The following is a 230,686-nucleotide window of genomic DNA, read 5'->3' as shown; positions in this document are numbered from 1 at the left end:
CTGCTTGAGCCTGCAGACATTGATTTCCCCGGTTCCGCAAGTGAGCGCCAAGTACTTGTGATCGGTACTGAAAACACCAGCACCGCGCCTGAATCCTCATCGGACAGCGAAGAGCCGGCCGCCCGGGATCACGAAGCAGGGGAGAAGCCATGACTCAGCCCGGACGCCGGCGCCGCGGGGTAATCCTCGCGCTGTTGGCTGTCATCATGCTGCTGCTCTCATCCTGTGCACAGATTCCGCGTTCGGGCCCGGTTGGCAAGAGCAAGGACGAAGGCGCTGGAAATCCCAACGCACCGGTGTTTTTCCCCGCTGCGCCCCGTGAGGGATCAAGTCCCGAAGCGATCATCGAGGACTTCTACATGGCCGGCAGCGGCYATGAGGATGACTATCCTGTGGCCCGCCAGTACTTGACGCAGGCCCAGTCGGTTACGTGGAAGCCGGATAAGCGGGCGATCGTTTTCCGCGAGGCAGAAGTGGTCAAGTCCTCCGGGGAAAACGAGTACCTTTACGTGCTCGACCTCGCCTACTCCGTGGACGCCGACGGCGTTGCGACGCAATACCCGCCCGGGACCAAGGAGACCATCCCGCTGACGCTCGAACAGGTGGAGGGTCAGTGGCGGATCTCCAAGGTGCCGGACGGAACCGCGATTCCCGAGGAAACGTTCAAGGTGATCTACGGAGCGTTCCCCATCTACTTCTATGACCCAACCTTCACCTATGCGGTGCCCGATTACCGGTGGTTCATCAAGAAGAACACGGTCAAATCCATGACCAGTGCCTTGCTGGCCGGTCCGGCGCCGTATCTGCGGGGGGCAGTTGTCAGTGCCTTCCCGTCAGGAATGAAGCTCGCGCGTGAATCCGTTCCGGTCGTTTCAGGTGCTGCGCAGGTGGATCTCTCGGCCAAGGAGTTGTTCGACGCTTCTGCGGAAGACCGCCAAAGGATGCAGAACCAGTTGGCTCTAACGTTCCGTAGCCAACCGGATGTCATCAACGTGCAATTGCGGGCAGACCAGGACCTGGTCCGTGTGGAAGACAATGGCACGGTCCTGCCACCAGTGGTGGACAAGACCGTTCCGGCCCGGCAGATCGCGGTGAACAACGGCGAGCTGGTTCGTTACGAAAACAACCGGATCACGCCGCTCCCCGATATCCAGTCGGTCGCCGGGCTCGGTCCGCATTCGCCTGCCGAATCACCGGCATCCCAGACAACTGCCTTCCTCAACGGGGACAAGACCACCCTTTATTCGATCGAACCCGGCCAGCCCGCCCGCCAGCTGACTACCAGAAGTACCCTCACCGGTCCATCCTTCAGTCCGCAGGACTGGGTGTGGACAGCGGGTCCGGGGGCCAACGGGGCGGCAGAAGTGGTGGCCTACAAACCCACCGGCATCGCGCCCGGTATGGCAATTCCCAACGTGACCATAACCCCGTCATGGCTTTCCGGTCGCACCGTGAAGGACTTCAGGGTTTCCCGGGAGGGAACCAGGGCGCTGGTCATTTCCGAGGCCAACGGGAAATCCACCGTGCAGATCGCCGGCATCGTCCGGAATCCCGATGGCGTGCCCAAGGATCTCACTGCTCCCATCACGCTCCTCACCACCGGGGCGGCAGACCAGGGAGTCTGGGTGAATGCTTCGACCGTGGCAGTGATGTCCGCTTCGGCCACGTCCACAGTGGTTCCGGAGCTGCTCTCCCTCGCATCGGGTGAAGCACAACAACTCGCACCCTGGGATGGCCTGACCAGCATCAGCGCGGGCAATGGTCCCGAGCAGATCTTCGGCCAATCCGAGGCCGGAATCTTCCAACGGGTCGGAAACGGCTGGGAGCTGCAACTCAAAGGTCCCACGGAGCCGGCTTTCCCAGGGTGAGACCTGCGGACAGAGTATCCACATAGCACGCTTCGTATCTTCATCCTTCGCTGGCCCCGGTACAAACTGGGTCGATGAACCTTTCACCCGGCAGTTGGCCGTCCAGCGGAGGAAGCCGTACCGCACCGGACCCTGACCTGCTGGCGCCCGACCCGGGGAGGGCACGTCGCCGCGGACGGGACGACAGTCGGATTGCCCGGCTGATTGCGGCCTTGGAAGGCGCGCTGGAAGACCTTCGGACAATTGTGGTTCCGGTCGAATGCGTCTGTTGCGGTGCGGAAGATACCGTCCTTTGCGCAGGCTGCGCCAAGCGTGTGCGCCAATTGTGTGGTCAGCCCTTCCGGGCAGAGCTGCAATCGCCGGCCCTTGTTACTGTCGACGGCGGAGCGAGGCTCGGCGTGGTGGCTGCGGGACCCTACCGGGACGAATTGGCACAATGCCTGCTCTCGTTCAAGCATTACGGCCAGTGGCGTCTGGCGGGTGTTTTGGCAGGTTGCCTTGGGAAGGCCGTGGATGCTGCCGTCGGCAATGAGAGCGGCTACTGCCTTGTGCCCGTTCCCACCAGCGGCGGCGCCTACCGTAAGCGCGGATTCAGTCCACTGCATTTGATGCTCCTCATACTCCGGTTGCGCCACTCGCAGGCCCAATGCCCACACCGTGATGTGCTGACCAAGGTGCGGTTTTTACCCTTCCGCAGGGACGGTCGGGGATCCCTTCAGGCACTGTTGCCAGGAATCGCGGATGCAATTCCGGGTCGTCAAGGCAGCGACGGCGGTTCAGGCCAGAAGGGGCTGGGGCGCGGAGAAAGGGCTCGCAAAGTCAGGGGTTCCATGCGCGTCAGGCGTACACGGACCAGACTGATCCGGGGAATGGGATGCATCCTTGTGGACGACGTCCTCACGACAGGGGCAACCCTTGCCGAGGCAGCACGTGCGGTGGAGGCCGCAGGAGGCGTGGTCTGCGGAGCAGTCGTGTTGGCGGCCACGAGGCCACCAGCCTACGCCTCAATCGCGCCCGCACACGACCACCTGTGAAGCTGTTAAGACTCAATCAAAAAATAAGTGGCCAAAGGATGAATAACGCGTTGCGATGAACTAACGTCGATTGTGGGTACCAAGAAAAGATGTACCTGTCGATAGCGGCTCGGAAAGGGGCTCGACTGTCCGTCAGATCAGCCCCCAACAGTGCCGTTGTCGTGTCACCTGAGTTATTTGGAGGGCACCATGGAGTTCATGATCAGCGGACGAAATCTGACAGTTTCAGACCGCTTTCGCGAATACGCCGGCGAGAAAATCTCAAAGATTGAATCGTTGGGGGACAAGGTCCAGCGAGTAGACGCCAAGGTTTCCAAGGAAACCAATCCCCGGCAGACGCCGGGTGAGCTCACCGTCGAAGTGACAGTCCTGGGCCGTGGCCCCGTCATCCGTGCAGAGGCCACAGCCGCTGACAAATTCGCTGCCTTCGATCTGGCGTACAACAAGCTGCTTGAGAGGCTTCGTCGTGCGAAGGACCGGAAAAAGGTGCACCACGGCCGGCACACGCCCAAGGCCGTGCGGGAAGCTACGGCAACTCTTGAACCCGCAAGTGCCAACGAGCCTCTCTACGTGGAGGCCAGCAACCACCAGGAGGCTGCTGCGGAAACAGTGGAGCATTCTCCTTATGACATCGAGAACGACATCCCCGCCGGCGACTCGCCTGTTTTGATCCGCCGGAAGGTGTTCCCCGCGGCATCCCTGACCCTGGATGACGCGGTGGACAACATGGAACTGGTGGGGCACAACTTCTACCTCTTCCTGGATAAGGAAACCAACGCTCCATCGGTTGTCTATCGGCGCAGTGGCTGGACCTACGGTGTGATTACCCTCGATTCCACCTGCGAACCCGGCGAAGATGCCGTCGAGGAGAAAATCCTCGCGTATCGGTCCGATGACCAAGCAGCCACCGCCAAGTAAGGCCTGCATCTGACGAAGGGATACCAATGACCGCTTCGCTGAGCCTCTCGCAGGCACGGCGGATCGCATTGGCAGCTCAAGGATTGGCAAAGGTCCGGCCCGCTGGCCCCGTGACTTCACGGGCAGTGGGCCGGACCTTTGCCCAACTGCAGCTTGTCCAGATCGATTCTGTCAATGTCCTCGCGCGCAGCCACTACCTTCCGTTCTTCTCGCGGCTGGGAAACTACGACACCAACATTCTTTTCAACCTCTCGTCCCGCAAGCCGCGGAAAATGATGGAGTACTGGGCGCACGAGGCAAGCTTCATACGACCCGAGCATTTTGCGGACCTGCTTCTGTGGCAAAAGCGGGCGTGGGTGGGGGCGCATCGCCTGGATCCGGGTATTCGTCGGGACATGGAAGACCGGATTTTGGCGGCTCTGGGCAGCGGGCCGCCCATGACGGCGTCGGAACTCACCGCAAAACTCGGACACAATCCCGCAGCCGATCGCGATAACTGGGGCTGGAACTGGAACATCGTCAAAAGGGTCCTGGAGCACCTTTTTGAAGAAGGGCGCGTTTCAGCCGCTTCGCGGACTCCCCAGTTTGAGCGCAAATACACCCCCACCTCCCGGGTGGTCTCCACCTATCCCACGGCTGCCGTGGATGCTGAGGAAGCCCTTGACCGCCTTATTGAGGCAGCAGCCCAGGCCCACGGCATAGGAACCGTTAGGTGCTTTTCCGACTACTTCCGGACGCCGCTCAAAGCGGGGGCGGAATCAGTCCGAAGGCTGGTGGGCGCGGGCGTGCTGGAGCCAGTGACGGTCCGGGGATGGGAACGGGAGACTTTCAAGCACGTCAATGCCAGGCTTCCACGGAAGGCCGAAGGGCGGGCGCTGCTGAGTCCCTTTGACTCCCTTGTCTTCGAACGGCGGCGTCTTGAGGAACTGTTTGGATTCCACTACCGGATCGAGATCTACACCCCTGCCGCGAAGCGCCGGTTCGGCTATTACGTGCTGCCCTTCCTGCTCAGGGAGGGCCTCGCAGCCAGGGTTGACCTGAAGGCAGACCGTGCATCAGGTCAGCTGCTGGTTCGCTCGGCGTTCCGTGAGCCGGACGCGCCGGCGGATACCGCCGTCGAGCTCGCTGCTGAACTTGGGCTCATGGCGACTTGGCTCGGACTGCAGGAAGTGGTGGTGTGGCCGGTAGGGGATCTCGCCGGTGACCTGGCGGACGCGGTTACAGGACGTCCGGCGCCTCCCTATGCCGAACCCCGAAACGCCAGTCCGCTCAGAGGTGAACCCGGCCACGCTGCCTTGGTCTCTCCCGTAGACTGAAACAGCCAGAATTCGGCAGCATGAGACTGGGAGCACTTTCACGTGGCATCACTAATCGAAAAACTTCTCCGCACGGGTGACAAAAAGACCCTCAAGCAACTGCGGAACTATGCCGATTCCATCAATGCCCTGGAAGACTCTTTCAAGTCCTTCACGGATGCCGAACTTCGTGCCGAAACGGACATTCTTCGGTCCCGGTACCAGGATGGGGAGACGCTGGACGCGTTGCTGCCGGAAGCCTTCGCTGCTGTGCGTGAAGCCTCGTCCCGAACCCTGGGCATGCGCCACTTCGACGTCCAGCTCATGGGCGGCGCAGCACTTCACCTGGGCAACATCGCTGAAATGAAGACCGGTGAAGGCAAGACCCTCGTCGCTACTGCGCCGGCTTACTTGAATGCGCTCACCGGCAAGGGCGTGCACGTGGTGACGGTCAATGACTACCTGGCTGAATACCAGTCCGAGCTCATGGGCCGCGTCTACCGCTTCCTTGGCCTCACCAGCGGTTGCATCCTCTCCAACCAGGATCCAACGATCCGCAGGGAGCAGTACGCAGCAGACATTACCTACGGCACCAACAACGAATTCGGCTTCGACTACCTCCGGGACAACATGGCCTGGGACGCCAGCGAGCTGGTTCAGCGCGGACACAACTTCGCGATTGTGGATGAAGTCGACTCGATCCTCATCGACGAGGCACGTACACCGCTCATCATTTCCGGTCCGGCCCAAGGCGACACGAACCGCTGGTACAGCGAATTTGCCAAGGTTGTCCTTCGGCTCCAGCCCGACGTCGACTATGAAGTCGACGAGAAGAAGCGAACCGTCGGAGTCCTCGAAGCCGGTATTGAAAAGGTGGAGGACTACCTCGGGATCCAAAACCTTTACGAATCGGCCAACACGCCGCTCATCGGCTTCCTGAACAACGCCATCAAGGCCAAGGAACTTTTCAAGCGGGACAAGGATTACGTCATCCTCGACGGCGAGGTCCTGATTGTTGACGAGCACACCGGCCGTATCCTGGCCGGACGGCGCTACAACGAAGGTATGCACCAGGCCATTGAGGCCAAGGAAAACGTCGAGATCAAGGCTGAGAACCAGACCCTCGCCACAGTGACGTTGCAGAACTACTTCCGCATGTACTCAAAGCTCTCCGGCATGACCGGTACGGCAGAGACTGAAGCCGCCGAATTCATGAGCACGTACAAGCTCGGCGTGGTTCCCATTCCCACCAACCGTGACATGCAGCGCATCGACCAGTCGGACCTCGTCTACAAGAACGAGGTTGTAAAGTTCGACGCCGTCGTTGCGGATATCGCCGAGCGCCACGAGAACGGCCAGCCTGTGCTGGTCGGTACCACGAGTGTTGAGAAGAGCGAATACCTTTCCAAGCTGCTGGCCAAGGAAGGCATCCGCCACGAAGTCCTGAACGCAAAGAACCACGCCCGGGAAGCATCCATCGTTGCCCAGGCCGGTCGCAAGGGTGCAGTTACGGTCGCAACCAACATGGCCGGCCGTGGCACCGACATCATGCTGGGCGGCAACGCCGAATTCACCGCCATTGCCGAGCTCGCCAAGCGCGGACTGGACCCGGAGGAGAATTCCGAAGAGTACGAGGCCGCCTGGCCCGAGGCCCTCGCCGCAGCGAAGCAGGCCGTCAAGGACGAACACGAAGAAGTGCTGAACCTGGGTGGGCTTTACGTCCTGGGTACGGAACGACATGAATCCCGCCGGATCGACAACCAGTTGCGCGGCCGTTCCGGACGCCAGGGCGACCCCGGTGAATCCCGTTTCTATCTCTCCCTCACGGACGACCTCATGCGGCTGTTCAATTCGGGGGCAGCTGAGCGGCTCATGAACAGCTCGGTACCTGACGACGTCGCACTCGAGTCAAAGCTTGTCTCACGTGCCATCGCCTCGGCCCAGGGCCAGGTGGAAGCCCGCAACGCGGAACAGCGCAAGAACGTCCTGAAATACGACGACGTCCTCAACCGCCAGCGTGAAGCAATCTACGGCGACCGCCGTCGGATCCTTGAGGGCGATGACCTGCACGAAAAGGTCCAGTACTTCCTTGAGGACACCATCAACTCCCTCATTGATGCAGCAACGGCCGAAGGCAATGGCGACGACTGGGACTTCAACCAGCTGTGGACGAACCTGAAGACCCTGTACCCGGCGACGGTAACCCCTGAAGAAGTCATTGAGGAAGCCGGCGGCAAGTCGAGGATTACGGCTGATTTCCTGCGCGAAGAGATCCTCTCCGATGCGCGCCTCGTCTATCAGGCACGCGAAGAAGCCATCGGTTCCGAGAGCATGCGGGAACTGGAACGCCGCGTTGTACTGTCGGTTCTTGGGCGTAAATGGCAGGAACACCTTTACGAGATGGACTACCTCAAGGAGGGAATCGGGCTCCGAGCAATGGCGCAGCGTGATCCGCTGGTGGAATACCAGCGCGAAGGCTTCGTGATGTTCCAGAGCATGATGGAGGCCATCCGCGAGGAGAGCATCGGTTTCCTGTACAACCTTGAGGTGGAAGTGACGCCGGCCGAGGACGTCGTAGTGGCGGATGATTCGGCAGCCGGGGGACACACAGAACATCACGATCCCCAGATCCGGGCCGCTGGCCTGCAGGCACCGGAGAAACCGGCCCAATTGCAGTACACCGCACCCGGTGAAGATGGCGCTACGCAGACGCGGATCGAAGGACGTGCGTCGGGCCGGTCAGGGAACCCTGCCAAGGCAGCAAGCCAAGAACAGCGCAAACCGGCGAAGAAGAAGCGCCGCTAGGAACAATAAGCGTTAGGAACAACAAGGGGGCGATCCCACGGACATACCGGTCCGGGGATCGCCCCTTAGCCTTATCCGGACTTGTGGACCCCGGCCCGGACTCCCATGGACTCAGCCGATCTCCAGCGCAGTAACCTGCCACAACCCGTCGGTCCGTTCGAGTCGCATGGCAACCGCACGGCAACGGCCCTCTTCAGCGACGACGATGCTGGCTTCGCAAATTGATTCACTGATGGAACAAGCGCGAACCGAACGGACCATCGGGCTGAGGTGCGGTTGTGGACTTCCCTTGCTGCGCGCTGCATGTTTGCGGGTCAGAGCCGCGCGATGTTGAAGGGCCAAATAGCATTCAGGGTCCAGCGAGCGCGACAACTGCACAAGCGGACGCGTGCCTGCAAGAACCTCAAGGGCGGCCTGGGCAATACTGCGCGCCACCAACCGGATGTCTGTGTCGGCCCCTTTTGTCGAGCCGGACGAGGCGCTGGCACGTTGGGTGCCTTGGCGGATTGGGGGCCGGTTTGCGGTTGCAACGGACAAGGTCATACCTCTGGCATTCACTACATGAGCCAAAGCGCGGGGAACGCTTATGCTCGGGTGGCTTCTGCTGGGATGACGCTGGGGTTTGCTGTGAGGCTTGCTGCCGCCCCTGAGTAGGCGGCTGTTTCATTGAGTCCGGGTGTGACGTTGCCGCTGCTATGCGGGTTCGGGAGGTTGAAGGATTTGGCCTGGAAGCAGTATGGCGGGGTTGTCACCGATGACAGCGCGGTTCGCGGCGTACCACTTCGGCCATGCGGCGGCAACATCCACGTCAGTCGAAAACGGTGCCAGCCTCGAGGCGGCTATGGACCAGAGTGTGTCCCCGGCTTTTACCTCCACACCGCTCACGCTCCCGGGTGCGGCTGCTGCATCGCGGGATCCTGGCTGGCTGAGTAGCCCTGGAACAACCACGGGTGGCCGGGGTCGCCAGCCCGGATCGGGCGCGGTGGACGTTGTGTTGCTGCGGTCAGCTCCGCCCGTGGCTGCAGGAGACGGCTCCGTGAGGACTGCGCGGCCGTGCGTGGAAGTCGGAATCCACTCCGGCGTTGGTTGGACGTCTGCCTGAGCCAAGCCACCGCCAAGGAGGTTCATGCCCAGTACGGCTATCGCAAGCCTGACCATGAACGGGGGACTGAACCTGGAGAGGGCAGTGGCTCTGTTGCCGGCGCCCACCCGGTGGAGGAGGGCGGCGAGAAATGCCATCACTAGGGAAAGCACCCACCAGGCAACTATCGCTGTTCCCGCGGCGCTTGCAGCAAATCCTGCCGACACATCAAAGGAAAGGCTCTGATGATGTCGTTGGGAAGTCTGCCATTGGCCGACGAGGATGTTGCCTGCCAGCGCCAGAAGGAGTCCCAGCCCAAGGATCGCCACAGCAAGCCCGGTGTCTCTCCGCAAGGTTCGTGCCATTCAAAGCCCCCAAGCTTCGTTTGATGCAATTTGATGCAGTTTGATCAATCTGGAGTCCATTTTTGGCACACTTTTTCATGCCTGTCCAATCGTGGGTCTGTCTTAACGGGCAGGGATTGGCGTTGGCTCCGTAATGCAGCCTAGTCTGACGACATGAGATGGGACTCTCTCTTCAACGATTTGGAAGCACAATTTTTGGCTGAACGGGCCTTGGAGAGGGAAACGGAGATCACTGAACGGGCCAGAGTGGAGCTGGCGACGATCCAACTCACCGATCGGTTACGTGCCCTGGGTGCCGCGAAGGTCAAAGTGGTCCTCTCCGGCGGCGCGACGCTCCTCGGGGTGGTTACCCACGTTGGAGGTGAGTGGTTGGTCCTGACCGAGGGCGTCCGGCAATGGCTGGTTCCCTTCCCTTCGGTCCTCAGTTATCAGGGACTGGGCCGGTATGCGCAGAAGGCCTCTCCGCGGCTCCAATCTCCGCTGGGTATGGCCACAGCGCTGAGGGCGTTGGCCAGGAACCGGGCGTCGGTGATTGTGCATTTAGGCGCGTTGGCCAACGGGGGTCTCGAGTTGAGGGGTGTCATCGACAGGGTGGGGCGGGATCACTTTGATGTCGCTGTGGTGCAAGACGGTGAAGTCCGGCGCCCCGGCAATGTGGCCAGTGTTGTCACTGTCCCCTTCGGGTCGCTCGTGGCGCTCAGCTCAGCCAGCGGCCAGGAGCTCTAGGCGCTCCGGCTGCCAGGCTGGCCTGACTTGGATTTGGCCTCTTCTATCATTCGGCTGGCTTCGGCGTATCGGTCTTGAATGTACTGCTCGAGCATCGTCTCTTCGATACGCCATTGTCCGCGCCCTCCCACTTGGATTGCTTTGAGCTCCCCGCTGCGGACGAGGGCGTACGCCTGGGGGGAATTTATCTGGAGCTGTTCGGCGACATCGGCCAATGTCAGGAATCGGGGCATGACTCCATTTTGCCACTCACACTGTCGTTTGGTGTAGTTATCCACAGTTTCGGCCCATTTGCGGCCACTGGCTTTGGGGTGGATATCGCCCGACGGTAAGAATGGGGAGGCGGGTCCGCCGACCATGCTCACAACACGTCCTGGGGGAGTAGACAAACATGGGTCCAATTGCACCTCTTGCCGCCGCACGCATCAGCAAGCCTTCGTGGAAGGACCCCCGGCTGCTGATAGGCGTCCTGCTGGTGCTCCTGTCAGTGGCCGGAGCAGTTGCCTTGGTTGGAAGTGCTGACAAAACGACGCAGGTATACGCCGCCCGGGAAGAGATCGCGGTCGGCCAGCAGATAACCACTGAGGACCTTTCCATCGTCAAGGTCCGTTTGGATGAGGTTGAGGAAGGCTACATCACCGTTGAGGATGGCCTGTCAGCCGGGAAGGTCGCCCTGCAGCGGGTGGCCAGGAACCAGCTGCTGCCCCGTGAAAGCCTCGGCACAGCCGATGCGTTGGACAGAAAGCCTGTGGCCATTGCCATGGACGGGGAGTTGCCGGCCCAGGCGGGCCCAGGGGCCCGGGTGGATGTTTGGGTTGCCATGCCTGGAGCGGCTGCGGCTTATGAGGATCCGCAGCTGCTGCTGCCGGGCGCTGAGATCGCGCAGATCGTCCCCGGCTCTGCCACATTGGGAGCGGCGAAAACCTCAACTGTGCTCGTCCTGGTCACAGACGGGCAGATGCCAAAACTGCTCGGGGCGCAGGCCAACAAGGCCAAGGTTTCCGTGGTCTGGAATCCAGCGGGACGGGTCTCATGAGTATCCCCGTCGTAACCGTTGGTGCCGCCCAGGAAGCCGTCATTGAGGGGCTGGAACGCCTGCACGGCCCTGTGACGGTTGTCCGACGCTGTTCAGAACTCGCCGAACTGATGGCTGCGTGCCAGAGCGGTTTGGCGCTGGCGGCCATAGTCGGTGACGGCTGCGAGGAACTCACCACGACGTTGGTGGACAGGCTTGCGGCGGTAGGTGTCTCTATCCTCGCCTTGACCGATAATCCCGATGAAGCCGGGCGGCTCCGCTCCATCGGAGTTGTTGCCGCGTCCTCGGATATTGAACCCAAAGCCCTCGCGGACGAGATTTCCCAAGCAGTGGCACGCGCCAGCCGTTATGGTCGGGCCGACAATGGCCTCAGCGCGGGTTTCGCGGATCCAAGTGTTGAACCGCCGCAGCTGGCGCTGCCGGATGGGAAATCGGAAGAGCCCAGTGATGGTGCGGGGCGCATCTTCGCGGTGTGGGGGCCAACCGGTGCCCCGGGCAGGACTTTGCTTGCGGTCAACATGGCGGCGGAATTGGCCGCTGATGGTCAGTCGGTCATCCTGGTGGACGCGGATAGCTACGGAGCCAGCGTGTCGGCGATGCTGGGCCTTCTGGACGAGTCGGCTGGTTTGGCCCAAGCGTGCAGACTCGCCGACCAGGGCCTGCTCGATGCCGATGCCCTGGCGGGTACGGCCAGCCGCGTCTTCACCAAGGCGGGTTCTTTTCGCGTTTTGACCGGGACCACGCGGGCGGACCGTTGGACTGAACTACGGGCCGCAGCTCTGACTCGCGTTTTGGAGAGAGCCAGGCAGCTGGCCGACACTGTGGTAATTGACGTGGGCTTCTGTCTCGAATCCGATGAAGAACTCAGCTTTGACACTTTGGCTCCAAGGCGTAACGCGGCAACACTTCGCAGTCTTGAGCTGGCCGACGTTGTCTTTGCCGTGGGGACCGCAGATGCCATCGGCGTGCCACGGCTGGTGCGGGGTTTGGCTGAGCTGGCAGAGGTTGTTCCGCAGGCGTCGCCACGAATTGTGTTGAACAAAGTCAAGCGATCAGCCGTTGGATATGCCCCGCACCAACAGTTGCAGGATGCCTGGAACCGGTACGGTCCAGGCGCGGGCATCGACGCTTACCTCCCCTCGGATCCGCTCGCTTGCGATACGGCGCTGCTCACGGGATCTGTGCTCTTGGAATGCGCACCCGATTCAGAGCTGAGGATTGCCATCGCCGGCCTCGTATGTGCACCTGTCCATCAAAAACGCAATTCCTTTGGGCGAAGTATCAGAGCCCTGCAGCGCCTTAAGCGCTAGGCTCGGCATGTGGGCTGCAGAGTCGCAGCAATCAACTTGTGATGGAGGCGTTTGTCGATGTCGTCAGGATCCAGCGTGGAGGATCGGTCCGATGCAGCAGTTGTCCGTGAAGGGTTCTTCGGTGACTACTACGAGCACCTCGCGGAGGAGGATGCGCAGGCATATTCCCCGGAGCTGCTGATCTCGCGGGCCACCAAGCACAAAGCGGTCGCCCAGTCGCGCCGTCCGGGAAACGCCCTGGTGGAAATCGGCAGCGAATCCGATCGTAACGTTGTTTATATCGTCACGGATGACATGCCCTTCCTTGTGGACTCCGTGAACGCAGAGCTCGTCCGCCAAAACTGCGCCATCCGCATGGTCATGCACCCCTTGTTCGTCGTGACCCGTGACCGGGTTTCCGGCGAAATGCGCAGCGTTTCCCGGGTCCCGTCCACTGTGGGTATTTCCAGTGGCGACACCGCTGCTCTGCCGAGCATCGCCCACCTTCTCGGCGATGGTGACAATGCCTCGCACATGGAGTCGTGGATCGCCGTCGAAATTGACCGTGTCAGCGATGACGCCCGCGCACAACTCATCGAAGGCCTGCATCGCGTTCTCGGGGACGTGCGTGCCGCCGTCGAGGACTGGCCGAAAATGCGCAGCAAGGCGCTGGAACTGGCAGAAGCGCTCGGCGGAGTCTCCCATCCCGAGCAAGTTGCTGAGCTGCGGCAGGCGCAGGACCTTCTGCGCTGGCTGGACAACGGCAACTTCACCTTCCTGGGATACCGCGAATATGACCTCGTGGAGGAAGAGGGCGAGGACGTCCTGCAGCTTCGTGAGGACAGTGGCCTGGGACTCCTCCGCGCAGGGGACACCACCCGCCAGGTACAACACTTGACCGATGCGGGTCGCAAGAGGGCAAGAGAGAAGCGGGCGCTGGTCATCACCAAGGCAAACTCGCGCTCCACGGTCCACCGTCCTGCCTACCTCGACTACATCGGCGTCAAGAGCTTTGACGCCCAGGGCAACGTCAACGGTGAACGCCGGTTCATCGGGTTGTTCGCCACGAGTGCCTACACGGGTTCTGTCCGCAGTATCCCGATCGTCCGGGACAAAGTTGACGCGGTCCTGAGGAATGCTGGTTTCCCGATTGACTCACACTCCGGCAAGGACCTCCTGGGCATCCTTGAGACCTACCCCAGGGACGAACTCTTCCAGATCGAGATAGCGGATCTTGCCGCAACCGCCATGGGGATCCAGCGCCTGCAGGAGCGCCGCAGGACGAAGCTGTTCCTGCGTCCCGATATTTACGGCCGCTTCATGTCTGCCGTTGTCTACCTGCCCCGCGACCGCTACACCACCAGTGTCCGGCTTCGGATCGAGCAGGAACTCCGTGAGACGTTCCAGGCCGAGACGATCGACTACGAGGCCCGGATCACTGAATCGGCACTTGCCCGTGTCTTCTTCCGGATTCGTTTGCCTCGCACCGCTGAGCTGGCGGAAGTGAACGTACAGGAACTCGAACACCGGTTGATGCGGGCGTCGAGGTCCTGGAGCGAGGGCATTACGGAGGTGCTTCGAGAGCATCACCCTGCCGAGAGCGCAGATGCCCTGGCGGCTCTCTGGGCCGAAGCGTTCCCCGCTGGCTACCGCGTGGACTATGAGGTCGAAGACGCGCTGCAGGACATCGAACGCTTTGAGGAATACGGTGCCCAGGCGGAGCGGGCCGGTGAAGCCACTCGAAATGTGAAACCCGGCGTCCACGTGTACCTTCCCGACGGAGCGGGTGAGGCTTTGGAGGAAGACGCCCGGGTCAAGCTCTACCTGATGGAGCCAAAGAGCCTGAGCCAGATCCTTCCCTACTTCCACAACCTTGGCCTGGAAGTACTGGATGAGCGGCCATTCGAGATCGAAACTGCGGATCATCGCGATTTCTTCCTCTACGACCTGGGACTGAAGTACCCCGCGGGAGTCGACCCCCTGGCTACCGGAAGTCTTTTGGCTCAGTCCTTCGGTGCTGCAGTCACCGGCGCGGTGGAATCCGACAACTTCGATCGCCTGGTGCTCCGCGAAGGAATGCACTGGCGTCAGGTAGTGGTGCTGAGGGCGTACGCCAAGTACATGCGCCAAATGGGGAACACGAACTCCTTCGGCTTCATCGCCGATACCCTGCTGGGCAACCCCGACGTTGCGCGTGGGCTCATTGAACTCTTCTCAGCACGATTCGATCCCTCAGTGGCGGACGAGGTGCGTGACGAACGCCAGGAGGCAGCGCGTGCCTCCCTCGCCGAGTCGGTGGAACAGGTTGCCACCTTGGATGCCGATCGTGTCCTGCGGACCTTCATTAACCTTATTGAGTCCACGCTGCGAACCAATTACTTCCAGAACAAGGAATACCTCAGCTTCAAGCTGGACCCGACGTCGATTGAGGGACTGCCCTTCCCGCGTCCGATGTTCGAAATCTGGGTTTACTCCCCACGCGTTGAAGGGGTGCACCTGCGTTTCGGCAAGGTGGCTCGTGGCGGTCTCCGCTGGTCGGACCGCAGGGAGGATTTCCGAACCGAGATCCTTGGGCTGGTGAAGGCACAGACCGTCAAGAACGCCGTTATCGTCCCAACGGGCGCCAAGGGCGGGTTCTTCGCGAAGAAACTACCCAATCCCGCCGTGGACCGCGCCGCCTGGATGGCCGAAGGTATCGAAAGCTACAAGACTTTCATCCGGGGCTTGCTGGATATTACGGACAACCTCGTGACGTCGGCCGACGGCGAAAGGCTTGTCCCGCCGTCGGACGTTGTTCGTCACGACGGCGACGACTCCTACCTGGTGGTGGCGGCCGATAAGGGCACGGCTACTTTCTCGGACACGGCAAATGGCCTGGCGGCCGAGTACGGCTTCTGGCTGGGTGACGCCTTCGCCTCCGGTGGATCGGTCGGTTACGACCACAAGGCGATGGGTATTACGGCGCGCGGAGCCTGGGAGTCGGTCAAGCGTCACTTCAGCGAACTCGACCTCGACACCCAGACCGAAGAGTTCACCGTGGTGGGCGTTGGCGATATGTCAGGTGACGTTTTTGGAAACGGCATGCTGCTGTCGCGCCACATCAGGCTGGTGGCCGCCTTCGACCACCGCCACATCTTCCTCGATCCCGCACCTGATGCAGCAGCGTCCTTCGCTGAGCGGCAACGTTTGTTTGAGCTGCCCCGTTCTTCCTGGGACGATTACGACCGGGCACTCATCAGTGAGGGCGGCGGTGTGTATGCACGCCAGGCAAAAACGATTCCGGTCTCCGAACAGGTGCGGAAGTCGTTGGGCTTGCCCGAGGGAACGACACAACTCAGCCCGCCTGAACTGCTCCGCGCAATCCTGCTGGCACCGGCCGACCTCCTCTACAACGGTGGTATCGGCACCTACGTCAAGGCGAGCACGGAAACCCACGCAGCAGTCGGTGACAAGGCCAACGATTCCATTCGCGTGGATGGGCGTGACTTGCGGGTCAAGGTTGTTGGAGAGGGCGGAAACCTCGGATTGACCCAGCGCGGGCGTATTGAAGCCGCTCTGCAAGGCGTCATCCTTAATACGGATGCGATCGACAACTCCGCAGGCGTGGACTGCTCGGACCACGAGGTCAATATCAAGATCTTCGTGGACCGGATGGTGGCGGCCGGCAAGCTCCAAGAGGCTGAGAGGGCTGCCTTCCTCGCCGACATGACCGACGAGGTCGGCAGGCTGGTGCTGCAGGACAACATCGATCAAAACATCCTGCTGCTCAATGACCGGACGCGGGTCGCGGACTGGAGTCCTAGTTATGAGCGGCTCATGGACTGGCTGGAGAAATCGGCCGACCTCAAGCGGGACCTTGAAGCGTTGCCAACCACGGATACCCTCCGTGCCCGTTTGGAACAGGGCCAGGGCTTAACCTCACCGGAGCTCGCGGTCCTCGCGGCTTACGCGAAGATTGAGCTGGGTACGGCGTTGCGCGAAAGCAACCTGGCTGACGACCCGTGGTTCTCGGACACCATCCGCAACTACTTCCCGAAACAGTTGCGCGAGAAGTTCGACGCCGAACTGGACACCCACCCGCTGCGGCGCGAGATCATCGCCACCGTGGTGGCAAACGACATCATCAACCTGGGCGGCATCACGTTTGCGTTCAGGGCCATCGAAGAAACATCGGCGAACGAGGTCGCAGTGGCCAAAGCATTTGTAGCCCTGCGCGAAATCTACGACCTCGACCCAATGGTGGCTGAGCTGAATGCGCTGCCGGCGTCCTTCCCCACCGAGCACTGGAGCGAAGTTCATCTCGACATCCGGCGCTTGCTCGACCGGGCAGTGCGTTGGGTACTGGGACAAGGAATGGCATCACAGCCGATTGCCAGCGTCGTGGAAGCGTTCAAGCCCATGATGGAACCGTTGCGCGCCAAGCTTCTGGACTACCTGCGTGGTGAGGACAAGGTCCGCATCAGTGGCTGGCTCGACAAGGCGCTGAGTTGGGATCTTCCCGAACACCTCGCCCGGAGGTGGGCGGAACTCTTCGAGAGCTACGCCCTTCTGGACATCGCCCGGATCGCCCAGACCGGCAACGACACCGTGGAACATGTGGCACACGTTTACTACACAGTGTTCAACCGCTTCCACGTGGACTCGTTGCTCGAACGTATCAGCTCCCTGCCGCGGGATGACCGTTGGCAGGCTCTTGCCCGGGCAGCCCTTCGGGACGACCTGTACTCGACCGTTGCCGACATGACTACGTCAGTCCTTGAAGCAACCGAACCCAATGCGTCTGCCGAAGAACGGCTCAAGGCATGGGAGGGGCTGAACGCCGAGCAACTGGGCAGGGCGAAGACCATGTTTGATGAGGTCAACGCACTCGAGGCCGACGACATGGCCTCACTGTCGGTAGCATTAAGGCTCTTGAGGTCAATCGTCCGACGCTAGGAACATCCTCGCGTCGCAAATGGAGGTGCAGTGGCAATCTTTACAGACCCCATCAGGGAACACGCTGATTTCGGGCCTGGAGATGCCGAATGGCTGCACCTCCTCGTCGGTGACTGGCAAATGGTCGCCGACCTGGCTTTCGCTGACCTTGCGTTGTGGTTCCCACACCCTGAGTTCGGTTACATTGCCCTCGCCCACGTCCGTCCGTCAACATCGCACACGGTGTTCCATGCGGACTTCGTGGGTGAGGGCATCCGCTCGGATCTCCGGCCTTTGGTGGAGAAAGCATGGAACAGCAGGGCCATCGAGCGTTCAAGCGAAACAAGCTGGAGCAGCGAGATGGCCCTACGCGTTGAAGCGGTTCCCATGGTGCGGAACGGAAGAACACTCGCCGTCGTAACGTCCCACATGGACCTCTCCAGCTCCCGTATGCCTTCGCGGCTGGAGCTGACATATCGCCAGTGTGCCTACGACCTTCTTCGCATGGGCACTCTCGGACTGTGGCCGGACTTTGCTTCTCCGACGGGCTCGCGTCGAGGAGCTCCGAGGGTCGGTGACGGACTGATCCGGCTCGATGCCGACGGCATAGTCCAATACGCAAGTCCCAATGGGGTTTCGGCATTCCGCAGACTCGGTGAAGTCGAGTCGTTGGAAGGCCGTTCATTGGCTGAAGTGACCGCAGGCTTGCTGAAGGACCGGCGGATGGTTGACGAGACCCTGCCTTTGGTGGTCACGGGCCGCATGCCATGGCGAAGTGAAATTGAATCCAGGGGAGTCAGCCTTTCGTTGCGAGCCATCCCGCTTCGCGACGAGCAACACCGCTTCGGCGCCCTGGTGCTCTGTCGCGACGTTTCCGAGCTCAGGCGCCGGGAAATGGAGCTCGTCACCAAGGATGCGACCATCCGCGAAATCCACCACAGGGTCAAAAACAACCTGCAGACTGTGGCCGCCCTCCTGCGCATGCAGTCAAGGCGAATGGTCAGCGACGAGGCCAAGCAAGGCCTCGAACAAGCGATGCGGCGTGTAGCCACGATCGCACTCGTGCATGAAACTCTGTCCCAAGGTCTTACGCAGAGCGTTGACTTCGACGAGTTGATCGGGCGGCAATTCCGGCTGTCAGCCGAAGTGGCCTCGCCGTCGCAACAGGTGCGAACCGAACGTTCAGGGCTTTTCGGGGAGCTGCCCAGCGATTTTGCGACTCCGCTGGCACTGGTCATCAACGAGCTTGTTACCAATGCTGTCGAGCATGGACTGGAAGGCCGCACCGGAACAGTGTGGCTGGTGGCTGACCGGGCCGAAGGGGACGGCAAGGACGAGTTCCTGACCGTCACCATTGCCGACGACGGTGTGGGGCTGCCGGATGGGCAGTACACGGAGGGTTTGGGCTTGCAGATCGTCCGCACCCTGGTCACCAGTGAGCTCGGCGGAACCATCCAGTGGAGTCCGAGGGAGGGTGGCGGAACAGCCGTGGAGATTGTCCTTAACCTCGCCCGGGCCTAGCGCCCTCAGGTTCTGTCTGCCATAAAGAGAAAGGCCGCAGACCATTCGGTCCGCGGCCTTTCTCTTTCTTCGAAACTAGGAGGCGCGACGTGCGCGTGCTGCGCGACGCTTGAGTGCACGTCGTTCGTCTTCACTCATTCCGCCCCAAACGCCGGCGTCCTGGCCGGACTCCAATGCCCACTGAAGGCAGGTGTCCACCACGGGGCAGCGGCGGCAGACGCTCTTGGCTTCCTCGATCTGGAGAAGTGCTGGTCCCGTGTTGCCGACTGGGAAGAAGAGCTCCGGGTCCTTGTCGAGGCAGGCTGCGCGATTACGCCAATCCATGCTGATCAGTCACTCCATTCGTGAGAACTAGAAGGGCCTTTTGTGAAAACATTCACGAGAGGCTCCAAAGGAAAGGGGCCCGCATGGGCCCCCTTGGTCGTCTGAGTCAAGCGTTTCATGTTAACGCCTTGTAAACAAGGGGTGTTAGTGGTCGAAATGCTCGGAATCCGTGAGCGATGCATCACATCAGCCGCCAGTGCCCTCACTGCTAGATGACTATGTCCGGTAGTGTGCCAGTGTGTCAAGACCTCCTGTAGACCCTGCCCAACCTCACGCTGGCCACGATGGAAACAATGGTTCCGGCCGACAGTCTCCGAGCAACTCGGGAACCGTGCGTCCCCGAGGGATTCTGATCATTTCCGTCGTCGTTGTGCTCGAAGCGCTTGCCTTGCTGGCGGCCGCGGCCTGGTATGGCTTCGAGCTCCTGACTGGCGCTCCAGTGCTGACTTTTTGGGGAGCGGTCTTTACGCTTGTTCTGTTGCTGGCCTTCTCAACGTGGCTGTTCGCGGTGGGGCATTTCCTGTTCCGCGGGTACAGGTGGACCCGCGCGGCTGCGCTGGTGGCCCAACTATTCGTCCTCACCATAGGTTTTCCAACCATGACGGGCGGACTCGTGTTCCAAGGGCTGGCAATGATCCTTCCCGCGCTTGCCGCAATCATCTTCCTCTTCCAGAAAGACGTCATCTCTTACGCATCGCGTACAGGTGGTTCCGGCGACGTCTTATAGCGGTCCATCGCACGGCGTTCCGGGTGCGGTCACCCGCGTGCTGGAAGGCCGGAGGAGAGTACTGCCTGGCAGGGAGTAATTACACCGCGGTCGACAATGAAGCCGCGGCCAGGGCGCCGCGCGGTGTCGGGTTGAAGCCGGACACCCAGGAGCTCGCCGTCGTGCGGTTTTGAGGGCGACAAGACCAACCCCATGCCGGCTGCTTGCACCTGCCTGGCCAGAGGAAGTTGGTGTAGGGCCGGGCCGAACGTAGCTGTCAGGATGATGCCTGCGACTTGCCCGTCCAGGGCATTGAGAGCCTGGCGGCCCTGGGCATCCAGGGAGTCTGCGTCATCCACCAGCAGCACACTTCCAGGATCCAGATTTCCCGCAGTGGCCTCCGACGCAGTTGAAGCCCAGAACGTTCCCGCAGAGGCTGCGTCCGGTGGAAAGAGCCACAAGGTCCCCGGGTTCAAGCGGACCAACGATCCAAGAATGGTGCTCTTGCCGGAACTTGGACCCCCCAGGACAAGGCTGACTCCGTTGTCCCTGAGGGGTAGCGCTGCGGGTTGTGCTTCGTCACCGGCGACACCGATCCAGAGAGGCTCCGGCACCTTTTCATCCGCCCCCACCGACCGGATTGCCGTACGCGGCTCTTTCTTCGAGCTGCCCAGCGCTGCCTTGCGGTTGAGGAAGTCCTCGCGTGTCAGCAGGTGGGGGAGGGGTCGCAAGCGAAAAGGCGGTTCGGCCGGAGCCAGGTCCCCAAAAGGCCAGAGCCCAGCTGTTGGCGCCTCCCTGAACTGCGCTGAGGCCGTTTGACCCTCGACGACGTTTCCCATCACTGCGGCCCGCCCCCGAACGGGTTCCACTTCGGGAAGACGAGGCCAGTGGAACCTGGATTCATCAGTTGTCCCCAAAGGAAAATAGGCACGATTTGGGATTGCGGCAAACAGGCGGGAGCTGACCAGTTCCCGCTCCCCGGAAATCAGAAGAGTGATGCCCACGGGGCTTCCGTCCCTGGCGATGTCGTGCAGAATGCCCTCAGCCCATTCGTGAGGGCCTCCTCGGAAGGCCGTTGACCAAGAGCACCAGCCGGCCACGATCAGCACCAGTGGCCGGCAACGCCCCTCGAGGCCACCCAAGGCGCGCCGTCGCTCCATTTCGGCTGCCAACCGCGACAGGATCCGGGCCGCGAAGCCAACTTGATCGACACCCGCGAAAGCCGCGATTCCTTGTTGCGACTCCAGCTGACCCAGTAATCGGCTCGCGTCCAGAATGTAGAGATGGGGCTGGGGCGCCCGGGTGGCCACCAGGGCGGTGATCGCGCGGAAGCTGTCCTGCATGCCACTTGATGCGTTGCCAATCAATGCCAGGTGTCCATGGTCGGCGGGCATCCAAGTGAGGCACTCAACCCGTTGCTGCGCAGGCTTGTCCACCAGTGCCACCGGTCCCACCCGCCAGGATGCCCTATCGCTTTCATGCATCACCTCAGGCCCACCCTCAGTTGAGAGTTCGGCCGTCCAAGGAATCGAGTGCGGTAGGGGTGCTGCGATGGGGCTTCGGGGAGAGGGAGTGCCCAAGTGGCGCCAAGCGGCGTTAATATTGGATACCAAACTCCCGGCGCCTGTAAGTGCCTGGGACGTGCTGCGGCCGGAACCGTCGACGTCCTTGCCGACGAGATCCCGACTGTCGAAGGGTTCGCCGAGCGCCTGGGCAACAGACCGAACAACCCGGTCAGGCGCGGCGCCGCTTCCCGGCGACAAATGGTCGGCCATGGGCGACACACCGCCGGATTGCGGAGCGTCCAGAGAGGCTGCTTGGAACTCTTCGGGCTCCTTCGATGCCGTTGCCAGGAACGCCCGCCCGGGAACATCAACGCCAATTGACGCAGCAGCCTTCGAATTGATGATGTCCACCGACTCCATCTCCGACTGGACTCGAAGTGCGATGCTGGAGGTCACGTTTGCCCTTATATCAGCGGTCAAGGCTCCTTGTGGTCGCTGTGTGGCCATGACCAGATGGATACCCAGGGAACGTCCGATCGTCGCCACCCGCATGAGTTCGTGGAGCGCAGCCGGAGCCTCGTCGACAAGGATCCGGAACTCATCTATGACCAGGATCAGGTGCGGGAGCCTGCAGTCCTTGGCGCCTTTCGTTCGTTGGTATTCTGCGAGGTCCGTTGCCCCCCAGTCGGCGAAAAGCTTCTCGCGGTGCCGTATTTCTCCACGCAGCGACTCCAATGCCCGATCAAGATGCTGCCGGCTCAGATCCGTCAGGATGCCCACGCAGTGCGGGAGGGCTGTTAACGGACCCAGCCCTGAACCGCCCTTGAAATCGAAAAACAGAAAAGCTGCGTGCTCCGGCGGGACGCTCAGCGCGATGGAAGCAACGAAAGTCTTCAGCAGTTCGGACTTTCCAGAGCCGGTAGTACCCGCAATCAGAAGGTGGGGACCGTCCATCTTGAGGTCGAATGTGACCGGGCCGGCCCGGCCTTCTCCCAGCACAGCTGTCAGGCTTTCCAGTCCGGAGGCAGTGCGCCACCTGCTAAGGATCCGGCGTTGGCCGCAGGGAAGAAGGGCCGCCAGTGAAGACCGGTCTGGAAGAACGCCGTGAGTACGCGGCGCTTGCTCGCTCAACCTTGCGGCAACTGTCCGGCAGAAGCGATCGAATACCTCGGCGGGAACGAGGTCGGGCACAAAATCGAAGCGCTCACCTGCCGACTCAAAAGATGCAGCCACGCCCGACGGTTCGATGGTGATGGCGTCCAGGGGGACTGAAGCCCCGGAGTGACAGTGCAGTACCTGCCACTGGGCCTGATGCGAAGCCTGGATGGCTCGGGAAAGGGCCTCGTTCTCCTGCCCTGTTGGGCTCTCCATCACAATAAGAGTGCCCTGCCGGCCGTGCCGGAGCGTGTTCAAGGCAGCCACGGCCGCGTCAGCGTCCGCAGCGAGGGTCACCTGAGGGAGAAACCGGGCACTCAGGGGCAGGTCTTCGACTGCCCCCAGCAACACGATGGGAGCAGAGGCCGAGTTTGGGAAACTTGCCAGCTGCATGACGATGAATCGAAGCAAGGCTGCCACGTGTTTGCCGTGGCCTTGTATAGCCACGCGCCGATGGCCAGGATCTAACGAGACAGGGCACGAGCCGACGGGTGGCGGTGAGAAATGTCGGTCGCCAGGGACGAGGCGGATATTGGCCGAGGACTGGGCGGTGCCCAGTCGCAACCAAACCCGGGGCTCAGCCTGGACACCTCCTGCATTGGTATCCGGCGACGGCGTCCCGGGGTTTCCGCCTGAGGCCAAACCCCTTGCGCCAGGTCCCGCGGCCGCCGGACGGCTTTGGCCGGCTACCAGTAGCTCGGCGGCAGAAGGCGAGCAACGGTGTCGTCTGGCGATGTCTTCGCGAACCGCATGATCAAGCGCTCGGCGGTATTCCTGCCGTCCCTTTCCCCCAAGCAACAAGGGGAAAACCAAGCCAAGCGCGGATATCGCAGAGAACCCCAAGTACATCCACATCCCGGTGGCCGCCGCGAGACCGATTCCGGCAATCATGGGCAACCCTGCGGCAAACGCGATGGTGGCCCGGCTCCCGTGGTTCTTTGCGCAGGGCACCTCGATTGGTTCCTGCACCGAACGACCCGCATCCGCTGCGACCGCAGGAAAGCACTCGTTGTCCGGCGCGAGGCTGAAAGTTGTATGCCCGCAACGGAGGCTGGAGCGGGATGTGACCAAAGCGCGGCGGACGGGCCGACCGTCCACATCTATGGGGTTCGCTGCAGCAACGCTGGTTACTTCCAAGCGTTCACCCGAGACATCCAGTAATGCGTGTTCCCTGGACATTCCAGGATCGGGTAGCGAAATCCCTGCAGTTCCACGGCCAATGTGGTGTTGCCCACGCGGAATCCGGAAGACAGACCCTGCGGCAGGGCCGGTATGGGTGAGCAACATCAGAGGAAGCATGGTTGATGTTTCCGCCGGCGGCACGAATCCGTCCACGATCACTGCACCGGACACAAGAGGTGGCACCCCGACGGTCAGGTCGGCGAGATGCCGCCCTGCAACAGAAAGCTGCCCGGTGTTCCGGACGGCCTTGATCAGGGCTTCCAGCTGGGCACCGGACGCGCCCGGCGGTACTTCGATGGTCAATTCCTCCGGATCCGCTGGCATGGGCGCAGTGGGGCTCCGAACGAGTGTGCACTCCAACGTCATTGCCTTGTCCTCCCTTTGCATGCACCACCATCGTTATGGAGCTCAGGACGAAACCGCAGCACCCCATGAGGTGTATGTGGACAACTTTTGCCAGGGAAGGGTAAACGGCGCCTTGACGCTGTGGCTTTGTGTCTCAGCTAAGATGAAACTCGTTGTCGCGTGTGCTCAATGAGGAAGGACCTTCACCGGTGATAGTGGTTGCGGAGAGCGCCGATGTTTCAGACAAGGCGGTAATTGGTGATGGATCAAAGATTTGGCATCTTGCCCAAGTCCGCGAGCAGGCCGAACTAGGGGTCAATTGCATCGTCGGACGCGGGGCCTACATCGGCTCCGGAGTCAAGATGGGGGACAACTGCAAAGTTCAGAACTATGCGCTTGTCTACGAGCCCGCGGAACTGGAGGCGGGGGTCTTTATCGGACCCGCCGTAGTGCTGACGAATGACACATACCCCCGGGCAGTTGCACCCGATGGAACTTTGAAGAGCGCCCATGATTGGGAGCCCGTGGGCGTCACTATTCGTGAAGGCGCGTCCATCGGCGCCCGCGCTGTATGTGTTGCTCCGGTCACGATCGGACGCTGGGCTACTGTGGCCGCGGGTGCTGTCGTGGCCAAAGATGTTCCTGATTTTGCTTTGATGGTCGGAGTTCCGGCCAAGCGCCATGGTTGGGTCGGCAAGGCCGGTTTCCCGCTGCAACGCAGCGGTGACAACTGGGTATGCCCGGAAACCGGCGCCACATATGTTGAACAGAACGAGACCCTTCGAGAGGTAGAGGCATGAGCCCCGAATTCATTCCCCCCGCCAAGCCCATCATCGGTGATGATGAGCGCAAGGCAGTAGAGGCTGTTCTGGCCTCCGGCCAACTCGCACAGGGTTCGGAGGTTGCGTCCTTTGAACAGGAATTCTCGCAGGTCCTCCTGGACGGCAGGGCAGCCGTGGCCGTCAACTCCGGAACATCCGGTTTGCACCTCGGCCTTTTGGCTGCGGGCATTGGCCCTGGCGATGAAGTCATCGTGCCGTCGTTTACCTTCGCGGCAACGGCCAACTCCGTGGCCTTGACGGGTGCTACCCCTGTCTTCGCCGATGTGGACATCGACCACTACACGCTGGATCCTGCTTCCGTCGAGTCGAAGATCACGGACCGCACCGCAGCCATCATGCCGGTGCACCTCTACGGTCACCCGTTTGACGTGGACGGAATCGGTGCAGTCGCCGCCAAGCACGGCGTGAAGGTCTTTGAAGACGCTGCCCAGGCACACGGCGCGGCAGTCAACGGCCGCAAGGTCGGTACATTCGGCGATTTCGCCATGTTCAGCTTGTACCCGACGAAGAACATGACCTCCGGTGAGGGCGGCATGGTCAGCACCGGCCTGGCCGACGTCGAACGGCGGCTTCGGTTGCTTCGCAACCAGGGCATGGAGCGCCAGTACGAAAACGAACTGGTTGGCTTCAACGCGCGCATGACCAACATTCACGCAGCAATCGGTCGTGTGCAGCTGACCAAGGTCGAAGGCTGGACGAAGACCCGGCAGGAGAACGCAGCATTCTTCGATGCAAACATCGAAGGTGTCGTTACCCCGAAGGTCGTTGAAGGCTACGAGCACGTTTATCACCAGTACACCATCCGGATTGCCGAGGACCGTGATGGCTTCGCGAAGGCCTTGCGCGAAGAGTACAACGTGGGCTGCGGCGTCTACTACCCGATTCCCAACCACCGCCTTGCGCCGTTCCAGACCTCCGATGACCTGCCGGTCACTGAAGAAGCGGCCTCCACTGTGCTGTCCCTTCCCGTGCACCCGTCACTTAGCCAGGATGACCTTGACCGGATCGTCGCTGCTGTCAACGCCGTTGCAAAGGCAGGTAGCTAGTGGCAAATCTGCGCGCTGGCCTCATTGGGCTGGGCATGATGGGCCGTCACCACGCACGCGTTATCCGCGAGCTTGAGGGTGTTGACCTCGTCGCCGTCGCTGACTCCTTTGGAGACCCCCACAACGTTGCCAGTGGGCTGGAGGTTTGCAATTCCGTCGAGCAACTCATTGAGCAGGGCATCGACATGGCTGTCGCCGCCGTGCCGACAATCCTCCACGAGGAAGTTGCCCTGCAGCTGGCCGAGGCCGGCGTGCACTGCTTGGTGGAAAAGCCGATTGCCAACGATTCTGTCTCCGGCCGCCGGATTGCGGAGGCCTTTGATTCCAAAGGCTTGATCGGCGCCGTTGGGCACATCGAGCGCTTCAACCCCTCCCTGCAGAGCCTCCGTGAGCGGCTTGAAAATGGCGATCTCGGCGAGGTCTACCAGATCTCCACCCGGCGCCAGGGCCCGTTCCCGTCCCGGATTGCCGATGTTGGAGTGGTCAAGGATCTTGCTACCCACGACATCGACCTCACCGCGTGGCTGGCCCAGAGTAACTTTGTCAACGTCGTTGCGCACACTACATCACGGAGTGGTCGTCAGCACGAGGACATGGTCACTGCGATCGGGCACCTCAAGGACGGCGTAGTAACCAACCACATCGTCAACTGGCTCTCACCCATGAAGGAACGCACGACGGTTGTCCTGGGCGAGCGTGGCGCATACATTGCCGACACGATTTCCGCTGACTTGACGTTTGTCGAGAATGGCACCTTCCAGACGGACTGGGATTCCATCGCGGCATTCCGTGGTGTGTCCGAGGGATCGTCGACCCGTTTTGCCTTGGCCAAGCGTGAACCACTGAAGATGGAACATGAGGCTTTCCGCGACGCCGTTCTGGGCAAGTCCATGAACATTGTCACAATGGCCGAAGGCCTTGAGACCCTGCGCGTTGCTGAGGCTGTACTCAAATCAGCCGAAACGGGCGCTGTCGTCGCGCTGTAGCGCGGCTGGATTTTTGCACATTTGAACGGGAGGCTGGCGCAGGCCACGCCTCCCGTTCGTTTTTCCGGTCAATCGCTGCCCCCTTACGCGCGTTCCCGAATCGGGATTCGATCGTAACGTCGGGTAGCCTTGACCAGTAGACGTGGGCATTTTTGTGCCCGCACGCCAATACACAGGAGAGTTTGTGAACGCTGATCTCGTCGTCGTCGGCTCGGGTTTCTTTGGCCTGACCATTGCAGAACGCGCCGCTACCGAGTTGGGGCTGAAGGTTGCGGTGCTTGATCGCCGCCACCACATTGGTGGAAACGCCTACAGCGAGAACGAAGCGCAGACTGGAATTGAGGTGCACCGCTACGGAGCGCACCTCTTCCACACGTCCAACGAACGCGTTTGGGAGTACGTGAACCGTTTCACGACCTTCACGAAGTACCAGCACAAGGTTTACACCAGCCACAAGGGCGAGGTGTACCCGATGCCCATCAACCTGGGCACCATCAACCAGTTCTTCCGCTCGGCCATGAGCCCGACCGAAGCGAAGGCACTCATCGCCGAGCAGGCCGGTGAACTCGCCGGTACTGATCCGCAGAACCTGAACGACAAGGGTATCCAGCTGATCGGACGCCCGCTCTACGAAGCGTTCATCAAGCACTACACGGGCAAGCAGTGGCAGACGGACCCCAAGGACCTGCCCGCGGAGATCATTTCCCGGCTCCCGGTTCGCTACAACTACGACAACCGCTACTTCAATGACACGTACGAAGGACTGCCGGTCGACGGATACACGGCCTGGATCGAGCGTATGGCGGACCACCCCAACATCGAAGTTGTCCTCAACACGGACTTCTTCGACGACGGCGAGTTCGGCCGGTCTTCCGTGCTGGGACAGGTGCCTGTCATCTACACGGGTCCCGTGGACCGCTACTTTGACTACGCAGAAGGTGACCTCTCCTGGCGCACCATCGACCTTGAAGAAGAGGTCCTGCCCATTGAGGACTTCCAGGGTTGCGCAGTGATGAACTATCCCGACGCCGAGGAAAAGTACACGCGCATCCACGAATTCCGCCACTTCCACCCGGAGCGGGATTACACCAAGGACGCGACGGTCATCATGCGGGAGTTCTCGCGCTTTGCGGAGAAGGGCGACGAGCCGTACTACCCCGTCAACACTTCCGACGATCGTCAAAAGCTGCTTGCTTACCGCGATCTGGCCAAGGGTGAGAAGTCCGTTTTGTTCGGTGGCCGCCTTGGAACTTACAAGTACCTCGATATGCACATGGCGATCGGTTCAGCTTTGTCCATGTACGACAACAAGATCAAGCCGCACTTCACAGGCGGCGCCAAGCTTGAAAGTGGGGGAGTGGACGCATGACCACCACAACAAACGAAAGCCAGGAGACTGCCATGACGGCTTCCACCGACGTGAATGCCCCCGGTTCAACTGAACAGAACCTGCGGATTGTCCAGCGTGTCATTTTCCCGGCGAACCGTGACCTCGACACCCTCCCCCTGTACGTAGACCCGGACACGAGCACAGTTCAAAGATCAGGCCGGGGAAGCTCGGATGTGCAGGCCGTCGGCATGACCCGGCAGCTCCACCCGGAGGACATCCTCGACCGCGGTTCCGTCCAGGTCCGCCGTGGCGAACGTCTTTCCTTCGGCTCCTACTTCAACGCTTTCCCGGCGAGCTACTGGCGCAAATGGACGATTGCCACAAAGACGGTCCTTCACCTCGAAACCGAGGGCGAAGGTACGATCATTGTCTACCGCTCCAACGCACGCGGTGCATCCCAGCGTGTCGATTCCGTGTTGGTCGAGGGTTCCGCCTCGAACGATTTCGAGCTGACTCTTGCCCCGTTCGGCGACGGCGGGTGGTACTGGTTTGACCTGATCGCCGGCGGTGACGGCATGACCCTGAAGAGCGCTCACTGGGCCGTTCCGGACGAGGGCCGCACCCAGGGGCGCGTGACGTTGGGTGTCACCACCTTCAACCGCGCAGACTACTGCCTGGAAACCATCAAGGCTATTGACGGAGACCCCGGTCTTCGGGAAATTCTTGCCGAACTGATCATCGTCGACCAAGGAAACAAAAAGGTCGCCGACGAAGCCGGTTTCGACGCTGTCGCTGAATCCATGGGAGACCAGCTCCGGATCATCAACCAGGGCAACCTCGGCGGTTCGGGTGGTTTCGCACGCAACATGTACGAGATGCTCGTTTCAGACAAGAGCGACTACGTCATGCTGCTCGATGACGACATTGAACTTGAGACAGAGGGCGTTATGCGCGCAGTGGCGTTCGCCGATCTCTGCCGCAAACCGACCATCGTCGGCGGACACATGTTTGACATGTACAACAAGTCTGTCCTGCATGCCTACTCAGAGGTGGTCAACTTCTACAGGTTCCTGTGGGGACCGGTGGAGGGCCTTGGCAATCATGACTTCTCCCAGGCCGGCCTGCGGTCCACGCCTCAGTTGCACCGCCGCTGGGATGCCGACTACAACGGCTGGTGGATGTGCCTCATCCCCAAGGCCGTGGTGGAGACCATCGGGCTCTCCCTGCCGGTGTTCATCAAGTGGGACGACGCTGAATACTCGCTCCGGGCCCGGGCAGCCGGCTTCCCGACAGTGACGCTTCCGGGTGCAGCTGTATGGCACGTCTCATGGGCAGATAAGGACGATTCCGTCGACTGGCAGGCGTACTACCATGAGCGCAACCGGCTCATCGCCACCCTCCTGCACTCCCCGTTCCCCAAGGGCGGACGAATCCTCCGCGAGAGCCTGAACACGGACATCAAGCACTTGGTGTCGATGCAGTACTACCCCGAGCAGGCCCGCGTCATGGCCCTGCGGGACGTCCTCGCCGGTCCCGGCGACCTGCACAAACAGCTGCCGACCACGATGCCGAAGCTTCGCGCCATGCGTGAAGAGTTCCCCGACTCCCAGGTCAAGACGGACCCCGCGGCGTTCCCGGAAGTTTTCCGGAAGCGCCCGCCGAAGAAGCCCCAGTCCTACAAGCAGCCGGGTGCGCTCGGTCTGTTGCCATGGGCAGTGAAAACCGTCTTGAAGCAGACGCTGGCTCCCGTCCGCGACACGGCCAAGGCCAACCCGGAGGCCCAAGTGGCCCACCAGGACGGAAAGTGGTGGAGCCTGGCCCACCTCGACAGCGCTGTGGTCTCGAACGCTGACGGCACCGGAGCTTCCTGGCACCTGAGGGACCCCAGGATGGCCCGCCAGTTGGTGGTTGAGTCTGCCAAGCTGCACGCACAGCTCTTCTCCAACTGGGAGACCCTTCGCGCGCAATACCGCGATGCCCTCCCGGAGATCACCTCCATGGAATCCTGGCGGGAAACGTTCGAAGCATCGGAGCCTAACAAGTAGCAATGGCCACTTCCACTGATACGTATGCTGTTCCAGGGGTAGGTGCCGGTCTGCTCGACGTCTATCGACGCCGGTACCTCCTCAAGTTGATCGTCCGCAAGGAACTCCGTGTCCGTTACCGGGGTTCGGTTCTGGGGCTGGCATGGTCCTACGTCAAGCCCCTGGTCCAGTACGTGGTGCTGTTCTTTGCGTTGGGCATTGTGCTGCGGGTTGGGGATCAGATCCCCAACTACGCGCTGTACATGTTCTCCGGCGTCATCGTTATCAACTTCTTCTCAGAAGCTTTCTCGAATGCCACGCGGTCCATTGTCTCCAACGCTGCGTTGGTGAAGAAGATCTATCTGCCGCGTGAATTGTTCCCGGTTGCCTCAGTGTGGGTCGCTGCGGTCCATTTCCTGCCTCAGCTGGTGGTCCTGCTTGCAGCCGCCTTGCTCACAGGCTGGCATCCGGACATCCTGCAACTCATCGGGGCTGCATTGGGCTTCGTCATTGTGGCTGTCACAGCGACTGGTCTGGGGTTGCTGGCTGGTGCCATCAACGTCTTCTTCAGGGACGCAGAGAACATCGTCGACATGCTGATGATGATCGTTACCTGGACCTCCCCGGTTCTTTACGACTGGACCATGATCAGACGCCTGGCCCCGGAATGGGTGCTGGTGATTTACCAGCTGAATCCGATCACGGTAGCCGTCGAACTGTTCCACTGGGCGTTCTGGTACCCAACAGTCAACCGGCCCGTTGAGTTGCCTCCCCATTTGATGTGGACCGGTCTGCTCGGACTCGGTATGGCTGCTTTGTTCCTTATTATCGGCCAGCTCGTGTTCCGACGGCTCGAGGGCCACTTTGCGCAGGAGGTCTAAATGGGTGCTGCCGTAATCGTCAAGGACCTCAAGAAAACGTTCAATCTTCGCCACTCGCACTCCCTGAAGGAAACGCTTGTTTGGCTGGTGAAGGGACGCAAGGGCGATCTGACCCGAAGGTTTGATGCGCTCCATGACGTCAGCTTTGAAATCCAGCCCGGGGAGACTGTCGCCCTCCTGGGCTTCAACGGTTCAGGTAAGTCCACCCTTCTGAAGCTCATTTCCGGAGTCATCCTTCCCGACAAGGGGACGGTGCGCACGAAAGGCCGCGTCGCCGGCCTCATCGAGGTGGGCGCAGGATTCCACCCGGATCTTTCCGGACGTGAGAATGTGTTCCTGAACGCCGCGATCCTGGGCATGACAGAACAGGAGATCAACGAGAAGTTTGACGACATAGTCGCGTTCTCCGAGATCGAGCAGTTCATCGATACCGAGGTGAAATTCTATTCTTCCGGTATGTTCCTGCGCCTCGCTTTCGCGGTCGCGGTCCACACCCAGCCGGACATTTTCCTTGTGGACGAAATTCTTGCCGTAGGTGACGAGCCTTTCCAGAGAAAGTGCCTCGCCAAGATCAAGCAGCTCTCAGATGAGGGCCGGACACTGGTGGTAGTCAGCCACGACCTCGACATGATCTCCAGGATTTGCGACAGGGGAGTGGTGCTTTCATCCGGCACCGTGCAGTTCGAAGGGCCTGCCGAGGAGGCAGTAGCCTGGCTCCGCGAGCACTGATTCCGAGGGCAGCAAACTCCTTGTCATTAGGAGTCGCAGCCAACACAGAAAGGCCACCGTACCTCTTTTCACAGAGGCACGGTGGCCTTTTTTGCGCCCCACGGTCACGTGCAAGGGGCCATAGGGCGCCGGCAAGATAGGTGACCCTGCAACCCGGCGTTCCCAGGGCAACTGCCAACAGGTGGACAGTGAGATTCCTGTGTACGAAAAGAGCGCCCAAACCCGAAGGCGTGGACGCTCTTTTCCCTGACTGGGATGCCCTGGCTACACGGTGACCTTTTCGGCCGGTTCTGCGACTACCTGCTCAGCGGACTTTCCGCGGCGGTAGCGCCGCACATAGTGGAATACGGTGAACAGCAGAATCCCGAACCACGCAGCTGCCTGGGCGGCAAGTCCCATGGTGAGTCCCGGCGTCGTGAAGGAAATGTCAACGGACTTGGCGCCGGCGGGGATGTCCACCATGATGACGCCAGCAGGTCCCTGCGTGAGCTTCTGTGTCTCGCCGTCGACCTTGACGGTGTAACCGGGCCAGGCGAGCCGCGCGAAGGTCAGTTTTCCAGCGTTGCCGTTGCCAGAGAGCTGGACGTGTTCGTCGTTCCCTGTTCGCACTGAGTCCTGGACGGTGATGCCGTCAGAAACCCATGAGACAGTGCCGGGGTGTGGCAAGGGGTTCTGGCGCTGCAGGATGGTCCGGGTCTCGTCTGATGCAACAATCGACCATCCCGGCGCGATGTCCAGCTGGTCCGGAGCGATCAGGGTTTTCTGGACGGCGACGGTTTCAACCTGAAGGACGTCAGCCAACGTGGCGTCGATTTCAGGCGAGGCCTGTTTGAACAGCTCGGTGTAGGCCAGCGGGCACGTTTCGCCGCGGTAGTTCATGCACAAGGCATTGACGTACGTCGTGAAGCTGATTCCGCTGTAGCGGCCCATGCTGTTGTTGACGTCAGCGTTGAGGATCTGGTTGCCGTACAGGAGCCGTCCCTCGGTGAATTCCGCGCCCGTGATCTTCATGGTGTTGAAGACCTGGATGGTGTTTCCTTTGTAGTTGCTGGTGGCATCCCGGAGGGTATCGGCATCCACGGGAGAGCCGATACCTGCAACTGCATTGTTAGGGACGAACTGACGGGACTGCATGCCCAAGGTGGCGATGGTTCCGACCACCATGACGGCGGCAAGGCCCCGGTAACCGAAGCGCTTCCATCCCAGGATCGCAAGCACAACCAGCACCAAAGTCACGGCCAGCGTGAAGAACTGCCACTTGCCGCCCTCCGGAACCATGGACCAGGCCCGGTAGGTTCCGAAGCCGAGGATCGCGACGGTGATGAACAACCGTTTCTTCCAGGCGGTGGTTTTCAAGCCTGCTGAGGCCACTACGGCGACAAGGACGATCACGCCCAAGTACACGTACTCGATGAGACGGATGGGCCAGCGGAAGACCAGAACCTGTGACGGGGCAAACGTCAGGAGGAAGTAGATACCCGTAATGATATAGATGCTGAAGATCTGGCGGGACCGGTTCCTGAAGCTGCGGAAATCCAACCACGGAAGCAGGGGCAGAACGAACCATGCCAGGTAGCTTGAGGGGACGTTGTCGATGGGAGCCCAGAAGTTGTTGATCCGGGGCCTCATGGACGAGGTGCTCATCGTCAGGAGGGAAGACATGTCCGGCGAGAGGAAGAGATCGTTCAGGATCTCATTCTGCTGACGGACCGTTACGGCAGAGCTGAGGGGCAAGGGGAAGTACACCAGGACGGCAGTCAGGCCCACCAGAGCGCCCACGATGACGATCGGGATGAGGCGTCGCCAGTGCCGCATCAGCATCAGTTCGACGGCCACTGCTGCCAGGACGAGAATGACGCCGATGGCTCCGTAGGGATTGCCGGCTGTCATGGTGAGGAAGCCGAGCAGGAACGGAAGGAAGGGCGAGGTGTTGCGTCGGGCGTAGCGGCGCACTGACCACCAGAAAACCGTGATCCAGGCAAAGGCCATGAGACCGCCGGGCCAGCGGGCCGCCTCGTAGAACAGAGTGAAGCCGCTGAACGGAATCGCTACACCGGCAGCCAGGGCCAGTGGCCTGTTTGACCCGTAGTCCCGGGCGAGCATGTACGTTCCAAAAGCCAACAGGGCAATGAACTGGACGATGATGAAGTAGCTCGCCAGCGACAGGTTCTCGAAGTTGGAGACAATGACCGAGTTGACGATGTTTACGGGATTGAATATCCCGTAACCGACCTCGGCCACAATGTTGCCGCCCACCCAGCCCCCCGGTTCCATCAAGGGGAATCTGCCCGAACGAATCTCCTCACCCATGTGCCGCCACAAGGGAAGGAAGGACTGCATCATGTCGTCCCAGTAGTAGAACGTGGGATTGAAGAGCCTGGGGATGATGGACGAGATGGCCGCGATGATGGCGGTAACAATGCCCCAATGCCAATCATGCTTCATGAAGTAGCGCCGCTTGGTGACAGGCGGGCGCTGGGCAGTGGCCTCGGAGGTTACTGCTGTCATGGTGGTACCTTGCTCCTTAGCGCGCGGCATAAGTTTGATTATTGGCCCGAAGAACGCCCGGGAATCGTAGACACCCGGGCGTGGAAAAGACCCACAGCATCAGCTGGGCTCTGAGGTGGAATCTCCGGGGGTCTTGGAAGCGGACTGCCGCCACCGGAAGTGCACAAAGGCGATTCCTACGCAGAGCAGGTCCGCAACAGTGAACATGATCCGGGAAAGCGCGGCGATTGCGGTTGCGGCACCGGCGCTCATCATCCCCGCCAGGGCAAGGATCAGGATGGCTTCCCGTGCGCCAACTCCAGCGGGCAGCAGGAAGGCCAGCACCCCGAGGGTCATCCCGAGAGCGAGGGCACCGGTGAGGACCAGGAACGTCGCCAGGTCCAGGGTTGCCTCGTGACCTACCAGGATCCACAGGTGCAGGCCGAAGCACAGGTACATGAGGACGCCGAGGATGAAGGCTTTGACCATGGTGTTGGCCTGTATCCGCTCAGGCAGCGGTGGCCGGCGGAATACCTTGAGCACGAAGTTGACCAGGAAGGTCACAACGTTTGGGTTCATCGCCAGAATCACGACGGGGAGGATGACGTACAACCATTGCAGGTTCGGTTCCCGCTGGACAAGGATTGGCAGGGCTGAAGCTCCAACCACCAAAGCTGCGCCGATGGTGATGCCGGTACTGACCAAGGAAGCTACGAAGACCTGGGCCCGCGCGATGCCGTTTTTTCGGCCGAGCTCCATCTGGAGGACGAACGCCCAGACGGAGCCGGGAAGATATTTACCGATCTGGCCTACGAGGTAGATCTGGTTCAGGACCAGGCCCTGCGGCTCGATGTCAACAGACCTCAACAGGCTGGCCATGACAACCCGCCACATGTACATGCCCAGAAGAACCCCGGGGATGAGGGCAAGCAGCGAAAGCAGCACCTGCCACCATTGCAGGGCAAAGACCGTGGCTTGGACCTGTGGCCATTGGACTGCGATGAAGTACACCGCAGCGGCAAAGACGATGACCACCAGGGCGCGACGGGCAAAATCCACCAGTTTGGCTTTGGTGGTCTTGACCGGAGGCTGTTCCAAATTCACGTCGTTGTCGTTCGACGGTGTTTCTGCGATCGATCCCGTCATGGGGCGTGTGTCCCCGCGCTGGGAGCAGCTGCCAGTTCGCTCTTGCGCCGGCGCATGGCAACCAGACCCTTGAACATCTTTACGACGTCGGCAGTCCGGATGGTGGTTTCGCCGGGTTCGTCATCGGGCGCCAAAGTAACGGRCACTTCCACTATGTCGAAGCCCTGCTTTTCGGCGGCGTAGACAACCTGGGTGCTGAAAAGGAAACCAGGATCGTCAAAACGGTCCACCATGTTCCGCAACCAGCCGCCGTCGACGATGAGCGTTCCCTGGGAGTCACCGACCTTGGACCCCAGTATCACCTGTCGGAGAGTCTTGAACCCGAAAGTGGTGAGTCCGCGGAGGGGGCTGCGCTGGATTTTTGAATTTTTGTGCGCTTTGGAACCTATGACCACATGCGGTTTTGGTTCGAGCTTCGCGTCCTCGTCAAGATCATCGGTCCCGAAGGGAAGATCATCGGCGGTCAGGAGGACACGGCGTCCGGAACTGGCCTCGATGCCCCTCCGGTACGCGTTTCCCATCCCTTTTTCGCTTTGGAGAACGTGGAATGTCACGTGTGGAGTGTCCACCGCGTGCTCGCGGGCAACCTTGAGTGTGTTGTCGGAAGATCCGTTCTCCACGATGATGATCTCGGAGTTGCCACTGGTTAGATAGCCGGAAAGGCGCGCCATTGTTGCCGCCAATATCCGTTCTCCGTTATAGACCGGGATCACAACGGAGAGATCCGGTTGGCCTGCCTGGTCGAAAGTCAAGACTCTCCTCGGTAGTTCGTGCCGACGAATTCTTGACGCCAGCCGCAGCCCGCAACTCTGGCGTCACGAGGTCCTTGCAAACCCTCAGTCTAGTTCATTCCGGCAAACGTTCTGCGGAAGCACGGATGGGCCCACGGAACCCGGCCAACGAAAGGGGTGCACCGGATATTCTCCGATGCACCCCTCGAAACGGCAAGCCGGGCGGTTGGATCCGCTATGGGAGGGAGGTGAATCCCTGCCAACCGTTGCCTACCTGGCTCCAGGCAAGCCACCCGCCGGTGCCATTACCCGGATAGATCCAGAGGTTGCCGCTGGCATCCCGGGCGAGGACATCGGACTTGCCGTTGCCATTGAAATCGCCTGGTCCGAGGAGCGCCGTCATGCCGCCCCAACCGCTGCCGATCTGGGTGCGGGTGCCCCAGCCGCCAGTGCCATTGCCGGGATAGAGCCAAAGCCCGCCGCTGGTATCGCGTGCAATCACGTCGGTCTTGGCATCTCCGTTGAAGTCGCCGGTGCTGAAAAGGGTGTTCATGACGTTCCAGCCGGCCCCGACCTGGGTCGAACCTGCTGTGAATTTACCGAGGCCGTCGCCCTTGTAGAGCCACAGCACGCCTGCCGCATCCCTGGCGAGGACGTCGGATTTGCCATCACCGTTGAAATCTCCGGGGGCAACGATCGCCGTCATTCCGCTCCAGCCACTTCCTACTGACACTGCCGGCTGCCAACCGCCGGTTCCGTTGCCCTTGAAGAGCCACAGCTGTCCGGCGCCATCCCTGGCGAGGACATCGCTTCGTCCATCACCGCTGAAGTCCCGGGTTGGAACGATCAGGTTGTAGTTGTTCCATGCGGTACCGGTGTTGACCTTGCCCAACCATCCACCTGTGCCATTGCCCGGGTAGAGCCACAGTGTTCCGGCTGAATCGCGGGCCAGGACATCGTTCTTGGCATCGGAGTTGTAGTCCTTCCAAGTGTTGGCGGGAGCTGCAGGCAAGGTGTAGGTCTGCGAGGCTACTGCCGATTGGTTCCCTGCAGCATCAACGGCAAAGTACTTCACCGTGGTGGTTGCAGCCGGTGTGATCGTGACTGTCGTGGTGGCTACCTGGCTGGCAACTGTCGGAGTGGTGTTATCCGTCGTGTAGTAGATCTTTGCTCCGGACTCCGTCGTCAAAGTGACGCTCTGTCCCAGGGCCAGATTGCCTCCGGTCGGGTTGGCCGTAACAGCCGGCGCAACGTTATCCAGCACGTACACCTGTGTCTGGGGTGCGGAGGCGTTGTTCGCTGCATCCACTGCGATGTACTTGAGGGTCTTGCTGCCCATCGCAATCGGAGCCGTGTACAGAGTGCTGGCAGTGGTAGGTGTGCTGCCATCCTCTGTGTAGTAGATCTTTGCGTCCGCCTCACTTGCGGTGAGAGCGATCTTGCTGGAAGGACCGTAGGTGCCCGCGACGGGATCTGCTGTCACGGTTGGCGGTGTCGTGTCGGCGACGAAGACCGTAAAGTTCACACCGGCCACCGTCGTGTTTCCGGCCTTGTCCCTGGCTTCAACTTCGAACCTGTTCGGGCCATTGGCGATGTCCGCGTAAACCTTGGGGGAGGTGCATTCAGTGAAGGCATCTGTTCCCAACCGGCAACGGAATCCGGCAATGTCCGGCGAAGTGGAAGCAAACTGGAACTGGTACCCGGCACCCACCGTGGCACCACTGGCGGGAGCGGTGATCGCAACCTGCGGAGCCGTCAGATCCACTGTCACGGTCAAAGCAGCAGCAGGGCCGACGTTCCCGGCGGGGTCCGTGCTCCTGATCCGCAACGTGTGTGCACCCTCCGTGGTCAGCGTGAAGGTATCGCCCGGCACGCAAGCCTTGAAGTCAGCGTCAGCCGTGGAATCAACGGAGCAACTCAGTGTAGTTCCGGGTTCGAACGTCGCGCCGAGAACGGGCTTGCCGTTGACCACCTGTCCGCTGTTCGGTGCTGTGAAGACAGGAGCGGCAGGTGCCACTGTGTCTACGGTAAACGTGCGGGACACGGGAACGCCTGCTGGTGCCGGCCGGACCGAGAATGTTTGTGGTCCGTTTGCCAGAACCGCCGAGGTGTAAGTGCCGGCGGTGCAATCTGTCCAGGCCCCACCTACGGAGCATTCCAAAGCGCTGCCGCTTGGATCGGCACTCACGCCAAAGGTGGGCGTTGTGTCGTTGGTGAAAGCGGTATTGGGTGATTGGGCACCATTGGCGAGCGTCGGGCCCGAAGTGATCTGGGCTTTGACTCCGCCCAGGAGGCTCATCTTTCCTTGTCCGGTAGCCGGCGTGGCGTTCAGCTGTCCAGGATCATCCAGCGCGAGCAACTGCCCGCCCCGCATTCCCAGGCCACTGATCTTGCTGAAGCCCAAGGCCCAGGAGTTGTCCACGACTCCAGTGCTGAGATTCAGCCTGGAGATCTTGTCCTTCCCGGCATCGGCCGCGGTGACGCCACTGCTGGTGCCTGTGTAGATGATGTTGGCTTCGTGGTCATAGAAGATCGCCGAAGCCACGCCCACGTTGTAGGAGGTCAACGGCACATAGTTGGTCATGTCGCCGTCGTCCGGAGCGGAAAATGCGCGGAGTCCAGTGGTTTCCAACACGTAGACGCTGGCGTGTCCGTTGCTGTCCCAACCGGCGGCCACGAGGCCCAGGGCCTTTGTAGTGACAGAGGCGATGGACTCGATGCTCGGATGCTTGATGGTTGGATCAACGATTTTGATGATCGACCGGGCGTTTGCAAAGGAAAGGTAGATGTTGCCGTCCGGGCCGTCGCTGACCGCATTTGGCCTGACATCGCCGTCCAAGACGGTCAGCGTACTGCTGTATTCAAACAGGTCCAACGGGGGATTCCATACGGCCCGCACGAGATGTGCACTGCCCACTGAAGAGTCCGGGATGAAGACAGTCTCGTCACCGTTGCCCACGGAGGCCGGGGTAGGGTCGAGGACCACCGAAACCCCTGGCACCTTTGGGCCAGGGGTGGCTCCGGGCAGGGTGCCGCCGAGGCAGGTCGCCTTTTCCAAGGTGCCGGGCTGGCCGTTGACTGGCTCGGACATCCGGCAGAAACCCGCCACGCTGTCTGAGACCCATACCCGGCCAATGGGGTCAACCACGGCCCCGGCAGGTTTCGTGAGGCCCGTGCCAACCACTTGTCGCTGCTGGTCGGCAAAGGCCGGGGTGCTGGAGACGACGGCGGTCATTCCGGCCGCGGCCAGTGCAGCGGCCGCCAGGATTGTGGTCAGCTTCTTGCCCCGGAGCAGGCTCTGGGAGAATTTCCGGGCTGTGGACTGTTCCATCACGCCACTTCCTTCAGCCACTTGGTCAGGACTGCCGACTGCGGGGCCGTGGGGGCCAACGTCAGCGCACCTTTGACTATGGGTGCACCGCCGAGCCCGTACAGCGCCGTACTGATGGTCGGGGGATTGCTACGGGTACATGCCTTGACGATTGCCAAGCAGATATCGGTCCGGGCGCCGGATGCGCCAGCGGCAATGGCAACATTGACTGCGGCGTTTTCTTCGGCTTCCAGAACCTGGGGCTGAGGGCCGACATAGCTGACGCCGACGTCGGCGAATTTCTTGTACTGGGTATTGGCCCAGACTTCAGGAAGGCTCGACAACACTACGAGCGATTTTCCATCGGCCCCGCGGCAGTCAAACTTGTATCTTTTGACCGGTTCCGGTCTTTCGGGCCGAGGAGTGTCGGCATCGCCGGCATTCGTTACGCCCAGCCGGAATGGCTCAACATTTTGCGTGACTTGGACAGAGCAGCCCGTAAGAACGAGACCGGCAAGGCCAAACTGGACGACAGCGCGTCTTGGCATATCCACCGAGGGATCCCCACTTCATTCGGATGCTCCCCAGCTCCGCATGCAGTTGGATTTTCGCCCCAGCCGTTGCCGGCTGCATTACTCCATCTTCTCCCAAATTCCGCATTTGTCACTACTTAAGACGTCTTTTTCTGCAAGAAGAATTCCGGCTTGACCTTCCGGGGCGCCGCCAGCGGCCTTTTGGCTGCCGTCTGGTCCCTTGATGCTCCAAGTGCAGCCATCCGGCGGGGTCTTCCGGAGATGGAATCTTCCCGGTTCCAGGCCGCCGTCGCCTACTACATGCTGACCGTCTCCAGCGCGGGCACCCGCAGCCCATAGGGCAATGATCTTTCCCTGGGGCGCTTTGGGGCACAGCTCGCTTGCTGCCTTCAGCAACTGCCGGCTGCTTCCACCGAAGATGTCCGAAGCAGAATCATCGCTGACGCGGGTACACAGCCCCAGTGCTGCCAGGTAGCTGTCCAGGCCTTGTGCGGGGTCCGTTCCGGGCGCCGCGACGGCAATGACATGGGCCTCGTCATCTGTGGGCTCATAGGGCTGCGGCCCGTCGTAGTTGGCTGTGCAGGAGTCCAGCCGCAGGTAACCCGATGAGGCCCAGACTTCCGCCAGGCTTGAGAATGTGGTCTCGGGGACTGCGTTCAGACTGGCACAGGTATAGGAAAACCGGCCGGAGTCGTCCGGGTCGCCGGCGCCCTGTCCGCTGCCTTGTCCCTGCCCGCCGCCTTGTCCCTGTCCGCTGGTGGGTTCAGCAGAAATTTCCGACGGCGGTGCGGACTGAGATGGTGACGTCGGGACCGTGGGGGCTGATGTGGAAGGCGCAGTGCTCGAAGGTGTTGCTCCTGGAGCTGAGGAACAGCCCGAAGCAAGCAGCAGCACAGCTGCTGCTACCGCTGCAAGGTTATGAAATCGCATCGTGGCCTCCAGCTCCATGGTTGTCCGGAGCGAATGGCCGGGTCAACAGATTGCCCGGCGAATTGGGTATCGATACCGCTACGAATTGCGCGGCAGAGGTCCGCAGGACGTGCTGCGGTACGTCGAAGGCCCTGGCTTGTTGGCCAAGGCCTTCGACGGAAGTATGCCTGCCTAGGCGAGCATTGAGTTCAGAGTGTTGATGACAGTGGCTTCCACGCCACCAGTACCGCCGAGGAAGTGGCCGATGTGGCCGTAGACGGTCATGGATCCGCCAGCGATTCCAGGGTAGTCAGGATCCCATCCGCCCTCGTAACTGCCGCCCACCGAATAGGGAGGCAGGAATTGGGCGCTGGGCAGGTAGTAGCAGGATTCGTTGCCGTAGCCGCCCACAATGACGCCATTGGCTCCGCCGTACTTTGACCGGAAGTACGCTGCATAGCCACTGACGAGTTCGCCGCCCACAATGCCGATTTTCAGTTGTGGGCTGCCGCCGAATTTCCAAACCTGGAAGGGGCACGTGACGGAGGTGGAGTAGCTTCCGCTGTCGATCCGTCCGATCATCACTTGGGCGTGGCGTCCATACCAGGCCGGATTTCCATCCAGGTTGGGCAGCCTGGACGCGTAGGCCGCGCGCACGGCCGCCAGATTGCCGGCTGTGGGCGTGATGTCCAGGGGAATCTGTACCTCTTGATAGCTCGTCTGGAGAGGGCTGCCGATGGTCCTTCCGGGGGTCTGCATGGCAATCGAGACGGCCGAACCCAGCTTGGTGGCATACTCGTCGCGAAGTTCCCAGCTGGGTTCGCCCATGGGATTCTGGTCTCCGGCCGCTCCCTGGAGGAAGAGCGCAAAGCAGTTCGTGTTGTTGTTCTCGATGTAGTTGCAGGCCCCCGCCGGGAAATCACCGTCAAAGAGTGTGCGCATGCCGGCAGCTACAGGGTGGCATGCGTAATTGAAAATGACCGCCCTCGCTTTGCCGTTTGCCCGACGCGCGACGATAACGGGAACGGTGTCTTCCAGGTACGGCAGACCTGCCCTGTTGTAAGCGATACTCGCCGTGGTGACTTTGTAGTCGAGAGTCACTGCCGTCTGGGCGTTGTTGAGCGCTTTTTGGGCTGCATCCACGAGGTCGTCTTCGAGCTGTTGGCTGTACGTTTCCACCATGGACAAATCCGACAGGCCGTAGCACATGAACGGGTGGAGGGTATCAACCACCACCGGCCCGTTATGTGTGTGGGTGGATTGGATCAGGATGTCCCCGTTGCTCCAGTTTGCGAGCTGGAGGATTCTCGCCCGGGCGCTTTGATGGAGTGAGTGCGGCAGCGCCAGGATGTCCACGCTCATGATCAGGTTGGGCGAGCCGTTCTCCCAGAGGATTATTGCCCTGGCCCACAGGGATTCGTAAGGTGCACTGCTGGTAGCCTCGCGACCACCGTCGAGGGTCCCGTACCCCGCCATGTATGGGTTGACATCCAACGGTGGGGAAATGCTGACCTTGGCCGTAGAAACGGTAAACGCCATGAAAGATCACTCCTTGATTGTGCGGAATGGTGACCTTCGTTTGCCCCCAAACAAAGCCCGTTTCCCATTGCGCTGAACAGCCAATACGTGAGACCACCTTCATTAGATCACGCAATCCGGAATATGAGGCCTATCCAATGAAGCGAACATCATTTGTTTCATTTGCGATGCTTTGCTACGAAAAACAGAAAGGACCCGCTCGCTCCGTTGTGGAGTTTGCGGGCCCTTCGCCAGTCGACGTTTGTCGGCTGCCTGGCGCTACCTGGATGCGGGGGAGAGGATCTTCAGCCCTGTCCAGCCGGATCCGATGACGCTGGTTGGACCCCATGCACGGTTTTGCCCAACGGGGTAATAGCGGAGCTCCCCGCCAGTTGTTCGACCTATGATGCCGGTTGAACCCGCTCCAGCAAATCCTCGGATTGCTCCAAAGCTGTTAATGACATTCCACCCTGTACCGATGGTTGCCGGAGCTTCCGGGATGAAACTCCCGGTACCGGTCGACCGGTAAAGCATGAGGTCTCCCGAAGCGGTTTTAGCCAGGAGATCGGCGTTTGAGTCCTTGTCGAAATCCATCTGGACTATGTCCAGGCCTGACCAGCCGGTCCCGATCTGGGTGCGCGTTCCAAGTGCGCCGCCTGATGGATTGCCGATCTGGAACAACCGGCCTGCGGGGTCGTATCCCACAATGCTTGGCCGGGGATCGGACTTCTTCCACGTCCCGACGGTCAGCGTCCAGTCCTGCCAGCCTGTACCCAGACTGATGGGAGAGCCGAAGCCGGCCCCCTTGAAGCCCGGGTAGAGTGTCAGCCGGCCGTCACTCCACTGGGCAAGGATGTCCAATGCGCCGTCGCCATTCCAATCAGTAAGGAAGCCCGCCTTCAATCCTGTCCATTGTTTCCCGATCAGTTCGGGAGAGGTGAGTCCGCCGGAACCTGAGCCCGCATACCGGTAAAGATTGCCGTCCTGCCGGATGGCAAGGACATCGGGTTCATCCACGCCCAGTGTTGCCTCGACGTTGACCGGGGCACCACCAACGAGCAGGGCATCGTTCCAGCCGAGACCAGTGAGGAAGCGGTTACCCCACGAGCCGTTCACCGCAGGGTAATAGTAGAGATCGCCGTTGGCGGCACGTGCCTGCAGTCCTTGCGAGCCGGAGCCGTTGAAGCCCGCTGCGGAGCTGACTGAAGTCATGGCGGACCATCCGTTTCCGATGAGCCGTGCCGGCTCTGTAAGGAAGGACCCGAGCCCGTTGCTGCGGAACAACCGCATCGTTCCGTCGCCTGTTCTGGTGACGAGGTCCTGGCTGCCATCGCCGTCAAAGTCCAGGAGATTGAACTGGTGCCCACTGAATCCGGTACCTATCAGGACACCGCCGCCCAGAGCACCGCCCGAGGCGTTCTGGTATCGGTACAGGTTGCCGCTGCCGTCCTGGCCAATGACTCCAGGGAAGGCATCCTTCGAGTTCCACCATCCGGTGGCAAGCGACATTTCCTGCCAGCCGCTGCCCACTTGGATGGGCGTGCTGAAGCCGCCGCCGGAAGTGCCGCGGAAAACCTGGAGTGTTCCGTCGGCCCATTGGGCCAGGATGTCCTGGACTCCGTCCTGGTTCCAGTCAACGACGTGGACGGAGAGGGCGTTGCCCCAGCCGGAGCCGATGGTCACGGGCCCGGAGATACGTCCCTGGCCGTCGGCTGGAAAATTATCGAGTCGTCCCGAAGGCATCACCGCAAGCACATCCGCTCCGGAACGGATGGAGGGATTCGAAGGGGTCGGAACACCCCGGGCAAAGGTACGGAGCTCATCAAAGGTGCCGTTGAAGATGTTCGAGTCGCCTTCGAAGGGGCCCGTGCTGCTGTACTGCCACATTGAGTAGTCGTTCCAACTGGCCGGCAGCGAGCCCGGCGAATTGGTGGGATTGTTCCAATAGGAAGCAATCCACAACGGGTAGCTCCCAAAGGTGCTGTTGCCTACGCAGGTATTCCACCAGTCGGTCGTGCTGTAGATGACGGGGAATCGACCGGTCAAGGCCTTGACGGTGTTGCCGAAGTCGGCAGCCCACTGACCCAGTTGGGCCTTGGACATGTCGTAGCACGTGTTGCCGAAATAGAAGCCGTTGATGGTCCGGCCCGCGTAGGGGTTGTACTCAATGTCAAGCACCGGAGGAAGAGTGTAGCCGTCGGCCGACCAGCCACCTCCATTCGCTACGAAGTACCTGGCTTGGTCTGCTCCGGATGACCAGTTCGGGATGGCGAAGTGATACGCGCCGCGAACCATGCCAACATTCCGTGAACCGTTGTATTGCTGGGTGTAGTTCTCGTTGAGGTAGTAGTTTCCCTCGGAAGCCTTGACGTAGGCCCACCGGGAGCCTTGGCTCCATTGGCTTTGCCAGTCGACGTTGCCCTGGTGTGCGCTCACGTCCTGCCCTTGGATTCCAATGGTGGGCCGCCAGTGGCCTGTGTCTGCCGCCATCGGTACCGTGGCCTTGACCGCTGCTCCTACGGCCTTGCCTCGGGCCGGTGCCGCCGCCTCTTTGTCCTGTTTGTTCGTCACGACCCTCGGGGAGCGCTGGCCCATTTCCGCGCCGCCGGCCGGGATGGCGGCGCGCATGGCGGCCTTCATACTCTCGGCGTCGGGTGCGTCACCAGGCATGGACTTGGGTTTTGTGGCCTGCGCTTCGGCTTTGCCGGCCGGGTCAGGCGCAGGTTGGGACGCTACACCGGGTGTAAGTTCGACGCCGGTGATCGGCGCTTGCTGGTCAGGCAGCTTTCCTTGCCGTGGTGTGCTTTCAACCGGAGGTGAAGCCGGGCCGTTCCCAGCCGGCTGGGGGCCCTGAGATGATCCGCCGCCAGGAGCCTCAGAAGTGGGCGCCGGCTGCGGACCGGATGTCTGTGCCCATGCGGGCGCGCAAAGGAAACTGCCTGCCGTAAGGGCGACGGTGAGCGCCAGCCCTGCCCGCACCATGGGGATGCGTCCGACCGGGTCCAAAAATTTACGTTTCATCATCACATCCGGCCCTGTACCGCGGCTCAGCGGTGCATGGTGTGGCTTAGGGACAAGCTCCGGGGCGCCTGCGCGTGAGACCAAAGGCCAGCTCCTAACGGGCTTTACCCTAACATTCTGAAACAGGAGTGACTAGTGGGATTCACGATGCCCCCGGGACCAGTGAGCCCAAGTTATCCACATGCTGTCCGGACTGACTTGAGGCGGACCTTGGGCTCGCTTAGCGTAAGTCACTCGAGATGCGCCTCTCGTTTACGCAATCGTGACCATCGGGGGAGAGCTGTGGATGCTGTAAGGATCGTCGAGGGGGAGGTCAGGGAGCTCATCCGGCGTCGTGGTCTGGATCCACTGGAACAGGCTGGTGATGTCCGAAGCCTGGTGGACGCGGCAGTCAACGACTACGACGAACGGGCCCTCCTCGCTCCGCTTCCTCCCTTGGGTCACCTCGAGTCGGCGCGTCGTCTGATTTACGACGCTGTCGCGGGGTTCGGGCCATTGCAGCCGCTTCTGGACGATGAGTCGATCGAGGAGCTTTGGATCAATGCTCCCCACGAGGTCTACGTGGCCCGAAATGGTGAATCCGAGCTGACTACGATCAGCCTCAGTGAGCAGCAGGTCCGGGACCTGGTAGAGAGAATGCTTAAAACTTCCGGACGACGACTGGACTTGTCATCGCCCTTCGTGGACGCCGCACTTCCGGACGGTTCGAGGCTGCATGTGGCAATCCCGGACATCACCCGGAGGCACTGGGCCGTGAACATCAGGAAGTTCACCGCGCGCGCCAGCCGCCTGGAGCACCTGGTAGAGCTCGGCAGCCTGACACCACAAGCTGCGAGGTTCCTGGGCGCGGCAGTAGCGAGCGGCCTCAACATTCTTGTCTCCGGCGCCACGCAGGCGGGAAAGACCACCCTTCTCAATTGCCTGGGAGCGCACATAGGTTCACGCGAGCGGGTCATCACGGTGGAGGAAATCTTTGAACTCCAGCTTCCCTTACGGGATGTCATCGGACTTCAGTGCCGTCAACCGAATCTGGAGGGTGAGGGCGAAATCCCTTTGCGGCGGCTCGTCAAGGAAGCCCTTCGAATGCGGCCCGACAGGCTCATTGTGGGCGAAGTCCGCGAAGCCGAAAGCCTGGACATGCTCATCGCCCTCAACTCCGGGCTTCCCGGTATGTGCACTGTGCATGCCAATTCTGCCCACGACGCCGTAACCAAGATCTGCACATTGCCCCTTCTCGCCGGAGCCAACATTGCCAGTGCCTTTGTGGTCCCCACAGTGGCGTCGTGCATTGATCTGGTGGTGCATTGCGGCAGGCATCCGACAGGGCGAAGGCAGATAACGGAGGTCCTTGCTTTGGGGCGGAGGGTTGAAAACGGGATCATCGAATCCTCCACTGTCTTTGGGATGTCAGCAGGCCAACTGCAGCCGAGGCCCAACGCGATGCCCGCTGCGGAAAAGTTTGCCCGCGCGGGCTTCGACGTCTCCGCGCTGTTGGAGGTGAACTGATGCCGCCTCTACTGGGCATTCTGTGTGGCTTGGGGCTTTTCCTTATCTGGTGGTCCACCTGGGATCAACCCACAGCCAGGCCACGGAAAAAGAAACGACGCCGCCTGGACCAATTGCTTTTGTCAGCAGGGATTGAAAAGGTCACAGGATCAGCCTTGCTCCTCACCTGCGGGGGTTTTGGGTGTGCGGTCATGGCGGTCTTCTTCCTCATCACAAGGGCGCCGGTGGTCGCGCTATGCTTCGGGTTGTTCGGTTCCTGGGCCCCCTTGGCAATCGTGAGGCGGAGGGCGCGAAAGCGTCGTGCGGCGCTTCGCTTGTTGTGGCCGGATGTCGTGGACCACCTGCGCTCGGCTATTCGCGCAGGCCTTGCCCTGCCTGAAGCGCTCATTCAGCTTGGATCCAAAGGACCGGAGGAATTGCGGCCGCTTTTCGTGGATTTTGGTGCCGACTACCGCTCCGGTGGGCATTTTGAGACTGCGTTGGACAGGCTTAAGGACCGTCTCGCGGATCCGGTGGCCGATCGCATCATTGAAGCCCTTCGAATGACCCGCGAGGTTGGCGGATCCGACCTGGGCCGAATGCTGGGGACTTTGTCCGACTTCCTCAGGGACAACTCCCGCACCCGGAGTGAGCTGGAAGCCAGGCAATCATGGACTATCAACGCTGCGAGGTTGGCAGTCGCGGCCCCGTGGATCGTCCTGGTGTTGATGGCCAGCCGTCCGGAAGCGATGCCGGCCTACAACTCAACCGTGGGAGCAATGGTGCTTCTCGCTGGCTTGCTGGTTTCCGTGTGCTGCTATTCCTTGATGCTTCGAATTGGTGCGTTGCCTGATGATGAACGCGTTCTGCGATGAGTACGTCGACGGCTTGGGCCGCGGTCTTCGGCGCCGTCCTTGGAATTGGATGCTGGCTCGTCCTGACGCGTCTGCCGTTCCTGCGGGGAATGACTTTTACGGAGCGCATCAGCCCTCAGCTGAAATCCAGGAACCTCGAGTCACGCCTCCTGCTTGCGCAAGAGCCGGACCTCACACCTTTTGGACCATTGGAACGAATCCTTCGTCCCATCTTTCGGGACGCGGTGAAAAACATGTCGCGGTTGAACGTTGGCTCCGCCGTCGCGGCAAAGAAGCTGGCCCGCTCCGGGTCCTCCAAAACGATCCTTGACTACAGGGTCGAGCAGATCCTTTGGGCCAGCGGAGGTCTGGTCGTGGCGTTGCTCGTGGTCACAGCACGCGCGGCATCCGGGCAGTTCAATCCGGCGGTGTCCTGCGTCTTGGTCGTTGGGGCTGCCTTGGGAGGTTATGTGCTCCGCGATATGGTTCTGGGGCAGCAGATCAAGCGACGTGAGAGAAGGATGCTGTCCGAGTTTCCAAGCCTTGCTGAGCTGATGGCTCTGGCCGTAGCTGCGGGCGAAAGCGCAATGGGCGCGATGGACCGGGTGAGCCGTAGCTCCCAAGGGGAACTCTCCAACGAGTTCGCGCTGATTCTTGCGGATGCCCGGTCCGGCAAGCCTCTGGCGGAAGCACTTCAGTCCTTTTCCAGCCGAGCGGAGTTACCACCACTGGTCAGGTTCTTTGATGGCTTGGTGGTGGCTGTCGAACGCGGGACCCCACTGGCAGATGTGCTTCGGGCACAGGCCGCCGATGTCCGGGATGCCGCCAAGCGGGAGCTGATGGAATCCGCAGGCCGCAAGGAGATAGCCATGATGGTGCCCCTCGTCTTCGGTGTGCTGCCACTAACGGTCGTGTTTGCCGCTTTTCCAGCCATCGCAGCCCTGCAGATGAGCCTCTAGTTCCTTGCATCTCCTCCTGCAGGAATGCGGCCCGGAACAAGCGGGAGCAGCAGCGCGCCACAGTCACAGGAAAGCAACACAGCAATACAGCAACAACACAGCATCACTGTCACACAGCACCACAGCGACAACGCCGTATCACCGTTATTGGGGAGAATCATGAAAACATTTGCCAGCAGGTCGCCCATTGCACCAGTCCGTATCGTGTCGGGGTGGGCTTTGCTCACTGACTTCGTTTTACGGGCGGCACCGCAGCCAGAGGAGCAAGAACGAGGAGACGTGCCCGGATGGGTCATGATCACACTCATGTCAGCGGTCTTGGTCGCTGGACTTCTTGCCCTCGCCACACCTGCCTTGAATGACTTGTTCACTCAGGCCATGTCGAAGGTGGGCAAATAGGCCGCGTGGAGGGGCAGGCCCTGTTCTCCACTGTCCTTCGCCCTTCAGACTCGACCCGAGCCACCGGAGAACAAGGAACGGCTGTGGTGGACTTCGTATTGGTTGGAGCGCTGTTGACCCTGCTCTGCATGTCGGTCATTCAACTGATGCTGGTGTTGCATGTACGAAACACGCTCGTTGACGCTGCAGCTTCGGGAGCGAGGTACGGCGCGCTGGCCGACCGGACGTCATCGGAGGCAAAAGCCCGGACGGCGGAGCTGATTACCGCGGCCTTGAACGAGGGTTTCGCACAAAGCATCACCACGAGCGAAGAGGTAATGGATGGCATCCGCACGCTGGAGGTGACGGTGAAGGCGCCGATGCCGGTCCTCGGGTTGGTTGGACCTGAAGGCCTGATGGAGGTGCACGGCCATGCCGCCCTTCCTGGTTGAAGCGGCACATTCATTTGGCAAAGCGCTCCGGCTAAGGATGTGCTACGTCCTGTGCTTATCCGAACTGTCGGTCGAAGGGCGCGACCGGAACATCGAAGGACAAAGGGGGAGCGCCGTCGTGGAATTTACCTTTCTCGCAGTCCTGTTGATGGTGCCACTGATTTACTTCGTGGTGACCATTGGGCAAATCCAGGGCGCATCGTTTGGAGTGGTCGGAGCGGCCGACCAGGCCGCGAAAGTTTTCGTCCTTCAGCACGACCCGGCAAGCGCGAGGAAAGCGGCGGAGCAGTCCGTAATTGTGGCGCTGGCCGACTACGGGCAAACGCCGGATCAGGCCACGGTGGAGATTTCGTGTGATCGGGAAAATTGTCTGACAGCAGGGGCAAGTGTCACCGTTACTGTCCACGTCGATGTTCTGCTTCCCATGGTCCCGTTCGGTGACACCCTGAAGCTCAGTGCCAGTAAGGTATCCGCCTCGGCCACGCAGATAGTTGGTCGCTACCAATGACCCGGAAACAAAACGTAAGAAGTCCTCGACCCCTCACAGCGTCCAGGCCTCCCGGGGGACGCAGATACGGCGGCCCGCATCGCTTTGGCATTCTGCCTCGCAATGGCGTCCTCCACCGCGATGACGGGCAAATTACAGTGCTGATTCTCGGATATGTGGTGCTGGCACTGCTCCTGGCCACAGTGGTGATGGCCGCTTCCTCGGTGTACCTGGAACACAAGAAGCTCTTGTCCTTGGCTGACGGAGCCGCGCTCGCAGCCGCAGACTCGTACCTGGTGGGTGACCTGGAGGGCGGGAGCCTACCTGCTGTGTCTCTGATGGATGACCGGGTGCTGGCGGCTGCAGGCTCATATCTTGGGAAAAGCAACGCCTTCGCAGGCCACGAGCGATTGGAAGTGGGGGAGGGAACCGGAAGTGAGCCTGGCGGGACGGCAGTGGTGGTTCTCAGGTCCGTCGCCCACCCGCCGGTGATCAGCTTCCTGGTGCCGGATGGAATCGTCGTCGAGGTCAGGGCGACGGCGCGGTCGAGGCTCACGCAGTAATGAATCTACGGACAAAAGCCGGACAGCCAAGGGAGCCTGATGGATAGCGTACGCTGGGATAACCATGGCTGACATAGATTTTCCCGCAGAAATCCGCGCACTTCGAGCAACTTACGGCTCCATCGAAAACGTCACTGACGTTGACGCTCTCAAGGCTGAAATCGCCGAATTGAGCGAGCAGGCCGGGGCCCCGGACCTCTGGGATGACCCCGCATCGGCCCAGGTGGTGACATCCCGTTTGTCACACCGCCAATCGGAAGTCGAACGACTCGAAAAGCTCGCAGCCCGGATTGACGACCTCGAGGTCCTGGTCGAACTTGGGCAGGATGAAGGCGACGAAGCCTCAATGGCCGAGGCCGCCAAAGAGCTGGTGTCCATCCGCAAAGCCCTCGCGGAGCTTGAGGTAGTCACCTTGCTCTCCGGCGAGTACGACGAACGCGAAGCCGTGGTGACCATCAGGGCCGGAGCGGGTGGAGTCGATGCAGCCGACTTTGCCGAGATGCTGATGAGAATGTACTTGCGGTGGGCTGAACGCCATGGTTATCCCACCACGGTGATGGACACGTCCTACGCTGAAGAAGCCGGCCTGAAGTCCGCCACGTTCGAGGTCAAGGCCCCCTACGCCTTCGGCACCCTGAGTGTGGAAGCCGGCACTCACCGGCTGGTGCGCATCAGTCCGTTCGACAACCAGGGCCGCCGGCAGACATCCTTTGCAGCCGTTGAGGTCATCCCGTTGATCGAGCAGACGGATTCAATCGAAATACCCGACAACGAGATCCGGGTTGACGTCTTCCGTTCCTCCGGCCCGGGCGGGCAGTCCGTTAACACCACTGACTCCGCAGTACGCCTGACCCACATTCCCACGGGCATTGTGGTCTCCATGCAGAACGAAAAGTCCCAGCTCCAGAACCGGGCAGCCGCCATGCGCGTGCTGCAGTCCCGTTTGCTCCTGGTTAAGAAGGAACAGCAGGACGCAGAGAAGAAGGCACTGGCAGGGGACGTCAAAGCCTCATGGGGCGACCAGATGCGCTCCTACGTGCTGAACCCCTACCAGATGGTCAAGGATCTGCGGACCGAACACGAAGTGGGCAACACTTCGGCCGTGCTGGATGGCGACATTGATGACTTCATCGACGCCGGCATCCGTTGGCGCACCGGTAACCGCAACGCAGCGGCCAACCAGTAAGACGCAGCAGCCAGCCAATAAGCAGGAGGCTGGCAGAGGGCTCCCAGACTCGGCCCTTATTACGCGACACGCCCCCGAAAGCCCCGTAATGCTGGCCTACCCGTGCGTATAGTCGAGTGGCCGGTGCTCTCACTTCCCCCATCGAAAGCCCGCGCTCCGGCTGTTGGACTGGGCGACTCATGTCATGTCCGGCGGGGTACTAAGGGCCATGATCAGATTTGAGAATGTCACCAAGGTCTACGAGCAGAATGCCCGACCGGCGCTCGATTCTGTCAGCCTTGAGATCAACCGAGGCGAATTTACGTTCCTTGTGGGCGCCTCTGGTTCGGGCAAATCCACTTTCCTGCGGTTGATCCTCAAGGAAGACAAGGCCTCAGCCGGATCCGTGTACGTTGCCGGCCAGAATGTCGCCAACATTTCGAGTTGGCGTGTGCCCAAGCTGCGCCGTGGGATTGGCGTGGTGTTCCAGGATTTCCGCCTGCTGCCGCAAAAGAACGTTTTCGCCAACGTTGCCTTCGCCATGCAGGTCATCGGGAAGAGCCGCTCCATTATTCGCGAAACGGTCCCCGAGGTCTTGAAGACCGTGGGCCTTGAAGGCAAGGAACGGCGCATGCCGCACGAGCTTTCCGGTGGCGAGCAGCAGCGCGTGGCGATCGCGCGCGCCGTCGTCAACCGTCCGGGAATCCTCCTTGCCGACGAACCGACCGGAAACCTGGACCCTATTACCTCGATGGGAATCATGGGCGTCCTGGACAAGATCAACCAGAACGGCACCACTGTGGTCATGGCCACCCACGATGACGACATTGTCAACGAAATGCGCCGCCGCGTTGTGGAGCTCAAAAACGGAAAGGTCATTCGCGACGAAGCGAAGGCCCTGTACACGTCAATGATTCCGGTAGTCGGCGAATCGCGCCGGCTGCGGGACGCCAGCGGCGAAGAACTCGACCGCGCGCAGGGGGCACAGCTGTGAGGCTCCTTTTCATCCTCGGGGAAATCGGCAGTGGTCTGCGCCGAAACCTGTCCATGGTTATTTCCGTTGTGCTCGTGACCTTTGTTTCGCTGACCTTTGTTGGTGCGGCGGGAATGCTGCAGATGCAGATCAACCAGATGAAGGGCTACTGGTACGACAAAGTCCAGGTGGCGGTCTTCCTCTGCAACGACGGTTCGACGGCGGTCGGCTGCGCGTCGGGACCGGCGACGAAGGAGCAGCAGGAAAACCTCCAGGCCATGTTGGAGTCTCCTGCGGTGAAGCAGTACATCAACGATTTCCAGTTCGAATCCCAGGCCGAGGCGTACAAGCACTTCAAGGAACAGTTCTCGAACTCTCCGATCGTTGATTCGGTATCAGAGGACCAGTTGCCGGCCTCATTCCGTATCAACATGAAGAACCCGGAAAAGTACCAGATCATCAGCGAGACGTTCTCCTCCCAGCCAGGGGTTGAAACAGTCAGCGACCAGAGACAGGTCCTGGAACGGATCTTCTCGTGGATGAACGGAGCCTCGGTAGCGGCTGTCGGCGTGGCCGCGGTGATGATTTTCTGCGCGGTCCTCCTGATAACCACCACCATTCGGCTATCGGCCTTCAGCCGACGGCGGGAGACGGGCATCATGCGGCTGGTAGGTGCTTCAAAGACGGTGATTCAGCTGCCGTTCATCCTTGAAGGTGTCATAGCCGCCGTCGTTGGAGCGGTTTTGGCCTCTGTTACCCTGTGGCTGATGGCGCACTTCTGGCTCAACGGCGACCTGTCACGGCAATTCCTGAATACTCCGTTTATCTCCTCCACCCAAGTCCTGGTGATCGCCCCTGTGCTCATCGCCCTGGGCGCGGGCCTGGCGGGGATCTCGTCGCTGTTGACTCTCCGGCGATACCTGAAGGTTTAGCCATGAAGGCCATGCCCCTCGGACTTACCACTGCTGCAAGCGAAAAGGATTCCTGATGACCACGTTGGACCCGAACTCCCTGCGTCGGCGCTTTGCGTCGGGCCAGGCTCGGATGCTGGGTGCCGTCCTCGCCGTCGGGCTGGCTGTCAGTCTCCTGTCGGGAGCGCCTGCAGCGCATGCGGACAACCTCGAAGACCAGCAGGCCGCACTGGAAGCAGAGGCCGCACGGGTCCAGGCATCCTTGGAGTTCGTCGACTCGAATATTGCGAAAGCCGCCGGCGATCTTGTGATCTACCAGGGCCGCCTTCCCGGCGCCCAGCAGGCTTTGCTTGAAGCGCAGGGCCGCGTCGCGAGTGCCGTCAAGGAAGTGGAGGCTTTGGCCGCCAGGGTGGAACTCGCCCAGCAGAACAAGGCCAAGATTACCGAGCAGCTGGAAAACGACAAGCAGAAGATCACCGATACCAAGAAGCTGATCGGGCAGATCGCGTCGCAGGCCTACAAGTCCGGCGGCGTGCCCACGAATGTCGCCCTTTTGTTCGGTTCCAGCGAGTCCGGCAACCTGACCGAGTCCATGGATCTCGCTGACCAGGCCATGCGAAGCCAGAACGCGGCCATGACCAAACTGACCCAGCAGAACGCCACCAACGTGAATTCACAAGCGCGACTGGTGGCGGTCGAGGAAGAAATCCAGGATCTTAAGGCCAAGGCAGACGCGGCACTTGAGCGGGAGAAATCAGCACGGGACGAGGCAGCCAGCAAGAAGGCTGAAGTGGACAAGCTGATCGAGGACACCACGCGCCTCAACGGACAGTTGCAAGCGGCCAAGCCGGGGATTGAAGCGAACCTCGCGCGGGTCAAGGCGGAACAGGACACTGTTGCTGCCGAGATCGTCGAGCGTGACCGCAAACTGCGGGAAGCCTGGGAAGCGGAGCAGCGCCGGCTCGCCGCCGAAGCAGAAGCCGCGGCCGCTGCGGCAGCCGCTGCCGCAGGACGCCCGGCACCTCCTGAAGCTCCTTATGTTCCGCCGGCTGCCGGTTCGCCGTCGGCGTTCGGCCTGCGCCATCCCTTCGCCAGCTATGTTCCGATCACCTCGGGCTTCGGATGGCGCGCGACGCCGCCCGGCACCATCGACTTCTACGGCACCGGCGGTTACATGCACACCGGCATCGACTTCGGCGCCCCGTGCGGGACTCCCGTTTACGCCGCAGCCGCAGGTGAGGTCTTCAACTCAGGCTGGAACTCTGCCGACGGCGGTGGATGGCGCGTCAAGCTGTCCCACGGTGTGGTGCAAGGCAACTCGCTGACCACGATTTACTACCACAACAGCAGCATCGTGGTGGCGAACGGGCAGAGGGTCGCGCAGGGCCAGCTCATTGCTTACTCGGGCAGCACGGGTAACTCCACAGGCTGCCACGCGCACTTCGAAACTTGGCTGAACGGTACAGCGGTGGATCCCATGACCCTTCTCTAGGGTCCGGGAAACGGCCCGCTCTGGCGTACACTGGTTCAAATCCGCAACTAACAAGGAGTTCTACCGTGCCCAAGGAAAGTGGCCGTAAGGTAGTGGCCACCAATCGGAAGGCCCGGCACAACTACCTCATCCTGGATACCTACGAGGCCGGCATCGCGCTGATGGGGACAGAAGTGAAGTCCCTCCGCGAAGGCCACGCTTCAATGGTTGACGGGTTCTGCACCTTCTACAACGACGAGTTGTGGATGGAAGGTATCCATATCCCCGAGTACCACCAGGGGAGCTGGACCAACCATGCCGCGCGCCGGCGTCGTAAGCTCCTGTTGCACCGCGATGAACTGGACAAGATCTCGCAGAAGATCCGCGAGTCCGGCTTCACGGTAGTTCCGCTGCAGTTGTATTTCCTGGACGGACGGGCAAAGGTGGAGATCGCCATCGCCCGCGGTAAAAAGGACTACGACAAGAGGCAGACCCTCCGTGAGCAGCAGGACAAGCGTGAATCGCTCCGTGAGCTGCGTGAACGCAACCGCCGGTAGGCACGTGGGTGTACCAGGGGGAATTACTTGCCTGCTGGATGCGTTATGATGAGTAGTCCGACAGGAGATTAACCCTTCTGTCGGGTTTGGTAACAAAATACGGGGATGATCGGTTTCGACGATGTTAGTCGCGACAGGTGAAGCGGGCCGAGGATGCAGAATTATCTCGTAAACGCTGTCTGCAAACCAATAAGTGCCGAATCTAAGCGCACTGACTTCGCTCTCGCTGCCTAAGCAGTAAGACAGTCCGTCAGCCCGGGGTTGCTATCGCCCCGGTTCCTGGCGTCATTTAGATAGCCACTGCTGTTTGCCTTCGTCATTGAGGTAAACGGGACTCTTAGATGACTGGGCCCGGATCAGCTACCTGTTTGCAGGATGGCTGGGGCCGAGAAAATCCGACGCAAACTGCGCCCGGAGAAGCCCTGACAACACGACATCGGACGGGGGTTCAATTCCCCCCATCTCCACTATAGTTAGCCCCGRAATCCCCGCGATTCCGGGGTTTTCTTTTTGCCTGTTGGCCAGAACCCCAATTTTGTTGGCGAGAATCAGGACGGATGGGGGATCGTGTTGGCAGAGCGCGAAGACAGAACAGAACAGCCCGAACGTTCGGGGGAGAGCGGCGAGGACCCTGTGGCCAGCGTCATCGCGTTCCTTGAAGCCCGACTCGTTGAGGATGAAAAGCTGGCGGTAGCCGCTTCCGTGAGTCGTGACGGTCGGGCATTCGAAGATGAATGGGAGTACTCCGCGCACGTCGTTGGGGGTGACAGCTACGCGACTCCAGCGCACCATCGACTGATGAATGCATGGTGGCCCGGGAGAGTGCTTGCCGAGTGCGCGGCGAAAAAGGCGATCCTGGATCTCTATGCAGTCCACCGCGAGATTCGTGACTCGCGACGTTCACCTCGCGCCCGTGCCGCGGAAGATGCGAATGCGACGCAGGGTCGACTCACCCAAGAGGCTCGGACGCGTGTTGTGGAAGATACTCTTCGTGCTCTCGCTGCCGTCTACGCAGACCACCCCGACTACCAGCAGGAGTGGGTCCGTGGCTAGCATCCGAACGCGTACACGCCCTGACGGCACGATCACGTCCTACACCGTCAACTGGCGCGAACCCGGCGGGAAGCTCGACACACGAACGTAATCAGTCAAGGAGTACGGACAGACGGAAGCGCGGGACAAAGCAAACGAGCTCAAAGCCTTTTTGACGCGAACGGCAACACCTTTGACATCGCAGCCAAAGCCAAGACGCGCAAGGACTCCACTGCGCCGACGGGTTCGGAAGTCGTTGTCCGGCACCTTGACCTGCTCCGGAAACCTCAGCCCGGCACCATAGCAAAGTACCGTCGCATGGCCGCCGGCCACATCGACCCAAGCGACCTCGGCAAGACGCCCGTGGACAAAGTAACCAACGCTGCCGTCATTGACTGGTTGGACGGGCTCACAGTCCTTTCGCGCGCAAACCAACCAACAGGCCAGCCGCTCGGGCGCAAGACCAAGCAGAACATCCACGCGTTGCTGTCGGCTGCGTTCGTGACGGCCATGGACCTCGAACTGATGCAACGGAACCCGGCCAAGGGTGTGGCCGAGGCTGACCTGAACGAAGCCCGAGAAGCCGTCTCCCTGTCGCCGGACGATCTGGCGCTACTGGCCGAGAGGATCCAACCGCACTACTCGCTCTTCATCCGCTTCATTAGCGGCACCGGTCTCCGCTATTCCGAAGCTACAGCACTCCGGAAACGTGACATAGCCTTCCGCGAAGGACGCGCCGCCGTCCGAGTCGAACGCGCATGGAAGGCCACGGACAGTGGTGAAGAGATCGGACCGCCTAAGACAAAGAAGGCGAAGCGGACGGTCACTTGCAACGTCACGCTCTCGGCAGACCTTGCCGAGCACGTGAAACCTCTCGGGTTAGATGAGTTCGTGTTCYGGCAACCTGACGGCGAGTACGTCCGAAACTCTCGGTTCCACAAGTCCGTCTGGCAGCCGCTCATGGCCGAACTTCTCGATGACGGCAGCCTTGACAGGAAGCCTTGGATTCACGAAATCCGGCACGCGCACACAACTCACCTGCTGGACGCCAACGTGCCAGTGCACGTCGTGCAAGCCCGGCTAGGGCACGAAGACCCGCAGACCACACTCCGCGTATACGCGAGGCTGTCCAAAGCGTCAGATGCCGCGGCGGCTGACGCGCTAGGGTAAGCCCAGGTGTCGCTGAGGGTTGAACGTGGCAGCGATCTGAAGGACCATGGTCTCTACCGACTGCTGTCCAGGCTCGTCGTCGACATATCCATCGCCCATCTGGCAGAAGTAAGCCCCGTTTTCTGGGTCGACCAAGCCCCGGTAGGAGCCTCTGCCGGACCCCTCAAAGATCCACCAAGCGGGTCCACCTGCGCCGTCGGGAACTGCCCTCCATGCTGCCGAGCTTGAATCGCCCAAAGTCAGCGTTATCTCATTGGCTGCCATAGCTGTCGCCGTCCTTCTTTGTGGGTGGCACTTCTTCACGCGCCGCCACTAGCACAATGATCCGCCTGACCAGTGCATTGACCGTGATATCTGGCGCCCCGGGCGTGTCGTGCGCAAGGGGTGTTCTGCAGACGGCGATCCGCGTCTGCGCGGAATCTAAAGGAATCCACCTCAGCGCCGGCGCGGCGGACTTTGGTATGAGGTCGGAGAAGGAAGAAAGCCCCGGACCTGTTCAGATCAGGTCCGGGGCCTTCTTCATACGTTACGGAATTTGCTGCTGCCACTCGTTCCATTCGAGAGAAAAGGATGAGTCTCCGGCAAGCAGGCGGTCCGCAACCGCTTCCGAGTAGACCTCTCTAAGGCGCCAGTATCGACTGTTGCCTGTACCTCCACCCCATAGGCCTGCCAATCTAAAGTATTCGGCCATTGGGCGAAAAGAAGGGTTCTCCCAAGCAAGGACTTGGAAAATTATGGCGACCGCTACACCTATCGGGTTTCGTTGGATCTGAGGATGGTCCGTCGTTCTACCAAAGTAAGTAGTGGCCGGGCCGCCTTCCTCATCAAGCCCGAAGTTGCGTTTATAGTCCGTCCATCGGTCGCCCATGGTGGTCCTCCCCATCAGGGGCACTTTCACCAACAGCCATGCACCCAAGTCTGCGACACACACTAAATCCAGCAAATCACGCGGTTGAGCAGCTGCGGCGGCATCCTGCTCTAGGGCACCTTTAACGTGTCGCAAAGGAGTGGAAGCAGGAGATTTCCACGCATGGCTGTGGGCGAGAACGCCGTACATCGGCGATCCGGTCAATTCTCTGTGTGGGGTTCCTTCGCGAGGCGAACTCAGCTTCCGGAGAGCCGCAGCAGTTTTCGCCGCAGTCGATAGGTGAGATCTCTTCAGCGTCGTTTTGCACTCGAAAACAGCGGCAACGCCGCTTACCAAGTACATCTTCTTGTGAATCAGCCGTGGCGGGTACGACGGCTTCAGGACTATGAGATCTACCTGTGGGCTGGCTCGACCATCAGCGCCCAAGATCCTGCCCTTGGTCACAACCGTATAGGAATCGGGCAACCAGGACCTCAGCAGTTGGGCCCAGTTCTCTTCGCCTTCATCGCCGGCTGTTCCAGGATCTTCTGTGGCTCTGGCGAAAATCCGTGCATACTCGGATGCCATCTCGTTCAGATCTTGGTTTAGAAAGACTTCCAGATCGTGCCCGGGCATAGGATCATGCCGTTCTATGAAGCCGTCGTCTGGTTCTGCATTTTTTGCGGTTGCCATCTCCGGATATTACCTGCAGGACCAGATAGCTGGGCGCCAGAAATCGATCCTCCTGCCTTGTGCCATATGGGGTAGATCATGCGTCTATGGGGTTTTCTAGTCCAAGGACGGTTTACGATCATGTCTATGCCCACAGGTAAACAGCCGGAAGCAGGCCCGTTCGCGCGCGCCGTCTCGGCCGAGTTCCGGGCGGTCATGGCGCATAAGCAGGTGAGCGGCCCACAACTGGCGAAAGCCAGCAAGATCTCCCAGAGCTACCTGTCCAGGCGACTTCGGAATGAAGTTGCTTTCACAGCGAATGACATTGAGGCGATCTGCAAGGCGTTGAAGGTCAGCCTGTTCGGCGTCCTGCAGGCGGCCGTGAAGTCGATGGCCAGCAACCAGATGAGACGACCTGAGCAGTAACAGCCAGACGAAAAATGAGCCCCACCCTCGGCAATGAGGATGGGGCTTTTTTTGCGCCAACTTTTGTTGGCTGCGCCAACATGGGACTGAACGGGTGAGATTCAGGATACGCAAGAACCGCGAGATTCTGCGGCAGTCGGATCGAACTGATGTGCCGAAATATAGCCGTACGGGTTTTCAATTCCCCCCCATCTCCACCTCTGGGAAAGCCCCTGGACCCTCGCGGTCCGGGGGCTTTCCTGTGCCCCGAACCGGATGCGTTCACCTAAGGCGTACTGCGGCAAGGACTACCTGCATTCCGATGATCGTTGAAGTGGATAGGCGCATCGCCCGGCAGGCGGCGGAAGGCGCCGGAGGCAGCGGGAGGCACAAAATGAGCATGGAGCCGGAATTCGATCAGGATCCGGATGAGCAGCAAGCCTTGGACGCCTACTCACAAGTGGTTATCCGGGTGGCCGAGTCCGTGACACCCCATGTCGCCGCCATCGAAATGATGAGCACAGGCCGCAGGGGCCAGGTCCGGGTCGGCAGCGGGTCCGCAGTGGTCTTCACCGCTGATGGATACATGCTGACCAACGCCCACGTGGTGGCCGGCCTCCAGTCCGGCAGGGCCGTCTTTGCCGATGGCAAGCATACTGACGTGGAGCTGGTGGGCGCAGATCCGTTGTCTGACCTGGCCGTAGTCCGCGGCTTGAAATCCACACCGCCGCCGGCCCTGCTGGGCGACGCCGATTCCCTGCGGGTAGGTCAACTGGTGGTCGCCGTGGGCAATCCCCTGGGGTTGTCCGGCTCTGTCACCGCCGGCGTGGTGAGCGGCCTGGGAAGATCCATCCCTGTCCGTGCAGGCGAGCACAGGAGGGTCATCGAGGACGTCATCCAAACCGATGCAGCGCTGAACCCGGGAAACTCCGGAGGTGCACTGGCGGATACCAAGGGACGCATCGTGGGAATCAACACTGCCGTGGCAGGTCTGGGGCTGGGCCTGGCGGTGCCCATCAATACGACAACGCAACGCATCATCGCTTCCCTGCTGAGGGATGGCCGCGTGCGCCGTGCCTATCTGGGCCTGGTGAGCACCCCAATTCCGCTGGATGCAAGCGCAGTGGTGAGGACCGGCCAGAAGGAAGGCCTGAGGGTGGTGGAGGTCATTTCCAATTCGCCCGCCGAGAAGTCCGGTTTACTGGCGGGGGACCTCGTGCTCCGGGCGCAGGGCAGGGCCGTGTCCAGCGCGGAAAGCCTGCAGAAACTGCTGTTCGAGGGTGCTATCGGGCAAGCTTTTCCGCTGACAGTACTACGGGACGGCAAAACTGTTCAGCTCACGGCCTATCCATCGGAAATGGGCCAGCAGTGAAGGTTGCCTAGGCTTTGTTCTCCGGAACATCCACGACGCCGACAAAGCGGCTGCCGACGCCTTCGTACTCGCTCCGGACCTCGCCCAGGAAGAGCTTGGGGAGTTCACTGTTCCGGTGGGTTCCGCAGAAGACGAAGGAAAAGTCCGGCCACCATTTCTTGGGTCGGACTGCCTCGGAATAGCCGCAGACGGCGCAGGTGAGGTGGACCCAGACAGGTCGCTTTCCTGTTCTGTTGGCCCGGGACTGTGCCAGCCAGGCCGGCGGATTGTCCTGAAGGTCGCGGAGCTCGGCTTCGGAGAGTCGGGACGGAATGCCGTGGCGCTGAGCCATTTCCATCGAAATATCAAGGGCCAAAGCGGCATCACGTCTGCTGATCACCATTCAACGATACGGGACTTACGCGGCGTAGGCTGTGCACATGACTGACGCTCCTGTCCTGTTGCCGAGTACACCCCTCCAAAAACGGGTCCTTGTGGTGGCAATCGTGGCGTCGTTCGTTGCCATCCTGGACGGCTTTGTGGTGAATCTCGCACTGCCCGCCATCGGCCGGGAGCTGGGTGGCGGCCTGGTGATACAGCAATGGGTGGTGGACGCGTACCTGCTCACGCTGGGGGCTTTGATTCTGGTGGCGGGGTCTTTGTCAGACCATTTCGGGCGGGCACGGATCCTTGAATGGGGCCTGGCAGGCTTCGCCGTCACGTCGATGCTCTGCGGCTTGGCGTGGAGCGGTGAAGTCCTGGTGGTCTCACGGGCCCTCCAAGGGATCGCAGGTGCGCTCCTGGTGCCAAGTTCGCTGGCCATGATCATCACGTCGTTCTCCGGGCCGGCGCAATCGAAGGCCATCGGCCAGTGGTCAGGATGGACCAGCGCGGCGGCCATTGTTGGTCCGCTGATCGGTGGCGCCGCCGTCGATCTTCTGTCCTGGCGGGTCATCTTCTTCATCAATGTGGTTCCGGCCTTGGCCATCTGGCCCATGCTCGCCGGTCTTCGCGCCTCCGACGCCGCCAGGGACAAGACGAAGCGGATCGACTATCTTGGGGCGTTCCTGGCCATGGTTGCTTTGGGCGGTCCGGTCTTCGCGTTCATCGAGCAGGGACGCATGGGATGGGGGAGTCCGCAGGTGTGGGTGCCTCTGATTCTCGGTGTGCTGGCCATGGTCCTGTTCTTGTTCCACGAGGGCAGGACGCCCGAGCCCATGCTGCCGCTCGGACTGTTCAGGATCCGCAATTTTGCCTGGGGCAACGTCGGCACCTTGGCCATCTATGCCGGAATATCCCTCGGTTTCTTCGTGTTGGGAATCTACTTGCAGCAGGTCGGAGGGCTGGGTGCCACCGTGGCCGGCATGGCTTTGCTCCCGGGCACCGTCATCCTGATGCTGGGAGCCTCATACTTTGGTGGCCTGGCCGGCAAATACGGTCCTCGATGGTTCATGACGATCGGTCCGTTGCTGTGCGGTGTGGGCTTCCTGATGTCCCTGTCCGTGCAGGAGCCCCTCAATTACTGGACGCAGGTGCTGCCCGGCCAGATTGTCTTCGGCCTGGGGTTGGCGACGCTCGTAGCGCCTCTGACGGCCGCGATCCTCGGCGCTGTTCCGCCGACGGAAGCCGGAATCGGCTCTGCCGTCAACAACGCGGTTGCCCGTATCGCAGGCCTGATTTCGATCGCTTTCGCGGGCGTGATCGTGGGACCGGTTTTCACCAGGCAAGGGCTGTACAACGCCTTGGTGGTGACCGCCCTGCTGTTCCTGGCCGGCGCGCTGGCGTCCGCCGTCGGGATCCGTAACCCGCCACGCGAGGCGGCGGCTGCCGCTGAACGGGAACCGGATGCTGCGTCCGACGACGGCGGTCCGGCCGGGCAGCCCGGCTGACCATCCGTGCGGCAAGGGTCAGCTGGCCGGGAGCACGCAGCCTTGGTGGGTGCCGGCACTCTTCACCCACAGCGCGGAGGCGACTTCATCTGCCAGGTCAAACTCCCGACCGGAAGCGCCGCTGCCTATCCGGACCACCAATGCCCCGCCGAAAGGCTTGCGCCCCATGACTTCAACGGGTGCGTCGAGCGCGATGTCCTCTGCGGCAAGGTACCGGAGGAGTTCGGGGTTTTCGTCGCTGATGCGGGTTATGCGGCCCGAGTGGCCCTGGTCGAGTTCGATCATGCGGTACGCATGCGGCAAGTCAACGGCACCGTCCGCTGACGGGATCGGATCGCCGTGGGGGTCCCGCACGGGATGGCCGAGCTTGGCTGACATGCGTTCGATGAAGGTGTCGGACACCGCATGCTCCAGCATCTCGGCCTCGTCGTGGACCTCGTCCCAGCTATAGCCGAGTTCCTCCACCAGGTACGTCTCAATGAGGCGGTGCCTGCGAACCATCGAAAGAGCGAGGCGCATGCCTTCGGAGGTCAAACGGATGGCGCTGTAGGGCTGATGGTCAACGAGGCCTTGGTCCTTGAGCTTTCGCACCATTTCCGACACCGAGGAATTGGCGACCCCGAGCCGCAGGGCAAGCTGTGAGGACGTGATCGGCTTGTCCTGCCACTCCGTATAGGAGTAGATGACCTTGACGTAGTCCTCGATCGAGGAGGAGGGCGTACTGGTCTTCACCCCCCTAGCCTACCGTGGTGTGGCATCGTGGACTTTGTATGCACGCCAGGTCTGCGTCAGGTAGGGCAGCGGCACCGTGTCTCCCGGCGCGTGGCCAAGGTGTTCGTAGAGGTACCACTGGAGGTTGCCCATGACTTTGGCCCGGGTCGCTTCGTTGGCGCGCAGGTAGTAACTGCGCGACTTGGTCAACTCCATGATGTCCTCGGGCGAGAGCGGGTCCTCCCACCTGGTGAGGTGGCGTTCCAGTCCGTGAAACTCCGGGCCGATTACCGGCCGGAATCCCGGCTTGTGGACGTCGCCTGCATGCATGATGCGCGAGAGCCTGTGGACCCAGGGAATTGAGGTGTCCAACTGGTTCCAGATCAGCCCCAGAACCCCTGCGGGGCGCAGGATACGGGCGATCTCCGTGCTCGCGGCAAGGGGCTCGCACCAGTGCCAGGCCTGGGCAACGCTGACGACGTCGAATGCTGAGTCCGCCAGTCCGGTTGCCTCGGCCGTCCCCTCCGTCGCGTGAACATCGGGGTAGGCCTTTCGCAGTTGCGCCAACATATCGGTGGAAGGGTCGACGGCGGCCACCTCAAGTCCGCGTCCGGCCAGGAGTGCCGTGAACTTGCCCGTTCCTGCGCCGAGGTCCGCAGCTGTCGATGCCCCTTCAGATAGGAGCCAATCAACGGAGTCCACAGGATAGCCCGGCCGCACGCGATCGTAGTGCTCTCCGCCATCCTGGAAGCTTTGGCCAAGTTCATGGCGCCGGGAGGCATGGAGTTTGGGTCCGCGGGGACCGGCGGGACCGGGAGTGACTGGAGCGCCGTTCGCTGAGCGCAGGGACACGCAAACTCCTTCACAGGGCCGTTAGAGGTACCCTACGAATTTACCCTCTAGTCGACCGTGCAGGGAGCGGCACCGGCTGTGCCCGGGGTGTTGGGCGCCCACTCGGGGTAGCTGCGGTGGTCGTTGGCCGGTACCCAACGGCCCTCGTCCACCACATAGTCCCAGCCCAGGCCGTTGCGCTTGAGTTCCTCGATGCCTGCCAGCAGCCTGGTGGCGTCCTCCAACCGGGAGCCGACGCCGAAGCTTGCGCGCAGGGAACCCGAAGGCAGTCCCAGCCGCTTGAGCAACGGGTGCGCGCAGAAACGTCCGTCGCGGAGGCCCACTCCGTGTTCGGCCGCCAGATATGCGGCGACCAGTCCGGCGTCGAATCCTTCTACGGAGAAGTTGACCACGCCGATGGTGTCCTCGGAATCGCTGAAGATCCGGTGGACTGTTACGCCGTCGATGGCTTCCAGGCCCTCAACCAGGTAGCTGCGGATGCCCGCTTCGTGTGCGTGCCAGGCGTCCTGGTCGAGGCCGGCGAGCACCTGCGTGGCGCGGGCGAGCGTCGCGGCGCCCAGGACGTTGGGGGAACCGCCCTCGTGCCTCGCCGGACCCGTGGCCCAGCTAACCGAGTCCAAGCGCGCTTCGCGGACAGCGCCGCCACCTGCCAGGTGCGGGATCCCGGCGTCGAGCCAGTCCGGGCGGCCCACTACCACTCCTGCGCCGAACGGCGCATAGAGCTTGTGTCCTGAGAAGACGATGTAGTCGACGTCTGCCTCTGCGATGTTGACGCGGCGGTGCGGAGCGAGCTGGGCTGCATCCACCACGATCCTCGCGCCGTACTCGTGGGCCAGCGCGGCCAGCCGGGCGATCGGCAGGATCTCTCCGGTGACGTTCGAGGCGCCCGTGACGGCGAGCAGGCTGACGCCGCCCAGGGCCAGTTCGGCTTCGATCTTGTCCAGCGTTCCGGCCAGGGTCGGCGCCGCAACCACGCTGCGGTGCGGCACGCCCTGCCACGGCAGCAGATTTGCGTGGTGCTCAATGTCCAAGTACAGGACCTCGCCGGCAAACCCGCCGTCGACCTGCGGGAGGCAGCCGGCCAGCAGGTTCAAGGAGTCCGTGGTGTTCCGGGTAAAGATCACCGAATCGTCTGCACGTCCGCCAACGAAGTCACGGACGATGTTCCGGGAATTCTCGTAGACGGAGGTGCTGATCTGCGAGGCGAAGCCTGCCCCGCGGTGAACGCTGGCGTAGTACGGGAGGACCTCGTTGAGGTAGGCGGAAACAATCGTCAGCGCAGGGGCTGACGCGCCGTAGTCGAGGTTGGCATAGCGGACGTGGCCACCTTGGATCAGAGGCGCCTGAAGCTCCGCGCCCGTGACGGCGGCGAGGGGACGCGCAGCTGCCGATTCGAGGGCGGCTTCGTCAACAAAGGAAGGGATGGTGTTTGCGTTGAACGTGACTGTGCTCATGGGACCTCACTCAAGAGGGACCCCCACAGGGGGATCCGCGCTTGCCGCATCCGTTCCGGACCGGCCGGGTCGTCACCCGGGGCACCCCACCGCGAATGGAGGGTTGCCGGCCAGCAAACCGGGGTTTAGCGCTGGCACTCGTGACCTGTAAAAAAGGCTAAGGCACGTCCGGGGGACGATCCAAAGCCGTGGGGTTTTGTTAAGCGCTTTGTTACGCGGAATGCCAAATCCCAGTTTCCGCGAACAAAAAACGGCGGACGCGCACAAAAGCGGGCGTCCGCCGTCGAAAATTCGGCAATCCGGAGTAGTGCCGGCCTCAGGCTTGGGACTGCAGGAGGTCGTCCAGTCCGGGGTTCAGCCGCTTCAGGACTTCCGAATGCAGGATGGAGTTGGTGGCCAGGGCGTTGCCGCCGAACGGTCCGTCTTCGCCTTCCAGGGAAGTGAAGCGCCCGCCTGCCTCCGTCACGATGGGGACGAGCGCCGCCATGTCGTAGAGGTTCAGCTCCGGTTCGCAGGCGATGTCCACCGCGCCCTCGGCCACGAGGCAGTAGGACCAGAAGTCACCGTAGGCACGTGTGCGCCAGACGTCCTCCGTGAGGTCCATGAATTCGTCCAGATTGCCCCGCTCCTTCCAGCCGGACAGGCTGGAGTAGGACATGGAAGCGTCGGCCAGGCGTGAAACGTTGGACACCTTGAGGCGGGTTGCTGAAGCGAGGGACCGACCCATGTAGGCGCCCATATCCTTGGCTGCCCACCAGCGTTTGCCCAACGCCGGAGCGCTGACCACACCAACGACGGGCTCGCCTTCATCGACGAGCGCGATCAGCGTTGCCCATACTGGAACGCCGCGGACAAAGTTCTTTGTTCCGTCGATGGGATCGATGATCCAGCGCCGCGATCCGTGGCCACTGCTGCCGAACTCTTCACCCAGGACTGCATCACGTGGACGCGAGCGCGACAACTGACCGCGGATAGCCTCCTCCGCAGCCTTGTCGGCATCGGTGACAGGGGTGAGGTCCGGCTTGGTTTCGATCTGCAGGTCCAGGGCCTTGAAGCGATCCATGGTTTGGGCGTCGACGGAATCGGCGAGGACATGGGCCAGGCGCAGGTCGTCGTTGTAGGTGGAAGCGGGTTGGGTCATGGCACCAAACTATCCTGAAATACTGGCGGCGGTGGGGACGTTACCGCTGCACCCTCAGTTTTCCAGTGTCATCAAGTAACCGTGCCGAGCTCTTTCGCTTCTTTGGCCTCCAGGCGCGGGTCCGCGCCCAGCAGGCGACGCAGTGACGCCAGGCGCGCCACCCCTGAAGGGCCCGCATGTCCTTCATTGACCCAGGCGTCCAGCCCGCAGTTCACTGCCGTAGCGTCGTGCTTGCATCCCCGCTCGCATGCTTCGGTGCCGGGTTCGAGGTCCGGGAAGGAATGCAGGATCCGGTCCGGATCCACGTGGGCCAAGCCGAAGGATCGGATACCGGGGGTGTCAATGATCCAGCTGCCCGAGGGGGCATCCGCGAGCTTCAGCGCCAATGCCGAGGACGAAGTGTGCCGGCCACGTCCGGTGACGGCATTCACGCCGCCGGTGGCCCGCTCGGCGCCCGTCAACGCGTTGACCATGGTGGACTTGCCCACACCGGAGTGGCCCAGCATGACGGTCACTTTGCCACCGAGATGTGCGCGGAGCCGGGAAACAGCATCCCTGTCCAAACGGGCCGACAGCCCATCATCGGATCGGGCATCAATGCCGCCGGCTTCAGAATCGGCTGTCCGGCTGATAATCACCGGGAAATCCAGGCTGACGTAGTTGGCCAGCAGTTCAGTGGGATCCTTCACGTCGGCCTTGGTGATCAGCAGCAATGGCTCAATACCGGCGTCGTACGCCGCCACAAGGGCGCGGTCGATGAACCCGGTCCGCGGTTCGGGATTCGCGGCTGCAACAACCACCACCAGCTGGTCGGCGTTGGCCACGACTACCCGCTCGATCGGATCCGTGTCATCGGCGCTGCGGCGAAGGAGGGTCCGGCGTTCTTCCACCCGGACCAGCCGGGCCAGCGTGTCCGGAGACCCGGAAACGTCGCCTACAAGGGCCACGAAGTCACCGGGCACAACAGGGTTGCGCCGGAGTTCGCGGGCGCGTGCGGCGATGATGATGCGTTCGTTGGGGGAGTCTTCGTCAACGATTGCCCGGTACCGCCCGCGGTCCACCGTGATGATCCGTCCGATCACGGCGTCATCGTAACTGGGACGGTCCTTGGTCCGGGGTCGTGATCCTTTTTTGTTGGGACGGATCCGGACATCGGATTCGTCCCAGGAACGTGCGTCGCGGCCCATGGTCAGTTGCCGGCCTCATTCGTGCCGGCGGAGTCAAGCATTCGTGCCCACATCTCCGGGAACTCGGGCATCGTCTTGGATGTTGTGGCGATGTCTTCAACCTGGACGCCGTCGACGGCGAGTCCCAGGATGGCGCCGGCAGTGGCCATTCGGTGGTCTGCGTAACTGTGTACCACTCCGCCATGGAGGGAAGCTGGGCGAATTACCAGGCCATCGGCAGTTTCTTCCGCATCGCCACCAAGGCGGTTGATCTCGGCAACCAAGGCAGCGAGGCGGTCTGTTTCGTGGCCGCGGAGGTGGGCGATGCCCGTCAATCGCGAAGGGCCGGTAGCCAGAGCGCACAGTGCGGCTACAGTCGGCGCGAGCTCGCTGGTTTCGTCGAAATCAGCACCCTTGATCTCATTGCCGCCTGTAACCGTCAGTGTTCCCCCGTCAAGGGTGACGCTTGCGCCCATGGCAGGAAGGATGGTCCGCCAGAGATCGCCCACCTGTGTGGTGCCGGTGGGCCAGTTGGGAATGCGGACAGTGCCGTGCGTTGCCAGGGCGGCGGCCAGGAAGGGGCCGGCGTTTGAGAGATCCTGCTCGATCCGCTGGTCGAAAGCACTGATCCTGCCGGGCGAAACGCGCCAGTGGTTGGGTACGGAGTCATCGACAGTAACGCCCACGCTCCGAAGCGCCTCAACGGTCATGGTGATGTGGTCCAGGCTTGGAACGGGTTTGCCCACGTGCTCCAAGTGCAGGCCTTCGGTGAAGCGGGCGCCTACCAACAGCAACGCCGAGACAAACTGGGAGGAAGCGCTCGCGTCGATGACCAAGTGACCGCCGCGCACCTCGCCGGTGCCTTCCACCGTGAAAGGAAGGGACGACGGCGTCCTGCCGCCTTCGGCTGCGACCGGAACTCCCAGGGCGATCAGTGCCTCGATGATGGTTCCCATGGGACGGTTACGGGCATGGGGATCGCCGTCGAAGACTGTGGCGCCGCTGCGCAGGGCAGCCAGCGGGGGAACGAACCTCATGACGGTACCGGCCAGACCGCAGTCGATGGCTGTCGTTGAGCTCGAAGCAGAGGGGTCCAGGGGAGTGATCTCCAGGTCGGGCCCATAGTCACCGTCACCGGGTACCTCGGTGACGGTGGCACCCAACTGCCGGAGGGCCTGGATCATCAGGGCCGAATCGCGTGAATGCAGCGGAGCCCGGAGCCGCGAAGGACCATCCGCCAAGGCTGCCAGCACCAGGTACCGGTTGGTCAGCGATTTTGAACCTGGGACCGTCACTGTGGCGTCCACGGGCCCTTTGGCATAAGGGGCCGGCCATAGCGGGAGGCTGGCGGCTTTGTCCGGTTCGGTATTGGCGGCGGTGGTACCTGTCATGCTTCCTTATGCTCCAACTGCGTTGTCTACGGCCTTGCGCACTGCTTTGTCTGCCTTCTTGATCTGCTTGCCGGTGACCTTCCTGGCGTCGGCGGCAAGGTGCTCGGCCCGCCAGGCGATGCTCGGACGGCCTTCGGTGTCCACCGACGCCAACAACACGCCGCCGGTAAGTGAGATGTTCTTCAGGAGCTGGGCCTTCCGGGCGGTGCGCCCCTCCTTGGTGCTGATGTCGGCTGAACGCCATTCGACGTAGGAGTTCAGGGCGGACGTCAGCGCGAGCACCGTCGCTGCGAAACGCGAAAGCTTACCCAGTCCGAGCAGGGCTCCGGCGCCGAGCTGGGCTCCACCCAGGACCCGGGCGAGGGTCTTCTCGTCCGCTTTGAAGGGCAGCGATTCAGAGGCTCGTCGAAGGACTGGTGACAGTTGCTTGGCGGTGTCGTCAGCGTTCTTGAGCTTGTCCAGACCTGCAACGACAAAGCTGGATGCGAGCATGGGCCGCGCGAGAAAACGGATAAAAGACATGTTTTGCCTCCTGGGTGGCTTGCCACACTGTTCGATGAGTGTTGTGTTCACGGGGTGCAGTCGGATCTAGTCTTGCACTTTTGCGGAATATTTACCCAGCAGCGGCCGTTGTGAGTTTCAGGTGCGGTGGAGACCGGACTGCGGCACGGCGTTGCCGCTCGCTGAACGGAGTTGGTTTTTTGACTTTGGTGAAGGACCGCATGGTTCTACCGGAGGCCGGGTACGGGGTGCAGCCGGATTCTCCCAAGCTGACAGTAGACTTGGCAACGATGAGCACCATTGAACCGGCCGCAGCGGCCATGTACGAAGCAGCCGACGCGACGGACGACGATAACGCCCCGGCGCCGGCCGCCGTCGATGTTGCAGCGGAGAGCCCGGAGCAGCGGCGCGAGCGTTTTGAGCGCGACGCAATGCAGTACGTCGACCAGTTGTACTCGGCTGCCATGAGGATGGCGCGGAACCCTTCTGACGCGGAGGACCTCGTCCAGGAGGCCTACACCAAGGCCTTTTCAGCGTTCCACCAGTACAAGCCCGGCACCAACCTCAAGGCGTGGCTGTACCGGATCCTGACCAACACCTACATCAACCTCTATCGGAAGCGGCAACGAGAACCGCTGCAGTCCAATTCGGACACGATCGAGGACTGGCAACTGGCCAAAGCCGAGTCGCACACTTCGGCGGGCCTGCGTTCAGCCGAAGCCGAGGCGCTTGACCACCTGCCGGATTCCGACGTCAAAAACGCGTTGCAGGCAATTCCGGAAGAATTCCGGTTGGCTGTCTATTTCGCGGATGTCGAGGGATATGCCTACAAGCAAATCTCGGAGATTATGAATACCCCGATCGGCACTGTCATGTCGCGGTTGCACCGTGGCCGGAAGATGCTGCGGGACATGCTGGCGGACTATGCCGCCGAACGGGGCTTCAAGGCCCACACCGAAGATCAGGCTGCGGCCGGAAGCAACAATCAGGAGAAAGAGAAATGAGCGACTGCCAGGGATTGGGCGATTGCGACGATACGCGAATGCAGCGGATCTATGAGTATCTCGACGGTGCATTGACACGTGAGGACCTCACGGAAATCAAGCAGCACCTGGATACGTGTGAAGAGTGTGCAGAACAGTATGACCTTGAGTGCCTCATCCGCACCATGGTCAAGCGTTCGTGCACCGAATCCGCTCCCGAGAACCTCAAGAATTCCATCCTGGACAGGATTCACTCGATCAAGCCTGTTGACGCCTGATCCGGCCGCCGGCTGGCACGGCCTGGTCTTGTGAGGGTTTAACGCCAAGGGCCCCGGAAACCGCATGGTTTCCGGGGCCCTCGCTCTTAAGCCTGTGACGCTAAGCCGTTGGCTTAGGTGTTGGGACGCTTGCCGTGGTTCGCGCCGCCGCGCTTACGGTCACGACGCTTACGTGCACGCTTGCTCATAGCTGGCCTCCTTCAATGATTGATACTCAATAGAGCTGCCCTCCAGTTTCGCACATCCGGGTGCTGCGCCGCGAACCGGGAGGCGTCCGCGCGGCGGGGCGCTTTGCCTCAGCTCAGTTGTTGAGTGAATTCCTGATGGATATTCGAGCCTGATCCAGGACCGCGCGGACCGTTTCCAGTGCCACTGGCGTCAGCGGGCGGGCAGCCCCGTGTTGACGCAACTCCACGCGGATATCGTCCCGGAAGGCCTGCACCATCAATTCTGCTTCCTTGAGGATGCGCTGGCCTTCCGGTGTGTAGCCCGCCGTCCGACTGCGGAAAGCGGCGGAGGTGGCATTTGTGCGGGCTACTTCCGCCGTAGCGGCAAGATCGGCACGAAGGCCGCGCATGTTGCTGCGAATGTCCTCGCGTAAGTTGTCGGCGAGCCGCCTGACGGAGGCGGAGATGGTGTCTTCGACGTCCGCCAGTTCCTCCCGTCGGCTGTCCAGTTCCGCGCGCCCGGCTGAGGTGATGGAGTATTTCGTGCGCCGGCCCTCGGTCTCTGTAGCGACGAGACCGTCCTCTTCCAGCTTGCCCAGTCGCGGATAGATGGTTCCGGCGCTGGGGGAGTACGTTCCGCCGAAGCGGTCGCCGAGGGCCTTGATCAGTTCGTAGCCGTGCTTGGGACCGGTTTCCAAGAGGGCAAGGAGGTACAGGCGCAGTGCGCCGTGGGCGAAGACGGGAGGCATCAGAGACCAGCTTCCCCTGGCGACTGCCGGCTGTTGTCCGGTGACGGTGCCGAGCCGTGGATGATGTAGGTCTTGCCGGAGACCGTATTGGTGCGGACAAGCATGAGCCGTTCGTCAGGACCAACGATTGTGTGGACATTGCTGCCGGGCTGGGCGTACATCTGGTCATCGATCACTACGGTTCCGCTGGCTGATTTCGCCACGATATCCAGGCCAACGTCGTGGGGGAGCCGGATGGTGAGGTCGCCGGAGACCGAGTTGGCTCCAAAGTCGTTCGTGTAGTCCTGGAGATCGAAGCTGAGGTCGCCACTGACTGTGCTTGCCCGGACGCTTTTGAAGGTGCCCGACGCCGTGACTTCGCCCGAGACGCTCTTGGCGGTCAGGGCGCCGTCGTGGTTCCTGGCGATGACTTCCCCGCTGACGGTGTTCACGTGGAGTTCGCCGTTGGTGCCGTCCGCCATGACGGAACCTGACACAGTGTTCAGGCGCGTGCGGCCGCTGACGCCGGACACCATTCCGTCGCCGCTGACGGTTCCGGCCTCGACGTCGACGCCGGGTGGCAGCGCGATCCCGACCACCACCGAGTTGGTGCTGCTGTTGTTGACGGTCCCCATGAGGTTGCGGAACCAGCCCTGCGGCCCCTGCAGCTGGTGGCGCACTTCCAGGCGCCCGTCCACCAGTGTCACCGTAAGGGGGTCGCCGGTGATTTCGCTGATCTCGATGCGGACAAAGGGTTCGTCGTGGGTCACGACGTCGAATCGGCCCTTCACTATGCCCAGCTTCAGGGAGCGGACGTTATCCACTTCAATGGTTTGCGGGCCCGTCACGGTCCATAGTTCGTCTGACATGATCCCTCCAAGTTGCGATATATCGCGTTGATGAAAACACGATATATCGCGTTTCCCGGCGAATCAAGAGCTCCGGCGAATCAAGAGGTAACGGACCCGGCGTCAGCTCCCGGCTTGGTAGACCTTGCCGATGAGTGACCTCGCGATGGTCACGGCAGGGTCCCGGCCGTCGGCCGCCGGTGCCAGATTTGTCCACACCACGAGGGTCACTCCGTTGACGGGATCGCTGCCCATGAAGGTGTTGAAGCCCGGAAGTTCGCCGGTATGGCCGTAGAGCTTCCCGAACTTCGCTATGCCCCAGCCGTAGGAAGCACGGTCGGGGTTTTCCGGGTTGGTGGGGATGACGCTGTCGAGTCGTTGTTGCTGGAGCCCGGCATCGAGCAGCTTCCCATTAACGAGGGCTTCGCCGAGGATCTTCAAGTCCGTGGTCGTGGAGATTCCGGACCCTGCTGCCCAGGCCCATGACGGATTGACATCAGTAACGTCGTTCGGGGCCAGGGTGCCCGCGGCGGCTTCCTTTTGCATGTCCTCGGGAAGGGCAGGATTGGTCATCGTCAGGACGTTGTCACCGTAGAAATAGCCCTGGGGATGTGGCTCCGGAATGCTGTTGGACGAAATGTCCGGAAAGACCGTTCCCTTTAAGCCGAGGGGCTGGAAAATGCGCTCCTTGAAGAGATCACCGAGTGGCTTTCCTGCGACCTTCTCGGCGATGAGGCCCAGAAGGACCGTGTTCGTGTTGGAATAGTGGAAGCCTTGCCCCGGCGCGAAATATGGCGGATGGGCAAACCCCAGCGCGAGGAGCTCTTCCGGTTTCCACTCCCTGCGCGGTTCTTTATCCATGGCTGAGTTGAGCTCAAGGGTTTCGGTGTAGTTGAACAAGCCGCTCCGCATGGTCAGGAGCTGCTCGAGAGTGATGCCGTCACCATTGGGAACGTCTGGACGGTACTTTGAAACGGGATCACCAAGGGCGAGCTTGCCCTCCTGGACGAGCTGAAGAATGACTGTGGTTGTCCAGGTCTTGGTGACCGAACCCACCCGGATGTGGTCCGCCATTGAGACCGGCCGTTCGGCGCCGCGGGTACCTGTGCCGTAAGACGCAGTGAGGGTTCCCCCGGGAGTTTCCAGCAGCACCATGGCTCCCGGGACAAGGACTTCCTTGGCTGTCCGCTCAAAGTCCGCGCGCAAGCCCTCCGAATCGAAGCGCTGCAGCGCCGTGGGCGCCGATGTTGGAGAAGCAGTGGATGCCGGTGCCGACGCGGCTGTTGAGGACGCGGGGGAGACCGGGGGACCGGAACTGCAGGAAACTGTGGCTGCCACTGCGGCAATTACTGCCGCCGCTGTTGCTGCTCTGACAGAAACCTGCATGTTCCGCGTCATGGCTACTCCGGTTGAGCGATATTAAGCCACTGGAACCAGCCACGGTGCAGGACAAGCCACGCAATCAAGCCGTAGCCGGCCTGGCCCGGTGTTCCCCCATTGGCTGCGAGGTCCGTCCTCCACTGCTCATGATTGAGCAACGGGGAGAACGTGTCAACGTAGTGGTGGTTGCGCCGCGTGGTGACATCGGCAAAAGCTGTGTTGAGTTCAGCAAGACGCTTGTTGCGTGCCGGATCCAAAGTGGGAGGCGGACCAACCACGAAGACCTCCACGCTGCTGTGCGAAGCTCCGTCGAGGATGTTGGCCAGATTCAGCCGGCTCCGCGCTGTGGAAAGGCCAAATTCGAGATCGCGACCTGAAAGTCCGATCACCAGCCGGTTCTCATGGGTATCGCTGAAGCGCCTGCCGGCTTCTTCCTGCCATCGGGCGGCCAGGCCCTCTGTACCTTCCATGGGACAAGGGAGCGGAAAGCTCTCCACCACGACGGAGTCCTGGGGTGTGCGGGCCAGGACTCTACCGAGCCAGCCCAGGGCGCGGGGATCCCCCAGGCCCGCGAGCAGTTCATCTCCAACAGCTGCGATACGCAGCTTCCTGTCTTCCACGGTTACCTCTTCACACTCGTTACGGTCCTTGCACAGTTTCCGGATCATCGGCCGGTTTTGGGACCGGGTACCTGTCCCATTAAACAGAACTGCCCGGCCTGAGGCGTGCTAATCGCTCCTCAGGCCGGGCAGTTTCGTTTTTACTTACGTTCGAATGCCTGCTTGATCAGGGCATCCTGTTCTGCGGCGTGGCGCTTCATGGAACCGGCAGCCGTGGATGCCGATGCCGGACGCGAGACCAGGCGGAGCTTGCGGTCAAGTTCCGGTGCCAGGTTCAGGCCCATGAAGGGCCACGGGCCCTGGTTGGCGGGCTCGTCCTGCGCCCAAACGATGTCAGCGTTCGGGTACTTGGCGAGCTCGGCCTCGATCTCAGCCTTCGGCAGCGGGTACAGCTGCTCCACGCGGATGATCGCCGTGGAGGTGTCACCGGACTTCTGGCGGTTGGAGAGGAGGTCGTAGTACAAGCGGCCGGAGACCAGGATGACCCGGTCCACGTTTGCCGGCTGGACTTCCGGATCGCCGATTACCGGCCTGAAGCCACCCGTGGTGAAATCTTCGACGGCGGAAGCGGCACCCTTGAGGCGCAGCAACTGCTTCGGCGTGAAGATGATCAGCGGCTTGCGCGGACGGCTGTATGCCTGGCGGCGCAGAAGGTGGAAGTGCGAGGCCGCGGTGGTGGGGTTGGCCACGATCATGTTGTCTTCTGCGCACATCTGAAGGAAGCGCTCAATGCGTGCCGAGGAGTGGTCCGGGCCCTGGCCTTCGTAGCCGTGGGGGAGCATGAGCACCAGTGAGGAGCGCTGGCCCCATTTCTGCTCAGCCGAGGAAATGAACTCGTCGATGATGGTCTGGGCGCCGTTGACGAAGTCACCGAACTGGGCTTCCCACAGAACGAGCGCATCCGGACGCTCCACCGAGTATCCGTATTCGAAGCCCATGGCCGCGTATTCGGACAGCAGGGAGTCGTAGATCCACAGCTTGGCCTGGTCATCGGAGAGGTTGCCCAAGGGCAGCCACTCGTTGCCGTTGGCACGGTCGTGGAAGACGGCGTGGCGCTGAACAAAGGTGCCTCGGCGCGAGTCCTGCCCTGCAAGGCGCACAGGTACGCCTTCCATGATCAAGGAACCAAAGGCAGCGATTTCGCCGAAGCCCCAGTCGATGCCGCCTTCACGGGACATCTGCTCGCGCTTCTCCAGCAGCTGCTTGAGCTTGGAGTGGACGGTGAAGCCCTCGGGGATTTCCAGGTGGGCCTGGCCGATGCGGGCAAGAGTCTCAGCGGAAATCGCAGTGGACGTGGGGGCGTTGGTCCCGAAGTCCGCCTGCTGGGCAATGGGACGCTCGATGTCCGAAACGGCCGCGGAGTCCGCGGTGATGATCGGGATCGGGGACGTCTGCGCGGCGTGGGTCTCGGCGAAGACCCGCTCCAGGCGCTCCTGGTAGTCGCGGAGCAGCTGCTCTGCTTCTTCTTCGGTGATGTCCCCACGGCCGATGAGCGACTCTGTGTACAGCTTGCGGACGGAGCGCTTGGCTTCGATCAGGTTGTACATGAGCGGCTGGGTCATCGAGGGGTCGTCGCCTTCGTTGTGGCCGCGACGGCGGTAGCAGACCATGTCGATGACGACGTCCTTGTGGAAGCGCTGGCGGAACTCGTAGGCGAGCTGAGCAACGCGCACCACGGCTTCGGGGTCATCGCCATTCACGTGGAACACCGGTGCCTGGATCATCTTCGCGACGTCGGTGGAGTACGTGGAGGAACGTGAAGAGGACGGCGCAGTGGTGAAGCCGACCTGGTTGTTGACGATCACGTGGATGGTACCGCCGGTACGGTAACCGCGGAGCTGCGAGAGGTTCAGGGTTTCCGCAACCACCCCCTGGCCGGCAAATGCGGCGTCACCGTGGACCATGATGGGCAGCACCGGGAAGGACTCGCCCTGGTCCAGGCGGTCCTGCTTGGCGCGGACGATGCCCTCAAGCACCGAGTCGACGGCTTCAAGGTGCGACGGGTTGGCGGCGAGGTAGACCTTGGTCTGCTTGCCGTTGTCCGAGGTGAAGGTACCTTCGGTTCCCAAGTGGTACTTGACGTCGCCGGAGCCCTGGACGGAGCGGGGATCCTGGGTGCCTTCGAATTCGCGGAAGACCTGTGCGTAGGTCTTGCCAGCGATGTTGGTCAGCACGTTGAGGCGGCCACGGTGGGCCATGCCGATGGCAACTTCATCCAGTCCGTCGTCAGCGGCGTCCGAAATGACGGCGTCCAACAGCGGAATCAGGGACTCGCCACCTTCGAGGGAGAACCGCTTCTGGCCGACGAACTTGGTCTGCAGGAAGGTCTCGAAGGCCTCTGCAGCGTTGAGCTTGGAGACAATGCGCAGCTGCTCTTCGCGGCTCGGCTTGGAGTATGGGTGCTCAAGCTGGTCCTGGAACCACTTGCGTTCGGCCGGTTCCTGGATGTGCATGTACTCGATGCCTGTGGTGCGGCAGTAAGCATCGCGGAGCACGCCGAGGATGTCGCGGAACTTAAGCTGCGGCTTGCCACCGAAGCCACCGGTAGGCCACTCGCGGTCGAGGTCCCACAGGGTGAGTCCATACGTCAGGACGTCAAGGTCAGGGTGCTTGCGCTGCACGTACTCCAGCGGATCGGTGTCAGCCATGAGGTGGCCGCGCACGCGGTAGGAGTGGATCAGCTGCTGGATGCGGGCAACCTTGTTGATCTCGTCCGCGGGATCCACCTGCAGGTCCGGGCTCCAACGAACGGGTTCGTAGGGAATGCGCAGGGCTTCAAAGATCTCGTCGTAGAAGTTCTGCGCGCCGAGGAGGAGCTGGTGGACGAGCTTGAGGAATTCGCCGCTGCCTGCGCCCTGGATGACCCGGTGGTCGTAGGTGGAGGTCAGGGTGAGGATCTTGCTGATGGCGTTCTGGGCGATGATCTTCTCGCTGGCGCCCTGGAACTCGGCCGGGTAGTCAAGAGCGCCGACGCCGATGATGGCCGCCTGGCCCTTGGACAAGCGCGGGACCGAGTGCACGGTGCCGATGCCGCCGGGGTTGGTCAGCGAGACCGTGGTTCCTGCGTGGTCGTCAGCCGTGAGCTTGCCGTTGCGGGCACGCTTGATCAGGTCCTCGTAGGTGTGCCAGAACTCCGCGAAGTCCATGGTCTCGGCCTTCTTGATGTTTGGAACCATCAGCAGGCGGGTGCCGTCGGGCTTGGGCATGTCGATTGCGATGCCGAAGTTGACGTGCGCGGGCTGCACGGCGCTCGGCTTGCCGTCAATTTCGTCGTAGTAGACGTTCATTGACGGGAACTGGGACAGCGCACGGACAACGGCGTAACCGATGAGGTGGGTGAAGGAGACCTTGCCACCGCGGGCACGGGCAAGGTTGGAGTTGATGACGACGCGGTTGTCGATGAGCAACTTGGCCGGAACAGCCCGGACGCTGGTAGCGGTAGGCACTTCGAGGCTGGTGACCATGTTGGTGGCGATGGCCTTGGCCGGGCCGCGGAGGACGGAAACCACGTCCTCTTCCGGCGCTGTGGGGGCCTTGTTGCTCTTGGGCAGCTGGGCAGGGATCGGCTGTGCAGCGGTGCCGGCGGCGGGCTTCTTTGCTCCGTCCCGGGCAACCGTGGCAGGTGCTTTTTTCGCCGGAGCGGGTGCGGCCGGAGCCGCGGGGGCGGCGGCCGGCGCTGCTGCGGGGGCCGCCGGCGCCGGTGCCGGTGCCGCTGCAGCCGGAGCTACGACGGGAAGTACTTGGGTAGGGGGATTGGCAGCTGATGGGGCTGCAGAGGTTCCGTTGGAAGAAGTGCCGTCAGCGGAAGCAAAGGATTCGAAGAGCGGCCACCATTTGGTGTCCACCGAGTTCTTGTCCTGTTGGTACCGCTCGTACAGTTCGTCAACGAGCCACTCGTTTCCGCCAAATTCCTCTGGTAGACGGTGGCTGGGCTGCTCTGGCACTTGAAATACGCCTCTTCCATGAGTGTTGTTTTCCCGCTGGCCAAAGTTGCTTTTCCGCAACGATGGGACAGGGTCCGGGTCCCGCGAACTCAGACCCCTGACAGTCTAGTTAGGATCGTTGGTTAACTGCCAATAGTGGTGACCTAAATCATGTTGCGGCTGACTTAGTGGCGTGGCTCTGCTTTTTTGTTGCGAAGTTGGCCCTCCTGAGGGAGACCACGGTTGCCGGACTGTAGACTGAAAGTCTTATGGACAGTAAATCTAGGTGCCGGCCTGGGAACTGTCGGGGGAGCCAATCTGGCAACTCCGCACAGCGTGCCCGTCGAGCCGGCAATACCCGTTCACATGCCCATCACGCGCCGGCGTTCACTGCCGGTGGTGCCGCAGACCATGCGTCCGCTGCACCCGACCAGCCTCCGCCGGGGCGATTCCCCGAGCCGAAGGCCTTAACCCCATTGCACGCGCCTGCCCTTGGAGGGATGCGCTAAGTGGAATGGATTCTTCTTCTCGCCGGTTTTGCCCTCATCCTCGGGACCGGCTTCTTTGTAGCTGTTGAGTTCTCCCTGGTGGCCCTCGACCAGGCAAGCGTCCAGCGCGCTGTTGACAATGGCGACCACGCTGCGGCTCCGTTGCTGAAGTGCCTCAAGTCGCTCTCCACCCAGCTCTCCAGTTGCCAGCTGGGCATCACACTGACCACGCTGCTGACTGGTTTCGTCATGGAACCTTCTGTCGGGCAGTTGCTCCTCGGGCCGCTCGGCCTGCTGGGCCTCCCGAGCGAGGTCGTGCACTCCGTTGCCCTGATTGTGGCCATGGCCTTCGCCACGCTGCTGTCGATGCTTCTGGGCGAATTGGTCCCCAAGAACATGGCCATCGCCCTCGCCTTCCCGCTTGGGAAGCGGCTTGCCCGACCCCAACTGATGTTCACTGCCGTCTTCAAGCCGGCCATCGTGGTGCTGAACGGGTTCTCCAACAAGGTCCTGAACCTGTTTGGCCTGGAGGCCAAGGAGGAGATCTCGGGAGCCCGGACACCTGCTGAGCTCGCATCCTTGGTGCGCCGGTCGGCCGAACTCGGGACGTTGGATGCCGGTACGGCCAACTTTGTGGCCCGTACTTTGAACTTCTCCGGAAGGACCGCGGCGGACGTCATGACGCCCCGGATCCGCATGGAGACCATCGACGCCGACCAGCCGGTGACTGACATCCTTGACGCCGCGAGGCGTACCGGATACTCCCGTTTCCCCGTCATTGGCGATTCCACGGACGATATCCGCGGCGTGGTCCATGTCAAAAAGGCTGTGGCCGTACCCGCTGAACGTCGGGCCAAGCTCCAGGCCGGTGCCATCATGACCGATGTCCTTCAGGTCCCTGAGACCATCCACCTTGATGCCCTCCTGTCTGAACTGCGCGAAGGCAACCTGCAACTCGCCGTCGTGCTTGACGAGTACGGCGGCACGGCGGGCATTGCCACCCTTGAAGACCTGGTCGAAGAAATCGTTGGAGAGGTCGCTGACGAGCACGATAAAGTCCGGCCCGGCGTCCTGCAGAGCGCGACAGGCGACTGGTATTTTCCGGGCCTGCTGCGGCCGGATGAAGTGTCGGAACAGATCCCGAATCTCACCGTTCCCGACGAGTCTGCCTATGAAACCGTGGGCGGTTACGTCATGAGCCAGCTTGGCCGGATAGCCAAGGTGGGGGATGTCGTGGAAACGCCGGGAGGCACCCTGACAGTCACCAGGATGGATGGCCGCAGAATCGACAGGATCTGCTTCCACCACGTAGTCCGTGATGACGAGCAGGCCGACGCCGGATCCAACCACCACGAGGCAGGTGCCGTATGAGTGACTGGGTAGGAATTGTCTGGCTTGTCGTCCTTTTGATCGGCAATGCCTTCTTTGTCGGTGCCGAATTCGCCGTCATGTCGGCACGCCGCAGCCAGATCGAACCCCTGGCCGAGGCCGGCTCCAAGCGGGCGCAGACAACATTGCGCGCCATGGAGAATGTGTCGCTCATGCTGGCGTGTGCGCAGTTGGGCATTACCGTCTGCTCGCTCCTGATCCTCCAGGTTGCCGAGCCTGCCATTCACCATCTCCTGGCGGAGCCGCTCGAACTGCTGGGCGTACCGGTCGAACTGGCGGATATCTCCGCTTTCGTCATCGCGTTGCTGTTCGTCACGTTCCTGCATGTCACGTTCGGTGAGATGGTCCCCAAGAACATCTCGGTTTCCGTTGCGGACAAGGCGGCCCTCCTGCTGGCGCCACCTTTGATGTTCATCGCCCGCGTGGTTAACCCGGTCATCTGGTCCCTCAACTGGTTGGCGAACCACATCCTGAGGTTGATGAAAATCGAACCGAAGGACGAAGTGTCTTCGTCGTTCACGCTTGAGGAAGTGCAGTCGATTGTCCAGGAATCCACCCGGCACGGCCTGGTGGACGATGAGACCGGATTGCTCAGCGGTGCTTTGGAGTTCTCGGAGCACACGGCCTCCCACATCATGGTGCCCCTGGACAAGCTGGTGGTGCTCAAGACGGCCTCCACGCCCGTCGACCTGGAAAAAGCGGTCAGCCGTACCGGCTTCTCCCGTTTCCCGATGGTGGACGACGACGGCGAACTGGCCGGATACCTGCACGTGAAGGACATCCTGTCCATCCCGGACGAGGGTCGCAGGCACCCCATTGCCGAGGGGCGCATCCGGTCCTTGGCCAACCTGTCACCGGACGACGAGATCGAGCAGGCCATGTCCGTCATGCAGCGCACAGGCTCGCACTTGGCCCGTGTTGTTGGCGCCGGTGGAGACACCCAGGGCGTCTTGTTCCTTGAAGACGTCATCGAGCAGTTGGTCGGCGAAATCCGCGATGCCACCCAGGCGACAGGCATTCGACGCTTCGGTGGTCAACAAGCCCAGGCATAACCGCCTGAGAGCTTGGAGTCCTGAGAGCTTGGAGTGCAGGCGGRCATCGATTTTTCAATCGATGCCCGCCTTTCGCTAAATAGGAATCATTCCCAATTAGGGCTACACTGGGATCTGCCCAGTAATTGTGTTTGATTCTCATTTTGAGTAGATCCGAGGTTTACGTGCGTCGTTACGCCGCCCGCCTGTCCGTAGCCGCTTCCGCAGGACTGGCCGCGCTCCTGCTGTCCTCCTGCGCCGGAACGGCCGGAGCTAACAGTCCTTCGGCTTCCGGGGCCATCGAAGTTGTCACGTCCACCAACGTCTACGGCGACATTGTGAAAGCAGTCGGCGGAGACAAGGTGAACGTCAACGCCATCATCACCAAGACCAGCCAGGATCCTCATTCCTATGAGGCCAGTGCCCAGGACAAGCTGGTGATCTCCAAAGCCAAGCTCGTGGTGGAGAACGGCGGGGGCTATGACGAATTCCTGCACAAAATTGCCGATGAAACCAAAATCGGCCATGAGAACATGATCAGCGCCGTCGAAATTTCAGGGCTCGCCCCCGAAGGGGAAAGCCACAGCGAAGAGGCCCACTCCGAGGACGGCCACACGCATAACCACGGCGAGTTCAACGAGCACGTTTGGTACAACCTGGACGCCATGGGCAAGCTCGCCGATGCCGTGGCAAGCAAGCTCGGCAGCCTGGACGCGGACTCGGCCGCGACCTTTACGGGCAACGCAGACGCCTTCAAAGCCAAGCTCACTGAACTGACCGGAAAGCTCGACGCCGTGAAGGCTGCGGACGGGCACGCTCCCGTGGCGATCACGGAGCCTGTGCCGCTGTACCTCCTGGAAGCCGCGGGCCTTGAGAACAAGACCCCGGAAGCCTACAGCGCTGCTGTGGAAGAGGGCACGGACGTTCCGCCCGCCGTCATGAAGGAAACCACTGATCTTCTCAGTGCCGGTTCGGTCCGTTTCCTGGCCTATAACGAGCAGACTGCCGGTCCTCAGACCGAAACTGTCAAACGGGCAGCCGAGGCTGCCGGCGTGCCGGTTTTGAATTTCACTGAAACGCTGCCCGAGGGCAAGGACTATGTCCAATGGATGACCGACAATGTGGAATCGGTTTCATCCGCACTGAAGAAGTAGGCGTTTCCGGCTCCGGCAATGCGGTTAAGGGCCCCGCTGGCGTCCTAAGATGTTCAGGATGGCTGCGGGGCCTTTTGCCTGCCGCCACCGCCGCCGGTAGCGCCCCCACCCGGACGCCAGGCAGCGGCCCCCAACAAACTACGTTCACAGCAGCGTATGGATCGAGGACAACTTTTGACACCCGTAGTGAGCCTCCGCGGAGCCAGCCTGCAGTTCGGCAAGAGGACACTCTGGAGGGACCTCGACCTCGACATCAACCCGGGAGAGTTCTTCGCCGTCCTCGGCCCGAACGGGAGCGGCAAGACCAGCTTCCTCAAGGTCCTCCTGGGATTGCAGGAACTGCACTCCGGAACCGTGTCCCTGGGTGGGCATCCGGTGGAACGGGGCAGCAAGCGGATCGGCTACATTCCGCAGCAGAAGTCCTTCGCGCCGGATACACCCTTGCGCGCACGGGACCTGGTGGGCCTGGGCATCGACGGACATCGCTGGGGTATCCGGTTGTCGTCCGGCAAGGTCAACCAGCGCATCGACGAGTTGTTGGAACTGGTAGGAGCGTCGGACTACGCCAAGGTGCCGGTCGGGCAGCTCTCCGGAGGCGAACAGCAACGGCTGAGGGTTGCCCAGGCGCTGGCCACTGAACCGCAGGTCCTGCTCTGCGACGAGCCTCTTCTCTCCCTTGATCTTCACCACCAGCAGGGCGTCAGCTCGTTGATCAACCAGCAATGCCACGAGCGGAACAGCGCCGTGGTCTTCGTGACGCACGAAATCAATCCCGTGATCGACTACGTGGACCGCGTGCTCTATCTGGCCGGTGGCCAGTTCCGGGTCGGAACGCCGCAGGAGGTCATGACTACGGAAGTCTTGTCCGAACTGTACGACAGCCATGTGGAGGTCATCCACACCAACGGGAGGATCGTCGTCGTCGGTCTGCCGGACGCCACCACGCACTTCCATGACGACGCCCACGCAAGTGCAGGGGAGGACCTCTAAGTGGATCTGGACACCATTCTGCAGACCATCTTCAACTTCGAGAACTACGGCGAACTGCTGGTCCTCGTCCAGAACTCGCTCTGGGCCGGTGCCGTACTGGGACTCCTGGGCGGTCTGGTTGGGACGTTCGTGATGAAACGGGATTTGGCCTTCGCCGTCCACGGCATCTCCGAGCTCTCCTTTGCCGGGGCGGCCTTCGCGCTTCTGATCGGAGCCGATATCATCTTCGGTTCCCTGATCGGTTCGGTGGCGGCCGCCGTCCTGCTCGGCTTCATGGGTGTCAGGGCGCGGGACAAGAACTCAATCATCGGCGTCATCATGCCCTTTGGCTTGGGCCTGGGAATTCTGTTCCTGGCACTGTATGAAGGCCGGGCTGCCAACAAGTTCGGACTGCTGACCGGACAGATTGTCTCGGTGGATACCGTTCAGCTGCAGGCGTTGGCGGGAACCGCGGTGGTAGTGATGATCGCTTTGCTCGCCATCTGGCGTCCCCTGAGCTTTGCCAGCGTAGACCCGGAAATGGCTGAAGCCCGGGGTGTTCCCGTGCGCGGCCTGGCGATCGGCTTCATGGTGCTGCTGGGCATCAGTGTTGCCCTGTCCATCCAGATAGTCGGTGCGCTGCTTGTCCTTGCGCTGCTGATTACGCCGGCAGCGGCGGCGTTGCGTGTGACCACCTCACCCAAGCTGGTTGTGGTCCTGAGTGTAGCCTTCGCGTTGACTGCCACTGTGGGCGGCATTCTGCTGGCCCTCGGCAGCCGCATCCCCATCAGCCCGTATGTGACGACGTTGTCTTTCCTGATTTACGTGGTGTGCCGGATTATTGGCCGGGTGCGGAGCAACCGCGGCCTGAACGGCCGGGTCACGCGGGACCAGCCGGCCGGGGCTCTCTAGAGTTTTCCTGCGGCCTTTTTGGCGGTGCACTCGGGGCACAGACCAAAGATCTCCACTGTGTGGGCTACTTCGGTGAAGCCGTGTTCAGTAGCCGTGCGTGCTGCCCAGGTCTCGACGGCGGGTGCCTCCACCTCGACGGCCTTGCCGCAGTTCCGGCACAGAAGGTGGTGGTGGTGGCCTGTGACGGCACAACGACGGTAGACGGCCTCACCCTCACCATTTCGGAGGACGTCGATGAGGCCATCATCGGCCAGGGACTGGAGAATGCGGTAGGCGGTAGCCAAGGACACCGAAATGCCCTTGTTCTGCATCAGGCGGTACAGCTCCTGGGTGCTGACGAAGTCATCCAATTCGTCCAACGCTGCACTCACGGCCAAGCGCTGCTTGGTGACGCGCTGCTCCTTGACGCCGCCGGTGACCGGCCCGGCCGGGCCCGTAGTGGCGGAATTGGTGCCGTGTGGCATGAAAAGGCTCATTTCCGTGGGGATGCTGGCAAACTTCGATTTTACCAGCAGCGGCTGCTTGGAAACTCTCAGCGGCCGCCCCTAGGCTGGCCTCATGATGCTCACCAAGTACACCCACGCCTGTGTCCGGTTGGAAAAGGAAGGAAAAGTCCTGGTGATTGATCCCGGGACGTTCTCCGAATCCGCCGAAGCGTTGAACGGAGCTGACGCCGTGCTGGTAACGCACGAGCACAACGACCACCTCGACAGCCCGGAGGTCATCAAAGCTTTGCGGAGCAATCCTGACCTGGTGGTCCATGCGCCGGCCAGGGTAGCTGCCGCACTGCAGGAAGAAAGTGACATCGCCGACYGCGTGCACTCCGTCGACCCCGGTTCATCCTTTGACGTCGCCGGTTTCAGCATCCGGACTTTCGGCGGACAGCACGCCCTCATCCATGCCCAGATCCCGGTGGTGGCAAATATCGGCTACCTTGTGGACGACAACGTGTTCCACCCCGGAGACTCCTTCGTGGTCCCGGACGGGATCGAAGTCAAAACACTGCTGGTCCCCATCCACGCCCCGTGGTCCAAGATCGGCGAGGTTGTGGACTTCGTCATTTCCGTCCGCGCCCCCAAGGCCTTCCCGGTCCACGACGGCCTGCTCAACGAACTCGGGCGTGGCGTCGTAGAGGGCCATGTAACGCGGATCGGTGCACGGTACGGCACCAGCTACACGCGGCTCGCGCCCCGGGAGTCGGTAGAGGTCTAGCCGGGCCACACTCCTGTGTCGTGGAACCGGTCCAGCACTTTCTCGTGTGGAGCCGGATCCAGGCCATGGGCCGCGAGCCACCCGGCGTCGTAATAGCTGCCAACATAACGGTCGCCGCCGTCGCACATGAGTGAAACGATGCTGCCTTTGCGTCCTTCGGCCACCATCCGGGCGACCAGCTGCCAGACACCCCACAAGTTGGTGCCTGTGGAAGGGCCAGCGTGAAGCCCGGTCAGTTTGCGGAGGTGGCGCATGGCCGCGACGGATGCGGCGTCGGGCACCTGGATCATGTGGTCGATGACGGCCGGAACAAAACTTGGTTCCGAGCGGGGCCGGCCGATGCCCTCGATGCGGGAAGGCAGACCGAACGCTGCCGCCGCGTTGCCGTCCCGCCACGCAGGGTAGAAGGCCGAGTTTTCCGGGTCCACCACCGCCAGGCGTGTGGGGTAACGGTTGTAGCGAAGGTATCGGCCGATGGTTGCGCTGGTCCCGCCTGTGCCTGCTCCGACGACGATCCATTCGGGCACCGGGTGCTCTTCGAGGGCAAGTTGTTCGAAGATCGATTCTGCGATGTTGTTGTTGCCACGCCAGTCCGTTGCCCGCTCGGCGTAGGTGAACTGGTCCATGTAGTGGCCGCCGGACGTCCGTGCGGTCTCTTCGGCAACGGCGTAGACCTCCGATGCATGGTCCACGAGCAAGCATGAGCCGCCAAAGTCCTCAATGAGGGCGATTTTCTCCGGACTGGTGGTTTTGGTCATCACGGCGATGAAGGGCAGGCCGATCAACCGGGCAAAGTACGCCTCAGAGACGGCCGTGCTGCCGCTGGACGCTTCCACAATGGTGGTGCCCTCGGTAATCCAGCCGTTGACGAGTCCATAGAGGAACAACGACCTCGCCAGGCGGTGCTTCAGGCTGCCCGAGCGGTGCGTGGACTCATCCTTGAGGTACAGCTGCACGCCCCAGTGTTCCGGCAGGGGCACCGCGTACAGATGCGTGTCCGCCGAGCGGTTGTTTTCAGCCTCGATGGTGCGGATGGCCTCGCTGGCCCAGGTCCGGTCCTGAATACACGAATTGCTCACCGGATAAGCCTAGGCTGGAAACGTGGTTCCGGCAGCAACGGGGCCATCACCCCCCGGACGAAGGAGAACCCATGGCCACCCTGATGACTGCCACTGAGCTGCACCGGCGCCTTGAATCGGGAGAGCGGACCGTACTCCTGGATGTGAGGTGGGTCCTTGGCCGGACAGACGGGCACGCGAACTACCTTGAGGCCCATCTTCCGGCGGCGGTCTTCGTGGACCTCCCGACGGAACTTGCGGACCATGCCGCTCCAGGACGCGGGCGCCATCCTTTGCCCTCGCCGGACCGCTTCCAGGAGGCGGCCCGCCGTTGGGGGATCAACGACGGTGACACGGTGGTTGCGTACGACGACAGCGGCAGCATGGCCGCCGCCCGGGCGTGGTGGATGCTCCGCAACGCGGGGGTGGACTCCGTTTACCTCCTCGACGGCGGCCTGTCCTCCTGGCGCTCCCACGGCTACGCCCTGGAAGCCGGCGAGGCGCGTCCCGCCGTCGGGAATGTGTCCCTGGGCGATGGCCTAATGCCGTCCATTACTGAGCAGGAAGCGGCGGAGTGGAGCCGCAATGGAGTGTTGTTGGATGCCCGGGCAGGGGAGCGGTACAGAGGCGAGGTGGAGCCCATCGATCCCCGGGCCGGGCACATTCCCGGTGCCTTCAGCGCGCCTACCACGCAGAACGTTTCGGAGGCGGGCACCTTCCTGCCTGCCGAAGAGCTGCGGCGCCGGTTCGAGGCGTTGGGTTTGGACACATCATCCAGAGTTGCTGTGTACTGCGGTTCCGGCGTCACCGCCTCCCACGAGATCGCTGCCCTGGAAATTGCAGGCTTCAGCGCGGCCTTGTTCCCCGGTTCGTTTTCGCAATGGTCGAACAACGCGGCGAATGAGGTAGTGGTGGGAGAGGGGCCTTATGGTGACGCTGCCGACGGCCCAAGTAGCATGAGCCGGGCCGACGGGAGTAGCGTCGAAGCATGAATCCTGGACGTCCTGTTCCCCCGCCCCTCGCGAAGACCATCTCTTTGGACACTGCCGGTTCCGAGCCCTCCACTGGAGTGTTGGCTGCGGCATATGGCGCCACTTCGCCGGTGAGCGGACTCGTGCCCCTGACAGTGGCCCGCCGCGAGCCTGGTGAAGACGACGTGGAGATCGCCATCGAATTCTGCGGCCTGTGCCACTCTGATGTGCACGCAACACGGGGAGAATGGCGGCAGCCCCCGTATCCGCTGGTTCCCGGTCACGAAATTGTTGGCAGCGTGACCCGGGTGGGATCCGCCGTGGAGGACTTCGCGGTCGGAGACCGTGTTGGCGTGGGCTGCATGGTGGACTCGTGCCGTGAATGCGACAGCTGCCTTGAAGGACTGGAGCAGTACTGCGAGCGCGGCAACGTGGGCACCTACGGCGCAGCCGATCCCCGCCACGAAGACGCCGTCACCCAGGGTGGATACTCGACGGCGGTGGTGGTGGACAAGCGCTTCGTGCTCCGAGTGCCCGGGAACCTGGACCCTGCTGCGGCAGCTCCGCTTTTGTGTGCCGGGATTACCACCTACTCGCCCTTGAGGTACTTCGATGTTGAGGAAGGCGACTCTGTTGGAGTGGTGGGGTTGGGCGGCCTGGGCCATATGGCGGTCAAGCTCGCCAAAGCCATGGGCGCCGAAGTCACGGTGTTCACCACCTCCGAGTCGAAGTTTGACGCAGCCCGGGAACTCGGCGCGGACCACGTGGTGCTGTCCAAGGACGCCGACGCGATGGAGGCTGCCAACCGCAGCATCGACGTCATTATTGATACCGTCGCCGCTCCGCACGACCTCAACCCCTACTTCCGTACGCTTCGGCTGGACGGTGCACTCTTCCAACTCGGGCTTCCTGCCGACGACATGCCCCCGGTCAGCCCCGGCCTGCTTATCCGTCGCCGCCTCGCCTACGCCGGTTCCTTGATTGGCGGCATCGAGGAAACGCAGGAAATGCTGGACTTCTGTGCCGAGCACGGAGTGGCCAGCGACATCGAGATTGTTGGCGCCGGGCAGTTGAACGAGGCCTACGACCGCATGGTGGCCGGCGACGTGAAGTACCGTTTTGTGCTGGATACCGCAACACTTCAGGAACCCTCCGAAAGGGCAGACGCATGAGCACATTGTTCACCAGGATCATCAACGGGGAGATCCCGGGCCGCTTCGTGTGGAAAGACGAGGAAGTGGTGGCTTTCCTGACCATAGCTCCCATTACCCAAGGCCACACCCTGGTGGTTCCGCGTGAGGAAGTGGACTCCTGGACGCATGCCACGCCGGAGCTTCTGGCCAAGGTCATGGATGTCGCCCAGAGCATCGGCAAGGTGCAGGAAGGGCTCTTCGACGCCAAGCGCGTTGGCGTCCTGATGGAGGGTTTTGAGGTGGACCACCTGCATGTCCACGTCTGGCCTGCGTATTCCACAGCAGATTTTGAGATCCACAATGTCGATCACAACCCGGACCCTGCGGTGATGGACGCGACGGCCGTAAAGCTGCGTTCCGCGCTGCGTTCAGCCGGACACGGAGACGCTGTCCCGGAAGACTGACTCCGCGTTCTTAACCCGGCGGTGCTGTACACGCACCGCCGGGTTTTTTGTGCTTCGGGTTACGCCGGGGCCAGTGCCTGGTTGAGGACCGTGCGGATGCGTTTCTCCGAAACGGAATAGGCCGTGCCGAGTTCGACCGCGAAGAGGCTCACCCGCAGCTCCTCGATCATCCAGCGCACCCGGGTTAACTCAGCACCCGCCCGCCGTCCCGGGAGCAGCGCCGACACGGCGTCGTCGTAGTCATCCTCCAGCGCCTGCACGATGCCCATGTTCAGGCTGTCCCGCTGCACGTTCCCTGGAAGTTTCTCCAGCCGCTTCTCAATAGCCTGCAGGTACCGCGGCAGCTGGCTGAGCTGGGCGTAGCCCGTCTGTGCCACAAAACCGGGGAAGACCAATTGCTCCAACTGGCTCTTCATGTCATTGAGGGCGCTGATGAGCGGCAGGCTGGCGTTGGACTTCAGCGCTTTCTGGATGCGCCGCGTACTGGCCAGGATGCGTTCGACGACGGCCGTCACCGTGAAAACGGTGTCGATCAGTTCTGCCCTGACTACCTCATAGAGAGCATCGAAGGACTCCCTGTCCCATGGCAGTTCCTGGGGCACGAGTTTGTCGATCGCAGCCAATGCGCAGTCCGCAATCAGGGCGCTCACCGAACCGTGGGGGTTCTGGCTGAAGGTGAGCTTTTCGGTGTTGCTCAGGTGTTCGAGCACATAGCGGTCCGGAGAAGGAATCCGCAGGGCCAGCAACCGGATGACGCCGCTTCGCATGGCGGCTTCCTGCTCTGCCTTGCTTTGGAACACCCGCAGGGCCACTGACTTCCCCTCGTCCATCAGGGCGGGGAACCCCGTGACGGCATGCCCCTTCACAGCACGGCTGACCTGGCGATCCACGGTGCCGAAATCCCACTCGGTGATGCCGGTCCGTTCGGCTACCGTTCCTTCGCCAGGTGCCGGGGCTCCGGCTGGTGGCGCGGCTTGGCTGGCTGTTCCCTTGCCACTGGGGGTCCGCAGCGTGGTTGCCGGCGTGGCACCCAGTGATTCGGCGATGGCGCGGCGGGTGGCCGGTGCCAGCTTTTCCTGCAGTTCAGCGAGGTCCTTGCCCTCGTCCAGGACCTTCCCCTTGCTGTCCACCACTTTGAAGCTGACGCGCAAATGCGGAGGTACCGCATCCCAGTTCCACGAGCCGGGCGGAATGATGTGCCCCCTGAGTCGGCGCAGGACCAACTCCAGGGAAGGCTCCAGCTCGTCGACGGCGGGATCGAAGTCCGCTTCCAACGCCGCGGTGGCTTGCCTGGCCACATCCGGTGCCGGCACGAAGTTTTTCCGTACCTGCTTTGGAAGGGATTTGATGAGCGCCGTGACGAGCTCAACCCGTTGGCCGGGAATCTGCCAGCGGAACGGGGCATCGTCCAGCTGGTTGAGGAAAAGTACCGGAACTTCAGCGGTAACGCCGTCGGAAGGATTGGGAGCGGATCCGGGTGCCACAGGGTGGAACTCGTAGCTCAGGGGAAGCTCGAAGCCCTTGTGAAGCCACGTTTTGGGATACGCGGAGTCATCCAGTGCCTCGGCGTCTTCGCTCATCAACAGCGATTGATCGAAGTCCAGCAAATGGGGATCCGACTGCCGGGCATCCTTCCACCACTTATCGAAGTGCCTCTCGGAGACCACGTCCTTGCCCACGCGTGCGTCATAGAACTCGAAGAGAGTCTGGTCGTCAACCAGGATGTCGCGCCGTCGCATGCGGGTTTCGAGCTCTTCTATTTCCTGCAGGAGTGCCCGGTTGCGATGGAAGAACTTGTGGTGGGTCTTCCATTCGCCTTCCACAAGCGCGTGCCGGATAAACAACTCGCGGGAGAGCTCCGGATCGATGCGTCCGTAATTTACCCGGCGGTTCGGAATGATGGGCACTCCGTAGAGCGTGACCTTTTCGTGGGCCAGTACCGCACCCTGGCGGGAGGACCAGTGCGGCTCGCTGTAAGTTCGCTTCACCAGATCAGGGGCCACCTGCTCGGCCCACAAGGGATCGAACTTGGCAGCAACGCGAGCCCACAACCTGCTGGTCTCCACCAATTCTGCGGCCATGACGAAAGTGGGTGACTTCTTGAACAGCGCCGAACCGGGGAAGATCGCAAAACGGCTTCCGCGTGCCCCGGCATATTCGCGCTTGCGCTCATCGAGAAGGCCAATGTGGCTGAGCAGCCCGGACAGCAGGCTGATGTGGATGCCCTCGTAGTTCCCCACGGGGTCGGCTTCGCGTTTGTTATCCAGCGCGATGCCCAGGGGCTTGGCCAGCTGCCGGAGCTGTGTGAAAAGGTCCTGCCATTCGCGCACGCGCAGGTAGTTGATGAACTCGTTGCGGCACAGTTTGCGGAACTGAGTGGAGGACAGCTCGCGCTGCTTCTCCTGGATGTAGTTCCAGAGGTTGAGGAACCCGGTGAAGTCCGAGATCTCGTCGCGGAAACGGGCATGCTTTTCCGCGGCGAGCTGCTGCTTGTCCGTTGGCCGTTCACGCGGATCCTGGATGGTCAGCGCGGCGGCGAGGATCATGACTTCGCGGACGCATCCGCGCTTTCCTGCTTCCACGATCATCCGGCCAAGCCGGGGATCGACAGGAAGCTGGGCGAGTTTCTGCCCGACGGCGGTCAGTCCACCGCCGCTTCGGCCGTTGCCGCGGGCGTCGGCGGACTTTGCCGGGCTTAAGGCGCCGAGTTCGCGCAGCAGGGTCACGCCGTCGTTGATGGCCCTGGTCTCCGGGGGTTCCACAAACGGGAAGTTCTCCACGTCCTTGGGTCCGCGGGCAACACCCATGGCGGTCATCTGCAGGATGACAGCGGCGAGGTTGGTCCGGAGGATCTCGGGATCCGTAAACTGCGGACGTGATTCGAAATCCTCTTCCGAATACAAGCGGATCGCGATGCCCTCCGACACGCGGCCGCAACGGCCTGAACGCTGGTTGGCCGATGCCTGGGAGACCCGCTCGATGGGCAGGCGTTGGACCTTGGTGCGGTGCGAATAGCGCGAGATGCGTGCAGTGCCGGTGTCGATCACGTACTTGATACCCGGAACAGTAAGCGAGGTTTCGGCCACGTTGGTGGCCAGAATGATGCGACGTTTGCCCCCGGGATTGAAGACCCGGTGCTGTTCCTGGAGGCTCAACCGGGCAAAGAGGGGAAGGACTTCGGTGCCTGCAAGGCGCCGGTTGCTTTGGATGCGGCCGTTGATGGCCTCGGCGGCGTCGCGGATTTCACGCTCGCCGGAGAAGAAGATGAGAATGTCTCCCGGTGCTTCCTTGGCGAGCTCGTCCACGGCATCGCAGACGGCGTCAAGGGGATCGCGGTCTTCTTCGAGTTCGTCGTCCGAGGTCTCGTCATTAGCGTCCGCAGGCTGTGTAAGCGGGCGGTAGCGGATCTCCACCGGGTAGGTGCGGCCGGAGACCTCGATGATGGGTGCAGGCTCTTCATCACTGCCGAAGTGTTTGGCGAAGCGCTGGGGATCAATGGTTGCCGAGGTAATGATGATCTTCAGATCCGGACGCTGCGGCAGGATGCGCTTGAGGTAACCCAGGATGAAGTCGATGTTGAGGCTTCGCTCGTGGGCCTCGTCAATGATGATGGTGCTGTATTTCCTGAGCAGTTTGTCCCGTTGGATTTCGGCGAGCAGGATGCCGTCAGTCATCAGCTTGATCTTGGTGGAGGCGCTGACCTCGCCGGTGAAACGGACCTGGAAGCCCACTTCCTGGCCGATTTCGACGTCCAGTTCGGAGGCGATGCGTTCGGCCACTGTGCGGGCCGCCAGACGGCGCGGCTGGGTATGGCCGATCAGGCCCTTGTCACCGAGGCCGAGTTCGAGGCACATCTTGGGGATCTGCGTGGTCTTGCCCGAGCCGGTCTCGCCGGCAATGATGGTCACTTGGTTTGCGGCAATGGCCGCCATCAGATCCTCGCGGCGCTCGGAGACGGGCAGCTCTGCGGGGTAGGAAATTTGAAGTGTCATGGCTGCTGCCAGTCTACTGTGGCCGGGGTTCGGCGTCCGCAGCGACAGCTCCGCTGTTTGTTTCAGGCCCGGCGGCGGCACTGAGCCGGTGCGAGAGGTGCCGTGCAAATGACCGGAATTCCTCCGGCTCGAGAATCTCGAAGTCCAGGTCCAGGGCAGCGAGGTAGGCTGCCGGCGCCGCCAGGTTGTCCCATCCGGACCGCAGGATCGTTGCTTCCGCTCCGTCGGCCGTCAGCGTCGCGTACTGGGAACTGACGACGGCGGCGACCTCGGCGAGCGGGGCGCGGAGGCGCACAACGACGTCGAACCTGTAGGGGGAGCGGGTAATGGATTGCTGGACGTAGGCCGCCAGGTCCTCCGCCGGCAATGGACGGGGCGCGTACTTCTTCCGCTCGGTCGGCAACGAGGCAAACCGGTCGGCCCTGAACGTTCGCCAATCCTCGCGTTCCACGTCCCAGGCAACCAGGTACCAGCGCCGTCCCGTGTCCACCAACCTGTAGGGTTCGACCAGCCGGCGTGAAGCGTCGCCATCGGACTTGACGCAATCAAAGGAGATCTGGCGCCGATCCGATATTGCCGCCGAGACAACGGTCAGTTGTTGGGGATCGACGCTGGCAGCGTTGCTGGGAAGCGTTGTGACGGCGGCCTTGAGCATGGCGAATTTGGGGCGGAGCCGGGAGGGAAGGACCTGCTCCACTTTTGCCAAAGCGCGGACGGACGCTTCGCCGATCCCTGCCACAGGCCCCGCAGCCACGGAGTTGAGGCCCAGTGCCACGGCCAAGGCCTCGTTGTCGTCCAGGAGCAATGGCGGCAATTGGGCGCCGGCCCCCAGTTGGTACCCGCCGGCAATGCCGGGGGAGGCATGTATGGGGTATCCGAGATTACGCAACTTGTCGATGTCCCGACGCACAGTACGTTCAGTGACTCCCATGCGGTGGGCAAGGGCGGGGCCTGTCCATTCCCGGCGGACCTGCAACAGTGACAACAGCTGCAGGAGCCGGGCGGAGGTTTGGATCATGCAAGTGAATCTAGCCCATGCGCCACGGTGCGGCGGCCAGGCATACAGAAGGGCGCCCGCCGGTCAAAGGATCTCTGCAGTAATCCTTGGACTGGCGGGCGCCGATTGTAGATGTCGGGCTGACCTTGCAGTGGGCTGGCATGCCCTAGTAGATGCGTGGATTCCAGTACGGGGCGCTGGGTGCCTCGAAGGCGCTCCAGGGTTCCCTTGACGTGACAGGAGGGTTGTGGCCGCGTCCGTCTTTCAGCAGGGCTGAGATGGTGGCTGCGACGGCGGTGATGAGGACGATGAAGAGGATGATTCCGAAGATTTCCATGTCTCCAGATTGCTCCTGTGCAGGCGCAAGAAACAGTGGCAGAAATGCCCCATTTAGATAATTTTCTGCCACACTGGAAGTATGTTGAAAACAGTCGCAGTGATCGTGGTTCCGGACTTCTCCGTGTTCGAGTTCGGCACGGCCTTCGAGGTTTTCGGGATCGACAGATCGGACCGCGGGGCTGGAGTTCCGGCCTTTGACTTCCGTGTCGTTACCCCGGAGCCGGGGGACGTCCGCATGAAGTCCGGACTCTCCCTGCACGTCAACCTTGGCCTTGAGGCGGCGGCCGATGCCGACCTCGTGATCATGGCGCCGTTTGGCCGGGATAAAGTCGTCCCTGAATCCGTCCTCGAAGCCTTGCGGGCGGCGCATGCCAGGGGAGCGTGGGTGATGTCCATTTGCTCAGGAGCATATGCGCTTGCCCGGGCAGGACTGCTGGACGGGCGGCGTTGTACTACGCACTGGCACTATTCCCAGGACCTGGCCAGTCGGTATCCATCCGTGATCGTGGATGAGAACGTCCTCTATGTACAGGACGGCACCATCATCACCAGTGCAGGCACTGCAGCGGGCATTGACGCTTGCCTGCACCTTGTCCGCGTGGAGCTTGGCGCCAACGTGGCCGCCGCCATCGCCCGCGATATGGTGGTACCGCCGCACCGCGACGGCGGGCAGGCCCAGTTCATCGACCGGCCGATGCCGACGTGCGGATCGGCGCCCATGGAAGCGCTGTTGCGGTGGATGGTGGAACACCTTGACGAGGAACACAGCGTCAACGAACTGGCAGCACGGCTTCACATGTCACCACGCACATTCGCCCGGCGCTTCCGGGCCGAAACCGGGACCACGCCCGCGGCGTGGCTGAATTCCCAGCGGGTGCTCCGGGCACAGGAACTGTTGGAAACCACAGAGCTGAACATTGACGAAGTCGCCCGCGAAGCCGGATTCGGGCATTCGGTCCTGCTGCGGCACCATTTCGCCAAAGTGCTCGACACGAGTCCGCAGAGCTACCGCCGGGCTTTTCGAGGGCAACTGGCCGAAGCCATCTGACGGCGTCAAGTGCCGGCTAACGGCGCCGGCCGGTGGTTCCCCGCGACTCGGAGCCTTCGGCTTTGGCGCACTCGATCAGTTCCTGCCACGGTCCGGTCACGGCACGGTCGGGCAGGGTGGCGCGGTGCTGTCCGGCCCGGATCGAGTACATGAAGCGGTCCGGTTCATTGACCGCCCGGGCCTGGCCCTTGGCTTCATCCCAGGGGCAGGCCTCGACAATCGGAAGCCATCGCTCCTTCTCATCCGGGGATACGGCTTCCACACTCCAGACACGTGTCATCGCGGCGATTCCTCCACTGCGTTGAACCGTAATTTTCATGACTGGCGGCTTCTCGTTCTACCCCTGCGACGTCAGCCCGTGGGCGGTCCGGAAGCAGCGCGTCCGGTCCCGCCTCGTGACTAAACCTTGACCTTCACAGTGTCCCACGCCTTCCGGACGGCGTCATGCTCCGGTGATCCGCTGCCGAAGAGTTCCTCGGCCGTGGCCAGCGTCGTCCTGGCGAACTTCCCGAAAGTGCACGTAGCAGGGAGTGCCCCGCTGGTCAGGGTCCCGTACCAAATCTGGCCCGGTGCCTCCCAGGCCTTGCCGCCGAGTTCTGCTGCCACCAGATAGAAGGCCCGGTTTGGAATGCCCGAGTTGATGTGCACGCCTCCGTTGTCCGCACTCGTGCGGACGTAGCTGTCCATCGAGTCCGGCTGCGGGTCCTTGCCCAGGATGTCGTCGTCGTACGCGGTACCGGGAGCCTTCATGGAGCGGAGGGCTGCTCCCTGGACCTGCTCGGTGAACAAACCCTGTCCAATCAACCAACTGGCCTGCTCCACGGACTCCTGTTTGATGTACTGCTCCACCAGGACGCCGAAAACGTCCGACATCGACTCATTGAGCGCGCCGGCCTGGTTGCGGTAGGCCAGGTTGGCTGTGTACTGCGTGACCCCATGGGCCAGTTCGTGTCCGATGACGCTGACGGATTTTGTGAACCTCTGGAAGATTTGTCCGTCCCCGTCTCCGAAAACCATTTGGCTGCCGTTCCAGAAGGCATTGTCGTAGAGCTTTCCGTAATGGACAGTGGCATCCAGCGGCAGTCCGGCATCGTCAATGGAATCCCGCCCAAAAACTTCACCGTACAAACGGTGCGTTCCACCAAGTCCGTCATATGCTTCGTCAGCCGCGGCGTCCCCGACGGGGGCAGCGCCTTCCTTGCGAACCAGCTGACCAGGAAGATCCTCAGTGGTGAGGGCATCGAAGATGGTCCGCTTGGGCGGCCCTGGCTTGGCCTGCCGTGCGCTGGGCGGTGCCGCGGGAACCGGAGCGGTCCGGATGGCCTGCAGGCCCTTGATGTGCAGCAGGGATTCCTTGGCTGCACGGGCAACCGCCCGGAGCCGGGGTTCGTTCTGGGCAGCAATCCTGCGAAGCATGTACGGCGGGACGATGGAACACATCACGGCAAACCCCTTTTGCTATCGGAAAGACCAACTGGGATCAGCCTAGGAGCAAGGCCGGACAATTTTGCGGCATGGTCCCGGCAAGCCCGTAAGTGATAGTCGGTAGCCGGCATGCAGAAAACCCCGCCAGCAGGACTGGCGGGGTTTTCGTTTGTGCCCTCGATAGGATTCGAACCTACGGCCTTCTGCTCCGGAGGCAGACGCTCTATCCCCTGAGCTACGAGGGCATCCAGGGTATCCCTCCGTTGCCGGTGGGACGTCCTAGAGCTTAGCAGCCACGGCACCGCAAATGAAAACTGCAACACGGGCCCACATCCGGCCCACTGTGAGTCCCACCATCAGCGGGAGCCGCCCGCGTCGCTTCAGTACCCGGCGAACGAGTCAACATGGACCCGTCGGGCGCCTGCACCGCGTGCCGCGGACCGCAGGGAATCAACGCTGGCGGGTGAGCCGGAGACGAATACTTCCCTGTCGGCGATATCCGGAACCAGTTCCTTCAGGCGCACTGCATCGATTCTGGAAGTGCCGGCGTCGCGCATGAACTCCGGGGGAGTGGAACCGTCGGCGAGCCGGGCAATCACGGTAGCTCCTGAGGCTTTCAGCTGTTCCACCCATGCCAGCTCGTCCCGGCTCTTCGCCAAATACAGCACCACGGTGTCGCGGGCGGTGCCGTCGGCCGCCAGTTGCGACAAGAAAGGCGTAATCCCGATACCTGCGGCCATCAACAGGACCGGTTTGCCGGCGTCGTGCGGGAGAAGAAAGTCCCCACCAACGGCAGTGGCGGAAACGGTTTCCCCTGGCCGAAGGGCAAGCAATGCTTTCTTGGCGCTCGACAAAGGCTCGGCGGTACCCACGCCAAAAGTCACTTCAGGCGCACCGGGAGCGCTGGTGATGCTGAAAATCCGACGTCGGCCCCTGCCGTCCGAACGCGAATGCGGCAGGTTCAGCTCCATGAACTGGCCTGCGGCAAAACGGACCGGCCGCGCCGGTTCGAAACGGAATTCCGTGCTCCCGGGCGTCAAGACGCGTGATTCCTTGAACGTCAGTTCCACCCCGCCCCGTTGGCCCAGGAAGAAAGCGATGAGATTGCCCAGCAGCAGCGCCAGTTCCGGGGAATTGGCCACGAAACCGAAGTTGTAAGGAACCGCGAAGACAACACCCACGACGGCGGCAAGCGCCAGCTGCTGCCAGCGGCGGGGAGGAAGGGTGAGCGGCTCGGACAGCATGAAGCCCACGAAGAACAGAAGGGGCCGTTGGGCCAGGGTCTGCCACAAAGCCTGCCCGAAGGTCATGCTCCGGTTCAGGAGCTCAAGGGTGATGATCCCGCTTGCCACCACGAGGAACACAGTGGCCATGAGCAGCTTGCGGGTACGGTACAGGACCAGCAGAACGCCCGGCACCAGCAACCACAGCATCGCCGGGGTTGCCGCCCACCACGTAGCAATGTTCAAGCCGGTCAGGCCGGTGATGAATGCGCCAGCGGCGGCCGGATTGAAGATGTGCCTGCCGCGAAAGGCCAAAGCGTACTTGGACACGCTCGCCAATACGCATGCCAGCGCCACACCGGCCATGTCGGTGAGCCCAAAAGCGGGCCAGAACAGGAAGTAGAGGAGCAAAGCCGTGATGAGTGAAGACTCCGTGTGTGGTCTGACACGGAATACGACGGCGAGCAAACGGTTCGATCCATACGTAACGCCCAAGCACAGGAGCAGGTGGACCAGCATCTCCGGCAGGCCGAAGGTCAGCCACCCCAGCACGTTGAGGATCATGCTGTACACCACCAGCACCCCGAGGACCCACAGGATCAAGCGGTACATGGTGAAGCGGCCCAACCAGGTGTCAACGCGGGACTTGGCAGCAATCATGTGAACAGTCTCCCCTCAAAACCTGACGAAAACGCGGCACTGCCCGTCGAAGAGACCCTGAGCCACGAGAACTCGAATTCTTTTTCAAGCGGTGCAGGATCCACCATGAACAATGCCGTGGCCAACCCGTCCGCGACCAGGGGGCTCGCCGCCATGGTCCACGTGGCCACTGTGGTGTGGACCGGCTTTCCGGTGGTGCCGTCCAGGACATGGTGCAGGCCGTCGTCCCATGCCCGGCGGTTGGCCGCCGAAGCGCACAGCGCCGCGTTGTCCAACTCGACGGTCCCAATGGCCTGTCGTGGGTTGTAAGGATGTTCCAGCGCGACACTGACGGGATGGGCCCCCGAATGAAGCATGTCGCCGCTGCCATCCACCAGGAAATCATCGATGCCCGCTCCCCGGAGTATCCCTCCCAACAGGTCCACCAGCTGGCCTTTTCCGGCCGCGCCGATGTCCACCACCAAGGGTTCCCTGGCGGTCATCGTCGTGCCTGTCCACTCAAGGACGTCCTCCCAACGGGGTGGTGCCTGGGCTGCTCCCGTCGGGATGAGGGAGTAGCTGGCGTCGTAACCCAGCCTTTCCAGGCTGCTTCCAATAAGAGGGGTCATGGCCCCGTCGCTCAAGCGGTAGGCCGTGGCATACAGTTCCTGAAGCCCGGTGGCGTGGTCCGGCAACGTGATGCTGCCCGGACCGCGGGAGAGGCGGGCCACCAAGGAATCGGCCCTGAAACGCGACCACGTCATGTCGTACGCTTCGACAGCGGCAAGCAACTCCCCGGTGAGAACGGGAGCCAGCTGATCCGGCGTCGAAATTTCCCACCGTGTGCCGATCCCGTCGAAGCTGAAGTTGCTCCAGCCCGGATGCGGCATGACCGCTACTTGGCCTGCGACTTGATCTGCTCGAGGGCATCATTGAACCCCCCGGACGTGAGGGAAGAACCGGCCACCTTGGACACCTTCAGTTCGTCCACGTCCTTCCCGACAATCTGTGCCGCGATGCCACTGGCAAACTCACCTTGGAATTTCTTGGTGTTGGGGTTGGAGGGGTGGACTGTGATGTTCACCGCTGAGACCTTATCGGCGGCCAGTGTCAGTTCCACGCCCACCGTTTCCTGCCCATTCGGTGACGTGTAGGTTCCATCCGCACTGTAGGTACCGTCCTTGTAGGTGGTAGCTCCGGTGGTAGCGATGGCGGACGAGCCTGTGGGCGAAGGGCTGCCTGTCGAGGCCTGGCCGCCCTCCTGGGTGGCCGGCGCTTGGGTGGCAGGCGCTTGGGTGCTGGGCGCGCATCCAGCGGCTGTTCCTGCGATGGAGAGGCCGGCAATGCCAACATAGATGCTCTTGCGGAGTGGCGTAGTCATGATTCTGCTCGTTTCAACTGGACAAGTTCAACCGGAAGTATGTCGTCGTGGGGCTCGTGGTCATGGCACTGGCAGGCCCCGGATGAGGGGCGCGGCCGGCGTCCATGTTCTTCACAACGTTGAAATCAGCGTAATGGTTCAGTCTGTGGCGGCTGCCTGCGGTCCCTGTGCGCCGGCTGTGTCCGGATTGTCCACATACGGGCCCACCAATTCCGCGTCTTTGCGGGCCACCGGTAGGCTAGATCCGTGACTCCCGATGAACTCTCTGCTGCCATATCCGCCTGCCTTAAGGTCGCTGTCTCCACTGGCGAAATCGCCCTGACGGAATCTGCTGTGCCCGACGCCGTGCGCGTGGAGCGACCCAAGAACCGGGACCATGGTGATTGGGCCACCAACATCGCCCTGCAGCTGTCCAAGCAGGCCGGGATGAATCCCCGCGAATTTGCAGGCATCCTGAGCAACCATCTCCAGGGCATCCCCGGCGTCGCCGGCGTGGAAATCGCCGGACCGGGCTTCCTGAACATCACCGTGGATGCCGCTACGGCCGGAACCCTTGCCAAGACCATCGTTGAGGCCGGATCCGCCTACGGCACCAACCAGGCGCTCGCGGGCCGCGTGGTCAACATGGAGTTCGTCTCCGCAAACCCCACGGGTCCGCTGCACATTGGCCACACCCGCTGGGCGGCGCTAGGTGACGCCATTGCCCGTGTCCTGCGTGCATCAGGTGCTGACGTCACGGCCGAGTACTACATCAATGACGCCGGTTCGCAGATGAACGTCTTCGCCAACTCCGTGCTTTCCCGCCTTCATGGCAGGGGTGTTCCCGAGGGCGGATACCCGGGCGAGTACATCCGCGAGCTTGGCGACGAGGTCCTGAAGGCACACCCGGACATCCGCGAACTGACGGATGAAGCCGCCCTGCCGGTCATTCGGGCTGCTGCTTACGAGGCCCAGATGGCGGATATCAAAACCACCTTGGCTGACTTCGGCGTGGAGTTTGATGTCTTCTTCTCCGAAAAGGAACTGCACGACGCCGGAGCGATCGAGTCCGCCGTTGCGCGCCTTCGCGAGCAGGGGCATGTCTACGACGACGGAGGCGCCGTCTGGCTGCGCACCACCGACTTTGGTGACGACAAAGACCGCGTCATGATCCGCGCCAATGGCGAACCGACCTACTTCGCCGCCGACGCTGCCTACTACCTGTCCAAAAAGGACCGCGGATTTACCGAAAAGATCTATCTCCTCGGCGCCGACCACCACGGATACATCAACCGGCTGAAGGCGATTGCGGCCTGCGCAGGCGACGACCCCGAGGTCAATATCGAGGTCCTCATTGGACAGCTCGTCTCCGTGAACGGTGCCAAGCTGTCCAAGCGCGCCGGCAACATCATCGAGCTCAAGGATCTCATTTCCTGGCTTGGCAAGGATGCGGTGCGTTACTCCCTGGCACGCTTCCCGGCCGACTCTCCGCTGACCTTGGATCCGGAACTGCTCAAGAAGAACTCCAACGAGAACCCCGTGTTCTATGTGCAGTACGCGCATGCCCGCTCACGTGGCACTGCCCGCAACGCGATCGAGGCCGGCGTGGACCGTTCCGTGTTCGATGCCTCGCTCCTGGACCACGCAACCGAGAACGAACTGCTCTCTTACCTGGGCAGCTACCCGTCGATCGTGGCCAAGGCCGCCGAGCTCCGTGAGCCCCACAGGGTGGCCCGCCACCTCGAGGTCATCGCCGGCGCCTACCACCGCTGGTACGACGCGTGCCGCGTGTCGCCGCAGGGCGACGAGCCTGTCCAGGACGTGAACCGGACACGCTTGTGGTTGAACGACGCCACCAGCCAGGTACTTGCCAACGGACTCGAACTGCTCGGTGTTTCGGCGCCGGAACGGATGTAGCGAAATGACCACAGAATCCAGCAACGCTTCTCCTCTTGCACCGGAATGGTTGGCCCTCCCGGAAGACCTCAACGCCCTTCAGCCGTCCATGTGGGCGGCCGGGGTGGCGAAGAATGGCGCCGGTGAAGTCGCCATCGACGGTGTTTCGGTCAAGGAACTCAAGGAACAGTTCGGGACTCCGCTCTTCGTCATGAGCGAGTCGGATTTCCGTTCACGGGCGCGGGCCTTCAAAGACGCTTTCGATGCTGCATTCGCGGACATTTGTGGGGGAGTGGATGTCTACTACGCCGGCAAATCGTTCCTGTGCACGGCAGTAGCCAGCTGGGTGGCAGAGGAAGGCCTTCGACTGGACACCTGCTCCGGCGGTGAGCTCGCCGTTGCTGCCCGCGCCGGGATCGAAGGACGGAATCTCGGCCTGCACGGCAACAACAAGTCGGACGCGGAGATCAGCCGCGCGCTGGACATGCACGTTGGCAGGATCGTGGTGGACAGCCTCGACGAGCTGGAACGCGTAGCCAAGATCGCCTCCAGCCGCGGCGAAACCGCCAAAGTCATGCTGCGCCTTACTCCTGGTGTGCATGCCCACACGCATGAATTCATTGCCACGGCCCACGAGGACCAGAAATTCGGCCTCTCCATGGCCGAAGACACCACTGAGGAAGCCGGCCTGTCCGCTGCCGAGGAAGCGGTGGCAGCTGCGACGTCCTATCCGGGAATTGAGCTCCTGGGCCTGCATTGCCACATCGGCTCGCAAATCTTCGAGCCTGACGGTTTTGCCGTGGCAGGAGAAAAGCTTCTGCGGTTCCTTGCCGCGATGCAGAGCAAGTACTCCATCGTCCTGCCTGAACTTGACCTCGGCGGTGGCTATGGAATCGCTTACACCCCGGTGGACACTCCGCGTCCGCCGGCCGAGATCGCGCAGGCGATGGCGGCCGTCGTGCGTTCCACCTGCGCCGAACTGGGGATAGCCTCGCCCCGCATCTCAATTGAACCGGGACGGGCGATCGTGGGCAGCACCACGTTTACCCTCTACGAAGTAGGCACCCTCAAAACGGTCCGCGTGGATGCTCCCGGCGTTGACGCAGGGCAGGAGAACGTTACGTATCCGCGCCGCTATGTGTCGGTGGACGGTGGAATGAGCGATAACGCCCGTCCGGTGCTGTACGACGCGGATTATTCGGCGATTTTGGCCTCCCGTGATTCCACCGCGGCTCCGCAGCTGTCCCGAGTAGTGGGCAAACATTGCGAGAGCGGCGACATAGTTGTTAGAGATGTATATCTGCCCGCGGACGTGGCAGCCGGTGATTTGCTCGCAGTACCGGGTACCGGCGCCTACTGCTGGGCCCTCTCCAGCAACTACAACTACCTGGCCCGGCCTGGCGTTGTCGCTGTACGCGACGGAGCCGCCAGGTTGATCGTCCGCGGCGAAACCGAAGAAGATCTCTTGAACCGCGACATGGGAGTGGCGAATGTCTGAAGTGCGAACCTTGAAAGTGGCCCTGCTGGGCTGTGGCAACGTTGGGGCCCAGGTCGCGCGGATTCTGATTGACGACGCCGAGGCACTTGCCGCCCGCAGCGGTGCACGCCTGGAACTGTCCGGTATCGCTGTCCGCACCATCGATTCCCCGCGCGACGTCGAACTGCCGCGCGAGTTGTTCACCACTGACGCCGACACTCTGGTCAAGGACGCCGACCTGGTCATCGAACTCATGGGCGGAATCGAGCCTGCCCGTTCGTTGATCCTCACCGCGATCCAGAACGGCGCCTGCGTGGTCACCGGCAACAAGGCCCTGCTTGCACAGGACGGACCCACCCTCTACGAAGAGGCCGATAAAGCCGGAGTGCAGCTGTCCTACGAGGCCGCCGTCGCCGGCGCCATCCCCATCCTTCGTCCCATCCGCGACAGCCTGTCCGGGGACCGGATCACCCGCGTGCTGGGCATCGTCAACGGCACCACCAACTTCATCCTCGACCAGATGGACAGCACCGGTGCGCAGTTCGCTGACGCCCTCGCCGAAGCCCAGCGACTGGGCTACGCCGAAGCGGACCCGACAGCGGACGTTGAAGGGCATGATGCCGCAGCGAAGGCTGCCATCCTTGCGTCGCTTTCGTTCCATACACGCTTCTCCCTGGACGATGTCTACTGCGAAGGCATCACCAAGGTCAGCGCCGAAGACATCGCCTCGGCCAAAGAAGCCGGCTTCGTCATCAAGCTTCTCGCGATCGCCGAGAAGATCGACTCTTCGGACCACGGCAGTGGCATCTCGGTGCGGGTCCACCCCACGCTGCTCCCGCGTGAGCATCCGCTGGCGGCTGTCCGTGGAGCCTTCAACGCAGTGTTCATCGAGGCCGAAAACGCCGGCGAACTGATGTTCTATGGCCAGGGCGCCGGGGGAACACCAACAGCATCCGCTGTGCTCGGCGATCTCGTTTCCGCCGCCCGCCGCCTGGTTCTGGGCGGTCCCGGCCGTACCGAGACCACCACCGGCCACGTTCCGGCGCTCACCATTGACGCCTCCGATACGAGCTACTACATCGGCTTGGATGTCGCTGACCAGGCAGGCGTGCTTGCCCGGATTGCCCATATCTTTGCGGAAAACGGCGTTTCCATCGAAATCATGCGTCAAACGATCCACCGCGACTCTGCCTCGAATGTTGAGTCGGCCGAGCTGAAGATCGTGACGCACCGTGCATCCGAAGCTGCACTCGCAGCAACCGTTGAGGCCGTCAAGGGCCTCGACGTCATCAATTCCGTCACATCCGTACTGCGGGTAGAAGGGGTCTAAGTGGCTCACCAATGGCGCGGAGTAATCCGCGAGTATGCTGATCGTTTGCCCGTAACGGAAGCCACGAAGGTCATCACCCTCGGCGAGGGCGGCACTCCGCTGGTTCACGCGCAAAAACTGTCCGAGCTGACCGGTTCAGAGGTCTACCTCAAAGTCGAAGGCATGAACCCGACGGGCTCCTTCAAGGACCGCGGCATGACCATGGCCATGACGGCTGCTGTCGAGGCCGGCGCCAAAGCCGTAGTTTGCGCCTCCACGGGAAACACCTCCGCATCGGCCGCTGCCTACGCCACGGCCGCGGGTCTGAAGTGTGCGGTGCTTGTTCCTGAAGGCAAGATTTCCATGGGCAAGCTGAGCCAGGCCATCGCCCACGGTGCCACGTTGCTGCAGGTCGATGGCAACTTCGACAACTGCCTCGACATCGCCCGCAAACTCGGTGAGTCCTACCCCGTCTTCCTGGTGAACTCGGTCAATCCCGCCCGCATCCAGGGCCAGAAGACCGGTGCCTTCGAAGTGGTGGATTCTTTGGGCGACGCCCCGGACATCCACGTTCTTCCCGTCGGCAACGCAGGAAACATCAGCGCGTACTGGAAGGGCTACAAGGAGTACGCCGCGCCGTTCGAGACCTCCAACGGGACCCTTCCGGCCGTTTCCACCAAGACTCCCACCATGTGGGGCTTCCAGGCCGCCGGCGCAGCCCCCTTCGTTGCCGGCCACCCCATCACGGAGCCTGACACGATCGCAACTGCCATCCGCATCGGCAACCCCGCTTCGTGGGAGACGGCCGTGGCCGCACGCGACGAATCCGGTGGTCTTATTGAAGCCGTCACCGATGACGAGATCCTGGACGCCCACCGCTGGTTGTCTTCCAAGGAAGGCGTCTTCGTCGAGCCCGGCTCGGCTGCCGGCGTCGCCGGCTTGATCAAGAAGCACGCGGCAGGCCAGGTACCGTCGGGCAAGACCATCGTCATCACCGTCACCGGGCACGGACTCAAAGATCCCCAGTGGGCTCTCCGGACCGAAGACGGCAGTGAAGTCCAGCCGGTCAAGGTGCCGAACGACGTCGTCACCGTTGCAGCAGAACTGGGACTGGAAGAAAACTAAGAGTGGAATCAAAACAGCCCACCGCGACCGATCGGGTAATCGTCGCGGCAGGCCAACGGCTGACCGTCAAGGTCCCTGGTACGAGCGCCAACCTGGGCCCGGGCTACGACAGCCTGGGCCTGGCCCTCTCCATCTACGACACTTTGACGGTGGAGACCCTCACCACCGGAGAGCTTGAGTTCGAGCTCTCCGGTGAGGGCGCCGACACCCTTCCCCGCGATGCCACCCACCTTGTGGTGCGCGCCATCGATCTTGCACTGGAGCGTCTGGGTTTCCAGCACACCGGCTTGCGGATCACCGCGGACAACGTCAACCCCCATGGGCGGGGTTTGGGTTCCTCTGCCTCGGCAGTGGTCGCTGCGGTGACGGCTGCGAACGCGTTGGTACCTCAGGAGGCCCAGCGCGACACTCAGTGGATCCTGCAGCTGACAAGCGAGATGGAAGGCCACCCGGACAACGTCGCACCGGCGATTTTCGGCGGACTGGCGCTGTCGTGGCAGGACAGCGAGCAGTACAGCAGTACCCGTGCGGAGGTGGCACCAGCTGTTACTCCGGTAGTGGCTGTACCGGATTACGAGCTGTCCACCGAGACGGCGCGTGGACTGCTCCCGGCATCGGTCGGCCACCACGCAGCTGCGATGAACTCCGGGCGCGCCGCATTGCTGATCCACGCCCTCACGGCAGATCCCGGACTGCTGTTGCCGGGTACGGAAGACTACCTTCACCAGAGCTATCGTGCCCAAGCCATGCGGCCCAGCGCCGAACTCATTGCAGCTTTGCGGGCAGCAGGGCACGCAGCCGTTGTTTCCGGCGCCGGACCAACCGTGATGATCCTTGCCAATGGTTCCGACGAAGCCGCAGCAGCGGTCCAATTCATCAATTCGTTTACTGCAGCCAACACACCCGACGTTGGTTGGCGTGTGATGACGCTGGCTGTTGACGTTCAAGGTGCTAGAGTGGAAGTGCACCGCCGGTAAAGCCGCGGGCAGTTCCCTGATTTTGGACTTCGGTGTTTCGCCGTACCTTTCGTCAACTGTGCCAACGTTGGTGGTGTCGTCTCTTTTCGGCCTGCATCAGGTGCCGCAGAACTCTCTGTTTCCTGAATTTCAGGCTGGCTGTCCGGGTAACCGGATCCAGTGAAGGCGATCAGTATCCGGCCCTGTTGGCCACAATCCATCAGGCACGGCCAAAATCACCGGCTGCAGATCTGAACTGCAGCCCAGAACAAATCATCGCGTCCAGCTCTCGCTCTGGACGCCGTCGAGGGGGAAGGATCCTTCGTGACAGAAACCACTGAGCTGGCTTCAGCTGTGGACACAACATCTTCTGCTGCTGAGTCGTCAACGGCAGCAACCAAGAGCAGCGGCCTTGCAGGCCTCAAGCTCGCCCAGCTTCAGGCTCTTGCGAGCCAGCTGGGTATTTCGGGGGGATCCCGCATGCGCAAGGGGGACTTGGTTACGGCCATCTCTGCCCACCGTGCGGGCACCTCCACTACCAAGGCTCCAGCCAAGGCCACGTCGGCCAAGGCTCCCGCCGTGGCCAAGGAAGCCCCGGTTGCAGAAGCCAAGGCCACGGAAAAGAGTGCGCCCGTTGAGGCAGCTGCCGAGGCTCCGGCCCAGGAAGCTCCCCGTGGGCGTGGACGTGGACGCAGCCGCCGCGCCACCAGTGATGGCGTTGTTGCAGCTGCTGAGGCAGCCGCGACCACCACTGCCACCGCCTCCGAGCCTGAAGCAGCACCCGCCGTCGAAACGCCGGCCGCGGCCGAAGCAACCGAGGCGGGCTCCGAACGTCGTCAGCCCCGTACCCGCAACCGTCGCCGCGGCGAAGCTGCCGCAGCTCCGGCGGAAGCAGCGGAAGCGCCGGCAGCCGAGCAGCGCAACGACCGCACGGAACAGCGTGAGCAGCGCAACGACCGCACGGAACAGCGCGAGCAGCGCAACGACCGCACGGAACAGCGTGAGCAGCGCAACGACCGTTCGGAACAGCGTGAGCAGCGTGAGCAGGCCGACTCCGGCGACCAGCAGCGCGAACGCCGCGACAACAACCGTGGCCGCCGTGAAGACAACAACGACGGCGACGACACCGGCAACCGCCGCAACCGCCGCAACCGCCGTGACCGAAACGACCAGAACGACCGCAGCGACCGCCGGGGCGGCCAGGACGGCCGTGACGGCAACACCCGCAGCGACCGTTTCCGCGATCGCAACGAACGTCGTCGTGGACGCGCCCAAGGACCGGACGTTGACGACGTCGAGGTTACCGAGGACGACGTCCTGCTTCCCGTGGCAGGCATCCTGGACGTTCTGGAGAACTACGCGTTCATCCGTACGTCCGGCTACCTCCCCGGCGCCAACGACGTCTACGTCTCCCTGGCACAGGTCAAGAAGTACAACCTCCGCAAGGGTGACGCCGTCGTAGGTGCCATCCGTGCACCGCGTGACGGTGAGGACCGCAGCCAGCAGTCGGCCCGACAGAAGTTCAACGCGCTCGTTCGCGTCACATCCGTCAACGGCAAAACCCCTGAGGAACTCAAGGACCGCGTCGAGTTCGCAAAGCTCGTTCCGCTGTACCCGTCAGAGCGCCTGCGCCTGGAAACGGACCCCAAGAAGATCGGTCCGCGTGTCATCGACCTCGTGGCTCCGATCGGCAAGGGCCAGCGTGGCCTGATCGTTTCCCCGCCGAAGGCCGGCAAGACGCTCATCCTGCAGTCCATCGCGAACGCAATCACCACCAACAACCCTGAGGTCCACCTCATGATGGTGCTGGTTGACGAACGTCCCGAAGAAGTTACGGACATGCAGCGCACCGTCAAGGGCGAGGTCATTGCCTCTACCTTCGACCGTCCCGCCGACGACCACACCACCGTTGCCGAGCTCTCCATCGAACGCGCCAAGCGACTCGTGGAGATGGGCATGGACGTGGTGGTTCTCCTGGACTCCATGACCCGTCTGGGCCGTGCCTACAACCTCGCAGCACCGGCCTCCGGCCGTATCCTGTCCGGTGGCGTGGACTCCGCAGCACTGTACCCGCCCAAGCGCTTCTTCGGTGCGGCCCGCAACATCGAGAACGGTGGCTCGCTGACCATCCTGGCAACCGCTCTTGTTGAGACCGGCTCCAAGATGGATGAAGTCATCTTCGAAGAGTTCAAGGGCACCGGCAACATGGAGCTCCGCCTGTCCCGCCAGCTGGCGGACAAGCGCATCTTCCCGGCTGTGGACGTCAACGCGTCCGGCACGCGCCGCGAAGAGAACCTGCTCTCGCCTGAGGAGGTCAAGATCATGTGGAAGCTGCGCCGCGTCCTTTCCGGACTCGAGCAGCAGCAGAGCCTTGAGCTGCTGACCAACAAGATCCGGGAGACCCAGAGCAACGTCGAGTTCCTCATGCAGGTTCAGAAGACGACGCTCGGAGCGAAGTCGGACAACGACAAATAGCTGTGCTCTAACCGCTCAAAATATGCCGGCCCCGCCCCTGCGCCGGGTAGCTTTCGATCTGCGATCGGAAGCTGCCCGGCTCCGGCAGGCCCGAAGCCACTCCCTGGCCGGCATATTTTGAGCGGTCTTTGTTTAAACGGAATCCTTGACCCGACCCCACGCGAGGTCATATGGCCCATGTGGGCCCCGCCAGATGGGCTGTACGTGACCCCACGATGCAGTTATTAGACTTGTAGAAGTCGAAAGAGGTTTGAAAATGTTTGAGTCCGTACAGGGATTGCTTGATGAGCATGCTGCTATTCAGGCACAGCTGAGCGATCCTGCCGTTTATGCCGATCAGTCTGCTGCCAGGAAGTTGGGGCGGCGCTCCGCGCAGCTCCAAGGCATTGTGGAGGCGTACAACAAGTGGCGCGGGCTCAATGACGACCTGGAAGCGGCCAAGGAAATGGCTGACGAGGATCCGGAGTTCGCCGCAGAGGTTGAACAGTTGGAGGAACAGATCCCTGCCGCGCAGGAGCGTTTGCGCCGTCTGTTGATCCCGCGCGATCCGGACGATGCCCGCAACGTCATCCTCGAAGTGAAGGGTGGGGAAGGCGGTGACGAAGCTGCCTTGTTCGCAGGAGACCTTCTGCGTATGTACATGCGTTACGCCGAGTCCCGTGGCTGGAAGACAGAAATGATTTCAGCTACCGAGTCCGACCTCGGTGGTTACAAGGACGTTGCTGTCGCCATCAAGGGCAACTCGAACGATCCCGCACAGGGCGTTTTCGCCCGCTTGAAGTTCGAGGGCGGCGTGCACCGCGTACAGCGTGTTCCCGTGACCGAATCACAGGGGCGTATTCACACCTCGGCCGCCGGTGTGCTGGTTCTCCCCGAAGTGGACGAGCCCGAAGAACTTGAGATCAACCAGAACGACCTCAAGATCGACGTTTACCGTTCCTCCGGCCCGGGTGGTCAGTCCGTGAACACCACCGACTCTGCCGTCCGCATTACCCACTTGCCCACGGGCATCGTCGTCGCCATGCAGAACGAGAAGTCGCAGCTGCAGAACCGCGAAGCCGGCATGCGCGTCCTCCGCGCCCGACTCCTTGCCCACCAGCAGGAACAGATCGACGCCGCCAACTCCGAGCAGCGCAAATCGCAAATCCGGACCATGGACCGTTCGGAGCGCATCCGCACGTACAATTTCCCGGAAAACCGCATTGCAGACCACCGCACGGGCTACAAGGCCTACAACCTCGACGCCGTCATGAATGGCGATCTTGAGCCCGTCATCCAGTCTGCAATTGAAGCAGACGAGCAGGCACGCCTGGACGCCATCGGCGAATAGCCGAGCCCAAGCGCCTACGACTTCAGCATCCAGGGTCCATTAATGTCGTTTTACCAAGGCCAGAGCCTCGCGGACGCAGTTCGCGAGGCTACTGCCGTTTTGTCCGACGCCGGTGTTCCCAGCCCACGCGTGGACGCTGAGTTGCTGGCCGACCACCTGTTGGGTGTAGGGCTTGGCCGGCTCCGTGCCATGCTCCTCGGCGATGCGCCCTCTCCTGATGGCTATGGGGACTTGGTGCTGGAGCGTGCGGCCCGGGTTCCCTTGCAGCACATCACGGGCGTCGCGTATTTCCGTCACCTGGAGTTGCGCGTGGGCCCGGGGGTGTTCATACCCCGACCGGAAACGGAATCGGTGGTTCAACTGGTCATCGACCACGTCTCGGGCATGGCAAACCCGAAGGTGGTGGATCTCGGTACGGGTTCGGGTGCCATTGCAGGCTCGATAGCCCACGAAGTTCCCGGCGCTGAGGTCCACGCGGTGGAATACAGCAGCTTTGCGCACGCCTGGGCGGCCCGGAATCTCGAACCTTTGGGGGTTTCGTTGATCCAGGGCGACCTCCGGGATGCCCTTCCTGAGCACAACGGTACCTTCGACGTCGTCGTCTCCAACCCCCCATACATCCCGTCCGAGGCGATACCCTCGGAACCGGAAGTCGCCCTCCACGATCCTCCCGAAGCCCTGTACGGTGGGGGAGCGGACGGTATGGAACTTCCGACGGCGGCAGCGGCCTCTGCGGCGCGGCTCCTGAAACCGGGCGGCTACTTCGTGATGGAGCACGCCGAAGTCCAGGCACAATGGATCGCCGGTATGCTGCAACGCGCCGGACGCTGGCAAGAGATCACCACACACTTTGACTTGAACGGCAAAGAACGTGCAACCAGCGCGGTACTGGCAAGCATCGCGCCTGATGAGTGAAAGAATAGCGCTGTGACCACAACCTACAACTGCACTTCCGAGGACCAGCGTGCTGAAGGACTTCAGCACGCCCAGCGCGCCATCAGCGAAAAGAAGTGCATCGTGATGCCCACGGACACCGTCTATGGCATTGCTGCCGACGCTTTTTCTCCCTTGGCTGTAACCATGTTGCTCGCTTCCAAGGGCCGCAGCCGGCAGATGCCCCCTCCCGTGCTGATTCCCCGCGTTAATGCCCTGGACGGGCTGGCAACTGATGTACCTGCTGACGCGCGGGCATTGGCACAGGCTTTCTGGCCCGGCGGGTTGACATTGATCCTGCACGCGCAGCCGTCCCTGGACTGGGACCTTGGCGATACCAAGGGCACCGTAGCCCTTCGCATGCCGGATGACCACCTTGCTTTGGATCTGTTGAGCATGACAGGACCGTTGGCGGTTTCATCCGCCAACCGGACCGGCCAGGAAGCAGCACAGACGGCTTCCGAGGCACGCCTGCAGCTGGCTGAATCCGTTGAGGTATACCTTGAAGGCGGCTTCCGGCCAGTCAAGGGTACCAACGCCGTGCCTTCCACGATTGTTGATGCAACATCCACTCCTTTCCGCGTGGTGCGGCAGGGGGCCATAGAACTTGAACGCCTCCGGGAAATCGTGCCCTCGATCCTTGGCATCGGTGAGACTGTCGCTGCCGCTGAACCGGAAGCCCCCCAGGAACCAACCACCGAGGACGTTGCTGAGGAGCCGGCCCCCGCGGACGAAACCGGAGAGAAACCGCCTGTCGAAGCATCGGAGGAGCCTGCTTCGGTGAAAAACGCCGCTCAGGACGCTGCACCCGCAACAGCGAAGTCCCAGGCTGCAAGCGAAAACCAACCGGAATGATTCCAGCACGCCAACGCGTCCCCGTCCTCGACGTGGACGCCACTCCGATGCGCGTCCAGGAACTTCTCGATGCCGTGGGCAGCCTCCTCGCGGCCGGAACCACAAGTACGGTATTGGGACATAATCTCCACAGCGTCACCTTGGTGCATTCGCACCCTGATGTTCGGGCGGTCTATGAGGAGGGTTCCATCGTCCTGTTGGACGGCGCTCCCGTTGCCATGTTGTGGGGACTCGCGCACAAACGGCAACTGCAGCCGATTGGCGAGGGGACCATGGCTTACAGGCTCGGCTCCATGGACTGGATTCCTGAGTTGGGAAAGATTCCCGGACTTCAGCGGGTCGCCGTCGTCGGGGCCGGCCGCGAGGCGAACAGCAAGGCGGTTGCCCGGCTGGCATCCATCGTCCCAGGTGCGACTGTGGACGGGATGCCCGGTGAAGCATGGGATGAGTCCTTGGAAAGTGCCGTCGTGGAGTGGTTGAAGGGGTTCCGCCCGCAACTTGTATTGCTGGGACTCGGGATGCCGCTTCAGGAAACAGTCCTGCATCGCAGGCTGGGTCAGCTTCCCCCTGCTGTCTACTGCGCAGTCGGGGGTGCCATTGAGCAGGTGGCGGGTATCCAGAAGCTCGCGCCTCGCTGGCTGGGTCGCTTGGGGCTGGAATGGGCCTGGCGCCTGGTTCTGCACCCCGGGAGGGTTGCCTACCGGGTATTTGTTGAACCGTGGAAGCTGGCTGCCCTGCTGATTCGGCGCCGTATCCAACCATCCAAGACCAGAGGCAAATAAATGACGTCCCAAGCTGTCGTGGTCGCTGTGGTAGTGACCTTCAACCGGCGTGATCTCCTCCAGACCACTTTGGAGGGCATCAGCGCAGGTACCCGGGTACCGGATGCGATCGTCGTCGTCGACAACGCTTCCACCGACGGAACCGCCGAATTCCTCAAGCAGTACCAAGGACCGGTGACAACCGACGTCGTCACATTGAACACCAACGTTGGCGGTGCAGGAGGATTCGTCGTCGGTATGGAACGTGCCGTTCTGGATCACAACGCGGACCACGTGTGGATCATGGATGACGACACGGAACCGCAGCCGGCCGCTCTGCGCGAAGCCCTCGAGGTGTCCGATGCCTACCGGCAGCAGACCGGGGAAGCCCCGGCATTCATAGCAAGCCGCGTTGTGTGGAGCGACGGACGGGACCACCCTATGAACAGAATGCGTCCCAGGATGGGCGCAAGCGACGACGCCCGCAGCGCCGCTGCGCGCATCGGGGCTACGCAGATCCGGAGTGCTTCCTTTGTGTCGGTGCTGATCCGTGCCGAAGAGATCAAACAGCACGGGCTTCCGATCGCAGATTACTTCATCTGGAACGACGACCTCGAGTACACGGCCAGGATTTCCCGTCGGGGGATAGCTTTGACCACGAACGCGTCCGTGGCCAACCACCATACGAAAGTCTTCGGCGACGCAGGAGCAGATCCTGGGCCTCGCTTCTACTATGAGGTGCGGAACAAGCTCTGGGTTTACACCCGCTCGAACGCTTTGGCCCCTTGGGAAAAAGTCCTGTTCACGGGGGCTTCGCTCCGCAACTGGACGCGGACCATCGCTGCTTCGTCCAACCGCAGGGTACTGTTGGACGGGCTTTTCAAGGGCCTGCGGCACGCCTTGAGGGCTCCGCGTTCGAACGCGGAGGTACTGGACGGAATCTACTCTCTGCGGGACGTCCAGGAGCCCGTCCGGTAACACCCAAACAGCCAGGTCGCAGCCAAAACAAGCTGCGGCCCTGCGGCTGCGTCACAGGGTGGTCACGGCCATTGGCATTAGTATCGTGACTAGAGTCCACAGAAATCCCGCAACATTCGGCACAGCCGGTGCAGGCATGGCGACGGAGTAGTTCCATTTATCCACTGACAGAATTCCACACCCTGAGCTGCCCTGAGTTGCCCCTCTCTGCAGCGCCCGGGCCGCGTGCCCTGGTCAAGGTGTCCGCAACGTCCAGCGGGCTGCTCCATGGAGTCGCCCCATGATCATGTATCTGCTGATGGCACTCACGGCCGCCGTTGTGGCCTACGCGGGAACATGGGGCGCCCGCGTCGTCGGAAACAAGCTTCGTTTGTACCAGCCCATCCGAAGCCGTGACATGCACTCCGCCTTGATCTCGAAGCTTGGCGGCCTGGGTATTTTCGTGGGTTTTTTCGCCGCACTTGTGGTGGCGTCCAACTCCTTCTTCGTCAAGGACATCTTCAGACACAACGATGCTCCCTGGGGAATCCTGGCAGGTGCCGTGGTGATTGTGGCGGTGGGGGTCGCCGACGACATCCTGGATATCCGCTGGTGGATCAAACTCCTGGGCCAGGGCGCTGCCGCCTTCATCGTGGCCATTTGGGGCGTTCGGATGTCCGTAGTGCCGTTCATTCCCGAACCCATTTTCCTGGACTCCGAAGTAGTCCAGATAGTCCTTACCGCAGGTTTGATCGTGACCACGATGAATGCCGTCAACTTCATTGACGGGCTGGATGGCCTGGCGGCCGGCGTGGCCATCATCGGGGGAGGAGCGTTCTTCCTCACCGCCTACTGGGTCCACCGGAACAACCCCTCCACCGACAACTCGGACCTCGCAACCCTCCTGATGGCCATTCTGGTGGGCAGTTGCATTGGCTTCCTGCCCCACAACTGGTTCCCGGCGAAGATCTTCATGGGAGACTCCGGGGCGATGCTCATCGGACTCCTCATGGCCTCTGCTGGCGTCGTTGCCACGGGACAAATCGGTTCCGGCCTTTATGACCGCGCGAACGGCATCCCCACGATCGTTCCCATCCTGCTGCCGTTTGCCGTCCTATCCCTTCCCCTCCTGGATCTGGGCATGGCAGTTGTCCGGAGAACAGCGCGGGGCCAGTCTCCGTGGTCGGCTGACCGCGGGCACCTTCACCACAAGCTGGTGGACTTGGGCTACTCGCACCGCACCGCCGTCGTGATGTTGTACGTGTGGACCTGCATCCTGGCCTTCGGTGGCGTCGCCTTTGCCGTGTTCCCCTGGCAAATGGTGCTGATCATCGTCATCGCCGCCGCGCTGGTCATGGCTGTCGTGACGGCGTGGCCTTACATTCGCCGGACCAAGAACGACTCCGCTCTCTAAGTTTCAAGTTGCCGAGCTGGACTTTGGACGGGGCTGATCCTGACGGAACCCTCACCGCGCACCCCATTTCACCAACAGGGTCTGCAGCGTTCCCATTGTTTGACAACTTGTGACAAGCCTGTAACCATGGTGCAGTCAAGTCCATTGCAAATGATGTAAAAGTGATGTCAAGCGATGGGCATTCGGTGATCCTGCAACTCGGGATCGATATTTGGGGGAGTCAAAAGTATGGGACGATTTGCAAAGATTGCCGCTGTCGGGGCACTGGCCTTGGGTTCGGTGGCGTTGGCGCCTATGTCTGCTCAGGCCTCAGCCGGAACTGGAAGTGCCGTGGAAGCTCAGGCATCAACTACGGCTACGGCGTGTGGCTTTCTAGGCACCAGCTACTGGATCGCGGGTCAGACGTCGGCTTACAACCACTGCGGTTCGGGCAAGGTGCTTGTCCGGCTCGACTACAATGTTGGCAGCGACACGAGGTGCCTCAACCCGGGTGTGACCGACGGAATTACTAGTCCGTTGTGGAATCCGATCATTAATATTTATGCCATTGGATCCTGCTAGCCAGCAGGAGTCGATCAGGGTTGGAAGTACAAGAGGACCCGGTTTCAGCGCTAGCTGGAACCGGGTTCTTTTGCGTGATTTGAAGAGGTGGGAATCCCACACTCCGCGAGGGTAGGGCGTCCGCGCATTGAGTGCATGGCTGCGAAGACTGGCCTCTGTGAACATCTGGCGTGCGATGCGCGAGTCAGTCTCTTCGGCATCAGTTGGCTTGGCGTGTCAGCGGTGACCATTAGGTGGAAAACTGCTGGCATGGCCTGAACCTGTTCTATCTCGTGTAGAATTCAGGTGCAGTGCATTGCTGCACACTTCCCCTTTTACAGATGACGATAGGGATCTCCATGGCTTCAAACGCCGAGCCCGGGCCTGAGCCGGGCAATGGTCCTCTTGAAGCTTCCGGTGCCACGCCCTCGCTTTGGCTGCATCTTCTAAAGCTCAGCACCATTGTGGGATCGGCAGGTCTGCTCGTTGCTGCTGCCTTGGCCGCCCTCATGGACGGCCCAGCGGGTGCTCTGTCGGAGGTTCTTGGTGGACTGCTGGTGATGGTGTTCTTCGGCATCAGTCTGTTGGTGGGCCACTACGTAGGACGAAATAATCCCTCCGGGGCCATTGGCTTGTTCGTTGCTACATACTTCGTAAAGGTCGTCGGTTTCGCCGTAATACTTTTCGCGATCGGCAGACCTGAGTGGCTGCACTCGCGGTGGTTCGTGATCGGTGCCATTGTGACCGTGGTTATGTGGCAGGCTGCTGAGCTCTATGGCTTCAGCAAGGCGCGCCTTCAAACCTTCAACGACCCCAACTCCAGTGAAAGAACCGGCGATGTCTGAGCCAAAGCGATCCGGCCAAAGGGCCGGTCAAGAAGTGGGTAGCGGTGGTGCGGGCTACAACGATGGTATGGCCGTATTCAGCTATATAACTGGCGGAATCATCGTCTGGAGTTTGATAGGGTGGGGTCTGGATAATCTGTGGGGTACCCGCTGGATTGTGCTCGCAGGCGCTCTGCTTGGAGCTCTCGGAGGATTTTACTTGTCCTACATGCATGGCCTCACCGGCAGCAAAAAACGAACTGGTGGCGACCGTGCTGCCAGCGGCCCGTCCAAAGACGGTCCCAGCAATGCCAAATAATTTCACAAGGGAACCAGCAGGCCATGCTTCTGCAGGAACCCACCAAACGCCCAATGATGGACACTGCAGAGAGGAAACGCGTTGATCGCGCTTGCGCTCCCGGCCAAAGACTCAGGAGAGTTTGCCCCTCCTGGTATTAACGAAATGCATTTGCCGGCAATCCTGCCGTGGGGTGCGGCAGAAGGATTCTCGAAGCAGATGCTGCTGGTGATCCTTTCGGTCGTCATCATTGCTACCTTCTTTGTGATAGCTGCACGTAAGCAGCAGCTGGTTCCTGGCAAGCTGCAGTTCGCAGGCGAGATGGCCTACGGCTTCGTGAGGAACAGCATCGCCAAGGACATCATCGGTGGCAGGGACTTCATGAAGTACGTCCCGCTGCTGTTCAGTTTGTTCTTCTTCATCCTGGTGAACAACATTTACGGAGCAATTCCGTACATTCAGCTTCCTACCTTCTCTCACGTAGGCGGTACCTATGTGATGGCAGCCATCGTCTACATCACGTGGATTGCCATTGGCATCAAGAAGAACGGTCTGCGCTACTTCAAGTTGGCCACGGTTCCTTCTGGAGTTCCGGCATACATCCTGCCGCTGATCATTCCGATCGAGATCATCTCCAACTTCCTCGTCCGCCCCGTTACGCACAGCCTTCGTCTGTTCGCAACCATGCTCGCAGGACACCTGATCGTCATGATCGCTGGCGCGGGTATCGAATTCCTGATCTCCCAGGAGAACATCCTGCTCCAGGGCACATCGGTGTTGATCCTTGTCGGCGCGATTGCCATGTACATGCTGGAGGCGCTGATTATGGTGCTGCAGGCATACGTTTTTACGCTGTTGACGGCTATCTACATTGAAGGCGCGCTTCACGCCGATAGCCACTAGGCACCCTCAACTTCCCCCGCAGCGGGGATGAAGCAACCCAAACAACCTGCCACAGAGCTGGCATCTTGAAAGGAAGAAAAATGGAAGGCACTCTCAACCTCGTAGGTTACGGTCTGTCCGCAATCGGCGGTGGTATCGGTGTTGGCCTCGTGTTCGCCGCATACATCAACGGTGTTGCACGCCAGCCGGAAGCTCAGCGCGTCCTGCAGCCCATCGCGTTCTTGGGCCTCGCCCTGACTGAAGCCCTCGCCATTCTCGGCCTGGTCTTCGCGCTCGTTCTCTAGCCAGACATCATAACGAGCGAACATCCAGAACCGAGTAGAAAACGACGGGTGAAATATGAATCAGCTGATCATCTCAGCCGCCACAGAGGGCGAAGAGGTCAGCCCCCTCACTCCCAACCTTTGGGAAATGGGCGTTGTCCTAATCAGCTTTGCCGTTCTCATGTTCATCGTGGTCAAGTTTGTTGTCCCGATGTTCGAGAAGACGTTCGCAGAGCGGGCGGAAGCCATCGAAGGCGGTATCGCCAAGGCTGAGAAGGCCCAGGCTGAGGCATCTGCTGCACTTGAAGAATACAAGCAGCAGCTCACCGACGCCCGGGCCGAGGCCAACCGCATCCGCGAAGAAGCACGCGCCGAAGGCGCCCAGATCCTCGCGGACCTGAAGGCCAAGGCTGCAGCGGAGTCTGCACGCATCACCGAGCAGGCACACGCCGCCATCGAATCGGAGCGCCAGGCAGCTGTTGTCTCGCTTCGTTCCGAGGTCGGCACCCTGGCCACCACCCTGGCCGGCCGCATCGTTGGTGAAGCACTCACCGACGACGAGCGCGCCGCCCGCGTCGTGGACCGCTTCCTGGCAGATCTGGAGACCCAGAGCGCAGGTGCAGCTAAATAATGGCAGGTATATCGAGCGAATCGCTGACCACAGCGCTGGCGCAGTTGGAAGCCAAGCTTCCCTTCGCTTCGCTGCAGTTGGCTAAGGACCTCTTCGGAATCCTGGGAACGGTGGACAGCTCGGCTGGCTTGCGCCGCGCCCTGACTGACCCGTCCCGTTCAGGAGACGAAAAGTCGGCGCTGGTCAAGCAGCTGGTTGGCGGAAAAGTCTCCGCTGATGCTGCTGAGATTGCAGGTGGATTGGCCGGCTCACGCTGGGCATCGGCCCGCGATATCGGCGATGCACTCGAGACGCTTGCCGCCACGGTGGTCATTGCCGTAGCTGAAAACAAGTCGGCCGTTTCTGCCTCCGGTATCACGGGGCTGGAAGAGCTGGAAAACGATCTGTTTGCCTTCAACCAGGCCGTCGCCTCCAGCCACGAAGTACAACGTGCTCTGTCTGAGCCGCAGGCATCGCCCGCGGCGAAGATTGCATTGGCCGAGAAGCTTGTTCCTGGCAGCAGCGAGGAAGCCAAGGTTCTCATCAGCCAGGCAGTTACGCAGCCGCGCGGTGTCAAGCCGAGCAAGCTCGTCGAGTCATTCGCCAAGCTTGCAGCCAAGCGTCAGCAGCGCTGGATTGCAACTGTCAGCGTTACCCGTCCGTTGACGGAAACGCAGGCCAGCCGTCTGCAGACCGGACTTGACGCCCTGTACAGCCGCGAACTGAAGGTCAACGTAAATGTTGACCCCGCACTGATCGGTGGAATCCGTGTCCAGGTAGGTGACGAAGTGCTCGACGCTTCGGTAGTTGCCCGCCTCAGCGAACTCCGCCGTCAGCTCGCTGGCTAGCGAAGACAAAGCACAACTTAACTGATATAAAACCCGGTCATCGTGAGCAACGATGATCACGAAAACAGGAGAGCAGGGACTGCAGATGGCCGAATTGACCATCAACGCCGACGACGTCCGTAATGCGTTGAACGAGTTCGCGGCGTCCTACGAACCCGGTAACGCAGAGCGCGTAGAGGTTGGTCGTGTGACCACCGCAAGTGACGGCATCGCCCGTGTTGAGGGTCTTCCCTCGGTCATGGCGAACGAGCTGCTTCGCTTCGAAGATGGCACGCTGGGCCTGGCCCAGAACCTTGACGTCCGCGAGATCGGTGTCATTATCCTCGGTGACTTCACCGGTATTGAAGAAGGCCAGGAAGTTCACCGCACCGGTGAAATCCTGTCCGTTCCGGTTGGCGATGCCTTCCTGGGTCGCGTTGTCGACCCCTTGGGCCAGCCGATCGACGACCTCGGCGAGATCAAGGCCGAGGCCACCCGTGCACTGGAACTCCAGGCTCCGGGCGTCACCGAACGCAAGTCGGTTCACGAACCGATGCAGACCGGCCTCAAGGCTATCGACGCCATGATCCCGATCGGCCGTGGCCAGCGTCAGCTGATCATCGGTGACCGCCAGACCGGTAAGACGGCCATCGCCGTCGACACCATCATCAACCAGAAGGCCAACTGGGCTTCCGGAGATGTCACCAAGCAGGTTCGCTGTGTCTACGTCGGTGTTGGCCAGAAGGCTTCCACCATCGCAGCCGTCCGCCAGACCCTCGAGGACCACGGCGCGCTGGAGTACACCACCATCGTGGCGTCCCCGGCGTCCGACCCTGCTGGCTTCAAGTACCTGGCGCCGTATGCAGGTTCGGCCATCGGCCAGCACTGGATGTACGGCGGCAAGCACGTTCTGGTGATCTTCGATGACCTGTCCAAGCAGGCCGAAGCCTACCGCGCCGTGTCCCTTCTGCTGCGTCGTCCGCCGGGACGCGAAGCATACCCGGGTGACGTTTTCTACTTGCACTCCCGTCTGCTGGAGCGTTGTGCCAAGCTCTCCGACGAGCTCGGTGCAGGTTCGATGACCGGTCTTCCGATCGTCGAGACCAAGGCAAACGACGTCTCCGCTTACATCCCGACCAACGTGATCTCCATTACCGATGGTCAGATCTTCCTCCAGTCGGACCTCTTCAACGCCAACCAGCGCCCCGCTGTTGACGTTGGTGTGTCCGTCTCCCGCGTTGGTGGCGCTGCACAGGTCAAGTCCATGAAGAAGGTCTCCGGTACCTTGAAGCTGGACCTGGCCCAGTACCGCGACATGCAGGCATTCGCCATGTTCGCCTCGGACCTGGATGCTGCTTCCCGTCAGCAGCTGACCCGTGGTGCACGCCTCATGGAACTGCTGAAGCAGGGCCAGTACTCGCCGTTCCCTGTCGAGAATCAGGTTGTTTCCATCTGGGCCGGCACCAACGGCTACTTGGACGACGTTCCGGTTGAGGACATCAGCCGCTTCGAGTCCGAGTTCCTGGAGCACCTCACGCACAAGTCCTCCATCCTGACCACGCTGGCACAGACCAACGTCCTGGATGACGACACCGCTGCAGCTTTGAAGGAAGCCATTGTGTCCTTCAAGAAGGGCTTCTTCGGCGAAGGCGACAACCACTTGGTTGGCGCTGGCCACGAAGAGCACGCAGCGATCTCCGGCGGCGACGTCGACCAGGAAAAGATCGTCAAGCAGAAGCGCTAGTTTCGATAACCTGCTCTGCCGGGGTCCGCAAGGGCCCCGGCAGGGCAGCACATCGGGAACTTAGGAAAGGATAAGTATGGGAGCCCAGATTCGGGTCTACCGTCAGAAGATCAGCTCGACGACGTCGATGCGCAAGATCTTCAAGGCGATGGAACTGATCGCTACCTCGCGCATCGGTAAGGCCCGCGCCCGCGTAGCAGCTTCACTGCCTTACGCGAACGCGATTACCCGCGCCGTTTCTGCTGTCGCAACTCAGAGCGAAATCGACCACCCGCTGACCACCGAACCGGAGCAGATCCGCCGCGCCGCAGTCCTGATCGTTACATCGGACCGTGGCCTTGCAGGATCCTACTCGGCGAGCGTGCTCAAGCAGGCCGAAGGTCTCTTCGAGCTTCTTCACGCAGAAGGCAAGGAAGTCAAGGCGTACCTGGTTGGCCGCAAGGCTCAGGCGTACTTCGATTTCCGCAATCGGTCCTACGCCCGCGTATGGACCGGTGGCACGGACGCACCGGAATTCGAAACCGCGCAGGAAGTCGGAGCTGCACTTCTCGAAGACTTCTCCACGGATTTCGAAGAGGGTGGCGTGGATGAAATTCACGTTGTCTACACCCGCTTCAAGTCCATGGTGACGCAGGAACCGACGGTTATCCGTCTGCTTCCGCTGGAGGTCGTCGAAGAGGAAGCAACCTCGGAGTCCGAGCTGTTGCCGTTGTACGAGTTTGAACCGGAAACAGAGCAGGTGCTTGACGCACTGCTTCCGCGTTACATCGAGTCCCGCATCTTCGCAGCCATGCTGCAGGCAGCAGCTTCCGAGCTCGCAGCCCGCCAGCGTGCAATGAAGTCGGCCGGTGACAACGCGACGGATCTGATCAAGAAGTACACGCGCCTTCGCAACACGGCCCGCCAGGCCGAGATTACGCAGGAGCTTTCCGAAATCGTGGCCGGCGCCGACGCTCTCGCGTCCTAGCCTGCAACGGATTCGGCTCGAAGCCGCACCTGCAACAAACAGATAAACTTAACCCACGCCATCTACTGAGTGAAGTGAGAGAGATGACTGCCACTGCTACCGAACACGTAGCAACGGCCGGTGCCACCGGCCGCATTGCCCGTGTTATTGGTCCGGTTGTCGACGTCGAATTCCCGGCTGACGCAATCCCCTCGATTTACAACGCTCTGACCACCGAGATTACTCTCAACGGTCAGACCAAGACCATCACGTTCGAGACCTCCCAGCACCTGGGTGACAACCTCGTCCGCGCCATCTCCCTGCAGGCTACCGACGGACTCGTCCGCGGCACCACCGTCCAGGACTCCGGCGCTCCGATCTCCGTGCCCGTTGGCGACGGCGTCAAGGGCCACATCTTCAACGTACTCGGCAAGCCGCTGGACGTTGAAGAGTCCGAGATCAAGGCCGACGCTTACTGGCCGATCCACCGCAAGGCTCCGAGCTTTGCTTCCCTCGAGGGCTCCACGGAGATGCTCGAGACCGGCATCAAGGTCATCGACCTTCTCACCCCGTACATCAAGGGTGGAAAGATCGGCCTCTTCGGCGGCGCCGGCGTGGGCAAGACCGTTCTGATCCAGGAAATGATCACCCGTGTTGCCCGCAACTTCGGTGGTACTTCCGTATTCGCCGGTGTCGGCGAGCGTACCCGTGAAGGTAACGACCTCTGGGTTGAAATGGAAGAGGCCGGCGTCCTCAAGGACACCGCCCTTGTCTTCGGCCAGATGGATGAGCCGCCGGGAACGCGTCTGCGCGTGGCCCTGTCCGCGCTCACAATGGCGGAATACTTCCGCGATGTCCAGAACCAGGACGTGCTGCTCTTCATCGACAACATCTTCCGCTTCACGCAGGCAGGTTCGGAAGTTTCCACGCTGCTCGGCCGTATGCCGTCCGCCGTGGGCTACCAGCCGAACCTTGCTGATGAGATGGGTCTGCTCCAGGAGCGCATCACCTCCACCAAGGGTCACTCCATCACGTCGATGCAGGCCATCTACGTGCCGGCTGATGACTACACCGACCCGGCTCCGGCCACGACCTTCGCACACCTCGACGCGACCACGGAACTTTCCCGTGAAATCGCCTCCCGTGGTCTGTACCCGGCCGTTGACCCGCTGACGTCGACCTCCCGTATCCTGGATCCCCAGTACATCGGCAAGGACCACTACAACACGGCTGTCCGTGTTAAGCAGATCCTGCAGAAGAACAAGGAACTCCAGGACATCATCGCCATCCTCGGTGTTGACGAACTGTCGGAAGAGGACAAGATCGTCGTGTCGCGTGCACGCCGTATCCAGCAGTTCCTCTCCCAGAACACCTACACCGCCAAGCAGTTCACCGGCGTCGAAGGCTCCACCGTGTCCATCAAGGACACCGTCGAAGGCTTCACCGCCATCTGCGACGGCGAGCTGGACCACATCGCAGAGCAGGCGTTCTTCAACGTCGGCGGCCTGGATGACGTCGAGCGCAACTGGGCCAAGATCCAGGAACAGACCAAGTAGTATGGCTGAGCTCGAGGTTGAGATTGTCGCGGCGGACCACTTCGTGTGGTCCGGAGCGGCCAAGATGGTGAAGGCCCGCACCAGCGATGGTGAAATCGGAATCCTGCCGGGCCACTCGCCCCTTTTGGCCATCATGGCCGAGGGCGAGCTGGCAATCCAGCCGGTTTCCGGTGACCGGATCGCTGTAGTTGTTGACGGTGGGTTCTTCTCCGTGGACAACGATCGCGTGGTCATTGTTGCTGACAACGCCAAACTGGGCGAAGCGGCTACAGCGGGGATCCGATAGCACGACCTTGATGGATGATTCCCTCATTCCGTTCATCGCCTTGGCAACAGCGTTCACGTTGCTGATCATTTCACTGTGCCTTTTGGGGGTGCGCCGCTTCAATCTGCGGCGCGCCCTCGGCACGATCGACGCCTCCATTTGCACGGCTGGAAACAGCTGGCAGATGGGGGTTTGTCGTTATCAGGACAATGATCTCGAGTGGTTCCGCCTGATGTCGCTGAGTGTGGTGCCCAAACATAAGTTCAAACGCAGTTCACTGGAGCTCCTCGGGCGCCGCCAACCGACTGAGGACGAGCTCGTCAAAGTCCAGCCCGGGGTCGTAGTGGTTGAACTGCAGTACGAAGGCAACAAGTTCATGCTTGCGATGAACTTTGATGCCTATGCCGGGCTGTCCTCCTGGCTGGAGGCCGGGCCGGTTATCGGCGTCGGAACCTGGCGTTAGGCGTTATGGACTTCCTGTTGGACGTCAGCCTCGTCAGTGGCCCGTTTCTGTGGTTCAGCATCGTTTGCGGCGTGGCAGGGGCAGCCTACCTGCTGTGGCGGCGGAAGCGGTCCTGGTTTTTGCTTGTTCCCGCCTCCCTGTTGGCTTCCATCGGCCTGGTGACTTTGGTCCACTGGATCCTCGTGGACGTGCTGGCCGCGTTTTCAGAGAACCTCCCGTTCGAGACGGTGGCCTGGTCCGTCCCGGCAGTTGCGGCCGTCCTGCTCTGTACCGCACGTTTTCCGCGTAATTCCTGGAAGGGTCGCGGGTTCAGTACCCTGGCGATGCTTGGGGTCATCTTGCTCAGCGCTGTCCAAGTCAATCTGTATTTCGGGTTGAACAATACGGTGGCCGACCTCCTGGGCACCGCTGTTGCACGCATCCAACCGCTGGAGCAGAGCCTCAAGCGTTCTCCCGGTTCCACGCCCGGTCCCTTGGCTTCGGCATGGAAGGCACCTGAGTCCATGCCGTCCAACGGCATTCTGCGTAAGGCCGCGATTCCCGGATCTGTGTCGGGCTTCAGTGCCCGCGAAGCGTATATCTACTTTCCGCCGGCATATCAGACCACCCCACGGCCTGTCCTTCCCGTGCTGGTCCTTTTTTCCGGTCAACCCGGTGGCCCTGCGGACTGGTTGACGGGCGGTCAGCTGCGGGCACAAATGGACCGGTTCGCTGAAGCCCATCAGGGCATTTCACCGGTAACCGTGGTGGTGGATCCCAACGGGTCCGGCAGCGCCAACACCATGTGCATGGACAGCCGGATAGCCCCTGCAGACACATACCTTTCGAAGGACGTTCCAGCCTGGATTTCCGAGAACCTTGACGTTTCCACGGACCACAAGCAGTGGGCTGTGGGCGGATTCTCCTTCGGCGGGACGTGTGCGCTGCAAATGGGCACGGCACACCCGGACATTTTTCCATCGGTACTGGCTTTCTCGGCGGAGCGTGAGCCTGCCCTCGCCAAGGACCGCAACAAGACCATTGCGGACTCGTTCGACGGCGACGTCGCGGCTTTTGAATCCCGGACGCCTTTGGCGTTGATGGGGGAGCGCACCTTTGCCGGCAGCGGTGTGTACTTCGCCGCCGGCGCAACGGACAACGAGTTCACCAATTACATGCACGAACTGGCCCAAAGTGCCGCAAGCGCCGGTTTCCAAACCGAAGAGCACACCATCCGGAACGCTGGTCATTCCTGGGACGCCGTAGTGCGCGGAATGCCGGGTGGCCTGGACTTCCTCGCCACGCGTTGGGGGCTGCGCAAGTGAGCCTTGCTGTCAGAGGGGTCATCTTGCCTGCATTGCGGCAGGCCGCGCAGCACGTCCGGCGCACCCCTTTCACCGTCGGCGTCCTGGCGCTGTTTGTGGCGCTATCCATCATCTCCGGCAGCTTCGTCACGGGGCCTCCGGACACCTGGCTGCGGGTGGCAGGCGTCAGCCTGGCTGGTCTCAAATCGGGTGAGTGGTGGTCGATTTGGACCTCGCTCTTCTTCACGACCAACCCCTTGGCTTACGTCACTGCTGTCCTGATGATCGTCTTCCTTCTAGGGCTTGCCGAACGGCGCTTCGGCTCGTTCAAGACCGCGGCTTTATTTTTCGGCAGCCAGTTTGCCAGTGTGTCGGCATTTCTGTTGGTCACGCAGGTCGCGCAAGCCTTCGACGACGATTGGCTGGCCCGGATGGCCGAAACCCGGCTGATCGGACCCTATGCAGCAGTCCTGTCCACGTGTTTGGCGGCCAGCGCGCTCCTTCCCATGCTGTGGCAACGACGCCTGCGGACAGTGGTGCTGTCAATTTCCTTGCTCCTTGTGTTGTACGTGGGCCACGCGGAAACGGTGGTGGGCTTCCTCGGAGCCTTGATCGGTTTGGCGGCGGGCTGGTGGACCCAAAGCAGCCAGGGGCATCTCCACCTGCACAGGTCCACAGGCAGGGAAGTCCGGAACCTGCTGTCCCTGACGATGGCAATTTTTGCGGTGGGTCCTATCGTGACCGCGGCTGCGAAAAGCCCTTCGGGTCCGTTGGCCTTGCTCCGGGATGTCATCCTCAATCCGATACCTACACTGGGCCAGCTTGAGAGCAACTGCGGGGGCAGCATCGATGTCTCCTGTTTGGAGCTGGGACGCCAAGGCTACACAGGTCCCTTCGGACTGGCGTTGGCCGTGGTGCCTGTGGTGCTCCTGCTGATCTGCGCTGACGGGATGAGGCGCGGACGCCGTCTCGCGCTGGGCATCGCGGTAGGCGTGCAGGTGCTCGTGGTTGTGCTTTCGGCCATCTACCTGGGACTTTTTGCCACCATCCCAAGGCCACAGGGCCGTCCGCATTCAGGGATGATGAGCTCGGCCGTAGTGCACCTCATCCCGCTGGTGCTGGTGCCCCTGATTCTCGCTGTGCTGTTGTTCGCCTATCGGGGACACTTCCGTGTTGTCTCCGCGCACCGTCTCCGGCGCAGGGTGTTCTGGTCTGTTGGCCTGACCGGCGCCGGGCTTGGTCTCGCCTATTGCATCGTGTGGTTTTCCTCCGGGGGCATGTCACGGGACGGTGGCCTCCTCGGCTTGGCTTCGGAGCTTGCCAGGCAATATCTTCCTGTTCCGCTTCCGGGGGCTTACCGGAAGGTCTTCGCCGAGCGTGACGTGCTGGAAGTGTTCCTGTTCTCCTATTCCGGCACTGTCTTCTGGCTGGTCGCGCTGGTTGGGGTATGGGTCCTTTTCATCCGAGGGAACCATACGGGAGGCCGTGACCACGAGGCGCGTTGGCAAGCCCGTCACCTAGTGAAGTCCGGGGGCGACTCATTGTCGTGGATGGCGCTGTGGGAGCCGAACAAGTACTGGTTCGCACCGGACGGGACCGGGGGAGTGGCCTACCAGCAACACGGGCACGTGGCCCTGACGATGGCCGGTCCTTTCGGGCCGGCCGGGAAGCATGTGGAAACAGCCGGCGGCTTCCTGGAGTACTGCTCGCAGCATGCTCTGATCCCCTGCCTTTATTCCTGCACCGATGAGCTGTGGCCCATGCTGGAGGCACGGGGCTTCCGCCGGGTGGCGGTCGCCCAGGAAACCCGGTTGCGGATCAGGGGCCTGGAATTCCGCGGCAAGGAATGGCAGAACGTCCGGACCTCCCTGAACCGAGCGGCGAAGTTGGGCATTTCGGCACGCTGGAGCAGGTTCTCTGAGCTGCCCAATGGCATACGCACGCAGATCAGTGAGGTGTCCGAGGAATGGGCGGCCCAAAAGAAGATCCCGGAAATGGGCTTCACATTGGGAGGCCTGGATGAGCTCGAGGACGATGAGGTCCTCTGCGGCGTAGCGGTGGATGACGCCGGCCATGTCCATGGCGTAACCAGTTGGCTGCCGGTTTTCGAAGACGGGAAGATCGTCAGCTGGACTCTGGACTTCATGCGACGGCGCGGCGATGCCTTCCCCGGGGTGATGGAATTCCTCATCGCCTCGGCTGTCCTCCACTTGCGCGATTCAGTGGAAGTCATCTCCCTGTCGGGCTCGCCGCTTGCCCGGGAAAAGGGTGAGATCGAACAGCAGGCCAAAGGCCTGGCGGGTCTGCTGGATGTCGTGGGTCAGGCATTGGAGCCCGTTTATGGGTTTCGGTCCCTTGCGTCCTTTAAGTCACGATTCCAACCTGAGTACCGGACGCTGTACATGTATTACCAGGACCCGCTGCACCTGCCGGCAATGGGACGGGCACTCAGCCGGGCATACCTTCCCGGGCTGTCGGTTCGACATTCCGCCAGGCTGCTCCGGACATTGGTTGGTTGAATTGTCAATCCTTTTATCGTTGCCCTTTCTTCGCTTTCTTCACGTTTAGTAACAGTCACTGTCGTAATGGGACCCCGCGGCGGGCTATTGAACTGCCTTATGCCGTTGAACCCGGATTTAAACAGGTTGGCCCCGGCTCGAAAGCCAGGGCCAACCTGTTTGTCGTTTCTGCGGGAAGCAGAAATCAACGGTTAAGACTAGACGACGGTAACGCCGGTGGCCTGGGGGCCCTTGGCGCCCTGGCCGATCTCGAACTGAACGCGCTGGTTCTCATCGAGGGTCTTGAAACCACCGGTCTGGATCTCGGAGTAGTGAACGAAAACGTCCCCATCCGAGTCGTCCGGGGTGATGAAGCCGAAGCCCTTTTCAGCGTTGAACCACTTTACGGTTCCCAGTGCCATGTATATCTCCTCATTATGGAACTTCAGTCCGATACACTTCGTACCGGCCTTGTTACTCCGCGAGAAGACCTGAATTCCTCCCAGGCGGACCTGGTCGGATTCGCAGGAGCTTCACGCTCGCAACTCGTCTTGCGAGCATGAAAACCACCTACACAAAGACTGCTACAACACTTTCATGTGCTCTGCCGGAGGTCAACGGTCTTTAGGCGTATTTGAGAAAAATTTAGGTAAAAAGAAGGTAACGCATGGTTGCCTGCAATTACCCCTGACTTCTCTAAGACAACCATTGCCCGTTGCGCATCACACGGGTCAGTTCAAGGTCCTCATTGGTGACAACAACATCGGCACGCAGTCCGCGCCGCAGCCCGCCAATTTCATCCGAAAGGCCCAGGACCGCGGCCGGCACTGCGGTGGCGGAACAGACGACATCAGGAAGGGCGACGCCGGCGGCCACCGTTTTGCGGACAACGTCCAGGAGCGTAGCGGTGCCCCCCGCGATCGAACCGGTGGCATCGAGCGTGGCTACGCCGCTGCTGACCGTGACCGGGGACGGGCCAAGCATGTAGCTGCCGTCGGAAAGGCCGGCCGCCGCCATGGAGTCGGTCACCAGGACAACGTTGGCCGCACCGACCAGCTGGAAGACGGTGGCCACCATGCTGGGGGCCAGATGCGTCCCATCGGCGATCAGTTCGACCACGGCTTTGCCCTCCTGCGCCATGCGAAGGCACGCAGCCACGGGTCCTGGCGCGCGGTGATGCATCGGAGGCATCCCATTGAAAAGGTGGGTGACGGTCGGGAGTGAACTCACGCCGTCGAAACCTGCCGACTCAAGCCCTTCGCGGGCGGCGGCCAACGACGCCGTGGCGGTGGCGTCGTCACAGTCCGTATGCCCCAAGGAAGGCGTCACGCCATGGGAAGTCATGAGGTCCACCAGTGCGGCCGCGCCGGGGAGTTCCGGGGCGTATGTCATGGTGGCGAGCTTGCCGGCCGCAGCGGCCACCAACTCATCCATGAGTTCCAGGTCCGGCTCGAGCAGGTAGTCCGGGTTCTGGGCTCCGCAGCGCGCGTGGGAGAGGAACGGACCCTCGAGATGGATTCCGGCGACCAACCCTTCCTCTGCGAGCTTCACGAAAAGCTCGATGCCACGCAGGAGGTCCTCCCGTGGAGCGGTGACCATGCTGGCAAGGAAAGTGGTGGTTCCCGAACGGTGCAGGAACTCGATTGCCTTGCGGGCCGCCACTTCCTCGCCGCTCGGAAAGTCGCCGCCGTTGCCGCCGTGGCAGTGGACGTCAACCAGTCCGGGAATGAGGTAGCTGCCGCTGGGAACTCCCAGGCGGATGGCCCCTTCGAAACCTTCGAAGGCTTCCTGGTCAAAGGCATCAGCAGGGCCGGCGTAGGCAATCCGGTCCCCGTCGATGGCCAGCAGGCCGTCTTCCACCACCTCGCCGTCGCTGACCAGCGTTCCTTTGATGATCTGGTGGCTTGGCGCGGACGATGTGGCAAAACGGGTTGCGGCAGTCATGTTCCGATTCTAGTGGCCCGGGGCACACTCAGCCCGAGGCGTCCTCAGAAGAGGCGGGACTCGCTGTCATCCACACCGCGCATGGCGTCATAATCGAGCGTCACGCAATCGATGCCGCGGTCATTGGCGAGGACTTTCGCCTGCGGCTTGATTTGCTGGGCGGCGAAAATGCCACGGACCGGTGCCAGCAAAGGATCCCGGTTGAGCAATTCCAGGTACCGGGTGAGCTGCTCAACGCCGTCGATGTCGCCGCGGCGTTTGAGTTCGACGGCGACTGTGGCGCCGGAGGCGTCGCGGGCAAGGATGTCCACGGGGCCGATCGCCGTGAAGTATTCGCGGCGGATCAGCGAGTAACCGGCACCGAGGGTCTCGATCTGTTCGGCCAGGAGGCGCTGCAGGTCCGCTTCGACTCCATCCTTGATCAGTCCCGGGTCGGTTCCCAGGTCATGAGAGGTGTCGTGGAGTTGTTCGTAGATATTGATGATGAGGCGGTCATCGGTCTTGGCTGACTGCACCGTCCATTGCTCCACTACTCCCTCTTCCACCTCGGTTTCCTCGGGGGTGGTCACCCGCAGTGTGGCAGGCGGGCTCATCCAGTTCAGCGGCTTGTAGGAGCCGCCGTCGGAGTGCACCAGCACCGAGCCGTCCGCCTTGACCAGCAATAGCCGGGTGGCGAGGGGGAGGTGGGCCTTCAGGCGGCCAACGTAATCAACAGAACAACGGGCTATGACGAGTCGCACCCGCCCCACATTACCGCGTATGCCCGGTTGCCTGGGGCAGAATGGAGGTATGCCCCGCTCCAACCGTCCCCGCCGCAACGCGTCCGGCCCACGTCCCGGCAGTGGAGGAGGCAAATGGGCGGAACCGGTGCCGGAGCTCGATCTTGAGCGGGCCAGGGCGGGGATCGCCCGGCGCGAAAGTGCTCCGGATGGTGACTGGATGGTGCGGACCATGACGGCCAGGAAGGCGGAAAAGCAGTACATCTGCCCGGGTTGTTCAACGGCGATCCTGCCGGGAATCGCCCACCTGGTGGTGTGGTCCGACAACCACCTCTTCGGCCAGGCCGCGGGGTTGGCTGAGCGCCGCCACTGGCACACCAATTGCTGGACTACCCGGACGTACCGCTACCGCTGATGCGCTTAGGCTTGGATGCATGACTTTCGATCCCGCCTCGTTCGTTTTCACCCCACAGGACGCGCCATCGGAGATCCGTGCCTCAACGGTTCTTCCCGCCAAACGCGAGAATGTGGCATTCACCACCGAGGACGGCAAGGTCCTGCTGGGCGAGCTCGCCCTGCCGGAATCAGGGGAGGTCACGGCCACGCTGATAACGCTGCATCCGTTGCCGACGCACGGTGGCTTCATGGATTCCCACGTCTACCGCAAGGCTTCCTACAGGCTTCCTGCCTTGGCTGGCGTCGCGGTGCTTCGCTTCAACACCCGTGGCACATCATCTCCGCGCGGGACAAGTGAGGGACAGTTCGAAGAAGGCGTAGGTGAGCGGTACGACGTCGAGGCGGCTGTGCGTTTCGCCGTCGAACGCGGCCTGCCGAACCGCTGGCTGGTGGGGTGGTCTTTCGGGACGGAACTGGCGCTGATGTATGGAGCGGTGGAGCCGGTGGCAAGCCGGATCGAAGGCGCGGTTCTGTTGTCCCCGCCGCTGCATCGGGCCACGGATGTGCACCTCAAGGAATGGGCGGAGTCCGGCAAGCCGCTGACGGTCCTGGTGCCTGAGCATGATGACTACCTGCAGCCGGAAGAGGCTGCCGGCCGGTTCAGCCTGGTGCCGCAGGCCCGGGTTGTTGGCGTCGACGGAGCCAAGCACCTTTGGGTGGGCGAAAAGTACGCGGCGCGCGTCCTTGATGAGATCGTCGACGACGTCACGCCGGCGGGTGCCGGCGCACAGGGACTGCCGCGTGAGTGGGCGGGGTCGGTGGCCAATGCCTGATCCGGTGGCCAATGCCTGATCCGGTGGCGAGTGCCTGATCCGGCTGGTTCGTGGCGAACATCCCGGACATGAAGAAGCCCCTGAACCAAACGGTTCAGGGGCTTCTTCATGGGCACATCAGGACCGTCAGTGCCGGTCCTGGCGGACAATGAAGACTTCCTTGATGAGCAGCATGATGGCGGCCGCGGTGGGAATGGCAATCAGTGCGCCCAGGACGCCCAGCAAACTGCCGCCGGCAATAACGGAGATGACGGCCACCGCGCCCGGCACTGCGACCGCGCGCTGCATGATGCGCGGCGAGATGAAGTAGGCCTCGAACTGGAGGTAGGCGAAATAGGCGATCGCGTAGACAACGGCCGTCTGCCACCCTGCGGTGAGGGCCACGAGGATTACAACGACGGCGGCGATCATGCCGCCCACGAGCGGGATAAAGGCGAGCAGCGCCACGACGAATGCCAGCAGGACGCTGAAGGGAATCCCCAGGATGGTCATCACGATGAAGGCGAAGATGGCGTTCAAGAGGGCGACGCAGGCCTGGCCGATCACGTAGTTGCCCACGGAATCCGTGATGGCTTCGGACAAGGCTTCCACGCGTGGGCGGCGGGATCGGGGTGCCAGCCGGTAGGCCCACTTCTTCATGGAGGGCAGGGCTGCCAGGAAGTACAGGCTCAGGACCAGGACAATGAGGGAACCGAAGAGGCCGTTGGCCACGGTGGAACCGAAACCAACAACACCGCCAAAGATGCCGCCCATGGCTTCGGGGTCCTTGACGAACTTGTCCAGTTCGGTGGTGATCCGGTCGCGAACGCCGAACTGGCTGTCCACGTTGCGGAAGAAGTCCGAGTCGAGGAAGCCGCGGATCCAATCCGGGGCCTGCCGCACGATTTCGGACACCTGCTCAACGATGGTGGGAATCAGGGTCGCAAAGAAGCCTGCAACAGCAAGTACCAGGGCGGAGACAGAGATCAGGATGCCTGCCGGGCGCGGTACTTTGTGGGACTCCAGCCAGCGCACCACGGGGTCAAGGCCCAACGCAATGAAGAGGGCGGCCACGATCCACAGGATCAGCTGGGTGGTGTTGCTTGCGATATAGAACACCGCAAGGGCGACTCCCACGCCTGCCGTTCCCATGAAACCGACGTAAAGAGGGTGCTGCGACGACATCCGGGGGCCGGGCGCGCCAAAGCCGTGATCGTCTTCCGGGCGGAAGCCGTCCTGATCGCCCGTTCCGTCGTCTTCCGGCGGCATCTCGAAGCGGACACGGGTGCGCGCGCCGGGGATGGGCTGCCTGAGCCTGCGGCTGATGGCGGCGAGCCGCCCGGTCCGGACGGGAACCGAGGCTGACGGCGCGTCCGATGACGCGTTCACCGCGGCTGACCCGGGCTCATCGTCGGGACGGGACTCCATGTGGTCTTTCACGCGCTTGTACAGCCTTTTCGTTGGTGGTGCAGGGTCAATTCAGGCAGTTATGGGCCCGGATATCATGATCATCGCCACACTATCAGGACCGCGGAATCGGGCCACAGCGGCGCCACGGCAGGCTTTTTCGGGTGTCGCCGGGATCACCCCGATCTGACTCCTTGATAACAAAACGGTTACCCTTGAAGTTCAACGACCGCTGATGATAGGTGATCCTGTGCGTTTGAAGACTGCAGCCTTGCTGGTGCTGCTGGGCCTGCTGACGATGTTGGCCGGCATTGGCCAGCTGACTTTCTGGGCCCCCGCTGAGACGGTGACGGCTTCGGTTCCCAGCGATACCAAAGCTGCCCCGCTGACCGTGATCGATCAAAAACTCATTGACCTGCATGAGGGGCCGGTGAAGATCAAGATCCAGGGCGAAGGCAACTACATGATTGCCACTGGCCGCCCCGACGACGTCAACGCCTGGGTAGGTAAGACCGCCCACACCACGCTGACCGGCGTCTCGGCAGACCAGAAGTCACTCGAAGCGACGTCCGCCGATGGTGAGGCCACTGCGCCGTCCCCGGCAGGTTCCGATCTCTGGGTCAGCACTGAAGACGCGAGCGGCGATTACGAATACACGTGGAACCCGCCCGCTGACGGCGAGTGGTCCTTGCTGGTGGCTGCCGACGGAACCAAGCCTGCCCCGTCTGCCATCTCCATGACCTTCCCGAACAAGGAAACCACCCCTTGGGCTGTGCCCCTGATTGTTCTGGGCATCATCATCATCCTGGTTGGCGCGGCGCTGCCGTTCATTGCCAAGGCTCTGGGCAGTCGTCGTAAAGACGGCGAAGGAGACGGGCCGCAGGGCGGCGAAGCAACCACCACCCTGCCCGTACAGTCGCCCACCGGCGATGAGGCCCGCCGTCGTACTGGTGGAGTCGAAGGTCCGGCGTTGCGCGTCACTGCCGTCGCAGCCGCCTTGGCCGCCGTCATGGTCGGCGGGTCCGCTGTGGCCGCCCAAGCCACCACCTCACCGAATGCCACCTCCACCGCGTCGGCTTCCTCACCAGCTGAGGGCGACGGCGGAACACCGGTGATGCTCGAATCGCAGCTCCAGCGCATCCTGGAGCAGGTAGCCAGCACTGTGGACGCAGCCGATGCCGCGAAGGATGCTGCCAAGCTGGCCCCGCGCGTCGACAAAATGGAACTCCAGATCCGCACCCAGAACTACAAGATCCGGTCCACCGTTTCGGCCTATGAACCGCGCATGCCTGTCCGGGCCACCAAGCTCGAGAGCAGCGTCATCAGCACCAAGAAGGACTGGCCCAGGACCGTATATGCCCTGACCCAGGGTGAAGGAAACGTCGTTCCGCAGGTCCTCACGCTCGTTCAGCTTTCTCCGCGTGAGAACTACAAGCTGTGGGGCACCGCGCCACTCCAGCCGGGCACCAACTTCCCGTCCTTCCCGGTGGCCCGCAAGGGCACTACGCCAGTGCCTGCCAGCGACAGCACCGGCCTGGCCTACAGCGGCAACCAGGCGTTGGAAATCCTGAGTGAGATGCTGACGAACCCGGATTCGCCAAACCGGAGCAAGCTCGCCGATGGCCAGTCGTCCCCGTATATCGCCGGGGCCCTTGCCTACCAGGCGGACACCGTGAAGAACGGCACCAGCGCCAACTTCAAGTTCACCCACACTCCGGTGCCAAACCAGACTGTGGTGCTGAAGACCGCTGACGGGGGAGCATTGGTAGTGGGACGCCTGGACTTCGCGTTCGAGGGAACTCCCAAGGCGGCGGGCGACAAGCTCCTGCTTGAGGACGACTCCGCCGTATTCGCCGGTGGCAAGGAAACCACCACCGGCATGGTCCTGAACTTCGCCGAGTCCGTGGCCGTGTACATCCCGCCTGCGGGATCATCCGATCCCATGAAGCTCGTGGCCGCTACCCGCGGTCTGGTTGGAGCCAGCTTCAAGTAGCCCGACCAGCAGGTAGGCAGCGGCTAGAGTGGACGGTATGAGTTCGCCCGGATACCGACCCACTCCAGCCGCTGCCAACCAGCTCAACCTGCGCGGCGCCGTCGACCTCTCGTCGTTGCGCCGCCCGACCCCGCCACAGGGGCCTCCTGCCCCCGCGGACGGGGAGACACCCCAAGGGGGTGAGGCCGGCAAAGCCCCGCTCCGTGTGGATGCAACAGAAACAAACTTCCAGGACCTGGTGCAGTTGTCCGCCCAGATTCCCGTACTGTTCCTTCTCTGGTCCCGGTACGCCCCCGAATCGCCCGCTGTCCTGGACACTGCCCAGCAGGTCGTTGAAAGCTATGGCGGACGGCTGGTGCTTGCCGCCGCTGACGTAGATGCCTTCCCTCAACTGGCCCAGGCCTTCCAGGTAGAAGCCGTCCCGACCGCCGTCGCCGTGATCAAAGGCCAGCCTGTTCCGTTGTTCCAAGGCCCGGCGGATGACGCGCAAATCCGGAACCTCGTCGATGAACTGCTCAAGGTGGCGGCCGCGAATGGTGTCACCGGAAGCATCGGCGACGCCCCGCAGGCTGACGATGCCGAACCCGCACCCCTCCCGCCGCTGCACCAGGCCGCCGTCGATGCCATCGAAGCCGGTGACTACGACGCCGCTGTAGCGGCCTACAAGCATGCGCTCCTTGAACAGCCGGCTGATGCTGAGGCAAAAGCGGGCCTGGCACAGGTTGAGTTGATGGCAAGGCTGGAGAAACTCACCGCCCCCGAGGCAGAAGCCCTCCGCGACCGTGCCGCCCAGGAGCCCGATGATGTCGAGGCGCAACTGGGCGTCGCTGACCTTGACATCTCAGGTGGCCACATCGAGGACGGCTTCAACCGGATCATCAGCTTCATCGGCAGGAACTTCGGTCCCGAGCGGGAGACTGCCCGTCTGCGGCTCTTGGAGCTCTTCGAGGTTGTGGGAATCAAGGACGACCGCGTGGCCAAGGCCCGGCAGGGATTGGCGAGGGTCCTCTTCTAGTGGGATCGGCGCTGTTTTCTCCGCTCACCTTGCGTTCGCTGACCATCCCGCACCGGGGTTGGGTCTCGCCGATGTGCCAGTACAGCTGCCATCCGGAGACTGGTGAGGGGGTTCCGAACGACTGGCACCTGATGCACTTGGGTTCCTTCGCCGCCGGAGGCGCTGCGCTGATCATGAGTGAGGCGGCGGCTGTCAACCCGGTGGGCAGGATCAGCCCGTTGGATGCCGGCCTCTATTCGGATGAACAGGCTGCCGCTTGGGAACGGATCGTGCAGTTCGTGCACAGGCACGGCGCCGTGGACTGCAGGATCGGTGCCCAGCTGGCGCACGCAGGGCGGAAGGCCTCCACTTACTGGCCGTTCGCGGAACGTTCGGGTTCGGTCCCGGTGGACGACGGCGGCTGGTCGACAGTCGGTCCAACGAACCAGGCCTATGACGGCTATGCGGCGCCGGCGGCCATGAGCGAAGAGGACATCCAGGGTGTCGTGTCCGACTTTGCCGCAGCGGCCGCCCGGGCTGTGGCCGTTGGCTTCGACACTGTCGAAATCCACGGCGCCCATGGGTATCTTCTGCATCAGTTCCAGAGCCCGCTCATCAACACCCGTACGGACCGCTGGGGTGGAAACGAGGAGGGCCGGAACCGGCTCATGCTCTCAGTGGTGGAGGCTGTCCGGGAAGTCATCCCCGATTCGATGCCTCTTCTCCTGCGCATCTCGGCCTCCGACTGGGCCGACGGCGGCGTGGAGGTGGGAGACTCGACCAGGCTGGCACGCGCTGCGGCAGAACGGGGCGTTGACCTGGTGGATGTCTCCAGCGGAGGGGCGGTTGCGCATCAGAAGATCCGCTCGGTACCCGGCTACCAGGCCGGGTTCGCCGAGCAGGTAAAGCGCGACGCCGGTGTGCCCACCGCCGCGGTGGGGCTGCTGACAAGTCCAACCCAAGTGGAGGACATCGTGGCCAACGGCAGGGCTGATGCCGTATTCATGGCGCGTGCGGCGCTCCGCGATCCGCATTGGTGGCTCCGGGCTGCCTACGGGCTTGGCTACGATCTGCCCTGGGTTCCGCAGTACCAGCGGGCCGTGCCCCGCCACGGCTTCTAGAACCCCGGCGCGCCTCTGCCCACGAGGTTAGGCTGGTCACATGACGGAACCACGCCATGAATCCATGCCCATATCCACGCCCGCCCAGGCATCCGAGTCCCCGCCCGCGGCTTCCACGCCCGACGCCGCTGCATCAACGCGGCCGGCACAACCGCCGCAGACACCAGGTGAGCCGCCCTTGGCTGCCTTGTCCATCAGGGGGCTGGCCAAGAGATTCGGCGAGAAGATCGCCGTCGACGGAGTCAGTCTGGAAGTACCCGCGGGCTCGTTCTACGGAATGGTCGGACCCAATGGGGCCGGCAAGACCACCACGCTGTCCATGGCCACAGGCTTGCTGCGTCCTGACTTCGGCACCGCATTGGTCCACGGAGTCGATGTCTGGGCCCAACCATTGGCCGCCAAGAAGCTCATGGGCGTCCTGCCCGATGGCGTCCGCCTGTTCGACCGCCTGACCGGCGAACAATTGGTCACATATTCCGGCCTCCTGCGGGGCATGGATCGTGACGTAGTGGGCACGAGGGTTTCGGAGCTGTTGGCGGCCCTTGACCTCGAAGCCGATGCCGGCTCCCTTGTGGTCGACTACTCGGCCGGCATGACCAAGAAGATTGCCCTGGCATCGGCGCTGATCCATGCGCCGCGGCTGCTGGTGCTGGACGAGCCGTTCGAGTCGGTGGATCCGGTGTCGGCGGCCAACATCCGGGGCATCCTGGAAAGCTATGTAGCGTCCGGGGGCACTGTCATCGTCTCGAGCCACGTGATGGATCTCGTGCAGCGCATGTGCAGCCACGTCGCGGTAGTTGCCGGTGGCCGGGTCCTGGCCGCAGGCTCTGTTGATGAGGTCCGCAACGGTTCGACCCTGGAGGAACGCTTCGTCCAGTTGGTAGGCGGCGGACACCGGACGGAGGGGCTGGAATGGTTGCGCACCTTCTAAGCCTGAAGTGGCGCCTGCTTCTTAACGGGTTCAAGCGGAGCCCATGGCAGTTGGTCGGTATGGCGTTGGGATTGCTCTACGCCTTGGGAATGCTGGTCCTCCTTGTTGGAGGCCTTATAGCGCTGCGGTGGGCCGATCCGGAGATCGCCCACACCGTGGTGGTATTGGGTGGAGTGGCCACTGTCCTGGGCTGGGCGATCATCCCTCTGGTAGCGTCCGCAGCCGACATGACACTGGATCCCGCACGTTTCACCACGTTCGCGATCCCGTCCCGGCAGCTCCTGACCGGTTTGGCTCTTGCCGGATTCATTGGCATCCCCGGCCTGGCAACGTTGATTGCGGCCCTGGGAACGGTAGGGACCTGGTGGCGGAGCGCTCCGTCTGTGGTGGGCGCCTTGCTGGGTGCCGTCCTGGGAGCGCTGACCTGCATCGTGTTGTCAAAGGTGGTGACTACGGCTACCGCCGGCCTTTCGGCCTCACGGCGGTTCAAGGACATCAGCAGCATCATCGTTTTCATCCCCCTGGTCCTGCTGGGACCCATCATGATGGGAATCGTAGAGGGTGTCCGCAACACTTCGGATTACCTTCCCGGGCTCGCCCGTACCCTGTCGTGGACACCCCTCGGTGCAGCGTGGTCGCTCGGCGGGGACCTCGAAGCAGGGGAGTGGGCAGCCGCCGGACTGAAGGTTTTGATTGCGCTGGCCACCATCGGCGCACTGCTGCTGTGCTGGCACTTGCTTCTTCGGCGCGCGCTGGTGACTCCCACCTACTCGGGAGGCTCAGCCCGGAAGGGCGGGAAGCTTGGTCTCTTCGGCACGCTTCCCGGCACTCCTACGGGTGCGGTTATGGCGCGTGCCTTGGTCTATTGGATGAAGGATCCGAGGTATGCGGCATCGTTGGTCATCGTTCCGCTGTTCCCCGTCCTCTTCTTCTTCGGCAGTTCGCAGAGCGGCAGCTACGGGTTGTTCATGATTCTTGGACCGTTGACGGCTTTTACCATGGCCTGGTCCATCTGTGCAGATGTTTCCTACGACAACACCGCTTTCGCGTTGCACCTGGCCGCGGGTGTCCGGGGAATCGATGACCGGTTGGGCCGCGCCTTGGCATGCCTGGTCATCTCACTTCCCGTGGTGCTGGTCTTTACCGTGGGACCGTTGTTCCTCACCGGGGACTGGCAGTGGCTGCCCAACCTTTTGGGATTGTCGCTCGGAACGCTGCTCACGGGGCTGGGACTCTCCTCCGTGATCTCGGCCCGGTATAACATTGCCGTACCCTTGCCTGGCGACAGCCCCTTCAAGAAGCCTCCGGGAAACGTTGCCCAGACATTGCTTGTCCAGGGAGCCGGGATGGCAGTCCTGGCTCTGCTCCTCATTCCGGAACTCGCCTTGGTGGCCGTCCAGGCCTTCAGCGGCGGTCCTGAAGCAGGTTGGATCAATCTCGCGGTTGGTCCTTTGCTGGGCCTGGCTCTTTTCGTGGTGGGCGTTCGCCTCGGGGGGAAGTGGCTCGACGCGCGCGGACCGGAGATGTTTGCCGAGCTCAGCGTTAACCGCTGATTCCGTAATAACCGTGATTGCCGTGGCCTATAGATGGGACATGGGATAACCTCTGTGACAGAAGATGATCCTCAGAAAGAAAGGCCATGACGATGGAAGTTGTCATTCTCCCGGGCACCAAGCAGATCGGTGCGCTTGCTGCCGATGCCATCGAGGCATTGGTGCGGCGAAAGCCGAATGCCGTGCTGGGGCTTGCCACGGGATCATCTCCTTTGCCCATCTATGACGAATTGGCCAGCCGCTACGAAGCCGGGGGCCTGGACTTCAGCCAGGCCCACGGCTTCGCCCTGGACGAATATGTTGGCCTTGAGGCCGGACATCCTGAGTCTTACCGGGAGGTAATCCGGCGTGAATTTACCAACAGGGTGAACATCAAACCGGAGAACGTCCACGGCCCCGATGGTGCCGCCGAAGACCTTGAAGCAGCATGCCAGGACTACGAGGACGCCATTAAGGCCGTCGGAGGCGTGGATCTCCAGATCCTGGGCGTGGGCACTGACGGGCATATCGGGTTCAATGAGCCTGGCTCATCCCTTGCCTCGAGGACACGGATCAAAACCCTGATTGAGCAGACGCGCAAAGACAACGCCCGCTTCTTCGACAGCATCGACGACGTCCCGCACCACGTGGTGACCCAGGGTCTGGGGACCATTATGGACGCCAAGCACGTGGTCCTGGTGGCCACGGGCGCCCAAAAAGCCCAGGCGGTCCGGGATTTCGTGGAAGGCCCGGTGGCTGCGATTTGCGCGGCATCGATCCTGCAGATGCATCCCCACGCCACCATCCTGGTGGATGAAGCGGCAGCTTCATCACTGAAACTGGCTGATTACTACCGGCACACCTACGACAACAAGCCGGAGTGGCAGGGCCTGTAGACGGTAAGATGTTTGGCATGACTACGCTTCCTCCGGATCCATTCGAAAACGACCCCATGCGCGAGCTTTCCGGAGCCGGAACGTCCACTTCCACCATTGAGCGTGAAGAAACACGCCAGGAAGTGGAGCCCGGCGACCGCGAGCGGTTCTCCCACTACGTCCGCAAGGAAAAGATCATGGAGTCGGCCCTGACCGGCGAGCCCGTGATTGCCTTGTGCGGCAAAGTCTGGACGCCGGGCCGCGATCCGCAGAAGTTCCCGGTCTGCCCGGAGTGCAAGGAGATTTACGAAGGCCTCCGTCCCGGCAATGACGGTGGAAACAACGGCGGCCCGGGCAACTCCAAGTAGTGGGTGGGAAGAAAACACAGTCCCCTTCTGAACGTCACCGCTTTCCGGTCCGCTTTTGCGTGCCCGAAAAGCCTGAGGCAACCGCAACTGCCGTGAGGCCGGGGGAGTCAGCATGACAGAAACACTTTTTGGTGGTCCTTCACTGCCTCCCGCGTATCCGGAGCGCGCAGCTTGGGGAACGGCTCCCAAGCTGCGCGCCTGGCAGCAGGAGGCACTTGACCTGTACATGACCCGCAACCCGAWGGACTTCCTGGCCGTGGCGACGCCCGGTGCAGGTAAGACCACCTTCGCCCTGCGGATTGCGACCACGCTGCTGGACAGCGGCGTGGTTAACCGCATCACCATCGTGGCGCCAACGGACCACCTCAAGAGGCAGTGGGCCGATGCTGCCGCCAAGGTGGGTATCGCCATCGATCCCAACTTCAAGAACTCCGACGGCCAGCACGGCAGGGGGTTCGTGGGCGTTGCCGTCACTTACGCACAGGTGGCCAGCAAACCAATGCTGCACCGTGCCAAGACTGAAGCCGCACGCACCCTGGTGATCCTTGATGAGATCCACCACGGTGGTGAAGCCCTGTCGTGGGGCGATGGCCTCCGTGAGGCTTTCGATCCCGCCGCCCGGCGTCTGTCCTTGACGGGTACGCCTTTCCGTTCCGACACCTCACCCATTCCTTTCGTCGAATACGCCGAGGACCGGGACGGGATCCGCAGATCCAAGGCCGATTACACGTACGGCTATGGCAACGCACTGCGGGACCACGTCGTGCGCCCCGTCCTGTTCATGGCCTACTCCGGCCAGATGCGGTGGCGAACCAGTGCCGGGGACGAAATGGCGGCTTCCTTGGGCGAGGCAGCAGTCACCAAGGACATCACCTCACAGGCTTGGCGCACAGCTCTGAATCCCACCGGGGAATGGATTCCCGCCGTCCTGGCAGCTGCGGACAAGCGCCTCAGCGAAGTCCGTCGAACAGTGCCTGACGCCGGTGGCCTAGTGATAGCCACGGACCACGATGACGCCCGCGCCTACGCCGGCCAGTTGAAGAAAATCACCGGCCAGTCGCCCACAGTGATTCTCTCGGATGACTCCAAGGCATCGAGCAAGATCGAGGAGTTCTCCGCAGGGGACAAGCGCTGGATGGTCGCCGTGCGCATGGTGTCCGAAGGTGTTGACGTACCCCGCCTCTCCGTGGGCGTCTACGCCACCTCTACCTCGACCCCCTTGTTCTTTGCCCAGGCTGTCGGACGTTTTGTCCGTGCGCGCAAAAGGGGCGAAACGGCGTCGGTCTTCCTGCCGTCGGTACCGCCCTTGATGATTCTCGCCAACACCATGGAGGCCGAGCGCGACCATGCGCTGGACCGCCCTGAAAAGGACGAGGACGGACTTTTCAGTCCCGAAGAAAACCTGATGGCCGAGGCCAACCGCGAAGACAAAGCTTCCGACGAGCTCACCAAGGGCAAATTTGAGGCGTTGGACTCCCAAGCGTCCTTCGACCGTGTCCTGTTCGATGGTGGCGAGTTCGGTACCGGGGCGGACATCGGTTCCGACGAGGAGCTGGACTTCCTCGGCATCCCAGGACTCCTTGATGCCGAGCAGGTGGGAACGTTGCTCCGGCAGCGCCAGCACGAGCAGCAGTCGCGCAAGAAGCGGCAGTCTCCACTGGCTGCTGCGGCTTCGCCGGCGATTCCGGACCACCGGATGCTCATGGACCTGCGCAATGAGCTGGCCAAGAACGTTGCCGCGTGGGCTGCCCGGACAGGGACGCCGCACGGTGTGGTCCACACCAAGCTGCGCGAGGTCTGCGGCGGTCCGGCTGTTGCCCAGGCCAACGGGGAGCAACTGCAGGCACGGCTTCGGAAGCTTCAGGACTGGTTCATCGGCCGGAAGTAACCAGTAACACGCCCACATGACGAAAGGGCGCCGCTACCAGCGGCGCCCTTTCGTCATCTCCGCGTGACTTCAGGGAACGGGGCCCTGGGTCAGATGCGATGGTTCAGATGCGATGGTTCAGATGCGATGGGTCAACTGTGATCGACGTCGACGCCGGCAGCTTCCATCTCGTCGAAGGTGTCACTGAGGTCCCCGGCGATTCCCGCGGTGAGGCCGGCGATCACGGTGGTGTTGTATCCGGCCTGGACAGCATCCAAAGCTGTGGCTTTGACGCAATAGTCGGTAGCCAGGCCAACAATCACCACGTCTTCAACGTCATGGCTCTGGAGCCAGTCATCGAGCCCGATCGCGTCCTCGTCGAGTACTTCCTCGACCGCGGCTCCCGCCTTCAGGTCCCCGGTAGGAACATCGTCTTCCGGGGCCAGGACGCCTTCGAAGCCCGAGTAAGCGGCTGTGTACTGTCCTTTGCGGAAGTACGCCTGGATGTACTCAGGGTCAAGGTCCTCATGGAGCTCGGCGCCCTTGCTACGGGCCCGGCAGTGCGGCGGCCACGAGTCCACCATGTCGGGATCGTCCGAGAAATGGTCGCCCGGTTCGATGTGCCAGTCCTGCGTGGCGACGATGTGATCGAAGTGCTGCTGGTTGGCGTCCACATACTCCGTAATCGCGGCAGCGACATCCGCGCCGCCTTCGACCGCCAAAGTGCCACCCTCACAGAAGTCGTTCTGGACATCAACGATGATCAAGGCCCGGGACATCAGTTCTCCTCGTAAATGGTGGGAATGGCGGCTTCGCCACGCTGCAGGCGGTTCACTACGGGTGGCAGTTCGGCCATGGTTGCCGCATGGCGCTCCTTGGCGCGGACAACACCTTCCGGCCCGGTCCATCCCGGCAGGACCTCGCCGTTCTTGACGAACTGATGAAGCAGCGGACGGTCGTTGCCGTCATCTTCCGGGCGGTGGCCGATGCCCACGACTTCGGCGGTGGCCCTTCCGCGCTCGTTGAGCTTGCGGAGGGCGTACTTGCGGCCACCGACGCTTGCCTTGTTCTTGGCAGCCTTGGCCACGGAGATGAACTCACCGGCGTCGTTGGTGCGGCTGACCAGCTTGTAGACCATGCTCGCCGTCGGAGCGCCTGAACCGGTGACCAGCGACGTCCCCACGCCATAGGAGTCCACCGGGGCAGATTGCAGCGCCGCGATGGCGAACTCGTCCAGGTCCGAGGTCACCACGATGCGCGTGTTGACGTTGCCGAGGTCATCGAGCAGTTGCCGGACCCATTGCGCCTGGGCAACGAGGTCGCCGGAGTCCAGACGTACTGCGCCGAGTTTGTCACCGGCGAGCTCGACGGCGGTCCGAACCGCAGTTTCGACGTCGTAGGTATCGACCAGCAGGGAAGTCCCCGGACCGAAGGTGGCAATCTGGGCTTCGAAGGCCTCGCGCTCGGTGTCATGAAGAAGCGTGAAGGAGTGGGCTGCGGTACCGACGGTTTTGATGCCGTAGCGCCGGCCGGCTTCAAGGTTGGAGGTACTGGCGAAGCCGGCGATGACAGCGGCGCGTGCTGCCGCCGTCGCCGATTCCTCCTGTGTGCGCCGGGAGCCCATCTCGATACAGGGGCGGGTTCCGGCCGCCGAGGTCATCCGTGACGCAGCCGAGGCTATGGCGCTGTCGTGATTAAGGACCGAAAGGACGAACGTCTCAAGGATGCAGGCCTCGGCGAAAGTCGATTCGACGATGAGGATGGGGGAGTTGGGGAAATAGGCATCCCCTTCGGCGTATCCCCAGATGTCGCCGCTGAACTTGTAGTCGGCAAGGTAATCCAGGGTCTCCCTGTTCACTACCTTGTTCTGCTCCAGGAATGCGAGTTCAGCATCGCCGAACCTGAAGTCCGCAATGCCTTCCAGCAAGCGTCCCGTGCCACCCACCACGCCGTAGCGGCGGCCATCCGGCAACCGTCGGGCGAAGGCTTCAAACACAGAACGGCGATGCGCGGCACCTGAGTGCAGGGCGGCCTGCAGCATCGTCAGTTCGTAGTGGTCTGTGTACAAGGATGTTGCGGGGTGGTCCCACGACGCGGCTCTACTCACGAATTCACTCTAGTGCGAGCCGCCATAGAATGGACAGATGAGCCCTAGCGTTGCGTTTGGCACGGACATCGATGAGCGGACGGAAGCTGCAGAGCAAACGTCCACTGATGTCCTGACAGCCCCTGATGTCCCCTGGAACCTGGTGATCTGGAACGATCCCGTCAACCTGATGAGCTACGTGAGCTATGTTTTCCAGAGCTACTTCGGCTACTCCGAGTCGAAAGCACACAAGTTGATGATGGAGGTCCACAAGAAGGGCCGCTCCATCGTTGCGTTCGGAAGCAAGGAACAAGTGGAGCAGCATGCGGTGGCCATGCACGGTTTTGGCCTGTGGGCCACCGTGGAGAAGGCTGCCAGTGGCAATGAGACACCCGGAAAGGGCGGCCGCCAGCGTGGCTAAGGCATTCAAATACGGTCTTAAAGGCATCACCGGGTTCCTTGAACCGGCTGAACGTGATCTCCTCCGCGGATTGCTGGACGACGTCATCTCCATGCTGGACCCGGAAGTCCGGGAGAACGAAGACCCGCTGGCTGCCCTGATTGGCCTGGACATGGACGTTAAGCAGCCAACGGACAGGGCCCTGCTGCGGCTCCTGCCCAACGTTATGAAGGACGACGACGGCGGCTCGCTTGAGTTCCGGCAACTCACCGAACGCTCAGTCCGGGAAAACAAAATCGGCGCCCTGCGGGCAACGGCCATGGGTTTGGACAAGGAAGACCTGGTCCTGACGCCCGAGGAGGCTGCCCGGTGGTCAATGGCTCTCAACGACGTCAGGCTTGTTCTGGCCGAACGTCTGGACATCCGCGATGAGGCGGACGCCGAGCACATCCACACCATGCAGGACTGGAGCCAGGCTGAAGATGTGGAGAGCTACTTGGCCCTGGTCTACAACTTCACCACGTGGCTGCAGGAGTCCTTGGTGCAGGCCATGATCTCTGCCAGGCAGGCAAAATCCTGATCCCGGGGGCCTGGCGCCACCCACGCCTTGTGACACATAAGACACGAGGCGGAGGACACACCTGATGGCCGCACTCCACGGGAAGCCTTATTCTCGAATAATCATGACTTCAGCATCGGGTTCACAAAGCGGCGCTACGGGCAGTAGCGCCCCCGTCAGCACAGGGGAAATCGTGGGAACGCGCCCGATCGGTATTTTTGATTCCGGCGTGGGCGGATTGACGGTGGCACGATCCATCATCGACCAGCTGCCCAACGAATCCATACTCTACGTTGGCGATACTGCCAACGGACCGTACGGTCCGCTCCCGATTGCAGAGGTCCGCGCCAACGCCCTTGGCGTGATGGACGAACTCGTGGACTCCGGAGTGAAGCTCCTGACCATTGCCTGCAACTCGGCATCGGCGGCTGTGCTTCGCGATGCGAGGGAAAGATACACGGCCCGGTACGGCATCCCGGTGATTGAAGTGATTCAACCGGCTGTCCGCCGTGCGGTTTCAGCCACCCGGTCCGGAAAGATCGGCGTCATCGGAACATCTGCCACGGTGGGTTCGCGAGCATATGAGGACACCTTTGCCGCTGCACCGGACCTCACCATCACGTCCGTGGCCTGCCCGGCTTTTGTGAGTTTCGTGGAGGCTGGCGTCACCACCGGACCTGAGCTCCTGGCGGCCGCCAACGAGTATCTCGCCCCGCTCAAGGATGCCGGCGTGGACACCGTCGTCCTCGGATGCACGCACTATCCCTTGCTGACCGGGGTCATCTCGTTCGTCATGGGTGAGGACGTCACGCTGGTTTCCAGTGCGGAAGAAACCGCCAAGGACGTCTACCGGGCCCTGGCCACCCACGGTATCCAGCGCACTGGATCGAGTGCGCCGAGCCACGAGTTCATCGCCACCGGGGACGCTGCGCAGTTTGAGATACTGGCGCGCCGTTTCCTGGGACCCGAAGTCCTCTCCGTGAAGCATGTCGACCACGTGGCAGCGCAGTATCCAACCGGCAGCCTCGCCCGGATCACCCCCGAGATGCTGGAAGCAGCCAAGTCCGGTGCCGGCCTTGGCCGCCGCTCGTATTTCGTGAACCCCGGAGCGAGCGCGGACGCAGCCATGGGGCGTGGCTTGTGAAGCTGACCATTGTCGGGTGCACCGGATCCTTCCCCGGGCCGGGATCGCCGGCGTCGTGCTACCTCGTCACCGCCCATGACGGCGAACGCGAGTGGAAAATCGTCATGGACCTTGGCAGCGGTGCCCTGGGTACCATCCAGCGCTACACGGACCTTGAAGACATCGACGCGATCTTCCTCACGCACCTGCATCCTGACCACTGCATGGACCTGTGCGGCCTCCACGTCGCGGTGCGCTGGAAGCCGGGCGGCTGGGGACGGGACCGCCTTCCCGTGTGGGGCCCGGCTGCCACTGCCGACCGGATGGCCACGGCCTACGGTTTGGAGCTGGACCCGGGGATGCATGAGGAATTCGACTTCACCAACTGGACCGAGCTCAAGCCCGTCGCTGTTGGTCCCTTCACCGTGACGCCGTTCGCCGTGAACCACCCGGTGGAGGAGGCCTACGCCTTGCGTGTCACGGCCACCGAACCGGGCAAGGACGGTGTCCCCGTGACCAAGATCCTGACGTATTCGGGCGACACCGATTCCTGCCAGGGACTGGAAGACGCCGCCAAGGGGTCGGACCTCTTCCTGTGCGAGGCGGCCTTTGAAGAGGGGCGGGACGACGACATCAAGGACGTCCACCTCACCGGCAAGCGCGCGGGCGAGGCTGCAACGAATGCAGGAGCCAAACGCCTTCTCCTCACTCACATCCCCGTGTGGACCTCGCAAACCAAAGTGTTGTCCGAGGCCAAGCCAGTGTTCGCCGGGGACGTCGCCGTCGCCGTGGCCGGAGTCCACTACACGATCTAGCAGCCACCACACGATCCGGCAGCCACTGCACGCTCCGGCAGCCACTGCACGCTCCGGCAAGGCCCGGCGGTGGCAGTGCCGTCATCGTCGCTAAGCTTGGAGCATGACTTCTGAAGCTACAGCCACACCCGTCGTCCGCGCCGATGGCCGGACCCCTGACCAACTGCGACCCATCAGTATCACCCGCGGCTGGTCCAAGCAGGCTGAGGGCTCTGCACTGATCGAGTTCGGCAACACCCGGGTTCTGTGCACCGCTTCCCTGACCGAGGGCGTGCCACGCTGGCTCAAGGGCGAAGGCCGCGGCTGGGTGACGGCCGAATACGCCATGCTTCCCCGTGCCACGAACACCCGTTCGGACCGTGAGTCCGTCAAGGGCAAGATCGGCGGCCGCACCCACGAAATCTCCCGCCTGATCGGCCGCTCCCTGCGCTCCATCATCGATACCAAGGCACTCGGCGAGAACACGATCGTCCTGGACTGCGACGTCCTGCAGGCCGACGGCGGCACCCGCACCGCTGCCATCACTGGCGCTTACGTCGCGCTCGCCGAGGCCATCCGCTTTGCCCGGGAGAACAAGCTCATCTCCCGCAATGCCGAGCCCCTTGTGGACACCATTGCGGCGGTTTCCGTTGGCATCATCGACGGTGTCCCCATGCTGGACCTGCCCTACGTTGAAGACGTCCGCGCGGAGACCGACATGAACGTCGTGGTTACAGGCTCGGGCAAATTCGTCGAGGTCCAGGGCACCGCGGAAGGTGCTCCGTTCGACCGCGACGAACTCAATGCCCTTCTCGACCTTGCGCTGCTGGGCACAACCCAACTCGCCGCCATCCAGCGCGAAACGCTGGCGGAAGCTCCGTGAGCGCCGCTTCAGCGGCCATTGGCCCCCGCCTCGTTCTCGCCACGCACAACAAGGGCAAGCTGAAGGAACTCCGTGAACTGCTGCGGGGCCAGGTGCCGGGCCTCGACGTCGACACCCAGGTGGTGGATGCCGCCGCAGCGGGTGCCCCCGACGTGGCAGAAACCGGCGTCACCTTTGCCGAGAATTCGCTGCTCAAGGCCCGTGCCGTGGCCGAAGCGACCGGTTTGGTTGCCATCGCCGACGACTCCGGGCTGGCAGTGGATGTCCTGGGCGGCGCACCCGGGATCTTTTCTGCCCGCTGGTCGGGCCGGCACGGCGACGACACCGGCAACCTGAAGCTGCTGTTGGCACAACTGTCCGATGTTCCGGATCAATTCCGTGGGGCAGCGTTCGTGTGCGCCGCGGCCCTGGCTGTCCCGGGGACGGATGGCATCGCCCACGAGACCGTGGAGTACGGCCAGCTGGAGGGGACGCTTCTTCGTGAACCCCGCGGTGAAGGGGGCTTCGGCTACGATCCGGTGCTGCAACCTGCCGGCATGGACCGCAGCTGCGCCGAGCTGACCTCCGAGGAAAAGAACGCCATCAGCCACCGCGGTCAAGCGTTCCGGGCTTTGCTGCCTGCGGTCATCGCTGCTCTTTCCGGGACCGCGACGCCGACGCAGCAGTAACGTCATCGGCTGACTGTGCAGCCGTCAAAGAAGAGGCACCCCGCGTTCGCGGGGTGCCTCTTCTTTGCTGTGAAGCTTTTGCTGTGGCGCTGCGGGAGCCTTAGTGCTCGCCGTGCTTCCCACCGTCATGTTCTTCGATGAATTCCTCCACCGGGTCAGTCCCTTCGGCTGCGGCTTTACGCTTCGCCACAAAGCCGCGGGTGACCTCGATGATGACCGGGATGACGGAGATCAGCACGATGACAATGAAAATGATGTCCAGGTTCTTGCTGACCCAGGGGATACGATCGCCCAGAACGTAACCCAGGAACGTGACGCCGCCGCCCCACAGCACTGCGCCGATGACGTTGAAGATGAAGAACTTGCGCTTGTCCATCTGGGCAACGCCCACAATGACGGGGACGAACGTGCGGATGATGGGGACGAACCGCGCCAGGATCAACGCTTTCCCGCCGTGCTTCTCGAAGAAGGCGTGGGCGCTCTCAACGTTCTCTTTCTTGAAGAGCTTTGAGTCCGGACGGTTGAAGATCGCGGGACCGGCCTTGGAACCGATGAGGTAGCCCGTCTGGTTGCCGATGATCGCGGAGACGATGATCAGGCCGGCCAGGGCCCAGATGTTGAACTTGATGGTATCCGTGGCAACCAGCAGGCCCGCGGTAAACAGCATTGAGTCGCCGGGCAGGAAGAAGCCCACCAGCAGGCCCGTCTCGGCAAAGACGATGCCGCACACGAGGAGTACAACCCACGGTGCCAGGGCAGGATCGGCCAGGAAGATCTGGGGGTTGAGCCAGTCGGGCAGGAACGAAGCCATGGAGGGCTGCACCGGTCCTGCACCCCCGAAAGTGGATACGGCAAGGTCGCTCATCGCAGAAAAGATCACCCAACAAGCCTACTGGACGGCCGTCGTCGTCTTTTTCGGCGAAAGTCTTGACTCAATCTTCGGCGGTTGTATGGTTAGTTACATGAGTAATGAACCAATGAGGCGGTGCTGCTCATGATCGATGACAGCAAACCGATCTTCATGCAGATCGCCGAACTCATCGAGAACGGAATCGTGGACGGCAGCCTGGCGGAGGAATCCCAAGTGCCTTCCACCAATGAGTTCGCAGCTTTCCACCGTATTAATCCGGCAACGGCAGCCAAGGGCGTCAACGTGCTGGTGGATTCAGGAATTCTCTACAAACGCAGGGGGATAGGGATGTTCGTGGCGACAGGGGCGCGCGCCAACGTGATAGCGCGGCGCACCGAGGAATTCTTCGAACAATACGTCAAGCCGCTGGCACTGGAAGCCCGAAAGCTGGGGATCTCGAAGGAGCAGCTGAACACCATGATTGAACGCAGTTCCGGACTCGCACCTGACTCCGGAACGGACAAGGAAAGGAGCGCGGCCCTGTGAGCGATACCGTCGTCGAGGCCCGTAACCTGTTCAAGAAATACAAGGATCTCAACGCGCTGGACAACGTCAACCTGAGCCTCCCGGCCAACCGCATCTACGGCCTGCTCGGACGTAATGGCGCCGGCAAGACCACCTTGATGTCCGTCCTTACGGCCCAGGCCTTCGCGAGCTCGGGCGAAGCCCTCGTCTTCGGCTCCGGCGCTTACGAGGACGACTCTGTGCTGTCCCGTATCTGTTTCATCCGAGAGTCCCAAAAATACCCGGATGACTTCCAGCCCAGGCACGCCTTCCGCTCCGCCGCGCTGTTCTACAGGAACTGGGACCAGAAGTTCGCGGACCGGCTGGCTGAGGCCTTCCAGCTCCCCGTCAAGAGACGAATCAAAAAGCTCTCCCGCGGCCAGCTGTCCGCCGTAGGGGTCATCATCGGCCTTGCCTCACGCGCAGAACTGACGTTCTTCGACGAACCGTACTTGGGACTCGACGCCGTAGCCCGGCAATTGTTCTATGACCGGTTGGTGGAGGACTACGCGGAACATCCGCGAACCATCATCCTGTCCTCCCACCTGATCGATGAGGTAGCCAACCTTCTGGAACACGTAGTTGTTATCGATCAGGGCCGGATCATCATGAACGCGGACGCGGAGGACATCCGTGGTTCCGCCGTGACTGTTTCCGGTTCCGCAGACAAGGTGGACTCTTTCCTCTCCGGCCGGAAGATCCTTCATCGCGAAACCCTCGGTTCCCTGGCCTCGGTGACTGTGGACGAGACGCTCAACAGCCACGAACGCGCGGAAGCGCAGGAGCTGGGGCTTGAACTCTCGCCCGTATCCCTGCAGCAGTTGGTGGTTCGCAAAACCATGGCCGGAGCCGGCGCCAAGGGTCAGGGTGCCCAGGAGTTCGCAGACGACGCGTTGGAGGCAAAGCGATGAGCAGAACACTAGCGGTTGCCCGGATGCAACTGATCAACAAGTGGACCTACATTGGATGGCCGCTGACCATCCTGGCCGCTTCGTTCCTGATGTCGCTGGCCATCTTTGCGCTTATTCCCGTCAACGAGGGCAAATACGGCGGTGGAAGCCAAGCCCCCTTGTGGTACTTCCTGGTGCTCGGAATCCAGAGCATGACCTTGGTGTTCCCGTTCTCCCAGGGACTGAGCATCAGTCGTCGGGCTTTCTACCTGGGTACTGTGGGGCTCTTCTCGCTCATCGCTCTTGGCATGACAGGCCTTTATCTCCTGGGTGGTGCCATTGAAGGGGCAACGAACGGTTGGGGTGTCTATGGCTACTTCTTCAAGATTCCGTGGGTCACGGACGGGCCTTGGTACTCAACAGCGGCCTTCTTCTTCGTGGTGATGATGTTCATGTTCATCATCGGGTTCTGGTTCGCCACCATCTTCAAGCGCTGGGGGACAACCGGAACTCTGGTATCAACGCTGGGAACGGCGGTGGCCCTCATCGGTCTGGCTGCGCTGGCAACCCTGCTGGGATGGTGGGGCGCAGTGGGAAGCTGGACGGCCCAGCAGACCCCACTGAGCGTCAGCGGGTGGATGGCATTGTTGTGCGTGGCACTCGCAGCCGGCTCCTACGCCACTCTTCGCCGGGCCACACCTTAGGCAACACGGTAAGCAACACGATGTAGCGTTCCCCACATTAGCGGTGCAAGTGGCCGCCCCGCCGTCGAAATCGGCAGGGGCGGCCTTTTCCGGCTGTAATCTTGTCCAGTGGCATTGGACTTTACGGCGATCGACTTTGAAACAGCCAACGGCTTCAGGGGGTCGCCCTGTTCAGTGGGTCTCAGCAAGGTCCGCAACGGGGTTGTTGTGGAGGAAGCCTCCTGGCTGATGCGTCCCCCGGAGAACCACGATCATTTTGAGTTCCACAACACCCGCATCCACGGCATCCGTGCCGAGGACGTAGCGGGTCAGCCCAGGTTCGGTGAGCTGTTCCCCGAAATCGGCGCGTTCATCGGCGGCGATATCCTGGCCGCACACAACGCCGCCTTCGACCTTGGAGTCATCAGGTCCGGGTTGGAAGTCTCCGGTCTCGCCGGGCCGGCCTACGACTACGTCTGCACCGTGATGCTTTCGCGCCGGTGCTATTCACTCGTTTCGAACTCCCTGCCGTATGCGGCCGAAGAAGCCGGCGTACCGCTCGTGAACCATCACGACGCCGCAGAGGATGCCCGCGCATGCGCCGGGATCCTGGTGGACATCGCACGGCGCAACGATGCCAACAGCATCRCCGAGCTCTACCTTTCCCTGGGACTCAGCCTGCCAAGCCAGCCCGCTTTCGACCCCGCCTTCGGCTTGTCCAAGGCGACGATGTCCGCGTTGGCCGCCAGGACGGGCAGCTCCTTCGAGCGAACACTGGACCGCACTCCGGGCATCGCCGGCGGCTGGTCTGCCTGGCCGGAGGAAGGACCCAATCCTCTGCCCAACCCCGCGGCAGAGCCCGGCCACCCCCTGTTCGGGCAAACAGTGGTCTTCACCGGAGACCTCGCGATCACCCGGCCGGAAGCCAAATCGCGGGCCGCGGAGATGGGCGCCCGGCCCGAAAGCCGCGTCACCGCCCGGACCACGGTTCTCATTGTCGGCGACGGTTTCGTGGCCGGAGACCTTCGTGCCGGACGGCTCACGGGCAAAGCCAAACGGGTCCTGGAACTCCACGCCAAGGGCCAACAAATCGAGGTCGTCTCGGAGGGTGAGTTCCTGCAGATGGTCGGCGGCGCATAAGGCCTCGCGGGTCATAGTGCGCAACAATGCTTCCTGTCCGGGGAGCGGCACTCCTAGCCTTGGCTAATGAGCAAGCCAAGCGTTTTCCTGGCCCCGGCGCGGCAAGCTGCCAACGCGCCGGCGGGCGGGGTTGATTGGCGGAGAGTCTTCGCTTTCCCCAACCCGGTCAACGAATACGCCGCCCGGATAACTGCCGGCCTGGTGGTCATCCTTGCCATTGCGACGCTGCTGACCAGCTGGGGTGGGGGACTGGTAGCACTGGCGGCCGGCTTCTGGCTGCGGGTCCTGTTTGGTCCCCGGATTTCCCCGTTGGCACTGCTGTCCGTCAAGGTCCTGGCGCCCAGGATCGGGCGTGCCAAGCTGGTGCCCGGTCCTCCCAAGCGCTTCGCCCAAGGCATCGGGGCAGCTTTGACGAGTGCCGCCGTCGTGTTGTTCTTCACCGGCTTCCAGCCGGCGGCATGGGTGCTGCTCGCGTTGTTGATCGTGGCAGCCTCACTGGAATCGCTGGCCGGCTTTTGCCTCGGTTGCGCCATCTTTGGCTTCCTCCAGCGCCGGGGCCTTATCCCCGCCGACGTGTGCGAGGCGTGCGCCGACATCTCCGTTCGCAGATCGTAGGGTCCCTCAGCCGGTGGTCACGGCAAGCAGCCTGTCCGCCATGCCGCGAATGACCTCGGGGGCTTCCAGTGCTTCCAGCCAGTCCGCGGGAAGGCACTCTTCACCATAAAAGGCGCCCAGGATGTTTCCTGCGATGGAGCCTGTGGAGTCGCTGTCGCCGCTGTGGTTTACGGCAACCGCCACAGCATTGCGGAAGTGCTCGGCGGGGTCCCCGCCGCTGGTAGCCAGAACGGCGTAAAGCCCGACGGCGAGTGCCTCCTCGGCAACCCACCCCTCACCGAGCGCTGCGGTCAGCTCTTCCGGGCTCAATACTGTGTTCCGGGCGGACAACTGCAACGCGGCTTCAAGGCTCTCGGAGAGCTCCGGGGCCTTGGTGGGGACGTTGTTCACATATGCGAGGGCTTCCTTGGCTGCGTCCCGGACATCGCTGCCGGCAACAATGTGATGGATCAGCAGGCTGAAGGCGGCCGCGCTTAGCCGTGCTGAAGGGTGTCCGTGGGTCAACGAGCCTGCGTCGGAACTGAGTTTGTAGACGGCGTCCCGGGAGATGTGGGGGATCAGGCCGAACGGCGCCGAACGCATTACTGTGCCGCATCCTTTGGACTCAGGATTCACCGGCCGCGCCACCGTTCCCATCTCGCCCGAGGCCAGGCCACTGAGGCAGGCGTTGCCCGGAGCCCGCCGGTGCCGGAGCACAGCCTGGGCATCGATCCACCGGGGCTGCGGGACGGGCGCTGACGAGGAAACCGCAACGTCCTGCGTCGCAAGCCAGCGCAGGTAGGCAAGCCACAGGCAGGCGATCTCGTCTGCCGCCACTCCATCGTTCGCCCATTCGAGCGCCTCCACCAGACCATCCACCGTGTACAGCGTCATCTGGGTGTCGTCCGAAAAGTGGCTGCCGCCGTCGAGCTGTTCAAACGAGGTCAGTCCCGCGGAGCCGTAGCGTGCCCGAATCGCCGCGATGGAGTCAAACTCGACGGCGTATCCCAGGGAATCGCCCAGGGCCCCGCCCAAAAGGGAGCCGTAGACACGGGACTTGAAGGACGGCGTGGCGGGGGAAGTAGCTTCAACACTCATGCCAGTAACTTACCGTGCCCGTGAGGCCCCGCTGATATGGTGGGGAAGCTGTCCGGCACTGCGAAAACTTGGAGAGATAACGTGCGTGAACCTGCTTGGCGACGAACAGGTAAAACACCTGACTACAGGTTTTCGATGGCGAATGAGCGTACTTTCCTGGCCTGGATCCGCACTTCGCTGGCTCTGCTTGCCGGCGCTGTGGCCGTAGATCAGTTGGCGCCGAATATCGCGCCGACGCCCGTCCGGCTGGTTTTATGCGTCCTGCTGGCCCTCGTAGGGGCCGGCCTGGCGGCACTGTCCTACCGCCGGTGGGGCCAGATGGAAGCAGCGATGCGGCAGGACCAGGCACTGCCTTTCTCACGGGTGATGTTATTCATGACCATAGTGGTAGCCGTGGCAGCGTTCGCCTTCGCGGTGCTGATCCTGGTGGCCCGATGAGCAGGAAGACCCAGTGACCGGCACCGTTCCGGAAAGTACCCGGGATCCCGGCCTGCAGCCCGAGCGGACCACCCTTGCCTGGCGCAGGACGCTGATCTCCCTGGTGGTGGTGGACCTGTTCATCTGGCGGAGTTGGCTGACATCAGAGCCTTCCTCCGGCACCATCGTTACCGGCCTGCCTGGACTGGACTACCAAGGGATCTGTGCGCTGGCCGCCGCGGCGGCCACCGTTGTCCTCGCTTCCGTGGTGTGGGTGCGCTCACGGCAACTCCAGGCCGGCTTCCAGGCAGCCCCCACGCGGTTGATCCTGGCCAGCACCCTGTCCGTGATGGGCCTGGGCGCCGCCGCGATCGCGGCCATTTCCTTGGGCGGATAAGCTCAAGGGGCAGCTTTCATCGCCTCCAGCGTTGACCCAGCAACCGTCCAGATTCGGGTGGCAAGATACTCGAGGGCTCCTGGCGCGTTGAAAGGCGTGCCCTAGTGTTGCCCGCTGTGCTTCGGCACCAGCGCACCAACTTTCACACCGACCGTAAGGACCCGTTCCACATGACCTCTTCTGTGCAGGCCGCTACCGATCCCCAACCGGGACTCCTGGCCAGGCTGTCGGCTGAAGCCCTGGGATCGTTGTTCATTGTGCTCGTTGCAGTGGGTGTATCGATACTCTCGAGCCCTGCAGCGGCGCCTTTGCCCTCAGCCTTGGCCGCCGGGCTGACCGTGACTGTGTGCATGTTGGCTTTCGGGCACGTTTCGGGTGGACACTTCAATCCCGCGATCACCTTGGGCAACCTCATTGCCGGACGCATCCGGGCGCTCGCCGCCGTCGCGTATATCGCAGCACAGCTCATCGGAAGCGTGGTTGGTGCAGCCCTTGTCTACGTTGTGGTGACTACCGTGCCCGTTCTCGCGGATGTGCGGGCCGCTTTTGGTTCCACAGCAGCCGGCTTCGGGGAGCACGCTCCCGCCCAAACCCAGCTGGCGGGCGTGCTGCTGGTGGAAGTTATCGGTTCTGCTTTGCTTGTTGCCGTCTTCCTCGGAGCGGCGGCCGGACGCCGTGCCCTTCCTTCCTTGGCACCGTTCGCAGTGGGCCTGGCGACGGCCGTACTGCTGCAGTTCGGCCAGGTTCTTGGCAACCTCCCTTTCAACCCCGCACGCGCAAGCGCGCAAGCTTTCTTCAGCCCCTCCTGGGCCATTGAAGGACTGTGGCTTTTCTGGGTGGCACCTCTGATGGGCGCAGCACTTGCCGGACTCGCTTTCCGCGGTTTCCAGGGGTTGTCCGGGCCTGCCCGCGCCGCTGCCGAACACCAGGGTGGGACAGACGCCATCAACGACCACTTCGACGCTGGAAACGGGATCGCTGAGGAGGCTGCGGACACCCGGGCCGAAACGACTCCGGAGCCGCTCCCTGCGAAGCCGGCGAACGATGACGCACGCGACTTTTTCGACGGCAAGAAAGGCTAGCAACCGGCCAGGATCGACGCCGGGCGGCTTGTCTGCGCTTTATTGTCGGTGACCCCGGTTAGCTTGGAATTATGCGGTTACTCCATACTTCGGATTGGCATCTGGGCCGGTCGTTCCACGGCGTTGGCATGCTTGAGGCCCAACGCGGCTTCGTGGACCAGCTGGTGACGTTCGTGGACGCCAACTCGGTGGACGTCGTGCTCATTGCAGGGGACGTTTATGATCGCGCCCTGCCGGGTCTGGACGTCGTCACACTGCTGGATGATGCTTTGGTGCGGCTCACCCGGGCCGGGGCCAGCGTTGTGCTCACCAGCGGCAATCACGATTCCGCCATCAGACTGGGTTTCGCTTCCCGGTTGCTGGAACGAGGGGGAGTGCACTTGCGCACGCGGGTGGAGGACCTGGACAGCCCCATTGTTTTCCCTTTTGGAGGCGAACGGGACGCCCCGGGCCAAGTGGCGATCTACGGAATTCCCTTCCTTGAACCCCGCCTTGTGGCCGAGCGGCTGGGCGTGGACACTGCCAACCACTTTGACGTCACACACCAGGCAGTAGGGCTTATCAAGAAGGACGTTGAACGTCGCCGCGAATCCGGACCTGTCTACCCGGTGGTCCTGGCACACACCTTTGCCAGCGGAGGCATCACGTCCGAAAGCGAGAGGGACCTCAGTATCGGGGGACTGGGAGCGGTGCCCTTGGACCTCTTCGAAGGATTCACTTACACGGCACTGGGCCACCTCCACGGACGGCAGCAATTGGCCGGCAATGTCCGCTACTCGGGTTCGCCGCTGGCGTACTCATTCTCCGAAGCCAAGCACAGCAAAGGTGCCTGGTTGGTGGACATCAACCCGTCAGGGGACATCGACGTCCAGGAAGTAGTGTGGGAAGCCCCCAAGACCCTGGCCGTAATGCGCGGGACTTTGGATGAGCTCCTGGAGTCCGGGGAGTATGCCTGGGCGGAAGAGGCCTACTGCCAGATCACCATTACTGACGCGCAGCGGCCAACCCAGGCCATGGAAAAACTGAGAGTCCGCTTTCCGGACACGTTGGTCCTTTCCTTTGATCCCGAAGGCGCCGGGACCCGGACCACGACGAGCTACAGTGACCGACTCGCCAAGGCCCAGGACGATCTCGGAGTCTGCTGCGGCTTTCTGGAGCATGTCCGGGACCGCGGAGCCGGCGAGGCCGAAGAAGCTGCGCTCCGGGAAGCACTCGAAGCCGTCCGCTTGGAAGAGGCGGAACTGTGAGAATCCATCGCCTGGAAATAGAAGCCTTCGGCCCTTTTGCCACTGCCCAACACATCGACTTCGATCACTTGGGAGCGCAAGGACTCTTCCTCCTCAACGGTGCCACCGGGGCAGGCAAGACCAGCATCCTTGATGCCATCTGCTTTGCCTTGTACGGAGCCGTGCCCGGCGCGCGCCAGGAAGGAAAACGCCTCCGCAGCGATCACGCGGCACCTTCAGCCGAACCACGCGTCGTCTGCGAATTCTCGGCACGCGGACGGCGCTTCGAAGTGACGCGCTCGCCCGCCTGGGAACGCCCCAGCGCACGGGGCAGGAAAGGGTTCACCACGCAGCAGGCGAAGACCCTCCTTCGGGAACGGATCGCCGGGAGTTGGGAGGAGAAATCCTCAAGGAACGACGAAGTCGGTGCCGAGCTCGCGGACATTTTGGGGATGGACAGGGAACAGTTCACCCGCGTGGTGATGCTTCCCCAGGGTGATTTTGCGGCGTTCCTCAGGTCCAAGGCCAACGACCGCCTGGAGCTCCTGCAGAAACTCTTCGGTACGCAACGCTTTGAAGCCGTCGAACGCCGGATCGCACGGCAGGCGGCGGAAGCCGCCCGGGCCGTGCAGGAAAATGCCTTGGAACTCAAGCTGTTGCTGGACCGGGCTGCAGCGGAGCGCCGGCAACTGGGGCTCGACCAAGCCGCGACGGAAACTGCCGGGACTACAGTTGCCAACCCTGATGCCGGCGGAACAGCCGGGCAGGAACCGGAGGCCTGGCTGGCAGAGGTGGCAGCGGAGGTGAGTGCTGAATGGACGCGGAGGACAGACGAAGCAGACCAGGCAGAGTCGCTGTCCTCGCGCCTTGCCGAACAGTTCCGGCAAGCCCAGGAAAAGTCATTGCGGCATGCCCGGCTCGGAGCCGCAACGCAGAGGCGCGTCCTTCTTGAACTGGCCGCGCCGCGGGCACTGGAGAACAAGGACAAGCTCGCAAGGCACCGCCGGGCTTCCGTTCTGAGCGGCCAGCTTGACGCCGTTGACTCCTCCGCCCGCAAGTATCGCGCTGCCGTCGCAAAGGTTGAGCAGCTACGGGAACGGCTCGAAGCTGCAGGGCTGGAGGCAACAAACTCCAGCGCATCCCTTGAACGCCTCAAGGCCACCTATGCGGTTCTGGAAGCCCGCCTCCCTGACGAAAAGCGACTGGAGGACATCGCCGGCCGGCTTGCCGCCAAGCGTCGCGAACAGGCAGACCATGAAGCAGCAGTCGACCGGGCCGTGGACGAACTGGAACGGCTGCGTGAAGAAGCAGCAGTTGTGAGCGGCCTGATTGAACCACTGGAACCGGCGGCTGATGGACTCGCGGAGCTTGAGCGCGAAACAGCCAATGCTGCTGAGCTGGTGGAAATTGTGTCCCGCCATGCCGAGGCAGCCAACGAGTTGGCAGAGATCTCCGAGAAGCACCTTCGAGCCCGTGCCACGGCCCAGGATCACCGCCAGGAATGGCTTGACGTTCGCGAGCTCCGCCTGGCCAATGCGGCAGGGGAGCTGGCTGCCGCGTTGGAGAGCGGTCAGCCATGCGCTGTGTGCGGGAGCGAGGACCACCCGCATCCCGCAGCTGCGGTACGGTCGGCCCTGTCCCTGGCCCAGGAAGAGGAACACGCCAGGGAGCGGTTCGAGGCCAGCGAAAAAGCCCAGGGTGTCCTTGCCGAGCAAGTCTCCGCAGCCGCCCAGATCCTTGCCGGACTAGCGGCCCAAGGCGGCACCGTGGATGCGGAGGAGGCACAGGCGCGTCTCCTGGCTGCCCGGACCTCGACTTCGGCGGCGACAAAGGCATCCCGGACCCTTGACCAGCTTCGGAGCAAGCAGGAGGGCATCACCAGGAAACTGGCTCAAGTGCAGGAGCAGCACGCAGAGGACGCCGGTGCAGCCTCCCGGGCGTCCTCGGCCGTCCTTCACCTGCAGGAACAGCACGACACCTTGAAGGCCGACCTCGCCGGTTTACGGGAAGATTTCCCAAGTCTTCGTGAACGGTTGGAAGCCCTGTCCGCCGAGCGCACGCTCCTTCAATCGGCAGCTGACGCCGACCGGGAACTCCAGCAGGCAGGACAAGCTCAGGCCGACGCCGCCGTATCGCTCCAAAATGCCTTGCCGGACTCAGGGTTCGCCTCGGCAGAGGAAGCGCGTGGCGAACTGCTTCCGCCGGCCGATGTGGTCGGTCTGGAGAAAGACGTGGCTGATTTCGACACTGAAGCGGCCCGCCTGGACGAGTTGTTTGCCAGCGAGGACTTGGTTCTGGCGGCCAAGGAAGTCCGGATCGGCGAACTTCCCCTGCCCGAGGCTGAACTCGCCGAGGTCAAGCTCCACGCCGCCGACGCGGCTGATCGTGCAAGGGCGGCAGCATTGTCGGCAGCCCTTGCCGCGAAATCGGTGGAGGCCATTGAACGGATCCGGGTCGAGTACAACACCTTGGCCGAGGCCGGCAGGGAACCCCGCAACCAGGCCCGCATCCTGGCTGAACTGGCCGACACTGTCCGGGGCGCCGGGGACAACAACTACCGTATGAGCCTGAACGCCTACGTCCTGGCGGCACGCCTTGAGCAAGTGGCACTCGCGGCCTCGGAAAGGCTCGTTGCCATGAGCGACGGCCGATACACGCTGCAACACACCGACGCCCGCGCGGCCCGGAACCAGAAGTCCGGCCTCGGCCTTGAAGTGGTAGACGAATGGACCGGCCAGCGGCGCGACACCTCCACGCTGTCCGGCGGGGAATCCTTCATGGCCTCGCTTGCCCTGGCCCTCGGTCTGGCTGACGTGGTCCAGCAGGAGGCGGGCGGCGTGGACATCGAGACACTGTTTGTCGATGAAGGCTTCGGCAGCCTGGACGAACAAGCGCTGGAGCAAGTGATGGACGCTTTGGAAGGATTGCGCGACGGCGGCAGGGTAGTGGGCCTGGTCAGTCACGTTGCCGAAATGAAGCAACGCATCACCAACCAGCTCCAGGTGGTCAAGGGACGGCACGGCTCCAGCGTGCGGATTGCCGAAGCTGTTCCGGTCTGACAGGTATCCGATAGACTTAACCCGTTACACCGGGTCGCGCGCATCGGGAGGAGGGACGATGCGCAACCTTTAGCGAACCCGGATTAATGGAAAAAACTTCTGTGGCCTCCCAGCCCTTGTCATCGACACCCGCGCGGACCTCGCGTCTGCCTGGCCGTTTCGCACGGCTTCCGGAACTTGCCGGACCTGGTTTCCTGCCGCTGGGCCTCTTCGCCCGGCTCCCCCTCGCCATGTTGACCGTTGGCACCCTGACCTTGGTGACCTCAGTCAGCCACTCGTATGCAATCGGCGGCATGGCTGCGGGAGCGGTCGGCATCGGCTCCGCCCTGGGCGCACCTGTCCTGGGCTCCCTGGCTGATCGTGCTGGGCAACGCATCGTCCTGCTCGTCGCCGCGGTCATCAATACCCTGGCTGTTGCCGGGCTTTTGGCCGCCGCCTATATCACTCCCGGCTACGGGGAGGTAGCCGATGCTGCGGGCGTCCTGATCGCGGCCTTCCTTGCCGGTGCGAGTTGCCCCCAGGTAGGTCCCATGGCCCGCGTGCGCTGGATGGCCCTGACCACCCGCAATCTTTCTCCCGGCGCAACCGGCGGCAAAAGAAGCGTGGCCGCCAACCGGGCTGATCTTGACACGGCACTATCTTACGAAGGCACCGCTGACGAGGTCACGTTCGTGCTCGGCCCGGCGCTGGTGGGTGTGCTGGCCAGCATGGTAGCCCCATGGCTGCCGCTCGCGCTTGCCGCCGTCATGACCATCACCCTGGTCCCTGCTTTCGCCGTCCACCCCAGCCAGCAGGCCGTGGTGCCGGCTCCGCGCAAGGTGAAGGCCGGCGTCGAGGGTTCAGGCGAAGAGGGCACTCAGGCGGCCGCGCCGCGACGCAAGCGGTGGGCCGGGGCGGTAGTGGCGGTGCCGGTGGTGGCCATGGTGTGCATGGGCACCTTCTTCGGTGCGACGCAGAACGCGTTGAGCGCCTTTTCAGCGCAATACGCCACTGCAGAGATTGCGGGCCTGTTGTACGCGGTGATGGGTCTCAGCTCAGCGGTTGCCGCGTTGTCTGTCGCGTTCTGGCCGCAGCGCTTCAGCTTGGCTTCGCGGTGGGTTGTGGCTGCCTTGGCGATGTCCGCATTGTCCTTGCTGCTGCTTCTTCCTGCGGGTATCTGGCCCATGGTTTTCGTACTGCTGGTGCTCGGCATTCCGGTGGGTCCGGTCATGGTCACGGTCTTCAGCATCGGAGGCGTCGTTGCCCCGTCCGGCCGAATGGCGACTGTCATGACTGCCCTGGCCAGCGGGATTGTGGCCGGTACGGCGCTTGGCTCCTACCTGGCCGGACAGCTGGCCGAGACGCAGGGCCCGGGCGCAGCTTTCGTGGTTTCCATGGCCGCCGCCGCGGGCCTCCTGCTGCTGGGTGTTGTGACGTCCTTGGTGATGAAGCGCCAGCCTCAGGCGTAGTCGAGCGCGCCGGACAGGGACCGGGCCATGAGCTCCACCAAGCGCTTGGACCGCTCCTCGTCGGGGTCTGCCAGGTGCTGCATGCTGATGCCGTCGATCCCCGAGATGAACAAGCGGGTGATGTCCTCCAGATTGGCGGGGACGGGCTCGCCGGCGGCTTCAGCGGCTCCGCGGAACAACTCCAGCGTTGAGCTCACCCACCCGTCGTACATGGAGCGGTTCATGAGCAATGCCTGGGGCTGGTCGTCGGCTTCCACCCGGAAGCGTCGGAGCAGCAGTTCGAACGTGGTTACTTGTTCGTGGGGGTTTTCCAGCATGCGGCTCCAGATGCGCCGGGCGTGGGCGCCCACCATGTGGCGCAGGCCCATGCCGGGGTCGGGGACGGGGTCCAGAGCCTTGGCGTAGTCCCTGCTGAGGAAGTTATAGACCTCTTCGAGGAGTTCGTCCTTGCTGCGGAAACAGTAGTGCAATGCCGCGAGGGGGGCGTCGGCCTCGCTGGCGATCCGACGTGTCGTAGCCGATGCCAACCCATCCTGTGCGATCACCCTGGCTGCCGCCTCGACGAACTGCAGGCGCCTTTCTTCGGCGGGAACCCTTGCCATCCGTTACCTTCCTCATGCTTCTTTCCACCCGTGATCGGATCCACCAACCCAGCGGTCTCATCGATCGTAGGCGCTCTCCGCCGTGACGGCCTCGTGGCCGTGCCGTGGCGGCGGAAAAGTCCTCTGTAAGAAATTTTACGTCAAAACCTAGTCAAGTGACCCAGTCAAGCGACATACTTCTTTCAGGAACGTTGTCTGCATCACATTCGGATGCGGTGACCTGAGGAGAATCGATGCAGGATTTCGCTGATCTGGTGATCACGAATGCCTCTGTCCACACCATGGACCCGGCGCAACCACACCGCATGACTGATGCCATCGCCGTCAAGGACGGCTGCGTCGCAGGGCTCGGCCACGACGATGTGAGCCGGCTGATTGGCCCGGAAACGCGGGTTGTTGACGCCGCAGGAGGGGCTGTTATTCCCGGCATCAATGATGCCCATTTGCACTTCGTCTCGGCGGCGATGGCCGCCTTCGGCTATGTGCGGCTGGACCCGGACATCGCCCCGGACTGGGCAGCCGTCGTCGATGTGCTGACGGCAGCACCGGTGGGCCCCGATGGCTGGATCCGCGCCCACGGCTGGGACGAGTCGATACTTGGACCGGCCAAGGGCCTGTTGGATTGCCGCTCTGATGCGCCCCTCGTGGCGTTCGACGCCACCGGCCACCAGCTCCTGGCCAACCGGGAAGCGCTCAAGCGTGCCCGCATCAGCGCCACGACCCCTGATATCCACGGCGGCGTGATCGTCAGGGGAGGGGACGGTGCCCCTTCCGGCCTGTTCCAGGACGGTGCCATGGAACTCATCTCCCGTGCCATGCCACCCGTTCCGGCCGCAACGCTCCGCCCGGCGCTGCTTCGCTTCCAGGAGTATCTGCACTCGCTGGGCATCACCTCCCTCACGGAGCCTGGATTGGGGCCGGCCAGCGCCGGGCTCATGGACGGAGCAGGTTCGACGGCGGCGCTCGGGTTGCTGGGCGACCTCGCCTTGTCAGGCGAACTGACGCTGCGGATCAATGTCCTCATGCTCTTCGCCGGAACCGGGGGAGCCAATGCCCGGGCCGTTGAGGAAGGCCTGCGAAGCGGGCTGGCAGAAAGCTGCAGGAACCGCGGCATCGATCCGGAGCAATTGAGGATAGCGGGCGTCAAAGTCTTCGCGGACGGGATCCCACGCAGCGGCACCGCCTGGATGAGCGAGCCCTATGGCACGGCCTGTACGCACGGCAGCCTGGTGATCCAGGGTGCCAGCGATGGCGAACGGGTGGCTGAACTCAACCGGATTCTGCAACTCATCAACGATGCCGGACTGCAGGCCGGTGTCCACGCCACGGGAGATGCGGCCACCGCCGCAGCTGTGCAGGCGATCATCGAAGCCACTTCTCCCGGCGGGAGTCCCGCGTCCGCCGGGAATCACCACAACCGCCACTACATCATCCACGGAGCCTTCAGCGACACAACCACCCTGCAGACCATGGCTTCCCGGGGCATCGGATACAGCACCAACCCCCTGATCCGCCAGGAAGCCGGGGACATCATGCGCCAGGTCCTCGGCGAGGACCGCTTCTCCCGCCACCAGCCCCTGCGTTCAGCAGTGGAGGCGGGCGTACGTTTCAATATTGCTTCCGACGCACCTGTGACCAGTCCGGATTGGCGGCGCACAGTGGTGGCCGCCGTCCGGCGTGCCACCCGCTCCACCCCTGGTGCACCGGGTGACCCCGAGCGGATCACCGGTCAGCAAGCGCTGGCTGCCATGACCCTCGAGGCTGCCTGGCAGGATCACGCGGAGCACTCCAAGGGCTCCCTGCTACCCGGCAGGACAGCAGATCTGTGCCTGTTATCCACCCCGTGGCCGGCCGATGAGGAGATCGAGAAACTCCTCGACACAGACATCCGGCTCACTCTCAGCGGTGGCCGTGAAGTCCACCCGTCCACCAGCTAGAACCATTTTCTTCCGTTCCAAACCATTCGTCATTCAAGGAGCAACACATGCGACGCATTATTCCTTTGGCCATGGCCGCTGCACTGTCCATGGCACTTGCAGCCTGTGGCGGCGGCTCCGGCCCGGCTGCCGTCCCGGCCGCCGACGGGACCACCACCCTTAAAGTGGGAACCATCGGCATAGGGTCCGACGCCGGCATCCGCCTCGCGGCCGACAAGGGCTACTTCAAGGAACAGGGCCTCAACGTCGAGATCTCTGTCATCGCCAACCCTCCCGCGGGAATTGCAGCCGCCCAGAGCGGTCAGATCGACCTCAGCTATACGCCTTCCATTCCGCTCCTGAATGCCTTGAGCCAGAACGTGCCGCTCAAGATCGTTGCCGCAGCTGACGGATACAAGGACGGGGCAGGAAAATCCAGCGACCTCAACCGCGTGGACGATACCGGCCTCCTCGTCCGGAAGGATTCATCCATCACCCGCCCGAAGGACCTCGAGGGAAAGAACGTCAGCGTTCCGGCAAGGAAAGCGCAGCTGGAGGTGACGGTCAGCAAACTGGTCAAGGATGACGGGGGAGATCCCGCCAAAGTGAACTGGATGGTCCTGGACCCGTCATCGGCCCTGCAGTCGTTGAATTCCGGACGCGTGGACGCGGCGTCCCTGGTCGCTCCGTTTACCTCCAAAGCGGTGTCAGAGGGGAACCGCCTGCTGGCGTCCCCCGGGGTCGAGTTCTTTGAGCAGGGAGCAATTGGCCTGTGGGTCTCCGGGGCTAACACGGTGAAGTCCAAGGAAAAGGCCTTGGCAGGGTTCAAAGCCGCCATCTACAAGGCGAACGCTTACGCCAACGGCCACATCGATGAAGCGCAGCAGCTCAGTGCGGAGATCACCAAGACCCCGCTTGACGTGGTCAAGTCCGGGGCCGTCAACTACTGGCCCGATGAGGTACGTGTGGAAGACATTGAGCGAGCCAACAACAATCTCGCCGACCTCGGCTTCCTGAATGCGCCGGTGAAACTGCCGGCCGACCTCATCTTCGGCAAGTAGGCAGGAGAGCGCCATGGGAGATTCATCATGAAAGCGTCCGTACGCCCCTTCGCCTTCAGCATCGTGGGCGTCGTGGGGGCCCTGGTCATCTGGCAGCTTCTCGCAGAGGCCAAGGTTGCAGGAACTGCCCTGCCGCCGGCCACGACAGTGTTCGCGACCCTTGCGACCATCCTGGGAACAGGAACCTTCTGGTCCTCACTGGGGGCCACGATCGGCATCGCATTGCTCGCTCTGGCGCTGTCTGCCGTGGCCGGCGTAGCCATAGGGCTGCTCGTCGGCAGTTTCGAGTCCGTCAAGTACGCCACCTTGGCCGTCTTGGAGTTCCTCAAGCCGGTCCCACCGATCGTCATCCTGCCCCTTGCGGTGCTGGTCCTCGGCCCAACAGCAGAGATGTCGCTGTTCCTCGTAGTATTCGGTTGTTTGCTTCCCATCGTCATGCAGACCGTGGATGGCGTTCAGGGCACCGACCCCGTGGCACGCGACACCGCCCGTTCCTATGGCATGGGAGAGGGCGAAATCCTGGCCCGTGTGGTGCTTCCCAGCGCCATGCCTTACATAGGAACAGCGATGCGCGTGGCAGCTCCCGCAGCCTTGGTAGTTACCGTGGTGGCCGGACTCCTCGGCGGCGGCCCGGGCCTCGGTCAAAACATCTACCAGGCCCAGGCCGCGGGTGACTACGCCGGACTCTACGGTTTGGTGATTGTCCTCGGAGTCCTGGGCCTCCTGTTCCAAGGTGCCACGCGCCTGGCTGAGCGCCGGGTCCTGCACTGGCACGAGTCCTACCGGGAAGTGGTGCCGCGATGAGAATCACAATGCGTAACTGGGTGATCGGCGTCGCCGCCCCTGTGCTTCTGTTGGTGGCGTGGTGGTTCCTTTCCGCGGACTCCACAGATCCTTTCTTCCCCCCGCTGCAAACCATCCTTGTCCGTTTCCAGGAATTGTGGCTCTTTGAACACTTCCAGTCCGACGTCCTGCTCAGCCTGGGAAACCTGTTCCTCGGTTTCGTCATCGCTGCTGCGGCCGGGATCGCACTGGGGTTCATCACGGCCCTGGTTGCTCCTGTCCGGTGGATGCTTGACCCGTTGATCCACTTCCTCCGAGGAATACCCCCGGTAGCGCTGGTGCCGATCTTCATCTCGCTCATAGGCTTCGGCACCCAGATGCGCGTCACCAGCATCGCCCTGGCGGCGCTGTTTCCCACCATGATTGCCACGGTGGACGGCATCCGCAGCTTCAGCAACGACCTCTTGGACGTCTCCAGGGTCTACCGCCTGACCCGCAAGGAACGTGTGCTGAAAGTGCTCTTGCCGGCGGCGACCCCGCAGATCTTCTCCGGGCTGCAGGTGAGCCTGCAGGTGGCGTTCATCGTGATGATCGCCAGCGAGATGCTGGGCAGTTCCCAAGGGATCGGAGCCATGACTTTGCTGGCCCAACAGAGTTTCATGACGGCGGACATGTGGGCGGGAATCCTGCTCCTTGGCGTCATCGGCTTCCTGGTCAACATCCTGTTCAGCCTCCTTCGTCGCAGGGTCCTGTCCTGGTACATCGGATCCCGCCGCCTGGCGCGTGCATCATGAGCAACCGTCCGGCCCCGACTCTTCCCACCCGAAACAGAAAGTCCACCATGGCACAGCAACCAGAAACACGAGTAAGCGCCGCCACGCCCCGGTTGGACGTGGCGCACCTCGCCAAGACCTATGGCAGCGGAGGAAAAGCACGCACGGTCATCGAAGACCTGACCTTCACGGTGGATGCCGGCGAGGTTGTCTGCATCGTGGGTCCATCCGGCGTCGGCAAGACGACCCTCCTCAAATGCCTGGCCGGACTCCAGCCGGCGACCAGCGGAAGGGCCGCCATCGATGGGCGGACCATCAGCGGCCCGCCTCCGGAAATGGCCTTGGTCTTCCAGGACTACAACCGGTCGCTGATGCCATGGCTCACGGTCAGGAAGAACCTGGTCCTTCCCCTGCGGCATCTCAAGTTGTCCGCAGCGGAACTGAAGGAGCGCTGCGACAGTGCGCTCGCCGCCGTCGGCCTCTCCCACGCCGACAACCAGTATCCCTGGCAGCTGTCCGGCGGCATGCAGCAACGCGTCGCGATCGCCCGGGCGTTGGCCTACCGGCCCGAGATCCTGATCATGGACGAACCTTTCGCGTCAGTGGATGCGCAGACGCGGTTCGACCTGGAGGACCTGTGCCTGAAGATCCGGCGGGATTTCAACATGACCATACTGGTGGTAACGCACGACATCGACGAGGCGGTCTACCTTGCGGGCCGGGTGGTGGTCCTGGGGTCACGGCCCGCGCGCGTGCTCAAGGTGGTGGACGTGGACCTGCCCGCTCCCCGCGACCAGATCACCACGCGCTCGCTGCCGGAATTCGCCCGGCAGCGCACAGAGGTGCTCTCACTCATCAAGAGGCCTGCATGACGGGGCAAGGCGCCAGCGGCAACCGCCGGCCCAACGTCCTGTTCATCATCGCCGACCAGCTCCGGGCAGACCACCTGGGCTTCGGCGGCAACGGCACTGTCAAGACCCCACACCTGGATGCGCTCGCGGCCAGGAGCATCGTCTTCGGGAATGCGACAGTGGCCAATCCTACGTGCATGCCCAACCGTGCCAGCCTGATGACCGGGCGGTGGCCGTCGGCGCATGGAACCCGGTGCAACGGCATCACGTTGGATCCCCTGACGCAGACGGTTCCGGGATCCTTGGCTGCCGGCGGCTACCGCACGGTGGGAGTGGGAAAACTGCACCACCAGAACATGGGCTGGGAATTTGAACCCCACCAGGCCGAGGAAATCCGGGCCACCGACCCCATGCTTTTGGACGCGGCGGCCGGGGACGCCCGCCGTCATGCTTTCCCTGCCGGGTGGGACCTGTGGGAAAACCGCGAAGCGCACGATGAGCGGTTCATTGCGCTGCCGTCGGACTACTACGGCTACCAGCACGTAGACCTGGTCATTGGACACGGCGACCGGCCTGGTGGCCACTACGTGCATTGGGCCAGGGAACGGGGCGTCGACCCGGAGACTTTGGGTGGTCCCGGCAACTCGTCCAACAGATATGGCGGGTGGGACCAGGTGTACCAAACGGCCATTCCAGCGGAGGTGCACCCCACCAGCTACGTGAGCGAGAAAGCGATAGAGCACCTGAAGGATGCCGCGGGCCAGGATCAGCCGTTCTTCATGTTCGTGTCCTTTCCCGACCCCCACCACCCGTTCTCCCCGCCGGCCGGCTACTCCGGGCTCTATGATCCGGCGGCCATGCCACTGCCGCTCGGCTTTGACCAGGACCACGAAGCATCGCCGGCGCACGTGCGGGACATGATTGAACACCGAGGAGAGCCGAATCCGGACCCCACCATGACGTGGGCCGCAACGGAGGAGCAGTACAGGAACGCGGCAGCCGCCCAGTACGGCCTGATCACCATGATGGACGAGCACATTGGCCGGATACTCGATGAGCTGGACAGGCAGGGGCTGGCGGAGGACACCATCGTGGTGTTCACCAGTGACCACGGTGACCTGTTCGGCGACCACGGCCTGATGCTTAAGCACTTTGTCCACTACCGCGCCGTCACGAATGTCCCGTTGGTGCTGCACATCCCCGGAAGGCCGCCGGGCCGGACGGAAGCGCTGGTTTCCAGCGCGGATGTGGCACCCACGCTGCTGGAGCTCACTGGATCCCGGGGTTACCGCGGAATCCAGGGACGCTCGCTGGTGCCTTTGTTGGAAGGGGCTACTGAGCAGCACCGGGACGCGCTGTTGGTGGAGGAGGAGCAGCCGTTCGGTTTGCCGGGTTTGCCGGGACCGGTCCGCATGCGGACGGTCATCACGCCTGAGGGGAGGTTGACCAGGTACTTCGGCACTGACCTTGCCGAACTGTACGATCACCGCACCGATCCCGGTGAGTTGACCAACCGCGCCGGCGATCCCGCTTTCGCTGAGTTGGAGGACCGCCTGCTGCGAACCATGCTGGAGGAGATGGCCGCTTTGACGGATGAAGGGACAGCCCCGACGGCGGCAGCGTAGTCAACCGCCCGAAACACCGGCCCGACGGCGTCCCCCGGGTTCCGGTGCAGGGAACCGTTAGTGGCTGTTGCGGTAGCCGGTGGGGGAGTTCCCGAAAGCTGCCCGGAAGATCCGGCTGAAGTGGGCTGCGTCGGTGAACCCCCAGCGGGCCGCAATGGCGGTAACGGGCCGTTCGGCCAGCACCGGATCCCGCAGGTCACGCCGGCATCTCTCCAGCCGCCGTTGCCGGATGGAGGCAGCCACCGTGGTTCCGATTTCCTGGAAAAGATCGTGGAGGTGCCGGGTGGAGATGTAGTGGGCCGCCGCTATGGTTCCGGGGGAGAGCCCGGGATCTCCGAGGTTGGCTTCAATGTAGTCGTGGATACGCCCCAGGAGCAGCAGGTGTGGGTCCCGGCCGGTTTCGATCAGTTGATCGAGTTCGCCGTTGAACAAGGTGGTCACCAGATCCAGTGCGTTGTGGACCAGCCGGAGCCCGTTGGTGCCGGAGAGGGCATCGAGGTTGTCGGCCAGTTTCACCAGGAACGGGCTGATCAGTTCACCCAGGCCTTCGTCGCCGGGTATCCGCAACGCAGTGACGTGGCCCATGGCCTCGGCCGGCAAGTCCAGCAGGACATGCGGAAACATGAGCACCAAAGTGCGGAAGTCGTCGTCGAACGTTAGTTGATAGGGGCGGGAGGTGTCGTAGATGGAGAGGTCCCCCGGGCGCAAGACGGCTTCGCGATCGTCCTGAACCAGGCGACCCGATCCACTGAGCTGGATGCTGAGCTTGAAGAAGCGGCCCGTGGACTTGGCAATCAGCTCCGGGGTGCGCAGTACGGTGTGGGGTCCGGCGGTGATTTCCACCACCGAGATCTGTCCCAGGACGCGGGCGCGCATGGTTCCGTGGAATGTCGAATTGCGTGGCCCCTGGGCCAGCAGGGGTACGAAGGAAGCGGAGATTGCCCTGCTCCACTCCTGGAACGACTCCGCCACGATGGTTTCCACGGTTGCGGGGCCCGTATCAGCCGCGACGGTCATCAAGTTCCCTTTCAATGGCCCGTGGTGCCGCTGCCAGGAGGCAAGAACGCCGGTGGCGCGGATGTGAGCTTGCCCACGATTCTACACCGGCGCCCGGGCGCGAACGTGCTTGCGTGCAGCGACAAGCTCCTTGCCGTGTGAGACAAGTCACGCACCCGCCGTGCGGTGGAAGATTGCGGAATGACAGACATCGTGCCGCGCACATCTCCCGCGGCGCCGAGGCAGGAGCACACTATGAGCGTGGATAACCCCGTTATGGGCACGACCGCCCGAACGGTCGAAAGCAAGAGACGGCTTGGCGTACCGGCAGTGACCTTCATGATTATCGCGGCCTCTGCGCCGCTGACCGTCCTCGCAGGCGGAGTGACCACAACGTTCGCGGTGACCGGCGTGACGGGTGTTCCATTGTCCTTCCTGGTCCTGGGCGGAATCCTGGCGCTCTTCGCGGTGGGCTATGCGGCCATGAGCCGCTATGTCACCAACGCCGGCGCCTTCTACGCCTACATAGCACAAGGCATTTCGCGGCCTGCGGGCGTGGGCGCGTCACTGGTTGCCCTCATGGCCTACAACCTGATGCAGGTAGGCATCTACGGACTGTTCGGCTTCACGGTTTCTTCGCTGCTGTCCGCGCGGCTGGGCATCAGTGTCCCATGGTGGATTCCGGTTCTGGTCTGCATCGCCATCGTCGGCTGGCTGGGTGTCAACAGGGTTGACCTCTCCGCCAAGGTACTCGGCGTCCTGGTGGCCCTCGAATTCCTGGTGGTCATCGTTTACGACGTCATCAGCCTCGCCGTGGCCCCGGAAGGTGTCAGCGCTGCCACCTTCAGCCCGGAGACGCTGTTTGTGCCCGGGATCGGAGCCGTCCTGTCTTTCGGCATTGCGGCGTTCATGGGCTTCGAATCCGCCGCCATCTACGGTGAGGAGTCAAAGGATCCCCGGCGTACTGTTGCGAGGGCAACGTTCGCAGCTGTGGGAATCATCGCCGTCTTCTACGCGGTATCGGCCTGGGCCATGACCATGGGGGCCGGCCCCTCCGCCGTCATTGCGACGGCCACAGAGAATGGTCCGGACATGATCTTTGCGTTCCTGGGTGCCAACGGAGGCGTGCTGCTCAGCGACATCGCCCAGCTCCTCTTCGTCACCAGCCTCTTCGCAGCACTTGTCAGCTTCCACAACGCCGTAGCGCGGTACTTCTTCTCCCTCGGCCGCGAGCGCGTCCTGCCTTCGGCGCTGGCCAAGGTCCGGGCCGGCAGCGGGGCGCCGTACGCCGGTTCGCTGGCGCAGACGGTGATCGCCGTCGTCGTGACCCTGGCGTTCGCCATCGCAGGATCCGGTTCCGAACTCGGCGAACTGTACCCCGTGCTGACCATGTTCACGTGGCTGACCAACAGCGGGGCCATGGGGCTGGTGCTGCTGATGACCGTGGTGTCGGTTGCCGTGATCGGCTTCTTCCGCCGGCAGCAGCACGGCGCGAGCCTGTGGGTCAGGGTCGTTGCGCCGGCACTGGGCTTCGTATTGCTCGCAGTGGTTTTCGTGCTCATCTTGGCCAACTTCAACGTCTTGCTGGGACAGACGGAGTCGACGGCTGCCACGTTCGTCCTGCCGCTGTTGGTCCTGCTTCCAGGAGTCGTGGGCGTGGTGTGGGGCCTGCGCCTGCGGCGCTCTCAGCCTGCGCTGTACGCCCGGATCGGGCATGGCTCGGAGGACTGATCCTCTGAGGCCCGCAAAGGAAGCCCCGGCACGTTCTCCGTGCCGGGGCTTCCTTTGTTCCACCCTGCCGTACTAGCCCGCTATGGCCGGATTCAGTTCCGGGGTGTGGTGGGTGATGCTGATCAAGCGGCCGTGTGCGCCGAACGTGAAATGTACGGGTTCCGTGCCTTCCTCGTTCCAGCCGAAGAGGCTGCCGTGGGAGCGGATGGCCCGGGGATCGCGGTGGTCGGCCACTGTGACCGAGCTGCACGGGATGACTTTCTCCCGCCAGGTGAAGACGAAGATTCCGGGGCGGACCTGGAGAACGGTGTTGGAGTCGGTGTCTGCCAATCCGCGCTCCGGACCGGCGAGGCATTGCCAGGTGTACCAGGTGGGGCTGAGGTAGATGTGTTCGTAGGCGTGTGATTCGCTGTAGACCCATTCGACGCGCCGGCCGATGAGTGCCGTGCTTTCCGAGATGGCCTCGCCCGTGGCGGAATAACCGTCCAGTGTTCCGGGGCGGAAGTCGTGGTGCACGGCGACACTGGAGGCGGTGGCCCTGYCGAGCGCGGCGCCGATGTAGAGCGCCCGGCCCCGCGCAAGATCAAGGACCAGGGATACGGCGAGTTCCGGTTCCAGGACGCTCTGCCATTGGCAGTAATACAGCTCCTCGGCTACAACGAAGGCTTCGTAGGCGGCTGTTCCTGCGTGGCCGGCGGCAGCCCATTGCACTTCTTCGTCGTCGAAGCTGAAGGTCATGGGTCCTCCGTCGCCGCGGACGGAGAATTGTTGCCCGGCCAGGTCCTGTACGGCGGGGGCCTTGTTGGCGTCGAAGCCGGGGGCCAGTCCGTCCAGCGGCAGCCAGTTGGAGGTGTCAAGAAGATTCAGGCTCATGGATTCCTTCTCGTGCTCGAAAGAAGGAGCGGACGGCGTGTCCGGTCCTTCTTCGAGTATTCGGTGCCCTGGCCTTGGAGTCTTGTGCTGTGGGGCACGCCGCTTGACCTGGAAGGAAAGGTTCAGGCCAGTTGGCTTTCGATGCGTGCAGCACTGGCTGCCAAGGCCTTTCCAACGGCGTCGGCGTCCTGGTCCAGGCGGATATAGACGACGGCGATCGCCGCCGGCCGTCCGCCCGGAACCTTGATGGGGGCAGCAATGGAAGACAGTCCGGCAACGACTTCGTCGTGGCTGGTGGCGTAGCCGACGCGGCGGGCTTCGTGGGCCTCGGGCCGGTAGGGGTTGCCCGCGCCTACCTGCTGCCAGCGTTCCTCGGTCATGGTGGATTGGATGGCAATACCGGGGGCACCTGTGCTGACGGGATGACGGCTGCCCGGGTGCTGGGCGAGCGCCGCGCCTGTGTGCCGTGGTTCGACGGTGACAAGGGTGACACATTCCTGGTGGTCCCAAACGGCGATGAAGGCCGTCATATGGAGGGTGTTTGCCAGTTGTGTGAGTTCGGGGAGGGCAGCGGTTTGCAGGTTCCGTGAGACGCCGCTGGCCAGGACCGAAAGGCCGGGGCCGGGCTGGACGCGTCCGGAGTCGTCGCGAACCAGCAGGGAATGGTCTTCCAGGGTCCTGAGTATCCGGTAGGCCACGGAGCGGTGCACGCCCAGTGCTTCTGTGAGTTCTCCAATGGTGAGCGGCCGATCGGCGGCGGCGAGGATCTCCAGTGCCCTGATTCCACGGGAGAGCGTTTGCGACGGCGGGACCTGTGTCCCGGCTTCCGGCTGGCCCTTGACGCCGCTGCTTGGATTCATGCGAACCATCCTATGTTGGCGGCGCGGCGTGGGGGCTGTGCTTTGGGTCACAGGCTGTAGTATTAGTTCCTAACTGACCGTTCTGTCGGTTAATGCACGTCTCGCATCGCTCTGTCACACATCCCTGGAGTTTCAATGACCGCAACTTCCACTGTCGACTCGCCGTCAGGCCCAAGCAGCAAGCGCGAAGAGCGCCGGGTCCTGGCCGGAACCCTGGTGGGCACCACCATCGAGTGGTACGACTTCTTCATCTTCGCCCAGCTCACTGCGACGCTGCTGGCGCCTTTGTTCCTCTCTCCCTTGGAGAAGTCCAACCCGGGAGTGGCCCAGCTTTTGTCCTTTGCCACCATCGGAATCAGCTTCCTGTTCCGTCCTCTCGGAGCCTTCGTCGCAGGGCACCTTGGCGACAAGATGGGTCGCAAGGCCGTACTCGTCATGACGCTGGTCATGATGGGAGCTGCCACCGCACTGATCGGTGTCCTGCCCACCTACGAAACGATCGGGCTTTGGGCACCTGTGCTGCTCATCTTCCTGCGGGTCGTCCAGGGCTTCTCCGCCGGCGGTGAATGGGGCGGTGCTGCCCTCATGGCCGTGGAGCACGCACCGATCAAGAAGCGTGGACTCTTCGGTGCCTACCCGCAGATCGGTGTGCCCATCGGAATGATCCTGGCTACCGGTTTGCTCTTCTTCCTGCAGTCGGGAATGTCCAAGGAGGCCTTCTCTGCCTGGGGCTGGCGTGTGCCCTTCCTGCTGTCCGTTGTTCTGATCGTGGTGGGTTACCTGATCCGCCGCGCGGTCGGCGAGAGCCCCGTCTTCAAGGAACTTGCCCAGCGAAAGGCTGAAAGCAAAGCTCCCCTGGGTGAACTCTTCCGCAGGAACAAGAAGGAAGTTGTCCTCGCTGCGCTGATCTTCATCGCCAACAACGCAGCAGGCTACCTGCTGATTGCGTTCTTCATCTCCTACGCCACCAAGGCCCTGAAGATGCCGCTGCCACAGGTTCTCCTGGCCACCACCATCGCTTCCTTCGGCTGGCTCATCTTCACCATGGTGGGCGGTTGGCTCTCAGACAAGATCGGCCGCGTGAAGACGTTCTTGATCGGCTATGGCCTGGTCTTTGCCTGGATGATTCCGATGTTCGCCCTCATCGACACCAAGGACATCCTGCTCTACGGGACTGCGCTGTTCGTACTGACGATCGGCCTGGGCCTGTCCTACGGTCCGATGTCGGCCATGTACGCAGAAATGTTCCCGGCCCAGGTGCGCTACTCGGGCATCTCCATCGGCTATGCCCTTGGTGCCATCCTCGGTGGAGCTTTCGCGCCGCTGATTGCCCAGGCGCTCCTGGATGCCACCAAGTGGTCCGGTTCGGTTGGCCTCTACATCATGGGCCTCTGCATCATCTCCGCCGTTGGCGTGATCCTCGCAAAGGAAACCCGGGGACGTCCGCTGGGGTACAGCGTCCACCACTGACATCGACACGACAAAAGCGGGTGCGGTCCACATGGACCGCACCCGCTTTTTGTCATTGCCGGGACCCTGTCTCCGCTACCGGGTCCGACGCCGGCTACGGACGCCCGGCGACGCCCGCGCCTTCCAGCTGGCGCACCACATCGGCGTCGGAAAGCTGTTCGAAGTGACCGTAGAAGGCGCCGACAGCATGGAATTTACCTGGCGTGTGCAGGGCAATGACAACATCGCAGACCCGGGCGAGCGATGCCGACGCTTCAAGCGATGCAACCGGGACGGCCACCACTACGGTGCCCGCTCCTGCCGACCGGACGGCTTCCACCGCGGCCCGCATGGTGGCGCCGGTGGCAAGTCCGTCGTCCACCAGGACAACAGTCTTCCCGCGCAGGTCGTGGTCCGTGCCCGGGTATTCCTTGGCCCGGCGCAGCAGCTCCGAACGTTCCCGGGCTTCGACGCTATCCAAGGCCGATTGGGAGATGCCGCGGGCAAGAATGAGATCTCTCAACGGTTTGTTGACGATCCGGAGCACCTCGCCCTGTGACAACGCCAAAGCCCCGAACGCAGTTTCGTCCCGGCCGGGAATTCCCAGTTTTCGCACCAGGAGGGCGCCAAAGGGCAGGTAGAGTTCCGCAGCTGCTGCAGCGGCTACCGGAATACCACCCCGGGCGAGCCCGAGGATGATGGTGTCCGGTCGCTCCCTCAGCTGCGGGAGTCCTTCAGCCAGGCGTCGACCGGCTTCCGCGCGGTCCTTGAAACGCATGCCCATCTGCTCCACTTCCACGTCATTTGTTGCCCTTCCAAGCCTACCGTCCACACCTTGCCCGGCGCGGCCTCCACTGAAAGCATGGGCTTGTGAACAAGCCCATCGGATATTGGATCAAAAGGCTGGACGCTGCGCTGGAAGTCCAGTTGGACCGCACCTTAGCGCGGATCAAGCTCACGCGCCGCCAGTGGCAGACTCTTGCCACCCTGGCCGAGCACTCCATGCTTCCGGACCAGCTTGAGGAGGCACTGCAGCCACTGTGGGGCGGTGACATCCGGTTGCGCGAGCGGGAACTGGCAGCCTTGGTGGGCCGGGGAATGATCACGATGATCGATGACCGTTTGGCGCTGAGCGAGCGGGGACGGGAGAAGTACCACGAGGCGCAGCAGCTGGTGGAAGATGCGCGTCAGGATCTTTCGATGGGCATCGGCATCGATGAATACGCCATGGCATTGAGCGTCCTGGAGCGCATGAGCCTCAACGCGGAACGGCTGGCCCGCTAGACCAGCCGTACCGCGTCGGGAGGTTTAGACGCCCAGGAATTCGACGGCAGCGCCCTTGAAGGCCCGGCTTGTGATCACATTGGTGTGCGTGCGCCCGGGAATGACCAAGGTCTCCACCATGCCGCCATGCTTGCCCGCAATGGAGGCAAGCTCCGGCATGGTCGCAGCCCTTTCGTCCTTCTCGCCGGCCACCAGCAGCAGTGGCATGTGCGGGGCCGCCTCGGCAGGATCGAAAGGTTCGCCCTTGATGGCCTCGATGAGCGACAACATGGCAAACAAATTGTTGCTGGGCAGCATCTGGGCCATCTTCAGGAGCCCCGCGGTGGACTGGTCCTCTATGGGCGTGCCGTCAGCGAGGTGCTTTTGAGCAGCCACAAGGTCGAACGCTGCCAGCGGATCTGCTGAGCTTGGGCCGCCCAGGACGATCCTATGGACCAGATCGGGCTGCGTGGCACCAAACTCCCACGCCAGCCGTGATCCGAGCGAATAACCAATGACATCAAGTCCCGTGGAAGGGTCGCCRTCGCGCAAGGGGCGTGCACCGGCGTCGGTCACTATCTGCAGGAGATCCGCACGGATCCGGCTGGGGGTGTAGGAGTCCAGGTCCTCGGGGGAGTGGCTTCGGCCATGGCCGGGCAGGTCCACGGTGATGACCCGGCGCCCGGCGTCCTGGAGCGTGGTGATCCAGCCGCTGTCGGCCCAGTTCAGTTTGCTGGAGGAAGAGAAGCCATGGATCAGCAGGACGGGGCGCAGCCCGGCGTCGGAAGCCGGCTCATGAACCTCGACGAACAGCCCAGGGTCGGTACCTTCCACTGTGTGCCGCTGCTGTTCCACGGTGTGCCTGCCAGTCATCATGTCAGTCCTCATCGAGTACGGCGCTCAGGCGGACCCTGCGCTTGGGTGCTTCGTCCTTCGGAACAGTGCCCACGATTCCGGCGGTGTCGTCCGGAACCTCGAACACGATCAGCGGTGCGCCAACGTTGATGGTCTCACCGGGCGCCCCGTGAATACGCACCACTTTACCCGCCTGGGGGCTGGGCAATTCGAGCGCGGACTTGCTGGTTTCGAGTTCGACGATCGGCTGGTTGCGTTCCACTTGCTGGCCGGGTTCCACCAGCCAGTCGAGCACGGTTGCCTCGATAAGGCCCTCGCCGAGGTCCGGAAGCGGGAAGGAAATTTCAGCCACGGCGGTACTCCAGTACGCGTTGGATCCCAAAGAGGATGCGGTCGATGTTGGGAATGTATTCGTCCTCCAGGTCGCCGGAGGGGTAAGGGACGTCGAAGCCGGTCACACGCTCCACCGGTGCCTTCAGCGTTGCGAAACAACTTTGCGTAATGAGTTGGGCGACTTCGGCGCCGAGGCCCGAGGTCAGCGGCGCTTCATGGACGACGACGGCGCGCCGCGTCTTCCCGACGGACCTCGCCAAGGCTTCGGCATCAATGGGCTTGAGCCAGCGCAGGTCAAGGACTTCAATGTCTATGCCGTCCTCGGCCGCGAGCTCGGCCACCTGGAGGCACCGGGCTACCATGGCACCCCACGCCACCAATGTGAGGTGGCGGCCTTCCCTGGCCACGCGGGCGCCGGTGAGGCTGCCGCCGTCGGGTGAGCCGCCGTCGTGCGCTGCTGTGGCAGGGACAGCGGCAGCGGAGGTGACATCCACCGGGCCCTTCTGCCAGTAGCGGGACTTCGGCTCCATGAAGATGACCGGGTCCGGCCGCGTGGCAGCGTACTTGAGCAGATGGTAGGCGTCGTGCGGGTTTGAAGGGGAAACCACCTTGAGTCCCGGTACGTGCGCGAACAATGCCTCGAGGCTTTCGCCGTGGTGCTCGGGTGCACGGATACCGCCGAAGCTGGGCACGCGCAGGGTGATGGGCATGGGCAACGTGCCGCGACTGCGGTAGTTCATCCGGGCGATCTGGCAGACGATCTGGTTGATGGCCGGATAGGCGAAGCCATCGAACTGGACCTCGGGAATCGGGTGGAAACCGGCCATGGCCAGGCCCACGGACATGCCCAGGATGCCGGACTCGGCCAAGGGCGTGTCGAACACGCGGTCCTCGCCGTGCTTGGCTTGGAGGCCGTCGGTGATGCGGAACACGCCACCGAGCCGGCCGCAGTCTTCGCCGAAGATGACAGCTTTGGGGTTTTCGGCCAGGACCTCATCGAGTGCGCGGTTGAGCGCCTGCTGCATGGACAGTTGCTCAATGCCGGCCGTTTCAGCGGCGGCGGAGGGCATTTCGGTGATCGTCTCAGACATGTTCTGACTCCTCGCGCCACGCGCTGGCTTGGGATTGAAGGGCCGGAGTTGGCTCCTGGAACACGAGGCTGAACATTTCAGCGCCCGGGCGGGGACCCAGGTCCTGGATTCCGGTCCGGATGGCTTCTGCTTCTTCCTCTGCCCTGCGTTGGGCGTCGGCAAAGAAGGCTTCGTCTGCAACGCCGTCGGCCAGCAACCTTTGCTTGAACCGCTCCAGCGGGTCCTCTCCGGCGTCGAGTCGCTCTTCTTCCAGGGTCCGGTAACGGCCGGGATCGTCGGCGGTGGAGTGCGGCCCGCGGCGATAGGTCATGGCTTCGATCACCACGGGTCCGTTGCCGCGGCGGCAGTGGGCGAAGGCGGAGCGGGTGGCTTCGAAGACGGCGACGACGTCGTTGCCATCGACCTGCAGTGCAGGTATGCCGTATCCGGCCGCCCTTGCTGCGACGGATCCGCCGGCCACTTGGCGTTCGGTGGGCACGGAGATTGCCCAGCCGTTGTTCTGGATGAAGAACACCACAGGTGCCTTCATGACACCGGCGAAGTTCATGGCTTCGTGGACGTCGCCCTGGGATGAGGCGCCATCGCCGAAGTACGTCATGGCTACCCCGGTTTCGCCGTCAGCGGCGGCAAGGGTCTGGCCGTGGGCCCATCCAACGGCATGCAGGACCGAGCCCGCCACCACGGCCTGGATAGGTGCGAACCTGGATTCCAGGGGGTTGTACATTCCGCCGTGCCACGTGGCCTTGTGGGTGGACATGTAACCCACCATGTCCAGGCCCATGGCCCGGGCCACGCCCATCTCCCGGTAGGTGGGGAAGACGAAGTCCCGGTTCAGGTCCACGGCGTAACCGCTGCCCACCTGGGCTGCTTCCTGCCCAAGCTCAGGCGCGTACCCGGGGATGATGCCCTGGCGTTGCCAGGCTACGGCTGAAGTGTCCAGGTGCCGGACCGCTGCCATCAGCGTGTACAGCTCGCGGAGTTGATGGTTGGAGAGCGGGGCGGCGTCGTCATCGACGGCCGCAAGCGCTGGTTGAGTCGTCATGGTTGTGACCCTAGTCACCGCATAAACTCTTTCGCAATAAGCTCAGTGGTGACACAACACTTTGTACAAGTTGAATAAGCAAAGAAGCCCTGCGCAGTACAAACTGCACAGGGCTTCCGGAATCTTGCTAGCAGTAGATTACCTGGCCTGGTGGTCCGGCTTTCCTGCTTTTGCCTTGGCGTTGAGGAAGCAGCCGGCGGCAATGACCAGGATGAGGATGAAGGTGCCCACCAGCTGGCCCGCGCTCTCAGGGTTGGCGAAACCCACCACGAAGATCAAGCCCAGCAGGACCAGGCCCAGGATGGTGAGGTAGGGGAAGCCCTTCATGCGAAGGGGCAATTCTGCGCCTTCGCGGTCAGCCCGGCGCCGCAGGATGAATTGGGACACCAGCGCGGTACCCCAGACAACCAGGCAGGTGGACCCTACGAGGTTCAGCAGGGCAGGCAGGATCTTCTCCGGAAAGAGCAGCTCCAGGATGGTGGCAATGAAGCCGAAGGCTACCGAGATTCCGACGGCGGCCACGGGCACCTTGGCGGTGCTCAGCTTCGACAGGAGGCGGGGCGCTTCGCCACGCTCGGACAGGGAGAAGATCATCCTGGATGCGCCGTAAAGGTTGGCGTTCAAGGCGGAGAGCAGCGCTACCACGGCAACCAGGGTGATGGCCGTTCCCGCACCGGGAATTCCTGCGATGTCGAGTACTCCGGCGAAGGGGGACTTCAGGCCCTCCGAGCCCACAGGAAGAATGGCGGCAATGACGAAAACGGAGCCGATGTAGAAGACCAGGATGCGCCAGACCACCGTGCGGATGGCCTTGCCGACGCTGTGGGCGGGATTTTCTGTTTCAGCCGCGGCGACGCTGACGATCTCGGTGCCACCGAAGGCGAAGATCACCACGAACAAGGCCGCGGCGGTGCCGCCGATGCCGTTCGGCGCAAAGTCGCCGAAGGCGGAGAGCCCTGGTGAGGTGGCGTTGGGCAGCCAGCCGAACAGCAGCGCGGCGCCGATGAGCAGGAAGATCACGATGGCCGCCACCTTCAGGATGGCGAACCAGAATTCGAACTCCCCGAAGTTCCGGACGCCCACCAGGTTGATGCCCGTGAACACCACCATGAACACCAGTGCCAGGACCCAGACCGGGATCACCGGCCAGACCGAGAAGAGCAGTCCGGCGGCACCCAGTGCTTCTGCCGCGATCACCACCACCAGCTGCAACCACCACAGCCAGCCGATGGTTCCGCCGGCGGTCTTGCCCATGGCTTTTTCGGCGTAAACGGAGAAGGCGCCGCTGTTGGGGTTCGCCGCCGCCATCTCACCCAGGGCCCACATGACGAGGATGATCAGTGTTCCCGCTACGAGGTAGGAGATGAGGACGGCCGGGCCGGCGGCCTGCACGCCGGCGCCGGAGCCCAGGAAGAGGCCTGCGCCGATCGCGCTGCCCAAGCCCATCATGGTGAGCTGGCGGGGCTTGAGTGAATGGCCGAGGCCGGATGTTGGGGCAGGAGCCGCGATGGACTTCGTTGTCATACGTGTCTACCTTCTATGGATTTCATACGGGGTGTGGCGTGCCGGCCTCTTGGGCCGGGCAGGCGCGGCGTCGACGACGCAGCAAGAGCCGTGGAATAATTCTCGCAGTTTGTAAGATACATCACTTTTTGCTTAGGCGATGTGATGAGTAGAGAACCCCGGGGACAGGAACTTTGATGCTGGTCGATGCGCTTGATGCAAGAATTGTACGTTTCTTCACTGATTCACCGCGATCTTCCGTGCTGGAGGCCTCGCGGGTACTGAAGGTTGCCCGGGCGACGGTGCAGTCCCGGATTGACCGGATGATTGAAAACGGGGTCATTGGTTCCTGGGTCCCGCAGCCCGATCCTGCCAACTTCGGCTTCCCGGTGGTGGCGTTCTGTTCGGTCACCATCACCCAGGAGATCGGCCACGACGCCATCATTGAGAGCCTCAGCGCCATTCCCGAGATCATTGAGGTCCACACGGTTACGGGGAACTCCGACCTCATGGTGCGGATCGCCGCCCGGTCCAATCCGGACATGCAGCGCGTGCTCGATGCCATGATTGCCACCAAATCCGTGGTCCGCTGTTCCTCCGTGATAGTGCTCAACAGCCATATCCAAGGCCGCACCTTGCCGCTGATGGAGGCGGCGGCGAAGGCAGTGTGACGTAAAGCATTTTGCGGACCGGGCGCAGAGTCGTACCATTAGTTCTAGTCAACATGACTTTAACTAAAGCTCCGGTTCCTGGACCGGACGGCGATGAAGCGAGGTGAACGCCGTGAACCCCAGCTCAGCAAACGTCGCCGAGAGGCGGCTCGCACCGCCGTCGTTGGCTATTTCCACGGTGATTTTCGCCCTCCGTCCCAGCGAAACATCCGGCCGTCCTACGCTGTGGCTGCCGTTGGTCCGCAGGATCCGAGAGCCCTATAAGGACATGTGGGCCCTCCCGGGCGGTCCCCTTGCCCATGACGAATCGCTGCAGGACGCGGCATCACGGAACCTTCGCGAGACCACCGGACTGACGCCGCATTACCTCGAGCAGCTCTATGCCTTCGGGGGACTTCACCGCTCGCCCACGCAACGTGTGGTGTCGATCGTCTACTGGGCATTGGTGCAACCCACCGAGGCTGCGCTGGCGGACGAATCCGAGAACGTCCGGTGGTTCCGCGCAGACCGGCTGGGCGAACTCGCCTTCGATCACAACGCAATCGTGGACTACGCGCTGTGGCGGCTGCGCAACAAGATGGCCTACGGGTCCATTGCCTACCACCTGCTGGGGGAGTACTTCACCCTGGCCCAGGTCCGCGAAGTCTACGAGGCCGYGCTGGACCGGCAACTCGATCCCGCGAACTTCCGCAGACACATCAAGGCCACACCGGAAATCGAAGAAACCGGTGAATACCTCCAAGGCGGAAAACACCGCCCACCACGCCTCTACCGTTTCACCGGCACGCCCGGCCTCGGGCCAGATAACAGGAGTACACCATGAGCAGCGTCAACACTGCCGTCCAGCTGATCACCCGCGAAGAAGCCGAAAAGGGCCTCTCCCGCGCAGGGTCCACGTGCAGCCCGGCCCTGGCCAGGGGTCCCTGGGAATACGACCTTGCCGAAGCCCTCTCCGGCGAGCCCGCCTACGGCCCGGGCGCCTCCAGCAGCGACGTCGCACCCAAGGCGACGCCGCGACAAGGCCAGCTTCCGGAAGAGTACAAGAAGGCCACAGATGCCGAACTGGATGCCCGCATCCGCGCCGCCAAAGCGACGCTCGGGGACCGGGCCGTCATCCTGGGGCACTTCTACCAGCGTGACGAAGTCATCCAGTACGCGGATTTTGTGGGCGACTCCTTCCAGCTGGCCAACGCGGCCCTCACCAAGCCCGACGCCGAGGCGATCATCTTCTGCGGCGTGCACTTCATGGCCGAAACCGCCGACATCCTTTCCACCCCCGAGCAAGCGGTGATCCTGCCCAATCTCGCCGCGGGCTGCTCCATGGCAGACATGGCGGACGAAGACTCCGTTGAGGAATGCTGGGAACAGCTCGAAGAGATTTTCGGCACCGGGGTGGACGTACAGGGCAGGGTTCCCGTCATCCCCGTTACCTACATGAACTCCTCAGCAGCGCTGAAGGCCTTCTGTGGTCGCAACGGCGGCATCGTCTGCACCTCCTCCAATGCCAAGGTGGTCCTGGAATGGGCCTTCGAGCGTGGCCAGCGCGTCCTGTTCTTCCCGGATCAGCACCTGGGCCGCAACACCGCCAAGGCACTGGGCGTCCCGCTGGAACAGATGCCGATGTGGAATCCACGCAAGGAACTGGGCGGCAATGACGAGCAAACGCTCCTGGACTCCCGGGTGATTCTCTGGCATGGCTTCTGCTCGGTGCACAAGCGCTTCAACGTGGGCCAGATCGAAAAAGCCCGCCAGGACTTCCCGGGCGTCAACGTCATCGTGCACCCCGAATGCCCCATGGAAGTTGTTGACGCCGCCGATTCTGCCGGCTCCACCGACTTCATCAAGAAGGCGATTGCCGCCGCCACCGAACCCACCACGTTCGCCATCGGTACAGAGATCAACATGGTGAACCGCTTGGCTGCGGAAAACCCGCAGCACACCATCTTCTGCCTGGACCCCGTGATCTGCCCGTGCTCCACCATGTACCGCATCCACCCCGGCTACCTGGCCTGGGTGCTTGAGGAACTTGTCGAGGGCCGCATCGTCAACCGCATCACTGTGGACGACGCCGTACAGGACAAGGCGAAGATTGCCCTGGAACGCATGCTGGCCGCGAAGCCCGCATAGCCGACCCGGCACATCAGACCTAGCCGAATCGAGCCCCACATGACTACAGAGAGCCTGGCTGGAAAGACCGCACATGGGCGGTTGATCGTCGTCGGAAGCGGCATCGCCGGCCTGTACTCTGCCTTGCTTGCCGCAGAGGCCGGTGCGGCAGTGGTGCTGCTGACCAAGGGCGCGCTCGCGGACAGCAACACCTACTATGCGCAGGGAGGGATCTCCGCCGTGCTGGAGGAACCCGCTCCCGGTGACACCGTAGCTGCCCACATCGCCGACACTTTGCGGGCCGGCGCCGGTCATTGCAACGAAGAAGCCGTTCGGGTGCTTTGCACCGAAGCGCGGCGGGACATCGCAGGGCTCGGGCGGTTCGGTGTGCGGTTCGATCTTGACGACGACGGCGACCCTGCACTTGGACTCGAGGCAGCGCATTCGGCGCCACGGATCCTCCACGCGGGCGGCGACGCCACCGGTGCAGGAGTAGCCTCGGCGCTGATCAGGACCGTCCTGGACTTCCAGGCACAGGGCAGGATCCAGGTGATCGGGCATGCCCAGGTCACGGACCTGGTCCACCAAGCAGGCCAGGTGGCAGGCGTCAACTTCCTCCACGAGGGACGTGGGCAGAGCCTCCGTGGCGACGCCGTTCTTCTTGCCACGGGAGGCGCCGGGCAGCTGTTCGCCCAAACCACCAACCCCTCCGTGGCCACAGCCGACGGCCTGGCACTCGCGTGGCGGGCGGGAGCTGCACTGGCTGACCTCGAGTTCTTCCAGTTCCACCCCACCTGCATGGTGCCCGGTGGAGCCCCCCAAGAAGCAGACGGCGATGCACACCCCCTGCTGATCTCCGAGGCAGTCCGCGGCGAAGGCGCCATTCTTCTCGACGCGAACGGCTATCGCTTCATGCCGGACTACCATTCGGACGCGGAGCTGGCGCCGCGCGATGTGGTCTCGCGCAGCATCGCCCTGCACCTTGACACGTTGGGCGACCCCAACGGGCACGTGTTCCTCGACGCCACCGTCATTGAAGAGTCGCGCGGTGCAGGGTTCCTGGAAAAGCGCTTCCCGACCCTGAGCCGGTACACCCGCCAGGCCGGCCTCGACTGGACCAGGGACCTGGTTCCCGTGGCACCGGCGGCGCACTACTGGATGGGTGGGGTGGTAACGGACCTCCACGGCCGGACTTCGGTTCCCGGGCTGCTGGCTGCCGGTGAAGTCGCGTGCACCGGTGTGCAGGGGGCAAACCGGCTGGCCAGTAACTCCCTGCTTGAAGGACTGGTGTTCGGGCGCAGGGCTGTTGAAGGGTTCCTTGGGTCGAACGGTGAGTCGTCTGACGGAGCCCCTCTGCGTGCCGACTCGGCCGCGGGCGGCCTCGCTTTTACGCACGCTGCCGGGACCCCGGCAGGCGACAATCGCAGCGGAACCTTCAACGAAACTGCCGCGCCAGCGGGAGCCAGCGGGTTCTCGCGGCAGGCCCTTCGGCGGCTGATGACCGCCAAGGCTGGCGTGCTCCGGAGCGGGGAGTTGTTGGCTGAGGCCGCAGAGGTCTTGGGGGAATGGGAAGAGGCTGCCGGTCCCTTGAGCGTTCCGGAGTCCCTGGAAGTCCGCGTACACGAGGACGCCAACCTTCTGCTGGCCGCCCAGTTGCTCGTGAGGGCTGCCCGGGAACGACGGGAGTCACTGGGGGCGCATTACCGCAGCGACAGCGTGAAGGCACCAGCCGCCGTCGACGATTTTGACAAGCGTTACACCATGAGCCGGAAAGTGAGCCTCGTCCATGACTAACCTGACCCTCCCCGCAGCCCCCGTGCGGGATATTTTGGAACGGGCCTTCGCGGAGGATGCGCCCAGCGGGGACATCACGTCCCAGCTGCTCATTCCGGCTGAGGCGCAGGCCGTGGCGATCCTCAACGCCAGGGTCCCCGGCGTGTTCAGCGGCGGGACCGTGTTCCGCGACGCCATGAAGACAGTTGATCCGACCACCGAAGTGGAGTTGCTCCTCGCCGATGGTGAAGCTTTCGACGCCGGAACCCACCTTGCACGCGTCAGCGGCAGTGCACGCTCGGTCCTGCTGGCCGAGCGGGTGGGCCTGAACCTGGTGCAGCGCATGAGCGCGATCGCCACCAAAACCGCAGAGTTCGTCCGGCTGGTGGAAGGGACGCGGGCCCGGATCACCGATACCCGCAAGACCACCCCCGGGCTGCGGGTGCTGGAGCGCTACGCCGTCCGCTGCGGCGGGGGAGCGAACCACCGTTACAGCCTCTCCGACGCCGTGCTCGCCAAGGACAACCACCTCGCCGTCATGACCGGCGGCGACGCCGGCAAACTGACTGAGCTGCTGATCGCTGCCAAAGCCCAGCTTGGCCACACCACCCACTTCGAAGTCGAAGTGGACAGCGCAGAGCAGATCGAACCAGTGCTGGCAGCGGGCGTGGACACCATCATGCTGGACAATTTCTCCCTGGAGGAGCTGCGTGCCGGCGTCAAGCAGGTTGATGGCCGGGCCATCGTGGAAGCCAGCGGCAACGTAAACCTGGACACCGTCACCGGCATCGCCGCAGCAGGAGTGGACGTCATCTCCATCGGCGGCCTGACCCACAGCGTGAACGCCCTGGACCTTGGCCTCGACATCGAACTCACCACGGGCCGGAACTGAAAGCCGGCTCCGGTCATGATCTTCCTCGACGCCGCTGCCACCACGCCGGTCCGCCGCGAAGTGCTGGAGGCCATGTGGCCCTATCTCAGCGGCGAGTTCGGCAATCCCTCAAGCCACCACACGCTGGGTGAATCGGCAGCGGCGGCGCTCGCGGCGGCACGGTCCGGCGTCGCGAAAGTGTTCAACTGCCGCCCCGGCGAGGTCACGTTCACCTCGGGTGGCACCGAAGCGGACAACCTTGCCGTCAAAGGCATCGCATTGGCGCGGCGGGAGGCTGACCCTGCATTGAAGCGTGTGGTGGTCAGCGCCGTCGAACATCCGGCGGTGGAGGAATCGGCGCGTTACCTGGAACGGGTCCACGGTTTTGTGGTGGATGTCGTGCCGGTAGACAGCGACGGTGTTGTCACTGTGGACGCGCTGCGCAGCGTCCTTCAGCCGGGGACCGCCCTGGTGAGCATCATGTACGCGAACAATGAAATCGGAACCGTGCAACCTATCGCCGACCTGGCAGAGGTTGCCCACGATGCCGGTGTTCCCTTCCACACGGACGCCGTACAGGCTGCGGGGTGGTGTCCGCTGGATGTGAAGGAGCTCGGCGTTGATGCCATGAGCATTTCAGCGCATAAATTGGGGGCGCCGAAGGGTTCCGGAGCCTTGTTCGTCAAAGGCCGGCTGCGCCTGGAACCCCTCATGCACGGAGGCGGGCAGGAGCGGGGCAAACGTTCGGGAACGGAAAACGTGGCCGGAGCCGTCGCTTTGTCCACGGCCCTGGCGCTCTCCCATGCCGAACAGCGGGAACAGGCGGACCGCGTTGCGCTCTTGCGTGAGACCTTCATTAAGCGGGTTTTGGACACCGTTCCTGACGCCATGCTGACAGGACATCGGAGCCGGCGCTTGCCGTCGGTCGCGTCCTTCTGCTTCCCGGGAACCAGCGGCGAATCGGTCCTGCTGGAACTCGAACGCCTGGGAGTCGTGTGCTCCAGCGGTTCGGCGTGTGCTGCTGGATCAGATGCGCCGTCGCCGGTTTTGGTGGCCTTGGGCATCGCTCCGGAAACCGCCCAGACGGCGGTTCGCTTCAGCTTCACTTCCGCCATCACCGACAAAGAACTGGAGACGGCCGCCGGGGCGGTGGAAACCGCCGTCGCGCGTGTCAGGAACCTCGCGGCCCCGCAAGCCGGCTGACGCCGTGCGCTGCGCCCGGTGCTCGGCGCCGGGTGCTCGGTGCCGGACGCGCCGTGTTGGACGTGCCGTGTTAGACGTGCCGCGCCCGCCGGAAAATCCAGTGACGCAGCAAGGTGAAACGGACGGCGGTGGCCACGAACCCGGACAAGGTAGTGGTCCAGAGTTCCTCGGCGACGCTGGCTTCCGGCTTGAAAAGATGCAGGACACCCAAGCTGCCACCTGTGATCAGCAACGCGATGCCTATCACGAGCACGCCGCTTAGGTGGTCCCGCGCACGCTTTTTACTGCCAGTGATCTTGAACGTCAGGCGGCGGTTAAGCGCCGTGTTCATGAGTGAGGTCAGGATCAACGCCACGGCATTGGCCAGTTGCGGGTCGATGAGTGGACGCAGCAACGCGTAGATGGCCAGCGAGCTTCCCGTACAGATAATCCCGACGCCGGTGAAGCGCAGCAGCTGCCTCACGACGGGGTATCTCAGTACGCCGCGATGCCTTTTCCGGGGTGGTTTGTGAGGGGGAGACGGCAGTAGCCCTGTGGCGTCCGCAGCTGTCTCCATGGGGTTAAGCCTGACACACTATGCCGGCAGTTCCTCCCAGGAGGCGCCGGTCACGGGGTTGCTGAGCTCGCCGATTCCTTCGATGCTGCACACCACGGTGTCGCCGGGGTGGATGCGCGCGCTTTCGGCCGGGAAGCCGGTGAGGACCAGATCGCCGGGCTGGAGAGTCATGAACGAGGTGAGGTAGACGAGGATCTCCTCGACGTTCCAGCCAAGATCGGCGGTGCTGGCCGGCTTCAAGGCGGTTCCGTTGTGAATGATCCCGATGCCCAGCCGGGGGTAGTCCACGGTGGTCACTATCCACGGGCCGGCCGGGGTGAAAGTGTCCTGGCTCTTGGCGCTGATCCACAGTTCATCGCTCTTTTGCAGGTCCCGGGCTGAAACATCGTTGCCGATGGTGAAGCCCAGGACTGCGGACCGGGCGGTTTCCAGGGTCAGGTTCCGCGCCGCACGGCCAACCACAATGGTTAGCTCCGCTTCGGGATCCACGTGGCCGACGGATGTGCTGAGCTGGATGGCTTCGCCCGGGCCAATCACGCTCGAGGCCGCCTTGTGGAAGGCCTGGGGAGGCAGGTCGCGGCCGGGTTGTCCGGTGTTGTGGGCCATGCCGAAGACGTTGACCGGCACGGACGGCGCAAGGAACGTGAAGGCGTCTTCAGTGACTTTCGAACCCTTTTCCCAGCCCCCGCGCGAAGGGCTGGGCGCATTGGCCCGGGATGACGGAAACGGGGAGTCGATGACGGACCATATTTTCCCCTCTGCGGACGCGAAATCCGGGGCGTCGTTTGCTACAAAGAAGTGCTCGTCCGGTGAAGCCGGATCGAGGGGGCGGACGCGGGCGATTCGACGCGCGGGGGCTGAAGTCATGATGACATCCTACGTCCTCCGTCGGCGTTGCCGCACTTGAGGCGCCCGACGCCGTCGTCATTTGCCGTGCCGTGGAGGGAACCCCACAGGCGCGGGGCTTAGAATCCCTCTCATGCGTCTGGCGATTATCGGGTTGATTCTGCTTGTAGCGGGCGGGGTAACCGTGGCCACGGGGGTCCTGCCGTGGCACGAGGTAGCGGTCCTCGTGGACCGGGTAGCTCCGATCCTGGCATTTGTCGTCGCCATGACCGTGGTAACCGAACTCGTCAGTGAAGCTGGGACCTTCCAATGGGTCGCCCGGCATTTGCGCAGATGGGGGAGGGGACGCAGCGTCCTGCTGTGGTTGCTGCTGGCGCTGTTCGCCACCTTGAGCACCATCTTCCTGTCCCTGGATACGACGGCGGTCCTCCTCACTCCCGTCGTGGTCACCGTGGCCCGGCAGGCAGGACTGCCTGTCCTGCCTTTCGCGCTGACAACTGTGTGGCTGGCCAACACAGCCAGCCTGCTGCTGCCCATCTCGAACCTCACCAACCTCCTGGCGCAGCACAACCTGGGTGGGATCACCCCGGCCCAATTCGCCCAGCTCATGTGGGCGCCCTCGCTTGCCGCCATCCTGGTGCCACTGGCCTTCATCGCCCTCGTTTTCCGGCGCGAACTGCGCAAGAGCTACGGCCTGGATGAATCCCGCCCGACGGTCGCTTCCACGGCCAAGGCCCCCGACCGCCTTCTGCTGGTGGGCAGCGCGGTGGTCCTGGTGCTGCTGCTGCCGGCCCTGGTGTCAGGAGCTGCCATCTGGATTCCGGCATCCCTCGCAGCGGCGGTCCTGGCAGTCCTGTTCGTTCTTCGGCGGCCCGCGGTCCTGAAGATCACGCTGATTCCCTGGTCGCTGCTCCTGTTCACCTGTGGCCTGTTCCTGGTTGTCGAGGCCACCCAGTACCTGGGCGCATCAGTAATACTCGGTGAAGTGGCGGGCCAGGGCAGTGGCTTCATCGAACTCCTACGGCTCGCCATGACCGGTGCCCTCGGCTCAAACGTCGTCAACAACCTGCCGGCCTACCTTCTGGCCGAACCGCTGGCAGGAACCCCGGAAAGGATGGCGGCGTTGCTGGTGGGCGTCAACGCAGGTCCGTTGATTGCCCCCTGGGCGTCCTTGGCAACACTGCTGTGGCACGACAGGCTGATGCGGATGAACGTACACGTGAAATGGCAGGGCTACGCGGTGATGGGCCTGCTGGTGGCACCGCTGACCATAGTCGCCGCCATTGCGGCGCTCGCAGCCTTTGGACCAGGTGGGTTGTTCGGCTAGCCTGCGTACAGTTCGCCGACCGGCACCTCCGCAGCCAACCTGTTGGCCGGGCCTGCGAGCGGGCACGCCCAGGCCTCGTTGTAGGCGCATGAGGGGTTGTAGGCGAAGTTGAAATCGAGGGTGAACTCCTGCCCGGCGCCCGTTCCCCTCGTCCCGTGGAATGAACCTTTGATGGTGTCCAGAAGGTACCTGCCGGCACCGTAGCTGCCACCCTGTTTGCCGGCGGTCGCATCACGGAACGGCACGAAGATCCCGCCACCGTAGCTCCGGAGCCGCCAAACAGCCAAGGAGCCAAGTCCGGGCAGTTCAAACGTGCCGATCCGGGTGAAAGGCACCACTCCGTCAGTCCCGGTCTGGACATTCATTTCCTGTCCCTGGCCTTCCGGCTGGAGCACGGCATGGAACCGGTAGGCGGGGTCGTACCCGGCGGTCTGCAATCCGGAAAACGATGCCTTCATCTCCGGCGTGAGGGCAGAGGCAGGATGCGTGGCAAACATCAGGTCCCGCTCCTGGCGCCAGTACACGTGTGCATCGAAGGGATTGGTCGCTGCGAGTTGCCGGACCTTGTCATAGAGGGCGAAGGTCTTCAGACGCCAGTCAGCTATGTCTACTGCGGACATCGTGGGGATAGTGTCCTCGGATTCGTCGTGCTGAGTAGGGGCCATACCCTCAGCCTAGACCTGTGCGTGTCGCGGCACCCCCGCCGCTAGGCTGTCCTCATGACTGGCACGAGGAATCCGGGCGGCATTCCGCTCAAACTAGCCGCCGTGGCGCTTGCGGGTTCCATGGTGGTGGGCACAGCGGCATGCTCATCCGAAAACAAGGGCCCACAGGTCACCGCTACAGCGACTTCGCGGCCGAACAGTTCCGAATCGGGGACCGGGGCGCCTGAAGGCTCGACGACGACCCCCACCACTGAGGCCAGCCAAGCGACATCTGCGGCCGGCTCGAGCGGAACGGACGCTCCTTCCGGGTCACCGACCACGGGTCCGGATCCGGCGCCCACGGCCCTGTCCTGGAAAACCTATACGGATGCCGCCAAGAGCGTCAGTTTCGAGCTTCCGAAGGACTGGATCGCGCAATCCGCAGAACCTGCCGCCGGCTCGTTGGCGGGCGCCGTCAAGGTGGAAGTCAAAGATGGCGCAGGGAAATACATAGCCACCCTCCAAACAGGGTTGCCTCCGTCCGCTCCGGCTGCCTGCCCTGCCGGGCAGGGGAAGCCCTACGTGGTGATCAGCAGCACGCCCGTTGACGTACCGCACTCCGACGGGCCGGACACCATTGATCCGCGGATGGTCTTCCGCGTCATCCAGGGGTATAGGTTCTTCGGTTCCTATGGGATTACCAACATGGTGGCCGGCGTTGACGGCCAGGCGTGCGAGCTTGTCAACCGCGTACAGGGACCGGCGGGAAAAGGCGACTTCTCGTTCGGGGATGTCCTTGCCCTGCATGCCTTCGCTGCCGAGGAAAAAGTGGCGCCCGTGAAGTCTTTCGATACGCTGGACCTGGCCGCTAAATACGTGGCCCACGATTCTGAATTCGCCAACGTCCAGCGGATGCTACTGTCTCTGAAGGTCAATCCGTAGTCCTGGGGTTGGCTGATCCACACACTCGGCGGCGTTGGGGGCCGCGCGCCGCAACCCAGTCCGGAGATCAATGGAACGCAACGTTGCTGCCACGCTCGTTTTCAAGACCGCGGCCAACACCAAAGTGGCCATGGCCATTGCCGTGGCCAACAACCCAGGCTATGACCTGGTGACCGAGAACCTGTCGGTCACTGTTGCGGGCGAGGAACTTCCTGTAGCCGAACTCAGCGACCACCATGGTGGACGGTTCCACTATCTTGAGTTCGCCGAGCCCAGCGAAGTAACGGTGGACTACCGGGCAAGTGTCCACGGCTATGCCGTTCCCGATACGTCCACTCCCATGGAGCTCATCCGGTATGTCAGGCCAAGCCGTTACGCGGAGTCGGACAGGCTGCTGCCCACCTCCTATGCCGAGTTCGGCGGCCTGCAGGGTGCCGAACTGCTCCACGCAGTTCGTGACTGGGTCCACGGAGAGCTCCGCTACGTCAGTGGCTCGTCGCGGGGGACGGATGGAGCCGTGGAAACCCTGCTGCACCGCAAGGGTGTGTGCAGGGACTTTGCCCACCTCGCCATTGCCTTGTTGCGCTCCAAGGATGTGCCTGCGCGCCTTGCTGCCGTCTACGCCCCCGGCCTGAGCCCCATGGATTTCCATGCGGTGGCCGAAGCCTACGTTGACGGGTCCTGGCGGATCATTGATCCCACTGGCCTGGCGCCGCGTGAATCCATGCTCCGCATCACCGCCGGGCGTGACTCCTCGGACACTGCATTTCTTTCCACGGTGGGTGGAAGTCTCTCGCTGAAGACCCTGAAGGTCAGCGCTTCCATCAACGGAGAGCTCCCGGTGGAGAACCACCGGGAGCTCGTCAGCCTGCGCTAGTGTCCGGCCACTGAGGCTCGGAGCTTCTCGGTCAACCGCAAGAGTTCGCGCTGTTCATCGGCCGTGAGAGCGGGCGCCACCAGGGTTGCGATGTCGCGCACGTGTTYGCGCCCGATGGTTTTTTGAAGTTCCCGTCCCGCCTCGGTGAGGGCCAGCAGGACCCCGCGGCCGTCGTCGGGGGCGGTGGTCCGCTCCACGAGTCCGCGCTTCTCCAAGCGGTCCACTAAGCGGCTCAAGCTGGACTGGCTCAGCAGCACTTTGTCGTTGATCTCGTTCAGGCGCAGCTGGCCTGACGGGCAGCGCGAGAGCGTGAACAGGACGTCGTATTCCTTCACGGGCAGGGACTTGAAGGCCGGTCCGGACTGCAGCTTCCGCATCACCGCCACCTGGGAGCGGAACAAGGACTCCCAGGTTTCGGCGGCGAGGCGGACGGCAGAGGACCCCGAGGGGGCGGACATCAGGCGTCCTGGCCCGCTGCACCGGCGGTAGCCGATTCGGTGACCTTGGCTTCCAGGGCGGCTGCCACGCGGGAGGCGTGGGTGGGCGCATCCGGCACGTGTGCGGGCTTCATGGCGGCGTACTCCTTGCGCAGGACCGGCAGGACTTCCTCGCCAAAGAGGTCCAGTTGCTCCAATACGGTCTTCAGGGGAAGGCCGGCGTGGTCGATCAGGAACAACTGGCGCTGGTAGTCGCCGAACGCTTCACGGAAGGTCAGGGTCTTCTCGATGACTTCCTGCGGGCTGCCGACGGTCAGGGGCGTTTGCGACGTGAAGTCCTCCAGCGACGGGCCGTGTCCGTAAACCGGGGCGTTGTCGAAGTACGGACGGAATTCCTTGACGGCGTCCTGGGAGTTCTTCCTCATGAAGAACTGGCCGCCGAGGCCAACGATCGCCTGGTCTGCCTTGCCGTGGCCGTAGTGCTCGTAGCGCTCACGGTACAGGCCGATCAACTGCTGGTAGTGCTCCTTCGGCCAGAAGATGTTGTTGGCGAAGAAGCCATCACCGTAGTAAGCAGCAACCTCCGCGATCTGGGGAGTTCGGATGGAGCCGTGCCAGACGAAGGGAGCGACGTCGTCGAGCGGCCGCGGCGTCGAAGTGAAGTTCTGCAGCGGGGTACGGAACTTGCCGGACCAGTTGACAGTGTCCTCATCCCAAAGCTTGCGGAGCAGGCTGTAGTTCTCGATCGCGAGTTCGATGCCGTCCTGGATGTTCTTGCCGAACCAGGGGTACACGGGCGCCGTATTGCCGCGACCGAGCACCAGGTCCACGCGCCCATCGGAGAGGTGCTGGAGCATGGCGAAGTCTTCTGCGATCTTCACGGGGTCGTTGGTGGTGATCAGTGTGGTCGCAGTGGACAGCGTGATGCGCTCTGTCTGGGCAGCGATGTAAGCCAGCGTGGTGGTGGGGGAGGAGGAGAAGAACGGGCGGTTGTGGTGCTCGCCCAGGGCGTAGACATCCATGCCGATTTCTTCGACCTTCTTGGCGATGGCAACGGACGCCTTGATGCGCTCGTTTTCGGTGGGCGTGCGGCCCGTTGTGGGGTCAGTCGTGATGTCGCTGACGCTGAATACGCCGATCTGCATGATGTGCCTTTCTCCCTGCCCGTGGTCCCGGGCTCTGTAAACAGTGTACCTCAAACTAGATGCATTTGCATGTATCAGTGCCTGTAACAGGACAGGGCCGGGAATTGTTCCCGGCCCTGCTTAGGTGATTGTTGAGGAGCTACTCCCCGGGATTGTGGGCCGCGCGGCGGCCCTTGACCCGGGGGATCATGCCCGTGGTCCAGTCCTGGAACTCGTCTGCACCACTGCCGCCCTGGCCGTTGCTTCCCTGGCTGTTGTTTCCGGGTGCTGGAGTTGGCTTCTCCTGCAGCTCACGCAGCAATTGCTTCTTCTCCCTGCGTCCTTCCACCAGTTTGTACAGGACAGGGACCAGCACCAGGGTCAGGGCCGTTGAAGAGACAAGACCGCCAATGACGACGATGGCCAAAGGTTGCGAGATAAAGCCTCCACCGCCTGTCAGGCCCAGCGCCATCGGAGTCAAAGCGAAAACAGTTGCCAGCGCCGTCATCAGGATGGGGCGGAGACGTTGCCGGGCACCATGGGTGATGGCGTCAGCGACGGTCATGCCGGGGCGGCCGTCATGCGGTTTCCGGTATTGATTGATGAGGTCGATCAGGACAATCGCGTTGGTCACCACGATGCCCACCAACATCAGCATGCCGATCAGTGACGGCAGGCCCAACGGCACACCTGTCAGCAACAGGAGGCCGATGGCGCCTGTGGCCGCKAACGGCACGGAGACCAGCAGGATCAGGGGCTGGATGAGTGACTTGAATGCCGCCACCATGATCACGTAGACAATGGCAATCGCCGCCAGAAGCGCCAGGCCCAGTTGGCGGAAAGACTCCGCCTGCTGGGTGGTGGCGCCGCCGATGGTGGCGGTGACTCCGGCGGGCAGCTCTACCTTGGCGAGCCGCTCCTGCACGGCGGTGCTGACGCTGCCGAGGTTGGATCCCGACGGCGTGACGGTCACCCGCGCGGTCCGCTGGCCGTTGCTGCTGGTGATGGATACCGGCGTGTCCACTTGTTCGACGGCGGCGATGGTCTCGAGCGCGACGCCTCCGCGGGCCGTGGGGAGCTGGAGCGCCCGAACGGCGGCAAGGCTGGTGAACCGGGTCCCTTGGCCGATCTGGACCGGGTAGTCATCCGTGTCGATCCGGACTGTGCCGGCAGGGATGGGGCTGACCGTGGAGGCCAGGAATGCACCCACTTGTTCCTCGGTCAAACCCGCAGCTACTGCCTTGGCACGGTCAACCCGGACCTGGACCACGGACTGGGTGGATGCCAGGTTGGTTGAGACTTCCGTGCTGCCGGGAACACCCTCCATGGCCTTGACCATGGCATCACTGGCCGTCTTCAGGTCAGCGGAGTTGGCAGCTTTGATGGTGATATCCACTGTGGAGGACGTCCCGAAGCCGCCTTGCTGGGAGCCAACGGTGATCTTGCCTGCCGCCCCGGCCAGCTTGTTCCGGACTTCCTCCTGGAGCTTGCCCTGGTTGACTTTCTCGTCGGTGACGATCGTGAACGTCGAGTTCGATGAACCCGTCGATGTCAGGGCAGCGAAGCCGGTCTGGGCGTTGCCGGAGGTTACCTGCACATCCTTGATGCCCTCGATGCCCTTGAGGGCATCCTCAACCTTCGTGGCCTCTTCGCTGGTTGCCTGCAGGCTGGTGCCGGCCGGCAGGACCTGCCGGACCGTCATGCTGTTCTCCCCGGAGCGGCCCAGCAGGTCCGTGGCCAGCAACGGTGACACGGCAATGGTCGCCACCAGGATCAGGGCTGCGGCGGACAAGGTCATGACGGGGTGCTTCTGGGTCTTTGTCAGGATCGGAAGGTAGCCGCGCTGGAGCCGGCTCCGCTGCTCGGCTTCACGTGCTTTCTCCGCCGTTTCCTTACCGGAGCCTTCCGTATCGGAGTTAGCGGCCTCGGCGACCTTCCTGGGCGACGACAGGAACCAGTAAGCCAGTACGGGGACGATGGTCAGGGAAACCAGGAGCGAGGACAACAAAGCTATGGTCACGGTCAGCGCGAAGGGGCGGAACAACTCACCGGCGAGATCGCCCACGAACGCGATCGGAAGGAACACTGCAACCGTCGTCAGCGTCGACGCCGTAATGGCCCCCGCCACCTCGCGGATCGATGTCAGGATGGCCGCGAGCTTGTGTTCGCCGTAGCTCAAGTGCCGTTTGATGTTCTCGATCACCACGATTGAGTCATCCACCACACGCCCGATGGCAATGGTGAGGGCGCCCAGCGTGAGGATGTTCAGTGAGTACCCGGTGGCAGAGATGCCAATGAAAGTTATCAGCAGGGACAGCGGAATGGACACTGCCGTGACCAAGGTCGAGCGGACGGACATCAGGAACACCAGGATGACCGCCACGGCAAAGCCAAGGCCCAGGAGCCCTTCAGTGGTGAGGTCCTTGATGGATTTCTCAATGAACGGGGCCTGGTCAAAAACAGGAGTGAAGGTGGCGTTGTTCCCCAGTTCCTCTTCCATCGTCCCGATGGCGTCACGGACAGCATGGGAGATCGCCACCGTATCGCCCTCGGGCTTCTTCGTGACGGACAGGGCCAACGTCGGCTTGCCGTTGGTTCGTGTAATTGATGTGGCGGCGTCGTCTTCGATGCTGACGTCTGCTACGGCACCGATGGTGGCGGCTTTGCTGGTTCCTGCCAGCGGAAGTCCCTTGATGACGTCCAGGGAGTCCACAGGACTGCCGAGTTGGAGGGAGAGCGTTTTGCCCTGGTCCTCGATGGTGCCGACGGGAACCAGGGTCCCGTTGTTCTTCAGCGCGCTGCTGATGGATTGGACCGAGGCTCCCGTTGAGGCGAGATCGGCCTGGCGGGGCTGGATCAGGATGTGCTGGCTGGCGCCGCCAGTCACGTCGGCGCCCCGGACGCCGTCGATCTTCTGGAGGCGGGGCACGCTGAGCCTGAGCAGGTCCGCGTTGAGTTCACTCAGCGGTTTGTCGGACGAAACGGCCAGGTAGACGATCGGGAAGTCGCTGATGTTGCCCGCGATGGACTGGGGCTCCACGTTGGCGGGCAGCACTCGCTTGGCGTTGGAAATGGCCCGGTCGATCTGGTTGCGTGCGCGATCGAGATTGGAGCCATAGGTGAACACCATGGTGATCTGCGAGACGCCGTTGCGTGAGGTGGACGAGGTTGATTCAAGTCCTTCGACGCTGTTCAGCGCAGTTTCAAGGGGCTGGCTCAGCTGCTTGTCCACCACCTCCGGCGAAGCGCCTGGCATGGAGGTGACAACTGTGATCTGAGGGAACTCGATGGACGGGATGAGTTCCTGCTTCAGCGACCCCATGGTGATCACGCCGAACACCGCCGCAAAGACGGTGATCAGCGCGATCAGGGCCCGGTTGCCCAGGGAAAGCTTGGCCAGGCGGAACATTGCATCGACTCCTGTGGTCTACGAAACGATTCGTCTGACGGGAACCGGCCGCAGCCCCGGGGTGTGGCCTAGCCCTGGACGGCGTTGGCCACTTCCAATTGCAGGGACCTGGCTGTGCTGGCCTCCAGTTCGGCGGCAAGGTCCGGGTTCTCATTGAGCTTGACGCCGTAGCCCGGCATCATGTCCTTGAGCTTGGACTGCCATCCCTTGAAGTTCTTGGGGAAGGACTTCTGCAGGAGTTCGATCATGATCGGCACAGCCGTGGACGCTCCAGGCGATGCACCGAGGAGGGCGCCGATGGAGCCGTCGCGGGAGGCGATGACCTCGGTGCCGAACTGCAGGACACCACCCTTCTGGGGATGCTTCTTGATGATCTGTACACGCTGGCCGGCAGTGATCAGTTCCCAGTTGCTGCCGACGGCCTCGGGGTAGTACTCGCGCAGCGATTCCACCTTGGCTTCGTGCCGCTTGGCAACCTCCTTGATGAGGTAGGCCGTGAGATCCATGTTGTCCTTGGCCACTGCCAGCATGGGGATGATGTTCCCCGGGCGGATGGACAGGGGAAGGTCAAGGTAGCTGGAAGTCTTCAGGAAGTTGGTGGAGAAGCCGGCGTAAGGACCGAACAGGAGGGAACGCTTTCCGTCCACAAAGCGGGTGTCCAGGTGGGGTACGGACATCGGGGGAGCGCCGACCGAGGCCTGGCCGTAGACCTTGGCACTGTGCTGGGAGGTGATGGCATCATCGGTGCAGCGGAAGAACTGTCCCGATACGGGGAATCCGCCGTAGCCCTTGCTTTCCGGGATGCCCGAGGCCTGCAACAGGTGGAGCGCACCGCCGCCGGCGCCAACGAAGACAAAGTTGGCGTGGATACGGCCGTGCTCGCCGGACTTGGCATGCTTGATGGACAGATCCCAGCCGCCGCCTGCTGCGCGGTTGATGTTGGTGACGTCGTGGCCGTAGTTGACCTCGGCCCCGCTGCCCTGAAGGTAACCGGTCAGCTCGCGGGTCAGGGCGCCGAAATCGACGTCGGTGCCTTCCGCTGCGCGGGTGGCGGCGACACGCTGCTTGCGGTCACGGCCCTTGACGATCAGGGGTGCCCACTTGGCGATTTGGTCCTGGTCCTCGGTGTACTCCATGCTGCGGAACAGCGTGTTGGGCTTGAGGGCCTCGTAGCGGGTCTTCAGGAATTTCGCGTGGTCCTCGCCAATGACGAAGCTCATGTGCGGAACCGTGTTGATGAAGCCCTTGGGCGATCCGATCACCTTGCTGTCCACCAAGTGGGACCAGAACTGGCGTGAGAGCTGGAACTGCTCGTTGATGTGGAGGGCCTTGGAAGGATCCACGGAACCGTCCTTGGCTGCGGGTGAGTAGTTAAGCTCGCACAGGGCAGCGTGTCCGGTGCCGGCGTTGTTCCACGGTCCAGAGCTCTCGAGCCCCGCTTCGTCGAGTCGTTCGAACAGGGAGATGGTCCAGGTGGGTTCAAGTTGCTTGATGAACGCACCGAGGGTGGCACTCATGATTCCGCCGCCAATAAGGACGACGTCGGCATGTTGAGTCTTGGAAATGAAGGTCACGATCAATCTCCGTTAGCGGCGGCACTGGCTGTCACAGAATATCCCCGTGCAGACCCAATACTGAAATTGTGGGGAATCGTCAAGGCTTTAAGCGGACGTTCGTGAAAACTTCGTTGAGGACCGGTGAAGCGGGGTAGCTTTCCACCTTGTTGGACAACGCCAGGGCCGAGATGGGGAAGGCGATCGGGACTGCCGGCACGGACGCGGCAATCTCGGCATTGATGGCCTGGTACTGGGCATTGCGGTCATCGCCCTCAGGCATGGCGCGTGCCCTTTCGATTTTGTGGAAGACCTCCGAGTCCGTGTAGCCGAACTCCGCCCGGCTTTCGCCGAAGAGGGGCCCCAGGAAGTTGTCGGCATCGGCATACGAGCCGTTCCATCCGAGCAGGTGCAGCCCACGGTCCCCGGCGGACTGGACCTTTTGGAGGTAGCCGTTTTCCCAGTCAATGGGAACCGGTTTGATGTTGAGGCCAACGGCAACCAGCTGGCGGCTGATTTCGGCGTAGATCTTCTCGGGAGTGGGCATGTAGGCCCGCGTGGCATTCAACGGATAGTAGAACTTCAGTTCCTCACCCTTGTAGCCGGCCTTCTCGAGAAGCTGTTTGGCCTTCTCGGGGTTGTATCCCAGCGAAGGGGCGTTGTTGTTGAAGCCGCTGAGCTTTGGCGGCACGAACTGGGACGCCTGGGCAGTGTTGTCGATGAAGAACTTGCGGATCAGGGATTCTTTGTCCACCGCCATTTCAATGGCTTGGCGGACCTCCAGCTTGTCCAGGGGTGCCACTGCCTGGTTGATGCCCAGGTACATCACAGAGAACGGGTCCCGTTGGATGATCTGGACACCCTTCTTGACGAGTTGGTCGAAGGTTGCCGGCGTCACGAGGTCGTAGGCATCGATTTTGCCATCCAGAAGAGCCTGTTGCCGTGTCTCGGCGCGGTCGTAAGGGATGAAATTGATGGTGGCTATCTGGCCCCTGTTGCCCCAATAGCCTTTGTAGCTTTGGAGGGTGATCTTGTTCTCGTCCCAGGTTCCAAATTGGTAGGGACCGGTCCCCACGGGGTGGCTCGCGTAGGCAGAAACTGCCTGGCCGTTCCGGGTCTGGTCAAGAACGTTGGCGCGCTGCGCTTCCAGTGCGGCGGGGGAAGAAATGGCGAAGGCCGGAAGCGTCAGTGCCTGCAGGAACCCGGTGAAGGGCCTGGTCAGGTTGATTTGGACGTCGGTGGGTGAGACCACCTTGCAGTCCTTGAAGATGGAGAAGACGGGCTCGTCCGAATAGGCCTTGAAAACGCCCTGGAATGAGATTCCCGGGGCCTGCTTCCGGAGATCGGCAGGGAAGCTGAACCAGCGGTTGAAGTTGGCACACACTGCGGTTGCGTCGAAAGGTGTTCCGTCGTGGAAGGTGACTTTGGAGCGGAGGGTGAAGTCGTAGGTCAGACCGTTGTTGCTGTCTTTCCACTCCGTGGCCAGCAGGGGAGTGGTGTCTCCGGTTGATCCGTCAACACCAACCAGTCCCTCAAGGACCTGGCGCGTTACACGGTAGGACTCGGAATCGGCCGTCATGGCAGGGTCAAGGCCCAAGGGCATCGACGCCGTGCCGAAGTTGAAGGTGGCCGCCGGCTCGGCCGGGGCTGAGCTTCCGGTAGACGACGACGGCGCGGGGCCAGGCGTTCCTGTACATGCCGCCAGCCCCACTACTGCAAAAACAGAGCCCACCTTGAGCAACTGCACGGTCAGGCTCCGCATTTTGCTGCTTGCCACTCTTGTCCCCTCAAGCCGGTTGAAATGCCACGGCCGGCTTAGGCCAGACCACATTCCAGTCTAGTTGAACGTCCCGAACGCACTTCCCAGCGCTTATTCAGGTAGCTGTCCCCGCTGCTTGAGGAAAAACCCCCGGCTCTGCAACCGGGGGTGCTCCGTGTGCCCATGGCCACGGTCCTTCTTGACTCTTGTGCGCAAGGGGGGACTTGAACCCCCACGCCCGAAGGCACAGGAACCTAAATCCTGCGTGTCTGCCAATTTCACCACTCGCGCCGGCCGGCATTCAGGCCCCCTTCGGGCGCCCGATGCCATATACGGCCTCCAGTGTACCCGTTACCCGTCCAGCTTGAGGTCCCGGCGCAGCTTGGCTACGTGGCCCGTGGCGCGGACGTTGTACTGGGCCAGGGAAACCTTGCCATCGGGGTCAACCACGATGGTGGAGCGGATCAGCCCCTGGTAGGTCCTGCCGTAGTTTTTCTTTTCGCCCCATGCCCCGTAGGCGTCGGCGACGGTGTGCTCCTGGTCGGACAGCAGCGGGAAGGTGAGTTGCTCTTCCGCCGCAAATTTGGCGATGGCGTCCACGGAATCGGGGGAGACTCCAACAACTTCGTAGCCGGCCGCTTGCAGGGAGCCCAGAGTGTCTCTGAAGTCACAAGCCTCTTTGGTGCATCCGGGAGTTGAGGCGGCCGGGTAGAAGTAGACGATGGTTTTTCGGCCCCGGAAGTCGGACAAACTGACGTTTTCGCCCGAGGCGTCCTGCAGGGTGAAGTCCGGTGCAACGTCGCCGGGGATAAGTCGTTCAGCCAAAATATGCTCCTTGCTTTCGGTCGCGATTTCCCAGTTTAGACCGCAGAAGCCACGTCCCCGGCTCTTGCGCGCATATACTGTCGGCATGCCAGATATGGAGAGATGGCCCACTACCCGACTGCTTTCGACAGCTGCACGCCTGGTGGAAATCTCGTGGAACGAAAAATTGAAGTCCATCGGCCTTACCCACGCCGGGGTCATTGCCATGCAAGTACTTGCAGCCAAGGGTGCAATTACCCAGGCGGCTTTGGCTGAAGTTGCGAGGGTCAAAGCCCAGACCATGGGGACCACCCTTGCCAGGCTTGAGCTGCACGGGCACGTTACACGCCAACGCAGCGACTCGGACCGCAGAAGCCACGTGGTCACCTTGACGGAGGCCGGTAGCGCAGCCCTTGCGGAAGCTGTGAAGCTGGAGCAGGAAGTGTTGTCGCCTGTCGCTGTGGATACTGCGAGGCTGCGTGAGGAACTCCGGATTGTTGTCCGGGGGCTTGCGGGCTTGCCCGCTCCCGAGCAGGAATCCCAGGAAGTCGAAAGCGACGTGCCGCAGGCCTGATTCAAAACCGGCAAGGGGCTTTCCCTGCCGGCAATTCCTGCCAGTCAAAAAAGTAAAGGCTCCGGATCGTGTGAACGATCCGGAGCCTTTTGTCTTGGTGCACCCCCCGGGACTCGAACCCGGAACCCATTGATTAAGAGTCAATTGCTCTGCCAGTTGAGCTAGAGGTGCAGCTATTGTTTCGGTCTTGGAGGGAATTCGCATTCCTTGCGGACCTCCGCAACGACAAATAACTCTACACCACAATTCGCGGATTCAAAACCACGCTCGAAGTGAAGCTGCGCACGGCGCGGGATGGCATTCCTGAGGAAAAACAAAAGACCCTGGAGTGAATTCACTCCAGGGTCTTTCAGTGGTGCACCCCCCGGGACTCGAACCCGGAACCCATTGATTAAGAGTCAATTGCTCTGCCAGTTGAGCTAGAGGTGCAGCTGTTGATTTCGATCATCCGTTGGGGCGTTTCCTTCCCCGGCGATCTCCGCAACGACAAGTAACTCTACACGACTTGGCCCGAAGTGCGAAATCGAGCCGGGGCACTTGCCGCGCATCATGGTTGGCTCCGCAAAATCAGCGCGAAGTCAGGGTTTTTGTTGTTGCTGAGCACCCATAGATCGCCGTTCGGTGCGCGGGCAACGTCACGCAAGCGGCCGTACCCGCCTGTGAAATAAGCCACAGGGGTTCCTGCTGTTGGGCCATCGAGGGGAACGGCCCAGAGCCGCTGGCCGCGAAGGGCGCCGGTGTAAGCCACGCCGTTGATGATTTCCAGCCCGCTCGGCGACGCCTCGGACGTCGAGGGCCAGACGACCTTCGCGTCGGTCAGACCGCTTCGGCCCGGCGCCCCCGTCACCAGAGGCCAGCCGTAATTGCCGCCGGGGAGGATGAGATTCAGTTCGTCGTCCACGTCAGGGCCGAACTCGCTTGCCCACAGCTTACCTTCGGCGTCCCAGGCCAGGCCTTGGACGTTCCGGTGCCCATAGCTGTACACCGGATTGTCACCGAAAGGATTACCCGGCGCGGGGCGCCCCTCCGGGGTCAGGCGGAGGATCTTGCCACCCAGGGCATCCGTGTCCTGCGGTTGCTCCCTGCGCTGGGAGTCCCCGGTGCCGACATAGAGCATTCCGTCCGGACCGAAACGAATACGTCCTCCGTTGTGGGTCGATGCCTTCGGGATTCCAGGGAAGATGACCTCCGGTGTGCCGAGCCCCGGGGGCCCGTCGGCATCCTCCTTGAGTTGCATCCGGACAATCCGGTTGTCAGTTGCCGACGTCAGATAGGCATAGAGCCACCGGTCGGAGGCAAAAGACGGCGACACGGCAAGTCCCAGCAATCCGCCTTCGCCGCCGGGAACGACGCCGGGTACCTCGGCTATCGGGGTCGCGCGGCCGTCTTTGATCCCCACGAGCCGCGCCGAATCCCGTTCGGACACTACGGCGGTGCCGTCCGGCAGGAAGACGACGGACCATGGCAGCTGGAGCCCGACGTCGAGCTTTTGCAGGACCTCAGGCGCCGGCGGTGCGGCCTGCCCCGTCCGGCTCGATCCGGAGCCGGCCGGATTCGGGGTGGCCGCGGTGCCGGGCGAGGAGGTGCCTCCGGTGCAGGCTGAAAGTGCCACTGCCAACACAAACGCATGGCCGGCCGCCACAAGCCGTTGTCCTCCCGTGAAGCCTTTTCCTGCGCCTTGGTGTCCCATGCCTGTGTGCTGCTCCCGACCCGTCGGATTCCGGATGGCCGGATCAGTGCCTGCTGCGCCGGGGCGGACGGAATCCGGCTGCCTCAGCGTGGGCTGCGGATTCGAACCAGACGTCCGCTTCGACGTCGTTGTAGTCGGCGGCGTCCTCATCGTGATACGTCATGGTCGCCGCAATTGCCTTGACAGGATGGCCTTCGCGCTGCGTGCTGGACGAACCGGTTCCGTAGGGCTCCTCCGCGGCAAGGTGTCCGGACGGGCCGGTTTCCTCGATCGCAGAGCCTTCAGTCGTGGCTTCTTCAGCTGTGGTGTCTTCAACGGTGTCTTCGCCGGCTGCGGTCTCGGCACCGGGGAGTGTGGGGGAGTGCGGAGCAGTGTACTCCTGGTGATGGACCGGTGCGCCTGCAGCGTCAGTCCACGATGATTCCCACTCGGCTTTGTCGGCTGCGTCGTCGGCCCTGGCGACGTCGTCAGCGGTGACTTCGACGGCGGGCGCCTCCTGCCAGTCGTCAACGTCGCCGGCGTCGGCAGTGTGCAACCTGGCGTCGGTATCCACTACCGGTTCGTCCACCACTGGCTCTTCGACAACCGGGGCTGCAATGACCGGTTCCTCGACCGTCAGACCGGGTGTTGCGGCCTTCTGCACGTCGGTTTGCATGTCGGTTTGCCAGTAGGCGGATTCATCGGAGGCCCCGGGGCGAACGCCGGCCTCACCAACGGCAGGTTCACTTGTCTCGCCATGGGGTTCAACTGCTGTTTCGTCGGGGCGTGGTTCTTCTGCGCGTTCTTCTTCTGCGCGTTCTTCTTCCCGGAGCGGCTCGTCAGCGGTTGGTCCGCTACCCTGGGCAGCTGCTTTGCCAAGGTTGGTTACGCCGGCCAGTCCGGCGACTCCCGCAGTCACCGCACCCGGATCCGGTACGGTTCCGGTATTGGTGGACTCCATTGCTGCGGGAGCCGGGCTAGCGGTGGTATTCGAGGTTTTGTTGCGGCTCATGAGCCACCAAAGAATCGCGACGACCAAAACAATGACAATGACCCAAATTAACCAATCCATGGCGGGTGCCCTTCTGCTCACAGGGGTGCAGTACGTGGTATTTCAGACGTTACGTGCCTGCTATTGGGCTGTCCAGCTTTTGGTCGGCCGGTCCCCGGAATTGATCAGATTACTGAGGAAGGTCGGGCGGCAAATTCTTTGGAAGGAATTCCTGCCCGTCGCCTAGTCTGGCTGCATGGACTTCAAAAGGCTGCAGATTCTGCGGGAGCTGGCTGATCGCCAAAGCGTGGGCGCCACCGCAGATGCCATGAATGTCACTGCTTCCGCCGTTTCCCAGCAGTTGAAGACCCTGCAGGCCGAATTGGGCGTGACCCTGGTGGAAAAGGCCGGCAGGGGAGTGCAGCTGACTGAGGCCGGACACGCCATGGCTGCTGCAGCCGCCGAAATAGCTACAGCCATGGCCCGCGCTGAGTCCACCGTCGACAGCTACCGGAAAGGCTGGCAGACCAATGTTTCAGCGGCATTCTTTCCAAGTGCGGCGGAAATGCTGCTGCCGGGAATGCTGCATCGTGTAGCCGCTGTGGAGGGACTGGGCTTCGATGCCCATTTCGAGGATCCGGGAACGGCACATTTTGCTCCTTTGGTGGCCGACTATGACATTGTGCTGGCGCACAGCGTGGATGGGCCCGAGGTCTTTGCCCGGCCGGGACTAGCGGTAGTCCCGCTGCTGGAGGAAGCACTCGACGTTGCCATGCCTGCCGGGCACCCGCTGGCGTCCAAAGCGCGGTTGACTCCGGAGGACGTGGTGGACCACCCCTGGATCGGCGTTCCTGAGGGATTCCCCTTTGACGCGGTCCTTCGGCAAATCGAAGTCCATGCTGGCAAGCACGCCACGCGCGGCCAGCGTTATCCGGACCTGCGGGTCCTTGAAGCGCTGGTGGGAGCAGGCCATGGAATCTGCCTCCTTCCCCGTTATACGGCCCGCGCCAGTGCACGGAGGGGATTGGTCCTCCGTCCGCTCACGGGAGTAAAGGCGAGCAGAAGCATCGTCGCCCTGTCACGGCAGGAAGTGGCCGCACGGGCCACGATTGCAGGCGTGCTGGAGATGCTCCAGGCTGAGGCTGCCGGGATCGCCCGCCAGTCGGGCGACACCTGAGCCGCCGGCGCAACTCCACATGTGCCGGGTTTCCGCAATAATTGCCGGTTCGGGCTTAACCCGGCGGGGAAGAAGCGCTGGCGCCACCAGGTGCACATAGACTTTGGACCATGACCGACACCAACATTGCTACAGACAACACGCCGGACATCAAACCCCGCAGCCGGGTCGTCACCGATGGCATTCATGCCGCTCCCGCCCGTGGCATGTTCCGCGCCGTCGGCATGGGCGATGACGACTTTGCCAAACCCCAGATTGGTGTCGCCAGCTCGTGGAACGAAATTACCCCCTGCAACCTCTCCCTTAACCGGCTCGCGCAGGGCGCCAAGGAAGGCGTCCATGCCGGCGGTGGCTTCCCGATGCAGTTCGGCACGATCTCCGTATCGGACGGCATTTCCATGGGCCATGAAGGCATGCACTTCTCGCTCGTCTCCCGCGAAGTCATTGCCGACTCCGTGGAGACCGTGATGCAGGCCGAGCGCATCGATGGTTCGGTCCTGCTGGCCGGTTGCGACAAGTCCCTCCCGGGGATGCTCATGGCGGCCGCCCGCCTGGACCTCGCTTCGGTGTTCCTCTACGCCGGTTCGATCATGCCGGGCTGGGTCAAGCTCGAAGACGGTTCGGAGAAGGAAGTCACCCTCATCGACGCTTTCGAAGCGGTGGGTGCCTGCGCCGCCGGGAAGATGAGCATGGAGGACCTCACCCGCATCGAAAAGGCCATCTGTCCCGGCGAGGGCGCCTGTGGCGGCATGTACACGGCCAACACCATGGCGTGCATCGGCGAAGCCCTTGGCATGTCCCTCCCGGGCTCGGCGGCACCGCCGTCGGCAGACCGCCGTCGTGATGACTTTGCGCGCAAGTCCGGCGAAGCGGTGGTCAACCTGCTGCGCCTGGGCATCACCGCGCGCGACATCATGACCAAGAAGGCCTTCGAAAATGCCATCGCCGTGACCATGGCGTTCGGCGGTTCCACCAACGCCGTGCTGCACTTGCTGGCGATCGCCCGTGAGGCAGAGGTCGAACTGACGCTGGATGACTTCAACCGCATCGGGGACAAGATTCCGCACCTCGGCGACTTGAAGCCCTTTGGGCGTTACGTCATGACCGACGTCGACAAGATCGGCGGCGTGCCGGTCATCATGAAGGCGCTGCTCGACGCCGGGCTGCTGCACGGCGACTGCCTCACCGTCACCGGCAAGACCCTCGCCGAGAACCTCGCCTCCATCAACCCGCCGGATCTGGATGGCAAGATCCTCCGCGCGCTGGACAACCCGATCCACAAGACCGGCGGCATCACCATCCTCCACGGATCCATGGCGCCCGAGGGCGCTGTGGTCAAGAGCGCCGGCTTCGATGCCGACGTCTTCGAGGGAACCGCCCGTGTGTTCGAGCGCGAGCAGGGCGCCCTGACGGCCTTGGATAATGGCGAGATCCACAAGGGCGACGTTGTGGTCATTCGCTACGAGGGCCCCAAGGGCGGCCCTGGCATGCGCGAAATGCTTGCCATTACCGGCGCCATCAAGGGCGCGGGGTTGGGCAAGGACGTGCTGCTGCTGACTGATGGCCGCTTCTCGGGCGGCACCACCGGCTTGTGCATCGGCCACGTTGCGCCGGAAGCCGTCGACGGCGGTCCGATCGCCTTTGTGCAGGACGGCGACCGCATCCGTGTCGACATCGCTGCCCGTTCGTTCGACCTCCTGGTTGATGATGCGGAGCTCGAAGCCCGCAAGGAGGGCTGGCAGCCGCTGCCCGCCAAGTTCACCAAGGGTGTGCTGGCAAAGTACGCAAAACTGGTCCACAGTGCTTCCACGGGAGCTTACTGCGGATAATTTCCTGTCTTGGACTCCGCTCCGGCAATGGGGCGGAGTCCGGCAGGCGGACATCGCTGTCCAAATAGTGAGATACGATAGTGGTCAATTGACACGTATCTCACTTTGAGGGAACACTGAACGCATGATCACATTCGTTACCGTCGGCGTCGTCGTCCTTACCAAGCGCGTGGCTTAGCCCGACTGGTAACGAACTGTCACGCGCAAACCCCTCGAAGAGCCGCAAGGCTGAGGGGTTTTTTTATTCCCAAGACCCACCCATTGAAGATCCACTAAGGAAGAGTCCGATGAGCAAAGGATCGCCGATCAGCCCCTCGCTGATGGCTGCAAAGTCCGCTGGAGCCCACAAAGCTCCGGAAAAGGTCGACCGATCGACGGAGTCCGTCGTCGTCGATTCTGCTGCACCTCTCTCTCCTGTACTTGGGCCGAACACCGTTGTACCCCCGACGGTGATGACCGGCTCGCAAGCAATTGTCCGTTCGCTCGAAGAACTCGGCGTGGACGATATTTTTGGTTTGCCCGGTGGCGCGATCCTGCCCACCTATGACCCCTTGATGGCCTCCAGCATGAATCACATCCTGGTCCGTCACGAACAGGGAGCCGGCCACGCCGCGCAAGGCTACGCCATGGTTACCGGACGGGTTGGCGTTTGCATCGCCACCTCGGGACCCGGTGCCACCAACCTCGTTACCGCCATCATGGATGCCCACATGGACTCCGTGCCGATGGTGGCCATCACCGGCCAGGTCGCCAGCGGAGTCATCGGCACCGATGCCTTCCAGGAAGCGGACATCGTGGGAATCACGATGCCCATCACCAAGCACTCATTCCTGGTGACCGACCCCAACGACATTCCGCACGTCATGGCCGAAGCCTTCCACCTGGCATCCACCGGCCGGCCCGGTCCGGTCCTGGTGGACATCGCCAAGGATGCCCAGGTCGGCCAGATGACGTTCTCGTGGCCACCGAAAGTGGATCTGCCCGGGTACCGTCCCGTGGTCCGCGGGCACAACAAGCAGGTCCGCGAAGCGGCCAAGCTGATCGCAGCATCCAGCAAGCCTGTTCTCTACGTAGGCGGCGGCGTGGTCAAGGGCCACGCATCTGCAGAACTGATGGAACTCGCTCTGGCTACCGGCGCTCCCGTGGTCACCACCCTCATGGCCCGCGGAGCGTTCCCGGACTCCCACCCGCAACACGTCGGCATGCCCGGCATGCACGGTTCGGTCTCCGCGGTCACCGCCCTCCAGCAGGCAGATCTGTTGATCACCCTGGGTGCCCGCTTCGATGACCGCGTGACAGGTGTCCTGAAGACCTTCGCACCCTTTGCAAAGGTCATTCACGCCGACATCGACCCCGCGGAAATCTCCAAGAACCGTACGGCCGATGTCCCGATCGTGGGTTCGGTCAAGGAAATCATTCCGGAACTCACGGAGGCTGTGAAGACCCAGTTCGAGCAGAGCGGTGCTCCGGACCTCGATGCATGGTGGGCCTTCCTGGGCAACCTGCGCGAGACCTACCCGCTCGGTTGGACGGAGCCCGAAGACGGACTGTCCGCCCCGCAGCGCGTCATCAAGCGCATTGGTGAACTCACGGGTCCGGAAGGCATATACGTTGCAGGCGTTGGCCAGCACCAGATGTGGGCCGCCCAGTTCATCAAGTACGAGCGCCCGCATGCCTGGCTGAACTCCGGTGGTGCCGGCACCATGGGCTACTCGGTTCCCGCGGCGATGGGTGCCAAGGTCGGTGAGCCGGACCGCGTGGTCTGGGCCATTGATGGAGACGGCTGCTTCCAGATGACCAACCAGGAACTGGCTACCTGCGCCATCAACAACATCCCCATCAAGGTGGCCATCATCAACAACTCCTCGCTGGGCATGGTCCGCCAATGGCAGACCCTGTTCTACGAGGGCCGCTACTCGAACACCGATTTGAACACCGGCCACGACACCGTCCGGATTCCGGACTTCGTCAAGCTGGCGGATGCCTATGGTTGTGCAGCTTTGCGTTGTGAGCGTGACGAGGACATCGACGCCACCATCCAGAAGGCGCTTGAGATCAATGACCGCCCGGTGGTCATCGACTTCGTTGTGAGCCCCAACTCGATGGTGTGGCCGATGGTGCCTTCGGGCGTCAGCAATGACCAGATCCAGGTTGCCCGCAACATGACCCCGGAATGGGAAGAGGAGGACTAGGCATGAGCCGTCACACATTGTCCGTTCTGGTCGAAGACAAGCCCGGCGTGCTGACCCGCGTGGCCAGCCTCTTCGCCCGGCGCGCGTTCAACATCAATTCACTTGCTGTGGGCCCCACCGAGGTTCCCGGGATGTCCCGCATGACGGTCGTCGTCGATGCCGACGGCGATCTCATCGAGCAAGTCACCAAGCAGCTCAACAAACTGGTCAACGTGATCAAGATTGTGGAGCTGACTTCCGAATCTTCCGTACAGCGTGACCACATCCTGGTCAAGGTACGTGCGGATGCCGCGACACGTCTGCAGGTTACCCAGGCTGCAGACCTGTTCCGTGCCGCTGTCGTCGACGTGTCCACAGACTCGTTGGTGATCGAGGCAACCGGTACCCCCGAGAAGCTCGCAGCACTTTTGTCAGTGCTCGAGCCGTTCGGCATCCGTGAAATCGTGCAGTCCGGCACCTTGGCCGTTGGACGGGGATCCCGCTCCATGAGTGACAGGGCGCTACGCTCCGCGTAAAACCAGGCGCGATGGGTCAGCGGATTTCGTTGGCCCGTCCCGCCGAGCGTTGCGTCCAGAACCGCAGCACCACATCAATATCTACGAAAAACCACTCAAGAGGAGTTACGCAAGTGACTGAAATGTTCTACGACGACGACGCAGACCTGTCGATCATCCAGGGCCGCAAGGTAGCCATCGTTGGCTACGGCTCCCAGGGCCACGCCCACGCACTGAACCTGCGCGATTCCGGCGTCGAGGTTGTCATTGCACTCAAGGACGGCTCGAAGTCGACCGCCAAGGCCGAAGACGCAGGTTTCACGGTCAAGAACGTAGCCGACGCCGCCGAATGGGCCGACGTCATCATGATCCTGGCGCCGGACCAGCACCAGCGCGCAATCTACAACGACTCCATCAAGGACAAGCTGACCGAGGGCAAGGCACTTGCGTTCGCCCACGGCTTCAACATCCGCTTCGGCTACATCGAAGCACCGGCCGGCGTTGACGTCATCCTGATCGCCCCGAAGGCACCGGGCCACACTGTGCGCCGCGAATTCGAAGCCGGCCGTGGCATCCCGGATATCATCGCCGTCGAGCAGGACGCTTCCGGTTCCGCTTGGGACCTGGCCAAGTCCYACGCCAAGGCAATCGGTGGCACCCGCGCAGGCGTCATCAAGACCACCTTCACCGAAGAGACCGAAACCGATCTCTTCGGCGAGCAGGCTGTTCTCTGCGGTGGCGTTTCCCAGCTCGTCCAGTACGGCTTCGAAACCCTCACCGAAGCCGGCTACCAGCCGCAGATCGCCTACTTCGAGGTTCTCCACGAGCTCAAGCTCATTGTTGACCTCATGTGGGAGGGCGGCATCGCCAAGCAGCGTTGGAGCGTTTCCGACACCGCCGAGTACGGTGACTACGTCTCCGGTCCCCGCGTCATCACCCCCGAGGTGAAGGAAAACATGAAGGCTGTCCTCGCGGACATCCAGAACGGTGCTTTCGCAAAGCGCTTCATCGACGACCAGGACAACGGCGCAACCGAGTTCAAGGAACTCCGCGCCAAGGCCGAGAAGCACCCGATCGAAGAAGTTGGCCGCGAGCTGCGTTCGCTGTTCTCCTGGCAGCAGCAGGACGCCGACTACGTCGAAGGTTCCGCAGCCCGCTGATTGCCCCTCGTGGCAGCAGCTCTGCACCAGCATTAAGCAGCGACGCCCGTCCGGCGAGTTTCAGCCGGGCGGGCGCCGCCGTTTCCAGCACCGTTTCTCCACCGAATTGCACTCCCGGTGGTGCTGTGAACTTCTTCACATCGCTTCCGGTCCGGCCGTAACATCCCTCGCCGGCACCGGAAACACGGCCCGGATTCGATATTCTGGGCTGGTCCCGGCGCCGTGCCCCGGGCCACGCATCCGCTCCTTGTCCAGTTCTGTCCCAAGTTGTCCAAAGTAAGGTGCCACCCCGTGTCAGCCAGCAAACCCGTAGTCCTCCTCGCTGAGGAACTTTCGCCCGCAACAGTCGAGGCATTGGGCCCGGATTTTGAAATCCGCCAGACCGACGGTGCCGACCGTTCCCAGCTGCTGTCTGCCATCGCCGACGTCGATGCCATCCTGGTCCGCTCTGCCACCCAGGTGGACGCCGAGGCGATTGCCGCGGCGAAGAACCTCAAGGTCATCGCCCGTGCAGGAGTAGGACTGGACAACGTGGACATCAAGTCCGCGACGCAGGCCGGCGTCATGGTGGTCAATGCGCCGACGTCCAACATCGTCTCGGCCGCGGAGCTCACCGTGGGTCACATCCTCAGCCTCGCCCGCCACATTCCGCAGGCCAGCGCGGCGCTGAAGAACGGCGAATGGAAGCGTTCCAAGTACACCGGCATCGAACTCTTCGAGAAGAAGATCGGCATCATCGGCCTGGGCCGCATCGGCGCCTTGGTGGCAGCACGGCTCCAGGGCTTCGAAACCGAAATCCTTGCCTATGACCCCTACATCACCTCCGCCCGGGCGGCGCAGTTGGGCGTCAAGCTGGTCACGCTGGATGAACTTCTGGAGAACGCTGACTTCATCACCATCCACATGCCCAAGACGCCGGAAACGGTAGGCATGCTCGGCGCCGACGCCTTCCGCAAGATGAAGGAATCCGCTTATGTCATCAACGTTGCCCGCGGCGGCCTGATTGACGAAGAAGCGCTTTACATCGCATTGAAGGAAGGCCAGATCGCAGGCGCCGGCGTGGACGTTTTCGTCAAGGAGCCCAGCACCGACCTGCCCTTCTTCGAACTCGACAACGTCGTAGTCACCCCGCACCTCGGCGCATCCACCGACGAAGCCCAGGAGAAGGCCGGCGTTTCAGTCGCCAAGTCTGTCCGCCTGGCCCTCGCCGGTGAGCTCGTGCCGGATGCCGTGAATGTTGCCGGTGGGGTTATTGCTTCCGATGTCCGTCCGGGCATCCCGCTGATCGAAAAGCTGGGCCGGATCTTCACTGCGCTCACCCACGCTTCGTTGACGCAGATCGACGTCGAAGTTGCCGGTGAGATCGCCGCCCTGGACGTCAAGGTTCTTGAGCTGGCAGCCCTGAAGGGTGTGTTCGCCGATGTTGTCACGGAGCAGGTTTCCTACGTCAACGCACCGGTCATCGCCGAGCAGCGCGGCATCAACACCCGGCTCATCACCACGCCGGAGGCTGAGGACTACCGCAACGTCCTGACCATCCGCGGTGCCCTCAGTGACGGCTCGCAGATCTCGGTGGCCGGCACCCTGACCGGTCCCAAGCAGGTCGAGAAGCTGGTAGGCGTCAACGGCTACGACGTCGAAATCCCCATCAGCGAGCACCTCGTGGTGGTGGCCTATGCCGACCGCCCCGGCGTCATCGGCACCATCGGCCACATCCTCGGCATGAACAACATCAACATCGGTGGCATGCAGGTTGCCCGCCAGACTGAAGGCGGCCAGGTTCTGGCCCTCCTGACCATCGACAGTTCAGTTCCGCAGCAGGTGCTCGAAGCCATCAAGGCCGGCATTGGCGCAGACATGGTACGCGAAGTGGACCTGGAGGACTAGGACTGATCCACATCAGCTGAAGTCCGCGTGCCGGCGACACACCTTTGGCACGCAGAAGTGGCCGGTCTGCTTACAATGGCTGGGTCCGGGATTCGGACCCGGCAGCAGGCCGGCCACAACTTTCAGCACACCCAGCCCGGTATTCCGCTGTGTTTTTTCAGGATTACCGGACAATGTGTGCGCGCCCGCAATCAAGGTCTCAGGGAGCCCAATGAACGCCGTCCAAAGGTTCATCAGAAGCCGTGTGCTGCTGCTGACCGCGGCCATTTTGATCGTCGCAATGTGCTTGTCCGTCCTCGTTCAGAGCCAGTCGCAGGCGGCTCTGAACCGGACAGTGGACGAGAACTCGCGGGGACTCTACGACATCCTGGTCCAGGCCAAGCCTGACCAGTCACAAAAGGACGACGGTGGTTCCCTGATCCAGCCGGAAATCGCCAACGGCCAGGGCGGAATCAGCTTTGACCAGTTGGAGAAAATCCGGGGCATGGGCCAGACTGCCGTGGCAGCCCCCATCAGCCTTGTCTCGCGGGTGTCCCAGAACCTTGAAGCTCCGCGCCTGAACGCGATGGACTACCTGGGGTACAACGCAGGACTCGCCGGAGCCGTGACGGCAGGGGACCCCTCTGCCATGGATGCCAGCAAGTGGCCCGCCGCGGAGTCGGTGTTTTCTGATTCTCCCAAGAAGTACCGTTTGACCGCGTCCGCCACGAGCTCTGACGGCGTCAAGGAGCAAACACTCTTCAAGACCAGCGCCGAGGGCACCTTGGGCAAGGGCCGCCTGGTGCAGGAGCAGGCAGCAGGCGGAAGCAACGTCCGGATCGCCGGCCCCGATGGCGAGACCGGCATCAAGTTCCCGGCACCCGCACTCGGCTCCGAGCACAACCTCTTCAATCTCTCGGTAGCGCTTCCCATGGCGCCCGAGGTGACCGAGTCCGTCGTCGCCGTCGATCCCGCCTCTGAAAGGGCACTGCTGGGTTCCGCAGGCGACTTCCTGGCACCGCTGGAGAAGGCACCGCCTGCAGACGCACGCGACGCCGGCGCCATCGGCCGCCACTTCGAAAGCCTTTTCACCACGGGCCTCACCATGGACCAGTTGGAAGAAGGCCCCGACTTCCTCGGCGTGAAGCTCAAGTACTGGGCGCCGCTCATGACGCAGTACCAGCAGGCAAAGCGTGACGGACTCCTGACCGCTGATTCGAAGGCCATTCCGTTGATCGTGCGGACGGGCACGTCCCTCGACCTGAAGTACTCGGTGAAGATCGAGGAACTGGACGCCAGCGGGAAAGTGGTCAAGGACGTAGGAACTGTCACCAAGTCCTTGGACAAGGACTACCTGCCCTTCGTTTCGAAGTCCCCGTTTGCCCTTGAATGGCCCGGTTCCACTGACCACAGCCAGTTGCTGGGCAGCACCGCTGCCTTCAGCCAGGGACTCTACAACCCCGCCACCTGGAGCACTGCTTTCGCTGCCGCCCCGCAGTACAAGGACGGCGACGAAGCTGCCAATGGTGCCTCCGACAAGAGCGCGACGCCGGGGGACTGGGTAACCGTCAACCGCCTGCCCGAGAAGTCCTCCTTCGGCGCTGCCGTGGACCAGACCCAGCGTAAGCCCGTGGACGAGCGCTCTTACCGGGAAGACCTTGAGACAGGCAAGAAGCCTGCGGCACCCCTGCCCATGGTCTACGGCACCTTTGACCCCGCCGCGGTCCAGGCTGCGGCCGGCGATGTCAACAAGCTCCCCTTGGGCGGATACGACCCCACGCCCATGAGCCTGACCAAGGACGCAGAAGGCAAAGACGTCGAGGGCAAGGAACTCAAGCCCTCACTCAGCGCGACGGGCCTCGTCAGCCAGTCCGCGGGCGCCATCACCGATTACTACGGTCTTGCGGCTGCCCGCGGTTACGACTCCAACGCCAACGTCATTGACGCAGTGCGGGTCCGTGCATCCGCCACCGGCAACTGGAAGACCGCCCAGCCCGAGGTCGAGAAGCTGGCAGCACAAATCCGTGAACTCGGTCTGGAAGCCACCGTCGTGGCCGGCTCCGCCCGCGAAGACGCCAACATCTTCGTGCCCGGATACAGCAAGGACGACGCCGGCAAGGAGTCTCCGCTGGGCACCGTCCAGCAGTCATGGGTCCGGCAGAATGCGGCTGACGCCGTCTCCGGCTCCCTGACCGGAACCAACATCACGCTGCTGTTCCTGACGTTGCTCGGTGCCACGCTCCTCACAGGAGCGTCCACTGTCAGCTATATCCGCCAGCGCAGAAGCGAGGCAGGCATCCTGCGCGCCATGGGCTGGACCCAGAAGCGCATCCGCTCCTGGGTGCTGGAAGAGTTCGCTGTAGGCGCTGCGGCACTGGCTGCTGCAGGCGTCATCCTCAGCCTCCTGAGCTGGAACATTGCCACCGTCATTGTGTCGGTGACCATGCTGGTCATCTACAGTGCCGCTGCCCTCCTGGCGGCTCAGCAGCTGCGTCACCGTGTGGTGATAGACCAGGAGCCCCAGCACGACGAGCGACTGGTCACCGTTGACTCACCCCTGACCTTCGCCAACAGGCAGCTGACCACAAACCGGTTCAACTCCATCTCCCTCGCTGTCGCCGTGGGCGTGTTTGGCGCCGCGGTGGGTGCACTGATCGCGCTGCTGATCGACATCCCCCGCGCGGCAGGTGCCAGCGCCCTCAGTGGCCTGGCCGCGGCCAGCATCGCTTTGCCGAGCGTGATCCTCGCTGTCTTCGGCGTCGTGGTCGGTCTCTTGCTGACCTTGGTCACCGGCAGGTTCGAGCTCCATGCCAAGCGGGAATACCTTGGTACCTTGCGGGCCATGGGCTGGAACCCGGACATGCTGGGCCAGGTCCGGTTCTTCGAAAACGCACTTGTCGGCACAGTGGCACTTCCCTTGGGTGTCCTCGGTGCCCTGGGGCTTGGTTTGCTCCTGGCCCCCTACGCAGCCCTGTGGGCCGGGCTCGCCGGTCTGCTGGCCGTAATTTGCTGGATTCCCATTGCAACGAAAGTAGTCAAATGACTGACAACCTCAACCCCGAGCTGACGGCCACCCCGGAATCCACGGAAGAGTCGCTGCAGACCAGGGCCAACACCATCGTGAGGGCCGCCGACCACGCAACCCCGCTGGAGCTGAGCAGGGTCACCATCCACTACGGCGGTGACAAGGGCGGTGCTGAGGAAGTCGACGTCGTCGACGACTTCAACCTGACCCTCCACGCCGGCGAGATGCACTGTGTCGCGGGACGAAGCGGCTCCGGTAAAACCAGTATCCTCACGGTCAGCGCCGGACTGACGCTGCCGACGTCGGGCAAGGTCTTCTGGGAGGGCCAGCCGCTGGACGCCATGGGCGACGACGAAATCGCGGACCGCCGCCGTGCACTGATCGGCTACGTGGACCAGGGCGGTGCCCTGATCGATGGCATGAGCGCCTTGGAGAACGTGTTGCTGCCCGCTGTCCCGGACGGCGAAGTCGAACAGCGCACTGAGATGGCGAAGGACCTCCTGGACCTCGTGGGCCTTGGGCGCCGAATGCGCCACCGCCCGGCCCAGCTCTCCGGCGGTGAGCGCCAGCGCGTGGCGATCGCCCGGGCCCTGATCCTTGGCACCCGCGTTCTGGTGGTCGACGAACCGACGGCAAGCCTTGACCGGGCCGCCGCCAACCGCATCATTGGCATCCTGAAGGACRCCACCAGCGACGGCATCGCGGTGCTGGTTGCATCGCACGACCACGAGCTGGTTCGTCTCAGCGATACGCTGACCGAACTTAACTAAGCTATTTCATCCGAAAAAAAGGTAACTTCTTAGAGTGACGTCTCCAGAGAAATCCCCGTTCTACATCACCACCGCAATCAGCTACCCCAATGGCGTGCCGCACATCGGCCACGCCTATGAGGTCATTGCGACTGATGCCATGGCGCGCTTCAAGCGCCTTGACGGCCATGAAGTTTTCTTCATGACCGGAACGGACGAGCACGGCCTTAAGATGCAGCAGTCCGCGGAGAAGGAAGGCCTCACGGCCAAGCAGCTCGCGGACCGCAACTCTGCCGCCTTCAAGCAGATGAGCCTGGACCTGGGCATCTCGTACGACCGTTTCATCCGCACCACGGACGCGGACCACTACACGGCCTCGCAGGCCATCTGGAAGAAGATGGAAGCCAACGGCGACATCTACCTTTCCAAGTACGAAGGCTGGTACTCGGTCCGCGACGAAGCGTATTACGTTGAGGACGACACCGTGGTGAAGGAGGACGGTCTCCGCTATTCCAAGGAAACCGACACCCTGGTTACCTGGACTGCTGAGGAAAGCTACTTCTTCCGGCTTTCCAACTACCAGGAAAAGCTCCTGGAGCTGTACGAAGCCCGCCCTGAATTCGGTGCTCCACAGTCACGTTTCAACGAGGTGATCAGCTTCGTAAAGCGTGGCCTCGAGGACCTGTCCATCAGCCGCACAACCTTTGACTGGGGCGTTCCGGTCCCGGGTGACGAAAAGCACGTCATGTACGTGTGGGTCGACGCCCTGACCAACTACCTGACCGGCGTGGGTTACCCCGACGTGGAGTCCGAGTCCTTCAGGAAGTTCTGGCCGGCCGATGTACACGTGATCGGCAAGGACATTTCGCGCTTCCACGCTATCTACTGGCCTGCGTTTCTGATGAGCGCCGGACTGGAACTGCCCGAGCGCGTCATGATCCACGGCTTCCTCACCAACAACGGTGTGAAGATGTCCAAGTCCCTCGGCAATGTTGTTGCTCCCCAGGACTTCGTGGCGCAGTACGGCCTGGACCAGTGCCGGTACTTCTTCCTCCGTGAGGTTCCGTTCGGCGCTGACGGCAACTACAACCACGAGGCCATCGTCGGCCGCATGAACGCGGACCTCGCCAACAACTTCGGCAACCTTGCCCAGCGTTCCTTGTCCATGGTGGCGAAGAACTGCGACGGCAAGGTTCCGCAGCCCGGTGCGTTCACGTCCGAGGACGAAGCGCTCCTGGAGCAGGCCGGTGCGTTGCTGGAGACTGCCCGGAGTGCCTTCGAAAAGCAGGAGTTCAGCCGGGCGCTCGAAGCCATCTGGACTGTTTTGGGCGATACAAACGCCTACTTCGCCGAACAGGCTCCGTGGGTACTGCGCAAGACGGACATCGAGCGCATGAACACGGTCCTGTACGTCACGTTGGAGGTCGTCCGGATCGTGGCGATCCTCGCCCAACCGGTCATGCCGACGTCGTCCGCGAAGCTCCTTGACGTCCTCGGCCAGCCCGAAGGCGAGGCACGCCTCTTTGCCGCCATCGCGACGCCGTTGGCGGCGGGCACCGAGCTGCCTGCGCCTGCGCCGGTGTTCCCGCGTTACGAGGAGCCGGCCGAGGCATAAACCCTCGATCAGCTACCAGCCTTAAATAAGAAACGCTCCCGCACTTTCTCCCGGTACAACCGGGGAAAGTGCGGGAGCGTTTCCCGTTCACGTGCAATGAGCCGGAGCGACTACGCCGTGGCCAGTCCTTCGACCGGCGACAGCCGGGCCGCCCGGCGGGCAGGTATCACTGACGCCAGGAGACCGGCCACCACCGCGACAGCGAAGACCGCCGCCAACTGAAGCCATGGCACCGTCGGTATCACGGTGGCCACGCCACCCAGGGTGGCCTGCGCGCCAAGCCAGCCGTACACGATCCCCATACCCGCACCCATGATGGCGGCGACGCCGGCGACGAGCACTGCCTCGATCGCCAACATCCCGCGCAGCTGGCCCGTCGTCAGGCCCAGGGCACGCAGCAGCGAGTTCTCCCGGGTCCGTTCCAGGACTGAGAGGGACAAGGTGTTGGCGACACCGATCAAGGCGATCACCACCGCAACCCCGAGGAGCCCCGTCACCACCAGGAGAAGGACATCGATGATGCTGTTGAAGGTGACCCGCTCGATCGCTGCACCACTGACGGTCCGTTCATGGACACCCAGTGCCGTAGCTATCTCCTTCTGCAGGGCCTGGACCCGGTCCCCGGATACGGAATCGTCCAGTTTCACCCAGACCATGCCCGGTGCCCCGGCCAGGGGACCGGAGACGACGCTGGAGGACTCCACGAACGCCGGGACGTGGCGGGTACGCAGGACCTTGGCGTCGAGGGTGACCTGGCCGCCCGCCGTCGACAACGTAGCTGGTCCTCCCGGCGAGTCTTCCGGCAGGTAGACAGTGCCGGGGCTTGGCTTCAGATGGTTGTCCCGCAGGACAGAAGCGGCATCGGCTGCGGACAGGCCGTAAACGGTGGTTCCGCCGGAGGCGTCGTCCTGGATGGCGCCTACCGGCTGAAGCAGGACCGCAGAGCTGACGCCATCGAGCCCCTTGATCCGGGAGACAGCCTGTGCGGGGTCGCCGGAACCGCTGCCTTCAGTTGCCGTCTGCGCGGAAAGATCCACCGGATAGTTCTCCGCCAAGGTGTCGTTGAACGCCTGGCGGGACGTTGCTGCGCCGGTCATCATGAGGGAGACCAGCGTGACGCCGATCAACAGCGCCGCCGCCGTTGCCGAGGTACGTGCCGGGTTGCGGGTGGCATTCACCGCCGCGAGCTTGCCTGGAACACCGGCCGGTGCCGCCAGACGGCCGGCAAGGGCAACCACCGTGGGTATGAACAGCGTGGAGCACAGCAGGATGCCCACAAAGGACGCGGCGCCACCCAGCAAGGCCACGCCAAGCACCACATTGATGCTGCCGTACACCAGCAGCGCCGCGCCACCAAGCAAAGCTGCCAGGCCCACGAAAAGCCTGACCTTGCCGCGACGGTTCCGGACGGAGGCGTCATCGGCCGGCCGCAGCGCTGCAAGAGGGGCGACGGCGGTGGCCGCCTTCGCCGGGACCAGCGCCGCCACCACGGTCAGCAGCGTTCCGGCCACCAAACCGGCAATGATGGCCGACGGCGGCACGGCCAACGTGGCGAATGCCTGCTCAGGCTGGGACCTGGCCCAGGCAATCAGGGCGGTCATCAGGCCAGTCGCAGCGAGGACGCCCAGCACCGAGGAGATGAAGCCGACCACAAGGGCTTCAAGCATCACCGAGCCACGGATCTGTCCCCGTCCGGCGCCGAGGCAACGCAGGAGGGCGAGCTCCCTGGTCCGCTGGGCCACCAGCACGGAGAACGTATTCGCCACCACCAACGTAGAGACCAGGATGGCAATGCCGGCGAAGGCAAGGAGGACGATCGTCAGCTGGTCCTGACCAGCGCTCAGCATCGCCACCGTCGAGGTCACCTTCTCCTGCGCGGTCTCAAGCACCGGCTCCACCGCTCCTGCGGCTTCCATCCGGTGGGCGATGTACTCCTTGGCCGACGAAACATCCTCACCTGGTTTGAGGGCGAACTGCAGCCCGGAGAAACCAGCGCCCGCGTCCTGCACCGCATTAAGGACGGACTCGGAGGCAACAAGCTGCGTCGCTGAAGAGGAGAAGGGGTCGTTGGTGGCCTGGAGCAGGCCTGAAATGGTGACCTTCGCGTTCTTGACCGGGCCACCGCCCTGCAACACCAGCGTGCTGCCAACCGCCAGGCCAAGGTGCCCGGCGGTCTTGACGTCGATCGCTGCCTCCAAGGCGTTGGCGGGCATGGAACCGGAACTGATCACAGCACCTTCCAGGGACGCTGGTGCCAGGTTCCGCAGGCGCCCGTACTGCTCGCCGCCGCCGGCCTGGAACGTCACGTAGGTGGACCGCTCGGCGTAACTGGCCTCCACGGCCGGGGCGGACGCCGCAGCATCCACGGCAGCCCGGGTGAAGGGCTCGCCGTTCTTGGACGTGGCAACGAGATCTGCGTTGCGGTAAGCCTCCCCGATGCTTGCGCCCAGGGAGGCATTGGTACTGGCGCCGACCATGAGTGTTGAGGACAGGAACATCACGGACAACATGACGGCAAGTCCGATGGCAATGAACCGCCGGAAATGCGTCGTCAACTGCGAAAGGGCAACACGCAACATACCTCAGGCCCCCAGCTTGCCGAGGGCCGTCAGGACGGAGTCCGCCGTGGGCTGGTGGATCTCGCCCACCAGGCCGCCGTCGCTCATCAACACCACCCGGTCCGCGTAGCTGGCCGCCACAGGATCATGGGTGACCATGATGATGGTCTGGCCCATCTCCTGGCTGCTCCGGCGCAGCAGGGCAAGGACCTCGCCGCCCGCCTTGGAGTCCAGGTTGCCGGTAGGCTCGTCACCAAACACGACGTCGGGCCGCGTCAGCAGTGCCCGGGCTACTGCCACACGCTGCTGCTGGCCGCCGGACAGCTCATGGGGACGGTGCTTCAACCTGTCCTTCAACCCAAGGGTGCCAACAACCGTTTCCAGCCACCCGGCGTCGGCCGTTGTACCTGCCAAGGCGAGCGGAAGCGTGATGTTCTGCTCGGCCGTCAAGGTGGGCACCAGATTGAAGGCCTGGAAAACGAAACCGATCCGCTCGCGGCGAAGCGCCGTGAGCTGCCGGTCATTGAGTCCGGTGAGCTCCGTTCCGCCCAGGACGATCCTGCCGGAATCGGCTGTATCGAGCCCCGCCAGGCAGTGCATAAGCGTGGATTTGCCGGAGCCCGACGGGCCCATGATGGCCGTGAACTTCCCGGCGTCGAAGCTCACCGAGACTTCGTTCAAGGCCGTCACGCTGGTATCGGCGCGGCCGTAGCTCTTGGTCAGCTTGAAAGCCTCGACGGCGGGACGCGCCTGGGCGGCGTCCGATCCTTCGGGGCGACCGGTTCCGTGGGGATGGGGGAGAGGCGTGAAAGTCGTCATGGTTCCACGCTATGGTCCGGCCCCTGCCTGCGGGATCGGGCTGTGGGCCCATTACCGCCGGGCCGTGCTCATACCGTGGTCTGAGCCTAGGTCCCCGGAGACACAACCCCGGTCTCGTAGGCGATGACCACTACCTGCACCCGGTCCCGGGCTCCCAGCTTGGCCAGGATGTGCCCCACATGGGTCTTCACCGTAGCTTCCGAAAGGAACAGCCCAGCTGCGATCTCGGGATTGGACTGTCCCTGCGCAATGAGCTGGAACACCTCGCGCTCGCGGTTCGTGAGGGACTCGACGGCGGCCGCGTGCTCGCTCTGCTCGGGCGTCTGGGTCCTGAGCAGGGGTGCCACGTGGTCCAGCAAGCGGCGGGTGGTGGAGGGCGCGATGACCGCGTCCCCCCGGTAAACGGTGCGGATGGCTTCGAGGAGTTCTTCCGGCGGTGCATCCTTCAGGAGGAACCCGCTGGCGCCGGCCTGGATGGCGGCCAGCGCATATTCATCGAGGTCGAAGGTTGTGAGGACGACGATCTTGACCTCTGCGCGTTGCGAACCCCGGGGTTGCGATGCTGCCTGCTCCAGGATGCGGCGGGTGGCTTCAATGCCGTCCATCCCGGGCATGCGGACATCCATAAGGACCACGTCCGCGGCGGTGGCGCTGAGCGCTTGGAGGGCTTCGATGCCGTTGCCTGCTTCGGCGACCACGTCGAGGTCCGGCTGCGAATTGATGAGCATGCCAAGGCCCGAACGGACCAGTTGCTGGTCATCGACGAGTGCGACCCGGATGGGTGCGGGGACTTCAGGCATTGCTCAGGCCTCCGAGTAGGGAATGAATGCGGACACACGAAAACCGCCGCCTTGTACGGGGCCGGCCGTCAATGAACCATCGTAGAGCGAGACCCGCTCTCCCATTCCGCGCAGCCCGTTTCCGCCGCCTGCCGCCGGCGGATCGGCAGCGGCGCCCCGGCCGTCGTCGACGATGTCCAGTTGGAGGCCGCGGCCTTGCCAGGTCAGCGTCACATTCGCGGTGGCCTTGGGGCCGGCGTGCTTCATGACGTTCGTGAGGGATTCCTGGATGATGCGGTAGGCAGTGAGTTCGGCTCCGGCAGGAAGGGACCTCCGCGGGGTGCCCACCTGCTCGAAGCCCACCTGGAGGGACGCCGCCCGGAAGCCCAGGAGCAGTTCGTCCAGGTCCGAGAGCCGGGGTTGCGGGCGTGTGGGGGAATCCTCGTCCGAGCGCAGGATGCCCAGGAGCCTCCGCATTTCGCCCAGCGAGTCCCGTCCCGTGGCGGCGATGGTGGCCAGTGCCTCGGTGGCAAGTTCCGGTTTGGCTGCGGCAGCGTACCGTGCCCCGTCCGCCTGCGTGATGATCACGGACAGCGAGTGCGCCACGATGTCGTGCATCTCCCGGGCAATGTGGGAGCGTTCGTCGGCGGCGGCCAGTTTCCGCTCCTGCAACTGCTCTACTTCCATTCGGCGGGTGCGGTCCTCGAGGGCTTGCAGCTGGAGCCTGCGGACTCGGGTGAGGTCACCGAGGGTCCAGCTTACGAGGACAAGCATCCAGATCAGCACGGTGTACAGGGCACCGATGGTGAGGCCCATGATGCCCGACTCCACACCCGTGGAGTATTCCCGCGATGTGAGCATCACGCCGCCGACCAGGCCGGCCACCAGCACGGTGCGGCTCGCCCAGGCCGGACCGTACGCTGCGGTCGCGTAGATGACCAGCGGGACAGCTATCTGGCCGGCCACCGGCTCGGCACCCACCGCCCACTGGATGAGGCACACCAGAATGACGACGCCGGCCGCAACCGCGGGGCGGGTGCGTCGCCAGGCGAGGGGCAACAGCAGGCTGCAGGAGAGCAGGAACAGCCAGGGGCGGTCAGCAAGGAGGTACACGGGGCCGAAGAGCAGGATCAGGATGCACGTTGCTGTCAGATCAACTGCAAAACGGTTGATGCGGAACCATTCGTATACTGCGTGCCTTCTATCCACGGTAAGACTCTATGTGCTGGGCCGGGGCTGGGCATCATGCCAGGGTCTGAGCCCGTTCACTGCCGAATGTTCGAGGAGTGAGACGATTTTGACCAGCATGTGGATTGCTTGGCTAGATAGACGTATGAGTGCATCGTCCATCAACCTCGCTGTCATCCCCGGCGACGGCATTGGCCCTGAGGTCATCGCCGAAGCCGTCAAGGTTCTCGAAAAAGCCGTAGCCGCCGAAGGCGTGGCTCTTGAGCAGACCCACTACAAGCTCGGTGCCCAGCACTGGCTTGAGACGGGCGAGACCCTGCCTGACGAGGTTCTTGAAGATCTCCGCACGCGCGATGCCATCCTCTTCGGTGCCGTGGGCGCAGCGCCCGGGGATACCCGAATTCCCTCCGGAATCATCGAACGCGAAATGCTCCTGAAGTTGCGCTTCAGCCTTGACCACTTTGTGAACCTGCGTCCGTCGCGGCTCTATGGAACGGTCGGCAGCCCCTTGGCGAACCCCGGGACGATTGATTTCATTGTCGTCCGTGAAGGAACCGAAGGGCCCTACGTGGGCAACGGCGGGACTTTGCGCGGGGGCACCCCCCACGAAGTCGCCACAGAGGTTTCCCTCAACACCGCCCATGGTGTGGAGCGCGTAGTCCGCGATGCCTTCCGCCGGGCCAGCGAGCGTCCGCGCAAGCACGTTACGCTCGTCCACAAGCACAACGTCCTGGTCTTCGCCGGACACCTGTGGAAGCGGACCGTCGAGGCCGTGGCACAGGAATTCCCCGACGTCACCCACGATTACCTGCACATCGACGCGGCCACCATTTTCATGGTGACTGAACCTTCGCGCTTCGATGTGATCGTCACCGACAACCTCTTCGGCGACATCCTCACCGACCTCGCTGCTGCCGTCACCGGCGGTATCGGCCTGGCGGCATCGGGGAACATCAACATGGACCGCACGGCGCCGTCCATGTTCGAACCCGTACATGGCTCAGCTCCGGACATCGCCGGCCAGCAGAAAGCCGATCCAACCGCGGCCATCCTCTCCGCAGTGCTCCTTCTGGACCACCTTGGCTACACCACGGCGGCCCGCAAGATCGAAGCGGCAGTTATTGCCGACGTCGAGAACCGCGATGGAAAGCCGCGCAGCACAGCTGCCATTGGCGACGCCATTGCGGCCGCACTTTAGGCCCATTACTCAGGCGTAAGCTTGTCTTGAATTATTTATCTGCTTCCCTGGTCCATCGCTGAACCACACCCTTTGGGGGCCCGGTTCGCCATGCCAGGTAGCTGACTGTGGAGGAAACATGACTCAGACTGCCCATGGCGTCGAATTCAGCCAGCAGCTCTCGGAAAACCCGAAGTCTGCTGAGGAGCGTGCAGCCATCCTGGCGAACCCGGGATTTGGCGACTACTTCACCGACCACACCGCCGTCGTCGACTACAAAGTTGACGCCGATGGCAATGGCGGTTGGCAGAATGCCCGGATCGAGCCCTACGGCCCCATCTCCCTGGACCCCTCGGCTGCTGTCCTGCACTACGGCCAGGAAATCTTTGAGGGCCTGAAGGCTTACCGCCACGCCGATGGTTCCGTATGGACCTTCCGGCCCGAAGCCAACGCGGCACGACTGAACAAGTCCGCCCGCCGCCTGGCTCTTCCCGAGCTGCCTGAAGAGTACTTCCTGGGTGCCATCCGCGAACTCGTGCAGGCGGACCAGCAGTGGGTTCCGTCCGGAGACGGCGAAGCACTCTACCTGCGTCCGTTCATGATCGCCACCGAGGCCTTCCTCGGCGTCAGGGCTGCACGCGAGGTGTCCTTCCGCGTCATCGCATCTCCCGCCGGCAACTACTTCGGCGGCGAGCTCAAGCCGGTCTCCATCTGGATCTCCCGCGAGTACGCCCGCGCCGGCCGCGGTGGAACCGGTGCCGCCAAGTGCGGTGGCAACTACGCCGCGTCCCTGATCGCACAGCAGGAAGCCGAAGCGAACGGCTGCAAGCAGGTCCTGTTCCTGGACCACTTCAATGACGACGCCGTGGAAGAACTCGGCGGCATGAACGTCTTCTTCGTCATGAAGGACGGTTCCCTGGTTACTCCCGCTCTGAGCGGCACCATCCTCGAGGGCGTCACGCGCATGTCCGTCATCCAGGTCGCCCGGGACATGGGCCGCGAGGTCACCGAGCGGAAGATCACCCTGGACGAGTGGCGCGATGGAGTAGCATCCGGCGAGATCACCGAAGTTTTTGCCTGCGGTACAGCCGCGGTGATCACTCCGATCGGTGTCCTCAAGGATGCGACTGAGTCCATCGGCGCCGAGGACGCAAAGGCCGGGGAAACCACCATGGCCATTCGCGGGAAGCTCCTCGGAATCCAGACCGGAACTGTAGAGGACACGCACGGCTGGCTGACCCGGCTGGTCTGATCCTCAGGATTTCCCGGGACAACTGAAACGCACGACGGCGGTCCTGCCCTTGGTTTACAAGCGGCAGGGCCGCCGTTCTGCTTCCCGGACGCCTGCTCACATCCCGCGTGCTTCCTCCCGACGCTTCCTCACGTTCCGGGTGTTTGAGCTGGTCGCTTCCTCACGTTCCGCATGCTTCCCATCGACGCTTGCTCACATCCCACGTGTTTGAGCTGGTCGCTTCTTCACATCCCGCGTGTTTCCTTCCGACGCTTCCTCACGTTCCGCATGCTTCCCATCGACGCTTGCTCACATCCATCCCGGCTGCTTCCTTCCGACGCTTCCTCACGTTCCGCGTGCTTCCTCCCGACGCTTCCTCACATCCCACGTGTTTCCTCCCGACGCTTGCTCACGTTCCGCGTGTTTGAGCTGGTCGCTTCTTCACGTTCCGSGTGTTTGAGCTGGTCGCTTCTTCACGTTCCGSGTGTTTGAGCTGGTCGCTTCTTCACGTTCCGSGTGTTTGAGC

At 62.6% G+C, this 230,686-nt stretch carries 202 protein-coding genes, 4 tRNA genes, 1 other RNA gene and 1 riboswitch (1 of these 208 cut by a window edge); of the genes, 132 read left to right on the top strand and 75 right to left on the bottom strand.

Annotated elements, in window-relative coordinates; all coding sequences use genetic code 11:
• From mtrB to secA, 6 genes are all read left to right on the top strand, one after another.
• Positions 1-153, top strand: partial view of an MtrAB system histidine kinase MtrB gene (gene mtrB / locus AB4Y81_RS07285; RefSeq protein WP_055971959.1) — the 3' portion only. 1,806 nt of this gene lie to the left of the window's left edge; 153 of the gene's 1,959 nt are visible here — the last part of the coding sequence; its start codon lies beyond the left edge, outside the window; its stop codon occupies positions 151-153.
• Complete coding sequence (locus AB4Y81_RS07280) at positions 150-1,868, top strand: LpqB family beta-propeller domain-containing protein (protein WP_441995597.1); 1,719 nt, start codon at positions 150-152, stop codon at positions 1,866-1,868. Before mtrB ends, AB4Y81_RS07280 begins: the two co-directional genes overlap by 4 nt.
• A gap of 74 nt (positions 1,869-1,942) precedes the next feature.
• A complete protein-coding gene (locus AB4Y81_RS07275; RefSeq protein WP_055971962.1) occupies positions 1,943-2,902 on the top strand; it encodes a ComF family protein in 960 nt (319 codons plus the stop codon).
• 189 nt (positions 2,903-3,091) lie between these two features.
• Positions 3,092-3,820 (top strand): ribosome hibernation-promoting factor, HPF/YfiA family, encoded by a 729-nt coding sequence (gene hpf / locus AB4Y81_RS07270; protein ID WP_018776439.1) that lies wholly within the window; start codon positions 3,092-3,094, stop codon positions 3,818-3,820.
• Positions 3,821-3,846: 26 nt separating this feature from the next.
• Positions 3,847-5,136 carry a winged helix-turn-helix domain-containing protein gene (locus tag AB4Y81_RS07265; protein ID WP_055971966.1) on the top strand — a complete coding sequence of 430 codons (1,290 nt, stop codon included), beginning with the start codon at positions 3,847-3,849 and terminating at the stop codon, positions 5,134-5,136.
• A 42-nt stretch (positions 5,137-5,178) separates the two neighbouring features.
• Positions 5,179-7,920 carry a preprotein translocase subunit SecA gene (secA, locus tag AB4Y81_RS07260; protein WP_055971969.1) on the top strand — a complete coding sequence of 914 codons (2,742 nt, stop codon included), beginning with the start codon at positions 5,179-5,181 and terminating at the stop codon, positions 7,918-7,920.
• 111 nt (positions 7,921-8,031) lie between these two features.
• On the opposite strand, the gene AB4Y81_RS07255 is transcribed toward secA, so the two are convergent.
• Both AB4Y81_RS07255 and AB4Y81_RS07250 read right to left on the bottom strand, forming a co-directional pair.
• The gene (locus tag AB4Y81_RS07255) at positions 8,032-8,355 is read right to left on the bottom strand and encodes an Rv3235 family protein (protein ID WP_229778545.1); all 324 of its coding nucleotides are present in this window, start codon (positions 8,353-8,355) and stop codon (positions 8,032-8,034) included.
• A gap of 258 nt (positions 8,356-8,613) precedes the next feature.
• Complete coding sequence (locus tag AB4Y81_RS07250; RefSeq protein WP_441995596.1) at positions 8,614-9,366, bottom strand: LysM peptidoglycan-binding domain-containing protein; 753 nt, start codon at positions 9,364-9,366, stop codon at positions 8,614-8,616.
• A 153-nt stretch (positions 9,367-9,519) separates the two neighbouring features.
• Between AB4Y81_RS07250 and AB4Y81_RS07245 the strand changes: the two genes are divergently transcribed.
• Positions 9,520-10,092 (top strand): hypothetical protein, encoded by a 573-nt coding sequence (locus tag AB4Y81_RS07245; RefSeq protein WP_055971976.1) that lies wholly within the window; start codon positions 9,520-9,522, stop codon positions 10,090-10,092.
• Here AB4Y81_RS07245 and AB4Y81_RS07240 read toward each other — a convergent pair.
• A complete protein-coding gene (locus tag AB4Y81_RS07240) occupies positions 10,089-10,325 on the bottom strand; it encodes a helix-turn-helix domain-containing protein (protein ID WP_018776433.1) in 237 nt (78 codons plus the stop codon). The genes AB4Y81_RS07245 and AB4Y81_RS07240 overlap by 4 nt on opposite strands.
• A gap of 158 nt (positions 10,326-10,483) precedes the next feature.
• Between AB4Y81_RS07240 and AB4Y81_RS07235 the strand changes: the two genes are divergently transcribed.
• From AB4Y81_RS07235 to AB4Y81_RS07220, 4 genes are read left to right on the top strand one after another with little or no spacing between them, the layout of a single operon-like run.
• Entirely contained in the window at positions 10,484-11,128 is a 645-nt protein-coding gene (locus AB4Y81_RS07235; protein ID WP_018776432.1) for a flagella basal body P-ring formation protein FlgA, read from the top strand.
• Entirely contained in the window at positions 11,125-12,438 is a 1,314-nt protein-coding gene (locus tag AB4Y81_RS07230; protein WP_055971978.1) for an AAA family ATPase, read from the top strand. Before AB4Y81_RS07235 ends, AB4Y81_RS07230 begins: the two co-directional genes overlap by 4 nt.
• A 57-nt stretch (positions 12,439-12,495) precedes the next feature.
• Positions 12,496-17,352, top strand: coding sequence for an NAD-glutamate dehydrogenase (locus AB4Y81_RS07225; RefSeq protein WP_018776430.1), 4,857 nt, complete (start codon positions 12,496-12,498; stop codon positions 17,350-17,352).
• A 30-nt stretch (positions 17,353-17,382) separates the two neighbouring features.
• A complete protein-coding gene (locus tag AB4Y81_RS07220; protein WP_018776429.1) occupies positions 17,383-18,852 on the top strand; it encodes a sensor histidine kinase in 1,470 nt (489 codons plus the stop codon).
• Positions 18,853-18,927: 75 nt separating this feature from the next.
• Here the strand turns inward: AB4Y81_RS07220 and AB4Y81_RS07215 are convergent, their stop codons facing one another.
• Positions 18,928-19,176 carry a WhiB family transcriptional regulator gene (locus AB4Y81_RS07215; protein WP_003804966.1) on the bottom strand — a complete coding sequence of 83 codons (249 nt, stop codon included), beginning with the start codon at positions 19,174-19,176 and terminating at the stop codon, positions 18,928-18,930.
• Positions 19,177-19,414: 238 nt separating this feature from the next.
• On the opposite strand from AB4Y81_RS07215, the gene AB4Y81_RS07210 reads away from it, so the two are divergent.
• A complete protein-coding gene (locus AB4Y81_RS07210) occupies positions 19,415-19,903 on the top strand; it encodes a hypothetical protein (protein WP_035733094.1) in 489 nt (162 codons plus the stop codon).
• Positions 19,904-19,932: 29 nt separating this feature from the next.
• Here the strand turns inward: AB4Y81_RS07210 and AB4Y81_RS07205 are convergent, their stop codons facing one another.
• A complete protein-coding gene (locus tag AB4Y81_RS07205) occupies positions 19,933-24,048 on the bottom strand; it encodes an FtsK/SpoIIIE domain-containing protein (RefSeq protein WP_441995595.1) in 4,116 nt (1,371 codons plus the stop codon).
• Positions 24,049-24,251: 203 nt separating this feature from the next.
• On the opposite strand from AB4Y81_RS07205, the gene AB4Y81_RS07200 reads away from it, so the two are divergent.
• From AB4Y81_RS07200 to AB4Y81_RS07170, 7 genes are all read left to right on the top strand, one after another.
• Positions 24,252-24,869 carry an acyltransferase gene (locus tag AB4Y81_RS07200; protein WP_018776426.1) on the top strand — a complete coding sequence of 206 codons (618 nt, stop codon included), beginning with the start codon at positions 24,252-24,254 and terminating at the stop codon, positions 24,867-24,869.
• Positions 24,866-25,957 carry a DegT/DnrJ/EryC1/StrS family aminotransferase gene (locus AB4Y81_RS07195; protein ID WP_018776425.1) on the top strand — a complete coding sequence of 364 codons (1,092 nt, stop codon included), beginning with the start codon at positions 24,866-24,868 and terminating at the stop codon, positions 25,955-25,957. Before AB4Y81_RS07200 ends, AB4Y81_RS07195 begins: the two co-directional genes overlap by 4 nt.
• Entirely contained in the window at positions 25,957-26,943 is a 987-nt protein-coding gene (locus AB4Y81_RS07190; RefSeq protein WP_018776424.1) for a Gfo/Idh/MocA family protein, read from the top strand. The genes AB4Y81_RS07195 and AB4Y81_RS07190 overlap by 1 nt, the downstream gene beginning before the upstream one ends.
• A gap of 184 nt (positions 26,944-27,127) precedes the next feature.
• On the top strand, positions 27,128-28,312 hold the full coding sequence (gene glf / locus AB4Y81_RS07185; protein WP_018776423.1) for a UDP-galactopyranose mutase: 1,185 nt from the start codon (positions 27,128-27,130) through the stop codon (positions 28,310-28,312).
• The gene (locus tag AB4Y81_RS07180) at positions 28,309-30,318 is read left to right on the top strand and encodes a glycosyltransferase (protein WP_018776422.1); all 2,010 of its coding nucleotides are present in this window, start codon (positions 28,309-28,311) and stop codon (positions 30,316-30,318) included. Before glf ends, AB4Y81_RS07180 begins: the two co-directional genes overlap by 4 nt.
• A gap of 2 nt (positions 30,319-30,320) precedes the next feature.
• Positions 30,321-31,178, top strand: coding sequence for an ABC transporter permease (locus tag AB4Y81_RS07175; RefSeq protein WP_018776421.1), 858 nt, complete (start codon positions 30,321-30,323; stop codon positions 31,176-31,178).
• Positions 31,179-31,907 (top strand): ABC transporter ATP-binding protein, encoded by a 729-nt coding sequence (locus tag AB4Y81_RS07170; protein ID WP_018776420.1) that lies wholly within the window; start codon positions 31,179-31,181, stop codon positions 31,905-31,907. It begins immediately after the preceding gene.
• A 264-nt stretch (positions 31,908-32,171) separates the two neighbouring features.
• Here the strand turns inward: AB4Y81_RS07170 and AB4Y81_RS07165 are convergent, their stop codons facing one another.
• The 8 genes from AB4Y81_RS07165 to AB4Y81_RS07130 form a co-directional block, all read right to left on the bottom strand.
• Positions 32,172-34,415, bottom strand: coding sequence for a hypothetical protein (locus tag AB4Y81_RS07165; RefSeq protein ID WP_110503926.1), 2,244 nt, complete (start codon positions 34,413-34,415; stop codon positions 32,172-32,174).
• A gap of 99 nt (positions 34,416-34,514) precedes the next feature.
• Entirely contained in the window at positions 34,515-35,540 is a 1,026-nt protein-coding gene (locus AB4Y81_RS07160) for a lysylphosphatidylglycerol synthase domain-containing protein (protein WP_018776418.1), read from the bottom strand.
• Positions 35,537-36,292, bottom strand: coding sequence for a glycosyltransferase family 2 protein (locus tag AB4Y81_RS07155; protein ID WP_441995594.1), 756 nt, complete (start codon positions 36,290-36,292; stop codon positions 35,537-35,539). Before AB4Y81_RS07155 ends, AB4Y81_RS07160 begins: the two co-directional genes overlap by 4 nt.
• Before the next feature lie 214 nt (positions 36,293-36,506).
• Complete coding sequence (locus AB4Y81_RS07150) at positions 36,507-39,602, bottom strand: chitobiase/beta-hexosaminidase C-terminal domain-containing protein (protein ID WP_441995593.1); 3,096 nt, start codon at positions 39,600-39,602, stop codon at positions 36,507-36,509.
• On the bottom strand, positions 39,602-39,928 hold the full coding sequence (locus AB4Y81_RS07145) for a hypothetical protein (RefSeq protein ID WP_441995592.1): 327 nt from the start codon (positions 39,926-39,928) through the stop codon (positions 39,602-39,604). Before AB4Y81_RS07145 ends, AB4Y81_RS07150 begins: the two co-directional genes overlap by 1 nt.
• Positions 39,929-40,213: 285 nt before the next feature.
• Positions 40,214-41,044: a hypothetical protein gene (locus AB4Y81_RS07140; protein ID WP_441995591.1), complete on the bottom strand. Its 831-nt coding sequence runs from the start codon at positions 41,042-41,044 to the stop codon at positions 40,214-40,216.
• Positions 41,045-41,215: 171 nt separating this feature from the next.
• Positions 41,216-42,562 (bottom strand): hypothetical protein, encoded by a 1,347-nt coding sequence (locus AB4Y81_RS07135; RefSeq protein ID WP_018776412.1) that lies wholly within the window; start codon positions 42,560-42,562, stop codon positions 41,216-41,218.
• A 258-nt stretch (positions 42,563-42,820) separates the two neighbouring features.
• The gene (locus tag AB4Y81_RS07130) at positions 42,821-45,211 is read right to left on the bottom strand and encodes a GH25 family lysozyme (RefSeq protein ID WP_441995590.1); all 2,391 of its coding nucleotides are present in this window, start codon (positions 45,209-45,211) and stop codon (positions 42,821-42,823) included.
• Between the two features lie 633 nt (positions 45,212-45,844).
• Here AB4Y81_RS07130 and AB4Y81_RS07125 point away from each other — a divergent pair.
• The 15 genes from AB4Y81_RS07125 to AB4Y81_RS07055 all read left to right on the top strand — a co-directional run bounded on the left by AB4Y81_RS07125 (position 45,845) and on the right by AB4Y81_RS07055 (position 58,019).
• A complete protein-coding gene (locus AB4Y81_RS07125; protein WP_079580559.1) occupies positions 45,845-47,068 on the top strand; it encodes a CpaF family protein in 1,224 nt (407 codons plus the stop codon).
• A complete protein-coding gene (locus AB4Y81_RS07120; protein WP_110503930.1) occupies positions 47,068-47,922 on the top strand; it encodes a type II secretion system F family protein in 855 nt (284 codons plus the stop codon). The genes AB4Y81_RS07125 and AB4Y81_RS07120 overlap by 1 nt, the downstream gene beginning before the upstream one ends.
• Positions 47,919-48,860 (top strand): type II secretion system F family protein, encoded by a 942-nt coding sequence (locus AB4Y81_RS07115; protein ID WP_441995589.1) that lies wholly within the window; start codon positions 47,919-47,921, stop codon positions 48,858-48,860. Before AB4Y81_RS07120 ends, AB4Y81_RS07115 begins: the two co-directional genes overlap by 4 nt.
• A 159-nt stretch (positions 48,861-49,019) precedes the next feature.
• Positions 49,020-49,259: a hypothetical protein gene (locus tag AB4Y81_RS07110; protein ID WP_441995588.1), complete on the top strand. Its 240-nt coding sequence runs from the start codon at positions 49,020-49,022 to the stop codon at positions 49,257-49,259.
• A gap of 83 nt (positions 49,260-49,342) precedes the next feature.
• A complete protein-coding gene (locus tag AB4Y81_RS07105) occupies positions 49,343-49,690 on the top strand; it encodes a TadE family protein (RefSeq protein ID WP_018776406.1) in 348 nt (115 codons plus the stop codon).
• 118 nt (positions 49,691-49,808) lie between these two features.
• On the top strand, positions 49,809-50,198 hold the full coding sequence (locus tag AB4Y81_RS07100) for a hypothetical protein (protein ID WP_441995587.1): 390 nt from the start codon (positions 49,809-49,811) through the stop codon (positions 50,196-50,198).
• 131 nt (positions 50,199-50,329) lie between these two features.
• Entirely contained in the window at positions 50,330-50,740 is a 411-nt protein-coding gene (locus AB4Y81_RS07095) for a pilus assembly protein TadG-related protein (protein WP_275779946.1), read from the top strand.
• Positions 50,741-50,804: 64 nt separating this feature from the next.
• Positions 50,805-51,926 (top strand): peptide chain release factor 2, encoded by a 1,122-nt coding sequence (prfB, locus tag AB4Y81_RS07090; protein WP_441995586.1) that lies wholly within the window; start codon positions 50,805-50,807, stop codon positions 51,924-51,926.
• A 208-nt stretch (positions 51,927-52,134) separates the two neighbouring features.
• Positions 52,135-52,899 carry a cell division ATP-binding protein FtsE gene (gene ftsE / locus AB4Y81_RS07085; protein ID WP_018776402.1) on the top strand — a complete coding sequence of 255 codons (765 nt, stop codon included), beginning with the start codon at positions 52,135-52,137 and terminating at the stop codon, positions 52,897-52,899.
• Complete coding sequence (gene ftsX / locus AB4Y81_RS07080; protein ID WP_018776401.1) at positions 52,896-53,810, top strand: permease-like cell division protein FtsX; 915 nt, start codon at positions 52,896-52,898, stop codon at positions 53,808-53,810. Before ftsE ends, ftsX begins: the two co-directional genes overlap by 4 nt.
• 55 nt (positions 53,811-53,865) lie before the next feature.
• Positions 53,866-55,281: a M23 family metallopeptidase gene (locus tag AB4Y81_RS07075; protein WP_018776400.1), complete on the top strand. Its 1,416-nt coding sequence runs from the start codon at positions 53,866-53,868 to the stop codon at positions 55,279-55,281.
• A 65-nt stretch (positions 55,282-55,346) separates the two neighbouring features.
• The gene (gene smpB, locus AB4Y81_RS07070) at positions 55,347-55,817 is read left to right on the top strand and encodes an SsrA-binding protein SmpB (protein WP_018776399.1); all 471 of its coding nucleotides are present in this window, start codon (positions 55,347-55,349) and stop codon (positions 55,815-55,817) included.
• 101 nt (positions 55,818-55,918) lie between these two features.
• Positions 55,919-56,287: a transfer-messenger RNA gene (gene ssrA, locus AB4Y81_RS07065) on the top strand.
• 97 nt (positions 56,288-56,384) lie between these two features.
• A complete protein-coding gene (locus AB4Y81_RS07060) occupies positions 56,385-56,870 on the top strand; it encodes a DUF6221 family protein (protein ID WP_441995585.1) in 486 nt (161 codons plus the stop codon).
• A gap of 297 nt (positions 56,871-57,167) precedes the next feature.
• Complete coding sequence (locus tag AB4Y81_RS07055; protein ID WP_441995584.1) at positions 57,168-58,019, top strand: tyrosine-type recombinase/integrase; 852 nt, start codon at positions 57,168-57,170, stop codon at positions 58,017-58,019.
• A gap of 526 nt (positions 58,020-58,545) precedes the next feature.
• Here AB4Y81_RS07055 and AB4Y81_RS07050 read toward each other — a convergent pair.
• Complete coding sequence (locus AB4Y81_RS07050) at positions 58,546-59,559, bottom strand: DUF6602 domain-containing protein (RefSeq protein WP_441995583.1); 1,014 nt, start codon at positions 59,557-59,559, stop codon at positions 58,546-58,548.
• A gap of 120 nt (positions 59,560-59,679) precedes the next feature.
• Between AB4Y81_RS07050 and AB4Y81_RS07045 the strand changes: the two genes are divergently transcribed.
• Entirely contained in the window at positions 59,680-59,964 is a 285-nt protein-coding gene (locus tag AB4Y81_RS07045) for a helix-turn-helix domain-containing protein (RefSeq protein ID WP_441995582.1), read from the top strand.
• A 379-nt stretch (positions 59,965-60,343) separates the two neighbouring features.
• Entirely contained in the window at positions 60,344-61,315 is a 972-nt protein-coding gene (locus tag AB4Y81_RS07040) for a S1C family serine protease (RefSeq protein ID WP_441995653.1), read from the top strand.
• A 7-nt stretch (positions 61,316-61,322) separates the two neighbouring features.
• On the opposite strand, the gene AB4Y81_RS07035 is transcribed toward AB4Y81_RS07040, so the two are convergent.
• Positions 61,323-61,697: a hypothetical protein gene (locus tag AB4Y81_RS07035; RefSeq protein WP_026266935.1), complete on the bottom strand. Its 375-nt coding sequence runs from the start codon at positions 61,695-61,697 to the stop codon at positions 61,323-61,325.
• Between the two features lie 31 nt (positions 61,698-61,728).
• On the opposite strand from AB4Y81_RS07035, the gene AB4Y81_RS07030 reads away from it, so the two are divergent.
• On the top strand, positions 61,729-63,183 hold the full coding sequence (locus AB4Y81_RS07030; RefSeq protein ID WP_416428223.1) for an MFS transporter: 1,455 nt from the start codon (positions 61,729-61,731) through the stop codon (positions 63,181-63,183).
• A gap of 18 nt (positions 63,184-63,201) precedes the next feature.
• Here AB4Y81_RS07030 and AB4Y81_RS07025 read toward each other — a convergent pair whose 3' ends face one another.
• The 7 genes from AB4Y81_RS07025 to AB4Y81_RS06995 form a co-directional block, all read right to left on the bottom strand.
• Positions 63,202-63,915 carry a metal-dependent transcriptional regulator gene (locus tag AB4Y81_RS07025; protein WP_416428225.1) on the bottom strand — a complete coding sequence of 238 codons (714 nt, stop codon included), beginning with the start codon at positions 63,913-63,915 and terminating at the stop codon, positions 63,202-63,204.
• Positions 63,916-63,924: 9 nt separating this feature from the next.
• Positions 63,925-64,746: a class I SAM-dependent methyltransferase gene (locus AB4Y81_RS07020; RefSeq protein WP_441995581.1), complete on the bottom strand. Its 822-nt coding sequence runs from the start codon at positions 64,744-64,746 to the stop codon at positions 63,925-63,927.
• A gap of 47 nt (positions 64,747-64,793) precedes the next feature.
• Positions 64,794-66,200, bottom strand: a complete 1,407-nt coding sequence (locus tag AB4Y81_RS07015) for an aminotransferase class V-fold PLP-dependent enzyme (protein ID WP_055972057.1) — start codon at positions 66,198-66,200, stop codon at positions 64,794-64,796.
• A 32-nt stretch (positions 66,201-66,232) separates the two neighbouring features.
• A riboswitch (SAM riboswitch) is annotated at positions 66,233-66,346 on the bottom strand.
• A gap of 170 nt (positions 66,347-66,516) precedes the next feature.
• Positions 66,517-67,341 carry a histidinol-phosphatase gene (gene hisN / locus AB4Y81_RS07010; RefSeq protein ID WP_064721722.1) on the bottom strand — a complete coding sequence of 275 codons (825 nt, stop codon included), beginning with the start codon at positions 67,339-67,341 and terminating at the stop codon, positions 66,517-66,519.
• Between the two features lie 71 nt (positions 67,342-67,412).
• On the bottom strand, positions 67,413-68,528 hold the full coding sequence (gene rsgA / locus AB4Y81_RS07005; RefSeq protein WP_055972060.1) for a ribosome small subunit-dependent GTPase A: 1,116 nt from the start codon (positions 68,526-68,528) through the stop codon (positions 67,413-67,415).
• Positions 68,529-68,530: 2 nt separating this feature from the next.
• Positions 68,531-69,898 carry a 3-phosphoshikimate 1-carboxyvinyltransferase gene (gene aroA, locus AB4Y81_RS07000; protein WP_441995580.1) on the bottom strand — a complete coding sequence of 456 codons (1,368 nt, stop codon included), beginning with the start codon at positions 69,896-69,898 and terminating at the stop codon, positions 68,531-68,533.
• A gap of 6 nt (positions 69,899-69,904) precedes the next feature.
• Positions 69,905-70,420 (bottom strand): DoxX family membrane protein, encoded by a 516-nt coding sequence (locus AB4Y81_RS06995; protein WP_055972066.1) that lies wholly within the window; start codon positions 70,418-70,420, stop codon positions 69,905-69,907.
• A gap of 179 nt (positions 70,421-70,599) precedes the next feature.
• On the opposite strand from AB4Y81_RS06995, the gene AB4Y81_RS06990 reads away from it, so the two are divergent.
• A complete protein-coding gene (locus AB4Y81_RS06990) occupies positions 70,600-71,403 on the top strand; it encodes a sigma-70 family RNA polymerase sigma factor (protein WP_018776388.1) in 804 nt (267 codons plus the stop codon).
• On the top strand, positions 71,400-71,660 hold the full coding sequence (gene rsrA, locus AB4Y81_RS06985) for a mycothiol system anti-sigma-R factor (protein ID WP_018776387.1): 261 nt from the start codon (positions 71,400-71,402) through the stop codon (positions 71,658-71,660). Before AB4Y81_RS06990 ends, rsrA begins: the two co-directional genes overlap by 4 nt.
• 113 nt (positions 71,661-71,773) lie before the next feature.
• Here rsrA and AB4Y81_RS06980 read toward each other — a convergent pair whose 3' ends face one another.
• The 6 genes from AB4Y81_RS06980 to AB4Y81_RS06955 all read right to left on the bottom strand — a co-directional run bounded on the left by AB4Y81_RS06980 (position 71,774) and on the right by AB4Y81_RS06955 (position 79,347).
• Positions 71,774-71,848, bottom strand: coding sequence for a 50S ribosomal protein bL37 (locus tag AB4Y81_RS06980; protein WP_369299106.1), 75 nt, complete (start codon positions 71,846-71,848; stop codon positions 71,774-71,776).
• Positions 71,849-71,961: 113 nt separating this feature from the next.
• Entirely contained in the window at positions 71,962-72,576 is a 615-nt protein-coding gene (locus AB4Y81_RS06975; RefSeq protein ID WP_189075161.1) for a PadR family transcriptional regulator, read from the bottom strand.
• Entirely contained in the window at positions 72,576-73,424 is an 849-nt protein-coding gene (locus AB4Y81_RS06970) for a DUF4097 family beta strand repeat-containing protein (RefSeq protein ID WP_441995579.1), read from the bottom strand. The genes AB4Y81_RS06975 and AB4Y81_RS06970 overlap by 1 nt, the downstream gene beginning before the upstream one ends.
• 102 nt (positions 73,425-73,526) lie before the next feature.
• Positions 73,527-74,801: a serine hydrolase domain-containing protein gene (locus AB4Y81_RS06965; protein WP_189075160.1), complete on the bottom strand. Its 1,275-nt coding sequence runs from the start codon at positions 74,799-74,801 to the stop codon at positions 73,527-73,529.
• A 2-nt stretch (positions 74,802-74,803) separates the two neighbouring features.
• Positions 74,804-75,451, bottom strand: coding sequence for a GDSL-type esterase/lipase family protein (locus AB4Y81_RS06960; RefSeq protein WP_018776382.1), 648 nt, complete (start codon positions 75,449-75,451; stop codon positions 74,804-74,806).
• A 92-nt stretch (positions 75,452-75,543) separates the two neighbouring features.
• Positions 75,544-79,347 carry a multifunctional oxoglutarate decarboxylase/oxoglutarate dehydrogenase thiamine pyrophosphate-binding subunit/dihydrolipoyllysine-residue succinyltransferase subunit gene (locus tag AB4Y81_RS06955; protein WP_110503940.1) on the bottom strand — a complete coding sequence of 1,268 codons (3,804 nt, stop codon included), beginning with the start codon at positions 79,345-79,347 and terminating at the stop codon, positions 75,544-75,546.
• Between the two features lie 488 nt (positions 79,348-79,835).
• Between AB4Y81_RS06955 and AB4Y81_RS06950 the strand changes: the two genes are divergently transcribed.
• From AB4Y81_RS06950 to AB4Y81_RS06930, 5 genes are all read left to right on the top strand, one after another.
• A complete protein-coding gene (locus AB4Y81_RS06950; protein ID WP_039242086.1) occupies positions 79,836-81,185 on the top strand; it encodes a hemolysin family protein in 1,350 nt (449 codons plus the stop codon).
• A complete protein-coding gene (locus tag AB4Y81_RS06945; protein WP_018776379.1) occupies positions 81,182-82,255 on the top strand; it encodes a hemolysin family protein in 1,074 nt (357 codons plus the stop codon). The genes AB4Y81_RS06950 and AB4Y81_RS06945 overlap by 4 nt, the downstream gene beginning before the upstream one ends.
• A 131-nt stretch (positions 82,256-82,386) precedes the next feature.
• Positions 82,387-83,388: a metal ABC transporter solute-binding protein, Zn/Mn family gene (locus tag AB4Y81_RS06940; protein ID WP_055972079.1), complete on the top strand. Its 1,002-nt coding sequence runs from the start codon at positions 82,387-82,389 to the stop codon at positions 83,386-83,388.
• A 156-nt stretch (positions 83,389-83,544) separates the two neighbouring features.
• Complete coding sequence (locus tag AB4Y81_RS06935; RefSeq protein ID WP_181423251.1) at positions 83,545-84,378, top strand: metal ABC transporter ATP-binding protein; 834 nt, start codon at positions 83,545-83,547, stop codon at positions 84,376-84,378.
• The gene (locus AB4Y81_RS06930; protein WP_018776376.1) at positions 84,379-85,269 is read left to right on the top strand and encodes a metal ABC transporter permease; all 891 of its coding nucleotides are present in this window, start codon (positions 84,379-84,381) and stop codon (positions 85,267-85,269) included. It begins immediately after the preceding gene.
• Here AB4Y81_RS06930 and AB4Y81_RS06925 read toward each other — a convergent pair.
• Positions 85,266-85,733, bottom strand: a complete 468-nt coding sequence (locus AB4Y81_RS06925) for a Fur family transcriptional regulator (RefSeq protein WP_018776375.1) — start codon at positions 85,731-85,733, stop codon at positions 85,266-85,268. The two genes, AB4Y81_RS06930 and AB4Y81_RS06925, sit on opposite strands and share 4 nt — an antisense overlap.
• A 94-nt stretch (positions 85,734-85,827) precedes the next feature.
• Here AB4Y81_RS06925 and AB4Y81_RS06920 point away from each other — a divergent pair, with 94 nt between their 5' ends.
• Positions 85,828-86,481, top strand: coding sequence for an MBL fold metallo-hydrolase (locus AB4Y81_RS06920; protein WP_441995578.1), 654 nt, complete (start codon positions 85,828-85,830; stop codon positions 86,479-86,481).
• Here the strand turns inward: AB4Y81_RS06920 and AB4Y81_RS06915 are convergent.
• On the bottom strand, positions 86,478-87,560 hold the full coding sequence (locus AB4Y81_RS06915) for a PLP-dependent cysteine synthase family protein (protein WP_441995577.1): 1,083 nt from the start codon (positions 87,558-87,560) through the stop codon (positions 86,478-86,480). The two genes, AB4Y81_RS06920 and AB4Y81_RS06915, sit on opposite strands and share 4 nt — an antisense overlap.
• 71 nt (positions 87,561-87,631) lie before the next feature.
• Between AB4Y81_RS06915 and AB4Y81_RS06910 the strand changes: the two genes are divergently transcribed.
• Genes AB4Y81_RS06910 through AB4Y81_RS06900 form a run of 3 tightly spaced genes read left to right on the top strand, consistent with a single transcriptional unit; the run spans position 87,632 to position 90,107 of the window.
• Positions 87,632-88,531, top strand: coding sequence for a sulfurtransferase (locus AB4Y81_RS06910; RefSeq protein ID WP_441995576.1), 900 nt, complete (start codon positions 87,632-87,634; stop codon positions 88,529-88,531).
• Positions 88,528-89,682, top strand: a complete 1,155-nt coding sequence (locus AB4Y81_RS06905; protein ID WP_039242072.1) for an NAD(P)-dependent alcohol dehydrogenase — start codon at positions 88,528-88,530, stop codon at positions 89,680-89,682. Before AB4Y81_RS06910 ends, AB4Y81_RS06905 begins: the two co-directional genes overlap by 4 nt.
• Positions 89,679-90,107, top strand: coding sequence for an HIT family protein (locus AB4Y81_RS06900; RefSeq protein WP_018776370.1), 429 nt, complete (start codon positions 89,679-89,681; stop codon positions 90,105-90,107). Before AB4Y81_RS06905 ends, AB4Y81_RS06900 begins: the two co-directional genes overlap by 4 nt.
• A 59-nt stretch (positions 90,108-90,166) precedes the next feature.
• Here AB4Y81_RS06900 and hrpA read toward each other — a convergent pair whose 3' ends face one another.
• The 3 genes from hrpA to AB4Y81_RS06885 all read right to left on the bottom strand — a co-directional run bounded on the left by hrpA (position 90,167) and on the right by AB4Y81_RS06885 (position 95,433).
• Positions 90,167-94,099, bottom strand: a complete 3,933-nt coding sequence (gene hrpA, locus AB4Y81_RS06895) for an ATP-dependent RNA helicase HrpA (RefSeq protein ID WP_441995575.1) — start codon at positions 94,097-94,099, stop codon at positions 90,167-90,169.
• A 13-nt stretch (positions 94,100-94,112) separates the two neighbouring features.
• Positions 94,113-95,117, bottom strand: coding sequence for a helix-turn-helix transcriptional regulator (locus AB4Y81_RS06890; RefSeq protein WP_441995574.1), 1,005 nt, complete (start codon positions 95,115-95,117; stop codon positions 94,113-94,115).
• 145 nt (positions 95,118-95,262) lie between these two features.
• The gene (locus AB4Y81_RS06885; protein WP_018776367.1) at positions 95,263-95,433 is read right to left on the bottom strand and encodes a hypothetical protein; all 171 of its coding nucleotides are present in this window, start codon (positions 95,431-95,433) and stop codon (positions 95,263-95,265) included.
• Positions 95,434-95,514: 81 nt separating this feature from the next.
• Here AB4Y81_RS06885 and AB4Y81_RS06880 point away from each other — a divergent pair, with 81 nt between their 5' ends.
• Positions 95,515-96,483, top strand: a complete 969-nt coding sequence (locus tag AB4Y81_RS06880) for a GlxA family transcriptional regulator (RefSeq protein WP_018776366.1) — start codon at positions 95,515-95,517, stop codon at positions 96,481-96,483.
• A 16-nt stretch (positions 96,484-96,499) separates the two neighbouring features.
• Here AB4Y81_RS06880 and AB4Y81_RS06875 read toward each other — a convergent pair whose 3' ends face one another.
• From AB4Y81_RS06875 to AB4Y81_RS06850, 6 genes are all read right to left on the bottom strand, one after another.
• Positions 96,500-96,802: a protealysin inhibitor emfourin gene (locus AB4Y81_RS06875; RefSeq protein ID WP_026266931.1), complete on the bottom strand. Its 303-nt coding sequence runs from the start codon at positions 96,800-96,802 to the stop codon at positions 96,500-96,502.
• An 80-nt stretch (positions 96,803-96,882) separates the two neighbouring features.
• On the bottom strand, positions 96,883-97,923 hold the full coding sequence (locus AB4Y81_RS06870) for a M4 family metallopeptidase (RefSeq protein ID WP_018776364.1): 1,041 nt from the start codon (positions 97,921-97,923) through the stop codon (positions 96,883-96,885).
• A gap of 157 nt (positions 97,924-98,080) precedes the next feature.
• Positions 98,081-98,153 (bottom strand) — tRNA-Arg (locus AB4Y81_RS06865).
• Between the two features lie 135 nt (positions 98,154-98,288).
• Entirely contained in the window at positions 98,289-99,791 is a 1,503-nt protein-coding gene (locus AB4Y81_RS06860; RefSeq protein ID WP_441995573.1) for an FAD-dependent oxidoreductase, read from the bottom strand.
• Positions 99,788-100,660: an FAD:protein FMN transferase gene (locus AB4Y81_RS06855; RefSeq protein ID WP_441995572.1), complete on the bottom strand. Its 873-nt coding sequence runs from the start codon at positions 100,658-100,660 to the stop codon at positions 99,788-99,790. The genes AB4Y81_RS06860 and AB4Y81_RS06855 overlap by 4 nt, the downstream gene beginning before the upstream one ends.
• A gap of 5 nt (positions 100,661-100,665) precedes the next feature.
• Complete coding sequence (locus tag AB4Y81_RS06850) at positions 100,666-101,151, bottom strand: FMN-binding protein (protein ID WP_039242062.1); 486 nt, start codon at positions 101,149-101,151, stop codon at positions 100,666-100,668.
• 246 nt (positions 101,152-101,397) lie between these two features.
• Here AB4Y81_RS06850 and argS point away from each other — a divergent pair, with 246 nt between their 5' ends.
• The 26 genes from argS to AB4Y81_RS06720 all read left to right on the top strand — a co-directional run bounded on the left by argS (position 101,398) and on the right by AB4Y81_RS06720 (position 129,659).
• Complete coding sequence (gene argS, locus AB4Y81_RS06845) at positions 101,398-103,047, top strand: arginine--tRNA ligase (RefSeq protein WP_018776359.1); 1,650 nt, start codon at positions 101,398-101,400, stop codon at positions 103,045-103,047.
• Positions 103,048-103,051: 4 nt separating this feature from the next.
• On the top strand, positions 103,052-104,524 hold the full coding sequence (gene lysA, locus AB4Y81_RS06840) for a diaminopimelate decarboxylase (protein ID WP_055972104.1): 1,473 nt from the start codon (positions 103,052-103,054) through the stop codon (positions 104,522-104,524).
• Complete coding sequence (locus tag AB4Y81_RS06835; protein ID WP_055972109.1) at positions 104,517-105,833, top strand: homoserine dehydrogenase; 1,317 nt, start codon at positions 104,517-104,519, stop codon at positions 105,831-105,833. Before lysA ends, AB4Y81_RS06835 begins: the two co-directional genes overlap by 8 nt.
• Positions 105,834-106,937: a threonine synthase gene (gene thrC / locus AB4Y81_RS06830; protein ID WP_018776356.1), complete on the top strand. Its 1,104-nt coding sequence runs from the start codon at positions 105,834-105,836 to the stop codon at positions 106,935-106,937.
• 2 nt (positions 106,938-106,939) lie between these two features.
• Complete coding sequence (gene thrB / locus AB4Y81_RS06825) at positions 106,940-107,914, top strand: homoserine kinase (RefSeq protein WP_018776355.1); 975 nt, start codon at positions 106,940-106,942, stop codon at positions 107,912-107,914.
• Between the two features lie 303 nt (positions 107,915-108,217).
• Positions 108,218-110,368: a transcription termination factor Rho gene (rho, locus tag AB4Y81_RS06820; protein WP_441995571.1), complete on the top strand. Its 2,151-nt coding sequence runs from the start codon at positions 108,218-108,220 to the stop codon at positions 110,366-110,368.
• Positions 110,369-110,624: 256 nt separating this feature from the next.
• Complete coding sequence (gene prfA / locus AB4Y81_RS06815; RefSeq protein ID WP_018776353.1) at positions 110,625-111,698, top strand: peptide chain release factor 1; 1,074 nt, start codon at positions 110,625-110,627, stop codon at positions 111,696-111,698.
• Between the two features lie 42 nt (positions 111,699-111,740).
• Positions 111,741-112,613, top strand: a complete 873-nt coding sequence (prmC, locus tag AB4Y81_RS06810; protein ID WP_441995570.1) for a peptide chain release factor N(5)-glutamine methyltransferase — start codon at positions 111,741-111,743, stop codon at positions 112,611-112,613.
• A gap of 12 nt (positions 112,614-112,625) precedes the next feature.
• Positions 112,626-113,486, top strand: coding sequence for an L-threonylcarbamoyladenylate synthase (locus tag AB4Y81_RS06805; protein WP_018776351.1), 861 nt, complete (start codon positions 112,626-112,628; stop codon positions 113,484-113,486).
• Positions 113,483-114,268 (top strand): WecB/TagA/CpsF family glycosyltransferase, encoded by a 786-nt coding sequence (locus tag AB4Y81_RS06800; RefSeq protein WP_441995569.1) that lies wholly within the window; start codon positions 113,483-113,485, stop codon positions 114,266-114,268. The genes AB4Y81_RS06805 and AB4Y81_RS06800 overlap by 4 nt, the downstream gene beginning before the upstream one ends.
• On the top strand, positions 114,269-115,225 hold the full coding sequence (locus AB4Y81_RS06795; protein ID WP_064721734.1) for a glycosyltransferase: 957 nt from the start codon (positions 114,269-114,271) through the stop codon (positions 115,223-115,225).
• A 280-nt stretch (positions 115,226-115,505) separates the two neighbouring features.
• Entirely contained in the window at positions 115,506-116,618 is a 1,113-nt protein-coding gene (locus tag AB4Y81_RS06790) for an MraY family glycosyltransferase (protein WP_018776348.1), read from the top strand.
• 228 nt (positions 116,619-116,846) lie between these two features.
• A complete protein-coding gene (locus AB4Y81_RS06785; protein ID WP_220034246.1) occupies positions 116,847-117,179 on the top strand; it encodes a DUF6355 family natural product biosynthesis protein in 333 nt (110 codons plus the stop codon).
• A 338-nt stretch (positions 117,180-117,517) separates the two neighbouring features.
• Positions 117,518-118,003 (top strand): hypothetical protein, encoded by a 486-nt coding sequence (locus tag AB4Y81_RS06780; protein ID WP_018776347.1) that lies wholly within the window; start codon positions 117,518-117,520, stop codon positions 118,001-118,003.
• Entirely contained in the window at positions 117,996-118,301 is a 306-nt protein-coding gene (locus AB4Y81_RS06775; RefSeq protein WP_079580533.1) for a hypothetical protein, read from the top strand. The genes AB4Y81_RS06780 and AB4Y81_RS06775 overlap by 8 nt, the downstream gene beginning before the upstream one ends.
• A gap of 81 nt (positions 118,302-118,382) precedes the next feature.
• Positions 118,383-119,183 (top strand): F0F1 ATP synthase subunit A, encoded by an 801-nt coding sequence (atpB, locus tag AB4Y81_RS06770; protein ID WP_026266929.1) that lies wholly within the window; start codon positions 118,383-118,385, stop codon positions 119,181-119,183.
• An 80-nt stretch (positions 119,184-119,263) separates the two neighbouring features.
• Positions 119,264-119,467 (top strand): ATP synthase F0 subunit C, encoded by a 204-nt coding sequence (gene atpE, locus AB4Y81_RS06765; RefSeq protein WP_018776345.1) that lies wholly within the window; start codon positions 119,264-119,266, stop codon positions 119,465-119,467.
• A gap of 55 nt (positions 119,468-119,522) precedes the next feature.
• Entirely contained in the window at positions 119,523-120,077 is a 555-nt protein-coding gene (locus AB4Y81_RS06760; RefSeq protein ID WP_018776344.1) for a F0F1 ATP synthase subunit B, read from the top strand.
• The gene (locus tag AB4Y81_RS06755; protein WP_018776343.1) at positions 120,077-120,904 is read left to right on the top strand and encodes a F0F1 ATP synthase subunit delta; all 828 of its coding nucleotides are present in this window, start codon (positions 120,077-120,079) and stop codon (positions 120,902-120,904) included. The genes AB4Y81_RS06760 and AB4Y81_RS06755 overlap by 1 nt, the downstream gene beginning before the upstream one ends.
• Before the next feature lie 85 nt (positions 120,905-120,989).
• Positions 120,990-122,627 carry a F0F1 ATP synthase subunit alpha gene (gene atpA, locus AB4Y81_RS06750; protein ID WP_011775259.1) on the top strand — a complete coding sequence of 546 codons (1,638 nt, stop codon included), beginning with the start codon at positions 120,990-120,992 and terminating at the stop codon, positions 122,625-122,627.
• 76 nt (positions 122,628-122,703) lie between these two features.
• Positions 122,704-123,594, top strand: a complete 891-nt coding sequence (locus tag AB4Y81_RS06745) for a F0F1 ATP synthase subunit gamma (protein ID WP_018776342.1) — start codon at positions 122,704-122,706, stop codon at positions 123,592-123,594.
• Between the two features lie 83 nt (positions 123,595-123,677).
• Positions 123,678-125,129, top strand: coding sequence for a F0F1 ATP synthase subunit beta (gene atpD / locus AB4Y81_RS06740; RefSeq protein WP_014922173.1), 1,452 nt, complete (start codon positions 123,678-123,680; stop codon positions 125,127-125,129).
• Position 125,130: 1 nt separating this feature from the next.
• Complete coding sequence (locus tag AB4Y81_RS06735; protein ID WP_018776341.1) at positions 125,131-125,415, top strand: F0F1 ATP synthase subunit epsilon; 285 nt, start codon at positions 125,131-125,133, stop codon at positions 125,413-125,415.
• A gap of 10 nt (positions 125,416-125,425) precedes the next feature.
• On the top strand, positions 125,426-125,857 hold the full coding sequence (locus AB4Y81_RS06730) for a DUF2550 domain-containing protein (protein WP_039242043.1): 432 nt from the start codon (positions 125,426-125,428) through the stop codon (positions 125,855-125,857).
• A 5-nt stretch (positions 125,858-125,862) separates the two neighbouring features.
• Entirely contained in the window at positions 125,863-127,161 is a 1,299-nt protein-coding gene (locus AB4Y81_RS06725; protein WP_039242042.1) for an alpha/beta hydrolase-fold protein, read from the top strand.
• A complete protein-coding gene (locus AB4Y81_RS06720; RefSeq protein WP_431229394.1) occupies positions 127,143-129,659 on the top strand; it encodes a phosphatidylglycerol lysyltransferase domain-containing protein in 2,517 nt (838 codons plus the stop codon). The genes AB4Y81_RS06725 and AB4Y81_RS06720 overlap by 19 nt, the downstream gene beginning before the upstream one ends.
• A 197-nt stretch (positions 129,660-129,856) precedes the next feature.
• Here the strand turns inward: AB4Y81_RS06720 and AB4Y81_RS06715 are convergent, their stop codons facing one another.
• From AB4Y81_RS06715 to nucS, 3 genes are all read right to left on the bottom strand, one after another.
• Positions 129,857-130,060, bottom strand: a complete 204-nt coding sequence (locus tag AB4Y81_RS06715; RefSeq protein ID WP_018776337.1) for a cold-shock protein — start codon at positions 130,058-130,060, stop codon at positions 129,857-129,859.
• Positions 130,061-130,334: 274 nt separating this feature from the next.
• Positions 130,335-131,582, bottom strand: a complete 1,248-nt coding sequence (locus tag AB4Y81_RS06710; protein ID WP_039242039.1) for an N-acetylglucosamine-6-phosphate deacetylase — start codon at positions 131,580-131,582, stop codon at positions 130,335-130,337.
• Between the two features lie 44 nt (positions 131,583-131,626).
• Positions 131,627-132,322, bottom strand: a complete 696-nt coding sequence (gene nucS, locus AB4Y81_RS06705; RefSeq protein ID WP_018776335.1) for an endonuclease NucS — start codon at positions 132,320-132,322, stop codon at positions 131,627-131,629.
• A 49-nt stretch (positions 132,323-132,371) separates the two neighbouring features.
• Here nucS and AB4Y81_RS06700 point away from each other — a divergent pair, with 49 nt between their 5' ends.
• Both AB4Y81_RS06700 and AB4Y81_RS06695 read left to right on the top strand, forming a co-directional pair.
• Positions 132,372-132,716: a hypothetical protein gene (locus AB4Y81_RS06700; protein WP_018776334.1), complete on the top strand. Its 345-nt coding sequence runs from the start codon at positions 132,372-132,374 to the stop codon at positions 132,714-132,716.
• A gap of 19 nt (positions 132,717-132,735) precedes the next feature.
• Positions 132,736-133,530: an alpha/beta hydrolase gene (locus AB4Y81_RS06695; RefSeq protein WP_431229393.1), complete on the top strand. Its 795-nt coding sequence runs from the start codon at positions 132,736-132,738 to the stop codon at positions 133,528-133,530.
• Positions 133,531-133,656: 126 nt separating this feature from the next.
• Here AB4Y81_RS06695 and AB4Y81_RS06690 read toward each other — a convergent pair whose 3' ends face one another.
• Positions 133,657-134,949: an AI-2E family transporter gene (locus AB4Y81_RS06690; protein WP_026266926.1), complete on the bottom strand. Its 1,293-nt coding sequence runs from the start codon at positions 134,947-134,949 to the stop codon at positions 133,657-133,659.
• Between the two features lie 202 nt (positions 134,950-135,151).
• Here AB4Y81_RS06690 and AB4Y81_RS06685 point away from each other — a divergent pair, with 202 nt between their 5' ends.
• The 8 genes from AB4Y81_RS06685 (at position 135,152) to AB4Y81_RS06650 (ending at position 144,618) form a co-directional block, all read left to right on the top strand.
• Complete coding sequence (locus tag AB4Y81_RS06685) at positions 135,152-136,909, top strand: hypothetical protein (RefSeq protein WP_018776331.1); 1,758 nt, start codon at positions 135,152-135,154, stop codon at positions 136,907-136,909.
• A 37-nt stretch (positions 136,910-136,946) separates the two neighbouring features.
• Positions 136,947-137,924 carry a tetratricopeptide repeat protein gene (locus tag AB4Y81_RS06680; protein ID WP_431229391.1) on the top strand — a complete coding sequence of 326 codons (978 nt, stop codon included), beginning with the start codon at positions 136,947-136,949 and terminating at the stop codon, positions 137,922-137,924.
• Positions 137,924-139,024, top strand: a complete 1,101-nt coding sequence (locus AB4Y81_RS06675; protein WP_441995568.1) for an NADH:flavin oxidoreductase/NADH oxidase — start codon at positions 137,924-137,926, stop codon at positions 139,022-139,024. Before AB4Y81_RS06680 ends, AB4Y81_RS06675 begins: the two co-directional genes overlap by 1 nt.
• A 40-nt stretch (positions 139,025-139,064) precedes the next feature.
• Positions 139,065-139,955: an ABC transporter ATP-binding protein gene (locus AB4Y81_RS06670; RefSeq protein ID WP_039242033.1), complete on the top strand. Its 891-nt coding sequence runs from the start codon at positions 139,065-139,067 to the stop codon at positions 139,953-139,955.
• On the top strand, positions 139,937-141,508 hold the full coding sequence (locus AB4Y81_RS06665) for a hypothetical protein (RefSeq protein WP_026266924.1): 1,572 nt from the start codon (positions 139,937-139,939) through the stop codon (positions 141,506-141,508). The genes AB4Y81_RS06670 and AB4Y81_RS06665 overlap by 19 nt, the downstream gene beginning before the upstream one ends.
• 92 nt (positions 141,509-141,600) lie before the next feature.
• A complete protein-coding gene (gene nagB / locus AB4Y81_RS06660; RefSeq protein ID WP_026266923.1) occupies positions 141,601-142,383 on the top strand; it encodes a glucosamine-6-phosphate deaminase in 783 nt (260 codons plus the stop codon).
• An 8-nt stretch (positions 142,384-142,391) separates the two neighbouring features.
• Positions 142,392-142,730 carry a DUF3039 domain-containing protein gene (locus AB4Y81_RS06655; protein ID WP_018776325.1) on the top strand — a complete coding sequence of 113 codons (339 nt, stop codon included), beginning with the start codon at positions 142,392-142,394 and terminating at the stop codon, positions 142,728-142,730.
• 112 nt (positions 142,731-142,842) lie between these two features.
• The gene (locus AB4Y81_RS06650) at positions 142,843-144,618 is read left to right on the top strand and encodes a DEAD/DEAH box helicase (RefSeq protein WP_441995567.1); all 1,776 of its coding nucleotides are present in this window, start codon (positions 142,843-142,845) and stop codon (positions 144,616-144,618) included.
• Between the two features lie 131 nt (positions 144,619-144,749).
• On the opposite strand, the gene AB4Y81_RS06645 is transcribed toward AB4Y81_RS06650, so the two are convergent.
• Entirely contained in the window at positions 144,750-145,376 is a 627-nt protein-coding gene (locus tag AB4Y81_RS06645; protein ID WP_018776323.1) for an isochorismatase family protein, read from the bottom strand.
• Positions 145,376-146,704 (bottom strand): nicotinate phosphoribosyltransferase, encoded by a 1,329-nt coding sequence (locus AB4Y81_RS06640; protein WP_026266922.1) that lies wholly within the window; start codon positions 146,702-146,704, stop codon positions 145,376-145,378. The genes AB4Y81_RS06645 and AB4Y81_RS06640 overlap by 1 nt, the downstream gene beginning before the upstream one ends.
• Before the next feature lie 37 nt (positions 146,705-146,741).
• On the opposite strand from AB4Y81_RS06640, the gene clpS reads away from it, so the two are divergent.
• The 6 genes from clpS to rdgB all read left to right on the top strand — a co-directional run bounded on the left by clpS (position 146,742) and on the right by rdgB (position 151,110).
• Positions 146,742-147,104, top strand: coding sequence for an ATP-dependent Clp protease adapter ClpS (clpS, locus tag AB4Y81_RS06635; protein WP_018776321.1), 363 nt, complete (start codon positions 146,742-146,744; stop codon positions 147,102-147,104).
• Positions 147,097-147,663, top strand: a complete 567-nt coding sequence (locus tag AB4Y81_RS06630; RefSeq protein ID WP_055972139.1) for a DUF2017 domain-containing protein — start codon at positions 147,097-147,099, stop codon at positions 147,661-147,663. The genes clpS and AB4Y81_RS06630 overlap by 8 nt, the downstream gene beginning before the upstream one ends.
• A gap of 103 nt (positions 147,664-147,766) precedes the next feature.
• The gene (gene murI, locus AB4Y81_RS06625; protein ID WP_370584010.1) at positions 147,767-148,786 is read left to right on the top strand and encodes a glutamate racemase; all 1,020 of its coding nucleotides are present in this window, start codon (positions 147,767-147,769) and stop codon (positions 148,784-148,786) included.
• Positions 148,783-149,580, top strand: a complete 798-nt coding sequence (locus AB4Y81_RS06620) for an MBL fold metallo-hydrolase (protein ID WP_416428281.1) — start codon at positions 148,783-148,785, stop codon at positions 149,578-149,580. The genes murI and AB4Y81_RS06620 overlap by 4 nt, the downstream gene beginning before the upstream one ends.
• 103 nt (positions 149,581-149,683) lie before the next feature.
• Positions 149,684-150,442: a ribonuclease PH gene (gene rph, locus AB4Y81_RS06615; RefSeq protein WP_018776317.1), complete on the top strand. Its 759-nt coding sequence runs from the start codon at positions 149,684-149,686 to the stop codon at positions 150,440-150,442.
• Entirely contained in the window at positions 150,439-151,110 is a 672-nt protein-coding gene (rdgB, locus tag AB4Y81_RS06610; protein WP_441995566.1) for an RdgB/HAM1 family non-canonical purine NTP pyrophosphatase, read from the top strand. The genes rph and rdgB overlap by 4 nt, the downstream gene beginning before the upstream one ends.
• 100 nt (positions 151,111-151,210) lie before the next feature.
• Here rdgB and AB4Y81_RS06605 read toward each other — a convergent pair whose 3' ends face one another.
• Positions 151,211-151,975, bottom strand: coding sequence for a DedA family protein (locus AB4Y81_RS06605; protein WP_018776315.1), 765 nt, complete (start codon positions 151,973-151,975; stop codon positions 151,211-151,213).
• 129 nt (positions 151,976-152,104) lie between these two features.
• Here AB4Y81_RS06605 and AB4Y81_RS06600 point away from each other — a divergent pair, with 129 nt between their 5' ends.
• The 5 genes from AB4Y81_RS06600 (at position 152,105) to AB4Y81_RS06580 (ending at position 155,852) form a co-directional block, all read left to right on the top strand.
• Positions 152,105-152,506, top strand: a complete 402-nt coding sequence (locus AB4Y81_RS06600) for a GntR family transcriptional regulator (protein ID WP_179128283.1) — start codon at positions 152,105-152,107, stop codon at positions 152,504-152,506.
• The gene (locus AB4Y81_RS06595) at positions 152,503-153,435 is read left to right on the top strand and encodes an ABC transporter ATP-binding protein (protein WP_441995565.1); all 933 of its coding nucleotides are present in this window, start codon (positions 152,503-152,505) and stop codon (positions 153,433-153,435) included. The genes AB4Y81_RS06600 and AB4Y81_RS06595 overlap by 4 nt, the downstream gene beginning before the upstream one ends.
• On the top strand, positions 153,432-154,118 hold the full coding sequence (locus tag AB4Y81_RS06590) for a hypothetical protein (protein ID WP_026266919.1): 687 nt from the start codon (positions 153,432-153,434) through the stop codon (positions 154,116-154,118). The genes AB4Y81_RS06595 and AB4Y81_RS06590 overlap by 4 nt, the downstream gene beginning before the upstream one ends.
• Positions 154,119-154,226: 108 nt before the next feature.
• On the top strand, positions 154,227-155,237 hold the full coding sequence (locus tag AB4Y81_RS06585) for an exonuclease domain-containing protein (protein ID WP_441995564.1): 1,011 nt from the start codon (positions 154,227-154,229) through the stop codon (positions 155,235-155,237).
• A gap of 66 nt (positions 155,238-155,303) precedes the next feature.
• Positions 155,304-155,852 carry a DUF4395 domain-containing protein gene (locus AB4Y81_RS06580; RefSeq protein ID WP_441995563.1) on the top strand — a complete coding sequence of 183 codons (549 nt, stop codon included), beginning with the start codon at positions 155,304-155,306 and terminating at the stop codon, positions 155,850-155,852.
• Between the two features lie 6 nt (positions 155,853-155,858).
• Here the strand turns inward: AB4Y81_RS06580 and AB4Y81_RS06575 are convergent, their stop codons facing one another.
• The gene (locus AB4Y81_RS06575; protein ID WP_441995562.1) at positions 155,859-156,929 is read right to left on the bottom strand and encodes an ADP-ribosylglycohydrolase family protein; all 1,071 of its coding nucleotides are present in this window, start codon (positions 156,927-156,929) and stop codon (positions 155,859-155,861) included.
• A 135-nt stretch (positions 156,930-157,064) separates the two neighbouring features.
• On the opposite strand from AB4Y81_RS06575, the gene AB4Y81_RS06570 reads away from it, so the two are divergent.
• From AB4Y81_RS06570 to AB4Y81_RS06545, 6 genes are all read left to right on the top strand, one after another.
• Positions 157,065-157,367 carry a YidH family protein gene (locus tag AB4Y81_RS06570; RefSeq protein WP_018776308.1) on the top strand — a complete coding sequence of 101 codons (303 nt, stop codon included), beginning with the start codon at positions 157,065-157,067 and terminating at the stop codon, positions 157,365-157,367.
• A gap of 13 nt (positions 157,368-157,380) precedes the next feature.
• Positions 157,381-157,743 carry a DUF202 domain-containing protein gene (locus AB4Y81_RS06565; protein ID WP_189075141.1) on the top strand — a complete coding sequence of 121 codons (363 nt, stop codon included), beginning with the start codon at positions 157,381-157,383 and terminating at the stop codon, positions 157,741-157,743.
• 170 nt (positions 157,744-157,913) lie between these two features.
• Entirely contained in the window at positions 157,914-158,825 is a 912-nt protein-coding gene (locus AB4Y81_RS06560; RefSeq protein WP_079580520.1) for an MIP/aquaporin family protein, read from the top strand.
• Between the two features lie 71 nt (positions 158,826-158,896).
• On the top strand, positions 158,897-160,072 hold the full coding sequence (locus AB4Y81_RS06555) for an exonuclease SbcCD subunit D (protein WP_441995561.1): 1,176 nt from the start codon (positions 158,897-158,899) through the stop codon (positions 160,070-160,072).
• A complete protein-coding gene (locus AB4Y81_RS06550) occupies positions 160,069-163,110 on the top strand; it encodes an AAA family ATPase (protein WP_441995560.1) in 3,042 nt (1,013 codons plus the stop codon). The genes AB4Y81_RS06555 and AB4Y81_RS06550 overlap by 4 nt, the downstream gene beginning before the upstream one ends.
• A gap of 86 nt (positions 163,111-163,196) precedes the next feature.
• A complete protein-coding gene (locus tag AB4Y81_RS06545; protein ID WP_018776303.1) occupies positions 163,197-164,558 on the top strand; it encodes an MFS transporter in 1,362 nt (453 codons plus the stop codon).
• Here the strand turns inward: AB4Y81_RS06545 and AB4Y81_RS06540 are convergent.
• Positions 164,549-165,160, bottom strand: a complete 612-nt coding sequence (locus AB4Y81_RS06540) for a TetR/AcrR family transcriptional regulator (RefSeq protein ID WP_039242012.1) — start codon at positions 165,158-165,160, stop codon at positions 164,549-164,551. The two genes, AB4Y81_RS06545 and AB4Y81_RS06540, sit on opposite strands and share 10 nt — an antisense overlap.
• A 233-nt stretch (positions 165,161-165,393) precedes the next feature.
• On the opposite strand from AB4Y81_RS06540, the gene AB4Y81_RS06535 reads away from it, so the two are divergent.
• The 6 genes from AB4Y81_RS06535 to AB4Y81_RS06510 are packed head-to-tail and all read left to right on the top strand — an operon-like array spanning position 165,394 to position 172,169.
• Positions 165,394-167,097 (top strand): amidohydrolase, encoded by a 1,704-nt coding sequence (locus AB4Y81_RS06535; protein ID WP_079580518.1) that lies wholly within the window; start codon positions 165,394-165,396, stop codon positions 167,095-167,097.
• Between the two features lie 47 nt (positions 167,098-167,144).
• Positions 167,145-168,137: an ABC transporter substrate-binding protein gene (locus AB4Y81_RS06530; RefSeq protein WP_055972156.1), complete on the top strand. Its 993-nt coding sequence runs from the start codon at positions 167,145-167,147 to the stop codon at positions 168,135-168,137.
• 27 nt (positions 168,138-168,164) lie between these two features.
• Positions 168,165-168,941, top strand: a complete 777-nt coding sequence (locus AB4Y81_RS06525) for an ABC transporter permease (RefSeq protein ID WP_079580517.1) — start codon at positions 168,165-168,167, stop codon at positions 168,939-168,941.
• Positions 168,938-169,714 (top strand): ABC transporter permease, encoded by a 777-nt coding sequence (locus AB4Y81_RS06520; RefSeq protein ID WP_441995559.1) that lies wholly within the window; start codon positions 168,938-168,940, stop codon positions 169,712-169,714. The genes AB4Y81_RS06525 and AB4Y81_RS06520 overlap by 4 nt, the downstream gene beginning before the upstream one ends.
• A complete protein-coding gene (locus AB4Y81_RS06515; protein ID WP_441995558.1) occupies positions 169,711-170,565 on the top strand; it encodes an ABC transporter ATP-binding protein in 855 nt (284 codons plus the stop codon). The genes AB4Y81_RS06520 and AB4Y81_RS06515 overlap by 4 nt, the downstream gene beginning before the upstream one ends.
• Complete coding sequence (locus AB4Y81_RS06510; protein ID WP_064721754.1) at positions 170,562-172,169, top strand: sulfatase family protein; 1,608 nt, start codon at positions 170,562-170,564, stop codon at positions 172,167-172,169. The genes AB4Y81_RS06515 and AB4Y81_RS06510 overlap by 4 nt, the downstream gene beginning before the upstream one ends.
• 57 nt (positions 172,170-172,226) lie before the next feature.
• Here the strand turns inward: AB4Y81_RS06510 and AB4Y81_RS06505 are convergent, their stop codons facing one another.
• Positions 172,227-173,186 (bottom strand): helix-turn-helix domain-containing protein, encoded by a 960-nt coding sequence (locus AB4Y81_RS06505; RefSeq protein ID WP_018776295.1) that lies wholly within the window; start codon positions 173,184-173,186, stop codon positions 172,227-172,229.
• Between the two features lie 234 nt (positions 173,187-173,420).
• Here AB4Y81_RS06505 and AB4Y81_RS06500 point away from each other — a divergent pair, with 234 nt between their 5' ends.
• Positions 173,421-174,896 (top strand): APC family permease, encoded by a 1,476-nt coding sequence (locus AB4Y81_RS06500; RefSeq protein WP_018776294.1) that lies wholly within the window; start codon positions 173,421-173,423, stop codon positions 174,894-174,896.
• A gap of 72 nt (positions 174,897-174,968) precedes the next feature.
• On the opposite strand, the gene AB4Y81_RS06495 is transcribed toward AB4Y81_RS06500, so the two are convergent.
• Both AB4Y81_RS06495 and AB4Y81_RS06490 read right to left on the bottom strand, forming a co-directional pair.
• Positions 174,969-175,769, bottom strand: coding sequence for a MoaF C-terminal domain-containing protein (locus AB4Y81_RS06495; protein WP_441995557.1), 801 nt, complete (start codon positions 175,767-175,769; stop codon positions 174,969-174,971).
• A 122-nt stretch (positions 175,770-175,891) separates the two neighbouring features.
• Positions 175,892-176,638, bottom strand: coding sequence for an IclR family transcriptional regulator (locus AB4Y81_RS06490; protein ID WP_035733076.1), 747 nt, complete (start codon positions 176,636-176,638; stop codon positions 175,892-175,894).
• A gap of 126 nt (positions 176,639-176,764) precedes the next feature.
• On the opposite strand from AB4Y81_RS06490, the gene AB4Y81_RS06485 reads away from it, so the two are divergent.
• A complete protein-coding gene (locus tag AB4Y81_RS06485; protein WP_018776291.1) occupies positions 176,765-178,099 on the top strand; it encodes an MFS transporter in 1,335 nt (444 codons plus the stop codon).
• 94 nt (positions 178,100-178,193) lie between these two features.
• Here AB4Y81_RS06485 and AB4Y81_RS06480 read toward each other — a convergent pair whose 3' ends face one another.
• Complete coding sequence (locus tag AB4Y81_RS06480) at positions 178,194-178,862, bottom strand: phosphoribosyltransferase family protein (RefSeq protein ID WP_189076843.1); 669 nt, start codon at positions 178,860-178,862, stop codon at positions 178,194-178,196.
• A gap of 86 nt (positions 178,863-178,948) precedes the next feature.
• Here AB4Y81_RS06480 and AB4Y81_RS06475 point away from each other — a divergent pair, with 86 nt between their 5' ends.
• Entirely contained in the window at positions 178,949-179,362 is a 414-nt protein-coding gene (locus AB4Y81_RS06475; protein ID WP_018776289.1) for a MarR family transcriptional regulator, read from the top strand.
• 24 nt (positions 179,363-179,386) lie between these two features.
• Here the strand turns inward: AB4Y81_RS06475 and AB4Y81_RS06470 are convergent, their stop codons facing one another.
• The 5 genes from AB4Y81_RS06470 to AB4Y81_RS06450 form a co-directional block, all read right to left on the bottom strand.
• Positions 179,387-180,217, bottom strand: coding sequence for an alpha/beta fold hydrolase (locus tag AB4Y81_RS06470; protein WP_441995556.1), 831 nt, complete (start codon positions 180,215-180,217; stop codon positions 179,387-179,389).
• A gap of 1 nt (position 180,218) precedes the next feature.
• Positions 180,219-180,548 (bottom strand): biotin/lipoyl-containing protein, encoded by a 330-nt coding sequence (locus AB4Y81_RS06465; RefSeq protein ID WP_018776287.1) that lies wholly within the window; start codon positions 180,546-180,548, stop codon positions 180,219-180,221.
• Positions 180,541-181,620: an alpha-ketoacid dehydrogenase subunit beta gene (locus tag AB4Y81_RS06460; RefSeq protein ID WP_039241994.1), complete on the bottom strand. Its 1,080-nt coding sequence runs from the start codon at positions 181,618-181,620 to the stop codon at positions 180,541-180,543. The genes AB4Y81_RS06465 and AB4Y81_RS06460 overlap by 8 nt, the downstream gene beginning before the upstream one ends.
• On the bottom strand, positions 181,613-182,662 hold the full coding sequence (locus AB4Y81_RS06455) for a thiamine pyrophosphate-dependent enzyme (protein WP_441995555.1): 1,050 nt from the start codon (positions 182,660-182,662) through the stop codon (positions 181,613-181,615). The genes AB4Y81_RS06460 and AB4Y81_RS06455 overlap by 8 nt, the downstream gene beginning before the upstream one ends.
• Positions 182,663-182,800: 138 nt before the next feature.
• Complete coding sequence (locus tag AB4Y81_RS06450) at positions 182,801-184,186, bottom strand: amino acid permease (RefSeq protein WP_413302960.1); 1,386 nt, start codon at positions 184,184-184,186, stop codon at positions 182,801-182,803.
• Between the two features lie 176 nt (positions 184,187-184,362).
• Here AB4Y81_RS06450 and AB4Y81_RS06445 point away from each other — a divergent pair, with 176 nt between their 5' ends.
• From AB4Y81_RS06445 to AB4Y81_RS06420, 6 genes are all read left to right on the top strand, one after another.
• Positions 184,363-184,836 (top strand): Lrp/AsnC family transcriptional regulator, encoded by a 474-nt coding sequence (locus AB4Y81_RS06445; protein ID WP_018776283.1) that lies wholly within the window; start codon positions 184,363-184,365, stop codon positions 184,834-184,836.
• Between the two features lie 103 nt (positions 184,837-184,939).
• A complete protein-coding gene (locus AB4Y81_RS06440) occupies positions 184,940-185,659 on the top strand; it encodes an NUDIX hydrolase (protein ID WP_441995554.1) in 720 nt (239 codons plus the stop codon).
• Complete coding sequence (gene nadA / locus AB4Y81_RS06435) at positions 185,656-186,963, top strand: quinolinate synthase NadA (RefSeq protein WP_441995553.1); 1,308 nt, start codon at positions 185,656-185,658, stop codon at positions 186,961-186,963. The genes AB4Y81_RS06440 and nadA overlap by 4 nt, the downstream gene beginning before the upstream one ends.
• Positions 186,964-187,002: 39 nt before the next feature.
• On the top strand, positions 187,003-188,736 hold the full coding sequence (locus AB4Y81_RS06430) for an L-aspartate oxidase (RefSeq protein ID WP_441995552.1): 1,734 nt from the start codon (positions 187,003-187,005) through the stop codon (positions 188,734-188,736).
• Entirely contained in the window at positions 188,729-189,607 is an 879-nt protein-coding gene (gene nadC, locus AB4Y81_RS06425) for a carboxylating nicotinate-nucleotide diphosphorylase (RefSeq protein WP_441995551.1), read from the top strand. Before AB4Y81_RS06430 ends, nadC begins: the two co-directional genes overlap by 8 nt.
• A 15-nt stretch (positions 189,608-189,622) precedes the next feature.
• Positions 189,623-190,789, top strand: a complete 1,167-nt coding sequence (locus tag AB4Y81_RS06420) for a cysteine desulfurase family protein (protein ID WP_441995550.1) — start codon at positions 189,623-189,625, stop codon at positions 190,787-190,789.
• Between the two features lie 70 nt (positions 190,790-190,859).
• On the opposite strand, the gene AB4Y81_RS06415 is transcribed toward AB4Y81_RS06420, so the two are convergent.
• The gene (locus AB4Y81_RS06415) at positions 190,860-191,345 is read right to left on the bottom strand and encodes a GtrA family protein (RefSeq protein ID WP_026266912.1); all 486 of its coding nucleotides are present in this window, start codon (positions 191,343-191,345) and stop codon (positions 190,860-190,862) included.
• Between the two features lie 18 nt (positions 191,346-191,363).
• Entirely contained in the window at positions 191,364-192,212 is an 849-nt protein-coding gene (locus AB4Y81_RS06410) for a fumarylacetoacetate hydrolase family protein (RefSeq protein ID WP_018776276.1), read from the bottom strand.
• 112 nt (positions 192,213-192,324) lie between these two features.
• On the opposite strand from AB4Y81_RS06410, the gene AB4Y81_RS06405 reads away from it, so the two are divergent.
• Entirely contained in the window at positions 192,325-193,518 is a 1,194-nt protein-coding gene (locus AB4Y81_RS06405; protein ID WP_441995549.1) for an SLC13 family permease, read from the top strand.
• Here the strand turns inward: AB4Y81_RS06405 and AB4Y81_RS06400 are convergent.
• The gene (locus AB4Y81_RS06400; RefSeq protein WP_026266910.1) at positions 193,515-194,183 is read right to left on the bottom strand and encodes a DUF1684 domain-containing protein; all 669 of its coding nucleotides are present in this window, start codon (positions 194,181-194,183) and stop codon (positions 193,515-193,517) included. The two genes, AB4Y81_RS06405 and AB4Y81_RS06400, sit on opposite strands and share 4 nt — an antisense overlap.
• A gap of 54 nt (positions 194,184-194,237) precedes the next feature.
• Between AB4Y81_RS06400 and AB4Y81_RS06395 the strand changes: the two genes are divergently transcribed.
• Positions 194,238-195,104, top strand: coding sequence for a hypothetical protein (locus AB4Y81_RS06395; protein ID WP_441995548.1), 867 nt, complete (start codon positions 194,238-194,240; stop codon positions 195,102-195,104).
• A gap of 70 nt (positions 195,105-195,174) precedes the next feature.
• Positions 195,175-195,981 carry a transglutaminase-like domain-containing protein gene (locus AB4Y81_RS06390; protein WP_055972202.1) on the top strand — a complete coding sequence of 269 codons (807 nt, stop codon included), beginning with the start codon at positions 195,175-195,177 and terminating at the stop codon, positions 195,979-195,981.
• On the opposite strand, the gene AB4Y81_RS06385 is transcribed toward AB4Y81_RS06390, so the two are convergent.
• The 7 genes from AB4Y81_RS06385 to bcp all read right to left on the bottom strand — a co-directional run bounded on the left by AB4Y81_RS06385 (position 195,978) and on the right by bcp (position 205,088).
• The gene (locus AB4Y81_RS06385) at positions 195,978-196,439 is read right to left on the bottom strand and encodes a MarR family winged helix-turn-helix transcriptional regulator (RefSeq protein WP_441995547.1); all 462 of its coding nucleotides are present in this window, start codon (positions 196,437-196,439) and stop codon (positions 195,978-195,980) included. The genes AB4Y81_RS06390 and AB4Y81_RS06385 overlap by 4 nt on opposite strands.
• Entirely contained in the window at positions 196,439-197,563 is a 1,125-nt protein-coding gene (locus tag AB4Y81_RS06380; protein WP_018776270.1) for an LLM class flavin-dependent oxidoreductase, read from the bottom strand. The genes AB4Y81_RS06385 and AB4Y81_RS06380 overlap by 1 nt, the downstream gene beginning before the upstream one ends.
• A gap of 139 nt (positions 197,564-197,702) precedes the next feature.
• Positions 197,703-200,951, bottom strand: coding sequence for an efflux RND transporter permease subunit (locus AB4Y81_RS06375; protein WP_441995546.1), 3,249 nt, complete (start codon positions 200,949-200,951; stop codon positions 197,703-197,705).
• Positions 200,952-201,019: 68 nt separating this feature from the next.
• Positions 201,020-202,525, bottom strand: coding sequence for a malate:quinone oxidoreductase (locus AB4Y81_RS06370; protein WP_018776268.1), 1,506 nt, complete (start codon positions 202,523-202,525; stop codon positions 201,020-201,022).
• Between the two features lie 79 nt (positions 202,526-202,604).
• On the bottom strand, positions 202,605-204,281 hold the full coding sequence (locus tag AB4Y81_RS06365; RefSeq protein WP_441995545.1) for an ABC transporter substrate-binding protein: 1,677 nt from the start codon (positions 204,279-204,281) through the stop codon (positions 202,605-202,607).
• A 191-nt stretch (positions 204,282-204,472) separates the two neighbouring features.
• Positions 204,473-204,554, bottom strand: a tRNA-Leu gene (locus tag AB4Y81_RS06360).
• Between the two features lie 60 nt (positions 204,555-204,614).
• Positions 204,615-205,088 (bottom strand): thioredoxin-dependent thiol peroxidase, encoded by a 474-nt coding sequence (bcp, locus tag AB4Y81_RS06355; RefSeq protein WP_018776266.1) that lies wholly within the window; start codon positions 205,086-205,088, stop codon positions 204,615-204,617.
• Between the two features lie 85 nt (positions 205,089-205,173).
• Here bcp and AB4Y81_RS06350 point away from each other — a divergent pair, with 85 nt between their 5' ends.
• A complete protein-coding gene (locus AB4Y81_RS06350) occupies positions 205,174-205,641 on the top strand; it encodes a MarR family winged helix-turn-helix transcriptional regulator (RefSeq protein ID WP_026266909.1) in 468 nt (155 codons plus the stop codon).
• A gap of 95 nt (positions 205,642-205,736) precedes the next feature.
• Here AB4Y81_RS06350 and AB4Y81_RS06345 read toward each other — a convergent pair.
• The 4 genes from AB4Y81_RS06345 to AB4Y81_RS06330 form a co-directional block, all read right to left on the bottom strand.
• Positions 205,737-205,812, bottom strand: a tRNA-Lys gene (locus AB4Y81_RS06345).
• Between the two features lie 182 nt (positions 205,813-205,994).
• Positions 205,995-206,070, bottom strand: a tRNA-Lys gene (locus AB4Y81_RS06340).
• 118 nt (positions 206,071-206,188) lie between these two features.
• Positions 206,189-207,331, bottom strand: coding sequence for a PQQ-dependent sugar dehydrogenase (locus tag AB4Y81_RS06335; protein WP_441995544.1), 1,143 nt, complete (start codon positions 207,329-207,331; stop codon positions 206,189-206,191).
• Positions 207,332-207,374: 43 nt separating this feature from the next.
• Entirely contained in the window at positions 207,375-208,382 is a 1,008-nt protein-coding gene (locus AB4Y81_RS06330) for a sunset domain-containing protein (RefSeq protein ID WP_441995543.1), read from the bottom strand.
• 175 nt (positions 208,383-208,557) lie between these two features.
• Between AB4Y81_RS06330 and AB4Y81_RS06325 the strand changes: the two genes are divergently transcribed.
• From AB4Y81_RS06325 to metG, 9 genes are all read left to right on the top strand, one after another.
• Positions 208,558-209,478, top strand: a complete 921-nt coding sequence (locus AB4Y81_RS06325) for a LysR family transcriptional regulator (RefSeq protein WP_018776262.1) — start codon at positions 208,558-208,560, stop codon at positions 209,476-209,478.
• Positions 209,479-209,588: 110 nt separating this feature from the next.
• Positions 209,589-211,307, top strand: coding sequence for a dihydroxy-acid dehydratase (ilvD, locus tag AB4Y81_RS06320; RefSeq protein WP_018776261.1), 1,719 nt, complete (start codon positions 209,589-209,591; stop codon positions 211,305-211,307).
• A 287-nt stretch (positions 211,308-211,594) separates the two neighbouring features.
• The gene (locus tag AB4Y81_RS06315; protein ID WP_064721771.1) at positions 211,595-213,499 is read left to right on the top strand and encodes an acetolactate synthase large subunit; all 1,905 of its coding nucleotides are present in this window, start codon (positions 211,595-211,597) and stop codon (positions 213,497-213,499) included.
• A 2-nt stretch (positions 213,500-213,501) separates the two neighbouring features.
• On the top strand, positions 213,502-214,014 hold the full coding sequence (ilvN, locus tag AB4Y81_RS06310; RefSeq protein ID WP_011775174.1) for an acetolactate synthase small subunit: 513 nt from the start codon (positions 213,502-213,504) through the stop codon (positions 214,012-214,014).
• Positions 214,015-214,127: 113 nt separating this feature from the next.
• Positions 214,128-215,153, top strand: coding sequence for a ketol-acid reductoisomerase (ilvC, locus tag AB4Y81_RS06305; protein WP_441995542.1), 1,026 nt, complete (start codon positions 214,128-214,130; stop codon positions 215,151-215,153).
• A 291-nt stretch (positions 215,154-215,444) separates the two neighbouring features.
• Positions 215,445-217,040: a phosphoglycerate dehydrogenase gene (gene serA / locus AB4Y81_RS06300; RefSeq protein WP_018776258.1), complete on the top strand. Its 1,596-nt coding sequence runs from the start codon at positions 215,445-215,447 to the stop codon at positions 217,038-217,040.
• Positions 217,041-217,251: 211 nt separating this feature from the next.
• On the top strand, positions 217,252-220,062 hold the full coding sequence (locus tag AB4Y81_RS06295; RefSeq protein ID WP_018776257.1) for an FtsX-like permease family protein: 2,811 nt from the start codon (positions 217,252-217,254) through the stop codon (positions 220,060-220,062).
• Complete coding sequence (locus AB4Y81_RS06290; RefSeq protein ID WP_441995541.1) at positions 220,059-220,814, top strand: ABC transporter ATP-binding protein; 756 nt, start codon at positions 220,059-220,061, stop codon at positions 220,812-220,814. The genes AB4Y81_RS06295 and AB4Y81_RS06290 overlap by 4 nt, the downstream gene beginning before the upstream one ends.
• 34 nt (positions 220,815-220,848) lie before the next feature.
• Positions 220,849-222,408: a methionine--tRNA ligase gene (gene metG / locus AB4Y81_RS06285; protein WP_055972232.1), complete on the top strand. Its 1,560-nt coding sequence runs from the start codon at positions 220,849-220,851 to the stop codon at positions 222,406-222,408.
• Between the two features lie 110 nt (positions 222,409-222,518).
• Here metG and AB4Y81_RS06280 read toward each other — a convergent pair whose 3' ends face one another.
• From AB4Y81_RS06280 to AB4Y81_RS06265, 4 genes are all read right to left on the bottom strand, one after another.
• Positions 222,519-224,987 (bottom strand): ABC transporter permease, encoded by a 2,469-nt coding sequence (locus AB4Y81_RS06280; protein WP_441995540.1) that lies wholly within the window; start codon positions 224,985-224,987, stop codon positions 222,519-222,521.
• 3 nt (positions 224,988-224,990) lie between these two features.
• Positions 224,991-225,785, bottom strand: coding sequence for an ABC transporter ATP-binding protein (locus AB4Y81_RS06275; RefSeq protein ID WP_039241956.1), 795 nt, complete (start codon positions 225,783-225,785; stop codon positions 224,991-224,993).
• 86 nt (positions 225,786-225,871) lie between these two features.
• Positions 225,872-226,585 carry a response regulator gene (locus tag AB4Y81_RS06270; protein ID WP_441995539.1) on the bottom strand — a complete coding sequence of 238 codons (714 nt, stop codon included), beginning with the start codon at positions 226,583-226,585 and terminating at the stop codon, positions 225,872-225,874.
• 3 nt (positions 226,586-226,588) lie between these two features.
• Positions 226,589-227,773, bottom strand: coding sequence for a sensor histidine kinase (locus AB4Y81_RS06265; RefSeq protein WP_018776251.1), 1,185 nt, complete (start codon positions 227,771-227,773; stop codon positions 226,589-226,591).
• Between the two features lie 124 nt (positions 227,774-227,897).
• Here AB4Y81_RS06265 and AB4Y81_RS06260 point away from each other — a divergent pair, with 124 nt between their 5' ends.
• Both AB4Y81_RS06260 and AB4Y81_RS06255 read left to right on the top strand, forming a co-directional pair.
• Positions 227,898-228,950: a 3-isopropylmalate dehydrogenase gene (locus AB4Y81_RS06260; protein WP_018776250.1), complete on the top strand. Its 1,053-nt coding sequence runs from the start codon at positions 227,898-227,900 to the stop codon at positions 228,948-228,950.
• A gap of 118 nt (positions 228,951-229,068) precedes the next feature.
• On the top strand, positions 229,069-230,181 hold the full coding sequence (locus AB4Y81_RS06255) for a branched-chain amino acid aminotransferase (protein WP_018776249.1): 1,113 nt from the start codon (positions 229,069-229,071) through the stop codon (positions 230,179-230,181).
• The last annotated feature ends 505 nt before the right edge of the window (positions 230,182-230,686 follow it).

The organism is Paenarthrobacter sp. TAF1 (assembly GCF_052113825.1).
In the GTDB taxonomy this organism is placed as follows: Bacteria; Actinomycetota; Actinomycetes; order Actinomycetales; family Micrococcaceae; genus Arthrobacter; species Arthrobacter nicotinovorans.
The sequence above is the reverse complement of the archived record's forward strand: the minus strand, read 5'-3'. Positions and strand labels throughout refer to the sequence as shown.

What these genes read in the sequence shown, in the direction of transcription:
- AB4Y81_RS07275 (WP_055971962.1), top strand. Translation starts at nt 1,943, where the DNA reads ATGAACCTTTCACCCGGCAGTTGGCCGTCCAGCGGAGGAAGCCGTACC.
- hpf (WP_018776439.1), top strand. Translation starts at nt 3,092, where the DNA reads ATGGAGTTCATGATCAGCGGACGAAATCTGACAGTTTCAGACCGCTTT.
- AB4Y81_RS07265 (WP_055971966.1), top strand. Translation starts at nt 3,847, where the DNA reads ATGACCGCTTCGCTGAGCCTCTCGCAGGCACGGCGGATCGCATTGGCA.
- AB4Y81_RS07250 (WP_441995596.1), bottom strand. Translation starts at nt 9,366, where the DNA reads ATGGCACGAACCTTGCGGAGAGACACCGGGCTTGCTGTGGCGATCCTT.
- AB4Y81_RS07245 (WP_055971976.1), top strand. Translation starts at nt 9,520, where the DNA reads ATGAGATGGGACTCTCTCTTCAACGATTTGGAAGCACAATTTTTGGCT.
- AB4Y81_RS07240 (WP_018776433.1), bottom strand. Translation starts at nt 10,325, where the DNA reads ATGCCCCGATTCCTGACATTGGCCGATGTCGCCGAACAGCTCCAGATA.
- AB4Y81_RS07235 (WP_018776432.1), top strand. Translation starts at nt 10,484, where the DNA reads ATGGGTCCAATTGCACCTCTTGCCGCCGCACGCATCAGCAAGCCTTCG.
- AB4Y81_RS07230 (WP_055971978.1), top strand. Translation starts at nt 11,125, where the DNA reads ATGAGTATCCCCGTCGTAACCGTTGGTGCCGCCCAGGAAGCCGTCATT.
- AB4Y81_RS07225 (WP_018776430.1), top strand. Translation starts at nt 12,496, where the DNA reads ATGTCGTCAGGATCCAGCGTGGAGGATCGGTCCGATGCAGCAGTTGTC.
- AB4Y81_RS07215 (WP_003804966.1), bottom strand. Translation starts at nt 19,176, where the DNA reads ATGGATTGGCGTAATCGCGCAGCCTGCCTCGACAAGGACCCGGAGCTC.
- AB4Y81_RS07205 (WP_441995595.1), bottom strand. Translation starts at nt 24,048, where the DNA reads ATGCCAGCGGATCCGGAGGAATTGACCATCGAAGTACCGCCGGGCGCG.
- AB4Y81_RS07195 (WP_018776425.1), top strand. Translation starts at nt 24,866, where the DNA reads ATGAGCCCCGAATTCATTCCCCCCGCCAAGCCCATCATCGGTGATGAT.
- AB4Y81_RS07180 (WP_018776422.1), top strand. Translation starts at nt 28,309, where the DNA reads ATGACCACCACAACAAACGAAAGCCAGGAGACTGCCATGACGGCTTCC.
- AB4Y81_RS07175 (WP_018776421.1), top strand. Translation starts at nt 30,321, where the DNA reads ATGGCCACTTCCACTGATACGTATGCTGTTCCAGGGGTAGGTGCCGGT.
- AB4Y81_RS07170 (WP_018776420.1), top strand. Translation starts at nt 31,179, where the DNA reads ATGGGTGCTGCCGTAATCGTCAAGGACCTCAAGAAAACGTTCAATCTT.
- AB4Y81_RS07165 (WP_110503926.1), bottom strand. Translation starts at nt 34,415, where the DNA reads ATGACAGCAGTAACCTCCGAGGCCACTGCCCAGCGCCCGCCTGTCACC.
- AB4Y81_RS07160 (WP_018776418.1), bottom strand. Translation starts at nt 35,540, where the DNA reads ATGACGGGATCGATCGCAGAAACACCGTCGAACGACAACGACGTGAAT.
- AB4Y81_RS07150 (WP_441995593.1), bottom strand. Translation starts at nt 39,602, where the DNA reads ATGGAACAGTCCACAGCCCGGAAATTCTCCCAGAGCCTGCTCCGGGGC.
- AB4Y81_RS07140 (WP_441995591.1), bottom strand. Translation starts at nt 41,044, where the DNA reads ATGCGATTTCATAACCTTGCAGCGGTAGCAGCAGCTGTGCTGCTGCTT.
- AB4Y81_RS07135 (WP_018776412.1), bottom strand. Translation starts at nt 42,562, where the DNA reads ATGGCGTTTACCGTTTCTACGGCCAAGGTCAGCATTTCCCCACCGTTG.
- AB4Y81_RS07130 (WP_441995590.1), bottom strand. Translation starts at nt 45,211, where the DNA reads ATGCCTGGTGACGCACCCGACGCCGAGAGTATGAAGGCCGCCATGCGC.
- AB4Y81_RS07120 (WP_110503930.1), top strand. Translation starts at nt 47,068, where the DNA reads ATGCCGCCTCTACTGGGCATTCTGTGTGGCTTGGGGCTTTTCCTTATC.
- AB4Y81_RS07115 (WP_441995589.1), top strand. Translation starts at nt 47,919, where the DNA reads ATGAGTACGTCGACGGCTTGGGCCGCGGTCTTCGGCGCCGTCCTTGGA.
- AB4Y81_RS07110 (WP_441995588.1), top strand. Translation starts at nt 49,020, where the DNA reads ATGAAAACATTTGCCAGCAGGTCGCCCATTGCACCAGTCCGTATCGTG.
- prfB (WP_441995586.1), top strand. Translation starts at nt 50,805, where the DNA reads ATGGCTGACATAGATTTTCCCGCAGAAATCCGCGCACTTCGAGCAACT.
- ftsE (WP_018776402.1), top strand. Translation starts at nt 52,135, where the DNA reads ATGATCAGATTTGAGAATGTCACCAAGGTCTACGAGCAGAATGCCCGA.
- AB4Y81_RS07075 (WP_018776400.1), top strand. Translation starts at nt 53,866, where the DNA reads ATGACCACGTTGGACCCGAACTCCCTGCGTCGGCGCTTTGCGTCGGGC.
- AB4Y81_RS07050 (WP_441995583.1), bottom strand. Translation starts at nt 59,559, where the DNA reads ATGGCAACCGCAAAAAATGCAGAACCAGACGACGGCTTCATAGAACGG.
- AB4Y81_RS07045 (WP_441995582.1), top strand. Translation starts at nt 59,680, where the DNA reads ATGTCTATGCCCACAGGTAAACAGCCGGAAGCAGGCCCGTTCGCGCGC.
- AB4Y81_RS07040 (WP_441995653.1), top strand. Translation starts at nt 60,344, where the DNA reads ATGGAGCCGGAATTCGATCAGGATCCGGATGAGCAGCAAGCCTTGGAC.
- AB4Y81_RS07035 (WP_026266935.1), bottom strand. Translation starts at nt 61,697, where the DNA reads ATGGTGATCAGCAGACGTGATGCCGCTTTGGCCCTTGATATTTCGATG.
- AB4Y81_RS07015 (WP_055972057.1), bottom strand. Translation starts at nt 66,200, where the DNA reads ATGAGCACAGTCACGTTCAACGCAAACACCATCCCTTCCTTTGTTGAC.
- hisN (WP_064721722.1), bottom strand. Translation starts at nt 67,341, where the DNA reads ATGACCCAACCCGCTTCCACCTACAACGACGACCTGCGCCTGGCCCAT.
- rsgA (WP_055972060.1), bottom strand. Translation starts at nt 68,528, where the DNA reads ATGGGCCGCGACGCACGTTCCTGGGACGAATCCGATGTCCGGATCCGT.
- aroA (WP_441995580.1), bottom strand. Translation starts at nt 69,898, where the DNA reads ATGACAGGTACCACCGCCGCCAATACCGAACCGGACAAAGCCGCCAGC.
- AB4Y81_RS06995 (WP_055972066.1), bottom strand. Translation starts at nt 70,420, where the DNA reads ATGTCTTTTATCCGTTTTCTCGCGCGGCCCATGCTCGCATCCAGCTTT.
- rsrA (WP_018776387.1), top strand. Translation starts at nt 71,400, where the DNA reads ATGAGCGACTGCCAGGGATTGGGCGATTGCGACGATACGCGAATGCAG.
- AB4Y81_RS06975 (WP_189075161.1), bottom strand. Translation starts at nt 72,576, where the DNA reads ATGCCTCCCGTCTTCGCCCACGGCGCACTGCGCCTGTACCTCCTTGCC.
- AB4Y81_RS06970 (WP_441995579.1), bottom strand. Translation starts at nt 73,424, where the DNA reads ATGTCAGACGAACTATGGACCGTGACGGGCCCGCAAACCATTGAAGTG.
- AB4Y81_RS06965 (WP_189075160.1), bottom strand. Translation starts at nt 74,801, where the DNA reads ATGACGCGGAACATGCAGGTTTCTGTCAGAGCAGCAACAGCGGCGGCA.
- AB4Y81_RS06960 (WP_018776382.1), bottom strand. Translation starts at nt 75,451, where the DNA reads ATGATCCGGAAACTGTGCAAGGACCGTAACGAGTGTGAAGAGGTAACC.
- AB4Y81_RS06945 (WP_018776379.1), top strand. Translation starts at nt 81,182, where the DNA reads ATGAGTGACTGGGTAGGAATTGTCTGGCTTGTCGTCCTTTTGATCGGC.
- AB4Y81_RS06935 (WP_181423251.1), top strand. Translation starts at nt 83,545, where the DNA reads ATGGATCGAGGACAACTTTTGACACCCGTAGTGAGCCTCCGCGGAGCC.
- AB4Y81_RS06925 (WP_018776375.1), bottom strand. Translation starts at nt 85,733, where the DNA reads ATGCCACACGGCACCAATTCCGCCACTACGGGCCCGGCCGGGCCGGTC.
- AB4Y81_RS06910 (WP_441995576.1), top strand. Translation starts at nt 87,632, where the DNA reads ATGGCCACCCTGATGACTGCCACTGAGCTGCACCGGCGCCTTGAATCG.
- AB4Y81_RS06905 (WP_039242072.1), top strand. Translation starts at nt 88,528, where the DNA reads ATGAATCCTGGACGTCCTGTTCCCCCGCCCCTCGCGAAGACCATCTCT.
- AB4Y81_RS06900 (WP_018776370.1), top strand. Translation starts at nt 89,679, where the DNA reads ATGAGCACATTGTTCACCAGGATCATCAACGGGGAGATCCCGGGCCGC.
- hrpA (WP_441995575.1), bottom strand. Translation starts at nt 94,099, where the DNA reads ATGACACTTCAAATTTCCTACCCCGCAGAGCTGCCCGTCTCCGAGCGC.
- AB4Y81_RS06890 (WP_441995574.1), bottom strand. Translation starts at nt 95,117, where the DNA reads ATGATCCAAACCTCCGCCCGGCTCCTGCAGCTGTTGTCACTGTTGCAG.
- AB4Y81_RS06885 (WP_018776367.1), bottom strand. Translation starts at nt 95,433, where the DNA reads ATGGAAATCTTCGGAATCATCCTCTTCATCGTCCTCATCACCGCCGTC.
- AB4Y81_RS06880 (WP_018776366.1), top strand. Translation starts at nt 95,515, where the DNA reads ATGTTGAAAACAGTCGCAGTGATCGTGGTTCCGGACTTCTCCGTGTTC.
- AB4Y81_RS06875 (WP_026266931.1), bottom strand. Translation starts at nt 96,802, where the DNA reads ATGAAAATTACGGTTCAACGCAGTGGAGGAATCGCCGCGATGACACGT.
- AB4Y81_RS06870 (WP_018776364.1), bottom strand. Translation starts at nt 97,923, where the DNA reads ATGTGTTCCATCGTCCCGCCGTACATGCTTCGCAGGATTGCTGCCCAG.
- AB4Y81_RS06860 (WP_441995573.1), bottom strand. Translation starts at nt 99,791, where the DNA reads ATGATTGCTGCCAAGTCCCGCGTTGACACCTGGTTGGGCCGCTTCACC.
- AB4Y81_RS06855 (WP_441995572.1), bottom strand. Translation starts at nt 100,660, where the DNA reads ATGCCGCATCCGGGCTGGAGCAACTTCAGCTTCGACGGGATCGGCACA.
- AB4Y81_RS06850 (WP_039242062.1), bottom strand. Translation starts at nt 101,151, where the DNA reads ATGACTACGCCACTCCGCAAGAGCATCTATGTTGGCATTGCCGGCCTC.
- lysA (WP_055972104.1), top strand. Translation starts at nt 103,052, where the DNA reads ATGACCACAGAATCCAGCAACGCTTCTCCTCTTGCACCGGAATGGTTG.
- AB4Y81_RS06835 (WP_055972109.1), top strand. Translation starts at nt 104,517, where the DNA reads ATGTCTGAAGTGCGAACCTTGAAAGTGGCCCTGCTGGGCTGTGGCAAC.
- prfA (WP_018776353.1), top strand. Translation starts at nt 110,625, where the DNA reads ATGTTTGAGTCCGTACAGGGATTGCTTGATGAGCATGCTGCTATTCAG.
- prmC (WP_441995570.1), top strand. Translation starts at nt 111,741, where the DNA reads ATGTCGTTTTACCAAGGCCAGAGCCTCGCGGACGCAGTTCGCGAGGCT.
- AB4Y81_RS06800 (WP_441995569.1), top strand. Translation starts at nt 113,483, where the DNA reads ATGATTCCAGCACGCCAACGCGTCCCCGTCCTCGACGTGGACGCCACT.
- AB4Y81_RS06795 (WP_064721734.1), top strand. Translation starts at nt 114,269, where the DNA reads ATGACGTCCCAAGCTGTCGTGGTCGCTGTGGTAGTGACCTTCAACCGG.
- AB4Y81_RS06790 (WP_018776348.1), top strand. Translation starts at nt 115,506, where the DNA reads ATGATCATGTATCTGCTGATGGCACTCACGGCCGCCGTTGTGGCCTAC.
- AB4Y81_RS06785 (WP_220034246.1), top strand. Translation starts at nt 116,847, where the DNA reads ATGGGACGATTTGCAAAGATTGCCGCTGTCGGGGCACTGGCCTTGGGT.
- AB4Y81_RS06780 (WP_018776347.1), top strand. Translation starts at nt 117,518, where the DNA reads ATGGCTTCAAACGCCGAGCCCGGGCCTGAGCCGGGCAATGGTCCTCTT.
- AB4Y81_RS06775 (WP_079580533.1), top strand. Translation starts at nt 117,996, where the DNA reads ATGTCTGAGCCAAAGCGATCCGGCCAAAGGGCCGGTCAAGAAGTGGGT.
- atpE (WP_018776345.1), top strand. Translation starts at nt 119,264, where the DNA reads ATGGAAGGCACTCTCAACCTCGTAGGTTACGGTCTGTCCGCAATCGGC.
- AB4Y81_RS06760 (WP_018776344.1), top strand. Translation starts at nt 119,523, where the DNA reads ATGAATCAGCTGATCATCTCAGCCGCCACAGAGGGCGAAGAGGTCAGC.
- AB4Y81_RS06755 (WP_018776343.1), top strand. Translation starts at nt 120,077, where the DNA reads ATGGCAGGTATATCGAGCGAATCGCTGACCACAGCGCTGGCGCAGTTG.
- atpA (WP_011775259.1), top strand. Translation starts at nt 120,990, where the DNA reads ATGGCCGAATTGACCATCAACGCCGACGACGTCCGTAATGCGTTGAAC.
- AB4Y81_RS06745 (WP_018776342.1), top strand. Translation starts at nt 122,704, where the DNA reads ATGGGAGCCCAGATTCGGGTCTACCGTCAGAAGATCAGCTCGACGACG.
- atpD (WP_014922173.1), top strand. Translation starts at nt 123,678, where the DNA reads ATGACTGCCACTGCTACCGAACACGTAGCAACGGCCGGTGCCACCGGC.
- AB4Y81_RS06735 (WP_018776341.1), top strand. Translation starts at nt 125,131, where the DNA reads ATGGCTGAGCTCGAGGTTGAGATTGTCGCGGCGGACCACTTCGTGTGG.
- AB4Y81_RS06730 (WP_039242043.1), top strand. Translation starts at nt 125,426, where the DNA reads ATGGATGATTCCCTCATTCCGTTCATCGCCTTGGCAACAGCGTTCACG.
- AB4Y81_RS06725 (WP_039242042.1), top strand. Translation starts at nt 125,863, where the DNA reads ATGGACTTCCTGTTGGACGTCAGCCTCGTCAGTGGCCCGTTTCTGTGG.
- AB4Y81_RS06715 (WP_018776337.1), bottom strand. Translation starts at nt 130,060, where the DNA reads ATGGCACTGGGAACCGTAAAGTGGTTCAACGCTGAAAAGGGCTTCGGC.
- AB4Y81_RS06710 (WP_039242039.1), bottom strand. Translation starts at nt 131,582, where the DNA reads ATGACTGCCGCAACCCGTTTTGCCACATCGTCCGCGCCAAGCCACCAG.
- AB4Y81_RS06700 (WP_018776334.1), top strand. Translation starts at nt 132,372, where the DNA reads ATGCCCCGCTCCAACCGTCCCCGCCGCAACGCGTCCGGCCCACGTCCC.
- AB4Y81_RS06695 (WP_431229393.1), top strand. Translation starts at nt 132,736, where the DNA reads ATGACTTTCGATCCCGCCTCGTTCGTTTTCACCCCACAGGACGCGCCA.
- AB4Y81_RS06685 (WP_018776331.1), top strand. Translation starts at nt 135,152, where the DNA reads ATGATAGGTGATCCTGTGCGTTTGAAGACTGCAGCCTTGCTGGTGCTG.
- AB4Y81_RS06680 (WP_431229391.1), top strand. Translation starts at nt 136,947, where the DNA reads ATGAGTTCGCCCGGATACCGACCCACTCCAGCCGCTGCCAACCAGCTC.
- AB4Y81_RS06670 (WP_039242033.1), top strand. Translation starts at nt 139,065, where the DNA reads ATGACGGAACCACGCCATGAATCCATGCCCATATCCACGCCCGCCCAG.
- AB4Y81_RS06665 (WP_026266924.1), top strand. Translation starts at nt 139,937, where the DNA reads ATGGTTGCGCACCTTCTAAGCCTGAAGTGGCGCCTGCTTCTTAACGGG.
- nagB (WP_026266923.1), top strand. Translation starts at nt 141,601, where the DNA reads ATGGAAGTTGTCATTCTCCCGGGCACCAAGCAGATCGGTGCGCTTGCT.
- AB4Y81_RS06655 (WP_018776325.1), top strand. Translation starts at nt 142,392, where the DNA reads ATGTTTGGCATGACTACGCTTCCTCCGGATCCATTCGAAAACGACCCC.
- AB4Y81_RS06645 (WP_018776323.1), bottom strand. Translation starts at nt 145,376, where the DNA reads ATGTCCCGGGCCTTGATCATCGTTGATGTCCAGAACGACTTCTGTGAG.
- clpS (WP_018776321.1), top strand. Translation starts at nt 146,742, where the DNA reads ATGAGCCCTAGCGTTGCGTTTGGCACGGACATCGATGAGCGGACGGAA.
- murI (WP_370584010.1), top strand. Translation starts at nt 147,767, where the DNA reads ATGACTTCAGCATCGGGTTCACAAAGCGGCGCTACGGGCAGTAGCGCC.
- rph (WP_018776317.1), top strand. Translation starts at nt 149,684, where the DNA reads ATGACTTCTGAAGCTACAGCCACACCCGTCGTCCGCGCCGATGGCCGG.
- AB4Y81_RS06605 (WP_018776315.1), bottom strand. Translation starts at nt 151,975, where the DNA reads ATGAGCGACCTTGCCGTATCCACTTTCGGGGGTGCAGGACCGGTGCAG.
- AB4Y81_RS06600 (WP_179128283.1), top strand. Translation starts at nt 152,105, where the DNA reads ATGATCGATGACAGCAAACCGATCTTCATGCAGATCGCCGAACTCATC.
- AB4Y81_RS06590 (WP_026266919.1), top strand. Translation starts at nt 153,432, where the DNA reads ATGAGCAGAACACTAGCGGTTGCCCGGATGCAACTGATCAACAAGTGG.
- AB4Y81_RS06580 (WP_441995563.1), top strand. Translation starts at nt 155,304, where the DNA reads ATGAGCAAGCCAAGCGTTTTCCTGGCCCCGGCGCGGCAAGCTGCCAAC.
- AB4Y81_RS06575 (WP_441995562.1), bottom strand. Translation starts at nt 156,929, where the DNA reads ATGAGTGTTGAAGCTACTTCCCCCGCCACGCCGTCCTTCAAGTCCCGT.
- AB4Y81_RS06570 (WP_018776308.1), top strand. Translation starts at nt 157,065, where the DNA reads ATGGCGAATGAGCGTACTTTCCTGGCCTGGATCCGCACTTCGCTGGCT.
- AB4Y81_RS06560 (WP_079580520.1), top strand. Translation starts at nt 157,914, where the DNA reads ATGACCTCTTCTGTGCAGGCCGCTACCGATCCCCAACCGGGACTCCTG.
- AB4Y81_RS06555 (WP_441995561.1), top strand. Translation starts at nt 158,897, where the DNA reads ATGCGGTTACTCCATACTTCGGATTGGCATCTGGGCCGGTCGTTCCAC.
- AB4Y81_RS06545 (WP_018776303.1), top strand. Translation starts at nt 163,197, where the DNA reads ATGGAAAAAACTTCTGTGGCCTCCCAGCCCTTGTCATCGACACCCGCG.
- AB4Y81_RS06540 (WP_039242012.1), bottom strand. Translation starts at nt 165,160, where the DNA reads ATGGCAAGGGTTCCCGCCGAAGAAAGGCGCCTGCAGTTCGTCGAGGCG.
- AB4Y81_RS06535 (WP_079580518.1), top strand. Translation starts at nt 165,394, where the DNA reads ATGCAGGATTTCGCTGATCTGGTGATCACGAATGCCTCTGTCCACACC.
- AB4Y81_RS06530 (WP_055972156.1), top strand. Translation starts at nt 167,145, where the DNA reads ATGCGACGCATTATTCCTTTGGCCATGGCCGCTGCACTGTCCATGGCA.
- AB4Y81_RS06525 (WP_079580517.1), top strand. Translation starts at nt 168,165, where the DNA reads ATGAAAGCGTCCGTACGCCCCTTCGCCTTCAGCATCGTGGGCGTCGTG.
- AB4Y81_RS06520 (WP_441995559.1), top strand. Translation starts at nt 168,938, where the DNA reads ATGAGAATCACAATGCGTAACTGGGTGATCGGCGTCGCCGCCCCTGTG.
- AB4Y81_RS06515 (WP_441995558.1), top strand. Translation starts at nt 169,711, where the DNA reads ATGAGCAACCGTCCGGCCCCGACTCTTCCCACCCGAAACAGAAAGTCC.
- AB4Y81_RS06510 (WP_064721754.1), top strand. Translation starts at nt 170,562, where the DNA reads ATGACGGGGCAAGGCGCCAGCGGCAACCGCCGGCCCAACGTCCTGTTC.
- AB4Y81_RS06505 (WP_018776295.1), bottom strand. Translation starts at nt 173,186, where the DNA reads ATGACCGTCGCGGCTGATACGGGCCCCGCAACCGTGGAAACCATCGTG.
- AB4Y81_RS06500 (WP_018776294.1), top strand. Translation starts at nt 173,421, where the DNA reads ATGAGCGTGGATAACCCCGTTATGGGCACGACCGCCCGAACGGTCGAA.
- AB4Y81_RS06490 (WP_035733076.1), bottom strand. Translation starts at nt 176,638, where the DNA reads ATGGTTCGCATGAATCCAAGCAGCGGCGTCAAGGGCCAGCCGGAAGCC.
- AB4Y81_RS06485 (WP_018776291.1), top strand. Translation starts at nt 176,765, where the DNA reads ATGACCGCAACTTCCACTGTCGACTCGCCGTCAGGCCCAAGCAGCAAG.
- AB4Y81_RS06480 (WP_189076843.1), bottom strand. Translation starts at nt 178,862, where the DNA reads ATGGGCATGCGTTTCAAGGACCGCGCGGAAGCCGGTCGACGCCTGGCT.
- AB4Y81_RS06460 (WP_039241994.1), bottom strand. Translation starts at nt 181,620, where the DNA reads ATGTCTGAGACGATCACCGAAATGCCCTCCGCCGCCGCTGAAACGGCC.
- AB4Y81_RS06455 (WP_441995555.1), bottom strand. Translation starts at nt 182,662, where the DNA reads ATGACGACTCAACCAGCGCTTGCGGCCGTCGATGACGACGCCGCCCCG.
- AB4Y81_RS06450 (WP_413302960.1), bottom strand. Translation starts at nt 184,186, where the DNA reads ATGACAACGAAGTCCATCGCGGCTCCTGCCCCAACATCCGGCCTCGGC.
- AB4Y81_RS06445 (WP_018776283.1), top strand. Translation starts at nt 184,363, where the DNA reads ATGCTGGTCGATGCGCTTGATGCAAGAATTGTACGTTTCTTCACTGAT.
- nadA (WP_441995553.1), top strand. Translation starts at nt 185,656, where the DNA reads ATGAGCAGCGTCAACACTGCCGTCCAGCTGATCACCCGCGAAGAAGCC.
- AB4Y81_RS06430 (WP_441995552.1), top strand. Translation starts at nt 187,003, where the DNA reads ATGACTACAGAGAGCCTGGCTGGAAAGACCGCACATGGGCGGTTGATC.
- nadC (WP_441995551.1), top strand. Translation starts at nt 188,729, where the DNA reads ATGACTAACCTGACCCTCCCCGCAGCCCCCGTGCGGGATATTTTGGAA.
- AB4Y81_RS06420 (WP_441995550.1), top strand. Translation starts at nt 189,623, where the DNA reads ATGATCTTCCTCGACGCCGCTGCCACCACGCCGGTCCGCCGCGAAGTG.
- AB4Y81_RS06415 (WP_026266912.1), bottom strand. Translation starts at nt 191,345, where the DNA reads ATGGAGACAGCTGCGGACGCCACAGGGCTACTGCCGTCTCCCCCTCAC.
- AB4Y81_RS06410 (WP_018776276.1), bottom strand. Translation starts at nt 192,212, where the DNA reads ATGACTTCAGCCCCCGCGCGTCGAATCGCCCGCGTCCGCCCCCTCGAT.
- AB4Y81_RS06405 (WP_441995549.1), top strand. Translation starts at nt 192,325, where the DNA reads ATGCGTCTGGCGATTATCGGGTTGATTCTGCTTGTAGCGGGCGGGGTA.
- AB4Y81_RS06400 (WP_026266910.1), bottom strand. Translation starts at nt 194,183, where the DNA reads ATGGCCCCTACTCAGCACGACGAATCCGAGGACACTATCCCCACGATG.
- AB4Y81_RS06395 (WP_441995548.1), top strand. Translation starts at nt 194,238, where the DNA reads ATGACTGGCACGAGGAATCCGGGCGGCATTCCGCTCAAACTAGCCGCC.
- AB4Y81_RS06390 (WP_055972202.1), top strand. Translation starts at nt 195,175, where the DNA reads ATGGAACGCAACGTTGCTGCCACGCTCGTTTTCAAGACCGCGGCCAAC.
- AB4Y81_RS06380 (WP_018776270.1), bottom strand. Translation starts at nt 197,563, where the DNA reads ATGCAGATCGGCGTATTCAGCGTCAGCGACATCACGACTGACCCCACA.
- AB4Y81_RS06350 (WP_026266909.1), top strand. Translation starts at nt 205,174, where the DNA reads ATGCCAGATATGGAGAGATGGCCCACTACCCGACTGCTTTCGACAGCT.
- AB4Y81_RS06335 (WP_441995544.1), bottom strand. Translation starts at nt 207,331, where the DNA reads ATGGGACACCAAGGCGCAGGAAAAGGCTTCACGGGAGGACAACGGCTT.
- AB4Y81_RS06330 (WP_441995543.1), bottom strand. Translation starts at nt 208,382, where the DNA reads ATGGATTGGTTAATTTGGGTCATTGTCATTGTTTTGGTCGTCGCGATT.
- AB4Y81_RS06325 (WP_018776262.1), top strand. Translation starts at nt 208,558, where the DNA reads ATGGACTTCAAAAGGCTGCAGATTCTGCGGGAGCTGGCTGATCGCCAA.
- ilvD (WP_018776261.1), top strand. Translation starts at nt 209,589, where the DNA reads ATGACCGACACCAACATTGCTACAGACAACACGCCGGACATCAAACCC.
- AB4Y81_RS06315 (WP_064721771.1), top strand. Translation starts at nt 211,595, where the DNA reads ATGAGCAAAGGATCGCCGATCAGCCCCTCGCTGATGGCTGCAAAGTCC.
- ilvN (WP_011775174.1), top strand. Translation starts at nt 213,502, where the DNA reads ATGAGCCGTCACACATTGTCCGTTCTGGTCGAAGACAAGCCCGGCGTG.
- AB4Y81_RS06295 (WP_018776257.1), top strand. Translation starts at nt 217,252, where the DNA reads ATGAACGCCGTCCAAAGGTTCATCAGAAGCCGTGTGCTGCTGCTGACC.
- AB4Y81_RS06280 (WP_441995540.1), bottom strand. Translation starts at nt 224,987, where the DNA reads ATGTTGCGTGTTGCCCTTTCGCAGTTGACGACGCATTTCCGGCGGTTC.
- AB4Y81_RS06275 (WP_039241956.1), bottom strand. Translation starts at nt 225,785, where the DNA reads ATGACGACTTTCACGCCTCTCCCCCATCCCCACGGAACCGGTCGCCCC.
- AB4Y81_RS06270 (WP_441995539.1), bottom strand. Translation starts at nt 226,585, where the DNA reads ATGCCTGAAGTCCCCGCACCCATCCGGGTCGCACTCGTCGATGACCAG.
- AB4Y81_RS06260 (WP_018776250.1), top strand. Translation starts at nt 227,898, where the DNA reads ATGAGTGCATCGTCCATCAACCTCGCTGTCATCCCCGGCGACGGCATT.
- AB4Y81_RS06255 (WP_018776249.1), top strand. Translation starts at nt 229,069, where the DNA reads ATGACTCAGACTGCCCATGGCGTCGAATTCAGCCAGCAGCTCTCGGAA.